This window comes from Peribacillus sp. ACCC06369, from assembly GCF_030348945.1.
Classification (GTDB): domain Bacteria; phylum Bacillota; class Bacilli; order Bacillales; family DSM-1321; genus Peribacillus.
In genome coordinates this window covers 4,439,305-4,669,990 of record NZ_JAUCEN010000002.1, presented here as the reverse complement: position 1 = coordinate 4,669,990, position 230,686 = coordinate 4,439,305, and the positions used below count along the sequence as shown (strand labels likewise).

Below are 230,686 nucleotides of genomic sequence, written 5' to 3'. Positions count from 1 at the left end.
GGAAGGGATCTGGCTTACGCCTCATTGCGATGGCAAAGGCCAAAGTCAAAGGACCCACCCGGCCTGCAAACATCGTGAAAATGATGAGCAATCGGCCAACAGGTGATAATTCGGGGGTCAAACCCATTGAAAGCCCCACTGTGGCGAATGCTGAAGTGGCTTCAAATAAAATCATCAAGAAATCACTTCCGCTTTCTGTGATGGTCAGCAGAATGGAAATGATTGAAACGAGGAAGCCCCCGATGAATGTAACGGATAATGATTTAAAGATGGTTTCATTCAAAATGCGGTGACGGAATAATACCACATCACCCTTTCCTTTAATCTGTGACCAAACCGTTCCAAGAAGCGTCGCAAATGTTGTTGTTTTAATCCCGCCGCCAGTCGATCCGGGTGATGCCCCAACGAACATCAAGAAAATGATGAGCAGTAATGTAGGTTGAGTTAAATCAGGGATATTCAACGTATTGGAGCCTGCTGTCCTTGGTGAAACCGATTGAAATAAAGACGATAACGCTTTACCCATGAAAGATAAAGGCTGCAATGTTTTGGCATTACCGAACTCGAATAAAAAGATTAAAATTGCGCCGACGATTGTAAGGGTCAAGCTAGTCATCAGAACAACCTTGGTATGTACGGATAAACGATGGGTTTCACGATATTCGTATAGTTCATTCATTACGATAAAACCTATTCCGCCAAACGTGATGAGGAAGGCGACGGTAAGGGTTACGAATGGGTCCGATACATAAGGGGTCAAACTCCTGAATTCCCCCATTAAATCAAAGCCGGCGTTATTGAAATTCGATATGGAATGAAAAACCCCGTAATAGATCGCCTTGCCGACTGGCATGTCAAAAGAAAAGCGGATTGATAAGATAAGGGCACCCACGCCTTCAATGATGGCCGTGAAAATTAAAAGCCGTTTTACTAACTTGACTACACCTGCCATGGATAGATTATTTAAGGACTCCTGCAAGAGTAACCTGCCTTTTAAAGAAATCTTTTTGCCTAATAAGAAAAAGAAAAACGTGGCAAATGTCATGAACCCTAGGCCGCCTATCTGAATCAGTGTTAAGATGACCAACTCACCAAAGGTGGTGAAAGTCGTTCCCGTATCCACCACCACAAGCCCTGTTACACATGTAGCGGAGGTTGAGGTGAATAAAGCATCCAGAAAAGAAAGGCCATTCCCATTTTCAGTCGAAATCGGCAGGGTCAGCAAATAGGCCCCAATAAGTATCAGGATGGCAAAGCCGAGTACAAGGATTTTTGGCGGATCCAATAAATTTTTTGCTTTTATCAAATGATCATCCCTACCTATAAAAATATTGTGTAAAACTTATGAAATCTTAACCATCAATCCTCTTTATAAATCTTTTTCAAAGCATAATAAAAAGACCTGCGAAAACATCGAAAGGCTTTTTTGTCACAAAAAGAGTGCAAAAAAAGCTCCCGAAATAGGCGGTCTTATGACCTCCTTCGCTTTAGCCGACGAAGTTAGCTGACGGGTAGGATGGCGAAAGAGCTGATCTCATCCCTTCTGCAAGGCAGAATTAACCCCAAATGATTGGGTCCTCCGTACTCAATTCCCTTGAGTTTTGGCCGAAATGCATTAAATTGATAAACGTATTCTACTCCCATCATTTAGCAGTTGTAAACCCCTAAAGTGTAAAAAAATATTTCTTTAACAAGACTGAAAATTTACGTTTTATTTACATTTTAAAAACGTATTGACAAATATTAGTTAGCACATTATGATAGGTTCGATTAAGGCGATTATGATGACCAACATCGATGTACTTTATTCAATACTTTCAAGCAGAACATGTCATTGCAAATCTATTTTCTAATATAAATAAATTATTTTTCTTTTGAAAATCATAAAAAAAAAAGTATGGCATTCTTATTTAAAGGTTTCAAACATTTTATAAAAAAGGCGGGCAATTATGGAGAAGACGTTCAATAGATATGTTATTAACGCTACAGGCAAGGGTGGACAGACATATTTAACACAATGCCAGGATAAAGATGCACTTAGGAAATGGATAGCCGATCATGAGGATCAAATCATAATGAATGAGTTAAGGATAACGGATAAGAAAAAGAATCCGTTGTTAAAATTGTTTTCTCTAAGGTAAATCAACTGAAATTATGTCATCCTGTGTACTATCCGGGAACTAGAGCGAAAAATCCATAACTTGTTTTGCTAACTCATTTATTTTTGAATGAGTTTTTTTGCGTTGAAAATTATGACGTTTACACTATTAATACAATAATGTTAAAATTTAGAAAAATGATGAATCTGGATGTAATGAAGAGAAAGCAAATGGAATGACCACATTTCAGAGAGCACCGTCAACTGGAAGGAGTAAGCATAAATTGAAGCAATTCTCCAGTATGGGAAGGGGATGCTGTGACGGGAACTTCCGTTATGGTGCGTAGTAACACCGCACTATTGATCTCGTCCCAGAGAAGCCTTTCCTGGGGATGGGATTTTTTTATTGTTTATATTTCTTTTTCTAAGGAGGAGAAGCGTTGACATTAAAAAATTCATTAGTAGCTTGGAAATATCCTTCCATCCTATTGTGCGGGATCGGGATTTCCAACTTTGGTGCATGGGTTTATTTTATTGCACTTAATTTAATCGTGCTGGATATGACTGATTCAGCTTTAGCGGTAGCTGGACTTTATATCGTTAAACCGATGGCTGCCATATTTACGAATGTTTGGGCAGGCAGCGTGATTGACCGGATAAATAAGCGGAATCTAATGGTGGCACTTGACCTATTTCGAGCGGTATTCATAGCCTTGCTGCCATTGACTTCTTCTATTTGGGTCATCTATTCCCTTGTCTTCGTGATCAATATGGCAGGGGCCATGTTCGGAACGACATCAAGATCTTATATAACAAAATTAATACCCATTGAACAGAGGAAACGATTTAACTCGTTACGAAGCTTAATGGATTCTGGGGCTTTTTTGATTGGACCTGCGATAGCGGGTCTCCTTTTCTTGATCGGTACACCCGTTTTAGCCATTTACATTAACGCGGCTGCCTTATTATTATCCGGCATCATCACTCTATTCATGCCCGATCTTGAAAAGGGACGTTCCCTTGAACAATCCAGTCATTACCTGTCTTGGACCATCATGAAAAAGGATTGGGGCATCGTCATGGACTTCAGCCGGAAATTTTCCTATATCATGCTCATTTATTTCTTATTCAGCTGTATGGTAGTAATGGAAACGGCCATGGATTCCCAAGAAGCGGTGTTTGCCAAGGCCGTGCTCCTTTTGTCGGACAGCGATTACGGATTCCTTGTAAGCATCGCCGGGGCAGGCATCATTGCGGGTGCAATAGTCAATGCGGTATTCATCAATAAAATACCAATATCGTACCTAATTGGACTTGGATCTTTATTTGTATCGATAGGTTATGTGATCTATGCCCTTTCAAATTCCTTTTCGATGGCCGCCATCGGATTTTTCATCATTGCCTTTTCACTGGCTTTTGCCAACACAGGATTTCAAACATTTTATCAAAATAATATTCCAGTGGAGATTATGGGGAGGGTTCGAAGTATTTTTGGCTTGTTGGAAGCTTTACTGATCATCATGACTACAGCGATTGTTGGTGTCTCAGCTCATTTCATTTCGATTAGGTTGGTGGTCATTTCAGGTACCATGATCATGTTCGCCGTATCAATTTTACTGTCCATACTTAGTATGAAGGCCTCGAAGAGCAGGTATTATTCCATTGGGAATGCCGGGGAAAAAATGTAACTTTTTATAAAAGGCATGTAAATGGAACATGCCTCTTATAAAAACTTCATTGAACGAATGTCCGCACTTGGCTGATGAAGTTCAAGATTTGAAAATGAATTTTCGCCATTTCTTCCACCGTTTGGCCGTCGCAATTCTCCAGCCACTCCTGTATCACGCCTAAAATCGCTGATGTCATGAAGGCATGCATATACTTACGAAACGCCTCATCTTTTGCTGCTGGATGCTGGCTGATTAGTCGCTCCAACAGCACTTCACCGAATACACGCTTTATTTTTTTTGCAAAAGAAGGATCGCCCTGATCACCAAGAATGGCCCTTAATGCATGTGCATGTTCACTAATGAATTGAAAAATTGCTACGAAGGGCGGGTAAAGTTGTTGATGATGAAGAGCCAAAAAAGCCTCTTTCGGCAGAATGGCAGTAATCCGTGTTTGAAGTTCATTTAACAATTCCTGCTGTAAGTGATCCATCAATTCATATTTATCCGTATAATGCAAATAAAATGTGCCCCGATTAATGTTAGCGCGTTCCGCAATTTTCTTCACTGTTACATGTGAGAACCCCTCTGCCTCTACGAGTGCAATAAAATGATGTTGTATCTGCAGTTTCGTTTTATGTACCATATCCTCATGAATCGATCCCATGAAATGTCTCCTTCACTTAACATTTTTTCCAAATATGTTGATTGTATTAGACCAAATGCTACCTTAGAATGATGATACACTCAACACCGTGTCAATTAAAGAGGAAGGATGTGTGTACAATGAAAAATGCTATTTCCATTGAAGGAATTGCTAAAGATTTTCACCAAAAAAAGGTCATTCAGCCATTGAACCTGAATATAGAAAAAAATGGGATTTTCGGCTTGCTAGGTCCATCCGGATGCGGAAAGACGACCTTGATTAAAATGATTGTCGGATTGATTAAGCCCGATGCGGGTAAAGTCACGGTTCTTGATCATGAAGTGCCAAATGAAGCACTGTTAATGGATGTCGGCTATATGGCACAGTCCGATGCTTTATATACAGAACTGACGGGAGCTGAAAATCTCGCATTTTTTGCGAAGCTTTACCGTTTATCGAAAAAGGAGCGAAGGGAACGCATTCGATATGCAGCTGAAATCGTACAATTGACGAATGATTTGAACGTTCGGGTAGCGTATTATTCCGGTGGGATGAAACGGCGTCTGTCACTGGCGGTAGCACTCATCCAAAACCCGGAGATCCTCATTTTGGATGAACCGACCGTAGGGATAGACCCTTTGCTGAAACAATCCATTTGGCAGGAACTTGAACGTTTAAGAAATGAAGATCATAAGACGATCATCATCACGACTCATGTGATGGATGAGGCGGAACGATGCGATAAACTGGCGATGCTCCGTGAAGGTGAAATAATCGCATCAGGAACACCGGCAGCTTTAAAAACACAATATGCAGTGGAAACGCTTGATGATGTTTTTTTGAGGATTGGAGGTGGACTATCATGAGAATTGCCTCTCTTGTTACTCGAATTATACAGCAGATGCGCCGGGATCGAAGGACACTCGCTTTATTTTTCCTTGCTCCATTGCTCATTTTAACGCTCATGTATTTTATTTTCGATACAGAAGCGAGTGATTTGGAAATCGTTGTTACAGGTAGTGATGAAACTCTGGTTAAAGCATTGAAACAAGCGGATTTTCAAGTAACGGCTGCTGAGAAGTTTTCTAAGGAAAGAATGATTGAAAATACTACGGATGGCTGGTTGCATGTTGAAAATGGCCAGATAAAACTGACGCTGTTAAACGACGAACCGGCTCGAGCAAAGGCCGTTCAAATGGAAATGATGCAGGCGTTGCAAGGGAAACAGAAAAATACTCCTTCCATTGAGGAGCAATTTGTTTACGGGGATGCAAACACAAAGGGTTTTGATACTTTCAGTCCGATGCTCGTTAGCTTTTTCGTTTTCTTCTTCGTATTTTTAATAGCGGGTATTGCGCTTTTGAAGGAGCGAACAAGTGGTACGTTGGAACGGCTGCTTGCGACACCGATTAAACGATACGAAATCGTAGCGGGTTATGTGATCGGATATGGCTTATTTGCTCTTATTCAAACGATAATAGTCGTCCTATATGCTGTAAATGTGCTGGATATCGTGCTTGTTGGCTCAATATGGCTCGTTTTATTGACGAATATACTCGTCGCGCTCGTTGCATTATCGCTTGGTACTTTACTATCGAGTTTCGCAACATCTGAATTCCAAATGGTACAATTCATTCCGCTGGTCATCGTGCCGCAAGTCTTCTTTACAGGGATTTTCCCATTAGATGGCATGGCAGACTGGCTGCAAAAAATAGGCAAGGTCATGCCGCTTTATTACGCGTCGGATGCCATGAACGGCATTATGTACAAAGGTTTCACATTTAATGATATTTTACTGGATTTACTCATTCTCCTGGCATTTTCCGTCGTTTTTATAACCATCAATATCATCAGTTTAAAAAAATACCGTGCCTTATAATGAGGATTAAATACCAATCCTTGCTAAGATGATTACATCTGAATAACGTAAAACAAAGTCGGATTCCTGGATCGTGAGGAACCGGCTTTTTGTCTTACTGGAAGAAGATCGAATTTTGGTTGAAGGTCGAATTATTCCACACAACAGTCGAATTATCCGGATGTAGGTCGAATAAACCCACACATCGGTCGAATTATCCGGATGTAGGACGGAATATCCCACACAAAGGACGAATTATCGGGGATTAAGGACGAATTATCCTTCCCATCGTTGATTCATTCTAAAAAGCTTCCCTTAGAAGTAGTTTGTTGACGGGGTGTTAAAGATGTCCTAGGATATAATGATATGCAGTAATTTGGAAAGAAATAGAAGGGGAGGGAGTTACATGTCTCTAAAATCGGTCATGCTTTCCCTTTTGCTGTCGCAAGCACTGTTTTTATGCGGTTTGCCTCTTTTCCTTCAGCTCCTATTATATTTGAATCCTTTGGTGATCATGGTTGTCTGGTTTTGTATACTCATTTTCGTTTCGCTTGCGGTTCTTTATTTTCGAGGTGAAATGGTCAAGATTCCGCGCCTTTTGTGGCAGGCAGCCTTTAGTGGCTACAGTTTATCATTAATGGTTTTGTTGTTCTTTCGGCCAAAAGGGCAGGTTTATTCCTATAATTTGATTCCTTTTTCGACGATTCTTTCATATATTTCGAACGAAATGAACGGGCTTGTGTCATTTTATAATCTTAGCGCCAATGTGGGACTGTTCATTCCATTCGGGCTATATTTATTGTCCAAGGAAGGGAAAGATCCATCAACTTCAAGGAAATTTCTTTATCCATTACTTTCGATTTCGGGCATCGAAATCTGTCAGTTTGTTTTACGGCGCGGCAGTTTGGATGTCGATGATCTGATACTGAATATGATTGGTGTTTACCTGGGGTATATCCTGTATCCATTGTTCACGAGAGTGGTAGCGATCCATTCTAGAGTAGATTCATAAATAAGATAAATGAAAGGATGAATTCCATGTATAGCACTTTAGAAAAATTAACGGGCCATCCCGTGTTTCATTATTTTGCAGCGATTTCCGAAATCCCGAGAGGATCAGCCAATGAAAAAACGATCAGTGACTATTTGGTTCGCTTTGCTAAGGATAGGGACCTGGTGGTGATTCAGGATGAAGCACTGAATGTCATTATCAAAAAGCCTGCCACAATTGGATATGAAAGTGCACCTACCGTCATTATCCAGGGGCATATGGATATGGTTTGCGAAAAGAACAAGGGTACACTTCATGATTTTGAGAAGGATCCGCTTCAATTAAGGATTGTGGGTGACATGTTGTATGCGACGGAGACAACTTTAGGGGCGGATAATGGGATTGCAGTTGCTTATGCTTTGGCATTATTGGATGCAAATGATATTCCGCATCCTGCTCTTGAAATAGTCATAACGACTGAAGAAGAAACGACAATGAACGGTGCACTTGCTGTGGATCCGGCTCACTTCAAGGGAAAAATGATGATCAATATCGATTCGGAGGAAGATGGAAAGCTGCTGGTCAGCTCAGCAGGAGGAATACGCGTTCGGCAAATCCTGCAAATCGGATGGGAATCGGCTTCAATTGTTGAAGCTGTAACTTATATCATCAGGATTAAAGGGTTAAAGGGCGGACACTCCGGTATGTCCATCCATAAGGAAAGAGGGAACTCCAATAAACTTTTGGGCAGAGTATTACATGAATTAACGACAGACTTTCCTTGCTTCATACAGCAAATGAACGGTGGCCTGAAAGGGAATGCGATTCCTCGTGAAGCAGAGGCGACTGTACTGATTCATGTAGAAGATGTTCAGAAGATAGGGGAGAGACTCCGGCAATGGGAAGATACTTTTAAAAATGAACTGCAATCTTCCGACCCTGAGGTATCGATTAGGTTTGAAAAGATCGAAACGATTTCTTCAAACGTTTTTTCCAAAGAGACGGTATCTAAAGCCATTACCTCTTTACTGGTAATCCCGCATGGCGTTCAAGGAATGAGCATGGGAATAGAAGGATTAGTGGAAAGTTCGACGAATCTAGGGGTCGTTACGACAAATGAAGCGGAAATGATATTCGAAAGTGAAATCAGGAGTTCGGTCAAAAGCCTCAAATATAATATGGTCACTCAGGCAAAGGCGATAGCTGATATGCTTGGATGCGAGATATTGGTAGATGCGGATTATCCGGAATGGCCCTATAATCCCGATTCGAAACTCAAGAAATTATTTGAAGAAACATACAAAGAAAAATATCATGAGGATATTGAAATCATCGCTGTGCATGCAGGGATCGAATGCGGGGTATTCATTGATAAGATACCAGGATTGGATACTGTTTCAATCGGACCGGATATATTTTCCGTACATACACCTGAAGAACACTTAAGCATCCCTTCGACCATAAACAACTGGGAATATTTTGTTTACACATTAAAGAGAATGAAGGATTTATAAACAACTGCATGGCTGGGGACAGTTGAAATTCAATAGATTTGGAGACATCCTATCGTTAATCGATTGGATGTCTCTTTTTTCATGGTTAGTAAAGCTAATCGTTGATTGGAACGTAGGGAACTCGCTTTCCGCGGGCGGTCCGCCCTCGTGGTCTCCCTTGGCCACGCTTTCCCCGCAAGAGTCTCGAACACCCGCTCCAATCAACTTTGTTTTATTTAGATAGAACCCTAATTGTTTACAAACTAGATAATATTTGTTTGCCGACAGTCTTTTTTTTGTGGGTTTGTAAAATGGGACGTTCATTGATTTCCACTCCAGGCACTCGCTTTCCGCGGGCGGGCGGGAGCCTCCTCGGCGCGCCTGCGGGGTCTCCCATGCCATGCTTTTCCCGCAGGAGTCTCGTACCTTACGTTCCAATCAACTTTGTGTTTTAAAAGAAAAAACTGCAGGTCGGTCTCATCACGAACCATGTTTGAGACTAGTTTATCCTTTAAGTTTTTCACCTGTAATCCCCATTGGATGAAAGAAAATTGCGACACTCCTGCCGAAATACTGTCCAGCCGAGACCCCACAGGCGCTTACGCCGAGGAGGCTTGGCAGACAGTCGGCGGAAAGGGAGCGAATTTCTGAAATCAGCTGTAATGTTTTTTAGAAAAGACTGCAGACAAATTTGCTTTTCTTCAGATTTCTCTGCAGTCTGAAAGAAACAGAGGTTTCTTTACAATCGTTATAAAATAAACTATTGTAAAGAAAACCTATCATTCAGTCTAAATTATTGTTCTAAATCATTATGTATAGAGGAAGGTATATGGAAATATGGGTGTAAAGTATAGAATGGTCGTAGAACAAATGGAGAAAGAAATATTAGATGGAAAATATACATTAAATACTAAGTTACCTACTGAAGAAGAGTTGATGAAGAAGTTCGATGTCAGCAGGAACACCATTAGGAAAGCAATCAACATATTGGTTGAGCAGGGGTATATCTATCAAGTTCAAGGAAGCGGCATATTCCTTAGGGAATTTACCAGACCGGGCTGCATTTCGATGAGGGATATGGGTGGCTTAACCAAAGTGTTTCCAAATGATGAAATGAAAAGTAAAGTGTTGACGTTAGAATTAATAGAAGCCGATGAGGAATTGGCCAAACGAATGAAATGCAATGTAAAAACCAAAATCTATAACCTGAAAAGGGTTAGATACTTAAATGGTCAACCCATTGTAATAGAAGAATCCTTTTTCAATAAAGATATCATTCCCTTCATAAATAAAGAAATCGCAAATGGTTCCATTTATGAATATATAGTCGAGGATTTGAAGTTGAATATCGGGTTTGCGGATAAAATCATTTCGTGTGAAAAACTTAATGACGATGATGCTGGGCTTTTGGACTTGCAGCCAGGTGATCCGACATTAATCGTTGAAAGTACGGTCTTTTTAAAAGCGGGAGCCGTTTTTGATTTATCAATCGAGAAATATAATTACACTTCAGCCAAATTATTAACATTGACTTAAAAAGTGCAGGAAAATTCTTAAATAAGATTTTACGGTGTGAATGGGAGATATCGATTCACACCGTTTTTTCTTAAATTCATTTGAATTCCTGACAATAGTTTATGAACTAATTTAATTATTCTATTACAAATTTTTAATTAAACTAAGGTTGAGGTGAAAAAAGCCTGATTCCTCGTTGTTTTAATGAGAAATCAGGCTTTTATTGGTTATCAGTCATGGGGAATCAATAATAGTACACCTAGTGCAATGATGATGAAGAATAAATAACTTTCGAATTTCTTCGCGGGAATTCGCTTATTCATGAAGATTCCGAGACCTGTCGCAAGTAATATAGCTGGAATGGAATAAGCGTAAAGAATAAGTGAATCGGCTGTCCATAGTCCGCCTAGCGCATGACCCGTCACGACCAGGATTCCGGATATCAGGAAATGGGCTTGCAATGTTCCGCGGAATCGATCTGGATTCCACCTTCGCAAAGTTCCATAGACGACGACCGGAACCCCGTTAAAGTTATAGGCGCTGCCAAGGGCTCCTGAGGCAAAACCGAACGGCCATACCCAGCGCTCCGAGTTAAGTAATGGTTTATCCACAGTCTGAAAAAGTTTTTGCTTTAGAAGAGAATATCCTCCATATGCAATCAAAAAAACACCGAGTGCAGAAGTAATGATCAAAGAAGGTGCGTAATGGAGCAAAGCCAGGCCGGCTGGTATGCCGATGACCGTTGAAGCCGCCAGTCTGATTAAAACGGAGCGTTCGATATGCCGCCATCCGCTAACGACGGTTAGTGAAGCGACGGTAAGACCAGCCAATCCAATCAGGGAAACCGAAGTATTAAGCGGAATGTGAAGTAAGGCAAGCAGAGGCATGCTGACAATCGCTTCACCGAACCCGAACATCGTCCGCATCAAGGCGCCGATAAACACTGCCGCCACCACCAATATGATGCTGCTGGTCGTCATTCGTTCACCTCCTAAAAGCACAGTACACCTTCTATTATTATAACATACCAATCCAGTTTTAGACCGAGGTAACCGTACTTAAAAACGGGTTATTTAAGACCCTTTACACTCTTTTTAAAGCGTTTGATTAACTATTTAATGGAGAGGTACACACCCCTTGTTTTTGTTTCTTAAGAGTCAAAAATAAGGCTTGGAAAGCGGGGATATATCTTGAGGTGTTAATTTATTTTGATGTGAGGGTTTTCTAACAGATTAATAGAGGTAGCGCAGAATCGTTTGTTAAATTAAAAAGTTTCCTAAAAGTATTGGGGGATTTGCTTTAGCTCTTGTTCCTCTACTGTAATCACTCCCTTGTTTTTCTCAATAAAGAATCCGGGAAAGGAGAAGTAGTCTATCATTATAATCCAACCATCGCTACAGATTTAACTTATTATGGTGGTTATATCAATAATAAAAAATATTACGGAGAGGTAACTTTTTATTATAAAGTTGGAGTAGGATCGCTTGGTATTGTACAAATAGGAAATGTTTATCTTAAAGTATCAGGAAATCATCTAGGAAAACTCTCAGGTAGTATAAAAACTTCTGTAAAAAAATAAATTTTACATATAGTAGGTGATTATATGAAAACTTGGAAGAAAATACTTATTGGTGTAGTATCAATTCTAATAATCGCTATGATAATTGGAATTATAAGCTTTTATTCAATTTAAAGTTTAATCTGCTAACCAAAACAAAGACCATCATTATAAGATGGTCTTTGTTTATTGTGTGTCCAGCAGGGGTACACAATAAACGCCAAATCCTTTGATAGAGGTGAGTCCTTAAATAACAGTAGAGAAAAAAAGGACAATCAATCTAACACTATGAAACTACTTTTTTAGGTGAATAAAATCATACATAAACCATAAAGGTGAAAGACAATAAACCCCTTCAAGTGGTTTATTTTGGTGTAACTGCGTACAATATCGCTAATTTTCATCGAAAAAAACAATGAAAAAGTAAAATTAATAAAATAGGGGGACATGAAAGGGGCAGTGATGGCTTTAATAGGGGAGTTTTCATGTACCCACAAAAACACTAGGCTTTGCCTTTTCAACAACATAGTTGGGGACAGTTCTTCCTTATGCTCTTTCTTCTACCAACCTTTAAGTTATGACACTTTTCATTTAGATAAATCAAGTAGTTATTTTCCTGCATAAGAAAAGGCTGAAGTGGAAATACATCAGCCTAAAAAACCCTATATATATTAGCGGTCATATTAAGGTGTTTACGCACTCATTTTAGAAGAATATCCTTTAGCATTTACGAATCAATCTCAGGTCTTTTTTTCATTCAGTTAGTGAATTAATCATAAAAGATTAAATGCATATCACTGTTAGTCCTTGATTTCGCAAAAAATTCTGCTTCATTTCCTCCATCAACAAAGTTACCAATACCCCGGAAAATACCACATTGGCCTCGATCTAAATATCTTACCCCTACATAATCATTATAACTGTCAGGATCATACTCCCATAATTCAACTTTTATCTTACCCGCTGGACCCACGTAAGAATCCCGACAAATCTTATAATCACCACCAGTAGAGGGAAACTGATCACTTTCAGCACCATTAGAATAAAGAGATTGTTCTCCTAAGTAATCCCAGCCACTTGCAAATGTAGAAGAAGGGAACAACAGCGCAGCTAACAATGTCACAGCACTCATTTTAAACATTTTCATGCTCATTCCTCCTCACCCGTTTTGACTTATTATTCTCCATATAATTCTAATCAATATTTTTTATATTATCATCTATCCAAAGATTCACTTTTTCATGAAGCGTTTTTGAAGTTTCCACTACTTCATGCCCAACATATGGAATTAGAGAAAAAGTGAAAATGTGCTCGTCATTCAGTTTTGAAATGTATTTCTGAATCATCTTTAAACTTTTAAGAATTCCCGGATCAAGTAAACGAATTACCTCTGAATCCACCATTTGTGTAGAGACGTCTCGATTTCTAATACCAGCAATCAGCAGCATAGTTGCTGCTACACTAACACTGCAATCCATGGAATAGGCCAATGCTGAAATTCTTTCATGCTCATAAGCTTTGAGTCTTAAATGAATCCTTTCCTTCTGAATAATAGATTCTCTTCTGGATTACTTCGGCTTCAAAATCCCCTCTAAAAATCGTATTATCATGCTGCAGTCTCATTTAAAACATGGACAAGCCCTCCATACCTTCCCTGGAATTGATAGCTGCCATTATTATTTTTCCCCTATATCCTTCTCAGGCTTATGAACACATTCATTTAATGAGTGTTGAACGCAAAAAACATATTAGGGCTATCCAGGGAATAAAATGAAAGGAATATTTAAAAGGAAAGCGGGGCTGTGCATGTGAGAATCCATGTGGTGAATAGGGGGGATTCTTTGTGGGGAATTTCCCAGCAATATGGTGTCAGTATCAACCGGATTGTTCGGATCAATGGCCTTGAAAATCCAGATAAGCTGGTGCTTGGCCTAGCTCTTTTGATTCCTGAACCTTATCTTCAGTACAGGGTTCAGCAAGGGGATGCTCTAAATAATATCGCAAATCAGTTTGGAATTACGGTACAGGAAATCATGCAATCGAATCGCATCACAAATCCTTCCGCTATCTATCCAGGGCAGAGACTAACCATCCCGGTTATTTATCATACCGTAAGGGAACGAGATACCCTTTATGATATAGCGAGCCGTTATGGAACGACAGTTCAGGCCATTATGCAGATGAATAGGATTACAGATCCGTCCAATATCCATATAGGACGGATAATGAGGATTCCCCAGAAACCAAAACCCATCATTGAAGTAAATGGTTTTACAAACGTTTACGGGCAAGCCGGTGCGGAGCAGGTACGTGAAGTAGCCCATGATTTGACCTATGTAAGTCCATTTGGTTATAGAATGAGGCAAGATGGCAGCTTAGAAGTCATAGATGACATCCCGACGATCCGGGCGGCACAGTCGACTGGCGTCATACCCATGATGTGCATAACGAATTTTTCCGCGACGGAAGCGGGAACTCAGCTTGCCCATACGATACTTTCCGATTTAAGTTTAGTGGAAACATTATTAACCAACGTCATAAAAACAATGAAAGATAAAGGATACCGTGGATTGAATATCGATTTTGAAAGTGTAAGACCAGAGGACCGTGATCTCTATAATCGCTTTCTCCAAAGAGCAGTGGATCGATTGCATCCTGAGGGTTACTTTGTGTCATCCTCCCTTGCCCCAAAAACTAGCGCCAATCAAAAGGGGACATTAGTTGAGGCACATGATTATCCAGTTCACGGACGGCTGCTCGACTTCGTGGTGCTGATGACATATGAATGGGGTTACCGAAAGGGGCCGCCGCAGGCAATCTCTCCCATTAATGAAATAAAGCGTGTCCTTGATTATGCCGTAACGGTGATACCAACAAATAAAATCTTCATAGGATTTCAAATTTATGCCAGGGACTGGCTTATTCCTCATGAAGAGGGACAGGAAGCAGAGACTTTCGACATGCAGGAAGCCATCAGGCGAGCCGTCCAATATAATGCAGAAATAAAATATGACGAGACAGCCCAATCCCCTTATTATAGGTACAAAGATGATCAGGGACGCACACATGAAGTTTGGTTTGAGGACGCACGCAGTGCCAAAGCCAAATTCGATCTGGTGAAGACTTACAGGTCAAGGGGTCTCAGTTATTGGGTACTTGGTTATCCGTTCCCCCAGAATTGGGAACTGCTTGGGGATACATTCATTGTACGGAAACTGTAGGGTGTTTGTTACGGCAAGGTAGATCACATAATTGATATAGTGATGGGCAGCTTTTTTATAAAGCTGTCTATTTTAGTGATTTCGAAATGCACTACATAATTACAGGATTTTTATAACAACGTTAAAATCGTCTGGAACCTGTGTAGATAAAGGGACTTAATCGAGGACGCCATATGGTGGTCCTTTTCATTTTAATGAGAACTCTTTAAAAACAAGGGAATGGTCATTCAAAAAAGGAAAAGGGCTCCTCATTGTGGAATTAGGAGACTAGAATATTACTTACCGGAGGAACATTTAATGGAATTAACCATCATTAATACGTTTACAGATCAACCTTTTAAAGGAAACCCTGCTGCAGTCTGCCTTCTTACCGGGGAAAGTAACAGCGAGTGGATGCAGCGAACAGCTAAAGAGATTAATATGCCTGTTACCGCTTTTATTCAACCTCATAATGGGGAATGGAAGCTGCGATGGTTCACACCTTTCATTGAAATCCCGATTTGTGGACATGGGACGCTGGCAAGCTCTTTCTTTTTATGGGATAAAGGATACGTGCCAAGGAATCAGCCGATTGCCTATCAGACGAAAAGCGGGCTTCTCACTGCAAAATTCGTTGATGGGATGGTTCAGTTGGAATTTCCGTCATTAAGGGAGAAGGAGACCACTGCCCCTGATTTACTGATAAAAGCTTTAGGAGTTGTGCCTGCGTATGTTGGGCAAAACAAATGGGATCTTCTAGTCGAAGTTCAATCAGAGGAAATCGTAAGGAATTTAAAGCCGGATATAGACTCCATTGCCCAATTGCCGGTTCGGGGCGTCATCGTGACGAGTCAATCGGATAACAGTGAATATGATTTCGTTTCACGTTTCTTTTCCCCTGCCCAAGGCCTTGACGAAGATCAAGTAACCGGCTCGGCCCATTGCTGTCTGGGACCATATTGGAAAAGCAAGCTGAACAAAAGTATCACTATAGCCTATCAGGCATCGGAAAGAGGAGGACTGCTGAAGGTTGAAGTAACGGAAGACACAGTTAAACTTTCAGGCCATGCCGTGACCATATTCGAAGGGAGCTTAAACATTTAATGCAGGGAGAGGGAGGTATGGGGCAATCCTTCTTAATGAAGGATCGAACCCGTTGCCCTTTTTCATTGTACAAGAATCGAAATGGCGCTATACACTAATAACAAAGCCATGATTACATTAAACTGACTTCTATACTTTGATAAAACCGTTTGAAAAACCGAACCGAACATACTCCAACAGAACGTACTCATAAAACCAACAAAAGCCAGAAATAATGAAAAGAATAGTAAGCTGAAATTTGAAGAGTGATAAGGTAGTATGAAGGTTGATATTGCCGTGATGCCATATAAGATGCCTTTTGGATTTATGAATTGTAAAAGCATGCCCGCTATAAAACTGTTGTTCCTGTCATCATTATTGTCCTTATCTTTATTTGAACTGGAAATGATTTTTATGGCCAGGTACAGCATATAAATTGCACCTAGGATAGTCATGATAAATTCAATCTTTGGTATGAAATTTTCAAGCAAAACATTAAAATAACTACACAATAACATTATTACAAAAAAACCGGCACCTACCCCGAAACAAAATTTAATCGTCTTTTTTAACCCGTACTTGTTCGCAAATAACATTGCCATGATGTTATTTGGACCTGGAGTGAAACTTGTAACAAAAACAAATAGCAAAAAAGATAGTAAAGGCATGGTTGACTCCCCTTTGTATGTTATAATGACCAAAAGTGACACTATAACGACTTCCTTTTTATTGTACAATGCCGACGTTATATTGTAAATAAGGAGCATTTTTATGGAAGAAATAAATTTTATTATTGCTAACAATTTAAAAGCCATCAGGGAAAGTAAGAAATTAAGTCTTGAAAAGGTTGCTGAATTAACCGGAGTAAGCAAAACGATGATCGGACAAATCGAAAGGGGCGGATCGAGCCCTACGATTACAACAATTTGGAAAATAGCCAATGGATTAAAGATTTCATTTTCTTCACTGATAAATAGTCCGCAGCCGGATACAAAAATTGTTTTAAAAAGTGAAATTCAATCATTATCTGAAGATAACGGCAAATATCGAGTTTATCCCTACTTTCCCTTTGAAGATGAGAAGCGCTTTGAAGTATATTCAGTCGAGATAGAAAAAGGTGGATTCCTAAGTTCCGATTCCCATAGAGAAGGAACTGAAGAGTACATAACTGTTTTTGAAGGGGAATTGACTGTACGTGTAAATAACGAAGAATATACAGTAAGGAATGGTGATTCTATCAGATTCAAGGCTGACAGACCGCATACTTACCATAATTCAGGGGAAACATTAACTCGCTTAAGCATGATCCTATATTATCCAACTTAAAAATATGGGAGTAATGTTGTTCTGCTTGTTATGAATTATTAAAATTTTATGTTCAATGTTGCTCTTCAAAGACTGGGAGAGATATAACTCTCTCTCTCAAGTTTGTAGACAAATGGCTTCGGAAAACGTAACTTTGATCAAGAACCAACTGACACAAAGCAATACCTTCAACTCCTCAGGTATGGATTATATCAAAATTTTATAACAATGTTGATTGGAGAGGAAGGTGCGAGACTCCTGCGGGAAAAGCGAGTCTAGGGAGACCCCGCAGGCGCAAGCCGAGGAGGCTCCCAGACCGCCCGCGGAAAGCGAGTACCTGGAGCGGAAATCAACGTCCAACTTGTACAGTCTGTGGGAGAGATTTAAATCTCTCTCTTTTTTTTGACCTTCTGTAGGTATAAAGACCAAAATTGATTGCGGAGAAATAATGATACTATTTTACCATTAAATAATTTTGTTGATATATCATCTAGATACAGATGGGTATTTTGGGGTGATTATAATGATAATATTCTGTTAATATTCCGTGTGGCATTGTAAATTTGTTTTAAAATTGGATTATTTTGTTGTAATATAGGATATACACGAATCTTTAGAGGAAAAAAGTAGGGTGGATTTGTGTATAAGCAATAAAATTTATTCAGGTTTAATTTTTTGAAAAACGTGTCAAATCCATGGATATGTTCGCAAAATGTTATGCCAGTATAGAACTTATGGGGGGATTACTCTAATGGGGAAAAAGAAAATCGTTAAAATTGCATCAGCAACCATAATGGCTGCGACAACGATCGTAGCAGTAGCACCGGCACCATCCGATGCTGCCACTAGTCTGAATAGTAAAATCAAAACGGCAAAGGCCACCATCAAAAAACCATTTGACACCTATTTCTACTCTTCTAAACTCGCTTCCGTATCCACTGTTGAGAAACAAATCAAGTCTGCAAAACAAGCAAAAAATGACATCAACTCTACCATTAAAAAATCAATGTTAAGCAAAAAAGAAAAAGACGCCAAATACAAAGAAATTGAAGCTTATGACAAGTACATCACTCGTTCAGAAGGTTATGTAAAAGGATATAAAGCGGCTGAGAAAGCAAAAGCTGCACATGATAAATCGATTAGCGCCCTTACGAATTCAATTCTTGCCAAGAAATCTATTGATATCAGGAATCAATACGAGGCACTGGATATTGCCGTGAAAAAGACAGACAAAGCCATTAAAGATACGGTTTACGGTGCGAAAATCGAAAAGCTCTTATACGATAAATTCACTAAATCGACCAAAACGGCTTTGAGCGGTGACCTGAAAGTGCCGTACTACTATGAGAAAGCTGCTTACTGGGTGAAGAAAGGTGATTTAAAGACCGCGGACAACCGGATGAATACCGTTTCTTCTCAGTTGAAAAAGGTCAGCAAAACGTCCAAGCTCGGTAAAGCCATTCATGCTTATGTTAAAGAGGTGAAAGGTAAGTATGATGAAGCGGTATATGCAGAAAAGAAAAAGGAAGTGGCAAAACGGGTCAATACCTATGTAGCTCTTGCCAATGGGGAACTTAAAACGAAAGAACAGATAAAAGCGGCTAAAAAGGCGAGAGCCGACATCCATTTAAATGGGATCAAGGAGGCGGACCGAAAGGAATTCGAAGCGAAAATAGCATTGGCGGATAAGAAAGTGGCAGCTGCTAAAGAAGCTTTGAAAAATCCGGCGAAGGCAATCACGCTTTCCTTGATGCATACGAATGACACGCATGCCCACTTGGACAATGTGGCCAAAAGGGTGACAGCTGTTAAAGAAGTGCGTAAGAGTAAACCGCAAGCTCTATTGGTGGATGCTGGTGACGTATTCTCGGGAACCCTCTATTTTAATGAATTCAAAGGGCAAGCGGATCTTCGCTTCATGAATTTAATGAAATATGACGTCATGACATTTGGGAATCATGAGTTTGACTTGGGATCAAGCGCTGAAGGGCATCAAGCTTTGGCTGACTTCATTAAGGGGGCTCAGTTCCCATTTGTCAGTTCGAACGTGGACTTCTCCGAGGATGATAAGTTTAAGGGATTATTTTCGGACCTTATTTCAAGTGAGCCGGAGCAAGGGAAGATATACAATGGAATCGTAAAACAAGTGGATGGTCAGAAGGTGGGTTTCTTCGGGCTTACGACTGAAGAAACGAAAGATATTTCAAGTCCTGGAAGTATAGTATTCGAAAACTATCTTGAAGAGGCCGAAAAAGCGGTCAAGGCGTTCAAAGGGATGGGTGTTAATAAGATAGTTGCCGTATCCCATATTGGTTATGATGACAATGCAGCTTATGACAATGATTTAACATTAGCTGCCAAGGTCAAAGGCATCGACGTGATTGTGGGCGGACATAGCCATACGCAGTTAAACGCCCCCGTTGTAATTGATAAGGATGATAAGGGGAAAACGAAAGATCCGACAGTCATCGTTCAAGGGTATCAGTATAGCGACTTTTTAGGAACGATCGATGTGGAATTCGATAAGAAAGGCAAGATTGTCGGACAAGCTGGTCAGCTGATTAAGCTTTCTGAAAAACAGGATGATCCTGAAGCGGCAACAGTGCTCGAAACATACTCCTCGAAGATTAAGGAGCTGAAGGAAACGCAGACTGGGGCAACAGCTGTGAAGGCTTTGGACACACCGCGTGATGCAGGGGATGAAACGAAACCGAGTGTTCGTAAAAATGAAACAGAACTGGGTAATTTAATTACGGACGGAATGCTTAGTAAAGCAAAAGAATTCAATAAGGATGCGGTCATTGCTTTCCAAAATGGCGGGGGCATCCGCGCAGGTATCGATCAAGGTGAGATCACTTTAGGGGAAATACTGACGGTTTTACCGTTTGGGAATACGTTAGCGACGATGGCGCTTACGGGTGCAGAGATCAATGAAGCATTAGAGCATAGTGTCAGCTTGGCTCCTAAGGAAAATGGCGGCTTCCTGCATGTATCCGGAATGAAATTCAGCTACGATAGTTCAAAGGAATCAGGCAATCGTGTGACTAAGGTTGAAGTCATGGGACAAGATGGAACATATTCCGAGTTGGATGCCGCGAAGGAATATGTCGTGGCGACCAACGCTTTTACAGCTAAGGGCGGAGATGGATTCACCGTTTTCAAGAAGGCTTATGAAGAAGGAAGAGTGACGGATATCGGACTCGCTGATTGGGAGAATCTACGGGATTATGTAAGTGGGCTCAAAACTGTCAATCCAAGCATCGAAGGACGCATCAAAGATGTGGCCGGAAACTCTACAGACCCGAATACGGTGTTGGCCAAAGACTTTGGCGGAACGGCTGATGCTCCAAAAAACCATGAGGGTAATGTAGTTGTAGACATCACGGATATTGCTTCATTGGAAAATGCAGTGGTTAAAGGAAATCTTACATTAACAGGAACTCCTCCAGACAGCTTTACTTTTTCAAATGTTACAGTCGAGGGTAATTTGGATTTATCGGGACTTAACGGTAAAACCGTGAGCCTAAGCGGTGTCACCGTGAATGGCGAAACGATTTTTTAATCGGTATGAATGCTGAACCTACGTAAAAAGTTGGAGGGGTTGAGATCTTGAAGAAGAATGGGATATGCAAGCTTTTCTTTGCCATATTGATCGTGCTATCAACGGTTTTGCCATATGCAGACGCTGCAAATGCGGAAGGGACTATAACGGTAACGGAAGCGATTAATAATAACAGTGGCACGGCAACGGTGAAGGGATATATTGTCGGTACAGCTAAAAGCGGTACAAGCTATCAACAAACATCGCCTTTTACTGAAGGTACGAATATAGGTATTGCGGATAGTCCGGATGAAACGGATGTAAAGAAAATCATGCCTGTTCAGCTTCCGGCCGGTAATATCCGTACGGCGTTGAATCTAGTCGAACATCCGGAATTACTCAAAGCACAGGTGACGATTACTGGAAAGCTGGAAAGATATTTTTCAGTACCAGGTCTGAAATCCGCAACCGATTACAAAATCATCACTGATGGAGGAACACCACCTGAAGAGCCTGATGTGAAGGTTCTGGATTCCATCGCCGAGGCAAGAACGAATACCGAAGATGTAGTGCAGGTCGATGGGGTGGTTACCACAGGGCTAGGTTATTGGGGAGGAAAAGGCTTTTATATCCAAGATGAAACGGCTGGGCTATATGTTTATGGTTCTTCATGGCCTGTGGATGTAAAGCAAGGCGATAAGGTTCGTTTAATCGGACAAGTATCCGCTTATAATAAGGAATTACAAATCCAACCAACCTCCCTTGAAGTGGTTTCTTCCGGGAATGAACTTCCTGAAATCCAAAAAATTGATGCCGCTGGCGTCAATGAAGAAACGCAAGGTGAGCTGGTCACGATTGAAAAAGCGACCATTACTGAATTGGCGGCATCGGGAACATACGGAACATTCGAATTCAAGGCGGCAGATACTGAAGGGAACTCTGTTACCGTTCGCCATGATAACCGGAACGGTTCGAATTATGAAGATTTCCTGAGGAACTTTAAAGCGGGGGATGTCATTTCCGTAACCGGGATAGCATCGCAGTTCAATGACACGTATCAACTGAAGCCACGTGGTCTTGACGATTATGAACTGGTGAACAAACCAGCTGTTTACCCGGATATTTTCCCTGGTGCGGTTAGTGAAAATACAAAAGTAACACTTGAATCGGGCTGGGAAGAAGCGAAAATCCATTATACGCTGGATGGATCCACTCCGACGTCTTCAAGTGCCTTGTACACAGATCCTATCTTTTTAACGGAAGATACCGTCATAAAGGCAATCGCTGTCAATGATAAGACATCGGAAGTTTTCACATTTGCCTATACGGTTATCAAAACCAATGAATTGAAGATCCGTGACATTCAGGGGATGAATCATTTTTCATCATATGAGAATCAACTCGTCTCAGGTGTTGATGGTGTCGTCACTTATGTAAAGGATGCGAATAACTTTTACATGCAAGATCTGAATCCGGATAAGGACTTAACGACTTCAGAGGGAATACTCGTGTACAACAAAGCGCATGGTCTAAAAGCGGGAGATCATGTCAAAGTTGCTGGTAAAGTCGTGGAGTGGTATATCGAAGGATACGCTGAAATGAAAACGACGGATCTGCCAACGACCGAATTGACGAATACGACTATTGAAAAGCTTGGAACTGTAGCAATGCCAGAACCGATCATCATTGGAAAAGATGTCATTCCGCCGTCTGAGAACATCGATGATGATAGATTGACAGATTTTAATCCGAACGATGACGGCATTGATTTTTACGAGAGTTTGGAAGGAATGCTCGTGCAAGTATATAACCCGAAAGTGGTCGCTCCTCAAGACTATGGTGAATTGGTCGTGATTCCAGGGAATATGGAAACGACGACTGCAGTTAAAGGTGTCAAAATAACGGAAACGGATTTCAATCCTGAAAGAATAACCCTTGATATGGATGATGAATCATTTGTAGCGAAAACGGGTGATTCTTTTGAAAGCTCGGTTACGGGAGTCATCAGTTATGGATATAGCAACTATAGGGTATTGACGGATAAAAACCAGCTGCCGGCGTTAAAGGATGGCGGTACGGCCCGGGAAGTGACATCCTTGGAGAAGGATTCCGATAAATTATCAATTGCTTCCTATAATATCGAGAATTTCTCCACACAAACCGCTGACTCGAAAGTTGAAACGATCGCAACATCCATCATTACTAATCTTAAACAGCCGGATATAATCGGCGTAACGGAAATGCAAGATAATGATGGGGCAACAGATAGCGGGACAACGGATTCTGCTCAAAGTGCCAAGAAGCTGACCGACAAGATAAAAGCGTTGGGCGGACCGCAATATCAATTCATCGATATCGCTCCAGAAGATAAACTTGATGGCGGGGCACCTGGCGGGAATATCCGTGTAGGCTTCTTATATAATGTGGACCGTGTCAAATTAACTGAGGGGACGAAAGGAACGGCGACGCAATCCGTTGCCTTCAAAGATGGAAAACTCACCTTGAATCCTGGACGAATAGAGCCTACTGATTCCGCCTTTACTTCAAGCAGGAAGCCTTTAGCCGCCCAATTCGAATTTAAAGGGGAAAGTGTAGTGGTGGTGGCCAATCATTTTAACTCCAAGGGCGGCGACCAGCCATTATTCGGCAGGAACCAACCTCCTATCCTTTCAAGTGAGACGCAGAGGCTGCAAATTGCCTCCATCGTCAATCGGTTTGTCAGTGATATCAAGTCACAGGATGCCAAGGCGAATATCGTCTTGCTTGGAGACTTTAATGATTTTGAATTTTCGGCTCCGCTTAAAACATTAAAGGGTAAAGATTTAACCAATATGATCGAGAAAGTTCCTTTCGAAAAACGTTATTCTTACACATATCAAGGCAATTCACAAGTACTGGACCATATCCTTGTATCGAATAATATGGCGGCGGCAACAAAAGTCGATATTGTCCATATTAACTCTTCCTTCATGGAAGCTCATGGAAGGGCAAGTGATCATGACCCTGTATTGATTCAAACATCTTTATCTGAATCAGGGGGAGTTGAACCCGCTGCTCCAGAAAAAACGTATCATTTAACAAACGTTAAAACAAAAAGACTTACGATTGCTTCACCTAGTGTTTTGATCGATCTTGACGAAACATCCAACATCGAGGAAGGGATCTGGTTAAAAGGTTCCTATGCCGTACTCAAAGGCCTTGGGCTGAAGGATGCAACTGTGACGATAAAACCGGCTAAGGAAGGCGCAATCATTGATTTTGGAGGCATGGCGGTGAAGGAAGTCATCATTGATAACGCCAATGTAAAAGAAATCAGGGGTGCTGAAAATGTTCAGAAATGGACTGTAACAGAAGGTGTCGACGCGTCTAACATCAAATTTGTCGATTCAAAAGGGGAAGCAATCGCTTCCCCTTTCGACCCTAAAGAAAATCAAGCGCCTGTTGTAAAGAAAAAACTGGAGAATCTTGAAGTGAAAGCCGGTTCTAAGGTCACTATCGATTTGAGTGAGCACTTCTCAGATCCGGATGAAGATAATCTGACCTTTTCATCCACTATCGGTACTGTTGCTGGCCCAATATTAACCCTTCCTGCAAATGAAGTTGGAACATACCTTGTTGCAGTCAAGGCTGTGGACCAACTATCGGAAGTGGTTGCCCGCTTCACGTTGACCATAACGAATGATAAGCCGCTTGAAGCTTATTATGAAACGGCGACAGGAAAAACAGGCCCGGAATTGAAATCGGTTCTGCACTCGATTATTAAGGGTCATACGAAGTTATCTTATGATCAAGTGTGGAATGCCCTTAAAGAAACGGATGAAGATCCGGCAAACAACCAGAATGTCATCTTGCTTTACTCTGGAAAATCGATTTCGAAGAGCGCTAATGGAGGCAATGCCGGACAATGGAACCGTGAGCATGTTTGGGCCAAGTCCCACGGTGATTTTGGAACAAGCATAGGTCCCGGGACCGACCTTCATCACCTCCGTCCGGCTGATGTTACAGTCAATGGTAAACGGGGCCATCTTGATTTCGACGATGGCGGTCAAACATATAGCGGATGTGAATGTAAGTTTGATTCAGATTCATGGGAACCGCCGAATCATGTTAAAGGTGATATAGCCCGGATGCTCTTTTACATGGCCGTCCGCTATGAAGGAAATGGTGAATTGGATCTGGAACTATCCGATACAGTCAATACGTATCCGAAGCCGCTTCATGGAAAGCTATCGACACTTTTGAAATGGAATGCTCTCGATCCAGTCGATGATTTCGAGAGCCACCGTAATGAGGTCATTTATGACTGGCAGAATAACCGCAATCCGTTTATCGATCATCCTGAGTGGGTCTCCGAAATTTGGGGAGCCGCTAAATCCATGGATGAGAAAAAAGCGAGTTAGAGCGGAGAGATAGAAGGGAAAGCAGCCTGATGGCTGCTTTTTTACATGTTAATTGTTGTAAGTGATTTTATTAATTATCTTAAAATACTGAAAAATCAAATACTATCTCTACGATAAATAATAAAAGTTTTTGGTAGGTATGTTATGTAATATATGTTAATATGGGATATGCAATGAAAGGGTTTTCATTGCAGGAATGATAAAAATATCTTAATATAGTAATTATGCCGCTTTTTGATCTTCATTCACCCTTATTTGAGATGAAAGACGGTTAAAAAATATATTGCCAGAAAAGGGGCATTACAAAATGAAATACAGATCTGCATTCGATATAATCGGTCCCGTTATGATTGGACCTTCAAGCTCACATACAGCAGGAGCTGCCAGAATTGGCAGAGTAGCAAGGACGTTATTCGGAAAGCAACCGAAGAAAGCCATTATTTCTTTATATGGTTCTTTTGCAAAAACCTACCGGGGACACGGTACGGATGTTGCTGTCGTAGGCGGGATATTGGATTTCGATACGGATGATGAACGAATCCCTACTTCTTTGACGATAGCGGAAGAAGTGGGTATGGAAGTTTCCTTTACAATCGAGGATACTGTGATGGATCACCCTAATACAGTCAAAATCAGACTGTTTGACGAAGATAAAGAATTAGAGCTTGTTGGAATCTCCATTGGCGGAGGAACGATAGAAATAACGGAGTTGAATACGTTCAAGCTTAAATTGTCGGGTGAAAACCCAGCCATTTTGGTTGTGCACAACGATGTGTTTGGAATAATATCTTCCGTTTCAACAGTATTGGCCAATCATGAAATTAACATTGGACATATGGAAGTTTCACGAAAAGAAAAAGGTCAAATGGCCCTCATGGTGATTGAAGTCGATCAGAAAATCAAGGTTGAAGTCATGAAGGAAATTGAGGGACTGGAAAACGTGTCGCAAGTCATAAGGATGGTTGAATGAGAATCATTAAAAGTGTTGGTATAGATATGGAGGTAAAAACATGTTCCGAAATGTAGCAGAGTTGGTTGAACTTGCTGAAAGTAAAAATGTAAAAATCGCGGAAATCATGATTTTACAAGAAATGGAGTTCTCAGGCTTGTCGAGAGAACAGATCATTGAAAAGATGGACAGGAATCTGACAGTGATGGAACAGGCGGTGGAAAGAGGTCTGAAAGGCGTGCAATCCGTTACAGGCCTAACGGGCGGAGATGCCGTTCTTTTGCAAAATTATATCAAGACGGGCAAGGCACTCGGAGGCAATTTATTATTGGATGCCGTAAGTAAAGCTGTTGCGACTAACGAAGTGAATGCAGCAATGGGAATGATTTGTGCCACTCCTACAGCCGGTTCTGCGGGCGTGGTTCCCGGTACGTTATTTGCTGTGAAAGAAAGACTTAACCCGACCCGAGCAGAGATGATTGATTTTCTTTTCACTTCCGCTGCCTTCGGATTCGTAGTTGCAAACAACGCTTCCATTTCTGGAGCAGCTGGTGGCTGCCAAGCAGAAGTGGGCTCAGCAAGTGGAATGGCGGCAGCTGCAATTGTAGAACTGGCCGGCGGTACACCAAGTCAAGCCGCAGAAGCGATGGCAATCACACTGAAAAATATGCTTGGATTGGTTTGTGATCCAGTGGCAGGTTTGGTTGAAGTTCCTTGTGTGAAACGTAATGCAATGGGGGCATCTAACGCGATAACTGCAGCTGATATGGCACTTGCAGGCATTACGAGCCGCATTCCATGTGATGAAGTCATCGATGCCATGTATAAAATTGGATTGACCATGCCAGTCGCACTTCGTGAAACGGCAGAGGGCGGCCTTGCTGCCACTCCGACTGGGCGTAAATTGGCAAAAGAAATATTCGGTTCTTATAAATAAACATTCATCCCATTGACAACAAGTTTGTTAATGGGATTTTTAATTTGTTTAAAAAAATGACTTCATTCCTATCTACTTGCTCATAGCTTTGAACAAATTAAAAATTTATCTTTACGGTTAAAAATGGAAAATGGAGGAAGAGGGAGGGATATGGCGTTTACGTACATGGAGATAGGAACAGCTGCATAGAATTCTGAATTATCAGTGAATATGAAGCCGTAGCAACTTTGTCAGTTAGCATTTTCAATGATAAGATGAGTACGAAATTCACTATGGAAAGGATTGATTCTTCATTAATTTTCTCGAATTAACGTACACGTCGGCAATGGAAAAGGCAATGTTTCAGGCTCATGGAATCGGCTATGCACAATATGCTCAAAAACTGGAGCAACGTATAATGGTTGAACAAGAACGGGAACAGGATCATTTACAAAGCAGGCGTATAACAGATGAGATGAGGGCCAATCTTTTTATGGGGAGTTAATATCGGTTTACGATATCAGTTAAAATAAAACAAAAAAATCATACACAATCGAAAGGGCAATCTGAGGATTGCCCTTTTTGTCCTGCCTATACCGTCAATAAAACTAAACTTCCCATAAAGCAGGCCATTAATTAACAGGCGATTTTTCATGTAAAAGAAGGAAACGAACAATTTAAATAGAATGTACGTTCAATAAGAGGAGGATGATCTTGTTGGAGAGAAGAGCATTACTGGTATCTGCATTACCGGAATATGAAGAAGAAATTGGGCGGTGGCTATGGTGTTTAGAAGATGTTCGCCGTACGCTTATAAGGGAATTAACTGGAATCAGCCAAAATATACTCGATTCGAAAATGGATGAAAGGCAAACGATTGGCTCGATGTTATATCACATAGCATTGGTCGAGGCGGATTGGTTATACGAGGAGGTACTTGTTACGGAATGGGATACGGAAATACGCGCTTTGTTTCCATTAGGATGCCGTGCGGAAGATGGCTCCCTTACCCACATTGAAGGACAAACATTAGAAGAACATTTCTACCGCCTCAATAAGGTACGTGAAGTATTCCTTGCAAACTTTCGTTCAATGGACCTAACGGATTGGCGTAAACCGAGGGTGCTTGAACAATATGATGTCACGCCTGAGTGGGTCGTTTACCATTTGATTGAACATGAATCGCATCATAGGGGGCAGATTTTCCAATTGCTGAAGAAATTACGGAATGAATAATAAGAAGTGAAAAGAAATGGGATTGGGATTTTATATCGCTGCTATCTAGCTTAGCCGGAGTTGCCTTTTTGGCAGCTTTTTTCTCGTTGGGAGACAGGCAGCTTAGGTAAATTTGGGGGATTACCCATAATATATTACAGTTTATGGTATATTGGTTAATATCACAACGTAAATAAACCTGCAGTGAAAATAATTCGACCTACACAGAGATAATTCGATCTACAGAAAATAATTCGTCCTAAATGAAAATAAAAAAAGTCCAGGAAATATTCCTGAACCGATTTTATACCATTTAATCTATTTGATGATTATGACCGAATTTCGACCGTAAGACGCTGCTGGCATACCCAATGAATCCTCCAACAATGGCTGGAATGATCCATCCTAGTCCTGTCTCATACATAGGAAGGATTGCAGTGAAGAAATCATTGATGAATGAAATGTGTATACCCGCTCCATTTAATCCATCCATTAAACTGACGATGAATGTTAAAAATAAGCTGCCTTGATAAACTTCAGGTCTTCCTTTAAATAAAGAATGAAGGAAAGTTAAGAAAATCAAAACAATGGCTAATGGATAAATGGCTGTCATTACCGGTACAGAAATGGCAATTAACTGGGTTAATCCAATATTGGCTATGATTGCACTGAATATGGATAAACTTATTGCAATTGTTTTGTAAGGCAGGTTTTGAAATAGTTTATGGAAGTAAGTCGAGCAAGATGTAATTAGCCCTACGCTCGTCGTTATACAAGCTACTGTGATCATTAATCCCAATAAAAGCCCGCCATATGCACCGAAGTAGTAATCCGAGACTTTCGCTAAGATAATGCCTCCATTATCCAAACGTCCAAGTTCCTCAACACTTGAAGCACCCATGTAAGAGAGAGCTGTATAAATGGTGGCAAGGATAACGGCAGCAATTGCAGTCGCTTTTCCGCAAACGATTATTATTTCTTTTTTTGTTTTAGCACCTTTTTCTTTAATGGCATTAATGATGATGATGCCAAAAACAAAAGATGCAAGAGTATCCATGGTTAAATACCCTTCTCTAAACCCATTGAAAAATGGTTGAACCATATAGTGTTCGGCAGGTGCTTGAAAATCTCCAATTGGATTAACAAAAGCGACTACCACCAGGATTCCAATGAATGTCAACTTGATGGGCGTTAATATTTTCCCCACAATTTCGACAATTTTCGCAGGATTGAGCGAAAGAAGGCACGAAATCGTAAAAAAGATGATGGTGAAAATAAGTAAAGGCAGTGGCCCTGAGTCTTCAGGCAAAAAAGGTTTTACACCGATTTCAAAAGAAACGTTTCCGGTTCTAGGCATTGCGAATAATGGACCAATCGCTAAATAAAGAACGGTTGTGAATACAATTCCAAACACGGGATGGACGCGGCTTGCTAATGATTGTAAATCATCTTTTCCCGAAAAACCGAGTGCCAGTACACCAAGTAACGGTAATCCTACACCTGTGACTAAAAACCCTGCATTAGCTGACCAGATGTTCGTTCCTGCAGATTGACCAAGCATTGGCGGGAAAATTAAATTCCCTGCCCCAAAGAATAAGGCAAATAACATTAACCCAATCACTACTATAAATGAAAATGGTACCTTGTTAGACAAAATAAACCCTCCACGAATAAACCAGAATTTACTATTTTAGAAAATTATTAAATTTTCTAAAAATTATATACAAACTAATATTAAGAACGTATCGTATTATAACTAAATTAAATTGATATTTCAATATATTTTTGTTTTTTTATTAATTACTTTGGATGATCAGTGATCCGCCCTTGTCTTATTTTGAACATCTAAAGGTAACTCATACCATTAATAAAATTCATTTTGATAAAATTCAAAGGAGAAATGAAATTCTTGGCTCATTGTTTTTATCCGTATTGTTCATAGAGGCAGGGGCAGGTGCGTGTAGTAAGAACATTGTCAAAGGAAACGATGATGTTACGAGGAAAAATTAAGGAGTGTTTTATAATGGGAGTATTTTTTGAAAAAATGTTGGGAGTGTTTTTTGAAAAAAGGAAACAAGGCAAAAAAGATGTTTTACTAATGGTTTGCTTATTCGGCCTTTCCATATTGAACATTGTTGAGTATTTCTCGGATATGGACTTATTTTGGTTATCTACCATTGTATTGATTGCATTTATTGTTCTTGCGGTACTCATACATATGGAAGGAAAAAGAAACAGGGAAAGCGATGAATGAATTCATCTTGTTGAGCTAACTGTAGGCGTGAAGGCAGGCTTTTTTTAATATTGTACTTAGCCACACCGGCAAATGGTTCGTAACAGTTTTCAATGAAAACTTTAAATATTTCATGCTATACTTAACTTATGTAGGCCAAACATCCTTCCAAAGATCCGACTTTTTGGAAATTCTTGTGATGCTCATCTGAACTTTTGAACTACGTTATTTTTTTTCTTTTAAAAGTGGATAAAGCCAACCTGAAGTATTGTGTTGGTTTACAGTCCATGTTAGAAAGTCTCTTATTAGATTAAGGCCTAGTGAAAGTTAGATTCTTTTCAATTTTTTTAAGTTACAGTATACGACGATTTTAGAAAAGAATCCTGATAACGATGTAGGTTGTGAAACAGATGAAGATTACCGATATAGATAAAAAAATATTAGAGATATTAACGATAAATAGCCGAACGTATTATGCGGATATGGGTAAGGAATTAAACATATCACGAAATGTTGTCCGTGACCGTGTTCAGCAGCTAGTAGAAAAAGGCGTAATTGAAAAATTCAGTGTTGTTATCAACTCTGAAGCTGTTGGCCAAAAGGTATCAGCTTTTTTTGAAGTGTATTGTGAACCTGCATACTTAGTGAAAGTAGCAGAAAAGTTGGCTAAGAACCCAAGTGTTGCAAGCTGTTACCAAATGACAGGTCCCAGCACATTACATATGCACGTTTTAGTTGAAGACTTTCCTTCATTAGAGTCATTCATTAATAACGAATTATATGGGATAGAAGGCATTTCCCGAGTTGAAAGTAATATCTTGCTCCGGCGTTTCAAAAGCAGGTCTGGGTTAAAGCTATAATGAACGCTTCATAATTGTAAAAAGTATACGCTCAATGCAGCCTGAGTTCCCTATTCATAGGGACTCAGGCAATTTTTTGATTTCGTTATTTCCTCTTCAGCAAAACCTTCATTCTTCTGTAATCAAACCTCTATGAACTTTTTCCCCTCTCCATTCACTGTACCAGGTGCCCCTGCTGCTTGGGTTGAATTATCAAAACGTTTCGGGCGTTTGTCTGAGGGAGTTCAAGAAATGTAGTGTATTCGAACTGTGCGGTAATCATTAATACTCCTTATAGTAATAAAATAAATGAATGTGTTATCCTATTAATTAGTAATATTATCCAAATAAGGAGCGTGTAAAAGAGAATGAACGATGAACAATGCCCTAAATGTAACTCAAACAATATTAAGAAAGGAGCTCTTGGAACCGGGTTTAAATTTGTTCAGATGTTTTCCCATGATAATTTAAGGAATAAACCTTCCAAGATTATTACTTACTATTGTACAGATTGTGGCTACATACTTAGTTCTTATTTGAAAAACCCATCTAATTTAGATTAATAAACTACATGGGTAACTAGAGAGTGGAGGCCCGTTCGTATGGGTGAATTATTATCGTTAGCATTAGATTTTTTATTCGTTGCATCTATGTCATTGCATAATAGTACGAAACATACGGACAAACACATTGAAATTCTAAAAGAATACGATTGGTTTACGGCTTTGTATTACAATCCTAAATACACTAGGCTTTTTAATCACAACAAACAAATTAGAGGTTACTTAGGACAACGTTATTCAATTAATAGAATGATCAAGAAAAAGAAACCGAGTGAAACGCTCATTATTATTCTTGATAAACAAGCAAAAAAACAAATCGTGTGATTGTGTATTCACGTTTCTACCGCACAAAACATTCCTTGAAAATTTGACTGGAATCTTAACAACCATTTATACAAACATATCCTTATATAAATAACAACCAAGGGAGAGATAAGTATTTTTTTATACGTTTATGAAGCAGGAATAATCCTAGCAATGATTGTATTCGGACTCGCTTATGTATTTGTAAAAGGGATAGAGGATAGAACGCAAATCTTACTTCAATTTTCGCTAGGCATTTTGATTTTAGTGTTTTCAATTTTTGTGATTGGTGGGTTCGAGGGGATGCCGTATGCTGTATTGAGCCTTGGTGTATTGACACTGGCGGTTCTATATTTTTTCTTAAATAGGTATTCCTTAGGAAGGAAAATTCTCTTTATTGGGGTTCCAATAATCATTGCTCTTCATATATTATTCGTATTTATCAATCAAGTTGACTATCGAGTCGTGGATAAAGAAAGACTGACGGATGATGAAACCGGGAATTATATTGAAAAAATCGAGAAAGATACATCGATTGTCGGTTACAAAAAGTTTAAAGGAGGTGAAGGGGAGGACTTTTTATTAATATCAATGGGTGGTGAAAGAAAGGGAAATACCATTGAAGTGTTGGAAGTGAAAGAAGATAGTGAAAAGACTATCATCCGCATTCGGACATCTTATAATAAAAACCCTGAGCCAAATCCGTATATAGCTGTAGCACTTACTCGTATAAAATCAAAGGTAGTCATTTTGGATACTGATGGAACAAATTATGGAGATGGTATATTTGATTAAACCTTTATAATTTGTTCATACTTGGATGGTTCCTTTTTCTTTTGGAACTAAAGGGGCAGGATAAGTTGAAAAAGGAACTTGAATTTAAATCTCGAATATCTAATGTAATCGGATAGCTAAAAATTTGATGACAGACAGGGGTTAGATACGATGATAAAAGGTTTCGGAGGAATATTTTGGAGAACTAAGAATCTTGAAGTTATAAAAAAATGGTACAGTGAAGTGTTGAAGATTGAAATAGAAAATTGGAATGGGACTGTGATAAAACCCCAATTAGGAAATGAGACCATCTTTTCTTTCTTTACCGAGAATGACAGTTATTTTCCAACAGAACAACAAGTGATGTTAAATTTCGAAGTACATAATCTAAACGAGACTATTAAGCATCTTGAACATATTGGTGTACCTCTTGCGAAGAAAAAAGAGATTAGTGAATTTGGAAAGTTTATTTGGATTGAAGATCCTGAAGGTCGACTGGTCGAGCTTTGGGAGAAATAACGAGTTGTAATTCATTTGCTATTGAGCTAAAGAACGGGTGCGTTAGCTGAAGATCGGAGCTATCACCAAAAACTGTTTTTAAGATAAAAATGTTCGTTCATGAGCAAATCTAAAGATATATAAATGTGATTCTTAGCCATACTAATAAAGATTAAAATTTCGTTAGGAGGCAATATTATGGGAAGATCAAACAATCAAAAACCATCTAGCAGTAAAAATTCATTACCTCAAACTCCCAAAAACTTAAAAATAGAACCGGATCGTGTGGATGAAGAGTTTTCTCGTGAGCTAGGTGAAAGTGGGAAAATAAGAGCTACAAGACCTAAATGAAACTACAAAAAAAAGTGAAAAGATACGGATTGATTACACTCCTCTTTAAATTTTAGTAAAACAGATACAAAAGGGAGCCTAAAAGGTTCCCTTTTGTATGCAGCTTAACTTTTTAATGATAGCCATTCTGCCCATTTGCAGAACTTGATGTTTTATGGTTCCCCTTTTTACCCTTATGCTTTCCTTTCTTACTTATGAAAGAATTCCTCCCCAATACAAGATGTTATTTCTTAATTAGTGTTCGTTGAAGGGCTTTCAGGTATTAAGGGAACTGAAGGAAGCTCATTTACATTTTGGATGATCTTCATTGATGAAGGCATTGATTTCTCCCCATATAATGATGATGAACCCAGATAAATAAAACCAGATCATTAACACAATGATGCCACCTTGACTGCCGTATGTAGCAGACTTAAAGAAGTATTCGCAAAGGATTTTGATATCAAAAGTTTTAGGGGAATGAAAAAGATTACTCAACCAAGTGAATTTTTCGGAGAAGAATTTTTGTGGACAAGCTTAATGCAAATGAAATAGTTGTTGAACTAACATGTGCGATACTTCAATAACGAAGCGTCGCTTTTTTCTTATAGAGCTAAAGGGGCAGTTTATTAAGTGGTAGATAAATCCAATTATAGTATAGTCATATGTACCAGATCCTTTTTGTGGTCTTTTTCTTGATGGAAGAAAAATTCAGCTGAGGGGTATTGTACCAAATAATTTACATTGCCAACAGAAACGAATAGCCTAATAATCCTTTTTAATACGGATCCATCCTTCTTGTAAAGACTTCCCGTCAATCGTAGATTGTTCTAATAATTCATCTACCGAATCAAACGACTGGAAAAAGGAATTTTTGACAGTTGTGTGAACTGGTAGGATTAGCGACTAGAAATGAAGAATAACTATTTATCAAAAGGGGGCATCTTTTAATGGAAAAGGAAAACTTACTAGCTGTAAAATGTTCGTGCTGCAAAAAGGAATTGGACGCAATAGACTTGGTCATCATCAATAAATCACTTCAGCTGACGCATATTCAATGCCCTGATAAAGGAGAAAAAGCAATTATTGATGTAGGATATTTTAATGCTATATCCCGAAAATACCTGACCTGTACTCGTGAAGAAGCCCCTATAAGTTTATAGTGGAATTTAAGTGCTTAAAAAAACCTCTACAACTAACAGGTACGTTAGCTGAAAATGAGAGCTGTCTTTAAGGGAGTTTTTTCTTTTTACTATAATTACCTTTTATTTAGATTCAGCATGAAATCGTTCCAGGATTTACTTGTATTGTAATGGGGTACGATATTAGTAATTTTATCTATTTCAATTTTTTATCATGATGAATTAAAGGTTATATATCCGAAATAATAAAATTAAAGTATACCAATTAATCTGTTTCTTTCACATTTGGGTGTCTGGCTCCTGCAAGACACAGTGTATTCTTTAAGGTACAATAGTCATATGATAGCAGAATCTTATTCCTTTAGGACACAACTCCATATTAGTTAAATCCCAAATTTAATAAATCGGAGGTATGAATGTTGAAGGACAAATTAAAAAAATTAATAAATGATCCAAAAGTACAAAAAGCAGTAAAAGAAAAGGTAATTCCTTTGGTGAAAAAAGAAATTGAAAAAAGAAAAACAAATAAAACATAATCCTTATGAAGGACATAGGCTGCACCGAATGGTTTCGAAGTGATTAACTACGAACACACGGATGTTTCCGATATTAGAAAGATACCATTTGAAGCCAATTAAAATATAAACACTTAACTAACGAGTGTGTTAGTTCATTTAGAAGGCCACCAAATTGGTGGTCTTTTGAATGTGAGTTTCCATTCAAATTAGAGAAGAAAGAAAGTACCCCTATGCAACAAACGGGGCGGGAAAGTTCAAGAGTGTATATGCCATATCCTGAATAACTAATTGTTATTAAGGGAAGGCAGTTTAATAACATCAGTAATATTCAGAAATAAATGCTGTAAATAATGAAAATATAAAAAAACTTGGCGGGAGAAACTATATCTAAATGATTAAAGGGAGGAAGAATTATGACCAATAACGTACGACCAAGAAGAATAATTTTAGATTTAGCAATTACTTTAGATGGTTTTATTGAAGGGAAAAATGGGGAAGTTGATTGGTGCATCATGGATTCTGAGATGGGGTTTATTAATTTCTTAAATCAAATTGATACTATTTTATATGGAAGAAAAAGCTACGATTTATGGGGACAATTTACTCCAGAAATTGAAGATACAGATAAAGAAATTTGGGAATTAGTTCATAGTAAAGAAAAATATGTGTTTTCCAGAACGCAAAAAGGGACTGATAATAAAGCGATATTCATAAATGATAATATTCTTGAAGAAGTAAATAAATTAAAGAATAAGCCTGGTAAAGACATCTGGTTATATGGTGGAGCAAGTCTTATTACTAGTTTTATCAACTTAGGGCTTGTTGATGAATTTAGATTATCTGTTCACCCTGTAATTTTGGGAGAAGGAAAACCGTTGTTTATTGATATAAAACAGAGGTTGAATTTAAAAGTGGTTAATACAAGAACGTTCTCCTCTGGCGTTGTGCAACTAATCTATCATTTGAATGGGGATTAATAATATTGCACATTCCAAAGATAAAATACAATATAGGTAATACTCGATAGTAATAGTCACTTATTCAGCAAACGGGCCAGATAATGGAATTAGACTTAGATATTTATTTTAATAAATAAGATTGTAAAAATGTACTTAAAGTAACGGGCAGTTTAGTTGCATAAGAATGGATTCCAGAAGATCGCCATTAGAGTCGATCTTTTTCTTTATTATTTGAAAGCACGTTGCAACCAAATAATAGTAATAATATTTTATGAATTAGAAAAAAATAGTGTTAGGGAAGGAGGGATTGCGAATGTCTGTGAAAAAGTGGGTAACAGGATTGGTCGTTGTGCTTGCAATGGTTGTAGTTGTGACTTCACTAGGCTCACTCGGCGTATATGCCGAATCCGGGGTTGTAACTCAGCCTATGGAGACAGGAAAATCGATTGAGGTCGAGTTGAACGATGATCTCTTTAATCCGAAAGTCATCACTATTCCGAATGGAACAGCCACAACGTTGATATTGAAAAACAAAGGTACAAAAGAGCACACCTTCACAGTGGAAAAGCTCGGAATTGACGCCGAGGTCCAGCCAGGTACAGAAAAAAACATTACCGTGAATCCTAAACAGCCCGGTACATATGAACTGAAATGCCGGTACCATTTCCAGGAAGGAATGGTTGGAGAAGTAATTGTCAAATAAGAAGCAGGGCCTATAAGGCCTTGTTTTTTTTATAGGCAAAGGAAATTACTTTTTACCCAGACATCCTCATAACAGCTAACTTTCCTCCAAAGATGTTCTTTCCTTTGTATTACCGGTTAAGTTTTAGAGAGATTTTTTATTAAGTTTTTCATTACACAGGATATTGATGTTTGAATTATTAATAATTGTTCCACCTCTAATAAATGGTAATACAATGTATCGTAACGTATAAACCATTTAGAATGAGGTGGAAAGGTGTATTTTTTTAAACCTATTTCTGATGAGGTTCGTTTATCTCAAATAATATTCAATAAACATAAAAAAACGATGAAGCTCATTTTAGGGTCTATCTTTGCCTGTATTGCTGCTATTCTACAGGCTGCTGCTGGCTTTTTACCAGGTATAGGATATTTTTTAAGTCCGCTAGCCACTGCACCTATTCTGTTATGTTCCATGTTTTCCATTCCATTTGGAGTAATGTCCTACTTTCTGACAATTATGTTGTTATTCATCATACAGCCATCTGAACTAATTGTATTTCCTTTTACAACAGGGTTGTTAGGACTTGGCATAGGGGCATCTTTTTACTTTTTTAGGAAGAGATTAAGTATTATTGCCACTGGTGCAATTCTTTTAATGTTAGGAATTATGAGTCTAATATTTATTTTTCACTTTCCAGTTTTAGGTCCAGCCGTCCCTGTTTCCTTTTCATTTCTTACAATTGGCTTTTTATTGGCTTTCATTTATAGCTGGTTATGGGTTGAAATTGCTTTAATCATTTTTAAAAGATTAAAAATGATTATAATTTAGTGATTCTCCATCACTTGGTTTTAATTTCGATTACTTAAATCCATGTAGAGATTTATCAAGTAGAATTTTATAGTTATGATTCATGGAATTATTTCAAAAACAGTGCCTTGGTTAAAATCAGTCACTTTCATGGAGCCATAAACTGCTAAATATAATCTGGTTTGATTGAGGTTCGTTCCCAAACTAACATAATAGGCTGATTGAGACCCAAATTCATAATCGGTTTGTATCACACTAAAATCATTTTGTTCACCATTTGGTCTTACGATGGTATAAGCTAAAGCCCCTCGAACCTGAGGTTGAGATTCTTTCCGGGCAAGGTCGGTAAACACAACGCTTCCTGTTAAACCAGGGATACTTTCCCCCATATAGGCTTGCACTCCTGTAAGTGCAGTTCCTCCAAACTTATCGGGTCTGGTATCTTTATGAAAATAACTAGTTAATGGCTGAAGACGACTACCTGAAATTGTTACTGCTTCATTGTAAAAAGCAATTGTTTTCTCATCCAAAGTCGGATTTTCAGTGCAGCCTCTTATAATCGAAGCAGGAAAAGCACCTTCCCAACCTCGCCAGCCAAAGTTAATAAATTCTTCTTTGTCAGGTTCAGAATTTATTAAAGAAGCTTGAATAAGCTGAGTAACCGGTATTGGTTTATAATGAACGAATGAAAAAATGGACTCTACCAAATCCTGTCCGACATTTCCCGCATATTTAATATACTGATTATAAAACTTTTGAAATGAAATGCCTGGTATATTGCGAACCCCTTTGGCCATTACCATGAGCGTTTCCTGAATAGTTGTGGGAAGTTCATTAAAACGTGTGACAATGGGTGGATTATTGATGTATATATCCTTACCTACATCAATTTCAATTATTTTACCAGCGATTTCTAGATCGTCCTGGCTTAAGTTAAATGGATCATAGCCTGATCCACCATCTCCGGTTGTTAAAACAAGTTTTCCTGTTTCAGGTGAAAAGTTTAAACTATTGACCCCATTATGATTTGAAAATGGTCTTCTTAAGTTAAGTAATGTCCGTCGTTTTCGGGGTTGACCATTCGATTGTAAAATCCATTCTTCAATTGTATCAATATGATCATATTGCGTTTCTCTATTTATCCACCTTAGGTTTAACGTTCTAGGATCACACGGGTCAGGCTTAAAAGATTCACGAAGAGCACCTGGTCCTTGTGTTCCAGCTACTGAATAATGAAGATAAAACAGACCGTTATAATAAAATTCGGGATGAAACGCTAGCCCCAGCAATCCCCGTTCATCATATCCGCCACCAGAAACACCTAGTTTTAGGATTCGCGGGCGAATATCTAAAAAAGTCCTTATAACTCCGTTTCCTATGTAAAAGATCTCTCCTACCTGGGTTGCAATAAATAATCTTTCAATTGAGTCACCTGGAAGTATAGTTGTTTTCAAAACAGTAGGTAAATTTATCTTACTTGCAATGGGCCGTAAACCAACCTTAACTTTTATCAACTGACTTTGCACTCCTTCCTATTGTTTTCTTTTATAAGAATATGATTAGAACTGTCCATTAGTACCCAATTAGGCCGGGGAATCTGATAAGGCATTGCACCACTTTCCGCACGAGCGTAATTAAACGAAAGGAGTGCGTTAGTTGAGATTTTTAAGAATGAGGATAAATTCAAGTTATGCCATAAAAGGACGCTATCCAGGAACAAGGATAAGCGCTTATTTTTCCTTTTAGGGCCATATTCTTGAATAAGGGGTAGCATCAGAAAATGCGTATTTACAACGATGAGCATTCTGATACAAGTCATATGAGACAGTATGAACTCTATTTTGTAGGTAATTGGATTGTGTCTCAAAAGGCTCTGCACTATTGGGGTTGTGAAAGAATGTACTTAAACTATAGGGGCAGGAAAGTTCCATAAGGAATACTGTTAAGTGACATTAAAGTCGTTTAAAAACGTCAGTCCTGTTATTCCATTAAAGGGCCGGATTGTGGAGGATTGGAAAATTTTGATTCTACAAATAATTGGGGGATTGGAAGAAGGAAAGCTATGTATAATTAGTGATGTAAATTTATGCTTTTTATGTAATAATTATTTTGTAGAAATGTAAAGTTACAATTCATACATAGTGAAGGTGGGGATCATAATGGCAACGGGAACGCATACTGTAGTAGTTCCAGTAGATGTACAAGCAGTTTGGGATTATGTCAGTGATCTCGAAAAATGGGCAACGACAGTACCAGCCTATAAAGAACATGAAATCATAAATGACAAGCAATCTATTTGGACATTTGAAGGTAGTGTGAAAGGTATTAAAAAAACAATACAAGCGCAGGTAGATATTACCGAATGGAATGAACCTTCAAATATTAAGTTTGAACTAAAAGGTTTATCAGATAATTTTACAGGAAGCGGTCACTTTACTGCAGAAGATGTTAATGGTAAAACAATAATGACTTGTACGGTGGAAATCCATGCAGGCGGATTATCTGGTGCGGTATTAACACCAATTATTAAATGGGCTGTTCCAAAAGTAGCATCTCGTTTAACAGAATCTATCGCACGTAAAATTGCAGTATTCTCATAGTTTTCAAAGATTGAAAGCCAATTCATTTTGGAGATACCTTCTCTGAAGTATAGATGGTAACATTCTGAAGTGACCAATATAATGATATCGAGCTCTACTAGAAATTTTATAATTAGCGGAAAGGGGGCTGTCCAAAAAAGGATGGCCTCTTTTTTTCTATATTCCAGAATCGCTTTTCTTAATGAACTAACGGGTGCGTTAGCTCTATAAGAGGAAGTAAAAAAAGTCGATTCCTTAACGTCGAGGAGATCGACTACTTTTCAGGTTGGATTCTCTTAACATATAAAATTCCGAAATGGACGGTATAGCATTGTTGCTGCCATTCGTAAAAGTACACTTTTATGAACAAGAAAAAAGCCCTTAAGAGAAGAAAAAGGGGCTTTTTCGTATTTAATTTAATAAGACTCATTATGGTAACTAACTAAAGGTACTCTGGAGGATCTTTTATTTTAATTTAAAAAATACGAGCGAAAGTTAATTCACTCGTATTTTTTTAAAACGATAGCTGCATTATGACCTCCAAAACCAAATGAATTGGATAGACCAGTACTTATTTTCACTTTACGAGCAACACCTGGTACATAATCTAAATCACATAATGAATCAGGCTTTTCTAAGTTGATGGTTGGAGGAATAATTCCTTCCTTTAAACTTTTTGCCAAAGCAATTGCTTCCACGCCTCCAGCTGCTCCTAACATGTGACCAAGCATGGATTTATTAGCTGTTATTGGGATTTGATAAGCTTTTGATTCAAATAGTTTTTTAATGGCCAGTGTCTCAGATCGATCGCCCACTTCTGTACTTGTTGCATGGGCGCTAATAACATCAATCTCTTCAGGAGAAATTTTTGCATTCTTCAATGCCATTTTCATTGCAAGATAGGCTCCTTTACCTTCTGGGTGTGTAGCTACCATATGATAGGCATCAGAACTGGCGCCATACCCTATGACCTCAGCATGAATTTTTGCATTTCTACGTAAAGCGTGAGACAAAGATTCCAAAATTAAAATTCCTGCTCCTTCTGACATGACAAATCCATCTCGATTTACATCAAAAGGACGACTGGCTTTAGTTGGATTATCGTTTCTCGTTGATAATGCTGTAGCATTACCAAAACTAGCCAAAGATAAATCTGTTATAGCTGCCTCTGCTCCTCCTGCAAAAACGGCATCTGCTTCCCCATAGCGAATAAGTCTGAATGCTTCACCTATAGCGGTATTTCCAATCGCACAAGCGGAAACAGGTGACATAGTAGGTCCCATTGCGTTCCATCTTATACTAATTTGAGCTGCAGCTGCATTTGAAATCATGGCTGGCACCAAGGTTGGACTAACTCGTCTAGGACCTTTCGTCCGCAGAGTATCCACATTCTCAATGAATGTTTCGATTCCTCCTATCCCCGAACCAACATATACGCCAAGTCTTTCTAGATTGATATCATCCATATTTAAATGGGAATCAGTCCAAGCTTGTTCAGCGGCTGCCAAAGCAAATTGAGAAAAGCGGTCTAGACGTCGGGCCTCATTTTTTCCTAAAGTATCATCTGCATTGAAATCACGAACGATTCCTGCAATTTTTGCTTTATGATTGCTTACGTCAAATGTATCAATAGAGGAAATTCCCGACTTCCCTTCAGTCAGATTTCTCCAAAATTTTTCTACGTTGTTTCCAATAGGAGAGACTACTCCCATTCCGGTAATAACGACTCTTTCCATTTTTCATCACTCCAAATGAATAGTATACTTGTATTATACTTCGGGGTTATCCTATTACAAGTGAGTGTTTATCCTGGTATAATAACTACTAGGTTAAATGTTATGATGGAGGTTTTAGAAATGGATGATAAAAACAGACTTGACGCTTTGTCTTCATTTTTAAAAACGAAGCGATCCCAAATAAAGCCTGAATCTATCGGTATACCTGCTGGTACACGGAGAAGAACACCTGGCTTACGAAGAGAAGAAGTTGCACATTTGGCGGGAGTTAGCACTACTTGGTATACGTGGCTGGAGCAAGGCCGGGATATAAAGGTCTCTACAAGTGTATTGGATTGTATATCTACAGCTCTACAATTAAATAATGATGAACGAGAGTATCTATATGATTTAGCTTTAGAAGTGAAATCACCCATTATTGATCGAAAGAAGGATCAGCCAAAACTCAGTCCTTCTTTGGAAAGAATTTTAGCCGAGTTGATGTACTGTCCTACTATCATTACAGATCGACATTGTCATATTGTAGGCTGGAACGATGCTGCAGCACATGTATTTTTAGATTTTGAACAACTTCCAGATGATCAACGAAATTTGATCAACCTAGTATTTACAAGAAAAGAATTAAAAGCATTAGCTGTGAATTGGGAGCATTTCGTTAAGGGGTTTCTTTCCATTTTCCGTGCCTATTATGGTCACTACTTAGGGGATGAATGGTATAACCTATTTATTAAAGAAATGAGCGATTCTCACCCGGAATTTCAATCTTTATGGCAAGAAAGTCAAGTGAGTAAAGCTCCAGAAATGATGATTGAATTTAGACATGCTAAAGCCGGAAAGATGCTGTTTAATTTAACTTCTCTCCAAGTCCAGGGGGACATGGACTTAAGGTGTAGTATCTATACACCAGTAGAGGGAACTGCTACGGAAGATAAATTAAAACGATTAATGAAGAAAATCTCAATTGAAAGTTCATAAACCAGCATATTTACTGTGCCGAAAAATGCCAACTAAGGTGTTTTTTTCTTATTAAGCTAACGGGTGCGTAGCTTAAGATCGGAACTGTCTTTAAGGAAGTTTTTTCCTTATGGAACTATCGGGGCAGGTTAGTTCATGAAGCATAGTTTATTCGAACTGTGCAGTAAATAATGAAACTTTGATCACTACCAAAACGTAGTAATAGTTGAGGTGAGAATATGAAAACAGAACTATTGTATTTTGATTTGGCTGATGATAAGTATCTTTTTCCTGAACCAATCACATCAGATGGCTTTATATTTATCCCGAAAGAAGGGGATACTTTGATTCTTAATGGATGGGGTTACATAGTAAGTAGAAATGAATACAGTTATGAACCAGGGATAACAAAGATTGTTATCTTTTGCATGCGTGAAAATAAGAAACGCAAATAATTTTTCAAGACGTTTTAAACGTCTTTTTTATTACACAGTTTGTGTCAACTCTCAAAAAGTCTTATAGAACTAACGGGTGCTTTAGTTCAGTAAAAGAAAAAAGGGGAGTATATACATGGCTAATATGTACTCTCCTTTATTTATTTAGGTTTTTTATAATTAGGTCTAGATAACTTAAGCTCAGTTATATATGAATCATCATCGAAAGGATGATTAGATTTGTGTAATAACATTGGTGATATAAACATTTCAAAACACCTCATAATAATTGTAACACTTCAATAAATGTAAATTTACTGGTGATTAAAGTTAATTTAAGAAATGTACAATACGAAGAAAAAGCGAAAAAAAGAGACAGCAATATGCTGTCTTTTTTTCATCACCTACAAATCCAAGTCCAACCAAATCCATGAACCCATACTCTCCTACAGCGTGGAACCCATTGCCCGTGTTCCCAATGTCCGCCACCATGACCACCACCGTGTCCGTCCCAATGACCGCCACCATGACCACCACCGTGTCCGTCCCAATGACCGCCACCATGACCACCACCGTGTCCGTCCCAATGACCACCACCATGACCGCCGCCATGTCCATCCCATTGACCACCACCATGACCGCCGCCATGTCCATCCCATTGACCACCGCCCGGGCCCGGTATTCGTTCTCCGTCTATATAATAAGGCACATTATAAGGGTTAAAAGCGTAATTATAGTTATACATTCAAGAAATCCTCCCTTTGTGTTTACCCTTTCAGGTTATGTACAAAGAGGGGTTAGTGTCCTATATGGACAAAAAAAATGGGCTGCCTATTTATTGTTGTCTAAAAAAAAGAGAAACCGTAGGAAGGGCGATTAAAAGAAGTAGTGTGCCACGTGAAGAGTTATTCATTACGACTAAGTTATTGATAACAGATACTAATTATGCAGGGGCAAAAAGAGGTTTTCAAAATTCATTGGACGTTTAGGGCTAGATTATATTGATTTATATGTGATTCACCAACCATATAATGATTACTATGGTGCTTGGCGGGCTATGGAAGAATTATATCGAGAAGGTAAAGTTCGAGCAATTGGTGTTGATAATTTTCAACAAGAGCGTTTAGTCGTTTAAATTCTTTCCTAATTTCATTTTTGCATATGCAATGATTTTTTCGTATTTCCATGTATTCAAGTGGCATATCAGCAATAGAAATTTTTGAACTTTTTCATAAAGAACAAGTTTGTGAAGAAATGTACTTAAATTAACGGGTGCGTTAGCTGAAGATCGGAGCTGTCTTTAAGGCAGCTTTTTCTTTATGCAACTATTGGGGCAGGTTAGTTCATTAAGAATACATATTCATTTTGGGAATAATTGTTATAATGAAGTGAAATATTCGTTAGGAAGGTTGCTGTTCAAGGTGGAGTATAGTTATGAAATCTAAAAAGACAGTATTGATTATTGCTTTGGGTATAATATGTATAGCTATCTTTATAAAGCTATTAAAGAAAGATTTATGGGATGTAAACGAAGTGTTGTTAAAAGAAGAAGTGTTATCAATTGGACATTCCGTTGAAACAATAAATTTATTAGAAGTAACACCGTTTAACTGGGATGTAGTATATTCCTTTCCACCATATACCCCGAAAGATCATATATATGAAACGGTAGGTTATAAATGGGATACTATTAGCGAAACTGTAAATGAAGGAATGAATCAAATTGTATTTTTAAAAGATGGAAAAGTGGTCTGCTATTTATATGGTTATCCTGAGAATAATGGATATGGTATATCTTTTGAATCTGAGAATAATAAAGATGTTGGTTATATGCTTAATATTAAGGATGATTTAAATTTTCAAGTAGAAATAAGAGACAGTGTCATATATTTGAGAAACTAAGCAAGGATATGATTTCTTCAACTAACAGGTGCTTTACTTCATTACCAGGAGCTGATCAGCAGCTCCTTTTCTTATGCAACAAACGGGGCAGGTTAGTCATAATGAACGAAAACGGCTCCCATCGCTTAACGTAGATTGCACTTGGTCATAATGTTACTACCAAAAATAAAAAACCAAGTGTAGAGCTACACACGAAAAGGAGCCTATATTATGAAGGATGTTCAAAAATTTGTTGGTTTAGACGTATCTAAAGATTCAATTGCTGTTGCGATTGCTGATTCTGGTCGTGGTGAACCTAGATTTCATGGAACTATTCAAAATAAACCAGAGGATATTCGCAAATTGATGAAAAAGTTAGGGAAGCCTGAAAGCCTATTAGTATGTTATGAAGCAGGATCTTCTGGGTATGGAATTTATCGATTTCTTCTATCTATGGACATTGATTGTATGGTTGTCGCACCCTCCCTTATTCCAAAGCGATCGGGCGATCGTGTAAAAACAGATAAAAGAGATTCTATTAGATTAGCTCAGCTACTTCGCGCTGGAGAGCTTACTTCTGTATGGGTTCCAGATGAAGATCATGAAGCATTGAGAGACTTAATTCGTGCTCGTCATGATGCTCGTGAGGATTTACAAAGTTCTCGCCAGAGACTTGTTCACTTCTTACTTCGCCATGGAATACGTCCTCCGCAAGGAGTTAGAAATTGGTCCGTAAAACATCGTGAATGGTTAAAACGATTAACATTTGAAAGAGCTTCTCAACGTATTGTTTTTCAAGAATATCTTCATGCAATCAATGAAGTTGAAGATCGTATGAAACGTATCGAAGCTCAAATTCATGAAGAAGCCCTTCAAAGTGAACATGCTCCGGTAATTCAAGCTCTTCAAACATTAAGAGGAGTCGCAGAAGTCACAGCTGTTACTTTGGTAGCTGAAATTGGACAGTTTTCTCGCTTTTCAAACCCAAGACAACTGATGTCCTATGCTGGACTTGTTCCAAAGGAATACTCGAGTGGGTCTAGTCGTTGGCAAGGTTCCATTACGAAAACCGGAAACTCCCAAATTCGTCGTTCCATAGTAGAAGTTTGTTGGTCTTATCGCCATCGACCATCTCTTAAAGGTGAATTGCTTAAACGTCAAGAAGGTCAAGATCCAGAGGCAAAACGTATTGCTTGGAAAGCTCAACACCGTCTTCATATGAAATATCATCGCATCTCTGCTAAAGGAAAAGGTGGAAAAGTAGCTGTTGTTGCAGTAGCCAGAGAATTACTTGGTTTTATTTGGGCTATCGGTTGTGCCATTGAGGATAAGCAAGTAAGTGTATCGAATGTTGCTTAAGTAGATCGAAAGTAAGATTATGTAATAAATGATTTTATCGAATCATAATTTTGTGATTTAGAATTGAAGATTTGGCTCGAAGGCAAACCCCCGGGAAGGAGAACCCTCATGTGCAACTATGCACTAGGTCTAGGAACTGAACGTGCGCCGTTAGTCCGAGGCAGCTCCGTGACGGATGGAGTGAAATGTGGTAACCAACCCACGCATATCAGTTTGTATACCACCGTCAACGTTTTTGCCTTCGTGCCAAGTTTTTAAGGTTATCCTTGTTCAACTTTTAGAATTGTATCCATTTCGATTTAGCTTATCAAGGGAAAGTACGCCCTTGACAAGCTAAATCCGAAAGGATATTTGGTTTATAAGTTGAACAAGGAATAACTCTATTCATAGCTGAATGAAACACCATTTAAAAACATTTGGGTGTGGTGGGTTGACAGTTTCGTTCATATCAGTTGTATAAGAAAATGTTAAATTAGAGAGTAGAAGGTGATGAGGATAGTAAGTAATTACAGTTGATAATAGGGGATGTTTATATGAATTGGAACTGGAATGAAACCACTACTATAGATTTTCCATTCTCGTCCGAAAACTTAAAGAACTTGTTAAATACCGTATGTAGAAAAGAAAACAGATTTTCACAATTTGAGTTTATTAAGTGGTGTGATAACCTCACAATGGCTTATGTAACCTATTCACTAAGACCTTCAAATGCTTATGCATTATTCTTGAAAATTGCTTAATTTTCGACACGATTTTAAAACATGGCCTTTTATTTAGAAGGTTCCAATCGTTAGCGAATAGATTAATGCCATCAGCAGATAATATAAGCGAAGGAGTGAATCATATGCCACAAGATTATAATGATCCATTAAATAATGCCGAGAACCTTGATACACGTAGAGACCCAACTAATTATCCTACTGATAAGAATGAAGACAACGATAAAGTTGACAGATCTGTAATGATTGATGGTGGCCCTGGCTTTGATGGAGAAGAACGTTCTAGGCGTGGTGATAATATACCAACAATAGAGGAAGCTACAAACTTTAGAGAACGTTTCAATTCCGACCATGAGAGACTTATGGGCAGAATCATTCTTGGAGATACACTTATTAATCGAGAAAATACACATTTTGGACGGTTTGAAAGATAAAAAAAGAGACAGCCAATTTACTTGGCTGCCTTTTTCTTTTCTGTTAATTTCTTTTAATTTATTTTTGAGACCTTGCTGATAACACAAAATGCGAAAGTTTAGGAGTCAGCGAACCCAATAGTGATTTTGAAAAACCGTCATTCTATTAGGTTGTCTCCTATATATTGGGATAAAATTGAGCTGTATTCTTCAACTAACGGGTGCTTTACTTCATTATCAGGGGCTCCTTTTATTATGGAACAAACTGGGCAGGTTAGTTGAATAAGGTCCAGATTAAGCCTTGAAATACATTTGAAAAGCGTGCTAATATTGTTATATCAGTGTGTAGAGATATTGGTCTTTTTTATTGACCAAAAATATATGTCTCATGATACGTCTGCCATCTGAAATATTTTTAATGGAGATGATCAATATGCACGAGGAAACAAGATTACCGCGAAACGGAAAAGAATTTGTATTATTCTTAGCGATCATATCAATACTTTCAGTTAACATTATCGCACCTCTTATTATGGGATTTAAATTTGGATTCAGTAAAGAAGTGTATTTTGAAACCTTACAAGTAATTCCGTTTGTATGGATTTGTGTCATTTTATTGGTAACACTTGTTGCAAATCCAATTGTTAATAAACTCGTACAAAAGTTTACTGAACCTACGGACGGTTTTAATGCAAGAGTATTATTCACGATATTATTTAGCGTAACCATCCTGTCCATTTTGCTGACAGTTATCGGTTCTTGGATTGGCATGAGAGAAATTAGTTTGGAGTCGATTCAAACGTTCTTTTATGATTGGCCACGTAACTTTTTCATCGCATTTTGGGTTGAAGCTTTGATCGCACAGCCGATAGCAAGATTTGCAATGAAAAAATTACATGCAAGTCAGGCACGTAAAGCAGTAAATGCGTAATAATCAAACAAAATAAAAGCCTATATAGCCGATTGTTTTTTTAAAAGCAGTCGGCTTTTTCATGCAGAAAAATGTATGTGTTAGAACATATCATCAGTGCTTGCATTATACGAGCTAAAGAGGAAGGTAGTTATATTTTATAGTAAAAAAAATTACTAACGGGTGCGTTAGCTCAAGATCGGAGCTGTCTTTATGGCAGCTCTTTTTCGTGCGCCCGGCATGGGTGCAATCTATAGGGTGTGAGTCCCGAACCATGAAGGCAGTAGTAATGGTTAGCTTAATGCAAGGGTGTCCATGGTGACGTGGAATCTGAAGGAAGCAAGCGGCAAACCTCCGGTCTGAGGAACACGAACTTCATATAAGGCTAGGTATCATTGGATGAGTTTGCGAAACAAAACAAAGTCCTTACTGCCGAAGGTGGTACAGAGTAAATGAAGCAGATAGATGGAGGGAAAGATTGCACTCTTACCCGGGGAGGTCTGATGACAGCCAAGTACACTTGGTAACCTGTCCAGTGATGGACAGCTGAATCATCAGAAGTCAGCAGAGGTCATAGTACTTGTCTACTCGAGAAGATAAGGAAGGACCGAACAGATTAAGGAGGATGAATACTAGGCGTTCGTTATCTGCGAAGAAGCAAACAATTCCTAACGGAACTTATTTGAAGGAAGAAGTGGTGAATACACGGGGAACTTCAAAAGGGTGGAGCAGATAAAGGCACAAATAGACCATTTATCCACGTAGAAAGGATATCAACGATGTTAATGGAACAGATACTAGAGAGGGAAAACTTAATACAGGCATTGAAGCGTGTAGAAAGAAATAAGGGAAGCCATGGTGTAGATGGAATGCCGGTTCAAAACCTGAGACCGCACCTCGCAACTGAATGGTACAACATGAAAACTGCCCTTTTACAGGGTACCTATCAACCGCAGCCCGTCCGTCGTATCGAAATCCCGAAACCAAACGGCGGAGTTCGGCTATTGGGTATTCCAACCGTTCTAGACCGTTTCATTCAACAAGCCATTGCCCAAATATTAACCAGGATATATGACTCAACCTTTTCGGAGAATAGCTATGGTTTTCGCCCTAACAAACAAGGGCACCAGGCGGTTCGAAAGGCAAAGTCCTATATAACCGAAGGTTATACATGGGTAGTGGATATGGACTTGGAGAAGTTCTTCGATAAAGTGAATCATGACAAGCTCATGGGAATGTTAGAGCGGAAAATTGAAGATAAACGAGTTCTCAAACTGATTCGTAGATTCCTTCAAGCAGGCATTATGATAGGCGGACTTTTTCATAAAAGTGAGGAGGGAACTCCGCAAGGAGGTCCGTTAAGTCCTTTATTATCTAATATCATGTTAGACGATTTAGATAAAGAACTAGAGAAACGCAATCTTCGATTCGTAAGGTATGCGGATGACAGTACTATCTTTGTGAAGACACGAAAAGCCGCCAAACGTGCAATGGGAAATATCTCAAGCTTCATTGAAAATAAACTGAAGCTAAAGGTCAACTACGAGAAGTCGAAGTATGATCGCCCTTGGAACAGAACGTTTCTCGGTTTTAGTTTCACGAAGTCAAAGAAGAACCCGAAGGTTCTACTGGCTAAACAAACGGTGAAGAGAGTAAAGAAACGAATCAGGGAAATGACCTCGAGAAAATTACCGAAACCCATGAAACTCCGAATAAATAAGTTAAAGCAATACCTTAGAGGTTGGATGGGTTATTTCGCCCTCATTGATACTCCGAACGTTTTGAAGAATTTAGATTCATGGATTCGAAGAAGACTCAGGATGTGCCTATGGAAGCAATGGAAATTGCCAAGAACGAGAGTGAGGAAACTCAAAGGATTAGGCGCCCCATTTGGAAAAGCGTATGAATGGGGAAATAGCAGAAAGGGTTATTGGCGCATAGCGCATAGTCCTATTCTAGACAAAACCCTTAATAATGTTTATTGGCACCACCAAGGGTTAGTAAATCTATATGAACGATATACAAAACTACGTCAGACTTAAACTGAACCGCCGTATACCGAACGGTATGTACGGTGGTGTGAGAGGTCGGAGGCTAGGCGCCTCCTCCTACTCGATTTATGGAACTATCTGGGCAGGATAGATGAAGAAGAATGTAAAGCGAAAATTTTATAAATACCCTTGACCTGGAGTTAACTCCAGCTGTTATGCTTTCAAAAGTTAAGGAGGACATTGTTATGATAATTTCAGAAGTAAGCGAAAAATTTGGTATCTCACCTGATACCCTACGCTATTATGAACGAATAGGTCTGATTCCCCCTATAAACCGTAACAAAAGTGGGCTAAGGGAATACACAGAACAGGACTGTCATTGGATTCAAGTAATTTTGTTTATGCGTAACGCAGGTATGTCCATAGAGTTGTTGCTGAAGTATGTAAAAATGGTTCATCAAGGCGATGAGACTATGCAAACAAGAAAGGAACTGTTAATTGAACAACGAAACCAGTTGGTTGCAAGGATAGAGGAACTACAAAGAACCCTGGAGCTTTTGAACGGGAAAATTGAGAGTTATGAAAAGTCTGTAGTTCCGAATGAAAAAAAACTGAAAAAATCAAAAGAGTAAGTAATAAACAGAGGAGGTAAAACTTATGTCTAAACAAAATGGTTTACTAATAGTTATTTTGACCATAGGAGTTTTCGGTATCCTAACTACTGAGATGGGCGTAATTGGGATATTACCTTCAATTGCTGAGCACTTTGATATCAGTGTAGCCAAAGCAGGTCTGCTAGTGAGCCTCTTTGCACTTACTGTCGCCATATCAGCTCCTATTATGCCGATATTGTTTTCAGGAATAAATCGTAAGAAGATTATGCTACTCGTACTTGGTATTTTCGTTATAGGAAACATTGTCTCAATATTTGCATCAAACTTTACCGTTTTGCTAATTGCTCGTGTGATTCCAGCTGTTTTTCATCCAATTTTTTGTTCGTTGGCTTTGACAGTAGCTGCCACATCTGTCAGCAAGGAAGAAGCTCCAAAGGCTGTTTCTAAAGTGATTATGGGAGTAACCGCAGGTATGATACTTGGTGTACCAATCACTAATTACATTGCTAGTGAAACCTCCATAGAAATGGCGATGTTATTCTTTGCTGTCGTTAATGCAATTGCCTTCATGGCTACATTGTTATTCATCCCATCCTTACCTGTTAAAGAAAGGCTTTCTTACGGAACACAAATCAGTGTATTAAAAAAGCCAATTGTTTGGTTAGCTATTGCTACTGTCGTATTTATAGGTTCTGCAACTTCGAGTATCAATAGTTTCATTGCAGAATATCTTGGAACCGTTACAAATATATCGGGGGGAACCTTAACTTTAGCATTATTTTTATTAGGCATAGCAAGTCTTTTTGGAAATATTGCAGGAGGAAGGTTACTTACCAAAAATGCTATGAAAACTGCAACCCTTTTTCCAATCATATTAGGAATGGTTCTTCTATTATCATTCCTTACAGGGAAGTCCACTGGACCTATGTTAATGACTATCATGTTATGGGGGATATTATTTGCTATAGGAAATAATGTTGGTCAATATTGGATTACCTCTTCTGCTCCGGAAGCCCCTGATTTCGCTAATGGATTGTATCTCTCATGCGGTAACTTGGGGATAACGATTGGAACCGCAGTAGGTGGATTATTTATATCGGGAATGGGTGCACAATATGTTGTATTAGGGGGAATAGGATTCTTGATATTAACTCTAATATCTATTTTACTGAGAGGTTTTATATATAATCCTACAACAAAACAACTTGCTAACTAAGAAGTAAAGATAAGTTTGTGAACATTTGTACTTCAACTTACAGTGCGTTAGTTGAATAAAATTAATTCAGGTATATTCCTTAAATTGGAAATATATTTTTTGATTACGGATAGTTTCATAACTTATAAGGTGTGATAAATAGAAAGCCTAAAAAGTGTCACTTTGACCGATAAATGCGCACATATAAAATGTTATTTGGCCCATCCGACTTAAAAAAAACCCAGCTATTCTTCACATTAGAAGATTAGCTAGGTTTCTTAATTATTTACATCCAATCATTTATAGCTCTATCTGATCTTTTTAAAAAAAGCGACTTCTCATTGTTCAACAATCGCGCCCGATTGCGGAACAAAAAACTCCTTCATATCAGGAATTTTTATCAATCTTTTTTATAAATTATCAAACTGTATTTTAAATCAACATTCATTCAGTCATACCTAAAATACCACTCCTAAGGATTCAAAGGATAGTTAGATTTCATTCGCAAACAACCTAAGCTCTTGAGACTCATTGGGAAACTTAACCATTCGTTCAAATTGCAACCCCAGCTTTTCAAGTAGTTTAGCAGAACTGTGATTGTTTGGAGAAGTTATAGCCACAATACGATTAATACCTAAAACGTTTTTTCCATGCGCCATTACTGCAGAGGCTGACTCATAGGCATATCCTTTCGCCCAAAACCTGGGAAGAAAGGCAAATCCAATATCCACATCTTCCAAGGTGTCCCTTTTTATCAGACCGCAGATCCCAATAGGAATACCTTCCTCTTTCAATTCGGTCAAATACAGACCGAAGCCCAATCGATTATACATTTCAATGGGGCCTTTCAAAATATAATTTCGCGCATCTTCGAGGGTTCTTACACCCTTATCCCCGATAAACTGGATCCATGAAGGCTCATTCAAAAGCTCAAGTATAAACTCCGCATCATCAGGTGATATCCAACGAAGTATTAATCGATTTGTTTCAAGAACTTTCAAAGTAGATAACCCCTTTATAATTTCTATAAATGATTCAATATAAGTCAGAGTCTGGTCTTCCATCGCCACGGTATAGCTACCAAACTCTCTTTTCGTATGAAGAAAACATGAGTCTTCCTTTCATTCTTTTTCTCCCTGGGAAACAGACACTGGTATTACCCTATCGCCCTCAAGCTGTTTTTACGATGAAGCGTCAGGCCCCCTGTTAGTCATAATAACAATTATTTCAAGTTCCAATAAAATGAACAAGGAGTTATTTCATTATAAAGCCCAATACACGAAAAAGACGCGTTACAAAATAAACGGGGCAGTTATTTAATAAGAAACAAGGAGTTATTCTTTATTGTATCGAAAAGATTAATAAAGGAAAGTAGTGAAACAATGATAATTAATAAAAAGATAAACACACAGTTTAATTCAGTTGTATCAAATGTTAGAAAGACATCTGATTTAGTTGACTGTTCAGGTGCATCTGTTTTTATAATTCACAACGATAATATTGTTACAGAGGAATATTGGGGTAAACATTCTAAGGCTCCTGATTCGAGGGAAATCCAAGAAGATACCCAGTTTCATGTTGCATCAGTTAGAAAAAGTTACATAGGCTTTGCAGTTGCCTATGCGGTTTATGAAGGATATATAGGCTCAATAGATGATTTAATAGTTAAATATCTTCCAGCGAATAGTATGCCAATATTTAATGGGACAACAATAAGACACCTACTAACACATACGCATGGTTTAAAGAGTATTAATGGAGAGATACATCGGGAATTTACACCTGGAATTAATTGGTCATATAGGGGTGTCGGAATTGATATGTTAACGCAAATCGTTAAAAATGCAACTGGTAAATCGGTTGCTGAAATAGTTGCTGATAACGTATTTAAACCTCTGAATTTTACGGAGACTGGCTGGTATGGAGAAGTAAATGAAAAACTTGTTTCTGTAATACGGATGCCTAATGACCAAAATTGGACTACAAGTAAGAGTACAGACGGCAATAAGATGAATATGTATGTATCATCAAGAGAGTTGGCTAAATGGGGGTACTTTCATCTTAAAAAGGGAAATGTAAATGGAAAACAAATCGTATCAAATGAAATTATAGATATCGCTACAACCGTTCAAAGCCCAAATTCATTAGATGTGGAACTTCCCCAAAACGGATATTTATGGTTCGTAAAAGATTTACCTGCAAGAAAATCAGAAATTGGTGAACTTATATCTAAAGGATCCTTTCAAATTTTAGGCTATACAGGAGTAACTCTTTTGGTTATACCTCAACATAATCTTGTGGCAGTGCGTGCGTTTAATAGTTTTGGTTCCCCTAATGGACTTGATTACTTAGCTGATGTCCGAGAATTTGGTAATACTATTATGACCTGCTTAATATCGGCATCCCATTAATGGATAGCCTCGAATTAATACGTCTTGAAGCTATCAAAATTTTTTTAGATAGAGTCATATCTTCATGTGTCTTTAATTGAAAGTGACTTTTCACTTCATTACCAGGAGCTGATCAGCAGCTCCTTTTCTTATGCGACAAATGGGGTAGGCTTGCTTCATGAAAAATATTCCAAAATCTGTTTAATTTCAAATTAATAATGTTAAAATTATCCTATGATTCGGCTGAATAAATGTAAAGAAGGGAGTAGTATATTTGTTAAAATCGAAAGCATTTAGAATGTTAGTACTAATATTCATCCTATTCTCCATCTTTATAATTCTAAAAAAAGATGTGATATTTCAGGAAGGAAACCCTATTCCGTTTGCTGTGGCTATATCTAAAATAATTATTCAGGATAAAGAAATTACTGAAGTAAATGGTACAGAGGAAGTGGGAGGGATTTACGGATATTTAGTAAAACGCGGGGAAATGAAGCCTTTCATTAAAATGATGGAAAAGGAAGGCTGGGAATTTGAAGAAAGAAACGAGATATCAAATGCTTTAGTGTTTAATAAGGGCGATGTTACCACAAGTGTTGGTTATCAATATTATACAAGATACTACACAATAATTTATTATTCTCCTTGAACTATCGGGTGCTTTACTTCATTAATGAGGTTGCTGCGGCAGCCTTTTTTGTTACCGGACTAAAGGGGCAGGATAGTTCAACAAATGATTGGGGTAAGAAAGTTAATTTAAATTCAGTAAAATCAATATAAGTCTGGGGGGAATCTTTTGAAAAAAAACTATCTCATTTTTAGCTTAATATCAATTTTATCCTTGATAATAATTTCTGGATGCTCTAATTCTAAAGACAGCATAGCTACTATTTCAGTTAATTCCGAATCTGAACATACGAATACTTTTAAAAAATTAAATTTAGGGGAACTGTATGATTTTGATTTCAAATTAAATAATGCAGATAAAACTTGGGTAAATGTTTGGATAGAAAGTTACAAAGATGGAAAGCAAGAACCTCAACCGATGGCTGAACTATCTTATGGGTTAAGCCCTAACAAAGAGGAAGAAGGAAACTTAGGATTTGGAATAATATATACTAATGATACTCGTTTATGTTTTCTTTATTCACCAAATACAACCACAACACCACAAAAAATAGACAAAATACATTCTAATGGTGTGTTTAGTGGATGGGACTATGCCATAGGGGAAGAAAAAGTAGATTTAAAATTAGGAGAAACGTATTTATTAGGTGCATACAGAGAATCCAATGGAAACTCCATAAGGACATACGATTTACAAGACGAAAATGAAGTGAAGAAAATGTTAAATGATGATAAAGTTGTATTTTTACTTAAAATTAAAATAGAAGAAAAATAAATGAATAATTTTTGATTACATAAACTTGATTTGATTGAATTCACTTAAATAACTTTACGTTAGCTGAAGAGCGGATCTGTCAACCATAGGGACAGTTTAGTTACCATGAAAATAAGTTTCTTTAAAAATGGAAAAATGACAATACTTAAGAAGACCCTGCTCAATCGTTTTAAAAAAAGAGGAGAGCGTTAATTAATTAGTCTATGGATTAGGGTTGACTGGATTAAGGTCAGTATCAGTATTGACACTTCCTAACCATTTTCATTCTTTGTGGTGAATCGCCGATTTTTGCGATTCATGGATGGCTAACGGGTGCTTAATTCGAGGTTGCTGCGGCAGCCTTTTTCTTATGGCACTAAAGGGGAAGTCAGGTTAAGCGTAACGTGTGTAAATGAGGTTTTATTTATTATTTTTAATAATAAATGAACTCCCTCATTATTCATGAAGCTTTGCTACATCAGTAACCACATTATTACAAAGAAGATTCAACACATCAATTTCTAGCGAATTAAATATGATTAATATTCCTCGTAACAATTAATGATTGTTAAATTTATGTAAATTACCTAATAACTAGATTAATAATGGTATAATTAACCAAAAAATGACGATAAATATTTCTGATGCAGTTTATAGTCTTTTAAGGAGAAGTGGTTATGCGTAAGGTTACAGTTGGGATACCTTGTTACAATGAAAGTAAAAACATTTTAAAATGCCTAGATAGTATTACATCTCAATCAGATATATTTCAGGATATCGAAGTACTGATAGTAGATGACGGGTCAACGGATGATACAGTAAAAATTATTGAGAATTATAAAAAACAGTACAATATAAATGGCAATATGAAGATATTAACTCAAAAAAATACTGGCGGCCCATCAACCGCTAGAAATAGAATTATCGATGAAGCCGAAGGGGAATATATCTTCTTTGTTGATGGAGACGATTATCTTGCTGAAAATTCCATTTCAAATATGTATACATTAGGTAAAGAAAATGATTCAGATGTTATTATCGGAAAATATGAGGGCGTCAATCGTAGAGTTCCTGTATATGTATTTAAAAGTACGCAAATAAACACGAATTTTTTTGATTCACTAGTAAAAGACACGATGTCAGTATTGAAAATGTTTAAAACTGAATATCTCCGTTCTTTGAATATTCGTTTTAGAAAAGATATTAGATTGGCAGAAGATCACCCCATTGCTATGAGTGCTTATTTACACACTAAAAAAATTAGTATATATGCAGATTCTCCTTGTTATTATTGGGTGAGACATATTAATTCTGAGAATAAAACTCATTTAACTGGCGGCGTCATCCCAGTAGATGAATTTTATAAGTATTTATTTGAAACATTTGAAGTAATAAAAAATGCCCGAATCACTGAAAAAGAAAGAACAGAAGCTTATAGAATATATTGGGACAGATTACTTACACTTGATATAGTTAATGAGTTTAAGCGTAATAGAACTGAAATGGAAAGAAATCATTCATTTGCGATTCTACTACGTTTGTTTAATAAGTATGAAGGACCCTTAATAACACCGTTATTAACAGGTTATAAACGTTATACTGCAATGTTACTTTGCAATGAGGATTATCTTTTATTTACTGAGTATTTGAAAATAAAATAAGGTTAGTTAATTTTTATTGAGGCCATTATTAGTAAATAGAAATACACTTGAGTATTTTAAAGCTAGCAAATTCTAATTCCAATTGCTAGCTTTCTGATACAAAGTATAACAAACTAATCGACGTCATTCTCGTACCTACACAGGCAACCAAAAAAAGGTTCCCTGCTTTTTTTTATTTATTAATCATCATTACGAACTATATGCATTCACTTTTCCTTCTTCGAAATAACTATCTCTACCACGCTTACCGATATCAGAACTTCCTCTGTCAAATATTTAAGCACCTCATTAACAGAATGCTTATCACCCGTTCATTAAGAAAAGCGATTCTTTTTAAAGAATCGCGCTCGATTGCTGAATCACTGAAGCTTCTATTAGCTGGTTTAGTTTATTAATAGGGGGTGCTGCGGCGACCATTTTCTTACGGAACTAACGGGGCAGGTTAGTTCAAGAAGGTATTATTTTAGTGTATAGTTATTCCAATGAAGAATGAGTACAAAATCAATCCGTATTATTTAATAATTACTGCTAGGTGTAAAAAATGGGAGTGACTCTATATTAAAAATAATCCAATGTTACTTCTTTTTTCTTTTTTATTTATTGTCATTTTTGGATTTTGGTTAAGAAAAAGGATTCTTTCATTCGATTATAAAAATAAAAGTAAATTGTTCTTCTTATTGGATAACTTTGAGTTAATTGGTGGAGTTCTTATTGGTGTAGGATTACTATTTATCGTGATTTTTCTCTAAGATTTATTTCACAAACGGGTGCATTAGCTTAAGATCGGAGCTGTCTTTAAGGCGGCTTTTTCTGCTTTTTCTTATGCAACTAAAGGGGCAGGTTAGTATAATAACTGTTTAATTTGGAATTAAGTAGTACTAATTCAAAAACGGAACAGAAAGAATAGTTTAATTATAGAAACAACACTGAAAATGTAAGAAATAGTATAGAACTAAAAAAAGTATTTTAAATTTTAACGAAACAGTAAGTAAAATGATTGTTGAAAGTTCTTTATTTCCGAGCAGTTTAACCTAAAATAGTATAAGAATGTCGTTATTTATCGAAACAAAATAAAAATTTGTTGCTAAATTTGAGGTTTTGAAATGGAAAATTTATTTCACTACATTTATTCTTGTGTTGGTATTTTAGTCGGTTTATATATTTTTATTACACGAAAAAAATCCAGAAAATCACTATTAATGCTTTTGTTATCCATTATTGCGTTTTATAGTAGTGCATACATTTTTTATTTTGTAACTTATCCCTTCAATTTAATTGGCACATTATTTATACTAGTGCTTTGGGTTGTTATTCTTCAACTTGTTAAAAAATTCAATTCAGGAAAAGAGCAAGTATTCTGGTATGTATGCATATTGTATGTGGCAATATATCATTTTTTACATTATATTTTTGACCCACTTGCTGAAAAAAATATATGGTATGCGGGAATATTTTTCATATATACGAATGTTGGATTGACTTCACTTGCAGTATATTATTTTATCTGGGTCTATAAGAAGAAGTAGTTAAATAAGTTACACATTTTAGGAGACCTTCAATTACGAAGGTCTTTGTTTAAAAATAAAAACAACATGAATCATTAACATAGCCTATTTTAAAAAATATGTGAAGGATTGTACTTAAACTAACGGGTGCTTTACTTCAATAACAGGGGGATAATTAAGCTATGATAGATTTTCTTTTAGGCATTCTTTCCGCAGGATTCGGTGATAATTCTTTGGATACTCGAAAAATTGATCGAAATATAGAAATGCTGAAGAATCATACTTGGTTTAAAAATATATACGAAGATGAAAAATATCACCGATTGTTTTTTGTAAATAGAAATGTTAGGCAGTATTTACAAAGTACAATGCGTGTAAAAAGAATTATAAAAAGGGAAAAATCTCAAAGAGTATTTCTTGTATTTTTAAATAATCAGTTAAAAAATAAAATATCCTTAATCATGAACCAGGGATAACAAAGATTGTTATCTTTTGCATGCGTGAAAATAAGAAACGCAAATAATTTTTCAAGACGTTTTCCACGTCTTTTTTATTGCACAGGTTGTGTCAACTCTACAATAAATCTTAATGGAACTAACGGGGCAGGATAGTTTTATAAGGGGTCCAGACAACTTTTCGGCAAAAATGTACGTTAAAGATATTAATGTTGATATAAAAGGGGTATTTCATTAACGTTTGTTAAAGAGAACTTTTCAAAACCATTACCTGAATAGTAAAATTATAACTTTAAGCATATTAAGCTGATAATTTCCTAATCTATGCTATGCTATATTTTACTTTTAATTGGAAATGGAGAAAACAAATGAAAAAAATGTTTAAAACTGGACTTTTATCTTTAATAGCTTTGATGTTAGTTTTTTTATCTGTAGGGCCCTCAGTGAGTGCAGAATCAATGTCTACGAATGAAAATGAAGAAGTAGCTAAGTTGGAGAAAGATCTTAAATTTCTAATGGAGGAAGCTGCTATCTATGATTCGGAAAATAATGTAGTAGGCTTTCATTTTGATAAATTAGAAGCTGAATTTGGTGAAATAGACGAACTTAAAATTCTCCAACAAGAGATTGAGTCTTCAAGTTGTGAGCTTGCAGAAACTACAGTGACTAATCCTATACAGCCATTAGCTGCTAAGAAAAGTTGGAAAAGTTGTATGGTAGCTTCTTTAAAAGACCATTTTGGAGTAGCCCTTATTGAAGTAGCTATGACTGGAGGGTTATGGGCCTATTTACAGAAAAAGGCGTATAAAGAAGCAGCCAAACTATTAATTAAAATTGGTATAGGTGGAAATGCAATTGGTTTAGCTGCTACTCTTACTTGGTATGGAACTAGATGTCTAGAGGGTGTAGGCCCTTGGGCTATTAATACGGTTGAAATGAATGATTCTATTTTAAATAAAGAACTTTATAGTATAGTTTGACCATAAGATATTATAGGTCTGAAAAGGGTGATTACAATGGCAAAGGAAATCTTATACTTTTTGGGGTATTATCTATTAATCCCAATAATTTTTATGATTAGCATTTTTTTATGGAGATTTGTTATTCAAGGTAATGATCTATGGTTGGTTTTAACAGATTCTTTATCAATTTTAGGGTTATATTATTTATTTACGAGTATTTTATTTAGCTTTTTTGTTAAACGATTTAAAGAAAAGAATGAAGCCTTTTACAAATGATCGAATTTCAAGCTTCTACTAGACTCCTATTTTAAGGGGGTCTTTTTGTTTTCCCATTGCTATAGCACGGTTTCGGTACAGTCTAAAACGCCTCGAATAGATCAAGTGGGCTGTTGCTACTTATCAAAAACGTTCGTTTATAGTACTGATACATTTAAACTCAATCCAGGCTAATATCAGTACTAATAGATTTTCCAAAATCAAAGTATCAATTAGACCCTTTATGAAACTATCTTAACGTATGCAAATCAACTATTATCCCTTTGAAAATTAATAAAGTTACTTAAAAAATTAGGCAGCTTTTTTCTTATGCAACTAACGGGGCAGGTTAGGAAGGTAATTTACCAAAAAGGGGATTGAAAGTGGATTTATTACTCTGGATAACTTTTGGTTTCATAATCGGATTTGTTGTTCTCTCTTATACAAAAAGAAATATGGATAGGAAGCAAATTTCAACTCCCCAATCTATAGTTTGGGGAGAGCGAGTATCATACTTATTGTGTAGTGGTTTAGTAAAATTTAGTGAGTTTTTGGCAATGGTTTTGGAGAGAAGTAGTTCATTTTTGTGAAGTAATGTACTTAAACTAACAGGTGCTTTAGTTCATTAACAGGGGTTGCTGCGGCAGCCTTTTTCTTATGGCACTAACGGGGCAGTATAGTTCCATAAGGAAATGGATTATTTTACACTTATGAATAATTAATCTTTATTGTTATTATTTTCTTAACGGTTCAAATATTAATTCACCATTAAGGAATGTGATTTCCTGTGAGAGCAATAAATACATTTAACTTAGTTACAAAGTTATTAATTTTTTTCTCTTTTAATACATATATTTGTTTTTATGCAAAAGACAAAACAGAAGGCATAGTTATTGCCTGTATAGGTATCTTTCTAGTGATTTTAGTGACAACTATTGGATTTATTCTAGATAAAAAGAAAAGGAAATAGGTGGGATTTTAGTGCAACGTGAAAAGTGTCCTTGTTGTGGCTTTCCAACATTGGAAGAGCGTGGGATTTATGATATATGTGAACTTTGTAATTGGGAAGATGATGGACAAGACGATCCATATGCAAATGAAGTTTGGGGTGGTCCAAATGGGGATTACTCTCTTACAGAAGCAAGAAGAAATTTTAAAGAAAATCTCATTATGTATAGAGATAGAAGAAACATATTTACTCAAACTAATAAAGAAATTGAAGCAAAAAAGTCTTTAATAAGTGCGTTCGTTGAATTAGGCAAGTGTGAACCAGATTCGTTAGAATATAAGGTACTTTGGATCAAAATAAAGTCTTACGAGAAAGATTTTAATTGAAACCCCTAAATGAACCTTACAGTGCGTTAGCTGAAGATTGGAGCTGTCTTAAAGGCAGCTTTTTTTATGGCACTAAAGTGGCAGATTTGTGAAAGAATGATTGTTAAACAGTGATTACGGAAAATTGTTACTAAGAGGTGATTTTATGGATACTTCAAGTTATATATTTTTAGCAATTTATTGGATCAGAATTATTATATGGTCGCTTAAAAATAAGGAAAAGGCTAAGAAGGAATTACTTCAAATAAAAAATAATTGGAAGACAGGAGTATCAATATTGCTAATTATTTTATTTCCATTTTTAGTTATGGCTTCTATGGTATTTGTATTGTAGTTTGTTTTCATTGTTAAGCTAACGTGGCAGGTTAGCAAGATTGTGAAGGTTTGTACTTAAACTAACGGGTGCGTTAGCTGAAGAGCGGAGCTGTCTTTAAGGCAGCTCCTTTCTTATGCATCTAAAGGGTCAGGTTAGTTCAACAAAGATAAGATATAATTTGGATTAATATACAAAATTTTAATGAAAATAGAAAGGAAGCATGAATATGACAGAAATGTTACCAATGACATCGGAGAATTTAGAGCTATGTATCGAACTCTACATGAACGTTTTTAATAGTGAACCATGGAATGAAAGTTGGACATACGAGACTGCAAATGAAAGACTTACTGACTTATTGAATACTCCTAAGTTTCTTGGTTTTTTATTCCATGACGATCACAATCCAGTAGGTTTTATTGCTGGAAATAGTAAGGTGTCTTATCAAGGTTTAACTTTTTATCTGGCGGAACTTTGTGTAAATAATCAAATGCAAGGTAAGGGATACGGCTCAAAAATGCTTCATTCTTTAGAAGATGAACTACAGAAGAGAGGGATTAAAAGCCTATATTTATTAACTGCTAACGACGGGCTTGCAGAAGCATTTTATCGAAAGAATGATTTTGTTGTAAATGAACATAGGATAGTTATGAAGAAAAGTTTATAATTGTACGAATTTTAGGGTTTTACTCCAAATTGAAAAATGTTGTGAAAAGTAGCCAAGGAGTGTGGTGGAACAATGTCGAAATCTGTAAAGTTGTATCAATTTAGCCGAAAAGTACATAAATGGTCAGGATTAATTTTATCTGTTTTTTTTATGTTCATCGCAGTCACAGGCCTCGTGCTTGTTTATATGATACCATTCGGAGTGGCTGATGAGTTAAGGACAGGGAAAGAGTCGAGTCCAGATCAAGCGATACCAATGGAGAAGGTCGTGTCGATTGCTGCTTCCGAGGGACTTCCAGGGACAGACTCGGTTGATGATATATTTAGAATTGAATATAGACCAAGTGCAAATGTTTACCAGGTTCGCTTTAATAACAGTCAAGGTGTTCAAATCGATGCAAGTACGGGAAAAGTTTTATCCACGAACCCGGATTACTCAACTTTCCTCATTACTTTGCATGATGGATCCTTCTTTGGCAATTGGTATAGATACACGATCCTCACAATGACAGGTTTAGCCTTAATACTGCTGTCATTTTCAGGGTATTATATGTTTGGCTTTCCTCTTTATAAGCGTCTGATGGCGAAAAGAAAAACAAGAGATTCGGAGATTTAGCTAGGGGACCCATTAAGGAATGTGTTTTACTGTGAGAAGTATCTAACTTAGATTTTTAGCAAACACCATCTACAACTTACAGGTGTTTTATGTTAATAACAAGCTGCGGCAACACTTGTTTTCTTATGGAACTAAAATGGCGGGTTTGTTTAAGAAGAAAGATACATTGAATTTATGTTTGTAATTTTCAATTCATTTCAAATTAAAAGGGGAATATTCATGAAAACTATTGGGCTTATCGGTGGAATGAGTTGGGAGTCATCGTTAGAATATTATCGTATTATTAACGAAGAAGTGAAAGCTAAATTGGGAGGATTGCATTCAGCTAAGTGCATTTTATATAGCGTGGATTTTGAAGAAATAGAACGCTATCAAGCTGAAGGCGATTGGGAAAGTTCAGGTAAATTATTGGGGGATGTTGCTCAGTCTTTGGAAAAGGCGGGTGCAGAAATTATTGTAATTTGTACAAATACGATGCATAAAGTGATTAGATATATTGAAGAAAAAGTTAGCATACCAATTTTACACATTGCAGATTCAACAGCAAATCAAATTCAAAAGTCCGAAATAAGTAAGGTTGGTTTACTTGGTACTAAATATACGATGGAGCAAGACTTTTATAAAACACGAATTGAGTTTAATGGTATTAAGGTTTTGATACCAAATGATGAGGATAGAAAAGTGATAAATCAAGTAATTTATGAAGAGTTATGTTTAGGGGAAATTCAACAATCATCAAGGGATTATTACAAAAAGGTCATTAAGAAGTTAGTTGATGATGGAGCTGAAGGAATAATATTAGGTTGCACAGAAATTGGATTATTAGTAAAACCAGAGGATTCAGAAGTACCATTATTTGATACAACAGTAATACATGCCATTGAATCTGTTAATATGGCATTAGGAAAATAATTTGATTAGACAATGTACTTTCAATCCGAGGTAAATCACTTTCTCCTTCATCATCTAACAGGTGCTTTATTTCAATAAGCGAGGTTGCTCGGCAGCCTTTTTTCTTATTGAACTAAAGAAAGGTTAGCTTAATGTAGATGGATTTGCTAGTTTATTAAAATGGATGGATAAGATTCAGAGATTAAATAAACTGGAGGTAGCCATTGTGGGAATGGAACCTAAAATCCATTACTGGATGATCTTTCGAAGTGGCTATTTAAACAAGGAATTGAGGTAGTGACGGTAAACATCACTTAGTAAAAAGGAATAAAGAAAACAGTGATGATTCTCAGTCGAAAAGTGATAAGAAAGATGCCCTGGTCATCACTGATATGGTGAAGAACGGTTACTACACCGGAGAAATTACAGAATGATATATGAATTGAGGTCTTAACAAATGTCTAGTAAAACCTATCAATTGAACCAGAGTTATGTAGATTCTCAAGAAAAACAAAAAATGTTATACAAACGTACATTGATTATTATAAGTATTTCACAAATTTTTGGTGGTGCTGGGTTAGCAGCTGGAGTTACGGTGGGGGCACTTCTTGCACAACAAATGCTTGGCACAGATGCATTTGCTGGACTTCCTTCGGGATTATTTACTTTAGGGTCTGCAGGGGCTGCTTTAATCGTAGGGAGACTTTCTCAACGTTACGGTCGTCGTACAGGTCTAACAGCTGGTTTTATGGTAGGTGGACTTGGAGCGATAGGAGTCATAACTGCAGCTATAATAAATAGCATTTTCCTTTTATTCGCTTCCCTTCTCATTTATGGTGCAGGAACAGCGACAAATTTACAAGCTCGTTACGCTGGTACGGACTTAGCAAACAATAAACAGCGAGCTACTGCTATTAGTATTACTATGGTATTTACAACATTTGGTGCAGTTGCAGGTCCGAATTTAGTGAATGTAATGGGGGATTTTGCTCTTTCTATTGGTGTTCCATCACTTGCTGGTCCTTTCATTTTATCAGCAGCAGCATTTATCTTAGCAGGTCTTGTACTTTTCATCATGCTTCGCCCAGACCCATTGGTTATAGCTAGAACAATAGAAGTGTCCAACCAAGAAAGTAATCGAATAGAACATTCGACAGATACTGATAAAACAGAAAACAAAAGAGGCATTATTGTTGGTGCAACAATCATGGTTCTTACTCAAATTGTCATGGTGGCTATTATGACAATGACACCAGTTCATATGAGACATCATGGACATGACTTAGGTGAAATAGGTCTTGTTATTGGCTTTCATATAGGTGCAATGTTTCTCCCTTCACTTGTTACAGGTGTCCTTGTTGATAAGTTTGGTCGTACTACCATGGCTATTGCCTCTGGAGTTACGCTGCTTCTGGCAGGTTTAATATCAGCGATTGCACCAGGTGATTCTATGATTCTCCTAGTTATTGCTCTTTCTTTACTTGGATTAGGATGGAATTTTGGTTTAATAAGTGGGACTGCTCTCATTGTTGATTCAACTGGAACTTCGACTCGGGCTAAAACTCAAGGTGCAGTGGATGTTTTAATTGCATTATCAGGTGCTGCTGGTGGAGCCTTTTCTGGAATGATTGTGGCGGGTTCAAGTTATACAACATTATCATTTATTGGAGGCTTATTATCTTTATTATTGATTCCTGTAGTTATCTGGTCTCGGGGAAGTGAAAAATAAAATAACCAATTTCTCTATGAAATGAGATTTTATGATGAACTAACAGATGCTTTACATCGATAAGGAAGGTTGCTGCGGCAGCCTTTTTCTTATGGATTTAAAGGGGCAAGTAGCGCAAGTTATTTAAAGTTATAGAGTATTTCTTTGTTATGAGGATGGTTTTATTCCTTTTTTTAAAAATGAAAGGGATAATTACGTAACAATAATAATATAATAAAAGACAATAATACTTTATTGTAAAACGATAAAACGTGTGTTAAAGTCAAATTAATAATAAATAAGTGAGGTGCTTTTTATGAAACGGGGAACAACACTCTTTTTAAAGATAGCTGTTATTCTTATTGGAATTCCAGTTCTTGCTTTGTGCATATTTTTGGTGCCTGAGATAGCGAATTTTGCAGCAGAATTGTATCCGGATTTTGCTTATATGAAATATCTCGTTTTAATCGATTTGTATGCATCGGCGATACCTTTTTACTTTGCTCTGTATCAAGCTTTTAAACTTTTAAGCTATATTGACAAGAACAAAGCTTTCTCGGAATTATCTGTTAGAGCTTTAAAGATTATCAAATATTGTGCAATCACAATCAGTATCTTGTATGTCGCAGGCATGCCACTCTTTTATCTCATGGCGGAGATGGACGACGCCCCAGGTATCATATTAATCGGAATGGTCGTTATTTTTGCTTCAATGGTGGTTGCTGTCTTTGCTGCCGTTCTTCAAAGGCTTTTAAAAGAAGCCATAGATATAAAAGCGGAAAATGATTTAATAGTCTGATCTGAGGTGAATAATATGGCAATTATAATCAATATTGATGTGATGCTGGCGAAAAGGAAAATGAGCGTTACAGAACTTTCTGAGAGGGTTGGAATCACGATGGCTAATCTTTCCATATTGAAGAATGGCAAGGCAAAAGCGATTCGATTATCAACTTTAGAGGCGATTTGTAAGGCTTTAGAATGTCAACCCGGAGATATTTTAGAATACCGAAATGATGAAGGCGCAAAAGATTAATAAAGTGGGGAAATGCAACATTGAAAGGAAAAGAAAGATTTTTAAAAAGGGGAGTTACTCATGAATTTAACGATTCAAAAATGGGGGCACCAATCATGAGAGCACTAAAACAACTCGTTCGTTTTGGGTGGGAGCAGGCCCTATCATGTTTGTTTCCTGTCGTTATTTTTGCCTCTTTGGCTTTTACAAAAGTCATGCCGCTTCCCTTCCTGTCACGGTATGACTGGCTGCTCATCATCTGCCTTCTGATGCAGTGGTGGATGGTGCGTTCTGGACTTGAAACACGGGATGAGCTAAAGGTTATCACATTGTTCCACCTTATTGGACTTGCTCTTGAACTTTTCAAGGTACATATGGGCTCCTGGTCTTATCCAGAGGAAGGCTATTTCAAAATTTTTGGAGTGCCTTTGTATAGCGGATTCATGTACGCAAGTGTAGCGAGTTATCTTTGCCAGGCGTGGAGGAGGCTTAAGGTTGAACTGGTTAAGTGGCCACCGTTTTTGGTAGTTGTACCTCTTGCAGCTGCGATTTATTTGAATTTTTTCACCCACCATTATTGGATTGACGTTCGTTGGTGGTTATCTGGACTTGTCATTATCGTCTTTTGGCAATCATGGGTCACATACGAGGTTGATGGAACTCGTTACCGAATGCCACTAGCGCTTTCTTTTGTGCTCATCGGATTTTTTATATGGATAGCCGAAAATATCGCAACATTCTTTGGGGCGTGGGAATATCCAAACCAAACCGATGCATGGAGTCTGGTTCATCTAGGAAAGGTGAGTTCATGGCTCTTATTAGTGATTGTTAGCTTTCTTATAGTGGCGACGTTAAAACAGGTTAAGGGGAAAAGTTCCACTAGGATAGATACCAGTCAATTTTTATAACTGTTAAGAGCCATCATAAAAAAAGTCGGATCCTTAGAATAGTAAGGAATTCGACTTTTTTTAGGTTGAAGTTTTCCTGGCCTACAAAATTCTGAATTGGATAAATTGGAAAAGGAACGTTCGAGTTGTTGCTTTTCTCTTTATAAATACTTTTGATAATAGAAATGAAGCAGCCCGATCCAATGGAGCTGCTTCATTTTTTTGGGGCTTTTATGAGTCCACACCAAGCACAAATGACATAATTTTTTAAAAATTTGCACAAGTGGTATTTTTTTGTTGACGTAGCTATTTTTGTAAGCGTATACTAAATTCAATAAAGCACAAATGATTAGGATTGCACAAATGTGCATATTTAAAAAGGAAGTGACGAAATGGATAAAAGAGAAGAAAAAAGACTCTTAGTTAAAATTGCGCAAATGTACTATGAAGAAGATATGACGCAAGGCGCCATTTCAAAAGAATTAGGTATATACCGAACATCCGTCAGCAGACTTTTAAAAAAAGCAAGGGAAGATGGTGTAGTTAAAATTACTGTCAGCAGCGATATTGATGGAGCTTTTGAATTGGAACGTCAATTGGAAAAGTTGTTTGGCTTAAAAGAAGTAATTATCGTTCCTGAAAAAAGAGACAGTACCGAACTGGATAAAAAGAAAGTGGTTGCGATGGCCGGGGCTGAATTACTAAAACGGATTATTAAAGACGGTGATGTCGTAGGCTGTGCCTGGGGAAGCACAATGGCCAGTCTGATCGGTGAATTTACCAACGCCGGAAAAAAAGACGCTAATTTTGTCCCTTTAGTAGGTGGGCCTGGACCTATGGATACGAAGCATCACGTCAATAGAATTGTTTATAATATTGCAGAAGATTTTGGAGGAACTTCTTATTTTATTGATGCTGCGGCAGTAGTGGAAAAAAAAGAGACAAAGGATGACATTGTTCAATCTCACTACTTCACTAAAATAACGGAGCTTTGGGACAACTTAACAATTGCAGTAGTAGGGATTGGGAACCCAAACCAATCATCTAATTTAGTCTGGGCTGGCTTTTGCGGCAATCGGGAAATTGAAGATTTAAATCAACAAGGTGCCATAGGTGATATCTGCTCACGATTTTATGATATAGACGGAAACCTGATTCAATCTGACTTATCTGATCGAACAATAGCCATTGAGCTGGAAAAACTAAAAAATATTCCATACTCAATCGGTATTGCAGAGTCTGTTGAAAAAGCTCCTTCCATTATTGGGGGATTAAGAGGAGGATACATTAACACTCTGATCACCACTGAGGAAACGGCAAATGAAATCATTGAAATCATAGAAGAAAATGGAACATCCTTATCTTAGGAAGTATGGATTAATTATCTGATTGTAACGGAAACAAGATGTAAGATTCAGTTCATATGAAAAGAGGAAATCAAAATGCTATGGTATGTCATTATATTAATTGGTTTTTCTTGGCTCCTTCAAAGCATATTTGGATTTTTGCAAATCAAGCATTTCAATAAAAGGTATGCAGAGTTGAGAAAGCTTGGAAGGGTCGCGATTGGGAAAAGAACGGGACTTTTTAAATCTGGCACTGTCGTAATGTTTGCGATTGACCGAAAAAGCAACATATTGAAAGCCGCCAAAATGCAGGGAGTAACTGTGCTTTCAAGAGTAAGGAACTTAAAAGGATTTGAAGGGAAAAATCTCTTACACCTCGGTGAAGAGGATTTTCATAAAGTAAATAAGTTAACAAGGTTAGCCATTGAGGATGCACTGAACAGCTATCATATTATCTCTAAAGGGGGTGATTTGAAGGTTAAGAAAGGCTGGATTGATTTACTCTTATCAAAAAAATAGGAATTATTGAGGTGAATTGAATGGATTGGCTTACAAATGCAGCAGATGGCTTTATGAATTTATTTAGAGCAGGTGCCGAAACTTTTGTCGATTTAGTAACAGGTATTGTTCCACTCCTTATCATGCTTTTAGTTGCAATGAATGCTCTTATACGGTTGGTTGGAGAAGAAAGAGTGGAACTGATTGCGAAGAAATCGAGTAAGAACCCACTTACAAGATATTTTGTTCTTCCGGTAATTGGAACGTTCGCTTTGGCAAATCCAATGACATTATCACTTGGGAAATTTTTGCCGGAAAAATACAAACCAAGCTATTATGCTGCTGCTTCTTATTCCTGTCACACGCATAACGGACTTTTTCCACACGTTAATCCAGGAGAGCTGTTCGTATTCTTGGGAATTGCTGCAGGAATTACAACACTGGGATTTGAAACAACAGAACTAGCCCTCCGTTACTTCTTGGTGGGGATTTTCACAAACTTTTTAAGAGGTTGGGTAACAGATTTAACAACTTATTATGTATCTAAACAGCAAGGCGTTAAATTGAAAGAAACAGTGGATCTCTAAGGAGGGGAAAGGAATGACTCAAACGGTTACGAAGTACAAGTCAATTGTCGTCAATGCAGGGCAAGGCGGATTTGGCGGGCCATTAGTGATTTCACCGACAGAAGAAAAAAATAAAGTGGTATATGTAACAGGCGGAACAAGACCGGATATTGCAGACACCATTGCAGAATTAACAGGCTGTGAATTAGTCGACGGTTTTAAAACGAGTGTACCCGAGGATGAAATGGCGTGTGTCATCATTGATTGTGGCGGAACGCTCCGATGTGGCTTATACCCCAAAAAAAGAATCATGACGATCAATATCATGCCTACTGGACAAAGTGGCCCGTTAGCAATGCACATTACCGAGGACATTTACGTTTCTGGAGTAAAGCCTCAAAACATTGAATTGTATGAAGGTGCTGCAACACCTCCAACATCCAATGTGAACAATGCTAACGGACAAATTGAAAAAACAATTTCTAAACCTAAGTATAGCGCAGATAAAAAAATTAGTGAACAAAGAAAGCCTAAAGGCGCCATAACACGCATTGGGATGGCGATGGGTTCCATCGTCAATGTCTTTTATCAGGCTGGCCGCGACACGATAGATACTGTCATTAAAACAATTTTACCGTTTATGGCTTTTGTGGCCATGTTAATCGGGGTGATTAAAGCATCTGGAATTGGGGATGTGTTCGCACAATATTTATCACCATTTGCAGGAACTTTGCCGGGCTTGCTCTTAATCTCTTTAATTTGCTCATTCCCATTATTATCACCATTCTTGGGACCGGGAGCTGTTATTTCACAGGTCATTGGGACATTAATTGGAGTGGAAATTGGAAAAGGAAATATCCCTCCGCACCTTGCATTGCCAGCTCTTTTCGCGATTAACTCACAGGCTGGAGCTGATTTTGTTCCAGTTGGGCTAGGTTTAGCAGAGGCAGAAGTGGAAACCATTGAAGTCGGAGTTCCTTCCGCATTGTACGGACGTTTTTTAACCGGAGCACCAACCGTTTTTATTGCTTGGCTCGCAAGCTTCGGTTTGTATGAATAATTACTAGAATAGATTCTGAATGAATGATGTAAAGCAAAGAATTGGAGGAGTTTCTTGTGCAGACAGTTTATCAAACTAAAATTAACCAACTTGGTCCATCTGTCTCTGATTTTCTTGGAGAAAAAATGTTCATCCTATTCGGAGCAAATGCCCCGAGTGAATTAGCGGATTATTGCCTATTAATTGATGTAAATGAAATTAATGGAGAAATCGAAAAGGGTGACATTCTCGTCTTAGGCAATCAGCAATATACCATTACCTCTGTAGGTGACGTGGTGAAAAAGAATTTAGGTTCACTTGGACATATCACGTTAAAATTCAATGGTTCTGAAACGGCAGAATTACCTGGCACTATACATCTTGAAGAAAGAGATATTCAAATGCCGCAAGCAGGGACAACTCTTCAAATCTTGAAAAAATAAGCTTATCAAAGATTTATATAGAATAATTGAATGCAAGAAGAGGGAAGTTCCCACACCGGAAAATTGCATTTAGTAAGAGTCAACACAGCCAAAACGAGAATAAATAATTTAGAGTTTGTTACTCATTTTTAAATTTCACCTATGATTCTCGACTCTATATATAATAAGGAGGAAAAAGAATGAATGAATCATGGCCTCAATTAGAAAATAAAGTGGCAATTGTTACAGGTGGTGCCTCTGGAATTGGCTCGAAAATTACAGCGCATTTAGTAAAGAACGGTACAAAGGTGATTGTTTCCGATCTAAATGTAAATACTGGCGAACAAACTGATGGAACATATCATATCCAATGCGACGTTACCAATAAAGAAAGCGTTGAAAATATGGTCACCATAGCCACCGAGTTATTTGGAACTGTAGATATTTTAGTTAATAATGCTGGTGTAAACTTACCACGTTTACTTGTTGATTTCCGTGGCGAAAAGCCAGAGTATGAGTTAAGTGAAAAGGACTTTGATTTCATGGTTGCCGTCAATCAAAAAGGACCTTACCTTTGTGCTCAGGCAGTTGCGAGAGTAATGGTGAAAAATAATAAAGGCGTTATCATTAATATTTCTTCCGAGGCAGGTATGGAAGGATCTTCTGGACAAAGTGTTTATTCGGCAACAAAAGGTGCTGTCAATGGCTTTACCCGTTCTTGGGCAAAAGAGCTGGGGATATTCAACATCCGCGTAGTCGGTGTTGCGCCAGGGATCAATGAGCAAACAGGTTTAACAACAGACGCTTATAATGAAGCATTAGCTTACACACGTGGAGTGACAGTAGAAGGTCTTGGAACAGATTACAGCAAAACGATACCACTTGGACGACCTGGTAAATTGGATGAAATTGGTGAATTGGTCACTTATCTAGCTTCAGACCGTTCTAGTTATATTACAGGTACAACCGTTAATATTTCAGGTGGAAAATCCCGCGGATAAATAATGGCATCAACCACTGAGATCCCTTTCATCCCAATTATGAAAACGAGGGTGTTGGTTTTAGTAAGTCTTTAATTAACAAACAGGTGTGTTCGTATTATAAGGTTAGCCAGTTTATTTACTGGTTGACCTTTTTTTAATGGAACCTATTATATCAGTAGCCAAGGTAGGATGGACGGATGCGCGGGACATGATCCCGTGAACGATAATTGTTGGACTGGATGTGGCAAATGGAGAGAACCAAGTCAGGCTTTTAGATCAATCTAAACCGTATTGGAAGAGCTTTTCGATGAAACATATCAAAGAGGAATTAAATCCTTTCATAGACTTTTAATAAGAGATTGAAGAGGTGACAAGGCTAGAATCTACAGGGCATCACCATACTCCTTTTAATCAATACTTGGAGGAACAAGGGATTTTAAACTACCATGAAAATAAGTTTCTTTAAAAATGAAAAATGACAATACTTAAAAGGACCCTGCTCAATCGTTTAAAAAAAAGAGGAGAGCGTTAATTAATTAGTCTATGGATTAGGGTTGACTGGATTAAGGTCAGTATCAGTATTGACACTTCCTAACCATTTTCATTCTTTGTGGTGAATCGCCGATTTTTGCGATTCATGGATGGCTAACGGGGCAGGTTAGTTGCATAAAGTTAAATATGGATTTTTATGGTAAATTAATAGAGGAAGGATAATAAGGGGGATGACTATGGAAGGGTTGGAAATATACGATTTTTTAAGATTAGTTTTTATTACTTTGATAATTAGTTTAATTGTTATTTCAATTATTTTATTGGTTCAAAAGAAACGAAGCAACCTCGTTAATGGCTTCACAGTTAGTATTACTTCACTAATTTCAATAATTGTTTCTGGTATTAATCTTATTATTATGGGATTTATAGCTGATGAATTAAATTTAGCAGGAGACGCTATTTCCTCATATTTGTTTCTTATAATTTTAGGGTTAAGCATATTTAATTTGTTTATTTACTTAAAAAATAAAAACAGTATTATTAGTGCCTAATAAATAAATTTTGTTCTTAAAGTACAAGTCCTCTACTTCAATAAGGGAGTTGCTTAATAGGGGGAAATATTTTCTTGAAAATGGTTAGAGTTATCTTAGCAATAGTTGTTATTGTTATATCAAGTTATAGTCTAATAACGGAAGCCGAGTTAATGCCGTATTATATGCTTTTCTTAGGGGCACTTATATTGGTGACAGGATTTGCCGAACTTCAAAAAGACAGAAAAGGCTTTTGGGGATATATGAACATTGTTATCTCTTTATTTGTATTCTTTGTTTCCATACAGGGTTTCTTAATGAACTAAACCAGCCAATAGTTTGTCAACATTTTTCAATAAACACTTAAAATGTTTCATGATTTACTAAATTTGCGTATACCAAATAACCGTCCAAGGTTCTGTGTTTGGAAATTTTTGGGCTGTTTAGTTATACTTTAAAACTAGGCTAGATCTTGGAAAATCGATTTGCTTTTTAAAAGTGAATAAATCCAATGTAAGAATTTATTGGCACATGCTATAACGGCTACTTTAAAGGGCTTTCCTTCCTCACGTTTCTTATCATAAAACTCTCGTAATCGCTTGTTACGAGGAATGATTTCATCTGTCGTTTTCTTTTTGCGACAATCACGAATGGCACATTTTACAGCCATATACAAGGCGTGTCGTAGCCTACTAGAACCTCTTTTGGTAATCCGATTTAAAGTACCTTTGAATGTACCAGATTCAAAGACACTTGGATCGATTCCGGCAAATGCAACCAGTTTCTTAGGATGATTAAACCGATCAATTTCCCCAATTTCAGAAATTATCGTGGCAGCGATTTTTTCTCCGATACCAGGGATCGATTGGATAATCTTACACTCTTCAATACCTTTTGCTAAAGCATCTATCTCATCTTCAAGCTTGGATAGATGCTTTTTGTATTCAAGAAGCATATTAATATACATATCCAGGCTTAAAATCAGACTATGATATAGGTTTTTCTGAAATGGATTTTGAGCTGCGGCGGCCATCAATTTTTCTGCCTGACTGTCTGCCCATTTTTGCGAACGACTTTTACATAATTCTTTTATTTTCTTGGCGATTGTCTCTTCACCAGTATCCAAGATTTCTTCGGAGGTAGGAAATGCGTGTAAAGTTAGTAAAGAAACATATGAATGTAAGTCCCCAAAAACCCCACGGTATTCAGGAAACACACTTGATCCAGAACTGCTTGAAATTGTAATTTAGTTTGTACAAACATGCCTGTAATATTTTCGTGCTGTCTTGTAAGGTTACGTAGGTTTAAGAGCTGGATTCCTCGCTGTTTATAAGGCTCTAAGTCCTCTTTATAATACAGCTCGCAGAGATGGCGAGCGTCAATGACATCTGTCTTTACCTTGCGTAAACTAGAACTCTTAGCTCGATACGATATGAGTGGATTTACGATAATCAATAAGTACCCTCTATCCTCGAAATACTGGACAACTGGTGTATGATAATGTCCAGTGGATTCTAATACAATGGGAGGCCGTTCCCCGGATACATTTTCTACTTCTCTAATAAAGTCTAGAAGACTAGCTAACCCTTCAAGAGTATGTGCTACTTTAAAGCCTTTTTTGTAAGGCTGCTTTTTATCCAAGAAAGCTTGAACCTGACTTTCCCCTTTTGCCACATCCAGACCAACTACTGGATTCATAAATTATCTCCTCCTAATATAAAATAACCGGTACCCCAATTCCTTCTTGTAGTATCATAGCTTCGCTTGTTATACGAGATCATAGTCCCAACCAGCCTCAATCATGTTTCTACAAGTAGGGGGCGAACTGTTTAGTTGACGGGATCTAGTCCCACAGGTGCGGACGTTCTACACCGGCTACGGTTATCATATATCGATATAAAAAATGGTCAACCAGAAATATTTTCTGGATGACCTTATAATACGAACGGGTGCGTTAGTTGATTAAAATGGCTCCCAATTTGGTGGGTTTTTATATCGGACACAAACTGTGAATGTAATTGTGCATAAAAGAGGTTGTACTCTTGGACAAAAAAATGAAATGCTGTACAAAAAATATGGACAGCATTTTTAAATGATGAATTTTTGAAAACTTGCGCTTCTCATAAGTCCCTTTTTAGACAAGCATTGGAATTTCACTTCACACTTTATTAATGGATCAAGATAAAAATAGTTTTCATCCTCGTTAGTGATTAGCTGCTTAGATATTTCGTAAAAGGCTTTTCTTTCTTTTGGAGGAACAAATTCCAATATACCTCTGTATTGATTATCCTGATCTAACATTAACCAACCAAATTTTTTCTTGCGAATTGCTCCTATTTTTACCGAATCATATTGATAGTTCTTTATTTTGAGAAATACGTCTTGTGGTCTTGAATCCAATGTATAAGGTCTATTTAAATTCTTAGAAACCACACCTTCCAGTCCTAAAAGCTCTACTCTGTTATAAAGTTCATCACGGTCTGAATAAGTAGGACAAGTAGATATATACGGAGTGTTTTCTACAATGGTGTTTAAGGTATCTAAGCGTTCAGATAAAGGTTTGTTTATAAGAGATGCACCATTCAAATACAAAATATCAATAGAAGAAACTCTTCAAAAAAAGAGCATCTGCTTGAAAGCAGATGCTCTTTTTGCAGTTCAACACGGGTCGTTTTGATTATGAGTAATTTCCTTAACGTTGTAAATCCGCATTTTCCTGACTTTTTACAGCATAGAGTATATTTTTTCTTATGCGAGAAATGATAAATCTGAGAGAAAGGGGGTCGTTCCATATTTTTTTCTCCGGTTTATTTAAAAGGAAACGTCATTCAAAATACCAGCAAACAAACCAAAATGTTTATTCAGAAAAACTTAGTTCGATAGATCATTCTCCGCTGTATCCTGATTTATCGATGAATATACAAGTACTTCAGCAGATGTTTCACCATGCTCCGGATTTGGTGATTCGCCACTTCGAATTCGCCGGAAAGGGAACAAAGGCAGCTTTAGTATACGTAGATGGTTTAACAGATAAAAATTCAATAAGCAATAACGTTCTAAGTGCCGTGATGCAATCCTCTTTCGACCCAAAGAAGGGATTGCCTACAACTGTAGGGGATGTTGAAGACGTCCATTCATGGAAATCCGTTGAAAATGCACTTTTTGCAGGTGACAGCGCCTTATTCATCCAAGGGGAAACGAAAGCGTTTCTTTTGGATACAAAAGGATGGCCTCAAAGAGCGATTGAAGATCCGAAGCTTGAAACATCACTGAAAGGTGCCCACCAGGGATTTGTAGAGACCGGAAGTCAGAATGTAGCAATGTTGCGAAGGTATATTCCTAACCGAGATTTGATCATAAAGGAACTTACAGTCGGTGTTCGCGGAAAGTCAAAGGTCTTTATCGTTTATTTGGGAGATGTTGCTAGCGAAGAAGTACTGCAGGAACTTGAAGACAGAATCAAACAGATTCAAATGGACGTAATAATTAATACTGGTGAACTATCTGAATTAATTGAAGATAACCCATATTCCCCGTTTCCTCAGTTTATATTAACCGAGAGGCCGGACTCAGCAGCTTCACAAATTCTTCAAGGTCGATTTGCCGTTATCGTCGATCGTTCGCCATCTGTTTTAATTGCTCCGGTAACATTAATGTCTTTTCTTCAGAGTGTTGATGATTACAGCACACGCTGGTTAGCAGCATCATTGATACGGTTGCTGCGCTTTTTCGCCTTTATGATCACATTATTTCTACCTTCAACATATGTAGCCATTATATCCTATAATTACGAAGTCATTCCTTTAAAGCTTTTTTTATCCATCGCAGAATCACGGGTGGTTGTGCCCTTTCCGCCAATCATTGAAGCACTCCTGATGGAGGTTACCATTGAAATGATGAGAGAAGCGGGCGTTCGTCTTCCGGCTCCAATAGGCCAAACGGTTGGAATTGTGGGAGGGATTGTGATCGGACAGGCAGCTGTTCAGGCAGGGATAGTAAGCAATATCATGGTGATTGTCGTTTCTGCAACAGCAATCGGCTCATTTATCATTCCAAGTTATGACATGGGGACGGCTATCCGAATGCTGCGATTTCCAATGATGTTATTAGCAGTCATGTTTGGAAGTACTGGAATCATGATTGGTGCCATGACGTTGATTGCCCATTTAATTAGTCTTGAATCGCTGGGAACTCCGTATGCAAGCCCATTAGCTCCTTTCCGGTTTGCTGATATGAAGGACTCATTTATTCGGTTTCCTTTATGGAAAATGATTACAAGACCAAAAAGTGTAAGGACCATTCAATCCAATCGTCAGGGAAAGCCTAAAAGATAAGGTGAGGAAAATGAAAAAATACACCTATAATGAAATCACCCTACTGCAATTCATTTTTTTGATTGTTGGGACCCAGATGGGGGTCGGTTTTTTGTCGCTTCCAAGAGTTGTTGCCGAAAAGGCTGGAACAGACGGCTGGATGGGCCTCATCATTGGTTGGATATTAAGCGTTGCTGCCAGTATTATTATGGTGAAAACGGCTGAGAAGTACCCAAATGACACGCTTTACGATCTTCTTATCCGGTTTTTTGGAAAAATACTAGGTAAAGTGGCTATTTTCATTATTCTTGGATACACTTTATGCGTTTCTTTACTGATATTTATTAACACTTTGCTTTATATAAAAGCATGGTTTCTTCCCAATACACCTGACTACTTAATTGTGTTGTTATTTTCAATCCCGGTATTATTTATAGTCAGGAATGGTCTCCGTGTTATTGGAAGATATAATGAATTGATTTTCTATATGACGATGTGGCTCCCGGTTATTTTTTTGTTTCCATTAAAAGATGGAAGTTTCTTGCATTTACTTCCATTGTTTAAAGTTGGTTGGAAGTCAATTTCAGCTACCATGCTGCCGGTAATTTATTCGTTCCTAGGGTTTGAGCTTGCCTTTTTCTTTTATCCTTTTTTACAGAAAAAGCAATATGCCATTCATGGAATTATTATTGCCAACACCATATCGATGTTCTTTTATCTCTTTGTAACCATTAGCTGTTTTGTGTTCTTTAGTCCGGATAGCATTACCGATTTTAATCAGCCTGTCCTAAATATGCTCAAAGTGATTGAATTCCCTTTTATTGAACGTCTTGACATGGTTATATTGAATATTTTAATCCTTTTTTCCTCAAGATCCTGGATCTTGTACATGTACTGTACGGTCTTTAGTTTCAGTCAATTAATGAATAAGCAGGATCATAGTTTATATGTGCCCGTTTTGTTAGGTTTACTCGTCGTGGCCATATTTTTTGTTCAACCAACATGGATGCAAGTAACAACCTGGCAAAAATGGATCTCGAATGCCGGGATTGCGATAGCATATGTGTTTCCCGTTTTTTTATGGGTTTACAGTTGGGGATATGAGAGATTTTCACGGAGGTGATTTTCATGAGCCGAAAAATAGGATTGTGTCTTTTGACCCTTGTAATGATACTCTCTGGGTGTATGGATGCAACACCAATAGAGGAAATTAGCGCCTCACTTATTTTAGGCCTCGATTTAGATGAAGAGGATAATTTATTAGTGTATATGTCAAGCCCGATATTTAGTAAAGAGGCAAAAGATAAGGAAGAAGTGTATGAAGTTAAATCATACACCCTCCGACATTCAAGAGAAAAATTTGATGCGAGGGTAATAGGATTAACATCAGGAAGTAAAACGCAAATCTTTTTGGTGGGGAAACGACTGCTTAAAAAGAAGGATTGGTTTGACTATCTCGATCCTTTCTTCAGAGATCCTAAAAATACAGTAACCGCGCGTGTTGTCGCTGTAGATGGATCAGTTGCAGATGTTATTTTCGATAAACCAACAGATAAACCGCGACTATCTCTATATTTAACAAGTTTAATTGATGCTGCCGCCAAGAGAAATATTGTGAAAAAAACGACCCTCCAGGATTTTCACAGACAAATGAAGGACAAAGGGAGAACAGCCTGGATCACCCAAATCAAAAAGAAAAAAAGAATCGAGCTAACAGGCTCCGCACTTCTAGCTCAGTCCGGCCAGTATAAATTAACAATAACACCTGAAGAAAATCAATTATTAAATATTTTAGAAGGTAAACAAAAAGGTGATTATTCCATAACTATTCCGGTTTCTATGGAATCCGCCAGTAAAGGCAAACCATACATCAGCTTCTCCATTCCAGATTTGAAAGTAAAGAAGAAAGTAAAGTTCAATAGACACTTTGTATATGATATAAATGTAAATTTACAAATCTCGATATCCGAACAACTCTTTCCATTCGATGTCAAAAAAGATTATGCAAAGCTTGAAAAAAGCATTGCAAATGAGCTCGAGAATGAATTCAACCGATTAATTCAGAAAATACAAAAAGCTCAAATTGATCCTCTAGGGCTTGGTCTGTATGCAAGAGCCTACACCTATCAAGAGTGGAAAAAAGTACAAGATGACTGGGGGAAAAATCTAGCAAAATCCAAAATAAACATACATGTTAAAACAAAAATTAAGGGCTTAGGAACAACGAATTATCAATAGGACAAAAGCTTTCATAATGAGGGGATGCTGACAACCGATTCCTGTTAAAGATTCTGAAGTTCGTTCTGTTTTTGAATTTTCTTTGGCATTATCGGAAAGACATGTAAAAAGGTTCTGGTGCAAATATGACCTGTTAGAAACGTAGAAACTCAATATCCTTTTCATCTATGAATTATGAGGCTACTCCAAATAATTTAAGTATAAATTCAATCTCACTTTGGACAGACTTCACCCCTTGTTGAAGTTGTCCTTTTTTCAGCATATGCATCACCTCCACTCCACAGATGATTTGTTTGGCTGTTCGAAACGTTTTTAATCCTAGCATAGAACGGACTCGCTTCTTTATAAAGCGACGATCTTGCTCCACTATGTTATTCAAGTACTTCTGTTGTCTAAGTTACATACCATCAGGTATGCTTTTCTCTTTTTTCAACTCTTCAATTGATATAGGATAAGCCGGATTCTTATCGACCGTCATGACACGAGGCTTAGAAACATGAAAAGACCGCAAAGCTTTCTTGAAGAAGCGCTTTGCAGCCTTTTTGTTTCTTGTTTTACTGAGATAAAAATCAATCGTGTTTCCTTTGGAATCCACTGCACGATACAGATACATCCATTGACCTTTTACTTTGATATACGTTTCATCGACTCTCCAGGAGTCATTTGTTTGCTTAAGATGACGCCGTACCCTTTCATCTAATTCCGGTCCATATTGATGAACCCAACGCATAACCGTTGTGTGAGCCATCGATAAGCCGCGTTCTTCCATCATCTCCACTAAATTACGAAAGCTCAAGTTGTACCGCAGGTACCATCTCACTGTTAACAAAATCATGTCAGGCAGATAATGTTTCCACTTGAATAAATTTTGATTTCCCATACTATCACGCACCTTTTTTAAGATTAAAGTATCAGTATGTCCAAGATTTAGAGATTAATTGCTATTATTGAAGTTTTTGCATCAGAACCAATATGTGGGTTCATGAGGGCCTTTTGATCAATCCCTACAGTTGATACTTTTACGTGCAAATTACCACCTAAAGTAAACAAGCATTTTTAATTGTCTACTATGAGTGTACTCAAAATTTACAAGATATTTTAAATTTGTGTTATGAAATCAATCACTAAATGATTCTAGTAAAGGAGCCTAAAAAAGCCCCTCTCTATATGAGAAGGGCTTTTATCCGATATCCAAAGTGGTCACATATGATTGGTGCCCATTTTTAAAATTAGCCAATCGTTGAACAGTGACAAGTTCGCTCACTTCTAGTAAGTCTATTCATCATTCGCTTCGTTCGCGATTTGCTTTAAGTATCCTTTTGGAATGGACTGCGTCAAACGGAAATGCTTTGTATACGACTGATGAGATAGCAAGCACATCTGACATAGCAACACATGATATGGCTAACTTTTTTTCCTATTTCGTACTCTGTTTCAAACAAATGATGTGTTCATTTTAAATATCAAATAGATATTTTTGTTGTTATTTCCTAAAAACACCCTACTATAATAGTAGGAGGTAGCATTGCCATGAAAAGAATACTAGTGTTTCTAGCTACATTTATATGTTTGTTATGGATTCTTGCACCATTTGTAAAAAGTCAATTTCAAGAGGAACCAAAAGTCTCGGAAACAAAGGCAGAAAATAAAAAGAAACTTAAACCCGAAAACGCTTCATCTAACGCTCATACACCTGTTCCGAAACAAAAAGTAACTGCAGCAACCATAGGCGCTGTGGGAGATATTTTAATTCACGATAGGGTGTATATACCCGCCCGCAAGTCAAACGGCTCGTATGACTTTAATCCGATGTTCCGATTTGTGAAGCCCTATCTGGGAAAAACGGATATTACCGTGGCTAATCAGGAAACGATGATTGGCGGGAAAGAAATAGGGCTTTCCTCATATCCTTCCTTTAATTCACCAGTAGAGGTGGGAGATGCTCTAAAGGCAAACGGGGTTGATCTCGTGACAATCGCCAATAACCATACACTTGACCGAGGAGAAAAGGCCATTTTGAATGCGCTTAACCACTGGAACAGTATTGGGATGCCTTATACAGGAGCTTATCAATCGTCTGAAGACCAGAAGATCATTCGGATATTAAAAAGAAACGATATTACCTTTTCGTTTCTCAGCTATACGTATGGAACGAACGGGATTCCTGTTCCTGCGGGGAAGCCGCATCTTGTGAATTTAATTGATACCACGAGAATCCAGACGGAAGTTAAAGAAGCAGAGAAAGTTTCAGATGTCGTTGTGGTCAGTCTGCATTTCGGCAAAGAGTATGAACGGTTGCCTAATGATGAACAAAAGCTGCTTGCTCAAACGACAGCTAATGCAGGTGCTGATATTATTATTGGCCACCACCCACACGTTTTGCAGCCTGTTTCATGGCTTACAAAACCAAACGGCGAACGGGCATTTGTTGCTTATTCGCTTGGGAATTTCTTATCCGGCCAGCAGGGAGATTACAAAGACATCGGCGGTATTATGCAAATTGGCGTAAAGAAAATCCAAACCGGGGATGATGTGAAAATCGAACTGCAAAATCCTAAATTCCTGCCAACCTGGGTCAACCGGCCATATGAGATCATTCCAATGAAAACCTTGAGTGATCAGTCTGACAAATATAACGAAATTCAAAAACATATGAATCAATTCATGCCTGAACTGTCATTTGATTTTTAATGAAGGTACAGTCTTTGGCATTGGAAAAAACTAATTGTTTTACATAATGAAAAAGCCACCGGCTATGTAGCCGGTGGACCGCATATTCCTCCTAATAAGGTAAACACTATTCACCATGTTCCAGCTAAACGGCTTGAACCAACAGACGAACACGACTTATTGACAAAGAACCTATTCCGCAAAACATATACGAAAAACTGTCATATGAGCGAACTATATGAGATTACATGTGGAAGAAGGATATTCCAATTCTCTAAATTTTTTCATAGTATTAACTCTCAATTCATACAATTGAAAATCTACAAAAGTATTTAATGGGAGTGGAATGCATGGGATCTAGAGAGTTAACAGGACGTGTAATCTTCAAAGGAGACCCCGGCTATAAAGAAGCCATTAAGAATTGGAACCCTTATGTTGATACTTTTCCTCTTGTCTTTGTTTTTGCACAAAATACCCTTGATGTAAGCAATGGAATTAAATGGGCACGTAAGAATAATGTACCCGTGCGTGTTAGAAGTGGCCGTCATGCTCTTGATAAGAACCTCTCAGTAGTAAAGGGAGGAATTGTTATTGATGTCAGTGACATGCAAAAAGTGCACTTAAATAAAAAAAAGGCAATTGCAACCGTTCAAACAGGAATTCACGTAGGCCCGCTTGTAAAAGGATTAGCTCGAAAAGGGTTTATGGCTCCGTTTGGAGACAGTCCAACCGTTGGCATCGGAGGAATTACGATGGGCGGTGGATTTGGAGTGCTCTCACGATCGGTTGGTCTTATAAGTGATAACCTCCTCGCACTGAAAACAGTGGATGCAAAAGGCAGGATTATTCAAGCAAATAAGGACGAAAACAAGGATCTATTTTGGGCCTCCAGAGGCGGAGGAGGAGGTAATTTTGGATATAATACCGAATACACATTTAAAGTTCGTCCTGCCCCTAAAACTGCAACCGTCTTCAATATCATTTGGCCGTGGGAACAATTGGAAACAGTATTTAAAGCTTGGCAAAAATGGGCGCCGTTTGTAGACGAACGATTAGGGTGCATACTTGAGATTTACAGCAAAGTAAATGGTTTGTGTCATGCCGAAGGAATTTTCCAGGGTTCAAAAACTGAGCTCATTAAATTATTGAAACCTTTAACAAATTCTGCAACCCCAACGCAAATAGTTATAGAAACATTATCCTATCCAGACGCTATAGATTTCTTAGACCCTGACGAACCAATCCCTGGTAGATCTGATCAGAATGTTAAATTCTCCTCGGCTTGGGGACTTAATCTTTGGTCGGAAAAACCAATTTCAATCATGAGAAAATTTTTGGAGGAAGCCACTGGGACAGAATCCAATTTCTTTTTTATAAATTGGGGTGGTGCTTTAAGCAGAGTACCTAGCGACAAAACAGCCTTCTTTTGGCGTAATCCATTGTTTTATGTGGAATGGACTGCTAGTTGGGAAAATAAATCACAAGAAGCTATGAATCTTGCATCAGTTGAAAGGGTACGTAAGCTGATAAAACCATATGTAACAGGTTCATATGTTAATGTTCCAGACCAAAATATTGAGAATTTCGGAAAAGCATATTACGGCTCAAACTTTGCAAGGCTTCAAAAAGTAAAGGCGAAATATGATCCCAAAAATTTATTTCATTTTCCACAGAGCATACCACCATCTTTTTAAATAGTTTATTCGTTCAAGATAAAATCCCTGCGTCTTGAACTGCACCTCAATTGTTAGACATCATCTAACAATTGAGGTGCAGTTTTTTTATGGGGAATTTACAGTCTTATTAAACTAACGGGTGCTTTACTTCTATAAGGAATGTTGCTGAGGCAGCCTTTATCTTATGCAACTAAAGGGGCAGGATAGTTGAACAAGCAAATCAATGTCTATGCTACAATTATTAAAAGCATAGCCATTAATATAAGTTGATGTTTGGGAGATCACTATGAGAAGAATAAAAATAGCTTTATTACACCTATTGCCTATCGCTGGTGATGTGGAGTATAACCAAAAACTAATTGAACAAGCCATTCGTATAGCATCAAATAATAATGCCGAATGGATTATAACACCCGAACTATGTGTCAGCGGGCTTCAATTCAATCATAAGATTGGGACTGGATGGATTAACAGGCAACCTGATGCTTGGATGAGTAATTTGAGCCGTAAACTAAAGAATTTGAAAAGCACTGTATTTTTGGGTTGCCCTGAAAAAGGCAGTAACGGAGAGTTGTATAATTCTGTGTTTGTCATAGATAAAAAAGGTCATTTATTAGGTAAACAGAGAAAAATCAGTGTTATTGATGATTGGTCAGCTTCAGGTGATGTAATAGAGCCTATAAAAACAGACAATGTTGAGGTTGGTATCATGATTTGTGCAGACGCATATACCAAAGGTATTGCATACAACTTATTTGAAAAAGGAGCAGAAATATTAATTGCACCGTCTTCCTGGGGTCCTGGATTACATGGTCCAGAGGGAGAATGGGAACAAAGGTCATTAGAAACAGGACTGCCCGTAATTGTCTGTAATCGTACTGGTGAAGACGAAACTGTCCGTTTTTGGGATGCAGAAAGCATGATCATAAAAGATGGTGTACGCCTCCTAACACATAAATCGAAACAATCAGCTATACTTACCTTTGAATGGGATTTACAAAGCATGGAATTAATATCCCCTCATTTCGACATCCATTACATATAATGAGAACTTCATTTACTATATAACTTGAACTAAAGGGTGCTTTACTTCATAACCAGGAGCTGATCAGCAGCTCCTTTTCTTATGGCACGAAAGGATCAGTTTGGAACTTACAACTACCTAATTTTTAAGGTCCGTCAAAGAATGAAAACCATAAAAATACTCCCCATAGCAGCACATCACTTTGCGCTGCTGTATGGGGAGTATTTTCATTTTTTGTCCTGTTGGATAAGTATTCCGTAAAAAGTGGAGCGTTTTTTTTATTGACTTTGCAATAGGAATAAAATAAACTATAAAAGTACTTTAATTAGAGTAGTTTAATAAAAGTACTTTTGTTAAAGTGGTATGATTTGATTTAAATAAATTCTTACTTAAGGAAGGATACAACATATGAAATTTACTCAGTTCTTAAAAACAAAAGGTGCAACTGCGACAATCTTCATGGGGATTTTCTATGCCATTGCAATGCTAGGCATCTTCTTGCCTGGTTATACATCAATTCCAGGGAATATCGATAAATTACCGATTGCTATTGTCAATGATGATGCCGGTGAATATGGGGCAAAGATTGCCGACCAGTTACAAGAAAATTTACCGTTTAAAGAAATCGATAGGGATTTAACAAATAAACAAGCCTTAAACGATTTAGAGCACAATGATTTATCATTAGTCGTACACATTCCTGAAACATTCTCTGCGGATATGCAAAAAGGTGAAGCATCATCAGGAATCGACTTTACAATTAATGAAGCAGGGGCAACAACTGTTTCTTCTACTATGAATTCAGTTGTTAACGAAATTAACAATCAATTAAGTACACAATTCTCAGAACAAACAGCCCAAGGCGTATTAATGAATTTTAATGTACCAGAAGAGCAAGCTGCTGAATTAGCAAAAAAGATTGAAACAGCTTACGTAGGAAACGTAGTGACAATCAACGAAGTACCAGACGGTATGAATAATAATATGCTGCCAATGTTCTTAACGATGGCTGGATATACGGGTGCGATGATCGGAGCGATGCAATTAGTAGGTGCATTTAAAGAAAGTCGTGGAAAAGCAAGTAAAACACGTTTATTCAGCTATGTACAATTAACTGCGTTATTGGTTGCGGTTGTATCATCTTTAGTTGCTTTAGGTGTAACATATTTAATCAATGAGCCAAGTGGTGACCTGTTCTTCAGTTTAGTAGGACAACAAATTTTAAACTATATGGTATGTTTCAACTTTACAGCGATTATTATCTTCTTAATTGGTGAAGGCGGTATGATTTTAAACTTACCAATTTTATTAATACAAACATTAGCAAATGGTGCCACAATTACACGTGATATGATGTACTTGCCATATGAATGGATGAGCCACATTTCACCAATGTATTATTCGGTACAGGCATACTACGCAAACCTATATGGCAGCATTAGTCCAAGTCCATATATTTGGTCAATGGTTGCAGTTGGTGCAGGTGCACTGTTAATTAATATTGCTATTGTCGCCTTTATCCATAAACCAATGCCAATAGAAGATCCGGAAACAAAGGCTGAAACGGAAAGTGTAAAGAATGCAACGGAAGTCACAGCTTAGTTTTGCTATAATAAGGAGATAATTCTTCTTGAAGGAGCAAAGAGAATGCCCATTCAAATTTTTATATTGAGTAAATTGATGGAGGATAACAATTATCCTTATAAATTGAAAAAACAGCTATCAGAACCCATTCCAATGGATCGACTAGGCGGGTTAACAGAAAGTAAACTGTACTACCATTTTGATTCATTAGCAAAAAAAGGGTTAGTTGAGGCAGTCGAAATCATAAAAGAAGAGCATCGACCTGATAAGCAAGTATTTGCAATTACAGCTAAAGGTCGTGAAGAACTACCAAAATTAATCTACAAGTTGTTTGAAAATGCGGATGAAATTAAGGATATGGTGGTTGGTTTAGCAAACCTAAAGTATGTTGATCGGGATGAAGTACTAGTAATACTGAAAAGAAAATCAAAAAATATCAGGGATCGTTGGGAGCAAATTAAGGATTTTGAACAGCAGATTCAGATCGACGAAGGTCACGAGAAGTTTATTGAATTTATGAGTGGCTATGTTTCAACTAGAACAGAGCACACAATTTATTGGCTTGAAGAGTTAATTAATCGAATTAATCAAGGGGAAATATAATGGTATTGGTCTAAATAAAGAAAGTCAGTTTTCATTACTAAAGGGAAAACTGGCTTTTTTCTTTGTTAAAACTGATAGTTGTAAAGAAGTCTACTTAAACTAACAGGTGCTTTACTTCATTACCAAGAGCTGATCAACAGCTCCTTTTTTTATGCAACAAACGGGGCAGGTTAGTTCAACAAGCGTAGTGTATTCGTACTACGCGGTAAAGATTTTTACTGGATAATTCCTGTCTTCTTGTAAAAAATAAGATAATAATTAACAAGGAGACTTAATAATGAGAAAAACAACCATACTCTTTCTTATCATTTTCTTTTCCTACAATAGTGTGATTGAAGCAAAGGCAACAATAGAAATAGTCCCTCAAAACCAACCACCTTCCATATTGGAATTAGCTTTTCTAAGATATCTTGGTTCAACAATTCTTGAAATTATGGAAAAACACGGTGATAAGCAGTTATTCACAGAAAGTAGAATTGAAAAAATTTCAAGGGATATTCAAAATGATTCGTATGATGTTTCATTACGAGTAATTGGATTCGAAGGACCACTTAACCCACCTTATAAGTTAATTCGTATGACTTTTCGTATACCTGGGGAAAACTATACTCCTTATAGAGTTATTTCCTACAAAAGTCGGTATGTCTCTGATAAAGAACTTGATAAATTAATTAAATTTAATTCGCCTTAATTGCATTTTTTATGTCGCAGTTTGTGTCAACTCCGCGATAAGTTTTATAGAACTAACGGGTGCGTTAGTTCATGAAGGAACACAAAAATAATCAATTTTTTTTATAAAAGAATGATCCAATTAAATATTATAAGGGCATGTTTTGATTAATCTTTTTTCAAAACATGCCCTTTCTATTTATTCATTTATCAAGGTTTCTTATATTAGTTTGATCAAACTTTGTTTCAAAGCTACTGCAAAGGACCGATTTTTGCTTCTACATGCTTTACAATTTCTGCTGAATGAACCAGTTCCGCAGCTGTACGCATGTCTTTGTATAAAATTCTGTCCTGCTCAAGGCGAGGCACATATTTTCTAAACAAATCGCAGGCTGCAGTCGTTCCTGTTCCAGGCTGTAACGGCTGATGGAATTCAATCCCCTGGCAGCTGCACATCCATTCGATCCCAATCACTTTTTCAGTATTGGCGATTACTTTCAGTGCCTTTAAAGCTGCAGATGTCCCCATGCTTACATGATCTTCCTGTCCCCCGGTTGTCGGAATGGAATCCACAGACGACGGATGTGAATAAACCTTATTGTTAGAAACCAATGACGCCGCGACATATTGTGGAATCATATAGCCCGAGTTAAGCCCACTTTGCTCGATCAAATACGGTGGCAGCTCGCTATACTGAGGCGAGACGAGTCTAAAAATCCTTCGTTCAGAAATATTGGCCAATTCAGATAGAGAGATTGCCAGAAAGTCCATGGCTAAGGCTATCGCTTCTCCATGACAATTGGAAGAGGATATCGCTCTTGCACCCTCTTGATCATCAAACACCAACGGATTATCTGAGGCTGAATTCATTTCTCTCTCCACAATCGTCCTAACGTAATCAACAGCGTCTTTACAAGCTCCATGCACTTGTGGAATGGACCTAATACTAAGAGCATCTTGTGTGCGGTAATCTTTAAATTTTTCCGTGATCTCACTGTTTTCTATCAGCTTATGAATATTATCAGTTGTCTTTTTTTGTCCAGGATGACGTTTTACTTTACTAATTTTGGGATCAAAGGCATAGTATGTTCCTTTCAGCGCCTCAAAACTGATTATCGAAACAATGTCTGCCGCCTTAAGAACATTAATGGCATCATAAACGGCCAGGGCGCCAATTGCAGTCATATCTACCGTGCCATTAATCAAAGAAAGCCCTTCCTTTTCATGCAGTTCGATTGGCTTGATTCCGGCCTTCTTCAATGCCGTCTCGCCATCTGTTAGTACGCCCTGATTATAGGCCTCACCCATCCCCAAAAGGACCAAACTGATATGTGCCTGATGATTTAAGTAACCTAGGGAACCTTCTCGAGGGACGAATGGTATGACATCTTTATTCACCATCTCTGCTAATCTCTCTACCGTTTCAAGTCTTACTCCAGAATAACCAAGGGATAAATTTTTGATCATCATCACCATAATTGCCCTTACTATTTCCTTCTCCAACGGATCGCCCATACCGCAAGCATGACTCATAATTATATTTTTTTGCAATTCTCTCGAATCAGAGGCTGAAATTTTTATTTTTGAATTCTCTCCTACTCCGGTCGTAATTCCGTATATGACTCGCTCCTCCTCGACAAAACGCTCGACTATATCCCTTCCTTGGCTAATCCCTTTCTTTACACTCATAGACAGCTCCAAAGGGGCATGATGCCTTGCTACTGAAATCAAATCCCCGATACTAAAATCATCTTCAGTTATCATTACTTTTTCTTGTGTTTTCATAATAAACTCATCTCCTATATTGTGCAGCTTGACAAAACATTAACCTTTATGATGTTAAAGCCATTGGATTAGTAAAATTTCGCAACGAGACCTCTCTTTCGAGAATTGGAAAGGTACTCCTTTTTTCATGTCAATTAATTTTCTTATGGTTCAAGGGGTTTAAGTTTGAATTACTTGCTTCATTAAAAGGATTACTTGCCTCGCTTAAAGAGAGTGACTTTGTCTCCGGTGCCCAGGCAATCGAAATGATAGTACCAATTAACAGAATAGCCGTCATTCCAATCATCGAGGCATCCAACCCTATAGTGTTCATACTAAGGGGCAGGAGGAATGTCCCTATAGCAGAACCAATTCGGCTGAATGCTGTCACAAAACCAACACCTGATGCGCGAATTTCGGTTGGGAAAAGTTCGGCCGGATATGTTAGCGTAAGATTTGAATTTGCTGATAATATAAAAGTAAAAGCCAGAAAAATCGGAATTACTAAAAGTTTAGGTTCGTGAAAAATGCTAAGCATAAGCAAGCAGACAGTCAGGATTGCAAACGTACTAATCGTGAAACCTCTGCGAGAAAATTTCTCCATAAGCCAAAGACCAGCAACCGAACCCAAGATTAGGAATATGTTTAACCACAAGTCTACAGTGAAGTTTTCTGCTAAACCCATACTATTTAAGATAGACGGTAGGAATGTGTAGATGGCAAAGTACGGAATGACAATACAGACATAAAATAGACTTCCAAAAGCTGTTCGCTTCCGAAATTTTTTGTTAAAAAGAGCACGAAAGCCATTTTTATTTTGAGTCTCAATAACAGTTTCGTCGATTTCCGCATTCGGCCCTATATACTTCTTTACGATATGGCGTGCTTCATCAATACGTCCCATGCTGATGAGCCATTGTGGGGATTCAGGCGTTCCGATTCGCAGTAGCAGCACAATGAATGCAGGGATTGCAGCACTAGCAAGCATCCAACGCCATGATTCCGGACCAGCTTGTCCTAAATAATATCCGACAATGGTTGCAGAGACGTAACCTACCGTCCAGAGCACATTTAGAGAAGCCAGTAAGAACCCCCTATACTTTCTAGGCGCGAACTCGGCAAGTAAAGTCGATCCGACTGCATAATCGCCTCCGAGAGCAAAACCTATCAGTAAACGCAAAATTAACAACTCTACGGGACCATCCACAAATAGTTGCAGCAACGAAGCTATAGTGACCAATAAGAAGTTAAGCAGGTATATTTTCTGTCTGCCTATGCGGTCAGATAACCCTCCAAGTACTAGACTACCGAAAAAGAGCCCGACCAAAGCAGAACTTCCAATTAGTCCTACCCACATCGAATTGAGTTCCATTTGTGGGCTAAGGAGAGTAAGAGCCACTCCAATAATCCCAAGAGCATACCCATCAGAGAAATTAGAGCCAAAAGTAAGCGCTGTAATTTTCATATGGAACTTGTTAAGTGGAGCGTCATCCATCTTAAATTTTTGTTCGGTCATATGCGTCTTTCCCCTTTTCAATATTTGATTTTTGGGACACTTCCTACTTCTCTAGTTTAGAGAAGGAAAGCGATTGAAAACAGACGTCTATTTTTTGAATTTTTCTAATTTTTTTCGAATTTAAAGTGTAATGTAAAACGCTTACATTTGAAAACTATAATTATTTTAGATTTCTATACTTTTTTACGATTTCTAAATGAACGAGGGGTTGTACCGGTTTTTTCCTTAAAAATTTTGCTAAAGTAATTTGCATTTATAAATCCTGTTTTATCTGCTACATCTTGAATCGAGAGTTTTGTATCTATCAATAGACGCTGCGCTTCGTTTATCCGTGTCTTTGTTAATAGCTGTCGGAACGAGCTTCCTTGTTTTTTTGTTAAGAGCGAGCTAAAATACGCTGCGCTTCTGTTTACATGGTTCGCAACGTCCTCAAGCCTTAGCTTAGGGTTAGTAAAATTCTCCTCAATGTACCGGATGGCCTGCTCAATCACATTTGTACGAGCGTTTTCTTGATTGTTATTTGCCCGATCAAGAACTTCATATAAGAACAGCAATAACTCCTGTACGATCCGATATAGAATCGGATTGTATAGGATGGATTCAAAGACTTGATGATAACGTCTCTCAAGCATCCCTTCGTCAAGGTAAAATGACTTCATGAAGCGTCGGACTTGGGCTAATAAGCTTGTTAACCGGGTTCGCAATAAACCTGGCTCGGGATAGGGATCTGCCTTATTCAAAAATTCTTTATACATCCACTGCTTAATTTTGTCCCTGTCACCTTCGTTCAGCATGTCAATCCATTCGCGCTGTTCAGACGGGGTTAAAAACGGATCGATCATAACCCAGTTCACCTTATCCTCAATGACCGAAAGCTGCCGATATCCTTTGAAAAAACGAATTTCTAGCGCTTGCTTCGCATGAAGATATTTTTCATTTAACGAAAGAAACGGGTCATTAGTATCATATAAAACTAGTGACATGGGCTCCGAAAACTGCTCTTCCCATTCGGTTAGAATCCGATTGCCTATGTGCTTTAATTGTTTGAGTGGCTGTGGCTGCTGGTTATCGAATGAAAAAACAGAAACGATCATGTCGCTTAGCGGCAATACAACCGGTCGGTTCTTAAATGGATATTCTTGTAAAAAAGATAGCAGTATAGGTTGTTTCTTCGAATTTTCCAACTGCATCAGCATTAATCGGAAATTGGCGCCTAACGTTTCTTGATGCACGAATAGAGAACTGTAAGATACGGAAGGAACCTTAATTTGAGCCGATGGCTCTTGTTTCTCCTCAGTTTTTGAAACGGCCTTGCAGCACTGGGTTAATACTCGTTTGATATGGTCAGGCGACTGAGGTTTTACCCATAGATCATAGGCATGAAGCTCGATGCCTTGAAGCGCACGTTCAAATGTGGCTTCAGCCGTCATGACGATGACCTTTTGTATGTACCGTTTGGTCAGCTCCTTAAAGCTGTCCCACGCATTCTTTGGAATCATATCGAGTTCAATGCAAACAACATCTGGTACTTCGGCCTCTATTAGATGAAATACCTCAGATACTGAGCCTGCTAATAGAATGTGATCAAATGGAATCGAAAACGAAGAAACTAGCCAGCCAATCCCTGTTCGTTCATTTTGATCGCGATCAGCAATTAACAATTTAACCATGTAGGTACTCCCTTAATAATAGATTTTTTCTTATTAATTATCGCCAAACCAAGCTTATTTTCATCACTGCAGTGTCTATCAGATTAAGGGTTCTGGTGCAAAAAAAACTGATTATGATGAAATTCTAAACAACTTATGTATGAATTTTACATCCATTAACGCACACGCTACTTAATGAAACGATACCAGCTAATAGGATGTCAATATCTTTCTCTAAAATTTTCAGATCATGTCCCACGGGCAGGTACGTTCTACCCCGGCTGCCGTTATCATAGATCGATATAAGAATTGTTCAACCAGAAATAACTGGCTGACCTTATAATACGAACGGGGCAGGTTAGTTGAATAACAAAATTACTTCTAATAGATAAGTTTATGAGATAAAACAAAAATAGCACTCCAATGAAGCTGCTAATTGAAGTGTTATTTCACTTGAAATTTAATGTGTTCTCTCCGATAAGAGAACACATTAAAGTAACCCTTTTATTGTAAAGTCTAGTATAATTATTTCGACATAATTAAAATTAGTAGTATTTCAAATGAATATAGTTACTTAATGCAACAAGAGAGAGTCTTAATATATATAAAAAGTGGTGAATTTTATTTTGACTGAGAAGTATATTAAAATAATCAGATTACTTGTTTATGGCTTAATTCTAAGTGGGATAATCGGTTTTATTTCTTCTGTTTTTTTAATTTTAGTTAATGGCTTGACAGATTTTTTATGGACTGACATATCCAATAAATTAAAAGTACCCTCCATTTATACATTATTTTTATGTATTTTTGGTGGTATTTTAGTAGGTGTTAGCAGGTATAAGTGGGGGAATCTACCTAAAACAGCTTCTGATTCTATTGTTGAATTAAAAACAACTCAAAGAATTGACTATTCATATGTATGTCTCAATTTTTTAATTGCTTTTTTAATTTTAATCTTTGGTGCAAGTGTAGGTCCTGCAGCAGCCATATTAAGTTCTGTTATTGCGTTATCGGTATGGCAGGGAGATAAAATGCGTTACTTTTATTTTTCCTACAACGAATGGAAAAAGGAATCTTGGTTAATTAGACTAAAAAAATTAGCTTTACCTCATAACTACCTAATTCCCTATAATCCTGATCGGGCTCCTAAAGAGAAAAAACTGCTTTTATTTAAGAAATTATTATATATGTTATTTATCGTTAACGGTATGGTGACCTTTATGTTTTTAATTAAAATATCAGAACAACCCCCTTTTGTGACAAAGTTAGGGGAAACTAGTTGGGGATTGGATGAATTGTTTCTTTTTATTCCTTTTGTTTTGTTTGGTATTTTGTTTAGTAAACTTTATGAACTAATGGAAAGAGCAATGAATAAATTCTTTTCTAAATTGAACAATAAAATTATTTTAAGTGCTGTTATCGGTGGTATTGGTATTGGTTTGATGTCTTTAATCGCTCCTAATCTACTTTTTTCCAGCCAACTTTCTATGCGAGATTTACCTAGTTTAGTACCGACACTTTCGATTGCTACTTTAATTTTGGGTTCTGTTTTAAAACTGATTTTTATGGAGTTTTGTTTAAAGTCAGGTTGGATTGGTGGGAGTATTTTACCAGTTATATTTGCTTCCATTTTACAAGGCTACGCTATCGCGACTTTTTTTCCACAACTAGATATGCTCTTTATTGTAGCTGTTGTAGGTAGTAGTGCTTCGATTGCTATTTTAAAGACACCTTTACTAGTAGGGATGTCTCTAATGCTATTTTTCCCGAAAGAGTTAGCCCCGGTTATATTAATCATTGTGGTTTTATTTATTTGGTTAAGTAAAATGAGTAAAAAATTTCCGCGAAAAATAACTGCTTAATTTTAGTTGGAGACGCTGGGAAGTTAGATGTTTGTGAAGAACAGTACTTAGCTAACAGGTGCTTTACTTCAATAAAGGGAGTTGCTTTGACAGCTCTTTTTTTTTATGGAACTAAAGGGGAAGGTTAGTTGAACAAGGATAATCCACAATTTGAATAGAATATGTAGAAAACAAATAGTTGTTTGGAGTATCGATCCAAATAACAACCTATGAAGGAAGGGTAAGTACAATGAAGAAAATGGTTGGTTGGACACTTACTTTAGCTACGCTTTTGATAGGTGGAGTCATTTATTATTTCATAACGTTATCTCTATACGAACCATCAAAAGATGCATTTGACTTCCCAGTTCCTAAAAATGCTGAGCTAGTCCAGGAAAATGAACAAGGGAAAAGTTATGATTGGTCAAAAGCATCGGAAGAAAATGGCATACCATTTGGATATGAATTAGTCCTTAAAGCGAATGGATGGAAAAAGGGAGAAAGAGAAGGGGCTTCCGTTTTTTACACAAAAGGAAATCATAAAATAGATTTGATTTCTACAACGAAGCATTTAAACATCCTTAAAGTGAATTAATATAAAGGAAATATCTTATTCAGCTAACGGGTGCGTTAGCTGAAGATCGGAGCTGTCTTTAAGACAGCTTTTTCGTGCGCCCGGCATGGGTGCAATCTATAGGGTGAAAGTCCCGAACCATGAAGGCAGTAGTAGTGGTTAGCTTAATGCAAGGGTGTCCACGGTGACGTGGAATCTGAAGGAAGCAAGCGGCAAACCTTCGGTCTGAGGAACACGAACTTCATATAAGGCTAGGTATCATTGGATGAGTTTGCGAAACAAAACAAAGTCCTTACTGCCGAAGGTGGTACAGAGTAAATGAAGCAGATAGATGGAGGGAAAGATTGCACTCTTACCCGGGGAGGTCTGATGACAGCCAAGTACACTTGGTAACCTGTCCAGTGATGGACAGCTGAATCATCAGAAGTCAGCAGAGGTCATAGTACTTGTCTACTCGAGAAGATAAGGAAGGACCGAACAGATTAAGGAGGATGAATACTAGGCGTTCGTTATCTGCGAAGAAGCAAACAATTCCTAACGGAACTTATTTGAAGGAAGATGTGGTGAATACACGGGGAACTTCAAAAGGGTGGAGCAGATAAAGGCACAAATAGACCATTTATCCACGTAGAAAGGATATCAACGATGTTAATGGAACAGATACTAGAGAGGGAAAACTTAATACAGGCATTGAAGCGTGTAGAAAGAAATAAGGGAAGCCATGGTGTAGATGGAATGCCGGTTCAAAACCTGAGACCGCACCTCGCAACTGAATGGTACAACATGAAAACTGCCCTTTTACAGGGTACCTATCAACCGCAGCCCGTCCGTCGTATCGAAATCCCGAAACCAAACGGCGGAGTTCGGCTATTGGGTATTCCAACCGTTCTAGACCGTTTCATTCAACAAGCCATTGCCCAAATATTAACCAGGATATATGACTCAACCTTTTCGGAGAATAGCTATGGTTTTCGCCCTAACAAACAAGGGCACCAGGCGGTTCGAAAGGCAAAGTCCTATATAACCGAAGGTTATACATGGGTAGTGGATATGGACTTGGAGAAGTTCTTCGATAAAGTGAATCATGACAAGCTCATGGGAATGTTAGAGCGGAAAATTGAAGATAAACGAGTTCTCAAACTGATTCGTAGATTCCTTCAAGCAGGCATTATGATAGGCGGACTTTTTCATAAAAGTGAGGAGGGAACTCCGCAAGGAGGTCCGTTAAGTCCTTTATTATCTAATATCATGTTAGACGATTTAGATAAAGAACTAGAGAAACGCAATCTTCGATTCGTAAGGTATGCGGATGACAGTACTATCTTTGTGAAGACACGAAAAGCCGCCAAACGTGCAATGGGAAATATCTCAAGCTTCATTGAAAATAAACTGAAGCTAAAGGTCAACTACGAGAAGTCGAAGTATGATCGCCCTTGGAACAGAACGTTTCTCGGTTTTAGTTTCACGAAGTCAAAGAAGAACCCGAAGGTTCTACTGGCTAAACAAACGGTGAAGAGAGTAAAGAAACGAATCAGGGAAATGACCTCGAGAAAATTACCGAAACCCATGAAACTCCGAATAAATAAGTTAAAGCAATACCTTAGAGGTTGGATGGGTTATTTCGCCCTCATTGATACTCCGAACGTTTTGAAGAATTTAGATTCATGGATTCGAAGAAGACTCAGGATGTGCCTATGGAAGCAATGGAAATTGCCAAGAACGAGAGTGAGGAAACTCAAAGGATTAGGCGCCCCATTTGGAAAAGCGTATGAATGGGGAAATAGCAGAAAGGGTTATTGGCGCATAGCGCATAGTCCTATTCTAGACAAAACCCTTAATAATGTTTATTGGCACCACCAAGGGTTAGTAAATCTATATGAACGATATACAAAACTACGTCAGACTTAAACTGAACCGCCGTATACCGAACGGTATGTACGGTGGTGTGAGAGGTCGGAGGCTAGGCGCCTCCTCCTACTCGATTTATGGAACTATCGGGGCAGGTTAGTTGAACACTATTAAAACTAAAATTTTTCAAATGATGAAATATTTAGCTACTTCTAGTTTCAGTATTTACCCTTGACATTTGTTTTGAAACAGATTAACATGAAACCAACTTCACATGAAGTTAACTTCATGTGAAGAAAACTTCACTCCGGGTGAATAAGTTGGTTAGGAGAGGTATGATTGAAAAATCTATTCATACAGCGTTTTTTAGTATCAACGGTGATAATAATATTGGGAATCATTCAAATAATCCTCGATACATCACAAAGATTTAATTTTGGCTATATCATAGTATTCCTAGGTGGGATAATTTTGTTGTACTCAACAATTTCTTACATAACATCCGGTAAGAATAAATCACTAGAAAAGGAACTATCGAAGGAGTACGACGAAAGAGATGCTTTAATTGATGGGAAAGTTGCTCGCTTTTCCTTGCAAATTCTGATGTGCGAAATTTTTATTCTTATGTTTATAACTAATTATGTCGTTATCCCAACAAATACTGTATTATTTGTTGTCTTAGTCACATTAATAATTAGCCAAATTGGGTCTAGAAATTATTACAATCTTTTCCTTTAATTCGGAGGATTTATGAAAAATAGAGTAAAAGAATTGCGAATAGAATATGGAATAACCCAACAAGAATTAGCTGATAAAGTAAGTGTATCTTCTAGAACTATCATCTCATTAGAAAAACAAAAGTATAATCCATCTGTGCTACTTGCGTATAAAATAGCTTCAGTTTTTAATTTATCAATTGAAGAAACTTTTATTTTTGATGAGGATGACAAATAACACATTTCACAAAGATGCACATATTAAACAAACAACGGAGGAAGATAAATGCTTAATGTATTATTTATTTTTGGGGCTGTTTTAATAGTTTGGGGTATTTATCGTATGAAAACAGATGATGGCTTATTTGGGAAAAACCGAAAAAGTAAAAACATATTCAATTTACTGCTAATGGGAGAAGCTTCAGGATTAGGGCAATTTTTGAGTGGAATTCTGTGTATTATTATAGGGATTATCGCATTTGTTTTGAAGTAGTAATATATTAGAATTTCAATTTTTCACTGAAATTTTGTGAATGAAATCACTTAAACAAACAGGTGCTTTACTTCATTAAGGGAGTTGCTTTGGCAGCTCTTTTTCTTATGGAGCTAACGGGGCAGGTTAGCTTAATAAGAACAGGACAATCAAAATACTATGTAGAATATAATTAAGATGACATTGTTTAAATATTTAGAAAAAACAGTATATACAAATTAGGAGTGTTTGTTATGGTTCATGCAAAAGATGTTTTATCGGATCAGTTGTTGGCAAATGCTAATGACCCAAGTTGGTACCTACCATTTTCAGATTCAGTAGAAAGATTGTCTGAGGAACATGCATTTTGGAAGCCAAACGAAGAAAGTAATAGTATTGCTGAAATTGTGCAGCATCTACTATATTGGAATCAAACATGGCAAACTAGGTACCAAAAATCTCACGTTGATGCTGTGCCTTCAATAGGAAATAATAATAACAGCTTTATTATTCCTGAAAATCATACTTTTGCTGACTTAAAAAAACAACTATTAGAGGTGCTTTTACGTTGGCAAGAGTTATTATCTGAAGAAAAAGTTGAGAGAGAAGTTAATGGTTATCCTGGACACGTGAAATGGTGGGCAATACTCGGAAATGTGTCAACTCATAACGCATATCACATTGGTCAGATCATTTATATCCGGAAGTTGCAAAATAGCTGGAAAATAGATGCAGGAGTAGATAAATAAATAAAAGTTGCACTAGTGCCTACTTGAACTAACGGGTGCGTTAGCTGAAGATCGGAGCTGTCTTTAAGGCAGCTTTTTCTTTTATCGAGGCAGGTTTGTAAAAGAATGCAGGTACTAAGATTTTTCTGAAACTGAAAAAATTAAAATCTTGAGGGAGAGTAAAATGAAAGATATTCATGATGAAAGCACATGGCCCGTTTGGGCTAATGAGACAATAGACATTGTCGAACCAAATCCCAAGTGGGTAGAAAAAGGTAATCAGGAAAAAGCTCTTCTTCTTAATCTTCTTTCAACTTTCGGCATAACGGAAATTCAACATTATGGAAGTACATCTATTCCAAATTTACCAGCTAAACCAATCATTGATTTAATGGCTAAAATTGATTCATTTCAAAAAATAAAAGAAATATCTTCATTGTTAGCTAATCACGACTGGAATTATGTACCACCTAACATAGACAATCGAAGTTGGCAAAGATTTTTTGTGAAAGTAATTAACGACAAACGAGTAGTACATTTACATATTTTACTTGAGGGAGAAGAACGGTGGGATAATCAGCTACTTTTTCGTGATTTATTACGGACTAATCAGCAGTTTATTGATGAATACGCTATTCTTAAAAGAAATTTAGCAAAAAAATATAGCAATGATCGTGAAGCGTACACTAAAGCAAAAACAGAATTTATCAATTATGTTCTAAAATCTTAGTTGCGAACTAATATAAGTTTGTGAAGAAATGTACTTAAACTAACGGGTGCTTTAGCTTAAAATCGAAGCTGTCTTTAAGGCAGCTTTTTCTTTATGCAACTAACCGGGCAGTTTAGTTGAAGAAGAACTGAATAAATAAAAACAGCCAGGTTCTGGCTGTTTTTTTATGAAAAATCCAAATGCTTGAAATGAAAACCAAAATTCAATCAGACTTATGGGATAATTTTATTAATTCCAGTTTTTCTCTATAAATTGAACTGCAGGTTGTAAATCTGTTTTGTTAGCAATTGAAATGACAGCTGGAACCACAGAAGGGTCCGTTTTGGAGAAATTAGGGATCCGTGGATTTAACCGAAAAAAACGATTTCCTAGAAGCTGAGAACTGACCATGGATTCATAGTAACCGGATCCACTAGCGACAATCTGAAGAAATGGCAGTAAGGGTTCATTGGGCGATCGATCCAAAAGAACTCCCCAATTTGGGGGAAGGTTCTTCATATTTTCGGGACGTATGTTATCTGCACTTACCATCCCCCACCCCTTCGTATCTCTTCTTAATTGAGTCGGCTCTTCACCTGTTCCAATGGATAATACTGCAATTTGATCCAACGGCTGTTTGGCTTTCCCCACTGCAAACGCGATACTGGCTGTACTGGGGTTAGTTGTTACTGTATACCCATCCACGTAGTTTTGATAGGCTCGTTGCGTCGCGGGAGCACCACTGCTCCGTAGTATTACATCACTCGCTTTCTCATTTAAATAGGGAGAGCCAGGAAAGTTGTGGAATAACACAGGAGTCCAACGATTCAGCTCCGGTGAGAATAAATGAAATGCAGGGACAACAATTCGTCTTTTTAAGTTTTTGAGGAGAAGATCTGATGGGAAAAATGTTTGTACAGCTTTAACGAAACCAGAATATGGCAATTGTTGGTTAAAAACAGGTCCACCTGGTCGGGAAACGCTGAAAGCCGGCAGGATTTTATCCTTAAAAAACTGGAGTGTCTCCTTCGGCGATCTTCCACTTGCTAACGCAATGGCAGTGAATGAACCTATTGAATTTCCCGAAAAAACATTGGTTCGACTAATTAATTTTGGGTTTTGCTGAGCCAGTCTGTTCAAAAGTTGTAAACTTAAAGCACCTAAGGTACCGCCTCCATCAAAGGACATGATCCGATATTTTGTCAAAGCTGATTTCTCCTTTCTAATCTGGTCACAAGTATCATTCAGTATATGTTTATTTTTCAGGAGCCGGATTATGTAGCTAAACATCCAAGGAAAGCTTCATCGAGTATATAAAAAACTACGACTAGGATAGAGGAGACTACGTTTGAGTGCAGTACGAGCAAGCCGAACAGGAATTATTATGCACGTACTTTGTTTGTAATGGGTGATGAGAAAGTCAGAAAGTACAACCAATAAAAACTTGAAAGAAAATAAAAAAGCCATAGCGGTAGGCTACGGCTGCCTGTTCCGTCCTCAAACGGCTATTTTGCAACCTTGTGCACAAAAGGTTATTGATGATTATTATTATTAAATATCTTGCGATCCTTCAAGATGGAGATTGCTTTTTCCAACAACAGGATTGTGAAGAATTGCACTTAAACTAACGGGTGCGTTAGTACTATAAGGATTAACAAGGAGTGAGTGGAAATGAGTTTGGCTTCCTATATTGGGTGTAGTATAGAAATACCGATTAATGATGATGAATATTCAGATGAATTTTTTTATATTGGCGGTTGTTTTGCCGGTGATTTTGACTTGATAAATGTAAAGAAATATCAGTTTACTACTCCTTGCGTTTATGAGGTATCAAGTCATTGGGGAATTGAAATTTCAGAAAATATGAACCCAAAAACGTGTGCCGAATCGAAAAAGAAGTTAATAGAATTGTGTAAAATTATGGACAGTTACCTTGAAAAAGGTGATTTCTTTGAACTGTATAGTTGTTGGGTAGGAGAAGAAGCTGAAAAGCGAGATGGTGAGATAACCCTCCGAATCAATAACTTTGATATTGACCAGATTGAAATTCCCGAAAAAACGTTAGTTAGATTTGAAAAATGAATTTTTCTTCTTTAACTAACGAGTTTAGTTCATTACCAGGAGCTGATCAACAGTTCCTTTTTTTATGCAACAAAAGAGGCAGGTTAGTTCATTAAGCAGAGCGAACTTACATATTATAAAGACTTGTCAAAATTAATCGAGAGGACTAGGTAAATGGAGAAAATAAATGAAATTATTAATTGTCTTGTAAACCAAGGCATATTAAAAAATGATGATATAGACTTAAAAAAATTAAAAAGTGGTACTACCAATGGAATTTTATATACACTGAATAATAATGAAATACCGAAATATGTAATAAAAATAGACACACCAAAACTTATTACTGCAACAGCGGATTTTCTCCTTACTTATAAAGATGTAAATTTGTTGCCTAATGTACTTTATACAGACGAGAAAAAAGGATTTATAATATACTCTTATATTTCTGGAGAAACTCATTTTAATCGTGGATCTAAATTAGAATGGATGACTATTTTGATTAAGGAACTATTAAATAAATACAAAAAGGTAAACAAAGATAACTGGGGAAGAGTAAATGGAATACATAGAAATTCATGGGCGGACTTCAATCTAAGTAGTTTGGAATTCGCCAAAGAGGATATAGGCGATTTATTAACAAGAGAGGATCATAAAAAAGTAGAGTTATTGGTTAATAAATTGAAAACATACGAACATCAAGAAGAGAAGTATTACCTACATGGAGATGTTGGTGTTCACAATTTTGTATATAAGGGCAATAAATTAAATGGGGTTATAGATCCTTCACCTTTATTCGGTCCAAAGATTTATGATTTTACTTATGCATTTTGCTCTTCTCCAGACAATTTAAATTTGCGGACACTATTGTCATCTTTCTCATTATTGACTCAAGATGTCCCCTTTAATAAAGAAAGGCTTTTGGATGAAGTTCTTTTTCAATTATACACACGTATAGGAATTTGTATTAGAGTTCACCCGCATGACTTAAGTGGCTATCTTAAAGCTTGGAAAGAATGGAGAGTGTACCTTCCTTCTATGTAAATAGCATTTCAGACTTAAAAAATGGAGGGATAATATAATGGACCAATTAAAAGGGAAAATTGCAATTATTACAGGTGTAAGCCGTCTGAAAGGGATTGGAGCTGCTATTTGTAAGGAGTTAGCTGAAACGGGCTATCATATATTTTTTACTTATTGGACGGAATATGATAAAAAAATGCCTTGGAGCATTGAATTAGATGAGCCATTGAAATTAAAGGAAGAATTAATAAAAAAAGGTGTTAAGGTATCATGTATGGAGTTGGATTTAACTCAATATGATGCACCTGAACAACTTTTGAATAAAGTTTCTGAACAACTTGGTTATCCTGATATCTTGATTAATAACGCAGCATACTCTACTAACAACGATTTTTCTAATTTAACTGCCGAAGAATTAGATAAACATTACATGGTGAATGTTCGTGCAACGACACTATTAAGTAGTAAATTCGCTCAAAGGTTCGATAAGAAATCAGGTGGAAGAATAGTCAACATTACTTCAGGTCAGTCTCAAGGACCAATGCCTGGCGAATTAGCGTATGCAACAACAAAAGGAGCAGTTGATGCTCTAACTATTACATTGTCAGCTGAACTGGCCCCTTTAGGAATAACGGTTAATGCAATAAATCCAGGTCCAACTGATACTGGGTGGATGACAGAGGAAATAAAAAGTAAATTAAAACCGATGTTTCCTTTCGGTAGAATAGGAAAACCGAGAGATGTTGCAAAAACTATTAAATTTTTAGTGAGCGATGAAGCAGATTGGATTACAGGTCAGATTATTCATGCAGAAGGTGGATTTAAAAGGTAAATTAAATTGAATTCCAAGGATAGATATTTTGGAAGGATAGTACTTAAGCTAACAGTTGCTTTTCAACATTCAAAATCACTCTTTGAAATCCTCAGTAATCGGGCGCTTAATGGGGTAACGAAAAAAGCCCCATTTCTTAATATTAATACTAAGAAATGGGGCTTTTTAATATACTAAATGATTGGATATCATTTATAGTGTGAGTCATTTGTCTTGTAAATCTTTTGAATTTGCAACAATTATGGCCGTGTAAATACATTGATAAAAATGAGAAACTGTGGTAAATTTATATAGATACACCTAATATCTATTTTTGTTTAAATTATCCCTACTATAATTATACAACATAAAATCCTTTTCAGTCAACCCCTATTTTTATTTTTTAAAAGGAGTGTTTGATATGAATATGGAATTTCTCCAGGAGCAAGAACGAGTGGACAGGGGTAATTGGTTGATCAGATGAACAATTTTTGTCATATGATTCGTCTTGGTATTGAGCGATAAATGGGAGGGAAAGAAATGAAACCATATGTACTAGAGTTACGGGGAATCGATAAAACGCAACTTTTGCTCGCCGGAGGAAAAGGGTCGAATTTAGGGGAACTATCGAAGATTCATGGAATACAAGTGCCAGAAGGATTTTGTGTTACGACAGAGGCTTATCAAAAAGCCCTCGAACAAAACGAAGCCTTCTACGCATTGTTGGATCAACTAACACTGCTAAAAGTAGAGGATCGAGGTCAAATTGGTGAAATCAGCAGGAAGATTCGACAAATCATTATGGAAATGGAAATTCCTTCCGATGTTGTGAAAGCTGTTGCTCACTATCTCTCCCAGTTTGGCGATGAACATGCTTATGCAGTGCGTTCTAGTGCGACTGCTGAAGATTTACCACACGCCTCTTTTGCCGGTCAACAAGATACCTATTTAAATATCATCGGAAAAGAAGCAATCTTACAGCATATCAGTAAATGTTGGGCTTCCCTATTTACTGATCGCGCAGTAATTTACCGAATCCAAAACGGATTTGATCACAGCCAAGTTTACCTATCAGTTATCATTCAACGGATGATTTTCCCACAGGCTTCAGGAATTTTATTTACTGCTGATCCGATTACTTCCAATCGAAAGCTACTATCGATCGATGCTAGCTTTGGACTAGGAGAAGCCCTTGTCTCCGGCTTGGTATCTGCCGATTGTTATAAAGTACAGGAAGATGAAATCGTCGATAAGATGATAGCGACCAAAAAATTGGCGATCTATGGACTAAAAGAAGGCGGGACAGAGACACAACAGATCGACCCTGATCAGCAAAAGACTCAAACACTTACTGAACAACAAATTTTACAACTAGCACGCATAGGAAGACAGATCGAAGCTTATTTTGGTTACCCACAAGATATCGAATGGTGTTTGGTTGATGATACATTTTATATTGTCCAGAGTCGGCCAATCACTACTTTATACCCGATCCCTGAAGCGAATGATCAAGAAAATCACGTTTATGTATCTGTCGGTCATCAACAAATGATGACCGATTCCATGAAACCACTGGGATTGTCTTTTTTCCTGTTAACGACTAATGCACCCATGCGTAAAGCTGGTGGAAGGTTGTTTGTTGATGTCACACATATGCTGGCTTCACCTGACAGCAGAAAAATGTTATTAGATGCCATGGGACAACACGATCTGCTCATGAAAGACGCACTTATGACCATAATAGAGCGAGGAGATTTCATAAAATCTTTACCAAATGATAAGCAAGAACAGAGTTCCGGTAAAAGCAATAAAAGTGTGTCGTCTGCGGATTCTAGGGCACAAATCGAAAACGACGTGACAATCGTTTCTGATTTGATTAAGAGTAGTCAAACATCGATAGAAGAGTTAAAACAAAACATCCAAACGAAATTAGGATCGGATTTATTTGATTTTATTTTGGAAGATATCCAGATATTAAAGAAGATTTTATTTGACCCACAAAGTTCAGCTGTGTTTATGGCTGCTATAGATGCTTCATCATGGATCAATGAAAATATGAACGAGTGGTTAGGTGAAAAAAACGCAGCCGACACCCTTTCTCAATCTGTACCAAACAATATTACTTCGGAAATGGGTCTTGCGCTATTGGAGGTCGCAGATGTGATTCGTCCTTATCCAGAAGTAATTGATTATTTACAACATGTAAAAGATGATAACTTTTTGGATGAACTGGTTAAGTTTGATGGTGGACAGGAAACCCAAGACGCTATCTATGATTATCTCAGCAAATACGGAATGCGATGTACCGGAGAAATCGATATTACGAAAACTCGTTGGAGCGAAAAACCAACTACACTTGTCCCCGTGATTCTTAGTAATATCAAAAACTTTGAGCCTAATGCTAGCAATCGGAAATTTGAGCAAGGGCGACAGGAAGCTTTGATAAAAGAACAAGAGTTATTAGATCGATTGAAGCAATTACCGGATGGTGAACAAAAAGCCAAAGAAACAAAACGAATGATCGACCTAATCCGGAATTTCATCGGTTATCGGGAATATCCAAAATACGGCATGGTTAATCGCTACTTCGTTTATAAGCAGGCTCTACTGAAAGAAGCCGAACAACTCGTACAAGCCAACGTTATTCATGAAAAAGAAGATATATACTATCTCACTTTTGAAGAACTTCACGAAGTCGTACGCACAAATAAACTAGATTACCAGATCATCAGCAAACGAAAAGACGAGTACAAATTGTATGAAAAACTAACTCCACCACGTGTTATCACGTCTGATGGTGAAATCATTGTAGGTGAGTACAAGCGAGAAAATCTCCCAGCCGAAGCTATTGTAGGTCTACCTGTTTCTTCCGGAGTTATAGAGGGACGAGCACGTGTCATCTTAAATATGGAAGATGCTGATCTAGAAGATGGAGATATATTAGTCACCTCCTTTACCGACCCTAGCTGGACACCATTGTTTGTATCCATAAAAGGCCTAGTCACCGAAGTTGGCGGACTGATGACCCATGGAGCAGTAATCGCACGTGAATATGGCTTACCTGCCGTTGTCGGTGTTGAAAATGCCACCAAGCTGATAAAAGATGGGCAACGTATTCGAGTAAATGGAACAGAAGGTTATATAGAAATACTATAATCCATTACATTTAAATCATAAAAAAAGAGCATTCGAATTAGGAGAATCATTGACATCATGGTGCTTTGCGGTCTATGGTAAGAACCCTGACTAGGACATATAAGGGGGCAGTAACTGAAAATCGATAGTAATGCCTGTTAAGGTTATCTTGAAATCTAGTCTTCTGTTAAAGTGCGATTCTTTAAAAAGAATCGCTTTTCTTATAGAACTGACGGGTGCGTTAGCTTAAGATCGAAGCTGTCTTTAAGGCAGCTTTTTCCTTATGGAACTATCGGGTCAGGTTAGTTCAAGAGTACATAAGGAGTTGTTCAACAATTGGGCCAGATTGCGAAGGAAGAATTGCTGACTTTACAAAAGGTAAATTAGTAAGGATAAATAGTGGTGAACCGAAAAGAAGGCGCTTTTGAGTGGAGCTATTATTTGGAATTTAATGCATAAGATTGGAACCGATGCCCATTTCAAACGTAAGTAATGTAAAAGACTTAAGGTTAGGAGGCATAAGTATGAGGCAGCTTTATATAAAGCAGAAGGTATTCAGTCTTAGCGGGAAATTTACAGTAAAGGATCAGCAGGAGAAGGATATATATTACGTGGAGGGAAGTTTTATGCAAGTTCCAAAAACTTTCTCCATTATGAATACAGCAAGAGATGAAGTAGCACTCATTACGAAAAAGGTGTTCAGCTTTTTACCAAAGTTTTTGGTTGAGGTGAATGGTCGAGAGGTATTAACAATAAAGAAGGAATTTTCCTTATTTAAAGCACGATATACAATTGATGCGGCAGGCATTGAAGTACATGGTAATTGGTGGGATATGGATTTTCAAGTTTTACAGCATGGTAAAATCGTAGGTGAAGTGGGCAAGGAGTGGTTCACTTGGGGCGATAGCTACAAGGTTCAAATAATAGATGAAGAGATGGAAACCATTATTATTGCACTCGTTGTTGCAATTGATTGTGTGAAGGCTGATCAAGCAGCTGCTTCCTCAGCAGCGTCGATTTAAAGTAGAAGTGTAAAATTAAAAGGCTGACAGTTTTTAAAAAATCACTGCTTGAATAGGTGCGGTGAACCGTATCATAAATAAATGACAAGGCCATTTGGTACCAAGGTTTTATATTCGTTCTTCAGTAATTGAGCGCGATTCTTGAATAAGGTTCGCTTTTCTTATAGAACTAACAGGCTGAAGATCGGAGCTGTCTTTAAGGCAGCTTTTTCTTTATGCAACTATAGGGGCAGGTTAGTTGAAGAACTATTCTTTAGTATAGTGTAGTTAGACAAGGAGGAGAAATCAAAATTACTTATGTAAATTATCTAGGCTGTAATCTAAAATTGCCTATCGGTGATAAATATGAAACTGAAGAATTAGGCTTGATTGATGAAACTTTTTTTCAGATCCTGCTGAAGGTATGGAGAATATAAGAAAACATATCTCTTCTAAATATATATACCAAGTTGATACTAATGGCGGGGGAGCTATTTTAAAAAGGAATAATGAAAAGTAAAATAAGAAGTTGAGTAACATCACTAGAGGGGAGAAAGTAATATGGTTGATATAGATGACCGAACGGTGTTTGAAAATAACCGCATAGATTTTTGGGTTTGTGATTGTATAACAGAACCGGAGTATATGTATAGTGTTGACGGTGAATATGAAACAACTTTAATTGAATTTGGAAAAACTAAATCGTTTTCCACTTAAGGTTATCCATAACTTTGTGAGGGAAATGGATGATTTAGATAACGATGATAAAGTGTATAGATACCAAATTGACGAGGTTCATTCGATAGATGAACTAAAACATATACTAGACGATGTTGGGTGGAAATTAACCTTGGAAGACTTTTTTATTACTAATTCGTCAAAGGAAATAAGATTTAAGAAAATTGATAGAGAAACATTAAAGGGTAAAATTCCGGCACAGTGCCCTCTATTCGAATTAGGTCCAGGCGATACTCTAACAGAAGTGATTATACACGGACATTCTTTTTTAGTTGGTACAAATGACTCTAATTTATCCACGAAAGAACAAGTAAAAAAAATTGTACTATCCTGAAAGCTATTCATAACTTTCGTTGTTGGACTAACGGGGCAGGTAAGTTCAATATGCGTAGTGTAGTCGAACTGTGCTGTACTTTCTTAAAAAACACATTGAGCCTCTTACAATTTTCTCCTTTTTCAGATAAAATAGTTGCTGATAGTTTACTACTAATTTCAACTCTAAAGGCTGTAGTCCCAATTAAATTTCTTCAAAAAAATGAAACCAATATTTATATAATTCTTCTATTTCTCACTACAATTAATGGATTTTTTAATAAAAACGCAGACGAAGGAACACTAGATATTATTATGGTTTTTGCCCTTTTCATAATTTTAATTATCAAGGTAACATTGATTTTTTATAGATGATGGCATTCACGAAATAAGGTTCACGAATATTCCAATAGTAGAGGGTTTACGAAGTGTTGTTCTTAACAAATACCCGAAAACCCAATTTCACATTTTCCTATACTGTGACTTTTCTTTGTTATCATGAACTGTGACAAGGTGTTTTTTGTTGGGAAGGAATTTGTAACTTTTTAATAGAATAATTATGAAGATGATCAGATAATAAATTTTTACACATAAGGAGATAAAACTATGGAAAAAAACAAATTACTAAGAATGGACAATGTCGGCATCGTTGTAGAATCCCTTGATGACGCAATCTCTTTCTTCGAGGAGATTGGCTTGAACCTCGAAGGGCGAGCCACTGTCGAAGGTGAATGGGCTGGTCGCGTAACCGGATTGGGTTCTCAGTGCGTAGAGATTGCTATGATGGTTACCCCAGATGGCCACAGCCGACTTGAACTTTCGCGATTTCTCACCCCACCTACTATATCAGATCACCGGACTGCTCCTGTAAATGCCCTCGGTTATCTACGCGTCATGTTCACCGTTGAAGACATTGACGAAATGGTATCCAGACTCACTAAGTATGGTGCTCAGCTCGTTGGCGAAGTGGTTCAGTACGAGGACTCGTATCGGCTCTGCTACATTCGTGGAACCGAAGGACTTCTAATCGGTTTGGCGGAACAACTCGGTAACAAATAAGTAAGTGACGTTTTATAAAAAGCCTTTACTGAAATATACATTACTGAAGTAAAAATTGAAACAGAAAAGCAGTGTGAAAGTATCTCGAAGAAGTAGGGCACGCCATATAACACAGCATTCACGCTGCGGGACTCTCCGAGCCCCTTGGTCGCCAGGAGAAGGAACAGGGAAGCCAGATTCAGGCGACAACCCTGCGAGCCTGAATGCGAAAACGTTATATGCCAATCCGTCTCGATTTGAAGAATATTCTTATTCAATAAAAGGGAGCGATTCTTTAATAAGAATCGTTTTTCTTACGGAACTAACGGGGCAGATTAGTTCAAATAAAGAAATGTAATTTTATGTAAAAATAAGTAAGGTGAGTGTGAAGTAGACATATAATAAGGTAAAACTCACAAATGTTGGGAGGGTTAGCCCTGTTTACTTCAGTTCTATTTATCTATTTTCCTATTGCTATTTCATTACTAAGTATTTGGGGTTTGTTTTGGGTAATCAAGAACAAGAGAAAGATATATATTTCTCCATTGGTTCTTGTGAATTTAGGTATCATAACGCATCTTATTGGTTTGATGTTAATTGGGGGATTTGCAGGAATGGGAGTAAGTATGGTAGGTGCAATTATACTTGGAATAAGCCTGATAATCTTAGTTTTAATATTAATTACAGATTTAAATAAGAAAAGAAAATTAAAAAGAACCATTTAATTGATTAATGATGTTCTTTTTTTAAACTAACGAGTGCGATACTTCAATAAGAGGTATCGTTTTTCATAATGAACTCACGGGTGCGTTAGCTGAAAATCGGAGCTTTTTTAAGGCAGCTCTTTTCTTATGGAACTACCGGGGCAGGATAGTATAATAGTTTCTAAGAGGATATGTTCACGAATAAAAGTTGATTAAAAAATAATAAAGTTATTTAAAAAGAGATGGTGTGATTGGAAGGTCGCATCATCTTTTAATATTTCGGTATTCATTAAGTTTAAAAAAGGACAGATGGTAAGAATGTGAAACGATACAAATGAAAATACGTATAAATATAATAAATATTATTATTCAATCAGTATAGGAAGAAGGATGAAAATGTATTATGGTTTACTAATAATTGGTGTAGTGTTATTTTTCTTTAGTATTTTTGTGTTTATTTCTATGTACATTGAAAAAGAATTTACTTTTTTCGATACGTTTAAAGCACTTTCTGCATTAATATTAGGCGGATTAATGTTAGTTATAACTCTCCCTAGCCTAAAATATATGCTATTTAAAGAGTATGATGTTGTAAAAGGAAGTTGCATCATCGAGATAAGTTCTTCTGGGCGCTCCAGCGAAGCGTCATTTGAAATGCCGGTTACTGACGAGCAATTTTATTTTGAGGATATTCCTGACCTGGATGCCTATGGAAGGGCAGTTCCCTATTATTGTGAGGTCACCGTCACAAAGAATCATGAGTTTGAAGTAAGTTATAAGATTTATGACGCTAAATCAAGAGATCTTATTCTAAACAGTGAGTAGCTCATGTATACAGTTGATAAAATAGGGAGTTAATGAACTAACAGGTGCGTTACTTTAATAAGCCATCCTTTTCTTTTATTAGGCTAGATAAAGGTTGACTCACAAAAACAATGTAAAAAAACTCGCAAAGTCCATATGGAAAGCGAGTTTACTTTTTTTATGTATATGTATTTTCATCCCTTCCATTTTTTTCTTACAGCTACAAACAGAAAAATAAAGAAAAACAGGATGAAAATGATTACAAATGGAATAATGGAAGTGAAAAATGTCACCCAGCCACTTGTCTTTTCTGGAGGTTCAACAGTGATGATGCCTTTACCTAATTTAGTTACGGCATCATTAATTCGACTCTGTGAATATTCACTGAATGGCACGTGCGTCACAAAGTTCTTGTTTTCATCATCCCCCTTAAGCTTCCAAATGATTTTAAATTCACTGCTTTCGGGCTGCATCGTTAGTGATGTAATGTCCCCACTCTCCAAATGATTATAGAACTCATCTTGGGTCATTTTCTCTGTTGATTCATTGTTATTATTAAAGATGATTACAATTCCAATGATGACCAAAAAGATCAGTAAATAGAATATGGTATTACGGAAGTTCCGATTCATTCCTTCCCTCCCTCCTCAACTGGTAAACAAACTATAGTAAATAGTATCATAGAAAATTAATCATTTATATTCCCTAGAATAATTAATATTCCAAATCCAATCACTACAATAATTCAAAAACACCCGAGAACTTTAACATAGTCTTTTCTTATTAAACTAAGGGTGCGTTAGTTTAACAAAGGGGGGCTGCGGCAACCTTTTTCTTGTGGAACTAACGGGGCAGTTTAGTTCATTAACTTCCAGTTGTTAAGAAACTTTCTCTTGTGTCTATTCGTATAGTTATTTAATCATTATGAAAAATGGGGGGGAGGAGTTTGGTTTCAAAAAAGGAAATTACTTTAAGAACAGTGCTAAATATATATGGGGTTTTCGCTGTTCTTGCATTAATATTATCAATTTTTACGACTCCTATTTCTATAAACGAAAACATGCAACTTTTTTACAATGAAGATTTAAAGATGGAAGCGAAAAAGGTAAAGGAGTTCTTATTTTTTATTTTTGGTTCTGCTTTAGTTTACTTTTCCTTAGTAAATCTTTATTACAAATATATGAAGTGATAGAGATTCTCTAACTAACGGGTGCTTTATTTCATTGACCAGGAGCTGATCAGCAGCTCCTTTTCTTATGGAACTAAAGGGGCAGGTTAGTTCAATAAAAATTGTGATAAGCTAGACTCAAAATCTTAATAAACATTGGAGGCAGAAGGATGAACTTTTTTGATTGGCAAATAGATATGGTAGAAAGTTTAAAGCCTTATATAGATAAGGAAAATAAAAGAATGGCTGTACTTACAAATGAAGATGATGAAATTCATATTGCTTTAGAGTTTGATGAAAATAACAATTTAGTAATGCATCCAAGATGGAATATAAATATCACTATCCTGGGGGATAAACATTTAAAACTTACCACAAATTCATAGGACTAAACGATATTTTCATCCTATTACAATTATAAAAAAAGAGATTTTTAAATGAACTACAGGTGCGATAGTTTAACAAAGGGTTGCTGCGGCAACCTTTTTCGTGCGCCCGGCATGGGTGCAATCTATAGGGTGAAAGTCCCGAACCATGAAGGCAGTAGTAGTGGTTAGCTTAATGCAAGGGTGTCCACGGTGACGTGCAATCTGAAGGAAGCAAGCGGCAAACCTTCGGTCTGAGGAACACGAACTTCATATAAGGCTAGGTATCATTGGATGAGTTTGCGAAACAAAACAAAGTCCTTACTGCCGAAGGTGGTACAGAGTAAATGAAGCAGATAGATGGAGGGAAAGATTGCACTCTTACCCGGGGAGGTCTGATGACAGCCAAGTACACTTGGTAACCTGTCCAGTGATGGACAGCTGAATCATCAGAAGTCAGCAGAGGTCATAGTACTTGTCTACTCGAGAAGATAAGGAAGGACCGAACAGATTAAGGAGGATGAATACTAGGCGTTCGTTATCTGCGAAGAAGCAAACAATTCCTAACGGAACTTATTTGAAGGAAGATGTGGTGAATACACGGGGAACTTCAAAAGGGTGGAGCAGATAAAGGCACAAATAGACCATTTATCCACGTAGAAAGGATATCAACGATGTTAATGGAACAGATACTAGAGAGGGAAAACTTAATACAGGCATTGAAGCGTGTAGAAAGAAATAAGGGAAGCCATGGTGTAGATGGAATGCCGGTTCAAAACCTGAGACCGCACCTCGCAACCGAATGGTACAACATGAAAACTGCCCTTTTACAGGGTACCTATCAACCGAAGCCCGTCCGTCGTATCGAAATCCCGAAACCAAACGGCGGAGTTCGGCTATTGGGTATTCCAACCGTTCTAGACCGTTTCATTCAACAAGCCATTGCCCAAATATTAACCAGGATATATGACTCAACCTTTTCGGAGAATAGCTATGGTTTTCGCCCTAACAAACAAGGGCACCAGGCGGTTCGAAAGGCAAAGTCCTATATAACCGAAGGTTATACATGGGTAGTGGATATGGACTTGGAGAAGTTCTTCGATAAAGTGAATCATGACAAGCTCATGGGAATGTTAGAGCGGAAAATTGAAGATAAACGAGTTCTCAAACTGATTCGTAGATTCCTTCAAGCAGGCATTATGATAGGCGGACTTTTTCATAAAAGTGAGGAGGGAACTCCGCAAGGAGGTCCGTTAAGTCCTTTATTATCTAATATCATGTTAGACGATTTAGATAAAGAACTAGAGAAACGCAATCTTCGATTCGTAAGGTATGCGGATGACAGTACTATCTTTGTGAAGACACGAAAAGCCGCCAAACGTGCAATGGGAAATATCTCAAGCTTCATTGAAAATAAACTGAAGCTAAAGGTCAACTACGAGAAGTCGAAGTATGATCGCCCTTGGAACAGAACGTTTCTCGGTTTTAGTTTCACGAAGTCAAAGAAGAACCCGAAGGTTCTACTGGCTAAACAAACGGTGAAGAGAGTAAAGAAACGAATCAGGGAAATGACCTCGAGAAAATTACCGAAACCCATGAAACTCCGAATAAATAAGTTAAAGCAATACCTTAGAGGTTGGATGGGTTATTTCGCCCTCATTGATACTCCGAACGTTTTGAAGAATTTAGATTCATGGATTCGAAGAAGACTCAGGATGTGCCTATGGAAGCAATGGAAATTGCCAAGAACGAGAGTGAGGAAACTCAAAGGATTAGGCGCCCCATTTGGAAAAGCGTATGAATGGGGAAATAGCAGAAAGGGTTATTGGCGCATAGCGCATAGTCCTATTCTAGACAAAACCCTTAATAATGTTTATTGGCACCACCAAGGGTTAGTAAATCTATATGAACGATATACAAAACTACGTCAGACTTAAACTGAACCGCCGTATACCGAACGGTATGTACGGTGGTGTGAGAGGTCGGAGGCTAGGCGCCTCCTCCTACTCGATTTACGGAACTAACGGGGCGGTTTAGTTGAACAAGAATGTTTAAACAACTAAGCAGAATTTGATATTATTTTGATTAAACAATTAGGGTGGGATTCAAGTGCAACGTGAAAAATGTCCTTGTTGTGGATTTCCAACATTGGGGGAACGTGGGAATTTTGAGATATGTGAACTTTGTCATTGGGAAGATGATGGGCAATTTGACCCATATGCAGATGAAGTTTGGGGCGGACCAAATGGGGATCACTCACTAACGGAAGCAAGAAAGAATTTTAAAGAAAATCTTATTATGTATAGAGATAAAAGAAATATCCTTAGTCAAACTGATACAGAAATTGAGACAAAAAGGGCTTTATTGAGTACCTTCGTTGAATTAGACTCTGAAACAAATTCGTTAAAAATTAACGCACTTTGGAACGAAATAAAGTCGTATGAGAAGATTTTATTGGAAGCCCCTTCCTCAATGGAAATAAAAGTCGTTCTTTTATATGGTGAAGAATTGACGTCATTAAAACACATCGAGAAGATTACAAATAAGTATTATAAATATTATCTAAGTGACACGGGAAAAGGAGATTTTAATAAAGAAGATTACTATGAGATTTGGATAGAGGAACGAAATACAGGGCTTAAAGTGAGGAATCGTCATTATACTCCCACTGTTCCAGTAAAGAAAGAATTTCTACCTAAATTTCTAAATATTTTCAGAACTTTAAAGGGTAATATGTGTTTATGCAAACCCAAACACGAACATCCAATAGTTGAGATTTCAGGTGTAGAATATGAAGGAGATTCTTTCTATATAGATGATGGACAAGAAAAAATCGTTTTTTACGACAAACATTGGATTAAGGTGGATGTAAATGAGGACACCGAGAAAGTTTTAACCGAACTCATTTCCTCCCAACAATAAAAGTTAAGATAATTGCTTAAGCATCTTGTTTAACTAACGGGTGCGTTACTTCAATATCAGGAGCTGATCAGCAGCTCCTTTTCGAACTATTGGGGCAGATTACTTAAGGATATGAAGGTATAATAAGATGTTAAGAGGTGATTAAAAATGGCTAATGAAAAGCTATTTACAGCTATTTATATTCCAGAGACACCTTTTGTCAATGGAGTATTAAAGCCTAAAAAGGCAAAGAAATATAACTTTGAATTGTCGGGGAATAAAAAAATGGTAAGTAATCTTTATCATTTTATTTATAAAAGGGATGAAAAACAAATTCACTGTTATTATTTCGAGGATTTAGAAGATGACTTGTTAAGATATTTGTTTGTGGAAAACAATGATTTATATGATGACTTTGTTACGCAGTTTAGGGGCGGAGGACAAAGGTATTGGGAAAGTGGCATGGACGTTTATTTAGATGTAGATAGTCCTGAAGAGGTATTCGAACATTTAAACCATGTATATAACAATAGTTTTTATGATGAGGATGAACCTATGCCCTTGTGCCATATTTTTGGTCAACAAATGTGGCATAGCAACGCTTACCTTATTGCCAATCGAACAGCTTTATTGGAATTAAAAGAGGCAATTGATGTTGCCTTGAAGCATGACGAAACAAGATTAGGTTTAATGCCTTCTGATGGCGAGGGATATGATTTATTCATCAAATGCGTTGAAGATAATTTTGAATGGGAAGAGTTAGAAATGCCTTATCATGATAGAGAATGTTATGTGCCTGATGAAACGGTAGGTCTTCCGCCAAATAAAACTTTTAAAAAATATAAACTTTAGAGGGGAAAATCCAATCTGCTAGCTGCTTTCTTCATTTAACTAACAGGTGCGTTAGCTGAAGATCGGAGCTGTTTGAAGGCAGCTCTTTCTTATGGAACTAAAGGGGCAGGTTACTTGAAGAAGTGCTATGTTAAAAGTTCAACTATTTTACTAATTTATGGTAACGTTAAATTAATGAATTTTATTAGGGGAGCTAAAATTATGGGTATTATAGTTTCAATCTTTTACGGCTTTGTTGGTTTAGTTATTCTATTTTTTATTGTTCAATATGCCATTAGTAGTGGGATTGACAATTCTAAAGAAGTTAAGGCTTTTCGGTCCGAACTTAAAGAAATAAAAAAACAACTCAATGATTTAGGTGGAAAATAAACACATAAGCAATTTTTCTTATTCAAGAAATGGGTGCGTTAGCTGAAGATCGGAGCTGTCTTTAAGGCAGCTTTTTCTTATGGCACTAACGGGGCAGTTTAGTTCATTAATAACTCATTTATGAATTGATTAATGATAAAATAATGGAATAATTTCCTTGATTAAATGGGGTGAAGAAATGTATTGGAAATTAAGAATTCCTCTTTTTTTGTTTGTTATGGGTGTTACATCTGGTCTTTATCAAAAGTTTCCTAACCTTTTTCTTGTAAATACATCTTATTTTATAAGAAGTGTTGTATATATTGGCCTAATTGGAATCATCTTTACTATTTTAGAAAATTCAAAAGTGAATGAAAAAAAAGTCCATATCATTATTGGGATGGTGTTAATTTTTTCAGGAATTTTATTTGATAGTCTAATGGTGTAAAGACCATCCTTAATCAACTAACAGGTGCGTAGCTGAAGATCAGAGCTTTCTTTAAGGCAGCTCTTTGCTTATGGAACTAAAGGGGCAGTTTAGTTTAACAAGAACAACTGATAAAATAACAATAAGTTAATTCAAGAAATTTAAGAGTGAAAATAAAAAATAATGGGGGAAGAGATAATTTGGGGAGACGTACAAAAACAATCTCAATTTTTGTCATATCAATGATTTTTATATATGCAATATTTGCAAGTATAGAAACTGTAAATCTAAGTTCTAAAACTGTCGATGAAGCCTTTGAAAAATTCATAAATAGCGAATTTAAGACTGAAGTTGCTCAAAATGAAATTGGCGATAAAGAATTTTACCGAATTGGTAATTATACATTTGTGCCATTTGAAGTTGGTAATAATGTTTCATTAGTACAGTTTGAAAAAGGGAAATTTGGTTGGAAACAAACATATTATTCTCAAGATGAAGATAGAGGTTATTCATATTCAAGTGTTGTTGATGAGTTAAATGAAGATATTCTTTTACACGGTGTCATACCAAAAGATATAGTTACTGAAACGAAGACCATAAAAGTTAATGGAATAGATGCAGATATTGTTATGCTCAATGATAAAACTAGAATTTGGATATTGATGAACAATAATAATCAAAAGAACTTCTCTAACATAAATATAGACTTCTTAGATAATGTTGGAAATATAATCGGTAAAATATAAATACAAATATCATTTCTAAAGGTAGTTGCTATTATTGTGAATAAGTACACTTAAACTAACGGGTGCGTTAGTTCTATAAAAGATAAAGGAGAGCACATATTATCCATGGTTAATATGTGCTCTCCTTTATTTGTTTTCATGATATCTCTCAAACATCAACCTCTTTGTAAATGCCCGCAAGACTCCCTAGATACTGAAAGTTCATTAGTACCTAAGGGGTAAATTTGGTTTGTAGGTTGATTTACCAACATAATAGACTTCATTGGGCTAATTAGGCTCCTTTTTTGAAATGCCTAACCAAACCACCAACAACTAATCCAAACCCAAAAATCACTAAAACTATATAGTTGTTAGATAATTTTCCTTGAAGAAGAATAAACAGTAATGCAGAGATAATTACAACCATAAATAGCAAAACAACGTCAATTCGTTTCATGAAACCATCCTTACTTAGACTGATATTTTACTCCTGTCGAAACGTATCTAATCTTTGATGATACAAAAGTCTTATTAATTCTTAGCTCAACACCATAAGAAATATTTGTACCTAAATAACCAGCAGCACCAAGACCGGTTGCAATAGCAATTTGTTGTTTTAAAGCTTTTTATAAGGGGGCTGTGGAGTGGAAAAAACAAATAATAAATCTATTGTTTCATTAACATTAGGAGTATTATCAATAATCATACCTTATATTGGCTTAATTCTTGGTATTATTGGGATTGTTATATCAACTAAAAGTATTATAGAAATTGATGAATCAAATGAAAAAGGTAGACGTTTGGCTATTTCAGGCAGGGTCTGTAGTATTGTAGGGATATGTTTTCAATTACTTCTAATTTCCTTCTGATTTTGTCACTCAGTGTTTTTTTCATTACTGATTCTGATGTGTCAATAATTTCACTCATTAGTTAAACAACTTAATTCTTAATCAACTAACGGGTGCCGTTAGCTGAAGATCGGAGCTGTCTCAAAGGCAGCTTTTTCTTGAGGTTAAAAGTATGATTATTTGAATGAAGAACAAAAGGAAGTAACCGAAAAGAAATTCAAAAACATTTATTTAAAGAGTGTTAGTGGTTTCAAATTATCTTAAAGTTGCCGATTTCTATTATTATGCCCTGATGGTTTTTACTGTAATAAAAATAAAAGCAGACGGTACATCGAGGATCTTATAAAGATTCTAATGACCATCTACTTTTAAATGAACGTAAAGTTGCTGAGGCATTTCAAATGTGCATGTAATATTACCAGCTATTTTTCAAAACAATTTTTCCTATCGCCTTGCCTGACTCCATGTACTCATGGGCTTTTGAGACTTCATCAAACGTGAAAATGTTTGAATCCAAAAGCGGGCGCAGCTTCCCTTCCTCAACCACCCTGGCAACCTTCTTCAAGATTTCTCCATAATGTTTATGTAGGTCCTTGTTTAAAATCTTCAACAGCATAAAGGTAACATGGAGAGAAAGTCCCTTTGAATGTACTGGGGAGAGGTCATGAGTCGAACGTGCAGCAATGGCTATTATCGTTCCATGTACCGCGGCCGCCTCAAAAGAGCGATCAAGGTTTTCACCCCCAACTGTGTCAAATACAACGTCAAATCCTTTTCCGTCTGTATATTTTTGTACATAATCCTGAACGCTTTCTTCTCGATAATTAATGGTTACATCAGCACCAAGACGCGTGCCAATCTCCAGCTTCTCTTGCGAAGAGGCAGTTGTATAGACTGTCGCTCCTCTCCATTTGGCTAGTTGAATGGCAATGTGTCCTACACCGCCGGTGGCTGCATGAATCAGTATATCTTGTCCTGGGGTAAGCCTTGCCCGATTAAATAATGCTTCCCAAGCGGTAATGGCAACTAACGGTAAAGCTGCGGCTTCTTCCATCGTCAAATTTTTCGGCTTGTGAGCAAGTAAATCAACATCTGCAAGCATAAACTCTGCAAGTGCACCGCCAGTCCCTTTAAATCCACCCGCGCATCCAAACACTTCATCCCCAATATTAAACTCGGTTACTCCTTCACCCACAGCAGATACCAAACCTGCCACATCCCCATGTAATACTGCTGGAAACTCGGGTGCAACGGCCGGAACTGCACCAGCACGGACTTTCGTATCAATAGGATTTACACTTGTAGCCTTTACTTGAATAAGTACATGTCCAGGTTTTAGTTCAGGTTTTGAAATCTCTTTATATTGAAATACGGATGGTTCACCAAAAGATTGAATGATTTGTGATTTCACTCTAGTCACTCCTTTTTATTTTATGGGAAAATGTCTCATCACCTATTCATGTTAAGGATTAATACACCGGAGAATTTTATTAGTAACATCTTTAATGGTGAATAGTATGAAAAGAATGAATATTTAGTCTTTGCTTGCAAAATCAATGATACTTTAAATAATATAAAATTAAAAGTACGCACATTTTTGTTGAATAGGATAAAATTTGTAATATAGTATACAATTTGATACTTAAAAAGATTGGGGTGTCGATATGAAGGACTTTAAAACGGAAAAGTGTCCTGATACCACTGCTTGTCCTGTTGCAGTTACAGTGGATGTGATAGGCGGCAAATGGAAAGGGATCATATTATATAACTTAATTTCCGGCCCTAAACGTTTTAGCGAGTTAGGGAGACTTATGCCCTATACCACACAACGTATGTTAACGTTACAACTTCGGGAATTGGAACAGGATGGTATTGTACATCGTGAAATATATCGGGAGATTCCTCCAAAAGTTGAATATTCTCTTACTGCTTTTGGAGAAACATTAAAACCTATCATCTACCTCATGCGAGATTGGGGAGATATTTACCAAAGTGAGGTTTTAATGAAACGAAAGATCTCAAAAAATGTGTAGCATCAATAGCGATCTCTCTGACAAAACCGAAAGTTAGCTTTCAGCATATCCATGACTTATGTTTTTTTACCAAAAAGATAAAAATAAAAAGGATGATAAATGAATATAAAAATGAAATTCAGAAATTATATTATGAAATATTGTACTTAAACTAACGGTTTCTTTACTTCAATCAGGAAGGTTGCTGCGGCAGCCTTTTTCTAATGTAACTATCGGGGCAGGTTAGTACAATAAGATATACTTCCTATTTGTATAATAATTAAGAAGTCTTATTTTGAGGTGATAAGGTGCCTATAAAAGGTTTGAACCACTTTTTATTTTCAGTTTCTAATTTAGAGAATTCCATTGAGTTTTATCAAAACGTTTTTGATGCAAAATTGTTAGTTAAGGGAAGAAATACTGCCTATTTTGATTTGAATGGAATGTGGATTGCCCTGAATGTAGAAAAAGATATTCCCCGTAATGAAATAGGCCATTCATACACACATATAGCTTTTTCAATCGAAGAAGCCGACTTTGTAAAAATGTACGAGAAACTAATGGAATTGAATGTAAACATCTTGTCAGGTCGTCCAAGAGATGAAAAAGATAAGAAATCTATTTATTTTACTGACCCCGATGGCCATAAGTTTGAGTTTCATACAGGTACTTTACAAGATAGAATGGATTACTACAAACAAGAAAAAGCACATATGGAGTTTTTCGATTAAAGGATTTCCTTGTTAACTAACAGGTGCTATAGCTTAAAGCGACTTATGGCCAAGTTATCATAAATGATGGGAGTAAACTCGCTATTTCAGATGGTTTTGGCAGCAATCCTCCTAATGCGACTATCTGTAAGAACATTGACAATCAGTTATTCAAAAATCGGTTATTAGAATTATTGGTCAGTTAAAATCATGAGGTTGAAGAAGAATCTCAAATAGCATAGCCTGCAAAAAAGAACGCAAACTAAAAATACTGGTTGCCGATAACGAAAAAGAAAAAATATTACACAGTAACTTTAAATCGTGTATTTATTGGCATCCACGTTGTATCACTAACTCAAACTACAGGGGGGTGGAAAAATGTCTAAAAATAAAAATAAGCAATTGAAGAATAATGATGCTTTACCTAGAAAAGATGTAGAATTTGCGCATAATGGACTTGAAAGAATAGCATTAAAAGACCAGGAACGCCAAAAAAAGTAAACATATCTGACTTTCAAACTGTCCCTCAAAAAATTTGAAATGATGTTTTTTGGGGGATACAAAAATTATCGTCACATTTGCTTACCTATATCTCTTGTATACCTCTGTGAATTCGATCAAAAAGTTAGAACTTATTATTAAAGAATACAATGTTCATCGTTATCAATAGAAGAAACTCGTCAAAAAAAGCCTTTGCTCCACGGGAGTAAAGGCAATAATTTATCATTTTTATCTTTCGTAGAAACGCTAATCTATCCTCTCGCTGCATCCTGATTGTAAGAATCACTAGGACTACCATTCCCCTCAGGAAACTAACTTATTGGTCCCTTATCTAATTATCCCATTCAACTACGTCCATAAAGCTTAGCAAGAACTATATTGTTCCCAGGGATAATTTGCAGTTAAAAAGGCAGCCAATTCCTTACTTTTTTGTTTCCTTTCCTTGCGAATTCTTGCTCGATCAGATGCGGTTTCATGTAATTTTCGCTCTTCTTCTGTTTCTGGAATGACTTGTGGAACAGGTGTTGGCCGGTTATGTTGATCAAGTGCTACAAAAGTCAGTAGTGCTGTTGCTGCGATTTTACGATTACCGCTTTTTAAGTCTTCTGCAATGATTTTCACAAAAACCTCCATCGACGAGGTACCTGTCCATGTCACATAAGATTCAAACGAGACTGAATCTGTTGTTCGAACTGGATGTAAAAAATCAACTGAATCTGTCGAGGCAGTCACACATTCCCTGCGGCTATGACGCGCTGCAGAAGTTGAGGATACCTGATCCAGGTGACTCATCAAACGACCCCCGAACAAAGTATTATGGTTATTTACATCATTTGGGAAAATGCGGCTAGTTCTTATAACTCTTGATTCTTTACAGTATTTAGTTTCCATAAACATATCTCTCCTTTAATTTATAAACCTCTTTATATTCATACCTATAAAGGTTCTAGTACATCTATCTTTCTTCCTGACTAGTTAAAAAGAGGGAATGCTAAAAGTGATAATTAGCGAAAAATTCTGAATTCTTATATTTTAACTAATTCATGATCATTAAAATAAATGACTTCTGTTAGGAATTTACAACCCTGCATCCTCCTGAAAGCTTCTTTAGCTTCTTTTTCAGAGTCAAACTCATAAATTCTAAAGTTGTTCTTTGAATGAACAGTGATTACCCACATAAAAGGCCTCCAATAAAAAGTTTTTTAAATCTGTTTTTCCATTAGATGTTTTTAAAACCAGCACCGGAAACGAAAAGATTCAGCGATCTTTCTTATTCCAAACAATAAGCCGCTATATGCACATGACTTTATGACTTAGTCTATAAATGGTTCATTATTTTAGGATTAAGGACATATTTTGTGTACCTCCTAAGTTTATAAATCTTTATCAATCTACAATGCAAGTATCGCGCCAACTTGTAACTCGCAGAATTAAAAGAGTTTAAGCGTCTATAGACTGCCAAATTTTTTTGCATGAATAATTATTGTGTGTCGATTGCAAAATATTTTTGCACCCATCTGCCACTTTCACAAAAAAGATTAAGCTTTGTCTATTCCACCCAATTTACTTTAATAAAGTTACTTAAATAAATTTTGCAGTTTAGTTTTTACATCAGCTAGCGGGTGCTTTACTTCAATTAGGGAGTTGCTGGGCAGCATTTTCTTATGCAGCTATGCGGCAGGTTAGTTAAATAAGGGTAATGGTTTTTTATGGTAATATAAAAAGGAGACGAAAACAGGGGGCTGACTATGGAAGGGCAGTTCCCTATTATTGTGAGGTCACCGTCACAAAGGATCATGAGTTTGAAGTAAGTTATAAGATTTATGACGCTAAATCAAGAGATCTTATTCTAACATGTGAGTAGCTCACGTATACAGTTGATAACATAGGGAGTTAATGAACTAACGGGTGGGTTAGCTTAAGATCAGAGCTGTCTTTAAGGCAGCTTTTTCGTGCGCCCGGCATGGGTGCAATCTATAGGGTGTGAGTCCCGAACCATGAAGGCAGTAGTAATGGTTAGCTTAATGCAAGGGTGTCCATGGTGACGTGGAATCTGAAGGAAGCAAGCGGCAAACCTCCGGTCTGAGGAACACGAACTTCATATAAGGCTAGGTATCATTGGATGAGTTTGCGAAACAAAACAAAGTCCTTACTGCCGAAGGTGGTACAGAGTAAATGAAGCAGATAGATGGAGGGAAAGATTGCACTCTTACCCGGGGAGGTCTGATGACAGCCAAGTACACTTGGTAACCTGTCCAGTGATGGACAGCTGAATCATCAGAAGTCAGCAGAGGTCATAGTACTTGTCTACTCGAGAAGATAAGGAAGGACCGAACAGATTAAGGAGGATGAATACTAGGCGTTCGTTATCTGCGAAGAAGCAAACAATTCCTAACGGAACTTATTTGAAGGAAGAAGTGGTGAATACACGGGGAACTTCAAAAGGGTGGAGCAGATAAAGGCACAAATAGACCATTTATCCACGTAGAAAGGATATCAACGATGTTAATGGAACAGATACTAGAGAGGGAAAACTTAATACAGGCATTGAAGCGTGTAGAAAGAAATAAGGGAAGCCATGGTGTAGATGGAATGCCGGTTCAAAACCTGAGACCGCACCTCGCAACTGAATGGTACAACATGAAAACTGCCCTTTTACAGGGTACCTATCAACCGCAGCCCGTCCGTCGTATCGAAATCCCGAAACCAAACGGCGGAGTTCGGCTATTGGGTATTCCAACCGTTCTAGACCGTTTCATTCAACAAGCCATTGCCCAAATATTAACCAGGATATATGACTCAACCTTTTCGGAGAATAGCTATGGTTTTCGCCCTAACAAACAAGGGCACCAGGCGGTTCGAAAGGCAAAGTCCTATATAACCGAAGGTTATACATGGGTAGTGGATATGGACTTGGAGAAGTTCTTCGATAAAGTGAATCATGACAAGCTCATGGGAATGTTAGAGCGGAAAATTGAAGATAAACGAGTTCTCAAACTGATTCGTAGATTCCTTCAAGCAGGCATTATGATAGGCGGACTTTTTCATAAAAGTGAGGAGGGAACTCCGCAAGGAGGTCCGTTAAGTCCTTTATTATCTAATATCATGTTAGACGATTTAGATAAAGAACTAGAGAAACGCAATCTTCGATTCGTAAGGTATGCGGATGACAGTACTATCTTTGTGAAGACACGAAAAGCCGCCAAACGTGCAATGGGAAATATCTCAAGCTTCATTGAAAATAAACTGAAGCTAAAGGTCAACTACGAGAAGTCGAAGTATGATCGCCCTTGGAACAGAACGTTTCTCGGTTTTAGTTTCACGAAGTCAAAGAAGAACCCGAAGGTTCTACTGGCTAAACAAACGGTGAAGAGAGTAAAGAAACGAATCAGGGAAATGACCTCGAGAAAATTACCGAAACCCATGAAACTCCGAATAAATAAGTTAAAGCAATACCTTAGAGGTTGGATGGGTTATTTCGCCCTCATTGATACTCCGAACGTTTTGAAGAATTTAGATTCATGGATTCGAAGAAGACTCAGGATGTGCCTATGGAAGCAATGGAAATTGCCAAGAACGAGAGTGAGGAAACTCAAAGGATTAGGCGCCCCATTTGGAAAAGCGTATGAATGGGGAAATAGCAGAAAGGGTTATTGGCGCATAGCGCATAGTCCTATTCTAGACAAAACCCTTAATAATGTTTATTGGCACCACCAAGGGTTAGTAAATCTATATGAACGATATACAAAACTACGTCAGACTTAAACTGAACCGCCGTATACCGAACGGTATGTACGGTGGTGTGAGAGGTCGGAGGCTAGGCGCCTCCTCCTACTCGATTTTATGTAACTATCGGGACAGGTTAGTTATATAAGTAATTGGATTATTATGGTATTATATTTAGGTTATTGTCTTCAACACTCAATGTTAGGGTGGATAATTTAATGGTTCGAAATTTACATTCATCTTTTAGGAGGACATACCTTTGTTCAATTTTAAAAAATTCACCGTAGGACTCTTGGCTTTAGGAAGTCTTGCTGCTTGTGACAACGAACAAGAACTAGTAAATTATGAAAAAGAAGAGGCACCCAAACAAAAAGTTGTTAAAGATTCTACACAACAGAACAAAGAGTCTTCTTTCAATTCACCAAAGTATCATATGTCTGGAGGTTGGACAAATGATGAATTTTATATAATGATCCACGGCAGCAGTGACATTAAAGGTGCTGGCAAGTATGTACTGCAAAAAATCCCGAAAAAGGGAAAAGAGAAAGTTGTAAAGCATTTACAGTTAACGGAATCAACGGGAAATAAGCTAACTGCTATAATTTATAGTGAGGATTCTAATAAGACTTCTTTTCTAACATTAGAGATGAACAAAGAAAGAAATGAAATAACTATAACGATGCCAAATGAAAAACCCGCGACCTACAAAGAAACAGATATAATGCCATTCGAATTTAATCCTGAATATGTACGGGGAGAATAAAACCAAAATAAAAAGACGCCCCATCAACCATAGTGGTAAGCTTTGTTAATGTACTAACGGGTGCGTTAGCTGAAGATCGGAGCGCAGGTGCGTCTTTCTAATTAAAGACTGAAAAATAGGGACCCAGTATATTAAGAAGCAATATCAAATATTGTAAGTAGCTATTGAATTAATAGGTTTTTTACTTCGATAAGGGAGTTGCTTCTGTAGCTCTTTTTCTTGTGGAACTATCGGGGCAGGATAGTTGAAAAAGGATAATGGTTATTTGTGGTAAAATTTAAAAGGAATGGTTATTTAATTTACAGGGGGTGTTCCAATGAGTGAAGATAAAGAAACTCCTGAAAGAAGAAGAGAAAAATTAAGACAAGAAGAATTAAAAAGAAATCCTTCTAGCAGCGTTCACGGTGGAGGTCTTGCTGATTTAGTTGGTAGCTTAGGTTGGAAAGATACGGGAATTCTTATTCTTGTAATCATAATCGGCTTTATTCTTGTATCACTCTTCTTTAAGTAACGGGTGCCTTCAGATTCGCCAGCCATTGGCATCTAAACATCTAAGTGTGCTTTATAAATCAGGAGTGGTGGAATTTTATGCGGAAGCAAATCGTCGAATTTATAAGCTTTGTCCAGAACCCTTTAAGGCATTAAACATTTGGTTGGAACAGTATCGTGAAATATGGGAAGAAAAACTCGACAGCTTGGAACTTTATCTGAAGGAGCTACAAAATAAAAAACAATAATTGGAGGAATAAAATGTTTCCAAAAACCGAAATCACCCGTAGTTTCAATGCTCCTCGTGAGCTTGTATTTAAGGCATTTACCGAATCAGAACATCTGCAGAACTGGTGGGTCCCTAAAGGATGGGCTTTTGATATTTCTAAGTTCGATCTTCGCAAGGATGGTGTCTTCCATTACAGCCAGACATCTCCTGACGGTCATGTAATGTGGGTCAAATTTGTTTATCATGAAGTAAATGCTCCAGAGAAACTCGTTTACACCTCTTTCTTTTCTGATGAAAAGGGTAACATCGTACGTGCTCCTTTTAACGACAACTGGCCTTTGGAAACTCTCAATACTTTTACATTCACTGAGCATGAAGGTAAAACAATACTTACGATGATTGGGACACCTGTATCCCCAACTGAGGAGGAAATGAAAACATACGAGGAGTCGGAAGAAATGCTTCAGGAGGGCTTTTCAGGAACCTTCGTTCAACTGGCTGATTACCTCTCTAATATTTCAGAAAACTGATATAGGTCGATGACGAACAAAAGAACAATGAGAACACTGTTAATAGCAGTGTTCTCGTTTAAGGAAAGGTAATAACAGTTCAATAATTGGTCATGGAATTAAAGAAGATGAAAAGTCTTTTCTAAAACAGATTTTTAAACTAACAGGTGCTTTACTTCAATAAGGGAGTTGCTTTGGCAGCTCTTTTTCTTATGCAACTCCCATGAAAATTAAAAAAGCACAAAATCTAGAAAAAACCACAACAAAATAGACCCAGTAAAAACGCTTTTTAAAAAAGGCTGAGCCTTATGAGTGATCTGATTGAGTTTGGTAAATCGTTAAACAAAAACCTCCAATCATACTTAAATTAGGTAGAGGCTAGCGCGACGACCAAAAAAGGATTAATCTCCCATGAGTGCTACCCATAAAGGGCGCGACAGTCGGTGGTACACCGTGGTCGTCGGAGTCAGACTAACGGATGGGCTCAAAGGCACCATAGTTGGAACGACCTTCTTCGCCAGCCATTAAAACATTATCGACATAGAGACCAATTTTCATTCTCTGTGGTGAAGAGCTGATTTTTGCGCTTCATGGATGGCTAACGGGTGCGTAGTTCAAAAAGGAATAACAAGGAGTGAGTGGAAATGAGTTTGGCTTCCTATATTGATATGGCCCACTCCTGCTAACGTCTTGAACATCATGTATCCGATTATTCTGGAGTTAAGTTAATTTCAAACATCTTATGTAAAAACGGCAACATTGTTGGTATATAACTTATAAAATAACCGAACTGGAACTTATTATTCACTTTGTTTTTTTACCCGAATTACTTGACGGATTCATGTTATTATCGGTTTTAATTCGGGGTATATTTCTTCTTTCTGATCTCATACTAAAGATAAGAAGGAGGGGTATCCATGGCAAAACGAACAAAGAAAAATGATGCAGACCAAAAGAACAAGCAAGGATTTGATTCAAGCAAAACTGATTCAGAATTCTCTAAAGAATTTGGCAGTGCAAACGCTAATCAAGCACATAAAAATAAAGCAAAAAAAGAAAAAGCATCTAAAAATCAAGGTGAGTGGAAAGGCATGCATTAATTAATACTTACCAGACTCGACTCTTGATAAGTGATGCCTGCACCGAGTACAAAGGGTGGAGGCTTATCATGCTTCAAACTATTTACTGAACTTTATGTAAAGGAGCTTATTTAGATGACTCAATCTAAGCAACAACAAGAACGCCAATGGAAAGATCGTAAACAATCGCAGAATCCACATGGTAAGGTCAAATCATTTGAACAATTAGCTGATGGTATGGGCAAAAATGAATCAGAAACTAAGTAAAACTGTTTAAGAATGAGAGGTTATCCCCAAGGGTTAGAGCCCCACATAATAGTGAGGTCACTCCCTTGGGGTACCCTCTCTTTGTCGTTACCTAAAAGGTCATAATTATCTGGAGTGTAATTATTCATACAGAGATACCGATTAATGATGATGAATATTCAGGTGATTTTTTATATTGGCGGTTGTTTTGCCGGTGAGTTGGACTTGCTAAACGTAAAGAAATATCAGTTTGCTACTCTTTTCGTTTATGAGGTATCCAGTCATGCGCCAGCCAACTAAAGTGGCAGGTTTGTTGCATAATAAAATGTAATTTTATGTTAAAATAATGGCAGAGATAAAAAAAGGAGATAGCCAGCCTGTCATAAATGTGGTAATAAGTGGAGCAGGAATGAAATATAATATAATTTTTGGACTTGTCATATTTAATGTCTTAGTATTTATGTATAAAATAGAGTCAATTGTTCCCTTTATAATTGCTGCTGGATTAGAGTAGGTCTTTATAAAGGTACTAAAACCGGTTCTGATTTTAAAAAGATATTTAACATACATAAAGTCGATTTCTCTTTAAAAGAATCAACAACTAGAATTGAACTATTAGGTGCCTTAATAATGTCATTAAGTACGGATATACTCTCATTTGAATACTATTTTTATAGTGCAAATTTCATTTATGTAGTATTCCACGTATTATACTCATTACTGTTTGGTTTACTTTTGTTTAGGTTTTTATTTCTAAAGATGTTTGAAGAGTCACATAATAGTAGAAAAAGCATGAACCAATGAAAATTTAGGCTTAGAAGGTTGCTGAGGCAGCCTTTTTCTTATGGCACTAAAGGGGCAGGTTAGTTGAACAAACAGGATTTGTTTTACGGTTTATAGAAAGTAGATTAGGGGGAATATTTAGATGTCAAACCATGAAAACGAAGAAATGCTAACAGGGGGGAATGTTTCTAACGTTTATCGATCAGGAGATACTGTGCGACGAGAATTAAAGCCAGACAGTACCAAGGTTCATAAGCTATTAAAGCATTTGGAGAACGAAGGTTTCAGTTATGCACCAAAGTTTTTAGGTATTGATGAAAAAGGAAGAGAGATATTATCCTTTATTGAAGGAGAAGCTGGTAATGATCCTTTAAAAGAATACATGTGGTCTGATGATGCTTTAAGGGAAATAGCGAAGATGCTCTGTCTTTATCATGATGCTGTGAGTGATTTTCCATTATCAGATGATTGGAAACCGATAGATAATACTCCACACAAAGTGGAGGTATTATGCCATAATGACTTTGCCAGATACAACATTATTTTTAATCATAAAAGACCAGTAGGTATTATTGATTTTGATGTTGCTGGACCTGGTCCAAGACTTTGGGACATAGCTTATACTCTTTATACTTGCGTCCCCTTAAGTAGATTTTATCTTTCTGAAACTGGTGAGAAAGTTTATTATAATCCTTTGCAGCACGCTAACCGTATAAAACAAAGAGTTAAATTGTTTTTTGATTCTTACGGTGAGGGAGTAGAAGAAGGTTTTTTGGAAATGGTATTGCTGCGATTGGAAGGGCTATGTAAAACAATTACAAGAAAAGCCAGTGAAGGTGACATTGCTTTTCAAAAGATGATAGATGAAGGGCATCTTGAACATTATCAAAACGATATTAAATTCATTCGTGAATATGGAAAAGAGTGGATTTGAGGTAAGGTTTTTGTTGAACTAACGGGTGCTTATTTTTAATAAGCAAGGTTGCTACAGCAATCTTTTTCTTCAGGAACTATAGGGTCAGGTTAATGGATGAAGGAGGAGTATATATAGAAAAAATACCTGTTAAAACCATAAAGAAGATAGAAGAGGACATTAAAAATAATGATTTAGGAAAAGCAAGAGATAGAATACACGGGTTAATTTTCACCTATCCAGATGAATTAGAACTCCGTAAAAAGTTAGGGGATATCTATTTTGCATTAAAATATCCCTCGATGGCCGGTCGATATTGGTATCTAGAAAAGGATAAGACACCTGAAATGGTAGATGCGTGTTTTCAGTTCGAAAAATCTATGGGTAACGATCCTAATAGAATAGCAAGAGTTCTAAAATTTAAAGGAGATAGTGAAATTATAAAAAGACTGCAAGATCAGGAAATTTCTCCTATACAAAATAAAGTTAATGAAAAATTGACGGAAGAACCTGATGAGACATTGGAGGATAAGTTATTTATTATTGGGTGTATCACGATATTAATATTAATCATTTTCTTTACATTAATCGGAATTTACACTCTCTTTAGCTGGTTTTTTTGATCCCTAGAGTCTTTATTCAAGCGAGGTATTTATAGTTGTTGGTTCTTCAGATAACAGGTGCTTTACTTCATTACCAGGGGTTGCTGCGGCAGCCTTTTAGTTTAATAAGAAAAATCAATAAAGGATGCTATTATAGCATCCCTAAAGATTTCGGATTTCAACGTAATGTATTTGAATTTATTTCGGAAATGGTCTCTTTATCGCAAATAACGAAAAGCTGTGCATCATCAGGAATTCGTTCATCTAATTTTTGGTTAATGGTAAGATTACCACGATCTGCTACCAGTGTGGCTCCTTTGTCAAGAAGATCTATAAACGCATCACGATAGGTTCTCCATTCATCTTGTTTAGAAATCTCATACATGGTTTCTTTATACTTTGTGCTCATAAGTTCAGAATACATGTGGGTGACTCCATGAGAAAATAATGATCTTACTGCTGCGTGGGAGATCATCTCTTGTGTAGGAATAAACTCATCCACTTTTACACGCTCGAATAAACGAATATGCTTTTGATTGATTACCTCGGCGGTGACATGAATAGATGTATTCGTTTTATCTTCAATGGATGTTATGGCAGTGGCAATTAATAATGTCTTTCCATCGACAAGTAACGGATCCTTTGTAGCATAATTATCTTGTGTTATTTGGTCAGCAAAAATGATAACGCCTTTTGCTCTAGGCAGGTTTGCACGGAGTAATGTTTCTTCATCGGTAGCATCCCCACGAACATAAAACAGACGCTCTTCCATCATAGGAGCTTTTTCCAAGGTATCAATGATTACAATATCAATGATTTCATCAGATTTTAAAATTTCTTGGATGGCGGATTTTGACTTATCGCTCCAGCCAATCAGAATGATCTGATTTTTACCTGTATATTTCATTTTTCCACCAACTTTAAATTTTTCGATAAGATATACAGATTTAATGATTTTTCCAATGAAAAGACTAACAAGCCCAATACCCGTGATGTAAAGACCAATGGTAAATGCTTTTCCAAGATCGGTGACCGGTGCATAGTCTCCAAAACCAACCGTAGCAAGCGTTGTAAGTACCCAGTAAACAGAGGTTAAATAAGATTCGAACGTCTGTGGCTCTATAGAAAAAGCAACATACGCAGCAACTAATATGTATAAAATGGCAAATGGTAAAAAGATTCTACCTCTTAATTTAATAAAGTAATACATTATTTTTTTAGCCGTAATTCTCATCAATATCCATCCTAGTTTTCGAGTCATCGATTAGATTTATATTTCCCCAATTTAACAATTAATTAAACGTAAGCGTAAAAGTATTTTACCCAAGTTGGGAGCAAGAACAGCATATTCAAAATTGAGGAGTGCTTTTTAATAAAGGTGGAAATAAAAAAGTCCTTCACTTATTGTGCGTTTATCAACGAGGATTAACGCCTTTTTGTTATAATCCTTGTTGAACTAATAGGTGCTTTACATCAATAAGGGAGTTGCTTTGGAAGCTCTTTTTCTTATGGACTAAAGGGGCATTAAAGATTGGAGATTAATGATGTTTAAAATAAGTACATTTCTAGTTAAAACCAGTGCAGGTGAAGAGAGTTATATATCCTTGGATGATTCTTTAAAATTAAGAGGGATTTTTGAACATCGAAAATTCACTCCGGAGCATATTCAAATGCATATAAAGATTCAATTTAATGATCAAATTGTTGTAGGAAATGATATTCCTAGTGGGTTAGATTTATGGAGTGATTATATAGTTGGAATAGAGAAATATTTAGACGGTGAGAACGTTGAAGTAACATATGGTATCGATCCATATCTTATGAAGTTAATCTCGATAAACAGCAATTTATTGGAATTTTCCATTGTTGGGGATTGGGAACCTGTTGAGGTGTTTGCACAAGCTAGATTACCTAAAAAAGAATTCTTAGAGGCCATTTTAGATGGAGCAACACACTTTTGGAATACATTGAATGATAACAAGGTGTTTGAAAAAAATACAAAGAACACAACCCCTAAAGAATATCCAAAATTAATAATAGAAGAAATTGAAAAACTAAGGAAAAAGGTAAAAACCATAATGAACTAACAGGTGCTTTAGCTTAAGTTCGGAGCTGTCTTTAAGGCAGCTTTTTCTTTATGGAACTAAAGGGGCAGGTTAGCTCCATAATTAACATGTGATTTATCTATTAATCATATATGTTAATATACAAAATAAACCAATAGAATAATTAGGGGGATGAGTATGTTCTTACATAAGATTGATGAGGAGTTATCATTGAAACTGTTAGAATTAAAGGATGCAGAAAGAGTCTTCGAAATAACAAATCAATCCAGAGAATACCTACAAGAATGGCTTCCTTGGCTGGATAATACAACAAAACTTGAAGATACAAAAGGGTTTATTAATATGTCTTTAAAAGGTTTTGCTGAAAACAAGAGTGTCAATACAGTTATTATGTATAAGGGACAAATTGTTGGTGTAGCAGGTTATAACCAAATAAATTGGTCAAATAAAACTGCATATATTGGTTATTGGCTCGGAGAAGAATATCAAGGAAATGGAATTATGACAAGAGTAGCTAAGGCATTGACCGATTATGCATTTATTGAATTGACACTAGATAAAGTGGAAATAAGGGTTGCTGAGGAGAATAAGAAAAGTAAAGGAATTCCCGAAAGATTGGGTTTTGTTAATGAAGGTTGTATAAGACAAGCAGAATGGTTGTATGACCATCATGTTGACCATATTGTTTACGGTATGTTAGCTAAGGATTGGAATAAGTAGTAATACCTTATAGAACTAACTTCTGCGTTAGTTGATTAAGGAACACAAAAAAATGATCGATCTTTTTTATAAAAGACTGATCCAATTAAATAGTATAAGGGCATGTGTGGATTCATCTTTTTTCAAAACATGCCCTTTCTATTTATTCATTTATCAAGGTTGTTTGTATTAATTTGATCAAACTTTGTGGTGATCCCATGATTCATTCTTTTTTTTATTTTTGCTCTGTATAAATTAATCGCTCCCAAAGCTACAGATATTCCGGCCAAATATAGGGCTTGTTGGTAACTGTTCAATAGATTAACGACTAATCCGAATAAAGAGGGTGCTATGACAATGAATAATTGATTTAATGTCAATGCTGAACTCACCGTTAAACCTATAAAACGTGAATCCGATTGCTCTGCGATACAAGCAATAAAAATGGAATACCAACCAATGGCTACAAAACCCAAAAGAAAACAAAATAATAGCATCAAGATTTCCATTTCAACAGTCATGATGAGTGGCAGTATCACTGTAAGAATTACGGTAACAGCCATCACAATAAGCAATAATCTTTCCCTTTTACTTTCAAAGAATTGATCACTCGCCCATGCGATGACTACCCGTCCAACCATACCACCTATTAAAACGACGCTTAAATATTTTCCTGCCTCTGTTAATCGATAGCCCCCTTCGTTATGCAAATAACTCATAAAATGCGCAATGATAATCATCTGTAATGACATCATCACAACACCGACTATATACATCGGATATAACTCTTTATTATTTTTGATGACACTCATTTTCTCCTTGAACCCGACCGAGGTTGATCCCGTTTCGCTCGTTCTTTCTGGTTCGTTATATAATAATAGGAAGAGCAGCCCTCCCATTATTGCTACGATCCCTTGTACTACATGTACTGATGACAAATTGAAATGATAATATGTATAGGATAAAACTGCAGAGGCTAAAGATCCTCCAATCGGTATTCCCGTCTGTCTTATCCCTAGAGCCAGACCTCTATGTTCGTTTGGAAACCATTTTACGATGGCCGTGCTTCCACCGGTTTGAGCACTTCCGTACCATATACCAACCAACAATAATAAAAGCAGCAATACAATATAATCATTAACAAAAACTAGCGTTAAAGCTGAGAGCCCCAATAAAATGTTCCCCCACCCGATAATGTGTTTTTCCCCTTTTTTATCCATCAAGTAACCGAACGCCAGCAGTGAAAACATCGGACCAATATTGACCGCTGAAACAATGAAGCCTGTTTGAAGTGGTGTTAAATTCCATTCAATTTGATAAAATGCAGCGATGGGTCCCATGCCATATGTCACAAAGGTTGCTGCAGTTTGGGATAACGTGGCCACCAATACGATTAACCATTTATAATATGTATGCATTAAGAAAGGCCTCCCTTATGCTTGATGTATCGTTCAATAATAATTCGGTGGGATAAATTCTTATTTTTAACTTCTAGCATTATCTAGTCTCCCTTACTTTTAAAGCTAACTAGAGTTTACTCTGACTGCCCAGAAGCGTAAAATGGAGGAAAATGATAGGGTTCATAAATTTTTTTTATAGGGTGTGCCAACTATATGAACATCAAAGAAATAGCATTGAAAATTGAAATATTAAACCGTCAAAATTTAAGTAAGTCTGCAGAAATCACGAACTATACTCAATCCGCCCTTACGGCTAAAGTGAAAAAAATAGAGTCGGAAATTGGCAAACTTGTTTTTAAACGCACGCCGCAAGGATTGAAAATCACTTGCGTAGGAATACAGTATAAAAACTATCTTCAACTTATTGCACAAGAGTACGAAGAATTTTTACAAAACATTGGTGCTTTTCAAACTAACTCTAAAGTGGATTTTGGCACATCACATACAACCTTGAAAATCTATGGTGCCCACATCGCGAATACTTTGAATATGAACGACATTCAAATGGATGTGGATTTCGCCGTAGATTCCAGTAATGCCATAAACCAAAAAGTGCACAATTCCGAATTAGATTGTGCACTCATTAGTGAACCTATTAAGAAATATCCCGACTTAACTTATGACATCGTTGCAACTGAAACATTCGAGATCATTTCAAGTAAGGACCATATCATCAATTTTGATTGGAAAACACCTATTACATTGCTCGTATTGAGTATAGGTTGTATGTATACAAGAGCTGTGACCGAATGGCTTATGAATAATCAAATACCATATAAATTAAAGGAAATAAAATCAATCAGCAGTATCCAAGATTTTTTGCAAATCAGCAATACCATTGCAGTATTGAATACTAAGCTTATAGATTTATATAACTATACAAACATTCACTATTACAATTTAAGCTTTAACAATGTCATTAATACCGTTTTCGTTTATAAGATGAACGACGCCGAACAGAACAATATCGTACAATTAAAAAATGTTCTGGAGACGATTGGTTAATTATAAAAAAAGGTTTTATAATTGTATGACTTGATGGGCTTTTTGATATTTTACATATAACATTATTTTTACTTGTTGAAATAATTTGTCCTGAAAAAGAAATATAAAAATGTCTTGGGAAAAAGTACTGATTTATGCTTTGATTACATTAATCTTGGTAGCAATTTTAAACCAACCCTCAGTAAAAAAGATAATTAAAACTATATAAAAAATAGGTGTAATGAAGCTTCAATTATTATTAAAAACAATTAAGACTTTAGTGAACTAACAGGTGCTTTACTTCAATAAGAGAGTTGCTTTGGCAGCTCTTTTTCTTATGTCGGGGCAGGTTAGTTCTATAAGGAATTGGTTTATTTTGGTATGGTATTTAGGTTATTGTCTTCAATACTCAATGTTAGGGTGGATAATTTAATGGTTAGAAATTTACATCCATCTTTTGGGAGGGCTGGCCTTTGTTTACTTTTTAAAAAATCTCCGTAGTTATATGGAGTATTGTTGCTTGTGACAACGAACAAGAACTAGTCATAAAAAGTGAAAAGGTGGATGTAGAGCAAAAAAATGAGGTGCAAGATTCTACACAACAAGAGGATGTACCCTCTTACGATGCACCCAAGTATCATATATATGGTGGCTGGATGAACGGTGGATCTTATATACTTATCAAAAGTGATGGTGACGATGGCGAGGGTAGAGCCAAGTTCACATTAGAAAAATTCACTAAAACGGGAAAAGATAAAATCATAAAGAATTTCCAGTTATCAGAATCTACTGGATCCAAACTAACCGGTATAATATCTAGCAAAGAATCAAACAAGACTACTTTTCTAACGCTAGAATTAAATAAAGAAAAAACTGAAATAACTGTCAGGTTGCCAAATGAAAAACCCGTTAAATATAAACAAACAGAAATAAATCCGCAAGAATTTAATCCCGATTATGAGTGGGAAGAATGAAACCAAAGTATAAAGAAAAATAAAAAGACACCTCCTGAACCGTAGGAGGTGTCTTTTAGAGGGCAGCCTTTTTCTTAAGCTCGGGGCGGAAGAAGACCCGTTTGCGTTATGCTATAGTTTATTCAATGTTAGAGGATGGAGTTTGAAATGAAGAAAGATATATTTAGTTTTACGGCAGCCATCGTTGGAATTATGGATCCGTTATTTTATTTGCTACAATGGAAACGATGAATGGCAGGTTAGATAATATATTTCTAATTAGTAGTTTGAGTCTGTATGGTGCTTCTATTGTTTGTACGATTATAGCTTTGAAAAGGAAAGAAAAAAATAGGATAAAGTACTTCCCATTCGTTACACTAATCCCCATTGCCCTGTATCAATTATTAATTATTTTCGCTTATAAATTATTAGAATTCATAAATGGGTTGATATTTTAAGATAATCAACAGGGGGGAATCCAGTACCAAAATAAATCGTTCATTATAGGAATGTTGACAAAATTTGCAAAAATAACGGTGGTGGATAGATTGAAAAAATGGGAAAATGTAGCGAGGGGCATTTCATTTGTAATTATACTAACTTTTCTTCCTTATTTTCTTGAAAAAATAGGAATCTCCTTTTGGCTTATAGGGTTATGTATATTTGCTGTGATTTATTGTGTCTTTTTTATTTTATCAAAAATCGAATGCCTTCAGAAATCGGTATCAAATAAAGTAGGCTGGTTGACTTATATTATGGTATTTATAATCATAATGGTTTTGTATTTTATTATAAAATAGGCAGTGTGTTAGCCCATGACGGAAGTATGAGAGTTTCGGTAGCTTTTTCCTAGGAACTATCGGGGCATATTGATTGAAGGAAAATGGGAATGTAATCTTATCAGTGCGATTCATTATTATGAGGGATCTTTTTTTATAAAGATAGAGGTGCTAAGGTTAGAGAAAAGGAGACTGCAATGAAAATAAATTTACTGATTTTCATATCGTCTGTAAAAGAACAAGAAAAGAGTATATCGATGATGAAAACATTCGAATCTGATATTCGTCCTGTCAGAGGGGATATAATCGATGATCCGGGATTCGATCCAGGGTTTCATAATGGATATGAAGTTGTAAAAGTTTCGATTAATTATGCTTTGAATGAATGTTTTGTTTCGCTGCACCCACTTGCGTTAGAAATTCAGGAAATCAAGATAGAAACCTACATAGGGAAACTTGAAGCACATGGTTGGTGTGCTGTCTCAAAAGAAGAACTAAAAAGTATGTAAAAAGGTAAAAACCCTTCATTTTTCACGAAGGTTTTTTTATTTGGTGTAGTGCATACATTCATATTTAACCAAATGGTTGAATGTTAAGGGCGAAAAACTGTTATATTAACTATATGGTTAAGCAAAATGAGGATAATTTAAATGGAATTTTTCATGCTTTAGCTGATTCAACAAGAAGAGAAATGGTTCAGATGATGGCTCTGAAAGAAAGGACGGTTTCTGAACTAGCGAAAACCATTTGAAATGTCTTTGGCTGCTATTTCAAAGCATATAAAGGTCTTGGAGCGGGCAAATATAGTCGATAAGATTGTCGATGGAAGAATTCACATCTGTCGATTGAATACCGGATCATTATCACAAGCTACAGAATGGCTGCATTTATATGAGGAATTTTGGAGTAATCGTTTTGATCTTCTTGAGAATGAGTTATTGAAAGCAAAAAAGAAAGAACATTAAATTACGTAAGGGGTCTGTAAATGCAAAAACATTCAACAACCACTTTAAAGATGACAAGAAATTTTGATGTAGTACCTGAAAGAGTTTGTGATGCATGGTTGAACCCTGAGATGATGAGACAATGGTTTTTTACATTGGAGGGGACAAATAAGGTGGCACAAAATGATCCTCAAGTGGGAGGCACTTGGGAAATTATTGATCATCGCGATGGAAAAGATTATCGGGCGATAGGGGAGTATCTTGAAATAGACTCTCCAAACAAATTAGTGTTCACTTTTAAAATGCCGCAGTTTAGTGAATCGGAAGATACCATTACAGTTGAGCTGAAGGAACTTCAACAGGGCTGTGAAATGACCTTTTCACAAAACATCAACGTTCCTCATGAAGAAAATTGGACAGAAGCGGATATTGAAAAAGCTCTTGGAGAATATCATGATGGATCTGAACATGGCTGGAATTTAATGTTCATGGGACTGAAGGAATTGCTTGAAACTGGACAAGTTAGCTATAAAGGCTAATAGTCGTTAGCATAATCCAAAGTTGATTCAATGAACTCAATTTGAAGGCACTCCAAATTAACTGGAGTGCTTTTTTAATTCAGCATTAATGGTCGCATCTTTTCTTGAAAAGTCGTTTAGATTGACAATTCCCTCCTAGCTGGTAATATTTCTTTATTATTCCATTATTCTGGGTGATTCCGTTAATAGGCGATAAAAAAACTTTAGGAATAATGGGTGAAATAATCTAAGAAAGTGGGCAATATCGCTTTATATGACTAACTTTATGTATTTATTTTGTTTATTGGTATGGGGGCTTAATTTTATTGCCGTAAAGATTCAAGGTACGCCTGTGAGTTTAGAATTATCTTTAACATATCGTTTAAGTTTGACGGCTATCCTATTTTTCATTCTATTGTGCATTCTTAGACCTAAAGGAAAACCAATGAAAAAGGATGTTCCATTTATTATTGTGTTTGGTATATGTAATTTTGCCTTAAGTTATTTATGCCTTTATTACGCCACTATCTTAAGTTCAGCGGCAATGGTTACATTGATATTTTCATTGAAAGTCATTTTAACACCCATTGCCCTCCGTATTTTTTTGAAAGAACAATTACATCCCCGTATCTTAATAGGCGGGGTAATTGGAGTGCTGGCTGTTTGTATCGTTATTTACCCAAGTTTGAATGACATTCATGGTTTTAATGATATAAAAGGTATCATGATAGCTGTTCTTGGTACGATCCTTACTGCATTAGGCGATGCTAGCTCAGCTAGAAATGCTAAGAATAAAGTAAATCCAATCTATGCTAATGTACTTGGATTTGCGGCAGGGGGAATTCTTTTAGGGGCAATTGTGTTCATTAAAGGACAGGCAGTCAGTCTGCCAACATCTATTACATATTTATCTGCTTTGTTCTATTTAACTATATTCGCTTCCTTTGGAGCTTGGCTATTCTACCTAAAGCTTGTAGAGAAAATAGGTGGGGCGAAAAGTGGATACATGGTTGCCCTTTTTCCGACAATTGGAGGTATAGCTTCAGTGATGATTGGTGAATCAGATCCATCCATTTTCTTGGCTGCTGGCTGTCTTTTCAGTTGTTTAGGTGCTGCTATTGCCTTAGGATTAGGCACGCGTATTGGTAAAATAAACTTGAAGGAAGAAAAATCGACCTTTAAATAAGGGTTTCCGCAGTAATTCGATATACAGAGAGGGATGGGACAATGGAAAGTAAATGGCCAAAAGAAATGAAAGTAGCGCAAATCCGAGTTGCACGTCCTACTGATCAACTAAAAAAGGTTGTCAACTTCTATTGTGAAGGCTTAGGTTTGAAAAAAATCGGTTCTTTTGAAGAGCACGAGGGATATGACGGTATCATGATCGGGCTACCTGATTCCGACTATCATTTAGAGTTCACTCAACATAAAGATGGCAGTCCTTGTCCTGCCCCATCAAAGGATAATCTGCTTGTCTTTTATATTCCTGAACGTAAAACCATTGAAGAAATCACAAATAGATTGAAAGCTATGGGGTATGATCCAGTTTCTCCAGAAAATCCATATTGGGAAAAGTCAGGTGTTACCATTGAAGATCCGGATGGTTGGAGAATTGTATTAATGAATTCGCCCGGCATAGGAAATTAAAATAATAAAAGTGTACAGATGGGACGCGCCCCTTGCAATCTGATGAAGGAATTACGGTGTTCAAAGTTGAATGTAATGTTAATAAAATTTTCAGGGGTGTTTATGTGAATTCAACGGTAGAAACAATACAAGAATTAACAGAGAAAGAACAATGGTTAGCAGCCTTTCCAATTATGAATCAGTTACGTACTGACTTTACTCAAAAGACATATCTGGAGTCACTAGAAGAAATGAGGAAAGATGGGTATCGTTTGTATGCTTTATATAAGGATGACCGGATTGTATCCTTGGCTGGTTTAAGTTGGAGAGTTAACTTTTATAATAAACGTCACGTGTTTATTTATGATCTGGTAACAGATACTGCGCACCGTTCATTTGGATATGGAGAGAAATTATTAAGTTATATACATAACTGGGCAAAAGAAAATGGAGCAGCATATGTGGCATTGGAATCTGGAATTCAGCGAAACGATGCGCACCGTTTTTATGAAGAGAAATTTGATTATGATAAATGGTGCTATTCATTCAGGAAAACATTGTGATTAAAAATAGCAGTAATCAAGTACAAGAGCTGAGTAATCAGCTTTTTTTATTTGACTATCGGGGCAACGGTGGTTTTTGAAGGTGTTTGTAATTCCATTCCTTGCATAAAAGCCGCAAACTCATGTATCGACCAAACTTACGAGTAAAAGCCTGAAACTCACGAGTAAAAGCTCGAAACTCACGAGTAAAAGCTCAAAACTCACGAGAATAAGCTCGAAACTCACGAGTAAAGCTCGAAACTCACGAGTAAAGCTCGAAACTCACGAGTAAAAGCTCGAAACTCACGAGTAAAGCCTGAAACTCACGAGTAAAAGCTCAAAACTCACGAGTAAAGCCTGAAACTCACGAGTAAAAGCCTGAAACCACGAGTAAAGCTCGAAACTCACGAGTAAAAGCTCGAAACTCACGAGTAAAAGCTCAAAACTCACGAGTAAAGCTCGAAACTCACGAGTAAAGCTCGAAATTCACGAGTAAAGCTCGAAACTCACGCGAAAACACCGAAACTCACGAGTAAAAGCTCGAAACTCACGAGTAAAAGCTCGAAACTCACGAGTAAAGCTCGAAACTCACGAGTAAAGCTCGAAACTCACGAGTAAAAGCCTGAAACTCACGAGTAAAAGCTCGAAACTCACGAGTAAAAGCTCGAAACTCACGAGTAAAAGCTCGAAACTCACGAGTAAAAGCTCAAAACTCACGAGTAAAGCTCGAAACTCACAAGTAAAGCTCGAAACTCACTAGTAAAAGCTCAAAACTCACGAGAAAAAGCTCGAAACTCACGAGAAAAAGCTCGAAACTCACGAGTAAAAGCTCGAAACTCACGAGTAAAGCTCGAAACTCACGCGAAAACACCGAAATTCACGAGTAAAGCTCGAAACTCACGCGAAAACACCGAAACTCACGAGTAAAAGCTCAAAACTCACGAGAAAAAGCCTGAAACTCACGAGTAAAAGCTCGAAACTCACGAGTAAAAGCTCGAAACTCACGAGAAAAAGCTCGAAACTCACGAGAAAAAGCTCGAAACTCACGAGTAAACACCGAAACTCACGAGTAAAAGCCTGAAACTCACGAGTAAAAGCTCGAAACTCACGAGAAAAAGCTCGAAACTCACGAGTAAAGCTCGAAACTCACGAGTAAAAGCTCAAAACTCACGAGTAAAAGCCTGAAACTCACGAGTAAAAGCTCGAAACTCACGAGTAAAGCTCGAAACTCACGAGTAAAGCTCGAAACTCACGAGTAAAAGCTCAAAACTCACGAGTAAAAGCCTGCAACTTAATGAAAACGGGTGCTGTAGATGTACTTAACATTAATTCGGAAAAATTTTGTAATGATTTTTTTAGCCTTGGACATACTTAGTTAAGACTCTTAAAGAAAATTTTATTAGAGGAGGAACCCCAATGCCTGACGAAAATATACAAATGAAAATGGAAAATATTTGGCAGGATACATGTGGATCATGGGAAAACTGTACGGAAAATACAATTCAGTCATTCTTGGCAAAATCTGAAGAAAGCAATATAGATCCCCAATATTGCATGAGCTGGGTGGAACAGCATAAAAACCAAATCCCTGAGTGGCCTGCCGTTTCAAAAGTGTCGCTTGACTGGGTTAATCAACATACTTCAACTGGGTCACCGATTTCAATGAAGGAAGAGGAACTTTAGAGGCAATTAAAACTTTTTTCATTTAGATTTTTGGGCTTTATAAACGAACTCTAATATGCATGAAGAGGTGGAAATAGTTGTCGAATAATGAGAAACAAAACGGTCAATCAAATCGTCGGCAAGGTTCAGAAGATACCAGGGAGCATTCGAATAATGATCCAGAGTACAGAGCTAATGCTTGGGACGAAACGAATGATGCGGATTCATTTGTACAATCAGCCATTCAGGAAGAATTCAACAATCCAGTAATCCAAGAATCCATCTTGAAGTTCAATAAAATAGCAAATGATGAAGAAGAGAAGGAATCATGATTAGGCGCCCTATTGGGCGTTTTTTTATATGGGACAACTCTTACTAGCCTTTCCGCTGAAATTATGTAAATTAACGGAAAAAGATAGTGAGGGATATCCTCACTATCTTTTTTATGTGATTTTATACTATATCTGCCATCTGATCTAGCTCCAAAGGCAAAAAGGCATATTCTCCATCCTTAATGATCTCACATTTACGAACTGGAATGGGATGCTTGAAAATGGGCCCATCTATTACCGTGGTATGGAACTCTCCACCTTCTCCGCAAGGGTCGATACCACGGGCTTCAAGCTCCTTCACGTATTCATGGGTCAACGTTCGCCCTAAGTCGTCCTCACGCATTCCCAATGATAAATTAACAGTTACAATGATCGTTACAAATCCTAGATTCATGAACTCTTCGACAGCTTCACGATGGTTCATTTCCCATAAAGGCATCCCAAGCTTTAATCCCGCATTCTTCGTAACCTTTTCATGCCAACAGCCATGAGCAGGCATATCCAAGTCTCCAGTTACTAAAACTTCCGCTCCTTGATTTTTAGCTTTTTCTAAAAGGCGCATAAATACTTTTTCATAATCTGTCCAACTTGCAGCTGCAGTATATACGGGCAAACCTATGGAATTCGCTTGGGCACGTATGAGCTCAGGAGGCATTCCATGGGATCTGGAACGTTTCCCTTCTTCCTCCAGCATGACGATCAGTCCAACCGCTTCTCCAACCTTCATTGCTTTATACAGAGCTAGGACACTATCTTTTCCTCCGCTAAAAGAAGCTATAAATTTATGCCCGTGAGCACCATGTTTCCAATCGATTAATTCCGCCATTCATATCTTTCCCCTTTATTCTAATGACTTATTTCAAGATGCCCCTGTTATTCGCCAATTTCCTATTTTATATATGAGGTTTCTAGTCCCAAATTTCAGGAAAACCTCTTTACTGGAAATTCAGGACTTGTTTTGTAAAAACAGTGAAATCACTGAGATGATTCACTACGATTTGTTTTAAAATATCTAAATTAATGGTTTGGTAATCATGCACGGCAATATTTCTAAATCCAACCATAGCTTTTAAGCGCTTTGCTGTATCTTCATCAATAACCGAGTGTTCCTGCAACATATCAAAAGCATCCCTGCTTGACTGAGGCAACCCGAGTCTTTGATCAGCTACAATATGCATGGCCAAGTCGATCGAGGATTCGCAAGCACGTTGTATATTTAGGATGATGGAATCTTGTTTGGTAAAGTCCTTTAGGTTTTCTGGATTATTCGCATATACCACCTTAACGCGGTTCATGCAACGTTCTATTGCATTGATTTTGTTTAAAATCACATCATTCTTCATATATGGTCCCACTTTCCCCTATTTTTTTAAGATGTTTTCACGTTCCTCATTCAATTTAGCTTACATGCTAAGAACAGTCATTTGTTGGTTTTTAAGAAGGGGTCATCCTTTGAATATATCACAGTACCAGTCGTGTGAATCTGTGCCTGAAAGATCAACATCTATTTCAAGGATATCTGCCGTTCCTGGGCCAATAAAAAAGCTCATAGGTACTGTAAGGACGCCACATCGATGTCACTATCCCGATGTGTAGTATTATTCGCGTATGAGCGAAACACGATTATAAATGAAGGATCAATTTTGCCGATTAGGAACTCTTGGATACTTTGAAACATTTCTGTTTTCATAAGATATGCTCCCTAATGATTATACGAATAGTATACCAAACATTAGTTTTCCTTTGTACTGACCACAAAGGATCCTATGAAAAATATGGTTTCATTTATATAGGTTTCTTTATGAACCAAGTGATGCGTTAAACTTTGGGGATAGAGTGATAACTGGTGGGAATCCGTAATTGCTTCATCCCTATAAACATATCTTTATCCTGGTTATCATAAAGTCTTATTAAAGAAGAATGATATACAAATAAAGGGAAAAGGCATCTTGATATCGTATAAAGCATAGTATAATTCGTTTTTTTATTAACTAAGTTAGCAACATCATTAATGGGAGTGAAGAGTATGGAAGCGTCGGTAGAGCGGGTTTTTTCTAATGAATTGATAGAAATGGCTGGGCACTTTTTTCAAGTGAACTCAGCGAGTCCAGTAAAACTTGGAGATGCAGAGAACTATGTATTTGAGGTTTACCGGAATGGAACGCCATACATCTTAAGAATGACACACCAATCACATCGTACAAAAGGGCAAGTGCTTGCTGAGTTGAAGTGGATTGAGCATTTACAGAATAATGGAAGTGAAATTCCGAAAGTCATCTCTTCGACAGGAAATAATTTAGTTGAAATTGTAAATGGTCTGGATGGCACGGATTTTTATTGCTGCCTGTTTGAAAAGGCTCCTGGTGTAAGGATGAAAGTCACCGATGAAAATTTCGACGAACATTTATTTTTTGAATGGGGAAGAACAATAGGGCAACTACATAAAAAAACAAAAAGTTACAAGCCTGAAACGGAATATAAAAGGCTGGATTGGCATGAAGAAGAATTATTGAATGCCGAACTCTATCAATCTGATGTTCCAGAGCAAGTGAAGCACCAACAAGAATTAATCATGAAGAAATTAAATGCGCTTCCAGTTCATCAAGATAATTTTGGATTGATTCATTCTGATATACATAACGGCAATTTCCATTTTCATGAGGGGAAGATTCATGTGTTTGACTTTGATGACTGTTCTTATCACTGGTTTGCCAGCGATTTGGCCATACCTCTGTATTATCTGATATGGAGCTTGGAACGTGAAGGTGTAAAAGAACTCGATGATTATGCTGCAAAATTCATGAGGGAATTTATAAAAGGTTATGAGACGGAAAATAAACTGGAAAAGGCAGATTACGAAGCGATCCCGCTATTTTTAAAATTAAGGGACCTGACGTTATATAATTTTTTTCATAAAAAGTACGATTTGAATAGTGGGGATAGTCAATTATACAAAACCGTTCAAAAAATCGAACGCAGAATTATGGAAAGCCGTCCTATTGTTCACTTCGATGCGAACGTGATTCATTGAGGGTTCGTAATGAAAAGTTACATTGATAATGGCCGTATAAGAAAGTTAGACAAGGAGACTTTAGAACAAATATGAAATTCAATGCACTAGTACCTGAATTATCAGTATCGGATATAAGCGAATCGAAAAAGTTTTATATGGATATTTTGGGGTTCCATTTAGAATATGAGCGTGTTAATGATAAATTTGCTTTTCTTTCTTTAGGCGAAGCGCAAATGATGCTAGAAGAAATAAATGGGAGCTGGGATACAGGAGAATTAATCCATCCATTAGGCAGAGGGATTAATTTTCAGATTGATATTGATGATGTTGAAAAATTGGCGGCTGCTTTAAAAAGAAATGGAATAAACTTATTTAGAGAAATGATGGAAAATCATTATGAAAGCGATAAAGGGGTTTTTGTAAAAAAAGAGATTTTAGTTCAAGATCCAGATGGCTATTTACTAAGGTTTTCACAGTCATTGAATCCGAGCGGGAGCAGTCAAGGGGGATTGGAATGTCAGAAATGAAAAATGATAGTCTTTCGTATATGATTCGTACTGGTGAATTGGAAGATGCGGAAGCTGTTTTGGAGTTACAGAGTTCCGTTATTTCCGAAGGGGAGTATTTCATTGCAGTATCAAACGAGTTTAATAAAACAATAGAACAACAAAGAGATTGGATACAAAGGTCATTGGAAAATGAACGGGAAACCATCATCGTGGCCGAAATAAATGGTGAAGTGATTGGATGGATTGGATTTGAATCGGAAAATAGAAAGAGAATGTCTCACAAGGGCTCATTTGGATTGATGATCAGAAAAAATTACAGGGGGATGGGAATCGGAAAAGAGCTTGTTCAAGCATTATTGGACTGGGCAGAAGCCAATCCGTTAATAGAAAAGGTGAGTTTAGGAGTTTTTTCGACAAATCATCGGGCAATAGCCTTGTACAAAAGTATGGGGTTTGTTGAAGAAGGACGAAAAATAAAGGAATTTAAGATGAGCGAAAGTGAATACGTCGATGACATTATCATGTACAAGTTGGTTTGATAAGTCGGCTGCTTGAAATCCATAGCTCAGCAGGATACAGGAAGAGCATGTATTGAATCCATACATGCTCTTTCTGTTTGTTATGTATCTTTTTATATAAAAATGACGTTTCCGTCATGTATCATTTAATTACTTTAACCTTCACTTGCTTTCTTCCCCATGTTAAAGCATCCGCTTCTTTAGCGATGAATACATCGATTCTGTTTCCTTTGATCGCTCCGCCCGTATCTGCGGCGATGGCTTGTCCGTAGCCTTCGACTTCAACGATTGATCCTAGCGGAATCACATTCGGGTCGACTGCTATCAGTTTGGCATCATCATATTTTTTTAAATCGACGCCCATTCTTGTTGTGCCTGAGCACCCTTCGCAGCTCGCTGTATAAGCTGTACTTGTAACCGTCAGTTCTTTAACGGCTGAACTTGCTGAAACTGCTTTTTCATCTAATTTACTGAAAGTCCGTGCACCGGCTATTCCATCAGCTGATAATCCCTTTTGCTTTTGAAAGTTCATAACTGCTTGCTTTGTACCTGTTCCATAAATGCCGTCGATCGTTGATGTGTAAACATTCCAGGCTTTCAATAGCCTTTGCAGTTCAGCTACAGGTTTTCCCATATCCCCGCTTTTCAGGGTCTGTATTTTCTGATTCGTTTGTGTTCCTGCTATTCCATCGGCTTTCAGCCCTGATTTTTCCTGAAATTGCTTTACGGATTCCTTTGTAATCGGTCCGTAGTAACCTGTTGCTTCATGATAGGGAAAAACCCCTTTTGTCAGTAATAATTCTTGTAGTTCTTTTACATCGCCATTACTTATTCCAAATGAAAGTGTGCGATCCAAAGCAGCGGCTTCGCCTTTAGTTGGCATGCAAACTCCTAGAATGAATACAGAAGCCGTTAGGATCGTTAATAAAATTTTCTTCATGTTTATCCTCCTCGTTGTTTCCTGCAATTAAACCATTCGTTAAACTATCACTCTTTTAGACGCAGTTAAGGAAAAACACCGCAAAGGCACTAAGGAATTGTTAAAACATGTAACATAAAGAAAAGAAATGAGGCGGAGAACGGGTTACCATGTCCTTAGTAATTAACGGATTCTGGATTCTATGAAAAATAATCAGGCTTCCCATGGAACGAAAAGAACCGTTTGGTTGAACAAGGGGATTCATTCATGTACGTTTATGTTAATAGAAATTCCATTTCACGGTTAGAGGAGGAAATTATTTTGATTAAAGCAGTTATTTTCGACTTTGATGGTTTAATTTTAGATACAGAAACGGCTTGGTATGAGGCTTATAAGGAAACGATGTCTTTTTATAAATCTGATTTGCCTCTCGAACATTTCGTTACATGCATCGGAACGGATAATACTGAACTTAATCAGTACTTCAAAGATCAGCTGGGGGAAAGTTGTAATATTGAAGAAATTGAATCCAGAGCAAAAAGCGTCCATGAAGTAAAGATGAAAACATCACAGGCACGTGAAGGTGTAAAGGATTATTTAGAAGAAGCAAAAAAAAATGGATATAAAATCGCCCTCGCTTCAAGTTCAACAAAAGAGTGGGTCACTCATCATTTGGGGGAACTTGGACTGTTAAACTATTTTGAAGTAATAATCACAGGGGATGATGTGGATAAAGTAAAACCAGCTCCTGATTTGTATTTAAAGGCAATAGAAGTCCTGGATATTCAGCCCACAGAAGCCGTAGCATTTGAAGATTCGTTAAATGGGCTTCAAGCGGCCCTGACTGCTGGATTAAAGTGTGTAATCGTACCAAATCCCGTGACGGAAGCTTTAGCTTTTGAAAACCATCATTTACGCCTCCGATCCATGGTGGATAAGAGCTTATCTGATGTTATAAAACATATTGAGCAATAAGCGTTCGGCGGTAAGTATAGTATGATAAAGGAATGAAACCACGCCGAAGATGGCAGAGTCTTCGGTTTTTCTGGGTTTTTATTGAATGTTATATTTAGGTGGGGAGGGTGAATTTATGGGATTGCATATCAATGACGAAGGAGTCCGGCTGCGGGAGGTAAAGGAAAGTGATCTTCCTATCTTTTTCGAGCAGCAATTGGATACGTCCGCAAATTATATGGCTGCTTTCACATCTAAAGATCCAACAGACAAAGTGGCTTTTCTGACCCGCTGGAAGAATATCGTATCGAACCGGGATATTCAAAAAATGACGATAATCTGCAACGGATGTGTTGCGGGCAGCATTCTCAAATTTGAACAGTTTGGTAACCCGGAAGTGAGTTATTGGATTGGGAAACAATATTGGGGTAAAGGAATTGCTACAGAGGCACTGGTCAATTTTTTGCCGAAAATAAATGTTCGTCCTCTTTATGCCCGGTCGGCCAAGGATAATCTAGCATCCATCCGGGTGCTGGAAAAATGCGGATTTGAGAGATTCGGTGAGGACAAAGGGTATTCCCATGCAAGGGGTAAAGAGGTTGAAGAATTCATTTTGAAACTTGAATCCACAAACCCAGTTAAGATAAGAATATAACAATATCGTTTAACCTATGAGGAAACGGGTGACATATAATGGGGTTTAAGATTTTTTCCATCATTTTTATTTTATGTGGTCTTTTTGTAATGTGGTTCGCCGTATTTGGCAAAAAGAAAGAGATCAAAGAGTTCGGATCAGGAATACCAACGAATTTCATCGATGTAATTGTAATGATGATATATAGGCTTTTTCCTTCTTTTATTAGAAGAATCTTTCTTTTTGCCTTGGGTCTTGCCATTTCTATATTCTTTATCTATTTTTTGCTTTTTTTATGATTTTCCATGAATTTTCCTTATTAGATAAAATAATCCTGAAACCTTATTCTTTCGGAAACGTATTAAAAGGTAACGATACATAGGAGTTGTGGCTATTTCGATGGAAAAAAGTGATGGCAGTGTTATTGATAATGGGAACTCTGGGGGCGGGATGTATAAGCAAAAAGGATTTGACATTAAGGTCAAAAATCAAGCAGTGGAAAATATATCAGGATTATATTCCTCTATACAGGCTGGCAAAGAGCTTAAGCTGAATGTAACGCAGAAGTAAGACTTTAACGAGAGTTCGATGATATTGCACTATAAGGATTAAAAAGGGAAGCGACATACGGAAACGATCATTGGGTATTTTGAAAAAGGGTATGTCGGAGAGGCTGCCATCACCTTGGGTTCCATCGATGGTAACGATGAAAAAATCTATTGATTGTGGCTGATATTGAAAATAACTGTGGTCCATCAAATCCCAATGGGCTGCTCCATATCCAGATGGAAAAATATCAGTATAGTAATAATATGCATAATATGGTAATGTTGAATTTGTGTTATTTTGGAAAATATAAAAAAAGGAAGGTATTATATGTCTGAATCGGTTCTTAAGGTTCAATCCTTAACTAAAAAAATTGGAAAAGCAACCATTGTAGACAATGTTAGCTTTGAAATAAAAAGTAATGAAATATTTGGTTTGCTTGGTCCGAACGGGGCTGGTAAGACCACTATCATCCGTATGATCACAGGTCTTATCAATCGTACTGGCGGCACTGTCATGATCAATGGCAGTGACCTCGATAGAGATTTCGAAGGTGCGATGAATCAATTGGGGGCCATTGTTGAAAACCCGGAGTTTTATAAGTACATGACAGGCAGAAAGAATATCCTGCATTATGCCCGAATGTCATCCAATGAGATATCCAATGAGAGAATAGAAGAGGTCATAAAGCTTGTAAAATTGGATCATGCCATCGATAAGAAGGTTAAAACCTATTCATTAGGGATGCGTCAGCGCCTTGGCGTGGCACAGGCCATTTTACATAAACCGTCGTTATTGATTTTTGATGAACCGACGAATGGCTTGGATCCACAAGGGATTCGCGAGTTTCGTGATTATTTGAAAGTACTGGCAAGTGAAGGCGTCGGGATATTGATTTCATCCCATTTACTATCGGAAATGCAGTTGATGTGTGATAGTTTTGCCGTTATCGAAAAGGGAAAACTGATACATACGAAAGAACATATATTAGATGAAAAAATCGAAACGATCAATGAAGTTTCATTCACTGTGAGTGATGGGAAGCTAGCTAAAAAAATCCTTCAAGAACAGTTTGTCGATATTACGATTTTAAAATATGATGCGAAGACAATCTCCGTATCAGCCACTCGTGAACAAACGGCCGATATAAATAGGAGTTTTAATGGAAATCAGCTGGATGTCTATGAAATTGGCATTACTAGAAAATCACTGGAAGATAAATTCTTTGAAATCACTGAGCAGGAAATGAGGGAGTCTGTATGATGTCCTTAGTAAAAAATGAATGGATGAAAATCTTTTCAAAAGTATCAACTTATATATTCATCGCTTTTCTTTTATTGGCTGCATTAGGGGCTGCAGTCATCGATTATAAACTAAGTCCCGACGAAACGGGTAAAGATTGGAAGCAAGAGTTAAAGGCAGATATCCAAGAACAGCAAAAGGCATTGGAAGCTAAGGATATCAGTGACGAGGAAAAAGCGATGATCATGGAAGAAATTGATCTCAATAAGCAACAGTTGGCTGATAATATAAACCCTGACTTAAACACGAATTGGACCTATATGGCGGAATGGACGACATCATTAACATCATTTGTCACTTTATTCGTTGTCATTGTTTGCAGCTCGCTCGTCTCCTCGGAATTTTCGGATGGCACCATAAAACAACTGTTGATCAGGCCTTATAAACGGTGGAAGATTCTACTTTCCAAATACATTACTTCCCTGTTATTTGCAGCGTTATTACTGGCGAGCCTACTTATATTCAGTTATCTAATCGGAATCATATTCTTTGGCAATGGCTCGTATTCAGACAAAATCATGGATCCTGCATCTTTCGGTGAATTCAGTACGGTGGTAGTCGGAGAATATTTCGTAGACATGATCGTTTACTGGATACCAGGATTATTAGTCATCACGACCATCGCTTTCATGCTAAGCACATTATTTAAAAACCAAGCACTTGCAGTAGGTATATCCATTTTCATCCTATTCGCTTCTTCGACGTTAAATATGGTCATTCAATCATTCATCGGTAAATACGAGTGGTTAAAATTCGTCTTATTCCCCCATCTTGATTTAAGGGGCTATATTTCCGGAACCATAGAAATGTTTGATGGGGCTACCCTTGGATTTTCAATGGGGGTACTGGGCATCTATTATCTTATCTTTTTAGCGCTAACTTTCTTCTTCTTCCAGAAAAAAGATATCACTAATTAAATAATCCTTACTGGAAAAACCGAAATCAGTGGCTGATTTCGGTTTTTTCTTATTGAGGCCATGAATATTGCCGAGAGTGAAATATAAATGGAAGATTTGTATGCATTGCTATTGCCACATATAAATTGTTTATTCTCTTGAGATCAGGGAGGGAAGAAGTGGTTATTCCCCATCCCAAGGACCTCTGGTATAACTCAGTCTGTAGTCTACGAAGAGACAGTCGTTGATTTAATCGAAAAAATCAGGGTTTTCACGTTTAAAGACTTACCAAGCTTGTCGGGTTCCTTGTCAGGCTCTTCCCCTAAAACCTTAGTCACTCATGCTTTTCTTTATAGATGAAGTAATCGAAGTCTGCGTGCTGACCTTGACCGGATGTATCCTGGCACTGCATGCCCACAAAGGCTCCAGTAAAGAATCCTCCTCCTTGAATATAATCATCAGAGAGCTTGTATGATTGGAATGTGATAGGAATCAGGGTCCAGGTTTCGCCATCGAATGAATAGGAGTATTCGTAAATCGCCGTTTTCACATCCACTCGCAGGTAAACATAGTCGACATCGTGCGGAATGACAATTTCCTTATTCTTAAGCGGCAGATCGAAAGAAAAGTTATCACAGGTCACGAGCTCAAGGATTCTTCCCTTTTCCTCGTGCCAGGAAATTTGAAGGGATGTCCAATTTTGCGTATTATAGTAGTTTACTAACCCTGCTGATTGTTGGAAGGTATCTGGTCTGAAAGCTACTTTGGTTTCTGCAGTGAAGGTAAAGTGCTGCCAGCGTCTTGCGACAAAGGCTTGTGTGAATTTTGATGTTAGCGATTCTTTGCCATATATACGTAAATGTCCCGGGTTGTCATTTAGTGAAACGATATCCTCACCAAGTGGGATACGTAAGGTTTGGAAATGTGGATTCAATGTCTTGAAATTGAAATCATCCTTTTCCTCATATTCTTTTTCCCACTTTACTTCCTTGATGTCCGGGCCTTCAATTTCTTTGGACGGTTGGTTGCCTCCAACCACATAAGGCCAGTCATTTTTCCATTCCAAGCGTTGGATGGCCGTTTCTCTTCCTAATGGGCAGAATCCTCTTGGGTCCAATAGGGGTTGGTTGTCCTGAGGTAATGGGCGGCCTGTTAAATGAACTAAAAACCAATCATTTGTATGTGTTTGAATGATGGATGCATGTCCAGATTTTTGCAGCGGATTTCTGGGATATGGCATGGAAGTGATCAATGGATTATCAGGATGCACTTCATAGGGTCCCCGTAAATTTTCTGAACGGGCGATAGTGGCTTGATGATCATATTTTGTCCCGCCTTCTGCAGTTAACAGGTAGTAATGGCCATTCATTTTATATAAATGCGGCGCTTCCGTCAGTTTGATATCCGTTCCCTTGAAGATGATTTCGGCTTTTCCGATAAGTTTCTTTTGGTCAACACTATATTCCTGGAGCATGATTCCATAAAAATTATGATTGCCGACGCGATGATCCCAATACATGTTAACGAAATACTTCCTGCCATCATCATCATGGAATAGTGATGGATCAAAGCCTGAGCTGTTCATGTGAATGGGTTCTGACCACTCGCCATCGATGGTATCGCAAGTAACCAGGTAATTGTGACAATCCTTCCATTGACCTTCTGTAACCTTCACATCGGTATAGATAAGCCAGAATTTCCCGTCACTAAAAGATAAAGCGGGTGCCCATATCCCCCCGGAATCCGGGTTACCCATCATATTCAATTGACTCAGCCGATTCAGGGGTCTTGATGCCAATCGCCAATTCTTTAAATCCTTGGAATGATAAATCCCTACACCGGGAAACCATTCAAACGTTGAAACAGCAATATAATAATCTTCCCCTGCGCGACAAATGCATGGGTCGGGATTGAATCCAGTTAAAATGGGGTTTTGAATCGTTGTCATGGGTAATCCACCTCGTATATTGATATTTTTTATGAATAATAGCAATGCAATGAATAACATAAACAGAGCGTCAATCCAAAATAGTGTATGCGCTTTCTTTTTCTTGCAAGGTCCTTTTTTCAATAGGAAACCATCCCTGGATGGGAGCTGTGATATCTGTGGAATATCTAAGATGGGCAACATTCACAACGATTCCTTGCAGACAGTTTCCTATTCAAATTTAAGGGTTTGTGATCTTTAGAGTATCGCCTCTATATTCGGAATATCATCCTTGAAAAAGTTTTCGACGGAAAATGCGGCTACCCCTAAAGCTGTTGAATGGGTCGATAACTCTGAAAAATTAATTCGTAAATCTTTTTGGTGAAACCATTGTGTTTGATTGACCATCCGTTTGTTTAATGGTTCAGTCAGCCATTGTTTCGCAGAAGCCATCCGATTGCCTATGATGACCTGCTGGGGATTGAAGATATTAATGATGTTATTGATGCCCACGCCTAAATAGTCACCGATATATTCAAATAAGTGAATGGTTTTCAAATCTCCATCTTCCGCAAGAGACAATAAACTTTCCAAGGAAAGCTCCTCGTTTGCAGGTGGGGCTATTCCTAAACGCATGGCTTGTTTCATTAAGGCTTGTTCCGATGCATACAGTTCCCAGCATCCTACATTTCCACATCTGCACTCCGCACCGTGTATATCGATCGTCATATGGCCCAATTCACCTGAAAGTCCATTATTTCCTCTGTAGAGCTGATCATTAAGAATGAGGCCGACGCCTATCCCGATTCCAACACTTACATAGACAATATTGTTGAAATCCTTGCCGGCACCAAATTTTTTCTCCCCATAAGCACCAGCATTCGCTTCGTTTTCAACGATGACAGGAAGACTGTATCTCGTTTGCATCAATGATTGTAAATCGATGTTCTTCCAACCGAGATTAGGTGCAAGCAAGATTTTTCCGTTTGTGCTGACCGTTCCCGGAACCCCAATTCCAATTCCTACGATACCGTATGGACTTTGCGGGGCAGAAGAGATGAGGTGATCGATGGTTTCGTACAGTTTGATCTCAAGTTCTTCGAATGATGGCTCATTGAATTTCAAAGTTTTTTCGTGACAGATATTCCCCTCGAGATCTGTTAGCACCCCCAGTAAATAATTGACGCCTAAATCGATACCAATGGAATATCCAGCTGCCTGATTAAAGAGCAGCATGACTGGCCTCCTGCCACCGCTTGATTCGCCTGGTCCAGATTCATAGATGAACTGTTCTTCCAGCAGTTCACTTACGAGAGAAGAAACGGTTCCTTTATTCAAACCGGTGTGAACAGCAATATCAGCTCTTGAAATGGGCGAACGATCCTTGATGGTTTGCAGAACTAATGATTTATTTCCTTCCTTGACAACATGTTGATTCCACGTTTTATTCAATCGATTTTCACCTTCATTTTTTAAGACTTTATTACATTGTAGCATTTTATAAAACGATTACAAACTTTGTTTGTCGACTAGACAAACGATGTGTTGTTTGATAATCTATTAATAAGCTCAAAAAACAGAATAATCAATATTTTAATATCTTGGGGAGGGTTAGGAATGGGTAAAAAGAAAGCGTTTACATTATTATTTGCCGTTATATCATCTATTTTATTAATCTCAGGTTGTTCAGGCTCGGGTACTGAAAAAGCAAGTTCTGATGACAAAAAAGTGGTTAAATTCATGCATTTATGGCCGGAAGGAAGTTCTAAAACGCATAATCAGATTGTAAAAGAGATCATCGGGGATTTTGAAAAGGAAAATCCTGATGTGAAAATCGACCTGGAAGTACTAAGTAATGAGCAATATAAAGATAAATTAAAAGTACTGTCCACTTCTGATGAATTACCGGATGTGGGGATGACCTGGGCAGCAGGGTTCTTGGAGCCTTATGTCAACGGCAAGAAGTTTGCCCCGCTGGATGATTTATTGGAAGGGGATCTTAAAGACCGTTTCGTATCAGGAACTGCAGAGGCTTACGCAATCGATGGTAAAACCTATGGTCTCCCTTTGGAATTGAATGTTGCGATTGTATTCTATAACAAAGCAATATTTGAAAAATATGGCCTTGAAGTGCCTAAAACGTATGAAGAGTTTGAACAGGTAGTGAAAACGCTATCCGACAAGGAAGTGGCACCCATCGCACTTGGAAATAAAGACCGTTGGACAGGTTCATTATGGTATATGTATTTGGCTGATCGCATGGGCGGTTCAGACGTATTGACAAATGCAATCAATAGATCTGGCTCTTTTGAAGACCCTGCATTGGTTTCGGCAGCGAAAAAAGTCCAGGACCTTGTGGATATGGATGCTTTTGTGAAAGGCTTTAACGGTTTATCCGATGAGGAAGCTAAAAGCATGTTCATGAACGAACAGGCAGCGATGTATTTGATCGCTACTTGGGACTTGCCCAATTACACGACAAATGAAGGGGTTCCCCAAGAATTCAGAGATTCTGTAGGCTATTTCAAATTTCCGACAGTCGACGGGAAAGGGGACATGAACAGTTTCGTTGGCGGACCTGGTGTTGGGTTATTCGTTGCAGAGGATTCGGAAGTAAAAGAAGAAGCGAAGGCATTTACATCATTCTTCGTAAAAGAATGGGGAGAAAAATCCGTGACTAAAGCAGGCGTGATTCCCGCAACTAAAGTGGATGCCGAGTCTTTGGATCTACCGCAAATGTATGTGGATGTGTTGAATGAATTGAATGCAGCAACGAATATCACATTATTTGCCGACGTTCAAATGAATTCAGATGTAGCGCAAGTCCACTTGGATATGATCCAGGCTTTGTTCGGTAAGGAAGTAACACCGAAAAAATTCGCAAAAGAACATGAAGAGGCACTTTCGAAAGAATGAATGATTGATAGAAATTGATTTCACTTTATGTAATCTTAGTCAAAACATGAGGAGGGCATATCCTTGATGATGGATGGTCCTTTTCAACTTTTTATAACGATGGGGTTGAATAGTTATGAATAAAGTAATGTCCAATAAGTGGATTATAGCCTTGTATGTCCTTCCTGCACTATTATTAATCGCTGTACTCATATTCATCCCATTATTTTTAACGGGATATTATGGATTGATGAAGTGGGATGGTATCGGCCCCATGGAATTCATTGGGCTGGAAAATTACACGGAAGCATTGAAAGACGATAAATTTTGGTATAGTGCCTGGCATTCCTTTTTGCTGGCGATATTCTCCACACTCAGTTTAGTGATCTATTTAGCAATATCACTTGTGTTAGCTTCAAAAATAAAAGGATCCGATCTTTTAAGGAAAATATATTTGATTCCGATGCTTTTGTCTTCAGTTGCGATAGCGCAGCTTTGGATTAAGGTGTTTAACCCGACGAATGGAATGTTGAATAGTCTGCTTATGGCAATCGGGGTCGAAAATCCCCCGGCATGGCTGGCGGAGCCGACTATTGTGCTCTATGCGATATTCATCCCGATCTTATGGCAATATGCCGGTTTTTATATTTTGATTTATTATGCAGCTTTGAAAAATATTCCTGAGTCATTGGTGGAAGCGGCAAAAATCGATGGGGCAACCAGTTTTCAAATCGCTTGCAAAATCAAATTGCCATTAATAATGGGTGTGGTTAAAGTGACCGTAGTATTGGCTGTGGTCGGATCCTTGAAATACTTTGACCTGATTTACGTAATGACTGGCGGCGGACCGAACGGATCTAGTGAGGTCATGGCATCCTACATGTATAAGCTGGCCTTCTCGAGCAATAACTTCGGCTACGGCAGTGCAGTTGGCTTTTTGTTATTGATCATCACCCTGATCGTGACGGTCTTCGTCCGTAAAGTTACAGCGACAAAAGAAGAAATCCAATACTAAGGGAGGGTTACATAATGGGGCGCGTGGGTTACTTTTTTCTCTATCTCTTATTAACGCTGGTAGCTGTTTTTCAAATCTTCCCGGTCATTTGGCTATTCCTGTTTTCCTTAAAGGATAACCGTGAAATCTTCTCAGGTTCTCCGTTTGCATGGCCAGCTGAATTAAGATGGGAAAATTATGCGAAGGTTTGGGAAAGCGGTATAGGCATTTACTTCTGGAATAGTATTTGGATTACAGGCATAGCGATCATTCTTACCGTTTTATTAGCGAGCATGGCCACTTTCGCCATTTCACGGATGAGGTGGAAATTAAGCAAGCTTGTGTTGGGATTGTTCATGGTTGGCCTGATGATCCCGATTCATTCCGCAATAATCCCCTTATTCAGCATGTTCTTAAATATTAATCTGATTGATAATCCATGGTCGATCGTTATAACGTATACGGCTTATAACTTGCCCATCACCATGATGATCCTGCTTGGGTTCTACTATACCTTGCCGGTTGAAATAGAAGAGGCAGCCATCATAGATGGATGTTCGGTCCACCGGATGTTCTTCCAGGTCATTCTTCCGATGACGTTACCGGTCATGTCCACAACCGTCATTATCAATATGATTTATAATTGGAATGAATTCGTATTCGTCAATACGTTTATAAGTTCAGATAAATATAAAACGCTGACAGTGGGCATCCAAAACTTCATCGGGCAATATATGACGGACTGGGGGGCAATCGGAGCTACATTAATTATTAGTATCCTACCGATATTGCTTGCATTCGTCTTCTTTAGCAATAAAGTCGTCGAAGGGATTTCTTCGAGTGCCGTGAAGGGATAAAGAGCGATAAAATAAATCACCACACCGAAGCGAATCGATAAACGGTGGGTGATTTTTTATTTATTTATTCTGTTTTCCTTGGACTTTATTGAAAGCATGTAAACAAAGCCACATTGTAATGAAGGCATAAGTGCTTCCGCCGAAAATGAAGGCCAGTGCCGGAAGTGTTCTCATCACCATGAAAAGCAAGCCTAGGCAAAGCAGGATTAAAAAGCTGTTGAGCGGATTGATCAACATGATCAAAAAAGCATTCTTCATGACCTTGAACACAGGTAAGTCATAATGAACAAAGGCAGGAAATAGATAGAATATGAATATAGTGAATACTAAGATGAAGGCGAATAACGGGATGTAAGTCCATGTCAAAACATCGTTTATATGATTCTGGATATAGTAGAGGTCGATGCCGATGATGCCGGCAATGGCTGTGATGAATATTCCCAGTCCATTACTTTTCAAGAAATCGCGTTTGAAAAATTTCCAGTAGGTTTTAAAGAGGGGAATATCGGTGTTTCCTCTTAACCAATCCCGGATGATCGCGAACATGGCTGTTGTGGATGGAAAGAATCCGAAAAGGACTCCGCCTGCAATAGTGAAAAATATCCACAGAATATGCAGGTAAGCGAATTTAGTGATCCATTCAAGTATGTTATAAATGACCCGGCTGGCATTGTCCATAAATGTGTCGTTCCTCCTTGGAATGAGTTGCATGATGGGTGAACTTAGAGAGGGAGCGGCTTAATTCACGCCAATAATAAGACTACATTACTCATTTTACATGATTAACTAGTAAAATGGGGGTATTTTAATAAACTTAGTTTATCTAATGTACAAACTAACTTAGTGTTGCTATAATGGAAATGTAAGCAGTTACATTTACCGGATATCATTCATGAAATAATAAGGGGGTAAAAACAATGTCCTATTTTAACAACATCAGTAAAATAAATTATGAAGGTGCCACCTCTTCAAATCCATATGCATTTAAATTTTACAATCCGGAGGAGGTCATCGGCGGGAAGACAATGAAGGAATATCTGCGTTATGCCGTGGCATATTGGCATACATTCACTGCCGATGGGTCAGATCCATTTGGTGCAGGCACGATGATCCGTCCATGGGACAAATTCAATGGAATGGATATGGCAAAAGCGCGTGTAGAAGCGGCCTTCGAATTCTTTGAAAAACTAGGTGTACCATTCTTCTGTTTCCACGACGCCGATATTGCTCCTGAAGGAAGTAATTTGAGAGAAACCTATAACAACTTAGATGAAATCGTCGCAATGATCAAAGACTATATGAAAGATAGTCAAACGAAATTGCTTTGGAATACGGCGAATAACTTCACGAACCCCCGTTTCACTCATGGCGCAGCATCTTCAAATAATGCGGATGTTTTCGCCTATTCTGCTGCGAAGGTAAAAAAAGGATTGGAAATCGGTAAGGAACTAGGCGCGGAAAACTATGTATTCTGGGGCGGACGTGAAGGATATGAAACGCTGCTTAACACCGATATGAAGCTTGAATTGGATAACCTCGGGCGTTTCTTCCATATGGCGGTCGATTATGCGAAAGAAATCGGGTTCGATGCACAATTCCTGATTGAACCAAAACCGAAAGAGCCGACAACACATCAATACGATTTCGATGTAGCGACCGGTCATGCATTCCTGCAGAATTATGGTCTTCAAGATCACTTCAAATTTAATATTGAAGCAAACCATGCCACTCTTGCCGGCCATACATTCGAACACGAGCTTCGCTATGCACGGATAAATGGTATGCTTGGATCCGTTGATGCCAATCAGGGAGATCCATTATTGGGTTGGGATACGGATGAGTTCCCAACCGACTTGTACTCTACAACCCTGGCAATGTATGAAATCATTAAAAATGGCGGTTTAGGCCGTGGTGGCTTGAACTTTGATGCTAAAGTCCGCCGTGGTTCATTTGAATTGGAAGACCTATTCCATGCACACATTGCAGGAATGGACAGTTTTGCAGCCGGCCTGAAGGTTGCCCAAAAGTTGATCGACGATAGAATCCTTGATGATGTGATTGAAAACCGCTATAGCAGCTATACAGAAGGAATCGGGTTGGAAATCGTCGAAGGGAATACAGACCTTCGTAAACTGGAAGAATATGCGCTTGGATTGAAAGAAATCAAAAATCAATCAGGACGCTTGGAGAAAGTTAAAGGGACGATCAACCAATATTTGTTAAGAGCTTACGCAGGGGAATAAAGCTTAATAGAATGAGGTGCTGCCATGAAATACGTAATCGGTATCGATCTGGGGACAAGTGCGGTAAAAATTTTACTCGTGAATCAACATGGCGAGGTCATGCAGGAAGTAGCTAAATCCTATTCATTGATTCATCTGAAAACAGGCTACAGTGAACAGGACCCTGACACGTGGGTGGAACAGACAGTTGCCGGGCTTGCCGAGCTACTGAAAAGCTTTGATGGAAACCCGGAAGATATTGAAGGGATCAGTTTTTCCGGGCAAATGCATGGACTTGTCCTGCTGGATGAAGAAAACCGTGTATTGCGTGATGCCATCCTTTGGAATGATACGCGGACGACCGATCAGTGTCAGACCATTTACGACATGGTCGGGGAAGAACGACTGTTGGAAATAACGAAAAACCCTGCATTAGAAGGATTCACTTTACCCAAAATCCTATGGGTGAAAGAGCATGAGCCTGAAGTATTTAAAAATGCAGCGAAATTCGTCCTTCCAAAGGATTATCTGAGATATAAACTGACTGGGGAATTACATATGGAATACTCCGATGCAGCCGGCACATTATTATTGAATGTCAGCGAAAAGGAATGGAGTAAAGAAATCTGTGAGATGCTTGGTCTTGATATCGGGCTATGTCCGACATTGGTAGAATCACATGCGGAAGTGGGCAGGATAACGGACGAAGTGGCAGAACGCACGGGGCTAACCGTTTCCACCCGTATATTTGCAGGCGGAGCAGACAATGCTTGCGGTGCCATTGGCGCTGGCATTTTAGAAGACGGAAAAACACTCTGCAGCATCGGCACTTCAGGAGTGATATTGTCCTATGAAGCAAGGGATGACAGGGATTTTCAAGGAAAAGTCCACTACTTTAATCACGGTGCACCTGATGCCTTCTACACGATGGGAGTAACCTTGGCAGCAGGCTACAGCCTCACTTGGTTTAAAGAAGTTTTTGCCAAAGGTGAATCATTTGAAACGTTATTGGCAGATGTAGGTGATGTGCCCGTCGGATCTAATGGACTTTTATTCACTCCGTACTTAGTGGGCGAAAGGACCCCGCATGCAGATGCGGCAATACGCGGAAGCTTCATTGGAATCGATGGCTCCCATCAGCGTAAAGACTTTGTACGGGCCGTCCTTGAAGGCATCACTTTCTCCTTGAATGAATCCATTGATATCTTCCGCAGGAGCGGAAAAAATATCGATACAATCATTTCGATTGGCGGAGGTGCCAAAAACGAAGCGTGGCTGCAAATGCAAGCGGACATATTCAATTCGAAAATTGTCAGGCTATCAAGTGAACAAGGCCCAGGCTTGGGGGCGGCCATGTTAGCGGCTTATGGCTGCGGCTGGTTCGACTCTTTAAAGGAATGTGCAGCCCAATTCATAAAAGAAGAGAAACAGTACATGCCCAATAAAGAGAATGCTGAAAAGTATGAAGCCTTATTCCTGATTTACCAAGAAATCTATGCACAAACAAAGAATTTGAATGAAAAACTATTGAAATATCGCAATTGATGATTCAAAAGCTTTAAGAAAAATAATATAAATATTCAATTCCCGTCCCCTTTAAATGGAACGTGTAAAAAGACCACGAGCGATCGTGGTGTTACACCTCTGTTTGAAGGGGATTTTATCATGGGAAAAAACGGAGGGTGTTTGAATCTACTATTACTTGGAATTTTCCGCAGTTTCTTTCCCCTCCCAACCCCACTCTAAAGTTTGTAATGCGAATCTCCATATTGATTGAAAATTGAAAAGTTCTTCGAAATTTATAGTTACTTAAAATTTTATTTCCAATGAATCTTGATACCAGATAAGTATATAAATTGAGTTATTTTACGATAACAGGTATTTTAACCTAATCACTTATGATTATATAAAATTCATTATATTAGAAGGGTTCTTTTGTAATGGTTAATAAGTATCTATGTTTTGTTGTATTTTGTTAATATTCTGATATTTTTACTAATTTACTAGATATATTTACTGATGTATAATCTGTTAGAGTTAATTGGAATTGGAGGAAATATTTTGTTGAAATTCAGAAAGTACATTGCATCGATTTTAATTTTGGCTTTGTTATGTAGCTTGTTGCCAACCTATACAGGTGCTTCAAGTGAAAATACGAGTCAGACGAAAGAAAATGAAAAGGAAACAATCAACACTGACAATTTGGATGAAGTGGTGAAAGAAAGAACGGAAAGTTCAAAAACATTCACTGATGGAGAAGGAAACTTTGTTAAAGAGATTTATCCAGAAGAAATACATAACAAAGTAGACGGAAAGTACAAGACCATTTCCGAAGAGTTAGTGGAAAAAGATAATAAGGGCTACATAGAGACAGAAACAACAAACTTAGAATTTATGTTTCCTGAGAAATTAGGGGAAGATAAGCCTTTAATTTATCAATCTGGTGAACACAAGTTATCATTTGAGTTAACTTATGCCTCTGATGGAGAGAAGCAGACTGAACCAACTTATACATCGGGGTCAGTAAAAGAAGAAAATTCAATAACTCTTAAATCTATATACCCGAATATTGATCTACGGCATGTAGCCTTAAATAATGAGGTAAAAGAAGATTGGATTATGAATGAATATAATGGTATCAATGAATTTCACTATACCATTCAAACGGATTTATACGGTCAAGTTGAAAAAGACGGATCTATAGGATTCTATGAAAACGAATCTAAAGAGAAATCAATTTTCACTTTACCAAAGCCTGTAATGGTGGATTCAAACTATAACGACACTTTAGGTGATGGTGTCCGATCGACAGATATCCATTATGAGTTAAATAAAAAATCAGACGATAGTTATGAGTTAGTATTAAATGCTAGTAAAGAATGGCTATCTTCATCTAAGCGAGTCTTCCCTATTTATATTGACCCTTCAGTATCGATTGATGCATTGGGAGATACATTTGTGATGAGCGCCTATCCAAATAACAATTACAATAAAGAATGGGATCCATCACAAGGAGAATATGTATTAAAAACAGGATATTATGATAGCACTACAGGAACCAATTACCCGTTTGTTAAATTTAGTGTAATTGGGGATTTAAAGGGTGCAACCATTGATTCTGCTGAATTAGCCGCCTATGTTACCCATTCTTATTATGTCGATACAAAAACGGATATATGGGTAGATGAGGTAAAAGCACAATGGTATGTAGATGAATTAACTTGGAACAATAAGCCATCATCCACCAAAATAACGAGTACGTCTGTTGCTAGGGATCAGTGGGCTTATTTTGATGTTAAGAATACCATCCAGGCTTGGGTGGACGGTACAAGAGAAAACTATGGATTTAAATTCCATACGAACGGAAATGGCAAAACACATTGGAAAAAAATCACGGCTGCAGAAAGTGCGAAAAAAGCTAAATTGGTTATTAGTTACCATTATGAAAAGATGAAGAATCCTACAGTCAGTTCTTTCTCCTATGGTGAGGGGAAGGCTGATGGATATATTGATGTTAAGTGGGGTTCCGTTCATGGAGCAAAGTCTTATGATTTGCAAATGTATGATGGTAAGGGTTATCAGACTATTTATTCTGGTACATCTACAAGTTGGTCAACAAAGGGCAAAAAGATATTCCCTAAAGCTCCTTATTCAACAAGTTCCACGTATAAAACGGATAGCACGGGTGTTGAATTACCGGTAGATCCGAGTGCTTTTTATAGTGCGAAAAGTGGAACGACAACTACGAAAAAAGATTACGGATTTCGTGTAGTAGCAAAATTTGCAAATGGAGATAGCCCGGCTTCAACAGCTATTTACAAAGCCATACCAGTTGTGCAAGTGGGAATTCCGGATATTCCAACCGTAAAACCATATGCGTACCCGGAAACAGATACAGTAAATAAAGGGCGTGGTTGGCTTGATATTTCCTGGAAACCAGTGACTAATGCAACGGGTTATAAAGTTCTTATTTGGAATGGTACAAAATATAAAGAGTTTTCGGTAGGTAAAGTAACCAGTATTAGTACAAAGGGGAAAAAGATCTGGCCTACGGATGCGGATTTGAAAAATGGGATGAAAGAACTTTATCCAGTCGAATTAGACAAATCGACAAGTATAGGTATAGGAACAGAATTACCAATTGACCCTAGCATTACTTATGGAAATGGTTCAAATCGTTATAGTATTCGAGTCAAAGCAATTTCTGCAGCAGGAGATTCAGCTTCATCAGATGTTAACTATGGATACATACCATTATATGCACCTAAAAATGCAAAGCTAACTAGTAATTTAGAGGATATGGTCAATAACAAAAGTAGTTTGACAGTGAAGTGGGATGCGACAACTTCAGCAAAATATTACGAGGTACAGATTTCCGATGATAAAACAACTAAAACATATCAAGTAAAAGGCAAAACATCTTTCACAACAGAACCCATTTATGGTGTTTCATCAAATTATTCCGCAACGGTTAAAGCCTATTATGTGGACGACGACAATGCTCCAGAAACAGAACAGGGTAAAATTACAGGAAATCGTGGTTTAAGTCCTGCTTCGAATAAAGGAACGGTATCAGTTGATCCTAGAGAGGATTTAAATGGTTTAGAAGATTATTTCACTTATGAAGACCATTCATTTGGAAATGCAACTGCTTCCGTGAATGTAACCACGGGAAATATGGTCATGGAGTTCACGGATCAATCCCTATTCACTCGAGGTCTCTTAGGATTTGATTTTACCCGTTACTATAATTCACGGTCCACTCGTACTTCTGCGCTTGGGCAAGGTTGGACATTTGCAGGAAATGAAAATCTTGTAGAAGTAGATGCTACGAGCACAGAACCAGCAAAAGTCATTTATTATGATGAAGATGGAACCAAACATGAATTTAGCTATGATTCTAGCAATAAAAAATATATCTCTCCAAAAGGGAAATATTTAACCTTAACAAAGGAAACGGTTAATGATGCACAAGGATTTAGCCTGAAAGAAAAAGATGGATTTTCCAAAATCTTCGAGGGGAATTCAAGTAAAACTAAAGAGTATCGCTTATATGCCTACAAGGATATCAATCAAAATACAATCCGCTTTTTTTACAATCAAGATAAGTTATCCGAAATCTCTGAAGTAAATCACCAAGGCGAAAAAATTCGGACTAGTATTCAATTAGCCTATAACACGGATGGATTAATCAATAAAGTAGAATACGGAAGTAATTGGAAGGGAATTGGATATCAGAATAAGCAGTTGGCATCCGTTGTAACGAAAGATACGCGCACAACGGATAGCATCACAGAAAAGCTTACCTATAATTCAATTGGCCAACTAGCATCTTATGTAGATGGCAAGGGGAATGAAACCAAGTATCTATATGATGAAAATGAATTGAAAATATTTGACAAACAGGAAAAAGATGCGTCCATTTCTGTCTCTACTACGTATCGTTATGATCAGGCAAAAAATGAATTTACGGTAACAGATACAGACGACAATGAGACGGTTTATAAACGAGATACGAAAAATGGAACTTTTGCCGTTAGCGAGATCATGAATAGTGATGAGACAAGTTCCAGCTTCCAATATGATGAACAATACAATGTATTACAATCTGTTGATGAAGAAGGAATAACCAGTTCTAACAGCTATGATTCTCACGGGAATTTGAAAACCAACACAGATTCTAACGGTACGACTACTTATGAATATGATAGTAAAAACCGGTTAACTAGATTCACGGATCCAAAGAGCACTCTGACGATTAACACATACGAAGGGGAAAATCTGTCTAGCACGAAGATTGGTGAGGAAACGACAAAGTATGAGTATGATTCGTTTGGTAGGGAAACAAAAGTTATTTATCCGAATCAAACGTATGAAGAAACGGTCTATGATGATAAAACAGATACAGTTAAGGTAAAAGATGCCAAAGGTTTATTTACAAGTACCTCTTATGATCAGTTTGGCAACATAAAGAGTAAAACAGATGCTGGAGCAAGAAGTAATTCTTACGAATACCATCCACTACAGCCTAACGTAGTTACTGCTGTAACAGACGGGAAAGGAAAAACGACTCAATATAAATACGATAGAAATGGGAATTTAACGACTCTTACAGATGCTTTAGGGCGAAATAAAACATACGAATATAATGATAATGATCAACTCACAAAAGCAACTTTTCCTGGCATGGTTTTTAATTATCATTATAATTCAAATGGAAATATGGATTTAAAAGAAAGACCTTCTGGTAATAAGTTAAAGTATTCCTATAATGATATGAATCAAGTAGAAAGTGTGACAGTCTCTACTAAATCAAAAGGAAATGTATTAGAGTGGAATCAAACGTATAATGAAGGTGGTCAATTATCTAGCGTAAACTATCAAGACCTAGAAACCACGCAAACAATTCTTCAAAAAGATTTAACCTATAATGATCGCTCACAACTTGAGTCTTATAAACAAGGGAAATTCAAAATAGGATTTACGTATAACGATAATGAACAACCTCTAAGTTCAGCCATCCAATATACAGATAAAGAACCTTGGAAGGTCGAACAATCATTAACATATACGGATGATGGGAAAAATAATGTACTGACAGTAGGAGAAGGGGAACAAAAATGGATGGTATTTGATTACGACGATAAAATGTCTAATAATCAACAGTTAGTCACTATTAACGAAAATCTATACCAAAGAACCAGTACATTTAATAATAGTAACCTTCTAAAGAGTATTAGCTATACTCAAGGATCCAGTACTAACTTAGAATATATCTATGACTATGATGAATCAGGAAATATTTTAAAAGAAATAAATGAACAAGGAGTTACGAGTTTAACCTATGATAAAAATAACCAGCTGATTCAAGAGGTCTTATCAAATGGCACGGTAAATAAATATAGCTATGATGACGTTGGGAATCGCAAAGAAACCACACGCGGTGATAAGGCCGATACCTTTATTTATAACGCAGCTAATCAAATTGAATTTAAAAATGGTAAAGGCTATCAGTATGACGATGATGGGAACTTGCTTCAGGACGAAACATTCAAATATGAGTACAATTCCCTTGGTTATCAAACAAGAGTCACTGATTTACAAGGCAAGGAAGTGGCTCGTTACGACTATGATGAAGCAGGATTACGGACGAAAAAAGTTATCGGAAGCAAAACTCATGAATACTTTTACGCTGGTAACCAATTATCACTTGAAGTCATACGGAATGGTGACTCTTTGGAACAGTATCGAAGTTACCAATGGGAAGGACACATTCCTTTAGGAATGATTCTTCGAGAAAAAGATAAAAGTGGTAACTGGAAGCAACAAGTGTATCATTACTGGACAAATCAACGTGGCGACGTAGTGTCAATTAGAGATAACGAAGGAAAAGAAGCCGGTTTATATACGTATGATGCATTTGGAAATATATTAACAGAAGTCGGCGAAGTCGCTCAAGAGAACCCGATTCGCTATGCTGGTTATTATTATGATATAGAAACAAAAAATTATTATCTTCAAGCTCGTTACTATAATCCAGAAAACGGTAGATTCTTAGCTCTAGATCCTTACCCAGGAGATGAAGATGAGCCAATTTCACAAAACGGGTACACATATGTCAATAACAATCCAATAAGTAATGTTGATCCTGATGGTAATTATGGTTTCAGTGTATATTCTAAAGGTTGGTGGGGATTTAAATACAAAGTCACGTTAAGTAATAAAGAAACCAAAAGAATTGTTCAAAAGTTAAATTATGGATTGATTGATGCAACTTTAATTGGAGTGGCTGCCTTAATTAGCAAAACTATTCGTAATTTTATTGGAAAAAACAAATTAATTTCAGGAGCGGGTCTAATTGCCAATTGGGGCATGACAAGGTTTGCAAAAAAATTGGAGGATAAAAATAAAGGCAAGGGAGTCATACTTTATGGCCGAAACTATGGTTGGACGGTGACTGTTCCTATAACAAGTATAGTCAGCAGAAAATAAAGTAGTATAAAAAAATTAAGACTGCTGGTATTAGCTGTCCTAATTTAAAAGTAGTATTTTTTAGGGGGTGTAAAGATTTTGAAAAAAATAAAATTAAAACTAATAAAAAACGACAAGAAGAATGTATTTTCCAAGATTTTTCATGAAACTGTAATGGATATTTTTTTAAAATTATCATTTTTGGTGATTTTGATTATAATGTTCATTACTGATTATTTATATGTGCAGATAATATTTTATTTATTGGGACTTTATTACATTATTAAAAGTACAAAGCGATTTAATGAAAATAAGTCTACTATAGATTTTATCTCTACACTCTTATTTGGCTTTCTTTTTATAATGATAGGATATTTTATGGAACCTATAAACATTCTTAAGATTTTTAAAATATAATGTTCATCGATACTGGAAATTACTTTGTTCCATGTCTAGGAAAGTAGCTTTAAATGCCACAGGGTGTTCGTATTGGAAAGAGACATTTCAATTCCCCACAAAAACAAAGGTGTTGATGCTAAATCTCCAATTTTCACTTATGGCCCGTTATTTTTAATGAGAAGGTAGGTAAAATGAAAAAATACTTCGTTGTTTTAGGGCTGATAGTTTTAGTAATGGGTTGTGAAAATGAACAATCGAAAGGAATTGAAGCGCCTGAAATGCCTAATGGAACCGGGAATTCATATGGAAATATGATCAATCATGGATTCGTCGCGAATCAGGACAACCTGCTTGTTTACATGAAATTCAATGCATCCACGATTCCGTTAACCAATAATGAAATGATCGCTAAAACTGAAGGTGGAACAATGGAGGTGAAACTTGCCTCTAAAGGCTTTGGCGATATCCAAGTAATGAAGGGATGGGTATATTATACAGTAATGCCCTTCTCTGATAGACCGAAGTTATATCGAGTGAAATTGGATGGGACGGGAAGGGAAGGGAGAAGCTGCTCAAAAGTGCAGAATATGTTCAGGTAAAAAATGATCGAATATACTTTTATGATTCGCTTAAGAATGGTCTATATAAAATGAATTTGGATGGCACGGATAAGATTCAAATTTATTCTTTTGAAAAGGAAATTACAGGAAGTTTCGTCGTTGATCATAAACAAGTTTTTTCTATAAACCTATCAATGAAGACGGTGATGGAAAACTTTATTCGATGTCACTCGATGGAGAACATATAAGGAAATTAAATGATACAGTTTCGTATCTTCAAATTATTGATGATGCGGATGAGCAATTTCTCTATTATACAGATACAGAAGAGCACTTGTATAAAGTGGATAAACAAAATGGTAAGGAAATGAAAATAACCGATCAGAAGTTTTCATCCTTAATCGTAGATGAAAATTGGATTTATTACTTGAATCCAAGTGATAAGTACCATATATATAAGATGAAAAAAATGGCGAACAAATCAATTACTACTAGATAAAGAAGTGTCAAATATAAATGTACTGGATAATTGGATATACTACAAAATAGATGGTCATGAAGACATCTTCCGAGTTAAAACAGATGGGACAGAAAATACCTTATTTTCAAAGCATGAATAAAGTAAGGTGCACTCCTGTAGTTTTGTAAAAGACTAATAGATTCGAAGAAAGCTTTGTGGAAGGGGATTTTCTACAGAGCTTTTCTTTTTTTGAGGAAGACAGTTTCTACCTGTGGAGGGACCAAATATATAATAATAATAAGAAAAACACCCCTTTTACATGGGGAGGTCCATATTAAAGAATTTGCCGTTTAAGTAAATAAGAAAGCGAAGAATATGTTCATTAAAAATTTCTGCTATCATTACATCATTTATCCAATCATATTTGTTGGGGTTTATGCATTATTTGCCATTTTTAAGCTTGATGATACCCCCGTTCCTATAAGTGATGCTCTGCATATGATTTTACTCTATTATTTTGCTATTAGTGTGTATCATGCTTTGCCTACCATAAAATCTAATCGTAATAAAAAAGGCAGCCAATAAAAACAGTACTCAATGGAATTTACATATTTTTGCATGAGTTCCGAAACCATTTATCACTTTATCCGTATATTTAATTATGAACGGTGCTGGGAAGCTCCGGTATTTATCGGCATTATTATTTATAAATTGGGAGATGAAGGATCATGAATGAAAAGGGATGCATGAAATGCGGAAGCAATGATGCTGCTAAGAAGGACGTAGCCATGACTGGAACAGGATTGTCAAAAATGTTCGATGTCCAGAATAATCAATTTACGGTTGTGTATTGCAAGAATTGCGGTTATTCGGAGTTTTATAATAAGCAATCATCGGCAGGCAGTAATCTGCTGGATCTATTCTTGGGATGATCACTGCACGAAAAGAATCCCCTTTTTCATGAAAAGGGGATTCTTTTTTTTTCTTCATTATGTTTTTCTACTTTCGGAAATAATCTTGAACGACGTTTGAAAATTCCTTTGCTGCTGGTGAAAGGTCTTTGGATGATTTCATGACCAATCCGATCTCCCGGGAAATTTCCGGAGTCAAGGGCAGGCTTTTTATACGTTCCGGTTTTTCAGGTATAGCCAAGTTGGGCATAATTGAGATGCCTAATTTTCCTGCCACCATTGAGAGCACCGTTTGATTGTCTTTAATGTCGTATGAAATGTTTGGTTTTATTTTGGCATCAAGGAATCTATCCTCTATGAGTGTTTCACAGCCGGATCGCAGCATGATGAATGGTTCATCAGCGAAGTCCTCAAGATTGATTCCGGTTTTCCCTGAAAGTGGATGGCCTTCGTATACGACGGCTGATAAAGGATCTGTTAGCAGATGGATGAATTCCACATTCTTAACTGGTTTTGCTGCAAAGCCGATGTCCACTGTTCCTTCTTCTATCCATTTTAAGATTTCATCATATCCTCCTTCATGAATCAGCAATTCAATAGTAGGGTATTTTTCATTAAAGATAGAGAATAGCAGCGGTATGAATCTGGCAGTGAAGCTTGGAAAACTGCCAATCGTTATCTTCCCGATTTCCATTCCATTCACAGCTGCAATCTTTTGTTCGATATGTGCAAGATTGGCAGCAATGGCCCGCATATGTGGAATAACCTGTTCTCCAGCAGTGGTGAGTGTTACTCCTTTTCGATCACGTTTTAATAAAGTCACACCAAGTTCCGTTTCAAGCGCCGTAATGTTATGGCTCACGCCTGATTGAGTCAGTCCGATCCGGTCTCCCGCTTTCGTGAAACTTCCGTGTTCAACAACATGTAAGAAGACTTCCAACTGAAAAAAATTCAAATTCCCCACACCTTTCTTCTAATGAATTATACATGAGAAGTTCTAATGTAAGTGATGAAAAACATTCATTTTACTTATGTTAGGGTCGAGAATACAATAAAATTAGAAAAAATAAAATTCGAATGGGTGATGGGAAAATGATGAAACGGAAATACAGCCAAATTTTTTCACCGTACACGCTTTCTAATGGAACGGTTCTTAAAAACAGGATTGTAGTTGCGCCAATGACCACTTATTCTGCTCAAGAGGATGGCTTGGTTTCTGACCAGGAACTAGCTTACTATAAAAGAAGGGCAGATGGACCTGCCATGTTCATTACTGCTGCGGCCGCCATATCCCCTGTTGCTACAAGCTTTCCCCGGCAAATGAATGTATATGATGAACAAAGCATCGCTGGACTCACACAGCTTTCAAAAACAATCAAGTCAAAAGGTGCAAAAGCAATTCTCCAGCTTCATCATGGCGGAAGCGAGAGCCTTCCAAGCTGTACAGGCGGAGAACGTATGGTTAGTCCGAGTGGAATCATTGCAAGCGTTTATAAAGAAATGGGCGGGGAATACATTCCAAGGCCAATGAGTCACACGGAGATCATCTCCACTATTCAAGACTTTGGAAGAGCCACTCGCCATGCCATTCGTTCAGGATTCGACGGTGTGGAAATCCATGGTGCGAATGGATATCTCCTTCAGCAGTTTTTCTCACCCCACTCTAACAGGCGGAGAGATCAATGGGGCGGGAATTTGGAGAATAGAATGCATTTTCCACTTGCCGTCATCGCGGAAGTGAAACGGATACGTGATCTATACGCAGACAAAGATTTCATTATAGGCTATCGCTTCTCCCCCGAAGAACCGGAAGAAGGCGGAATGAAAATGGATGACACAGCTGCATTGGTGGATAAATTGGCAAGCCAAGAGCTTTCCTATTTACATCTTTCCGTTAAAAATGTCTGGTCCATGCCTAGAAGCGGCTTGAACATGGGGTTAACAAGGACGGAAATTATCCGCGATATCATTGCTGGCAGAACCAGTTTCATATCACTCGGATCGATTAATACTCCAGAAGAAGCAAATGCTGTGCTTGAGAAAAATATTCCGCTTTTCGCGCTGGGGAGGGAATTGCTGATGGAACCGGACTGGGCCGCCAAAATAAAGGAAGGTAAGGAAGAACAAATCATGACAACCTTGCCGCGCGATAGCAAGTGTAAATTGATGATTCCAGAGCAAATGTGGGAGAATATCATCACTCGTGACGGAATGCCCGAGAAGTGATAGTATTAGTTGCATTAATGTAAAATAATAGGTGATTATACAAGGAGAAATTAAATGAATAAAATAGCACTTATTCAACTGTCTTTAGCAATGACAATCTTTGGTTCTGTCGGTTTCTTTTCAGAACTATCAGGACTCCCAGCACTGGAGTTGGTATTTGTTCGCTGCATTTGTGCTGCCATATTCTTATGTGCAGCCTGGATGATTACAGGGAATTTCAAGAACGAAATATGGAATGGTAGAGAGGTGATGCTCATCATATTCTGCGCCGTGGCCAACTTGTTAAACTGGATATTCCTCTTTAAATCATTTGAACTGATATCCGTGACAATTGCCATTTCGCTCTATCATTTAGCCCCGATCATCGTACTCATCATAGGGAGCTTCATCTTTAGGGAGAAAATGACTTTATTCTCCATCCTGGCCATTTCATTATGTTTCATTGGCACATTATTCATTATGGGAACAGATGGATTTCGATCATCATCTCCTGAATGGGAAGGTATCATGTATGGAATCATAGCTGCATTTTTCTATGCGGCAACCATGCTTTTAGGAAAGAGCATTACAAAGACGAGTGTATATGCGACCACTTTTCTGCAAATGTTCATTGGATTTCTATTACTGATTCCTTTTGCCGATTTTTCAGTATACACAACGCTAAAATCTTCCGAATGGTTTTATACGATACTTACCGGCATCATCCATACAGGCGTCGTGTATCTTCTGTTTTTTAATAGTATCCGTCATTTGCCCACAAATGTAGTATCCTTCATGATTTTTGTCGATCCGGCAGTTGCCATACTTTTGGATATTCTGCTTTCAGGATTTCAACCTGACAGGATTCAAATCTTGGGCATTTCACTAATATTCATTGGGGTGGTCTATTCACTTATGACGACAAGACCGACTGAAAATGATGTCATGCAGAAAAGGCCGCACACAATGTGAGGCCTTTTTCCTTTATGATTTTTCTATTAACCTATTTATTAAAATGATATACATCCCAAATGTCAGGAGTTTCTGCTCCAATGTACCAAGCAGCTACACCGCCTAGATGATTTTGTTTTACCAAGTCAAGACGAAGGGTCACCGATTTTTTATCTTCTATCCATATTTGATGCTTTTTCCCTTTGGAAGTATACTCCACATAATTTTGTGAGGTCTTTTTATCCCATACCTTTTTAAGTCCATGAGATGAAATGATTTTGTTGACCTCAGCCATGGTACGGTCATGACTTTTCACTTTATTGGTCGATAAATCGGTTACCCATTCTCTCGTATAAAATGGGACAGCCAATATAATCTTATGAGCTGGTACTTCTTTCATTAAAAGCTTAGTTCCTTCTTTGATCCAAGGTAACGAGGAAACGGACCCGGCTACTGGGCTACCTCCCCAATGCTCGTCATAACCCATTATGATTATGTAGTCCGCTATTTTGCCAAGTGCTTTCCTATCTAAACTTTTTGACCAAAAAGGATCGTCATTTTCTCGGGTGACATCCACAGATAGTTTGATGCCATGGGGTTTTAGGGCCTTTTTTAGTTCGCCTATGAAAAGTACAAAGTCTTTCTTATTTTTTGGATCGATGTTTTCAAAATCTACATTTAATCCATCACTTTTAGTTTGAACAAGTGAATCACGTAAAGCTGAAACTAGTTTCTGACGTTTTTTTGTATTGCCTAGTATAGAATCAGTTAAAACAGGATCGAATTTATTACCGATAAGTTGCCAAACTTGTTTTCCTTGTTTATGAGCGTATTGAACGTATTTTGTATCTACAGAAACGGAAACGAAATTACCGGTATTCGTCAGCGTATAGGAACGGGGAGATACTACATTTAAATTGGGGTGTTTAAGTTGTTGGGTGTAGTTTTCTTTCGATCCATTATGTTTCCAGCCCATGACGATGCGGTTTTGCGCTTTTTTTTGAAGATGGGATTTCTTTATCCATCCCTTTTTACCTCCAAGCAATTGAACCTGGTAGTAATATTCCGGAATCTTCAATTTTTGGCCAACTTTAAGGGAAGTTGTACGTAAGTTATTCAATTTAGTCAAATCACTTGTGGCTACCTTATATTTAGAAGAAATCTTCCACAATGTATCGCCTGATCCAACCGTATGGATCTTATATTTTTGAGGAATCTTCAATTTTTGGCCAACAGTAATTTCGGAAGAGGTTAACTTGTTTTCTTTCTGTAGCGCACTTACTGAAACTCCATATTGATTTGCTACTTTCCATAAGGTGCTTCCAGTCTTTACTGTATGTATAATAGGCTTCGCAGAATCCCCGGCGACAGAAGAAATGACGGGAAATTCCTCGCCCTTTTTTAAGGTCTGTAATATAGTGGAACCTAGTTTAGGAGAACTGAAAACCTTCGTATTGCCTTCCTTAACGGAACCTATGTCAAGGGTTTTACTTGATGCTTCACCACTGGCAGGACAGAGACATATACAAAGAAGGCTTAACATAATAAGACATCCAAAGAATTTTTTCACTATTATTTTATTCCCCTTAAATTACGTCAATTTTAACTTTACTAGTTTACTATGGTAAATAGCTTTAAAATAGAGGTACATTGTGGAAAGGCCCTATATAGAAGGAAATGGGGAATCTAAAAAGGATTACGATTCTGCTGTTATGTTGGTCAAATCGTACCTATTTACTGTGACCGACACGAATACCAAACTTCGGCTCTCTGCTTATTCTTGTTAAGCTAACGGGCAGTTTTGTTGAACAAGTTGTAAATTTAACATTTTAAAGTAAGAGCATTTCTTTGTAATGAGAAGTGCTTTTTATTTTTGTCAAAATTAGAAGGATATTTCAATAACAATATAAATAAAAACAATATAAATTTATTGTAAAACGATAAATGGTATGCTAAAATCATGTTGTCATTAAATAAGTGAGGTGTTTTAAATGAATGTTAAACGAGGTTCAACCACTTTCTTAAAGGTAATTATTTTTCTGGCTGGAATTGCAGTGCTTGCTTTGTGTATCTGGTTGCCTGAGATAGCCGTTAGAGATGCAAGGGTACATCCAGATACGGCTTACTTCCTAATCCCCTTTTTAGTATGTGCATACGGATTCTGTATTGCGTTTTCTGTTGCGTTGTATCAAGCATATAAACTATTAACCTACATCGAAAAGAACAATGCTTTCTCTGAATTATCCCTTAAATCTTTGAAGATTATAAAGAAATGTGCTTTTACAGTCATTTTCCTCATTTTGTTAGGAATAGTAAGCTTAAGGGTGCTTGCTAAAGTTACAGGTAGTGATGATGCAGCGGGTCCTACATCATTATGTCTAATGGGTATTTTAGCAACAAGTATCATCGCAGCCATTGTGGACGCACTTCAAAAGCCATTAAAAAATGTCCCAGATATAAAGTCAAAAAATGAATGATTAACGGATATGTAAGACTTTGGATTGTCAGCCAGGTGATTTTTGGAGTACAAAAGCGACGAAGACACTCAATAAAAACAGACACAACTAATTTATTTAACTACGGGGACGATAGCTCAATGAACCGCCTTTTCACCAAGGCGGTTTTCTTATGGTCAAATATCAACATTAGAATTTAACATAGCCTAAAAAAAAAAGATTAGCCATGAGCTAATCTTTTCAGACTGTAGACAAACTCGATGAAAATCGAGTTTGTCTATTTTTTATGAGTTGTACAATTTGGCCGTTGATTTTCCACTCCAGGCACTCGCTTTCCGCGGGCGGTCGGGGAGCCTCCTCGGCTTTCGCCTGCGGGGTCTCCCCTAGACGCGCTTTTCCCGCAGGAGTCTCGTACCTTCCGTTCCAATCAACTTTGTCTTACCTTTTAGATAAACACTTTTGCCTGGAGTCATTTTTGTTTTAAAATAGAAGTATTAAAACTTGAGGTGATGAGGATGCTTTCTAAACATGATTCTATTCAGCGAGATCAACTTGAAATGATTACGTTAGATCAACTGGTGCCACTGAACCATTTGGTTCGTAAAATGGAGGCTGCCATTGACTTCACTTTCATTTATGACTTGGTGAAAGAGATGTATTCAGAGGTAGGACGCCCAAGTATTGATCCAGTTATTTTAGTTAAACTGACATTCATTCAATATACCTTCGGTATTCGTTCCATGCGTAAAACGATTGAAGAAGTTGAAACCAATATGGCTTACCGTTGGTTCTTAGGCTATGGTTTCCATGATAAAGTACCTCATTTCTCTACGTTCGGGAAAAATTATGAGCGACGCTTTAAAGATACAGACCTGTTTGAACAGATTTTCTATCGCATTTTAATGACAGCTGCTAATAAAAAGTTAATAAGTGCTGAACACGTTTTCGTGGATTCCACACATGTGAAAGCCAGTGCGAATAAAAGGAAATTTGAAAAGAAAATCGTTCGTAAAGAAACACGAGCGTATCAAGGGCGTCTTCAAGAAGAAATCAATCAAGATCGTGAAAAACATGGAAAGAAGCCTTTTCCATCAGATAAATTTGATAAAGAAGAGACCAAAGAGATTAAAGAAAGTACAACGGATTCTGAGAGTGGCTACTATGTGAAAGATGAACGAACAAAACAGTTTGCCTATTCATTCCATGCGGCCGCAGACCGCAACGGTTTTGTATTGGGAACGATTGTAACACCTGGAAATATACATGACAGTCAGATCTTAGAGCCACTAGTTGAACAAGTGATTGAGAAAGTTGGAAAACCGGAAGCCGTTGCCGCAGATGCAGCTTATAAAACACCAGCGATTACAAGCTACCTATTTAACAAAGAAATCATACCGGCTTTACCTTATACACGTCCTCGCACCAAAGAAGGATTTTTCCGCAAACAGGACTATGTATACGATGAACATTTTGATTGTTACCTTTGTCCTTCGGGAGAGCTATTAAAGTACTCAACAACCAATAAAGAGGGCTATCGCGAGTATAAATCACCCAAACACACTTGTGCGACATGCTCATTTTTATCTCAGTGTACAGAAAGCAAAGACCATCAAAAAGTGGTGACACGGCATATTTGGCAAACACATGTGGAAGAAGCAGATCATCTGCGTCATCATCAAGATGTAAAAACTATATATGCGAAACGTAAAGAAACGATTGAGCGTGTATTCGCAGATGCAAAAGAAAAGCATGGTATGCGTTGGACAACTTTAAGGGGACTTAAAAAATTGTCGATGCAGGCGATGCTTACTTTCGCTGCCATTAATTTAAAGAAGATGGCCAATTGGACATGGCGAGGTCCAAAAATGGCCTAACATAGTGGGCTCGTAGAGCCCCAATCTCCTAACTTCAGGCAAAAATTCAAAGGGAATCTCAAAAAGGGGTTCGGAATTTTTTAATTCCGAACCCCTTTTGTCTACAAACTGAAAAGATTAGCTATGAGCTAATCTTTTTTTTTAGATTGATGGTTTAATAGTCGACTAGTTTGTGTATTCGCCGTGCTAATTTTATTGACTTTATCTTTTTTCTTAGAAATGATATCCCCATTGTAGATATTGACTGTGTGGTTTTCGCCTGTTTCGACAGCATATCTCACTCTATATCCCATATAGGCTTGTCTATTAGGACCTACATTTAGGGGTAATTGAGAACCCATCTGGCGGCCTAATGAAAACATGTGTAGCCGAATTGGGGCCACATGTCGTGAATCATGGAACATACCATCGTGGCAATATCACAGCCATGTTACGCCAAATGGGTTACGCTTCAATTTCAACGGATTATGGTCTTTATTTATTTTTAAAAGGGGAGTGACTAAAGGTTAATGTTGATTTTTCATCTAGAAATAGGACTATTTGTGTATGCAAATATTTATTGTTTTCTTTTAAGTAAAAATCTTGGAGATGGAAGGACTTCTTGTTCAGCTTCAAAATAAGCGAGTTTATTTGGGATACAGGATATGATTGACGGCATTCCCATCCCAACGGCTTTTTCTAAGGCGGTTAATAAGGGGAGCTCCTTACCATCAATATCTTTATCCCAGGATATTACATAACAAGAGTCTTCAGCACCATTCTGTTTCAGTAACTTTGCTATATCTACTGGATCTGAATTAGGTTTTGGGATCTCAATGATATATTCTTCACGAAGAGTTGTTCTGTAAGTATGACAAAGTCGACTTAAGGCATCTTTGCGTTTCTTGTTTGAAGACAATTCGAACAGAACTCTATCTTGGAGCCTTTTGGTGAAAAATGATTTTACAATTATTTTTTCGATTTCCTTATCCATTTAAATCCTCCTTTACAGTTTTTCACCTGGTAAATCCTTATAGTCTAAGCCTATCATAAGTAGCATTTGTCGATAATAAACATCTCTCTAAAATCATTTTACTTACTGTTGTATTGTCAAAAAATGTTGCCAAGCCTTATTGGAGAACGATATAGAAATGCTATACTTATGAACAGGTTAACCAGTTGTCACTGGTTGGGCCTATTCTCGTTTTGGTTTTTGGGTAAGGTTTTTCATTTATGTGCAGGCTAAAAAAACTTGTACATGACATTTGTCATCTTCTAGTCATGACACCTGGTACTAATAATTTTAGGTTGATTTCTTTATAATATGAAATAACGACAAATAAAAGGAAGTGCAATTGATTAATGACTATACAAAACACTAAAAACTTGAGAAAACAAATTGCTCCTTTTGAACAATCAACGACAAAGGAAAGTATATGGCAGATCATCAATACATTGGGACCGTTCATCATTTTATGGTACCTAGCATATATAAGCCTTTCCGTTTCTTATTGGTTAACTTTAATTCCAGCTGTGTTGGCTGCTGGTTTCCTGACAAGAATTTTCATTATTTTTCATGATTGTACGCATCATTCATTTTTCAAAAGCCGCCGTGCGAATAGGATAGTCGGGACAATCATGGGTGTTTTGACTTTATTCCCTTTTGATCAATGGGGGCACGAGCATTCTGTGCATCACGCAACAAGCGGTAATTTAGATAAGCGGGGTACAGGAGACATTTGGACCCTTACGGTGGATGAATATTTGGCTGCACCGCTTAAGCTTCGTTTTGCCTATCGTTTTTATCGCAATCCATTGGTTATGTTTGGAATAGGTCCAATTTATGTTTTCCTTCTTAAGAATAGATTTAACCGTAAAGGTGCTAGAAAGAAGGAAAAAATGAATACTTATTTGACGAATGTAATAATCGTTGTTTTAGTGGCATTACTTTGCCTGGCAGTAGGTTGGCAGACGTTTCTTTTAGTACAAGGTTCCATTTTCATGATTTCTGGTTCAGTGGGCATTTGGCTGTTTTACGTCCAGCATACATTTGAGGACTCTTATTTTGAAGAAAATGAGGAGTGGGAATATGTATTGGCAGCAGTGGAAGGAAGTTCTTTTTATAAGCTTCCAAAACTGATGCAGTTCCTTACTGGTAATATCGGTTACCATCATGTTCACCATTTAAGTCCAAGGGTACCTAACTATAAATTGGAAATGGCGCACAATAATACGCAGCCATTAGAGAACGTTCCAACGATTACTCTTGCGACAAGCTTGAGCTCACTCCGTTTCCGTTTATGGGATGAGAAAAACAAGAATTTTGTTGGCTTCAAAGACATAAAATATTTAACGAAAAAAAGCGTTTCCGCTCAAGTGAAATCTGAACTGTAACGTTCATGGATCATTCCAGACTCCCTTAATAATCCTTGGATTAGGGGGAGTCTTTGCTTCATATAAGCGACTCGATAAAGGAGAGAACTTAAAATGATTCGAATTGTCATTGCAGAGAATCAGCAAATGCTGTTAGAGGCAATAAGTTCTCTACTCAATCTTGAAGAAGATATAGAAATTGTCGGGCAAGCCAGTAATGGAGAAGAAGCGATCACTCTTGTGAACCAATTACAGCCTGATGTTTGTATCATGGATATGGAGATGCCTGTAATGAGGGGACTTGAGGCAGCAGAAGCTTTAAAGTCATTTGAATGCAAAGTGATTATATTAACGACATTTCGAAGGACTGGTTATTTTCAACTTGCGTTAAAAGCTAATGTAAGTGGTTATTTATTGAAGGATGGCCCGAGCGAAGAGTTAGCCTGCTCGATTCGCAGAATAATGGATGGCGAGCGTATATACTCCCCCGAACTTACAGATGAGTCTTCCAACAATAATACCCGGGAAATGGGAGTGTTAGGCCTGTTAGCCGATGGTCAAACCACAAATGAACCATCTAATCAGCAAAGAAACCCAATTGGTACCGTAAGGAAATATTTTTCAACCATCAAGGATAAAATGAAGTTACCGGCTGGTTAGTCATATTGAGGCTTATAACCGGTTGGATCTGAAATCCTGTGTTGACACGTATTTTTAAATTGTGTACGATGGATTAAATCATAATATTGAAAATTCTGTGATAAAGAGAGTAGTTCATTTTGAAATGGAAAGCGAGTTAGGGACGGTGTGAGCCTAATGCAGGACGGATGAATGAAGCGCACTTTGGAGAAATTTCTTGAAACGTTTAGTAGGGAACATCGGGGAGTCACCTCGTTAACAATGGAAAGTGGTCACGATTTGTGGCAACTAGAGTGGTACCACGGGAATCTATGCTCTCGTCTCTTATTTAGAGACGGGGGCTTTTTTGTTTTTTTAGGAGGGGAAATGACGATGAATAAAACAATTGCAGCATTAATTTCAACTGCTTTAAACAATGAATTGCCAGCAAGTGAAATAGAAAAATTAATGGAAAAGCCTAAATTAATGGAGTTAGGTGATGTCGCCTTTCCGTGCTTTACACTTGCAAAAAAATTTAGAAAATCACCTCAAGTTATTGCGTCTGAAATAGCTGAGCAATTAAACGGTCAATTGATCCACGAAGTGAACGTAGTGGGTGGCTATCTGAATATCTTCGTCAATCAAAAGATGGTGACGGAAAATGTGCTGCAAACCATATTAAGTGAGAAGGAGCAGTATGGTTCGAAGCAGCCTGTACAGGAAAATGTCGTGATTGATTATTCATCCCCGAATATTGCCAAGCCTTTTTCCATGGGGCACTTACGCTCAACGGTCATAGGGAATGCACTGGCTAACATTGCTGAAAAAAATGGCTACAATGCCGTGCGTATTAATCATTTAGGGGATTGGGGCACGCAATTCGGCAAATTGATCGTCGCGTATAAGCTGTGGGGAGACAAAGAGGCAATCGAAGCTTCCCCGATTCAAGAATTATTGAAAATCTATGTGAAGTTCCATGCTATGGCTGAAACGGATGAATCGTTGAATGACCAAGCACGCGCTAGCTTCAAGTCGCTTGAAGATGGAGACGAGGAGGCACTGGCACTATGGAAATGGTTCAGGGATGCGTCTTTAAAAGAATTCGATACGATTTATGATTTATTGGGCATCCGTTTTGATACCTATGCTGGCGAAGCGTTTTACAATGACAAGATGGATGTTGTTGTCGAGGAATTGAATGAAAAAGGCTTACTTACCCTTTCCGAAGGTGCTTATGTCGTGGAATTGGAAGATATGCCGCCTTGCTTGATTACGAAAACGGACGGTGCGACACTTTATGCGACGCGTGATTTAGCAGCAGCACTGTATCGTAAAAAGCAGTATGATGCGAAGAAAACATTTTACGTTGTAGGAAACGAACAATCCCTGCATTTTAAACAACTCTTTAATGTCATTGGGAAAATGGGGTACGATTGGTCAAATGACTTACAGCACGTAGCATTTGGCATGATGTTAAAAGACGGTAAGAAAATGTCGACACGTAAAGGGAAAGTCGTGCTGCTTGCGGATGTATTGGCAGAGGCAATCGAAACTGCAAAGCGCAATATCGAAGAAAAAAATCAGGCACTTGAACAGAAAGAACTGGTTGCGAAACAGGTTGGTGTCGGAGCGGTAATCTTTAATGATTTAAAAAATCACCGCATGAACGATATTGATTTTTCATTAGAGCAAATGATGAATTTTGAGGGAGAAACGGGTCCTTATGTACAGTACACATTTGCGCGAATTTCATCATTGCTTGAAAAAGGTGAATATAAAGAGCAGGCCAACCATTTTGAAGCTTTAGGAGAATATGCTTGGTCAGTACTCCAGCTGCTGGAGCAATATCCGCTCATTGTCCAAAAATCATTTGAACAAGCCGACCCATCACAAATCGCGAAATTCAGCTTGCAGTTATCACGCGCATTCAATAAGTATTATGCACATACGAAAATCTTGGTTGAAGATGAATGGAAACAAATGAAGCTCTCGTTCGCTTTTTCCGTAGCGACGGTATTAAAGGATGCGCTAAGTTTATTGGGAATTTCAGCGCCGACTAAAATGTAACGTTTAACGAATAAAGAATCCATTTTGACGGAAGATTGATCAAAATGGATTCTTTTTAAATGAAATAGAACTCCTACTCGATGACATAAAACCATAAGGGTGATTTATCATCAATTTTGATCGTGATTTCCTCGCCAGCCTTTTTATCTTTATGTGCATAAAAGTCTATCGTTAAATCTACTGAATTATGATCGAACGGCGCATTCGGAGTGTAAGAATGATCGAATAGTGATTCATTTCCTAAGGCAACCCTGGTGCAGTGATACTACTTTTTTCCAGATGCTGCACGGTAAATGTAGTTTCCAATGTTTCAACCAACCAAGAGTGTTTTGTCGTACTTACGGTATTGATTCAGGAACCTGCAAGAGAGATTGATTGATGGATGAACGGACCGGAAGAAGAAGCTATTTTTTCAAAAGTAGGCTCTGTTATTAAATTTGATGTGGGAAAATATGAATAAAATGGATTGACATTCATTGGGAATGTGTTAATATTTATAAAAATGGAACCGGTTCCAAATTTCGCGAATGGATGAATGAAATGGTTAAACGAGAAAATTCAAAAGTTACAATTTACGATGTCGCTAGAGAAGCAGGTGTTTCAAAAACCTCCGTTTCCCGGTATTTAGGGGGGAGATATGATGAACTCTCTGACAAAACCCGCAAGAAAATCGAGTTTGCGATCAACAAAATGGATTACCGCCCAAACACGATGGCCAGAGGGCTTAAAAGCAATAAGAGTTATTTGATTGGAATCATCGTGGCGGACATCAACAATCCATATACGACGGCCACCCTTCGGGGGGCTGAAGATATATGCAGCCAGAATGGATATAATCTGATGATTTGCAATTCGGATAATAATCCGGAGAAGGAAAGAGGATATTTTGATATGCTTCTATCCCATCGCATTGACGGTCTTATCATTCATACGACTGGCGGAAATCACGACATGTTAAAACAGATGCAAGACCAAAAGACACCGATCATCCTTTTGGATCGGAAAGTGCCAGATCTTGAAATCGATACGGTAGGATTGGATAATTTTCAGGCTACTTCCCAAGCGGTCAATTATCTCGTCGGCCAAAATTATGAACGGATTGCGTTTTTCAGCGAACCTGCAAGCAAGGTCAGTACCAGGTATGAACGGCGGCTATCGTTTCAGCAAACGCTGATGAGCCACAGTCATCCGAGTTCAGAAGATGTTTATGAGGTAAATGTCGACGATTTACATGATGTCGAGTCCAAGCTCCAGCATTTTTTAGATGACTCAAAAGGCGTATCAAGAGTTATATTGACGGCAAATAGCGTCGTGCTATTAAAATTAATTTTACTATTACAAGAAAAGAAATTGGCGGTACCTAGAGATTTAGCAATAATGGGATTTGATAATCCGGATTGGAGTACCATTGTTTATTCGGGTATTACAACGATTGAACAGCCCACATACCAAATCGGGGTCGCTGCTATGGAAATGATCCTGCGCCGCATTGATGGGCAGGTGTCTCCAGCCCAAACAATGGCATATCAAGCGAAGTTGAATGTTAGACAAACGACGCCTTTTATACAGAAGTAAGTCTTCTAAGCATGGAAGACTTTTATTCTTCACTTAAAATGGTACCGATACCATTTTAGTTTGTTAAAGCGTTCATTAGGAGGAGGAATCATTATGAAAGTCTTTGTATGCATGAATTCACTACCGCTGGAATTGCTTCAAACGCTCGGACATCTTGAAATCATAAAAGCAGTGGCGGCTGCTGGAGCTGATGGAATCGAAATCAGAAGAGAGCTATTGGGCCAGGATGATACGTTGGAAGAATTGGGTGCCTTATGCAAGGAGCTTAACTTGGACATTTATTATTCCGCTCCGGAATTCCTGATCGGACCTAACTATCAAATCAATGAACAAGGTTTTAAGCGACTGGCAAGGGAATCGGATGAACTGGGAGCGGAATTGTTAAAGATGCCTCTAGGAAACTACCACTTCTCGGAAACCGATATGGCTCAAGTGAAAGAGGTCTTGACGGAAAATCTGCAAAACGGCGGATTAAAAATCACCATCGAGAACGATCAAACGCTAGACGGCGGAAATGTAAACCGGATTGCCCATTTCCTGAACCGCTCCGAAAAGTTTGATATCCCGATTAGATTGACGTTTGATACGGGGAACTGGCTGTATACAGACGAGGTTCCAATGAATGCTGCAAAAGATTTAGCGAGATATGTAGACTATATTCATCTGAAAAAAGTGAAGCGGGGGAAAGAGGAATGGGTGACCGAGCCGGTATCATTGCCGCTGCAGCCTGAGGTGATAGAGTTATTGGAAAGGTTCAGTGATGCCTGTCCGAGAGCGATTGAATTCCCGATAACCCTGGAAAATATAGAAACCTATATTTCACACATGAAATCAGAACGGGAGGTTAGCCATGAGCGAGCTTAAGGTATTGACGATGGGAGAGGCAATGGCGATGTTCATAGCTGATGAGCCAGGAAAACTTGAAGACTGCTTTAGTTATAAACGTTATGTGGCGGGGGCGGAAACCAATGTAGCGATTGGTCTGTCAAGGTTAGGGATCAAAACTGCATGGATGAGCAAGGTGGGGGACGATTCGTTCGGGCGAATGATTTTGAAAACGCTAACAAATGAAGGCGTGGATGTCTCCAATGTTTTAGTGGATGCGTTCAATCCAACTGGGTTCCAGCTAAAATCGAAAGTCGAACAAGGGGATCCGGTCGTTGAATACTTTAGGAAGAATTCAAGCGCCAGTAAGATTTCCCTGGAGGATTTTCCCCTGGAGAAGCTCCCTTTAACTCAGCATCTGCACTTAACGGGGATACCTCCTGCGATTTCCAACAGTTTCAGAGAGTTGTCGTGGGAAGTCTTGAATCATCTGAAACAAAAGGGTGTAACCGTATCATTCGATCCAAACCTTCGTCCATCACTCTGGAAGAATGAAAGGGAGATGATCAACATCGTCAATCGGTTTGCGGAAGAGGCGGATTGGCTGCTTCCCGGAATGAAGGAGGGTGAAATTCTTACAGGATACAGCAACAAAGAGGATATCGCCAGTTACTATCTCGAACTCGGTGTTAAGCTTGTGGTGATTAAACTTGGGGAAGAAGGCGCCTACTTTGCGACCCAGAATGAAAGGAAAGAGGTACCGGGTTTTGCTGTAACGAAGGTCGTAGATACCGTAGGGGCAGGAGACGGGTTTGCAGTCGGGGTAATAAGCGCTTTATTGGAAGGGGCAACGTATCAAGAAGCAGTTGTACGGGGAAATGCGATAGGGGCCAAAGCCGTGATGTCTTCTGGAGATCACGAAGGGCTTCCTAATATGGCAGAGCTAGAACACTTTATGAAAAAAGGAGTGGTTCAATCATGTCTCAATTACAGGTAGCTTCGCGAAAAAGGTGGATGAGATTGATCCCCTTAGTGTTCATCACATACAGCCTCGCCTATCTCGACCGTGCCAATTATGGGTTTGGTGTAGCGGGAGGGATGGGGGAAGACCTCAATATCACAGCCGGGGTATCTTCCTTTCTGGCCGCACTGTTTTTCCTTGGTTATTTCTTCTTTCAAATTCCAGGCGCGCATTACGCGGAAAAGAAAAGTGCCAAAATTCTGATTTTCTGGAGCTTGATTCTTTGGGGAGGACTGGCCACATTGACGGGTATGGCGACAAGTGTGGAATGGCTCTATCCGATTCGCTTCCTTCTGGGTGTCGTTGAAAGCGCTGTTATGCCTGCGATGCTCGTTTTCCTTAGCCACTGGTTCTTAAAAGAAGAACGTTCCCGGGCCAACACCTTTTTGATCCTGGGGAATCCTGTTACTGTATTGTGGATGTCGATCCTTTCAGGCTACCTATTGAAAGCATTCGACTGGAGATGGCTGTTCATCATTGAAGGACTTCCGGCTGTCCTGTGGGCGTTCATCTGGTATAAGGTCGTCAATGATCGTCCAAAAGATGCCAAGTGGCTTACCGATCAAGAAAAGAAAGATATGGAAATGGTCCTCCAGAAAGAACAGGCCGCATTAAAACCCGTTAAAAATTATAAGGAAGCTTTTAAGTCGAAGCAGGTCATCGTGCTCAGCGTCCAATACTTCATGTGGAGTATTGGGGTTTATGGGTTCGTCATGTGGCTGCCGTCCATTATTAAACAGGCATCCAATATGGATATAGTAGCAACGGGCTGGCTTTCATCCGGACCTTACTTATTAGCGGTCATTTCAATGTTGACACTATCCTATTATTCGGATAAAACATTGAATCGAAAAACGTTCGTTTGGACATCGCTGCTAGTGGGGGCCATCGCATTCTTCGGATCCTTCATGATCGGCACATCGAATTTCTGGCTTTCATATGCACTGTTGGTCATTGCTGGCGGTGCGATGTATGCCCCGTATGGACCGTTCTTTGCCATCATTCCTGAAATACTTCCAAGGAATGTTGCTGGCGGAGCAATGGCCCTGATTAACAGCATGGGGGCGCTTGGCTCATTTGTAGGTGCCTATTTCGTCGGATATTTAAACGGATTGACTGGCGGGCCTGGAGCATCCTATATTTTCATGGCGGGATCTTTATTGATTTCAGCGTTACTGACATTGATGGTTAAAAAGCCAGCGGTTACATCAGTCAAGCAAATGGAGGTGGTTTCGTCTTGAAAATTCAGCTGGCGTTGGATCGCATGAATATGGGGGAAGCCATTGAAATGGCACGAACCGTGGAATCTTCGATTGATTGGATCGAAGTGGGGACTTCCCTGATCAAAGAGTTCGGAACGAATAGCATCAAAGAAATGAGAAAACACTTTCCCGATAAAAAGATTGTTGCAGACATGAAGACGATGGACAATGCGGCTTACGAAATGGATCTTTGCTTTCAAGGCGGGGCCGATGTAGCTACGGTAATGGGGGCTGCATCAGATGTAACCATCCAAAAATGTCTGGAAAAGGCACTTGAATACAATGGGCAGATCATGATTGATTTATTGAATGTATCCAATTCCCGGCTTGAACAGTTACGGATTTACAATCAGGCGATTTTCTGTGAGCATGTAAGCAAGGATAGCCAGGAGATAGCTGATCATGCCATGATCCATATGAGAAATCACGCTGGATCCATGAGCGCGGCTGCAGGAGGGATCACACTTTCATCCTTGCCTGTAATGATCAGGCGGGGTGTAGATGTCTTGATAATTGGCTCGGCGATTACACAAGCAAAAAATCCAGCAGAAGCTGCACGTCTATTTAAGGAAACGATGAATGGGGAGAAAGGTGTGAAGAAAGTTTGAAAAAAGAAATTGCGGTTATTTTAGCAGAAGTGAACGGTGTATTTCACAAAATGGACGGAACGGAAACGGATGAGCTCCTAAAGCAGTTACAGTCGGAAAACAGGATTTTTATCGTAGGTGAAGGAAGGTCGGGCTTCATGGCTAAAGCCTTTGCGATGCGATTGATGCATCTCGGCTTAAACGTTTATGCAGTCGGCGAAACGATTACGCCTTCTATTGCAAAAGGCGATCTAATCATAGCCATTAGCGGTAGCGGCTCGACGAAAAGTGTGATTTCGGTTGCGGTAAAAGGCAGGGAAATGGGATGCAAGGTGTTTTCCATCACGACGAATGATCAATCCGATTTAGCGAATGTCTCGCATGAGGTCTTGTTGATTCCAGCTGCAACGAAAAATCGCTTGGACCATGAAACGAAAAGCGTCCAGCCGTTAAGCTCATTGTTTGATCAATGCGTACATGTTTTATGTGATGCAGTTTGCTTGGACTATTCATTAACCCAGTCCATAAGCCATGAGCTCACTTATTCCAAACATAGTAATGTAGAGTGAAATAAGGCGGGCCCCCTTCAAGTAGGGGGCCCGCCTTTTCTGTAGGCCATCAATAAAAAGTTAATCCTAGTGAAATAAAAATGCCCTTTACTCCCAATGACCGGGAATAAAGGGCATGTACCGCGGACATGTAAATGCATGTCAACGGCTATTATAAATTAATAAGCCAAGCTGAATAGGGCTTTGATGTGTGATAGATAGCGAATATTACTTGCTTCTTTCATCAATGTAGCTGGCAGACCTTTTAGGGAAGTGTTATTGGCTCCAACGGTTGCCACCGCATCCTTACGGCCAAGGCTCGCAAGTGTACCTGAGTTTACAGGTGAAAATTCTTCAAGTTTCTTGCCTTCAAACGCTGCATAAAGGTTATATCCAACAAGCTCACCCATTTGCCAAGCATTTTGTGCAGTAGGAGCGTATGGACGTCCGCCTTCTGGAGGGAAAGCAAGGGCACTGTCCCCGACGACGAATACATCATTATGGGATTTGGATTGCAAATACTCATTGACGGCCGCTTTGCCGCGATCCACTTCAAGGCCTGATTCGCCTACGATAGGAAGGGCTGCGACTCCGCCTGTCCAAACAAGCGTATTGGCAACGATCGTTTGTCCATCTTTCAATTCGATTTGGTTTCCTTTAACACCCGTAACAGGCAGACCTGTCAAGAATTCAACGCCGCGTGCTTCCAAGCTTGTCATGGCACGTTCGATTAAGTGATCAGGCAGGACCGGTAGGATTTTTGGACCAGCTTCCACAAGCTTGATTTTCAAGTCCTTGAAGTCCACTCCGAACTTTTTGGCGATTTTAGGGAAATGATCCACGATTTCACCGATTAACTCGACGCCCGTCAAGCCGCCGCCGCCGATCACGATTGTTGCGTCCGCTTCATTATTCGTTTGTGCATATTCGCGGATGCGATCTTCGATATGTTTGTAAATCTTGTTTGCATCATTTACGGATTTCAAGACCATGCTGTTTTCCTCAAGTCCCGGAATGCCGAAGAATCCTGTTTGGCTTCCCAAAGCAACAACCAGGGCATCATAAGATAAAGTGGAGCCATTGGAAAGCTTCACTTCTTTTTTATCGACTGAGAAAGACTCCACTTTGGAAATGGCAAGGTCGATATCTTTTCCTTTAAAAAGCTTTTCCAAAGGAATGGAAACAGCTTGTTCAGAAATGGATCCGCCTGCAAGACGGTGCAATTCGGTGATGATTTGGTGCGTTGGAAATTGGTTCACCACTGTAACCTGCACTTCATCCTTCTTGTAATATTCACGTACGGATAAGGCAGATAGTAATCCAGCATAACCTGCACCTAAGATGACGATTTGTTTTGACATAGTTAATCCCCCGTCCTTACTGATTGAAAGTTTATCAAATTATTTTTGGTTTTTACGTTCTGAAGAGACTTCAAGAAAAGCTTGGGCGAAACGGAAAAGCTTTTGCGCTTGCGGGTCTTTCATCATTCTTAACAGACCAAAAAGACCGATCACATCATTATTCACTTCAGCGCGATCCTTAGCTTCAATGGAAGTGGCCGCAAGCCCTTTCACTGAATCGACCACAGGTCCTGCGATCTCCGAAATGGCGCTGACCGTATCCTTTTTCAAAACATCATCAGTCGCTACTGATTGAGCAAAATCATAAGACTTTGTTAAAATATTCACTATCTCAGTCAGCTTTGGTAACTGCTCAACTAAAGTGTTCAAGGATTCCTGAACCTCAGGCTTTAATAATTGGTCCAGTACATCTAATTGTTTTTGGCGGTCATTAAGTTGTTCAGTCTGTGATTGGGTAATCGTTTCTGACATATCCAATTCTCCTTTACAATAAGCATTTTGTTAAAATAATTAGAAAAACTTGTAAAATATTGCACAAAGTGCAACACGAAAAAAATACTTTTAAAAATTAAATAAAAGCTATCCTTTAGTATATCCCTTTAGCTTCATGAAAACAGCTGATTTTTTAAAAATATCCATAAAATAAGCTTTTCCTTCATATTTAAAGGATCTAACCAAATGGAAGGTCTTATGTATGTCCTGAGATTTTTAACTAAAATGGACTATTTTGTAAAATGTCTATCGTCGTCGCCTGTCATACATATTTCCTTCTTTATCTGCCATCCTAAATGATGGAGGTGAATATTGTGACTGATTCAGAATCTAAACTTGTAGAAGAGAATAATGATAAGAAGCATAATAAACTGGTTGGCAATATGGAATATACGAAAGCGCAACTATTGGAAGGCATGAATGGAATTTCTGAAGTTTACCTCAAAAACAGTGAGGAAGGCACATCGGAAACATCTGATAAATAATAATTTCGTAAGCATAGCGAACCAGTTATGCTTACTTAGTGTTGCTCATTTTTGTAAAAAAAACTCCTCAATCCTCACTATGCAGCTGTTCGGATATTCTGAAAGTTAACTCTTAGCTTCGCTGACTGGCGAAGTCCATTAGATTCGACAGTTATTTATAGATTAATCTTTTAAATCACCGACCATTTTAAGGCGATGGCAGACCTAAATCAAAAACCAGTTATATCAATTATTTCTTATTGATATGACTGGTTTTTTCATTTCATCATTCATCTTGTTCCGTTTTTTGGCCTTCGGAACCCTCAGACTGTATACAATTTGGACGTTGATTTCCGCTCAAGAAACTTGCTTTCCGCGGGCGGTCCGGGAGCCTCCTCGGCTTGCGCCTGCGGGGTCTCCCCTAGACGCGCTTTTCCCGCAGGAGTCTCGCGCCTTCCTCTCCAATCAACTTTGTGAAGGTGTTGCTTTTGGTCATTGGTTCGGAATTATTTGATGAAAGATACGTTTTCCGCCCCCTTTCTCCTACGCCTACAGTCTTTTCAAATAGAACCGTGTGAATGAGTGTCAGCCAACCGCTGGATTTTCTTATTCATTAGGATAAGAACCATTCTTAATGGAAACCCATCAATTCCTTCACATGTTTACAATTCTCTTCGGAAGTGAGCATTTCCAAGAGCGTGAAGGCAACATCGAATGCTGTTGAAGGATTGTAGGATGTAATGATATTATCAGTGACGACAATCGGTTCATTAACGACAATCGCACCAAAATCTTTTAGCTGACCCTGTCTCTTACTAGTTGGATGATTGTACGTAGTGGCTTTTCTTCCATTCAATATCCCGCTTTTTCCTAATGGTAGAGAACCTACACAAATCGTTGCTATGATTTTGTTCTTATTGTGAAAATACTTTATAACATCAAGAAACCTCTGATCATATGCATCATCATAGAAACCGGCTTCTTCAAAGCCTCCAGGAATGGCCAAAGCATCGAAGTCATCTAGATTTACTTGATCGATGGTCAATTCGGGCTGCACGATGAAATTCCATGTGCATTTCAATTGTTCATGAAGTCCCACCGTAACCAGATCAGTGGTACCATCACCCTCCAATTTATTCCATCCCAATACATCTGTAAAAACACTTGCTTCAACTGCTTCGAATCCATTGGAAAGCAGCATCAATACTTTTTTCATAGCAGCATACCCCCTTAACCTTATATTTGTATTAATTATATAAAAATGAAATTCCCCATTACATACGATTAATTACGTATTCAATACATTTCTATTTATTTTATAATGTATTTAGATGATTTTTATTAATAATGAAAAGTGAGGGCGATTGAGTTGGATAGAACGGATAAAAAGATACTTTCCCTGCTGGAGAATAATGGGCGCATGTCAATGAAGGAACTGGCACATGAAGTTTCCTTGACAGCTCCAGCAACTAAAGAACGTGTTAATAAATTGGAGGAAAGCGGAGTGATAAAAGGATATAAAACGGAAATATCCCTTGAAAAACTTGATAGGAGCATTACAGCTTTCATTTTATTCGAAACGGATCGATGTAAAGACTTTTATAATTTTAGCTTAAGTCATCCAGACGTTCTGGAGTGCCACCGGTTAGCCGGACAATACAGTTATCTTATTAAAATAAGTACATTTTCCATGGAAACACTGGAAGAATTCGTCGATGAAGCCATCAAATACGGGAAATCTTCCACCCATTTGATTTTTTCTTCAGCAACGAATAATGTCTTTTCAGGCGAGGATGTAACCCAGCTTTAATTATATGCCTGCCATATCTCTAATATTTTAGCAGGAAAAAACTTCACCAATATAGAAAGTAATTAGTAACAAAAGTCACAGTTGAAAGTTACAAAAAGGGAGTGGAGACGAATGAGTTTTGTTTATGAGGAAGAAAAAATAATGGAATTCCTTTTGCAGAATAAAAGTGAATTTGAAGAATATCTTTTATCGGAAGCTGTCAATGTCAGGGATAAGATCGAAGAAATCCTTCTGATTGGAAATGTCGACCTTTTGAATAATGCCCATAAACTCATCCGTTATATAGTGGAACAGAATGAAGTGGATATGATTGCCTTTGCCGAACAAGAGGGAGTTACGTGGGCAACCCACTCCTTGACGCTTTCATTCAAGCTGGAATGGATTCAGGCCATCCGCCGAACGCTTTGGACCTTTCTTTATAAGTACGAAAGTGCAAAAGTAGTGTTTAGTGAATCCAAAACCTTTTTTGAATTAGAGAAAAAAGTGAATGAAAAGGTTGATGTATTTCTTAAATCCTTTTTCGTCAGTTACTCCGATTACAAAGACAAATTGATTCTGGCCCAGCAAAACTTGGTGGAAAATCTATCCGTCCCGATCATTCCAATCACTTCCACCACCTGCGTCCTTCCTTTAATTGGGACAATCGATGATTCACGTATACGGATAATCGAGGAAAAGGTATTGCTGGAGATAGGTAAACTACGGATACATACCTTAATCTTGGATCTATCCGGTATCATCGAAATGGAGGTTGAAATCATTAATGATTTATTGAAAATCCTCGATGGAACGGCAATGATGGGGTGTAAAGCTGTAGTGACTGGTTTACGCCCTGAAGTGGTTACCAAAATGATCCGTTCAGGGGTTCAAATCGAAAGTAGAGCAGAGACAAAGGGGACGCTGCAGCAGGCCTTGAAAGACTATCTTGTAGTCACCTAAATCGTGAAGTGGAAGTCGCCATGTTTTGGTGACTTTTTCTTGTGGGTAATTTGGTATATTAAGGAAATATATTTGCTGTTTTTTTCGACTCGAATAAGTAAATGGAATGGGGGAACGGATGCTTCGAAGCAAGTGAACGTTGATTTCACTCCAGGCACTCGCCTTCCGCGGGTGGTCGGCCCTCGACGCTTTTTGCGCCTGTGGTGTCTCTACTAGCCAGTTATTCTGCATGAGTGTCGCAAATTTCTTCAATGGAACCCTCCAAAGAGGGTTATCGTTTCACTTCAGAAGTGAATAGACATATGTATCATGAGGGACACCATTTTGATATATATAACTCCTTAATATTCCTTCCTGGATGAAGCCCAGCTTAACCAATAGATCACTTGATGGCTGGTTTTCCAGAAAGACAACTGCACCGATGCGTGTTAAATCAAGGTTGTTGAAGCCGTAAGCGATAATTTCTTTAAGAGCCTCTGAAGCAAATCCTTTGCGCCAATGTGCAGGATGGATTTCATAACCGATTTCCGCCCGCCTGTATTTGGGACTGTGGGCATGAAAACCGATTGTACCAATCAATTCTTGCGTATCAATTCGTTCAATTCCCCATCGAATCGCTCGTTTTTCAAGATAGTTTTTCGCAAAAGTTGCCACAATATCCTGCGCCTGCCCGACAGTTTCCAATGAATCCTGACCATAAAAGCGGGTGACTTCATCTTTTGATAAACATTGGAAAAGGGCTTCCGCATCACTTTCACGAATTTCCTTTAATCGTAACCTTTCCGTGTTCAATACAGGAAACATATTATTCCCTCCACATATATCAGTTTTCTATCTATTCGGTCTCAGCGATGGTTTTTCCTTTATTATGAAGTGCTTATTTTGCAGGTATTTTCGGTGATAATCGGACAAGCTAACATTAGAAAACGTAATAAATAGCATTATGAAGGGGAGATGCATCATGGGAAAAAAACATCGCAACCGTACCGGTTCACCGAAAAAGAATAATCATATTCCGAAAGCGGACATCATTGCAGAACATGAAGCACACGGTAAGGAATATTCTGCCAATAAACGAAAGAACGGCCCTGGTTCCAATACCGATTGATGGGTCAAACTTAGTGACCGCTCTAGCCTTTAAGGGCAGGGCGGTTATTTGTGTTCCTTGCCATCAAGGGGTTCATCCTATATCTTTAAGAATGAAAGAACCATTGAAGGGAGTTAGGATGATGAAAGCACTTGTCTTTGATAATTTCGGCGGACCGGAAGTCCTGTCTGTAAGGGGAATTGCAGAACCTGAACATTCAAAATCAACCGTGATCGTTCGAATGAAAGCAATCGGATTGAATTTTGCTGATGTATATAGAAGGAAAGGGAATTATCACTTGGTGGGTGATCCTCCATTTATTCTAGGTTATGAAGGGGCGGGGGTCATCGAATATGTCGGGGAAGATGTTCATCATGTGAAAGCAGGTGATCGTGTCGGATTTGCTGATGTTCCCCATGCCAATGCGGAGCTGGTTTCAGTTCCAGCGGATAAACTGCTACCGCTGCCTGAGGGCATTTCCTTTGAAACGGCCGCTTCCGTTTTACTTCAAGGATTGACTGCGCAATATTTAACTCATGACAGTTATCCAGTAAAAGAAGGGGAAACCATTCTGGTCCATGCAGCTGCAGGCGGAGTCGGTCAATTATTGACACAGATGATCAGGATGAAGGGCGGTCAGGTCATTGGCTTGACTTCATCAAATGATAAAGCGGCTGTTGCCAAACAAGCGGGTGCCGATCATGTTTTCCTTTACGGATCCGACTGGGTGAATTCCATTAAGGATGTGACCGGCGGGAAAGGCGTTAATGTCGTTTATGAATCAGTAGGACAAACTTTGCTGGATAGTTTCGAGGCGACCAAGACTGGTGGAACGGTCGTTTTCTTTGGAATGGCGGGCGGAGATCCAGAGAAAATCGATCCGAGAATGTTGATGGATACATCGAAAGCATTGATAGGTGGAGACCTCTGGAACGTCTTGACTACCCATGAAGAACGGAAAAGAAGGACCGCAGAGTTGTTTGAATGGATCATGTCAGGGAAAATCCTCATTGAAAAACCGACTCTTTTTTCGTTGGAAAATGGGGCGGATGCACATAGACTTCTTGAAAGCCGGAAAAGTACGGGGAAGATATTATTAATACCGTAAAAACGTATGAGGGTCATCCATTCAAATGGGGGCCTTTTTTCATTCCTTTCTTAAATGGGCCCGCCACATTCAACTCCTTGTTCATACTGATGATCAGAATCTTTTTCAGTTCCTTTATATAGACCGTTTTCTTAGACCCTTGGATAACTCATTTATAAATGCCCTTGCCCTTACAGGGGTTAGGGTCTGCTGTCACAACAACCTGCTGACCAAGTACTCTTATCCACATGATTCATATGCAACCCACGAATTCAAAGGGGAAATCCACAGTGGGCCATCCCCAAACCACAGTCGTCATTCTGCAATTCACAGTCGACATTCGTTATCCACATACCCCAAAGACCGCAAAAAAAAGAGAACGGATTCGTTCTCTTGAACAATCTATATAAAAAGGCATGGGGAACCACACGAAACTTAATGCTCTGTGTGAATGTTAGCAAGTGGAAATAGAGAGAACATCCAGACGCTCCTTTTGGATTGCGAAATAGGATTGGAGGATTTCCTTTTTCTTTGTGAGGGGAGAATTCCGGGCAGACGGGGCCACTGCATGGTTGCCGAATTTAAGGATCAAGGTCAACAGCCTGTCCAACTGTCCATATGTATCGTTTCTAATGCGTGTCATATATTCGGCAGCAATCTGCTTATCATCATGCGTTCTTTTCTTTTTTCCTTCTGCTCTCAGTTCTTCGGTCACTGTCTTCACACGGGAAATGAGCCATGTCTCGCACCAGCCGTTCAGTACATTGCGGATGAATTCCGCCTGATGGTATTTATGGAGAATGGGTTCGATATGGTCAGCCATTTCCAAATCATTCACTTCCCGGCCTAGAGCTTTCTCGGAGATGTCCCTATGAAAATGAACACGTTCAAGCAAGCTTTTGATGGATTCCGCCTGGTGGGAAAATTTCACCATCTGTTCCAGGGTTTCGTTATAAATGATCTTGCTTAAATAGGCAGAAGCTTGTTTTGGTGCCAGAAGTAACTGCTTATTGGAAGGAAGGGCCGTGCCAAATTTCTTAAGGGAATGAGAATAGACGAAACGGGCTAATTTCAGAAGTTCCTGTTGGGTATCATTGGAAACCCCTGGATTTGTCGCTTCTTGTAGAAATGAACGGAAAATATATTTGCCGATCCGTTCCAATTCCTTGCATACAGAATCATTGATATGCCCAAGGAAGCCAGAGTTAAAAATCGTTCTTCGCAACAATGTCCTTTCCGCCCGATTTTCCTTATACTGCTCCAAGACTCCTCCGGTAAAGGTGAATACCAGAACTTCTTTCTTTGAAAAAGCTCTGCTTGCAAAAGAAATCCTCACTAAATGGCCTAAAGCGTCATGGACTGCATCGATTGCATCCAATAAGCGCTGCCTAGTGAAGAGCGAGCTGGAATCAGGAACGATTTCACTATAATCGAATAGTACTTCCTCAGACTTCAAAACAGACATTCGAAAAGCGCCCATCAGCAGCAGCCGTTTTCCATGAATCGTTAAGATTTTGAAAGCATCGCTATAAAAGAAACGGTATTTCTTGCAGTAACGGTCCGTCTTCCTGTTAAAACCAAGATTGCTTGCAGGCCCCAGGTTAAACTTATATAAAATGTCTTCGCCGTGATGAACAGGCACAAACACTTCTTTTAGTGATCCTTGAGGGGCGGTGAATTTATTGATGATCTGCCTTAAGTACTTTTCTGTTGTCCCGACTCCTCGGGCCATCATATGAAGCGGGCTCTGGATGACCCCATCCCAATCACTGTGAAGCAAGGCGTACAAACACGTATCGAATTCAGTGGAAGATACATTTCTTAATAGGTATTGGTAGGTTTCTTCATAAATCATACGGTTTTGTCCCCTTTGATTTTTCTATGACGCAGTGTCACTTTTCAAAGATAATGCGATGTTCTATCTGTGTCATCACACATATCAATGGCTAATTCGTAACGAATGCTATACCATTTCGTTTTATTCATTTTCCATTTGTTATAGTTGCATGAAACAAGGCATCCATCCTTTTCAAGATTAAGGATCGTCCGTTTGACTGTACCCCTCGACCAAAAGGGCATCTGCCTTTGCAACTGTTCATAAGTCTGGCAAATCCAATCACTCCCGTCCCGTTCCACTCCATAAGCTTCAATCAATGAATGAAGATGTACCAGCATCAGAGCTTTTTGCAAGCCAATCGCTTTTGCCAAATGGGGGTTGAGCCCCATCTCATATCTCTGATCTAGTATCGTTTCCAATTCCATTTTCATTTACATCCCTCCCGAATGGTTTGGTTCGATCCTATCGAATATCTGGTATATCTACATCGAAAAGAACGAACTTCACCGTCTATATAAACAATGAATCGGAAAAAGTAGCATCGCTGGAAAAAATAAGTTTTATGATTTGGTAGAAATGTTATTTCGATATATTTCAAAAACAGTAAATTTGTTGCACAAAAGTGATAAACTGGGTAAATGGAAACATATATGACAAGGAGAGATTTTTAAAACCATGATACTTTCACTACTCGTTTTCATCTTAAAAGGAATTTTAATGAAAATACCATTTGCCATATTGGGACTTTCCTTGATTCCGCAGAGATGGACAAACGCAATCACTAAAAAGGATATACCCTTTTTCATTGAACAGGTGCTGAGACTTTTAGTTTCTGCTGCCGTATTATTTTTCGTTATCGATATTATGTTAGTGGATCTTACTGCCGCAGCATTCTTTTCGAGTTTTGCCATCATTCTTGGGCTCATTCTCATCATTGATTCAAGCATGTATGTGTACAGTGCCAGGGAATCTTTAATGACCCGACGAAATCGGAGGGAAAATGAAGCTGCGAAGAAACCAAAAACACCATGGAACGTACATTTCAACAGTTTGTTAGGGGGCATTTTGATTGCAGCATGGGTTATCATGTTGTTTTACCCCATCACTCTTGCCGCAGGTCTGCATGGCTTGGCAAAGGTCGATAAGAAAAATGAGCTGGAAGAAGTTCAAGATATTAAAACCATGCCGCTTGTTACAGTGAAAATGGCAGACGCAAAAGGCGATGCCGCGATTAATAAAATAGAAAATGCATCATATTTCACTGAAGGCGAATACCGTCTAACGAATATAAATGATCAATTGGCTTATACTTCCCCCATTGAAATGGACGGATTTTTGAAAGCCGGGAAAGCGGAGTACACGCCAGGTTATAATCTGATTTCCGCCGTATCGACGGATAAAGGGGCAAGTACGGTAAAAGGGAAGATGCTGTATGCTCCCTCACAGTATCTCGATCATGATTTGGAAAGGACCATCCGCAAGGCCTATCCGAATAAAATCATCCATGATTCATATTTGGAACCGAACGAAGATGGAAAGCCCTACTTCGTAGCTTCTGTGGGACATTATTTGAAATACCGCAGCGGTTCCGTAGTGGACGGGGTGGTATTGGTGAATCCGGAAACGGGGGATACGAAATACTACCCAAAAGGAAAAGAACCTGAATGGGTGGATCGAACATTCACGCTGAAAACAGCCCTGGAATATTGGACCTACTGGGGGAAATATGTTCACGGGTGGAAAAACCAATCCCTGATTGGGCCGAAGAAAGATGTCTTGATACCTAATGAGGATAATATGCAGGTTACGTTTAACGAAAAAGGCGAATTGATTTATGTAGTGGACTTTACCAGGGCTAAATCAAAAGGAAACTCCAAAACCTTGGTAGGTTACGGTGTTTTCAATGCCAAAACCGGTGAAATGACGTACTACAAAGGTGTCACGTCCGTTCTAACTGGAAAGGAAGCAAAATCCAACGCCAATGCGAGTGAATTTTTGTCTAAATATCCAGGATGGAAAGCCACTAATGGAATTTTCTATACGATATACGGTGCTCCCACTTATGTCATTCCAGTTACAAAGGGCAGCAAGTTTCAAGGTGTGGCGATCGTTTACGCCAATAGCGATAATCCCCAAGTGGTCTTCGGGAAAACGAAAGACGAAGCTTTCCGGAATTATAAAAAACTGATTGCATCTTTAGGGAAAGTCAGCGGTATAACGCCACAAAAAGGATTTGAGATGAAAGAAATAAAGGGGAAAGTAACAAGGATCAACGACGCCAATCTCCCAAATGGATATGTATTTCATTTAATCGTCGAGGGTAATGCCAAGAGATTCTCAGTGGACCCTGGGGTCAATGCGCTATCCGATGTTGTATTGACGAATGTAGGAGACCGGGTTGTACTGAAGGTGATGGATATGGAAGAAGATGTCGTTCCAGTCGATCAATTCACTAATCTGGACTTACCAAAGAAATAAAAGCATTACGATGAAACGGGTGGATTCAGGCTACAGGCTGGCCATCTCCAATATATGAAACACTAAACCAATTATTAAAGCATGAAAAAAAGCATTGTAATCAGCAATGCTTTTTTTCATGTCTTCGAATGATTGTCATTATAAGTCCGATAGATTGAATGTAAGGATGGATTCCATATAATATCCCTTTTGAATGACGGCTTTTATGGCGAAGTGCCCATTTAACCGTTTCCGTACCCGGTACAGGAGTGAAGCGATTTCTTCTGCCGTAACGATTTGCTCGGGATCACCGATTCTCTCTGGCCATACATGCTGGACAATCTCTTCCTTCGAAATAAGGTTGTCCAAATTCTCATAAAGCAACTTAAAGCAATTGAATTCCTTTGTAGGCATTTTAATGGGTGCTTCTTCATTGATGATCACAGTCTGAAGGTGCTCATTGATAGCCACGGTTTGCATGATATCGGGGTTCAACGGCGTGAAATCCCGTGTTAAATCATTGTCGATGGAGATCATGAATTCAATCAATCCATTAATCAAAGTAATGGAATCCCCCGGTTCAATGAGACAGGGATTGCCCGGTACGAGCGGCATCTCGTTCACCGAGGTACCGTGTTTGCTTGCCAAATCCTCAATGAAGAGCTGTCCTTCCTCCATATAAATCCGGCAATGTTCCCTGGAAACGAAGTCATTGTAAAGCTTGAAATCAGCTTTGGAGTGCTGGCTTGCACGGCCAATCAGCAGGCTTTTTCCTTCAAAAACATAGGCGAATTCCTCGGTTTGACCTTTGTGCAAGGCCCTCAATACAACCTTGAAAGTTTTATAGATCATTCACTTCATACCCCTTAAAAGTCTGAATATTAAAATTATTTTCATGGATTTATCATTTTGGCTACATGGCTGTTTAGTGGGTTCAATCTTATAATTATAAATTATCAGTCGCTTACTTACTAACGAAAAATGAAAAAATACAAATTAGGCACACAGCCATTATAACAAATAGAAATGATGGATGAAGAAAGTAACTCTATTTTTGCTGATATTCGCTTTGACTGTGGGAGGAGTATTTTTATGGCGTTTCCTCAAAGCCGACCAGGCAGCACCGGAAGAAGTATGCGATGAAAATGTACCTTACGCTTGAACGCAATGGAAAAGGAGTTGACCAAAGGTGAGTATGTGGAGAGATAGGATAAATGCCTTCAGCATCCTGCTGATGATCATTAGTATGATGGTATATATTATTTTTCCCCAGCCCTTTACCCTCATTCTGTACTGTATATTTGGCATTGCCTTTATCAGCCTGACTTTACTGAATTAAGCATATCCTGGATTAGAGAGGGATGTTGGAGACGAAACGGGAAGGAAGAAGATAGAAAAAGGTGGGGGAGGCAAGGTGAAAACATGAATCCTCCACCCGATTGGCAAGTTTCTGTTCACCTGTTTGTGAAAATCATAGATGCTATAAAAAAGCCTGCCGATTTAACGGCAGGTTTCAGACTGTAGACAAATTCGAAGAAAGCGAGTTTGCCTACAGTTTTTTTCTTTGAAAAACGGTCCAGTTGATTTCAGAAATCCGCTCCCTTTCCGCCGGCTGTCTGCCAAGCCGCATCAAAGCAACCGTCTGTGGGGTCTCGTCTAGCCAGTTATTCGGCAGGAGTGTCGCAAAATTCTTCAATCCAATGAGGGTTTCATGCATATAATCACGCTGAACAGTTTCACAATTTTAAACGGGAATAGACTAAGATATTCTTAAGCAGGAACCCAGTAAGGGTACCTGCTTTCATTATTTCTAAGGGACAGGGAGGTTATTGGCGCTTTACACAAGCGTTTTATGAAATCCCGGAAGGCGCCATTGATTTTACATGACTTTAAAAGAGCCATTTTTATCCTGAGACGGTATAATTAATTGGCAGAAGTAGACATTAAAATGGACTGCACCTGTGTTTTATGACGTTTATTAATTGAATCATGAGAGAAAGACCTTTATACAATAAAGTCAAAACACGAAAAGGAGATACCATGACAAATGAAACTGGATGGAATTTAGATAATAGTTATGCCCGTCTTCCGGAAAAATTTTTCACGAGCACGAACCCGACTCCTGTACGTTCACCGGAGTTGATCATTCTCAATGATCGTGTGGCTGCATCCCTTGGTTTGGACGTTCAAAAACTGCAAAGCGATGATGGCGTAGCGGTGTTTGCCGGCAACGAGGTTCCAGAAGGTGCTTTGCCTCTTGCCCAAGCCTATGCGGGGCATCAATTCGGGCATTTTAACATGTTAGGCGACGGCCGGGCGATACTGCTTGGCGAGCAGATTTTGCCTCAAGGCGAGCGGTATGATATCCAGTTGAAGGGTCCGGGAAGAACGCCATACTCCCGCGGTGGCGATGGCCGGGCTGCACTTGGACCGATGCTGCGCGAATACATCATCAGCGAAGCGATGCACGGGCTCGGCATTCCTACCACCCGAAGTCTGGCAGTGGTGACGACGGGTGAAACGGTAATCCGTGAAACCGGGCTGCCTGGTGCCATCATGACCCGTGTGGCTTCGAGTCATCTTCGTGTCGGAACCTTTCAATTCGGTGCAAAATGGGGTACGGTCGAGGAACTTCGGACCCTTGCCGACTATGCAATAAAGCGTCATTTTCCAGACATTGAAGCCGATGAAGGCCGTTATCTTGCGCTCCTTCAGGAAGTGATCAAGCGTCAGGCCAAGCTTATTGCCCAATGGCAGCTGGTAGGCTTCATTCATGGGGTGATGAATACCGACAACATGACAATTAGCGGGGAAACCATCGATTATGGCCCTTGCGCCTTCATGGATGCTTATGATCCTGCAACAGTATTCAGTTCAATTGATACTCAAGGCCGTTATGCCTATGGCAACCAGCCGGTTATCGGGGGGTGGAATCTTGCGCGATTCGCTGAATCCCTATTGCCGCTGTTGCATGATGATGAGGACCAGGCCGTTACGCTGGCCCAAGATAAGATTTCCGTTTTTAATGATCTTTATCACGCTAATTGGGTAGCGGGAATGAGAGCAAAACTGGGGATATTCAACGAAGAGACACAGGATGAAGCCCTTATTAATGGCATCCTCAGCATGATGAAAAAGCATGGTGCCGACTATACCAATACCTTCCGTGCTTTGACCTTTAATACGATGGAGGAAACGGTCCTTTTCGGGACACCTGAATTCGCTCAGTGGCAAGAGCTCTGGCAGGCGAGACTAGGCAGGCAGAAGGAATCGAAGGAATCTTCGAATCAGTTGATGCAGAACAGCAATCCTGCGGTTATCCCAAGGAACCACCGGGTGGAAGAGGCATTGGAAGCGGCAGTGGAGCAAGGGGACTACAGCGTGATGGAACGGCTTTTGGCGGTTCTTTCAAATCCTTATGCACACGGCGAGGAACAAGCTGAATACTCGACACTACCTGAGTCAACAACACCTTACCGAACCTTTTGCGGTACCTGATTATAAGTTAGTTTTATGCGTGCATGGAATTAATGAAGAGGCTCCCGCGATTGAAGTTGACCAGTTGTCAACTTCAATCACGGGAGCCTTATTTTGTGTATTCATGCCATTAGTAAAAAAGTTTTGTGTGAAGAATGTCCATGGCACGCTCAATATCCTCTAAGTCTTCCTTCGATGCATGCTGCAATCGGCTTTGGAAACGGGATTCCACGATTGCAAAGGCTTCGTTCATCATCCTTTCCCCTTCTTTCGAGAGACGGATGTATTGTTTCCTTCGATCCTCCGAATCACTTAATTTTTCAATTAGATTCTTTTCGCTTAATTTTTTCAGTTCACGGCTCGTGTTAGGCATGGAAATATGCTGACAGTCACTGATTTCACTTGGAGTGACAGGCTGACTGACTGTAATGTATTCAAGAATATTATATTGAACCGGAGTGATCGAATCAGATTTAGCATGTTGTGTTAATTCGTGCGTCACTTGATGTACGGAAGTTGTAAATGAGACCCATTTATCAAAAAGAGCTTTGTTGTCCATAACTTTCACCTCTACAGAGAAGATAACAAAAGTGTTATCAAAATACAATTATCATTTGACAACAAAAAACAGGGAGTGCTATATTATTGTTATCAAATGATAAGTAAATAGGGGGGCCTCATGAACATTTTGGTCATTTACACATATCCAAATCATAAGAGTTTAAGCTATGCCTTTTTACAAAAAGTCATCATAGGTAGTAAGGAGAACACCAACATAAAGGGGCTGCAGGTGTTGGATTTATATGCTGAGGGATTTAATCCACTCTTGGAGTTCAATGAGCATAAACGAAGGCGTGATATGCATCGTGATCCTCAGCTTGAAAAATATAGAAACCAGATTACTTGGGCCGACAAGATTGTCTTTGTCTATCCGATTTGGTGGGGGAGGCCTCCTGCCATGCTCATGGGATACATTGATCAATTATTTTCTGCGAATTTTGCCTACAGGGATAAGAAGGGACTGTTACCAGAAGGTCTTCTAAAAGGAAAGTCGGTCGTATGTGTGTCCACGATGAAGGGCCCTGCAAAGTATCCACTTTTCTGGTTGAATGATGCCCATAAAATATTGATGAAGAGAGCGTTATTCAATTTTGTCGGAATCAAAAAAGTGAAGTTTTTCGAATTCGGTAATATGGAAAGTCCGAAGGGGAAACAAACCCAAAAACTAGAAAAGGTTTATCGGTACTTCAAAAAGGTGGATAGCTAAGTTTTTACGAGATTAATAGTGTTACTTGATTTTTATATTATCGGTGAACCTTGATTTAAAGGGTTAAGAGTCTAGGTTTATGTTTATAAAGATCAAAACTCCAGACTGTAGACAAACTAGATAATAATTGATTTTGCCTACAGTTTTTTTGAGGGTTTTTAAAATAAGAACGTTGCCTCCAGGCACTCGCTTTCCGCCTGCGGGGTCTCCCTTGGACGAGCTTTTCCCGCAGGAGTCTCGCATCTTCCGTTCCAGTCCACTTTGTTTTTTTGTCTCCAAAACTGCCTTGATCTATATAGATCAAGCTCTTTTTATTTGTTGTGTTATAGACTCCCTCAAGACCTACGGAGCCAAATGCACGCAGGTCACTTCTGAATATGTGAATGGTAAAAATATTTCCAAAAATACCATACAGTAACATGGATTTATTGCATAATGAATATATGGAATTGTTGATATACTTATTGGTTGTAAAAATTTTAATCAGAAAGATGGTTTACTTATGAAGAGGAATTTATTTATTAAAGTGATTGTCATGTTGGTACTATCACTATCGATTGGGTTAGGAAGTAAGACGGCACAGGCTGTAAGTAGTCAATCTTTAAGTGATGGGACATATACAGCAGGGATGGATATATCTGCAGGATTAACTAAATTCAGTATCCCTGAAGGTGCGGCTGCCATTTCCATCAGCAGAGGAAATAACGATATCATTTTTGAAACGCTTAGTGATGATGGGTACTCGTCCAAACGATTTACCGTAAGTTTAATAGAAGGAGACAAAATAGATGTCAATCTCTATGATGCTTCTACTGTAGAGGTACAGCAAATCCCGAAACTGGATTTAAAAAGTGTATCTGCAGGTTATTATGAGGTCGGTACTGATATTCCGGCTGGAACTTATACATTGGACATCGATCGCCCAATGGATGACTATGATACGGCATATATAGACATTTTTGATGAAAGCTATAATGAAAAAGATTCCTTCAGCCTCTATTATGAAGATGATGCTTTGGAGTATAAGCTTTCAGAGGGAGAAAAAGTCTATATCTCATCTTTAATCGGTACGATGAGTTTTAAAGAAAAGATCCTTGTTCCTCAAAGTATCTCGTTAAGTAAGTCCAGCTTGTCCCTAGTGGTAAACCGAACCGAACAGTTAAGGGCTACGGTAAACCCTTCTACTGCCGTTAATAAAAGCGTCAGCTGGACAACCAGTAATCCGGAAATTGCGACAGTGGATACGAAAGGCAACGTAAAAGCACGTAAAGCTGGCAGTGCGACCCTGACCGTTACAGCAAATGGTGATGCTTCCATTAAAAAAAGTATTCAAGTTACGGTGACGAACATTGTACCAACCAGTTTGAAGTTAAGTAAATCCACATTGAATATTACAAATAATCAAACTGTAAAAGTAACTGCGACGGTAGCTCCGGCTGATGCGGCGAATAAAACGGTTTTATGGAAAAGTTCAAATGCAAAAGTCGCAAAAGTGGATTCAAAAGGCAACATCAAAGGAATGGCCAACGGATCCGCTACCATAACGGCGACTGCAAAAGATAACATGAAAGTGATGAAAACGGTAGCTGTAAAAGTTTCTGCTAAAACAGTAAAAGTAAATAAAACGAGTTTATCCATTACAGCAGGCAAGACTGGAACACTGACTGCAACCGTTTCACCCTCTGATAGTACAGATAAAACCGTGAAGTGGAAATCCGCTTCCACCAAAATTGCAACGGTGGATAGCAAAGGGAAGGTAACCGGTAAGGCAAAAGGAGCGACAACAGTTACGGCAACTGTCAAGGGTGCAAAGGATGTAAAGGTAAAAGTAACGGTTACAGCTCCGATCATGGCAAAATCAGTTAAGCTGAACAAGACTTCCGCTACTATATATAAGGGTAAAACCTTAACTTTATCTGCAACGGTAAGCCCAAGCAATACAACGAATAAAACAGTGAAATGGAAATCTTCCAATTCTAAAATAGCGAAAGTGGATAGTAAAGGGAAAGTGACGGCTGTAGGTGTAGGGACGGCCAAGATTACAGTGACCACTATAAATGGTAAAGCAAGTACAACTACGATTCATGTACCTTATAGTAAAAGTTTAAGTGCAGGGAAGTGGAAAGCAGGCAAAGATTTACCAGCAGGCCGTTATAAAATCACTACGAAATCGGGCAGTGGTAATTTATTTATCGGTATGAATACCTACGACCGTGTTGTAAATGAGATTCTATCAAGTGAAGATGATGGTTTTGGCGTAACCGTTGTTACAACGGATATAAAATCGGGGGATAGTATTGAAATTTCTGGATTAGACAGTGTCCAGTTTGTCAAAGTCACTAATGTTAAATCGAATACATTGCATGCTGGATACTGGACAGTCGGTAAAGATATAAATGCGGGAAAATATAAAATAACGACAACCAGTTCATCAGGGAATTTAATTATATACAGGGGACAAAATTTACTTGTAAATGAAATCCTTTCAAATGAACGTGATGATTATTCGGTAACAAGCGTGACCACCACACTAAAAACAGGAGATCGCATTTATATTTCCGGTTTGAATAAGGTGAGTTTCTCGAAAAGGTAATTCGTAAGTGAAATGGATGATCCTTCTTCTTTAACTTTGGGTTGCCGACTTTATGTCGGCAACTTTTTTTACATGTAACAGGTTGCATCGTTAGGTGAAATAACGGCTATATGAGCCAGGTTCATCATACGCTTTAATGGAAGCTATATCGTTTTCGAAATCCAATGAGTCGGCCTTCGTCATACATGCCGTTTTGTTATTACGGATCTCCATTTGTTCTTGATGAACGTAAGGATCGTACAAATCACTATGATGGTCAATGAAGCCAATCCGCTAAACCATATGCTTTGGAATTCACTTACATAAGGCTGGATGATGTATGAAGCGGCAATGGCCAAGACCGCGCTTATCGGTATGAAATCAGCGATTTTCCCTTTACTGAATACGATTACCAGAATGGGTGCCAGCAATGCTGAGTATACATTGCCTGAATAAAATAAGAGCTCTAACAGGTTTGGGGAATAGAAGAGCGTAGCTACGAAAATCAATCCACCAATACAGACTGAAAGCAGGCAGGCCATCCTTATTTTTTGCTGGTCGCTTTTTTGGGTTTGGAAGGGTTCAAGAATATTGGCGACGATCAGGCTTACCAATGAATGCAGGCAGGCACCGAATGTCGAGGTGATTGCACTGAAAGCACAGAGCACAAAAAGGACGAAAAAGAATGGAGTCGTTATCTTGTTTGCCAATCCAGCCAAAATCGAGTGTATATCAGTGAATCCGCCCGTAAAGATAACCATTATGAACAGGGATGAAAACGAGAGCGGGAAAATGATCCATATAAGGCCGGATAAAGAAAATGTCAATCGAACCTTTTTCATTTCCATCATAAATAATCGCTGCCATGATGTCAGGTCAAAGAAAAACTGGCCGAATCCAACAAGAAGTCCTGCAAAAAGAAAACTCCATAGATCATACTTATTGATAACCAGCATGTAAGGATGGTATAAACGAATCCCATCATAAACAGGCTGAATGCCTTCCTTGACGAAAAAGTATAAAGGAATTAAGATAACGGCGGCAAACATGAAGACGACTTGAAAAGCTGCGAATCGATGAATGAGCTTTAACCCGCCGAAACCAGCAAAAAGAACACAAAAACCGTAAAAGAAGAACAGCCCGACATAGAGCGGCGTGTCGAAAAGAAACTGCAATAGGGTGGACGCGGCCATTCCCTGAATGAATAAAATGTGTAAGCTGGTCATGACGAGAATCACGATCAATATCCAATATCCCAATGGATGAAGCCGGGTTTTTAAATAGTCCCCGATGGTCAAACCGACGGGAAAATCCTGCCTGACCCTCTTCCCGATGAAACTGAACATGAACAGGGCGATCGCTCCCATCAGGGCATAGCCGATCCCTCCGAAAACTCCATACTTCACCATCGATTCAGGGGAGGATAATATCGTTGTTCCCGTCACCCAGCGTGCCAGGAGGGAGATGATCCCTAAACCCATCCCAATTTGAATGGGGCCTTGTACGTATTCTTGAAATGTACGTGGTCGCAATGTTCATTTTCCTTTCTCGCGGAACTCCTTGGGCGTGATTCCCTCTATCTTCCGGAATAAAGTGCTGAAATAATGCTGGCTATTGAAACCCGAGTTTTCAGCGACGTCTGATATGCTCCAACTGGTGTTATTGGTTAAGGCCCTTTTAGCTGCCTTTATTCTATATTGCATTAAATATTCCGAAAAGGAAGTGCCGACTTCTTCATGGAATTTCCTGCTTAAATAAGTCGGGTTTGTATGCACTTCACGGGCGATGTCCGAAAGGGAGAGTTTTTCAGCATAATTTTCATGAATGAATGAAAGGGAATGGTGAATCAGGGTTGAGTAGTTATGAGAAGACTCCCTTTTATCATACCTGGATAGCACTTTATGCAAATCGCTTTCAATTACAGGTTTCGTTAAATAATCAACTACGCCTATCCTTATGGATTGCTGGGCATAATCGAAACTTTGATGTGCGGTCACCATGATGATTTCCACTTCTTTGTTCAGTGCCCTTAGGTCTTCACCAAATTCAAGACCCGATCGCCCCGGGAGATTGATATCCAGGAAAGCGAGGTTTATTTTAAAGTTTTGGGTGAGGGTCAGTGCCTGACAGGCATCAGCAGCTTTATGAAACTTCCAAAAAGGGTATATGGACTGAATCATATATTCCATTTGTTCAAGGACCAATGGTTCGTCATCAACTAATAATACATTCATTCCGGCGCCGCCTCCTCCATTTTCTTATCATGAACCAGTGGCCATGATACCTCTACATTTGTTCCAGATTCATTAGAAGATATATTCAATTGTGCACGGTCATTGAAATACAAATATAAACGCTTTTGGATATTATCCAGTCCATGGCCGCCTTCGTTTGTAACGGAATGTCCCATTAATCCATTATCCATCACTTCGAGATACACCATCTGCGAATCCTGATGGAACCGGATATGCAGAAGGGCTTCCCCCACTTTTTTTTCCAAGCCGTGTTTAAACGAATTCTCCACTAAAGTCTGGAGAATGAAAGGGGGTACCATTGCAATTGATAATGGGTCTGGGCACTCCATATCGATCTTAAGGCGATCGCCAAAGCGAAGGGTTTGGATGTCGAGATAATGCTGAGTATACTGAATTTCCTGGGAAAGGGGGATTAATGGTTCAGTTGCTTTATATTTGAATTTCAAGAATTGCGAAAATGCCTCTAAGGCCCTTATCAGTTCAGCCGTCCTGTTCAGGCGGGCCAAGCCCAAAATGACATTTAGTGTATTAAACAAAAAGTGAGGCTGGATTTGCTGGTTCAATTTATTATATTGTGCTTCTTGAAGTGCTTGCTCCAGACGTATCTCTTTGTTTTTATTTTCAAGGAGATCGATCCGCTTCTCGAATATGAATAGAAATAAAAGAGCGATAGCTCCCATGATGGGAGCTAATATGAAGAGCATGATAATTAACGTGAATCCTTCGTAACTAAGCATGGAGAACCTCTGCTGGTTATATTTTTATATAACTTTAATTATTCTGTTTATTAGTATCATACTAAAGACCCCTTGGGAAATCTACAACTTATGACACAATGTGACAAGCCACTTGATGATTCTGTTCAGATAATTTTAGTTCGGGTGCCTCTGTTTTACAGATGTCCAATGCAAAAGGACATCGTGTATGGAAGCGGCAGCCGCTTGGAGGATCGATGGGTGAGGGGACATCACCCGTCAATAGGATCCGTTCCCTTTCATTCACTGGATTCGGTACTGGGATGGCAGATAGCAATGCTCTCGTATATGGATGCTGCGGCTGCTCGAAAATGGACTTTTTATCGGCTATTTCGACTATCTTTCCGAGATACATGACCATTACACGATCCGAGATATGTCTGACCACACCCAAATCATGTGATATGAAAAGAAAGGTAAGGTCGAACTGTCGCTGTAACGATTTTAATAAATTCAGTACTTGCGCTTGAATGGAGACATCGAGTGCAGATACGGCTTCGTCGCATATGATCAATTTTGGGTCCACTGCAAGGGCCCGTGCAATGCCGATCCGCTGTCTCTGGCCGCCGCTGAATTCGTGCGGATATCTTTCCATGGATTCAGGTCTCAGCCCGACATGTCCCAATAATTCTTCAATCCTGCTCTTTCGTTTTTCTTTAGGGACTACATTTTGTATGGCTAAGGCTTCTCCGAGAATTTTCCCTATGGTCTGTCTGGGGTTAAGAGAGGCAAATGGATCTTGGAAAATAACTTGCAAGTCCTTCCTGGTGCTCCTCATTTCCTTTTTTCCTAAACTCAGTAAATCCCTATCCTGAAAATGTATACTCCCGCTTGTAGGTTCATCCAATCGAAGGATCGCCCTTCCGGTAGTCGATTTTCCGCAGCCGGATTCGCCAACTATGCTTAAGGTTTCACCCTGATAGATATGGAAGCTGATGTCATCAACGGCTTTTACATGATTGACAGTTCTTCCGAAAAATCCACCCTTGATCGGAAAATATTGTTTCAATTGATCCACTTTAAGCAGAACCTTTTTCTCTGCAACTGGTACACCCATCATTAAACCCCTACCTTCTCTTGAGTGTCATATTCCTTCTCCCATTGGGGGGTGAACATCCAACAGCTGACCTGGGTGCTTGGGCCGGTCGCTTGTAGATCCGGTACGGCTTGTTCACAAATGCTCTTCGCATGTGCACAGCGGGGAGCAAAGCTGCAGCCCTTAGGCATATTGTAAGGACTCGGAACAGTCCCGGGAATTGTAGTCAATTCTTCCTGGTCCATGTCCAGACGCGGAAGGGAGTTTAATAAACCGATAGTGTAAGGATGTTTAGGATTTGTGAATATTTCCTTGGCCAATGTGTATTCAACGATTTTTCCTGCGTACATGACAGCAACCCGATCACAGGTTTCATATACGACACCCAAATCATGAGTGATCAAAATGACAGCCGTCCCGAAATCCTTTTGCAGCGTCTTAATCAGTTCCAGGATTTGGGCCTGGATCGTCACATCCAATGCTGTAGTAGGTTCATCGGCTATTAAAACCTCAGGGTGACAGGCAAGTGCCATGGCAATCATGACCCTCTGCCTCATTCCGCCGCTTAGCTCATGCGGCTCCTGTTTTGCCCTTTTTTCAGGTGAGGGGATTCCGACGAGCCGAAGCATGTCGACCGCTTTGTCCCATGCTTCTTTTTTTCCGAGATTTTGATGGAGCCGGATCGCTTCTGCAATTTGCTCACCTGCTGAATATACGGGATTCAATGATGTCATCGGTTCCTGGAATATCATCGAAATTTCATTGCCGCGTATGGACCGCATCTGTTTTTCAGTCTTCGTAAGCAGATCCTCCCCTTTAAAAAGGATGCTGCCTCCGGCAATCTTTCCGGGTGGCGATGGAATAAGCCTTAACAATGATAAGGATGTTATACTTTTGCCGCTTCCCGACTCCCCGACGATTCCAAGGGTTTCCCCTTTATTTAGGGAGAAACTGATTCCGTCGACCGCTTTACTCGTGCCTTCGTCAGTGAAAAAGTGGGTCTGCAGATTTTTTACCTCCAGTATTTTATCATCAACCTGTTTCATCATCATACCTCCTTAATTCAAATCTATTCTTTTGTTAAAGTATCGATAGAGGACATCCACTGCCAAATTCATGAATACGAAGATAACGGAAGCGATAAGGACCCCGCCCTGAACCATTGGTAAATCCCTCGTTCTGATTGCATCGACTATCAATCTCCCAAGTCCATTGATGGCAAAAACGGACTCTGTCAATACAGTACCGCCGAGGAGTGCACCGAACTGGAGGCCAACGACTGTAATGACGGGGATAAGCGCATTTTTCAGGCCATGTTTATAAATGATGACATATTCTTTTAATCCCTTGGCTCTTGCTGTCCGGATGTAGTCCTGGCGAACGACTTCGAGCATGCTCGACCTGGTCATCCTGGCAACTATGGCCGCTCCGCCGGCCCCAAGGGTTATCGCTGGCAGAATCATGTGCCTGATGGTTCCCCAACCTGAAACCGGAAACCAATGAAGGTTTACGGAAAAGAAGTAGATAAGCATCAGACCCAGCCAAAAACTAGGTAAAGAGATTCCCAGTAAAGCAACGATCATGATGGAAATGTCAGCTGCCGAGTATTGCTTGGTTGCCGAGATGATCCCTGCAAGCATACCAAGGACAACGGTTATGAAAATGCTGGCGAGTGCCAGTTCAAGGGTGATTGGCAAGCGGACCATGATTTCATCCAAAACAGGACGGCTGCTGCGGAGTGATTCCCCAAAGTCTCCTTGAACAGCATGAATGATATAGTCGACGTATTGATAAAGGATTGGGCGATCCAAGCCAAGCTCATGTCGCAGTGATTCAATCGTTTCTTTAGTCGCTCCTTCACCTGCAAGCAGTGTTGCCGGATCTCCAGGGACCATTTGCATGATGAGGAAAACAACAAGACTTACTCCTAGTAAAACCGGTATGGTTTGAAAGACCCGTCGGATTATAAATACGAACATTTTCTCTCCTCCTTATTTTTTCATTCTTGGATCCAGGGCATCTCTAAGTCCATCCCCGAAGACATTGAAACCGAGTACCAGTGTTGATATGGCTAATCCGGGAAACAAAGCGATGTGAGGGGCGCTGAACAAATAATCCCGACCGCTGCTCAACATGGCTCCCCATTCCGGTGAGGGAGGCTGGGCTCCGAGCCCCAGGAATGATAATCCTGCTGCCGATAGAATGGCTGTTGCCAGACGTAATGTAGCTTGAACGATGACGGGTGATAGAATATTCGGAAAAATGTGCTTGGTTATGATCGTGAAGTCAGTGGCTCCCAATGCACGAATGGCATCGATATATTCAAGCTTCCTGACTGACAGTGTGGAGCCGCGGACAATTCGGGCAAACATGGGTATGGAAAAGACACCGACCGCTACCATTACATTGATTAAACTTGGGCCAAGGGCACTAATGATGGCAAGTGCGAGCAATATTCCCGGGAAAGCCAGCAGAACATCGACAATCCTCATAATGACGGTATCGATCCATTTTCCGTAATAACCAGCCGTTAACCCTAGCAGAATGCCAATGAAAGCCCCGAAGAATACAGAGACAAATCCAACGGTTAATGAAAGCCGGGTTCCATATAATAATCTGCTTAAAATATCCCTTCCTTTATCATCCGTACCCATCCAATGTTCGGCCGACGGAGGCTGGAGTTTGTTGACTAAATCAATTTCATAGGGATCCTGCGGTGAAATCAAAGGTGCAAAGATAGCCAATAAAATATAAAAAAGTACGATATATCCGCCTATCAATGCCAGTTTATTTCTCTTGAATTTTTTATAAAAGGCTTTCCAGTGGCTTAGTTTTGGAGATTTTTTTTCGTTTACCTTCAATTCGGTATTATTAATGACAATCTCTGGCTTCATTGCACTTCCTCCTTTTCTTTCATTAAATTTATTCAAAATAGGTATTGAAGTAAATATGATGCGGAAAAGCAGTAAAGATAATTAAAAAATGTGTAAAGATTCTGAAAATATAAAATTCGGTTTTTTTTTATAATTTGAAGTAAGCCCGATGTACTCATAGCTGAAAGTTACTTGGAGAAAACAAAGGCAGGTTGAAAAGGGAGGAAATAGAATGAGAAAAAGTATGATGGGGTTACTGTTTGCATCGTTATTAGGCATCTCATCCGTTTTATCTGGGTGTGCAGCAGATCAAACCGGCAGCAAGGAACCAGAAGGAAAAGCGAAAGAAGGAGGTACACTGATCGTCGCGAGATTATCTGACGCGACCATCCTGGATCCTCATTTCATAACAGACATTCCATCAGCAAACGTCGTTTATGAAAAGGTTTATCAAACGTTGGTCGTTCCTGATAAAAACATGGATCCTAAACCGCTGCTGGCAAAAGAGTGGAAACAACTGGATGATGTCACTTGGGAATTTAAATTGCAAGAGGGAGTCAAATTCCATGATGGAGCTCCATTCAATGCCGAAGCGGTGAAAACCAATTTCGACAGGATACTTGATCCGGCAACAGCTTCTCCGCAGGCTGGTAAATTGGAAATGATCAAAGAAATTAAAGTGGTTGACGAAACGACCGTACAATTCAAGCTGAAATATCCTTATGCACCGCTGTTATCGATTTTAGTGAGTAATGAAGGAAGCATCATCAGCCCTAAAGCGATTAAGGAACATAGTGACAAGCTAGGTCAAAACCCGGTTGGGACAGGGCCATTCGTTTTTAAATCGTGGAAGCCAGGTGAAGAGATCGCACTTTCGAAAAACGAGGAATACTGGGGGGATGAACCGAAGATTGATGGCGTAGTATTCAAGGTTGTCCCTGAAGATGCCACGAGGATTGCGATGATTGAAACCGGTGAAGCACATGTGACCGATCAAGTGCCAGTGACTGAGATTGATAGGATCGAAGCATCGGACACGATGAATTTATATCGCACGGAGGGACTTGCGGTTGAGTACCTAAGCTTCAATGTTAAGAAAAAACCTTTCGATGATGTACGTGTCCGTAAAGCGGTCGCTCATGCCATCGAGGTCGATTCGATTATTAAAGGGGTTTATAACGATGTCGGTACGAGGGCAAATTCGACAATGAGCCCAAAAGTGTTTGGCTATGATCCGGATATAAAAGGCTACGACTATGATATTAATGAATCGAAGAAGCTCTTGACTGAGGCAGGGGTCAAGGATGGCTTGGAGTTTACATTGACGACGAGTGACCGTAAGGAAAGGATTAATATGGCCGAGGTGATTCAATCCCAGTTAAAAGGAATTGGAATCAAGGTCAAGATTCAAGTCCTTGAGTATGGGGCTTACATTGATGCGACCGCTAAAGGCGAGCACCAGGTATCGATAGGCGGCTGGGGCAATGCTACCGGGGATGGAGATTATAACCAATTCAATCTTTTTGATAGCAAATCCCAAGGTGCTGCTGGAAACAGTTCATTCTATAGCAACCCGGAAGTGGACAAATTGATTGAAAGTGCACGTAAAGAATCGGATGGAGATAAACGTAAGGAACTATATTCGAAGGCACAGGAAATTGAAAGGGAAGAAGTTCCATATGTTCCTATCCGTAACTATGAACATTTGGCGGTATATGGTGGGACGGTTAAAGGGCTTTGGCTGAATCCGGCAAATTATTTAATGCTTGATGACGTAACCGTGAAGTAGGGAAATCATCAAAAAAGGGAGGCAGCATAAGGATGTTATGCTGTCTTCTCAATTAGGAGGGGAAATATGATAGATTTACTGCTAATCCATGGAACCGTGATAACCATGGATCAAAACAGGAGAATTCTGCAGGATGGCGCCATCGCCATTAATCAAGGAAGGATTTTAGCCGTTGATTCAACCGAAAAACTGAAATTGAAGTATGAGGCTGTAAAAGTCATTGATTGCAGCCATCAGTGTATATTGCCCGGATTAATAGATGTTCATGGTCATGGGGGACATTCCATGTTCAAAACGATTGCAATGGAGAATATTGATTTTTGGATGCCCATCATGACAAATACGTACAAGCATTTTGTTACGGATGACTTTTGGTATTACGAAGGAAAGCTGTCCTCCCTTGAGAGATTAAAGGCGGGAGTGACAACCGGGGTGAGCGTTTTAGGATCCATGCCACGATCCGATGAACCGATTTTCGCCATCAATCATGCAAAAGCATACGCCGAAGTGGGAATCAGGGAAGTGGTTTGCACGGGTCCTTGCAACCCTCCATGGCCCCATTCATTCAGCCGGTGGATTGACGGAAAGAGAGTGGTGAAGGAAGTTTCCTATGAAGAAGTATTGAAGGGGGCGGAAGCGGTGATCGAGGCACTGAACCATGCGAATGAAGACCGCACGAGAGCCTTCATTACACCATTTGTCATTGTGACATCCGTTGATCCTTCCAATCCCACATCACCTGACAGGCTTTATGGGCTGAATGATCATGATCTTTATCAAGCGAAGAAAATAAGGGAGATTGCCAGGAAATATAACACAAGGATACACTCCGATGCCTTTGGCGGGATGATTCATTTAGCGATACAGGATAAGGAAAATGCCCTATTGGGTCCGGATGTCCATTTACAGCATTGTCGGGGCATTTCCTTCGATGAAGCAAGAATACTGGCAGAAACAGGTACCAACGTCAGTGCATCACCTGGATTTGGACAGGTTCATGCACGCACCCCGATAACTGAATTATTGGAGATGGGTGCAACTGTGGCGATCTCCACGGATGGGACTTCCCCTTCCACAAGTTTCGATATGTTTCAGGCAATGAGGAAAACGCAGTTCGTTCACCAGGCAGCCCTTAGGGACTACTATTATTTACCCCCAGGCAAACTGTTGGAAATGATCACGAAAGATGCTGCGAAATGCATTGGCTGGGATGATGAAATAGGCTCCCTGGAGATCGGAAAAAAAGCGGATGTCATTACGGTCAATCTGCATCAGCCTCATCTGACCCCTGAATTCATGCATGTTCACCGGCTTGTTTTCCAAGCAGTGGCGAATGATGTGGAGCATGTCATCGTGGATGGGAAATTGATCATGGAAGGGAGGAATGTACGGACGGTTCATGAAAGTACAGTGCTGAACGAAGCGAATGAAGAGGCCTTTTCAACGATAAAGCGTGCCGGGCTCGAAAAGTATATGCAGCCGACGAAATATTTCTGGGGACATGCCAGGGCATATGTAGATGAAAAAAGATATGACGAACGAGAAGGCGCTGCCTCAATGAGGAAAGGGGAATAAGATGAAAACCAAGCTTAAAGGAAGATATGTAATTGGGTATGACGGGTGCGATCATGTCATTTTGGAAAATGCAGAGATCGTTTATGAAAAAGACACGATTCTGTATGTCGGAAAAAATTATCCGGAAGAAGTGGACGAGGTAATGGATGCCGGTAACGCCATTATCAGTCCCGGGTTCATCGATTTAAATGCATTAGGGGACATTGACCATGATATTTTACATTTTGAAGCCGGTTCCAACAGACAGAAAAACCTTCTCTGGTCAGAGAATCATATACAAAGCGGACATCCCGAATTAATGACCGAGGAAGAAGAATCCTTTAAATCTTTATATGCTTATTCACAACTCATTCTTCATGGTGTGACGACGGCCATGCCCATCACTTCCGTTTTTTATAAAAGCTGGGCCGAAACCTATGAAGAATTGGCAGCTGCGGCAAAACATGCAGCTGAATTGGGGTTAAGGATTTACCTGGGACCAAGTTTCCAATCAGGAATGAGAGTCGTCGAGCCTAACGGAAATATAAAACTGCATTGGGATGAAAAGGCCGGGGAAGCGGGATTGCGGAAAGCGGTGGAGTTTGTAGAAAAATTCGATGGAGCCCATGGAGGCATGGTCAGAGGGATGCTCGCTCCAGAACGTATAGAGTCTCAAACTGCAGAGCAATTAAAACAGATCAAATATTACAGTGGAAAATTGGATGTACCGATAAAGCTCCATGCTGCACAAGGAAGTTTTGAATTCAATACCATATGGGAAGCTTATCGTGTCACACCGATCAGATATTTGTACGACCTTGGCTTTCTGGGTCCAAGAACAGGGATACCGCATGCCCATTTTGTTTCAGGATACAGTGGAGCGAAATATGGACAGGGGGATGACTTGGCGCTGCTAAGAGAAACGAATACAACAGTGATTCATTGCCCTCTGATTATCGGGAGGCATGGGGAGGCGTTGGAATCATTCGCTAAATATAAAAGGGCAGGGATAAATATCGCGCTTGGAACGGACACCTTCCCTCCGGATATGTTTCAGAACGTCAGGACAGGCAGCATGCTCTCACGGATGGTGGAAAGAGAAGCGGAAGGCTCTGCATTTGCCGATTTCTTTCGGTCAGCCACTCTTGATGCGGCGGCTTTTCTTGGCAGGAACGATCTTGGCCGCATTGCAGCAGGGGCCAAGGCTGATATCATTGCGATTGATTTGGACAGTTATCATATGGGTGTAATCGATGATCCCATTCGAACCATGTTCGTAAGCGGATCAGGAAGAGACGTTAAATTATCCATCATAAATGGAAAAGTAGTCATGAAGGATCAAAAAATCCCCAATCTTGATTTAATGGAAATCAAATATAAGGGGCAAAAGTATTTCGATAAGATGAGAAGAGGATATATGGAAAGAGATTATCAGAAGCTTCCTGAGAAAGAATTGTTTAAGCCATCATTTAAGGTCGTCGAATCGATAAGCGATACAGAAGTGAAAACCATTTACGAAAACAAGTAAAGAAAATGAAAAACATAGTAAAGATTTTCAAAATAAATAGTCAGAATATTTCCTATAATTAGATAAATGCTCAATTAAATGAAATCGGGAGGTCGAAGTCGATGGGGTTAAAACGTGGAACAGGAAAGCTTTTTCTAGTCATGATCATGGTTATCATAATTACGGGCTGTTCTTCTAACAATGATGTAAGCAAAACGGCAAATGATCAAAGCAAAGCATCAAACGAAGGGGGTACATTGGTTATTGCCCGTTTGTCCGACGCTGAGAATTTGGATCAGCAGTTCATGTCCACGATTAACGCCGCTAGTGTCACTCACCATAAAATCTATGAAGGTCTTGTACAACGGGATGAGAATAGTGAGATACAGCCAATGCTAGCAGAAAAATGGAAGCAAATAAATGACACGACCTGGGAATTCAAGCTTAGGGAAGACGTAACGTTTCATGATGGCACGCCTTTTAATGCAGATGCAGTAAAAAAGACGTTTGATCGACTATTGGATCCAAAGGTCGCTTCTCCTAGAGCGGTAGTATTCGATATGGTAAAAGAGGTGAAACCGATTGATGAATTTACCGTGCAATTCATTCTGAAGGAACCTTTTTCCCCGCTCCTTTCCATATTGGCGAATCACGAAGGCGGCATCATCAGTCCGAAAACAATTGAAAAGTTTGGCAAAAAGATCATCCAGGAACCGAATGGAACCGGTCCTTTCGTTTTTGATTCATGGTCCCCAGGGCAAGAAATCACATTGATGAAAAACAAAAGCTATTGGGGAGATAAGCCAAAATTGGACAAGGTCATCTTCAAGGTCGTCCCTGAAGATTCAACGAGGATATCGATGATTGATACCGGTGAAGCGCAGATTGCTGAACCTCTTCCTGTAGCTGTCATGGACCAGGTGGAATCTTCACCGGCAATGGATGTTTACCGCAGTGAAGGGTATGGCACCGAATATTTAGGGTTCAATGTCAATAATGAACCGTTCAATGATGTCCGGGTCAGAAAAGCCATTGCCCATGCCATAGAAATGGATTCGATCATCAAGGGTGTCTTCAATAATGTGGGAGTAAAGGCGAACTCATTGATGGGCTCTAAAGTATTCGGGTACAACGAAGATTTGGAAGCCTATGAATACAATCTGAAAGAAGCAAAGAAACTGATGGCTGAAGCTGGATATTCAAAAGGTTTGGATGCGACCATCCTGACGATGGACAGTAAGGAAAGAGTGAACTTGGCTGAAGTCCTGCAATCCCAACTAAAAGGGATTGGAATTAATTTGAAGGTACAGGTCATGGAGTACGGTTCGTTCGTGGAACAAGTGAATAAAGGGCAATCGGAAATGTTCATCATCAGTTGGAGAAACGCGACCGGAGATGCTGATTATAATCAATATAATCTTTTTCATACGGATTCACAGGGGGCGGCTGGAAATACATTCTTTTACAGCAATCCAAAGGTTGACAGTTTAATAGATGCTGCCAGAAGAGAAAAGGAAGAAGGGAAACGTAAAGAACTATACGCAGAGGCACAGGAAATCGAGATGGGTGACACCCCGTATATTCCTGTAAGGGTCATTGAAAATGTTGCTGCAGTCGCGACAGAAGTAAAAGGGTTTTCGATCAGCCCTTCAGGCTATTTGGATATAAATGACGTAACGATAAAATGACGGTCGAATAAAGTTCCTCAACGGTCGAATAAAGTGTTGGGTAGGTCGAATGCTGTGCGTGAACGGCCGAATAATTTGTGGTTTAGGTCGATAAACTGCGTCAACGGCCCAAGACAGTGCAGCGGGTCGAATAAAGTGCTCCGGTCTTTAGGTTTTTTTACTGTAATCCTCATTGGATCGAAGAGATTTGCGACATTCCTGCCGAATTACTGGCTAGCCGAGACCCCACAGGCGCTTGCGCCGAGGATGCTTGGCAGGCAGTCGGCGGAAAGGGATTTTAAAGCAAAGTTGATTGGAACGGAAGGTGCGAGACACCTGCGGGAAAAGCGCGTCCAAGGGAGACCCCACAAGAGCAAAGACGCCGAGGAGGCTCCCGGACCGCCCGCGGAAAGCAAGTGCCTGGAGTGGAAATCAACGTCTACAAAAGAAGGGAGCGGATCTCTGAAATCAATTGAACTTTTTAAATAAAAAACTGCAGGCAAACTAGTTTTCATAGAGTTGTCTCCAGTCTGAAAGGGTTCATCCATTTTAGGGTGAGCCTTTTTCTTTGGTTAAATCAGAATAAGTAAAAATAACATAAAAATGAGTAAAAATTCTGAAATTATTAAATGACCTTTAGAATTATAATGAAATGGATGCATGTTCAATCTGGAGTGGAAGGGTGAGTTTAATGTCACGATCATATTGGTTGACGAATGTACGCTTGGAAAATGGTTTTACTTATAATGAAAATGAAACGGTTACCGGCACTGAAACCGGAAATTACCACATCAAGATTGAAAATGGAAAAATATCCTCGATTTTATTAGCGGAGGAATCGATAACAGATCAGGATCCACAGCATGATGTTCAAGGTCTCCTGATGGTCCCTTCGTTTAAGGAAATGCATATTCACATTGATAAAACGTACTATGGCGGTCCGTGGAAGGCCTGCATGCCTGCCATAAATGGCGTGAAAACCCGGATAGAGGAAGAGCAGGCTTTACTTCCTGAGTTATTGCCTACCGCTAAAGCAAGAGCAGAAAAAATGCTGGATTTATTATTGAGCTTCGGATCTACCCATATACGCACCCATTGTAACATTGACCCCGTTATAGGTCTGAAAAATTTAGAGGCTACCATTCAAGCGCTCGAAGGATATAAGGATAAATTGACGTATGAAATCGTCGCATTCCCACAGCATGGACTATTACGCAGCAATTCCGCAGGACTAGTAAGGGAGGCCATGAAAAATGGGGCGAATCTGGTAGGAGGCGTGGATCCAGCCACCATTGATGAAAATATAGAGCGGTCTCTTGAAACGATCATGGATATCGCGGTTGAATCGAACTCCGATATTGATGTCCATTTACATGATCCGGATCACCTTGGACTCTTTACCATGAAACGCCTCGCTTCGATGACGGAAGACGCAGGGTGGCAAGGAAGGGTAACGGTTAGCCACGCCAGCGGTTTGGCAGATCTTTCCGTTGCAGAGGCTACGGGTATAGCCGAAAGGTTTTCGGAAACAGGAATATCCATTACATCCACAGTGCCTATCTTCAGAACGATCCCCATTCCCCTGCTCCATGAAAAAGGGGTGAAAGTTGAACTGGGCAATGACAGCATCACTGATCATTGGACACCCTTCGGCATCGGTGACAATCTGGAAAAGGCCGGTCGCCTTGCTGAGAGGTTTCGCATGATTGAGGAACGTTCTTTAGCTAAAAGCCTGCAGTTCATAACAGGAGGGAAGACCCCATTAAACCAAGACGGGGTCAAGGCATGGCCCAATGTCGGGGATGAGGCGAATATCGTTTTGCTTGAAGCTAGCTGTTCCGCGGAAGCGGTGGCCAGAAGGTCAAAGCGTGCCGCTGTCATTTTTAGGGGCAATGTTGTAAGCGGATCTATTTCATCTTTCGAGACGACAGGTGTTTAATCTTCTATTAAAGAGAGTGATTCAATGAATGAAGCATACTGGCTTACAAACGTTACACTTGATAGTGGATTTGTTTTTGAGAATGAAAGAATCGATCGAACAAAGACAGCTTCATACAACATGTATATAAAAGACGGGATCATTGAGGAATTGCAATTGGCTTCAAGAATGCCTTTGAAAACGGAAATGCCCGTCCAAGATGCGGGAAACTTGCTTGCACTTCCGCCTTTTAAAGAGATGCATAACCATCTGGACAAGACCTATTTAGGACTGCCATGGAAATCATGCACTCCTGTTCCGAGTTTAATCGAACGCTTGAAATTAGAAGCGGAAGAGCTTGCCGAACTGGCTGAAACTGGGCGGCTCCGGGCTGAACGGATGCTTCAACTATTGTTGAAAGGCGGTGCGACGCATGTAAGGACGCATGTTAACATTGACCCATACATCGGTATGAAGAACTTGGAAGAAATTCAGAAGGCGTTAAGCAGTTTCAAAGGGAAAATGAAATACGAGATCGTGGCTTTCCCGCAGCATGGACTGCTAAGAACGAATTCAAAAGGGTTGATGAGACAAGCGATGAAAGAAGGGGCGTCTTTGGTGGGTGGCCTGGATCCTGGCGGAGTGGATAATAATATAGAAGCTTCCCTCTATGAAATGATGGATTTAGCTGTTGAATTTGATGCAGACATTGATATTCATATACATGATCCCGGTCATCTTGGTTTTTATACGATTAAGAAACTCGCTTCTTTAATCGATGAAGCAGGCTGGAGAAACAGAGCGGCTGTCAGTCATGCCTTTGCCCTTGGGGATGTTTCCAGTGGGGAATCAAATGAATTGGCCAGTGAATTATCAAACCTAGGGATAGCCATCATGTCCACAGTTCCGATCAACCGGGTCATTCCCCCAATTGATGTACTGCATGAAAAAGGTGTCCGCGTTGCTCTCGGGTGTGATGGCTTTTATGACTCCTGGTCCCCATTCGGTACAGGGGATATGCTGGAAAAGGCAGGTCGATTGGCAGAGAGGTACAACTGGAAGGACGAGTATGGATTGTCTCAATCGCTCCAATTCATTACGGGCGGGGTCAGGACACTGGACCATGAAGGAAATCGTTTATGGCCGAACGTGGGAAATGAAGCAAGTATGGTATTCGTGGATGCCTCTTGTGCTGCCGAGGCAGTTGCCCGGAGATCCACGCGTTCTGCGGTCATGGTCAATGGGAATCTGGTTTACGGCGGACTCGACTGTGAATCCGCCTTGAATGTGAAGGGAATGTCTATTTCAAGAAGGGAATGAAGGGCATGAATACAATCTATTGGTTAAAGAATGTTCGTATGGAATGTGGTTACCGGAAAGAGAATGATAGAGTTACAGGAACAATAACCGGTCTATTCCATCTGTTGATGGAGGATGGAAGGATCACGAAGATCGTTAAAGATGGGGAGGCCATACCTAATGATCTGCCAGCGGAAGATGCAAAAGGATTGCTGGCGTTACCCTCCTTCATTGAAAAGCATGTCCATCTTGATAAGACACTGATGGGGGATGTATGGAGAGCATGCACGCCTTCTAAAAGTGTCATTGAACGCTTTGAAAATGAGAAGAGGGTGCTGCCTTCCATTGCAACAAGCACATGTAAACGGGCAGAGTCTTTACTGGAAATACTTTTAGCTTCTGGCTCTACACATGTACGGACCCATGTTGATATCTACCCGGAAGTGGGATTGCAGAACTTAGAGCAAGTCCAAGAGGCGCTTGCTGGCTATTCCAATAGACTCAGTTCAGAAATAGTCGCATTTGCGCAGCACGGATTGTTGCGGTCGGGGTCTGTCCAGCTTGTCAGGGAGGCATTGCGAAACGGAGCGGGAATCGTCGGGGCAGTCGACCCAGCCACAGTCGATAACAATATTGAAGCTTCGCTCGTGCAATTGATGGATTTGGCAGTGGAAGCGAACGCTGATGTGGACCTGCATTTACATGATCCCGGCCACTTGGGCACGTTCACCATGAAACGTTTGGCAGCCCTGACCAAGCAAGCAGGCTGGGAAGGCAGGGTAGCATTAAGCCATGCGTTTGGCATAGGGGATGTATCCAGGGAAGAAGCCTTTGAGCTGGCTGACATCCTTAAGGATGCGGGGATTTCCATCGTCACAAGTGTCCCTATTAACAGACAGATGCCCCCTGTTGGTTTATTACATGAAAGAGGGGTTGAAGTATCAGTAGGGAATGATAATATCTTTGATGTATGGTCACCTCTAGGGAACGGTGACATTCTAGAGAGAGCCGGCAGGCTGGCAGAACGCTTCAAATGGATTGATGAAGTCTCCCTCTCCCGAACACTCGGGTATATAACGGGCGGAAAAACCCCATTGGACGAAAAGGGTAACCAGGTATGGCCGAAAGTGGGGGATGCAGCAAGCTTGGTGTTAATTGACGCAAGCTGTTCTGCAGAAGCAGTTGCCAGGCGTTCTGAACGTAAAGCGGTCATTTTCAAGGGTAACTTGGTTTCCGGTTCACTATATAAACAAAAGCAGTCAATAGACTTGTAGGGCTAACCCAAGGATCTCTGGATACTTCCGGATTTCCTTTTTCTTTTGGGGATTGAAAGTCTCGGAATGCAGGTAGTCTGCCATGTTCGCTCCCGTATACTTTTACTTACTGTAATTTTTTTTGCTATATTGGTTAAGGACTTGCTTCCCATGTCATTATGTTTTTGCCCTATATGCTTTAAACAGGATAAAATGGACTACGATTCCAAAAGGGCTGGTTAACAATGATCCTTTCTATCAAATTAAAGGGTTTGGCTTCCGCTAGTCCATTTGCCTTGTAATCGAGTCCAGCCAACAAATTAGCAAGAAGCCGCGGCCTTTGTTACTATTAATGGTAAACGCTGTCATTTTGCATCGAATCTGCATCTTTATTTTGGCATGATGATGGCAGCAGAACCGCAAAGCGTAAGAGGACTTTGATCCCTGTGTTGCCATGTGTTCAAGAAATGGCCATCTGGGGACCGCGTCCATTAGCATGGTGTTGTCCTATGAAGGGCGATTAAACCATGTATTCACCATGAGCTTAAAAAAGTATCATGTTCAAAGGAGATGGAATCTATGAAAAGTTGGAGATCTTCCGTGACTCTATTTTCTTCTTTTCAATGGTTGTTTTTTATTTTTGCAAATACGGTAGTGGTGCCCATATCGATTGGCGCAGCTTTTGATCTTCCTCCCAATGTTACGGAAATGACCATGAGAAGCTCGCTCATTTTCACCGGGATCGCTTGCGTGATTCAGGGTTGGAAGGGGCATAAGTATCCCATTATGGAAGGGCACTCCGGTCTATTGTGGGGAGTGATGCTGAATTTAGGGTTATCTGCACCATCCATAGGGCTCGGTTATGCTGAAATAGGAGGGGGAATAGCTACTGGTCTCATTGCAGCCGGTGTCGTGACCCTCATTATATCTGGCTTCAACCTGATTTCTTATGTCCAGAAGATTTTTACGCCCATGGTCATGACCGTTTACTTATTCCTTCTGACGTTCCAGCTCATTTTTGTCTTTTTTAAGGGGATGCTGGGGATTACGGAGGATGGGGAAATTAACATCCCGGTCAGTTTCCTATCATTGGGGATTGTCTTTTTAGTAAGTATATTAAAAATAAAAGGACCAAGGACCATAAGCAATTTCTCCATTTTGATCGGGATTGTTGTGGGATGGATTTTTTACTCGCTGCTATTTCCAGAGGACGGGGGAGAAATGGGATCGACGGGTGCCTCTTTTTCCTTGTTCCCATTAGGCACACCAAACCTGGAATTCGGGATAATAGCGATTTCTTTTTTTGCAGGCTTACTGAATTTGTGTAACA

Annotated in this window: 226 protein-coding genes, 6 pseudogenes, 1 riboswitch and 1 other annotated feature (2 of these 234 running past the window's edge); of the genes and pseudogenes, 175 read left to right on the top strand and 57 right to left on the bottom strand. The window is 38.6% G+C overall.

Annotated elements, in window-relative coordinates; all coding sequences use genetic code 11:
- Window positions 1-1,306, bottom strand: the 5' portion of a protein-coding gene (locus QUF78_RS23645) for a TrkH family potassium uptake protein (RefSeq protein ID WP_289326616.1). It extends 32 nt beyond the left edge of the window; the window shows 1,306 of its 1,338 coding nt (coding positions 1-1,306); the start codon lies at window positions 1,304-1,306; the stop codon falls past the left edge of the window.
- 168 nt (window positions 1,307-1,474) lie between these two features.
- A riboswitch (cyclic di-AMP (ydaO/yuaA leader) is annotated at window positions 1,475-1,617 on the bottom strand.
- Window positions 1,618-1,949: 332 nt separating this feature from the next.
- On the opposite strand from QUF78_RS23645, the gene QUF78_RS23640 reads away from it, so the two are divergent.
- Both QUF78_RS23640 and QUF78_RS23635 read left to right on the top strand, forming a co-directional pair.
- A complete protein-coding gene (locus tag QUF78_RS23640; protein ID WP_289314755.1) occupies window positions 1,950-2,141 on the top strand; it encodes a hypothetical protein in 192 nt (63 codons plus the stop codon).
- 397 nt (window positions 2,142-2,538) lie between these two features.
- Window positions 2,539-3,786, top strand: a complete 1,248-nt coding sequence (locus QUF78_RS23635) for an MFS transporter (RefSeq protein WP_289326615.1) — start codon at window positions 2,539-2,541, stop codon at window positions 3,784-3,786.
- 46 nt (window positions 3,787-3,832) lie between these two features.
- On the opposite strand, the gene QUF78_RS23630 is transcribed toward QUF78_RS23635, so the two are convergent.
- On the bottom strand, window positions 3,833-4,432 hold the full coding sequence (locus QUF78_RS23630) for a TetR/AcrR family transcriptional regulator (protein ID WP_289326614.1): 600 nt from the start codon (window positions 4,430-4,432) through the stop codon (window positions 3,833-3,835).
- A 119-nt stretch (window positions 4,433-4,551) separates the two neighbouring features.
- Here QUF78_RS23630 and QUF78_RS23625 point away from each other — a divergent pair, with 119 nt between their 5' ends.
- From QUF78_RS23625 to QUF78_RS23605, 5 genes are all read left to right on the top strand, one after another.
- Window positions 4,552-5,277: an ABC transporter ATP-binding protein gene (locus tag QUF78_RS23625; protein WP_289326613.1), complete on the top strand. Its 726-nt coding sequence runs from the start codon at window positions 4,552-4,554 to the stop codon at window positions 5,275-5,277.
- Window positions 5,274-6,290 carry an ABC transporter permease gene (locus QUF78_RS23620; RefSeq protein ID WP_289326612.1) on the top strand — a complete coding sequence of 339 codons (1,017 nt, stop codon included), beginning with the start codon at window positions 5,274-5,276 and terminating at the stop codon, window positions 6,288-6,290. The genes QUF78_RS23625 and QUF78_RS23620 overlap by 4 nt, the downstream gene beginning before the upstream one ends.
- A 385-nt stretch (window positions 6,291-6,675) precedes the next feature.
- The gene (locus QUF78_RS23615; RefSeq protein ID WP_289326611.1) at window positions 6,676-7,281 is read left to right on the top strand and encodes a VanZ family protein; all 606 of its coding nucleotides are present in this window, start codon (window positions 6,676-6,678) and stop codon (window positions 7,279-7,281) included.
- 26 nt (window positions 7,282-7,307) lie between these two features.
- Window positions 7,308-8,774 carry an aminoacyl-histidine dipeptidase gene (locus QUF78_RS23610; protein ID WP_289326610.1) on the top strand — a complete coding sequence of 489 codons (1,467 nt, stop codon included), beginning with the start codon at window positions 7,308-7,310 and terminating at the stop codon, window positions 8,772-8,774.
- 816 nt (window positions 8,775-9,590) lie between these two features.
- The gene (locus tag QUF78_RS23605; RefSeq protein WP_253512742.1) at window positions 9,591-10,289 is read left to right on the top strand and encodes a GntR family transcriptional regulator; all 699 of its coding nucleotides are present in this window, start codon (window positions 9,591-9,593) and stop codon (window positions 10,287-10,289) included.
- A 209-nt stretch (window positions 10,290-10,498) separates the two neighbouring features.
- Here the strand turns inward: QUF78_RS23605 and QUF78_RS23600 are convergent, their stop codons facing one another.
- Window positions 10,499-11,248, bottom strand: a complete 750-nt coding sequence (locus tag QUF78_RS23600; protein ID WP_289326609.1) for a sulfite exporter TauE/SafE family protein — start codon at window positions 11,246-11,248, stop codon at window positions 10,499-10,501.
- 326 nt (window positions 11,249-11,574) lie between these two features.
- Here QUF78_RS23600 and QUF78_RS23595 point away from each other — a divergent pair, with 326 nt between their 5' ends.
- Window positions 11,575-11,847, top strand: coding sequence for a hypothetical protein (locus tag QUF78_RS23595; protein ID WP_289326608.1), 273 nt, complete (start codon window positions 11,575-11,577; stop codon window positions 11,845-11,847).
- Window positions 11,848-12,595: 748 nt separating this feature from the next.
- On the opposite strand, the gene QUF78_RS23590 is transcribed toward QUF78_RS23595, so the two are convergent.
- Both QUF78_RS23590 and QUF78_RS23585 read right to left on the bottom strand, forming a co-directional pair.
- Window positions 12,596-12,973, bottom strand: a complete 378-nt coding sequence (locus tag QUF78_RS23590; protein ID WP_289326607.1) for a hypothetical protein — start codon at window positions 12,971-12,973, stop codon at window positions 12,596-12,598.
- Between the two features lie 46 nt (window positions 12,974-13,019).
- On the bottom strand, window positions 13,020-13,304 hold the full coding sequence (locus tag QUF78_RS23585) for a hypothetical protein (RefSeq protein ID WP_289326606.1): 285 nt from the start codon (window positions 13,302-13,304) through the stop codon (window positions 13,020-13,022).
- A gap of 330 nt (window positions 13,305-13,634) precedes the next feature.
- On the opposite strand from QUF78_RS23585, the gene QUF78_RS23580 reads away from it, so the two are divergent.
- Window positions 13,635-15,047 carry a glycoside hydrolase family 18 protein gene (locus tag QUF78_RS23580; RefSeq protein ID WP_289326605.1) on the top strand — a complete coding sequence of 471 codons (1,413 nt, stop codon included), beginning with the start codon at window positions 13,635-13,637 and terminating at the stop codon, window positions 15,045-15,047.
- Between the two features lie 297 nt (window positions 15,048-15,344).
- Complete coding sequence (locus QUF78_RS23575) at window positions 15,345-16,130, top strand: PhzF family phenazine biosynthesis protein (protein WP_289326604.1); 786 nt, start codon at window positions 15,345-15,347, stop codon at window positions 16,128-16,130.
- Between the two features lie 62 nt (window positions 16,131-16,192).
- Here QUF78_RS23575 and QUF78_RS23570 read toward each other — a convergent pair whose 3' ends face one another.
- On the bottom strand, window positions 16,193-16,777 hold the full coding sequence (locus QUF78_RS23570) for a LysE family transporter (protein WP_289326603.1): 585 nt from the start codon (window positions 16,775-16,777) through the stop codon (window positions 16,193-16,195).
- A 103-nt stretch (window positions 16,778-16,880) separates the two neighbouring features.
- On the opposite strand from QUF78_RS23570, the gene QUF78_RS23565 reads away from it, so the two are divergent.
- The 7 genes from QUF78_RS23565 (at window position 16,881) to QUF78_RS23535 (ending at window position 28,456) form a co-directional block, all read left to right on the top strand.
- Window positions 16,881-17,435: a helix-turn-helix domain-containing protein gene (locus tag QUF78_RS23565; protein WP_289314773.1), complete on the top strand. Its 555-nt coding sequence runs from the start codon at window positions 16,881-16,883 to the stop codon at window positions 17,433-17,435.
- Window positions 17,436-18,165: 730 nt separating this feature from the next.
- Window positions 18,166-20,976, top strand: coding sequence for a bifunctional metallophosphatase/5'-nucleotidase (locus QUF78_RS23560; RefSeq protein WP_289326602.1), 2,811 nt, complete (start codon window positions 18,166-18,168; stop codon window positions 20,974-20,976).
- Window positions 20,977-21,023: 47 nt separating this feature from the next.
- Window positions 21,024-25,355, top strand: coding sequence for an endonuclease (locus QUF78_RS23555; protein ID WP_289326601.1), 4,332 nt, complete (start codon window positions 21,024-21,026; stop codon window positions 25,353-25,355).
- Between the two features lie 307 nt (window positions 25,356-25,662).
- Window positions 25,663-26,325: an L-serine ammonia-lyase, iron-sulfur-dependent subunit beta gene (gene sdaAB / locus QUF78_RS23550; protein ID WP_289326600.1), complete on the top strand. Its 663-nt coding sequence runs from the start codon at window positions 25,663-25,665 to the stop codon at window positions 26,323-26,325.
- A gap of 40 nt (window positions 26,326-26,365) precedes the next feature.
- Window positions 26,366-27,241 carry an L-serine ammonia-lyase, iron-sulfur-dependent, subunit alpha gene (gene sdaAA, locus QUF78_RS23545; RefSeq protein ID WP_289326599.1) on the top strand — a complete coding sequence of 292 codons (876 nt, stop codon included), beginning with the start codon at window positions 26,366-26,368 and terminating at the stop codon, window positions 27,239-27,241.
- A 325-nt stretch (window positions 27,242-27,566) separates the two neighbouring features.
- Window positions 27,567-27,725: a YuzK family famiily protein gene (locus tag QUF78_RS23540; protein WP_289314778.1), complete on the top strand. Its 159-nt coding sequence runs from the start codon at window positions 27,567-27,569 to the stop codon at window positions 27,723-27,725.
- Window positions 27,726-27,928: 203 nt separating this feature from the next.
- Window positions 27,929-28,456, top strand: coding sequence for a DinB family protein (locus tag QUF78_RS23535; protein WP_483313868.1), 528 nt, complete (start codon window positions 27,929-27,931; stop codon window positions 28,454-28,456).
- Window positions 28,457-28,748: 292 nt separating this feature from the next.
- Here QUF78_RS23535 and brnQ read toward each other — a convergent pair whose 3' ends face one another.
- Complete coding sequence (brnQ, locus tag QUF78_RS23530; RefSeq protein WP_289326597.1) at window positions 28,749-30,089, bottom strand: branched-chain amino acid transport system II carrier protein; 1,341 nt, start codon at window positions 30,087-30,089, stop codon at window positions 28,749-28,751.
- A gap of 369 nt (window positions 30,090-30,458) precedes the next feature.
- Between brnQ and QUF78_RS23525 the strand changes: the two genes are divergently transcribed.
- The 6 genes from QUF78_RS23525 to QUF78_RS23500 all read left to right on the top strand — a co-directional run bounded on the left by QUF78_RS23525 (window position 30,459) and on the right by QUF78_RS23500 (window position 33,996).
- Window positions 30,459-30,689 carry a hypothetical protein gene (locus QUF78_RS23525; RefSeq protein ID WP_289326596.1) on the top strand — a complete coding sequence of 77 codons (231 nt, stop codon included), beginning with the start codon at window positions 30,459-30,461 and terminating at the stop codon, window positions 30,687-30,689.
- Window positions 30,690-31,078: 389 nt separating this feature from the next.
- Complete coding sequence (locus QUF78_RS23520) at window positions 31,079-31,528, top strand: Lrp/AsnC family transcriptional regulator (RefSeq protein ID WP_289327393.1); 450 nt, start codon at window positions 31,079-31,081, stop codon at window positions 31,526-31,528.
- Window positions 31,529-32,109: 581 nt separating this feature from the next.
- A complete protein-coding gene (locus tag QUF78_RS23515; protein WP_289326595.1) occupies window positions 32,110-32,394 on the top strand; it encodes a hypothetical protein in 285 nt (94 codons plus the stop codon).
- Between the two features lie 90 nt (window positions 32,395-32,484).
- A complete protein-coding gene (locus QUF78_RS23510; protein WP_353957950.1) occupies window positions 32,485-33,168 on the top strand; it encodes a YesK family protein in 684 nt (227 codons plus the stop codon).
- Between the two features lie 150 nt (window positions 33,169-33,318).
- A complete protein-coding gene (locus QUF78_RS23505; RefSeq protein ID WP_289326594.1) occupies window positions 33,319-33,666 on the top strand; it encodes a VOC family protein in 348 nt (115 codons plus the stop codon).
- A 177-nt stretch (window positions 33,667-33,843) separates the two neighbouring features.
- Window positions 33,844-33,996 (top strand): YfhD family protein, encoded by a 153-nt coding sequence (locus QUF78_RS23500; RefSeq protein ID WP_137020665.1) that lies wholly within the window; start codon window positions 33,844-33,846, stop codon window positions 33,994-33,996.
- Between the two features lie 282 nt (window positions 33,997-34,278).
- Here QUF78_RS23500 and QUF78_RS23495 read toward each other — a convergent pair whose 3' ends face one another.
- On the bottom strand, window positions 34,279-34,473 hold the full coding sequence (locus QUF78_RS23495; protein WP_483313867.1) for a YhjD/YihY/BrkB family envelope integrity protein: 195 nt from the start codon (window positions 34,471-34,473) through the stop codon (window positions 34,279-34,281).
- Window positions 34,474-34,925: 452 nt separating this feature from the next.
- Here QUF78_RS23495 and QUF78_RS23490 point away from each other — a divergent pair, with 452 nt between their 5' ends.
- The 4 genes from QUF78_RS23490 (at window position 34,926) to QUF78_RS23475 (ending at window position 38,107) form a co-directional block, all read left to right on the top strand.
- Window positions 34,926-35,138, top strand: coding sequence for a hypothetical protein (locus QUF78_RS23490; protein WP_289326593.1), 213 nt, complete (start codon window positions 34,926-34,928; stop codon window positions 35,136-35,138).
- Between the two features lie 910 nt (window positions 35,139-36,048).
- A complete protein-coding gene (locus QUF78_RS23485; RefSeq protein WP_289326592.1) occupies window positions 36,049-36,612 on the top strand; it encodes a dihydrofolate reductase family protein in 564 nt (187 codons plus the stop codon).
- Between the two features lie 295 nt (window positions 36,613-36,907).
- On the top strand, window positions 36,908-37,297 hold the full coding sequence (locus QUF78_RS23480; RefSeq protein ID WP_289326591.1) for a cupredoxin domain-containing protein: 390 nt from the start codon (window positions 36,908-36,910) through the stop codon (window positions 37,295-37,297).
- A gap of 255 nt (window positions 37,298-37,552) precedes the next feature.
- Window positions 37,553-38,107, top strand: a complete 555-nt coding sequence (locus QUF78_RS23475) for a hypothetical protein (protein WP_289326590.1) — start codon at window positions 37,553-37,555, stop codon at window positions 38,105-38,107.
- Between the two features lie 80 nt (window positions 38,108-38,187).
- Here the strand turns inward: QUF78_RS23475 and QUF78_RS23470 are convergent, their stop codons facing one another.
- On the bottom strand, window positions 38,188-39,600 hold the full coding sequence (locus tag QUF78_RS23470) for a PQQ-dependent sugar dehydrogenase (protein ID WP_289326589.1): 1,413 nt from the start codon (window positions 39,598-39,600) through the stop codon (window positions 38,188-38,190).
- A gap of 645 nt (window positions 39,601-40,245) precedes the next feature.
- Here QUF78_RS23470 and QUF78_RS23465 point away from each other — a divergent pair.
- Window positions 40,246-40,686 (top strand): SRPBCC family protein, encoded by a 441-nt coding sequence (locus QUF78_RS23465; protein WP_053347531.1) that lies wholly within the window; start codon window positions 40,246-40,248, stop codon window positions 40,684-40,686.
- A gap of 479 nt (window positions 40,687-41,165) precedes the next feature.
- Here the strand turns inward: QUF78_RS23465 and fabF are convergent, their stop codons facing one another.
- Window positions 41,166-42,401, bottom strand: a complete 1,236-nt coding sequence (gene fabF / locus QUF78_RS23460; RefSeq protein WP_289326588.1) for a beta-ketoacyl-ACP synthase II — start codon at window positions 42,399-42,401, stop codon at window positions 41,166-41,168.
- A gap of 120 nt (window positions 42,402-42,521) precedes the next feature.
- On the opposite strand from fabF, the gene QUF78_RS23455 reads away from it, so the two are divergent.
- Both QUF78_RS23455 and QUF78_RS23450 read left to right on the top strand, forming a co-directional pair.
- Window positions 42,522-43,376, top strand: coding sequence for a helix-turn-helix transcriptional regulator (locus tag QUF78_RS23455; protein WP_289326587.1), 855 nt, complete (start codon window positions 42,522-42,524; stop codon window positions 43,374-43,376).
- A gap of 218 nt (window positions 43,377-43,594) precedes the next feature.
- Window positions 43,595-43,810 (top strand): hypothetical protein, encoded by a 216-nt coding sequence (locus QUF78_RS23450; protein ID WP_289326586.1) that lies wholly within the window; start codon window positions 43,595-43,597, stop codon window positions 43,808-43,810.
- A 309-nt stretch (window positions 43,811-44,119) separates the two neighbouring features.
- Here QUF78_RS23450 and QUF78_RS23445 read toward each other — a convergent pair whose 3' ends face one another.
- Window positions 44,120-44,443 carry a hypothetical protein gene (locus QUF78_RS23445; protein ID WP_289326585.1) on the bottom strand — a complete coding sequence of 108 codons (324 nt, stop codon included), beginning with the start codon at window positions 44,441-44,443 and terminating at the stop codon, window positions 44,120-44,122.
- 203 nt (window positions 44,444-44,646) lie between these two features.
- Between QUF78_RS23445 and QUF78_RS23440 the strand changes: the two are divergent.
- The 8 genes and pseudogenes from QUF78_RS23440 to QUF78_RS23405 form a co-directional block, all read left to right on the top strand.
- Window positions 44,647-44,918: pseudogene (locus QUF78_RS23440) on the top strand (aldo/keto reductase); the annotation flags it as partial.
- A gap of 305 nt (window positions 44,919-45,223) precedes the next feature.
- The gene (locus tag QUF78_RS23435) at window positions 45,224-45,691 is read left to right on the top strand and encodes a hypothetical protein (RefSeq protein ID WP_289326584.1); all 468 of its coding nucleotides are present in this window, start codon (window positions 45,224-45,226) and stop codon (window positions 45,689-45,691) included.
- 210 nt (window positions 45,692-45,901) lie between these two features.
- Window positions 45,902-47,029, top strand: a complete 1,128-nt coding sequence (locus QUF78_RS23430; protein ID WP_034306249.1) for an IS110 family RNA-guided transposase — start codon at window positions 45,902-45,904, stop codon at window positions 47,027-47,029.
- Between the two features lie 844 nt (window positions 47,030-47,873).
- Window positions 47,874-48,182, top strand: a complete 309-nt coding sequence (locus tag QUF78_RS23425) for a hypothetical protein (protein ID WP_289326583.1) — start codon at window positions 47,874-47,876, stop codon at window positions 48,180-48,182.
- A gap of 412 nt (window positions 48,183-48,594) precedes the next feature.
- Window positions 48,595-49,092, top strand: a complete 498-nt coding sequence (locus QUF78_RS23420; RefSeq protein ID WP_289326582.1) for a DUF2798 domain-containing protein — start codon at window positions 48,595-48,597, stop codon at window positions 49,090-49,092.
- A 758-nt stretch (window positions 49,093-49,850) separates the two neighbouring features.
- Complete coding sequence (gene ltrA / locus QUF78_RS23415; protein ID WP_289323229.1) at window positions 49,851-51,113, top strand: group II intron reverse transcriptase/maturase; 1,263 nt, start codon at window positions 49,851-49,853, stop codon at window positions 51,111-51,113.
- A 194-nt stretch (window positions 51,114-51,307) separates the two neighbouring features.
- On the top strand, window positions 51,308-51,694 hold the full coding sequence (locus tag QUF78_RS23410) for a MerR family transcriptional regulator (protein ID WP_289326581.1): 387 nt from the start codon (window positions 51,308-51,310) through the stop codon (window positions 51,692-51,694).
- Between the two features lie 25 nt (window positions 51,695-51,719).
- Window positions 51,720-52,892: an MFS transporter gene (locus tag QUF78_RS23405; RefSeq protein WP_289326580.1), complete on the top strand. Its 1,173-nt coding sequence runs from the start codon at window positions 51,720-51,722 to the stop codon at window positions 52,890-52,892.
- 470 nt (window positions 52,893-53,362) lie between these two features.
- Here QUF78_RS23405 and QUF78_RS23400 read toward each other — a convergent pair whose 3' ends face one another.
- Complete coding sequence (locus QUF78_RS23400) at window positions 53,363-53,872, bottom strand: GNAT family N-acetyltransferase (RefSeq protein ID WP_289327391.1); 510 nt, start codon at window positions 53,870-53,872, stop codon at window positions 53,363-53,365.
- 381 nt (window positions 53,873-54,253) lie between these two features.
- On the opposite strand from QUF78_RS23400, the gene QUF78_RS23395 reads away from it, so the two are divergent.
- The 23 genes and pseudogenes from QUF78_RS23395 to QUF78_RS23285 all read left to right on the top strand — a co-directional run bounded on the left by QUF78_RS23395 (window position 54,254) and on the right by QUF78_RS23285 (window position 75,116).
- Window positions 54,254-55,282 carry a serine hydrolase domain-containing protein gene (locus QUF78_RS23395; RefSeq protein ID WP_289326579.1) on the top strand — a complete coding sequence of 343 codons (1,029 nt, stop codon included), beginning with the start codon at window positions 54,254-54,256 and terminating at the stop codon, window positions 55,280-55,282.
- A gap of 253 nt (window positions 55,283-55,535) precedes the next feature.
- Window positions 55,536-55,910 (top strand): hypothetical protein, encoded by a 375-nt coding sequence (locus QUF78_RS23390; RefSeq protein WP_483313866.1) that lies wholly within the window; start codon window positions 55,536-55,538, stop codon window positions 55,908-55,910.
- A 147-nt stretch (window positions 55,911-56,057) separates the two neighbouring features.
- Entirely contained in the window at window positions 56,058-56,663 is a 606-nt protein-coding gene (locus QUF78_RS23385) for a hypothetical protein (protein WP_289326578.1), read from the top strand.
- Between the two features lie 656 nt (window positions 56,664-57,319).
- Complete coding sequence (locus QUF78_RS23380; RefSeq protein WP_289326577.1) at window positions 57,320-58,303, top strand: glycosyltransferase family 2 protein; 984 nt, start codon at window positions 57,320-57,322, stop codon at window positions 58,301-58,303.
- Window positions 58,304-59,990: 1,687 nt separating this feature from the next.
- On the top strand, window positions 59,991-60,284 hold the full coding sequence (locus QUF78_RS23375) for a hypothetical protein (RefSeq protein ID WP_289326576.1): 294 nt from the start codon (window positions 59,991-59,993) through the stop codon (window positions 60,282-60,284).
- A 347-nt stretch (window positions 60,285-60,631) separates the two neighbouring features.
- The gene (locus tag QUF78_RS23370) at window positions 60,632-61,243 is read left to right on the top strand and encodes a hypothetical protein (protein ID WP_289326575.1); all 612 of its coding nucleotides are present in this window, start codon (window positions 60,632-60,634) and stop codon (window positions 61,241-61,243) included.
- 1,218 nt (window positions 61,244-62,461) lie between these two features.
- Window positions 62,462-62,815 (top strand): CPCC family cysteine-rich protein, encoded by a 354-nt coding sequence (locus QUF78_RS23365; protein WP_289326574.1) that lies wholly within the window; start codon window positions 62,462-62,464, stop codon window positions 62,813-62,815.
- A 542-nt stretch (window positions 62,816-63,357) separates the two neighbouring features.
- Window positions 63,358-63,798, top strand: a complete 441-nt coding sequence (locus QUF78_RS23360) for a GNAT family N-acetyltransferase (protein WP_289326573.1) — start codon at window positions 63,358-63,360, stop codon at window positions 63,796-63,798.
- Window positions 63,799-63,870: 72 nt separating this feature from the next.
- Complete coding sequence (locus QUF78_RS23355; RefSeq protein ID WP_289326572.1) at window positions 63,871-64,413, top strand: PepSY-associated TM helix domain-containing protein; 543 nt, start codon at window positions 63,871-63,873, stop codon at window positions 64,411-64,413.
- A 219-nt stretch (window positions 64,414-64,632) separates the two neighbouring features.
- Window positions 64,633-65,325 carry an aspartate/glutamate racemase family protein gene (locus QUF78_RS23350; protein ID WP_289326571.1) on the top strand — a complete coding sequence of 231 codons (693 nt, stop codon included), beginning with the start codon at window positions 64,633-64,635 and terminating at the stop codon, window positions 65,323-65,325.
- Window positions 65,326-65,461: 136 nt separating this feature from the next.
- Window positions 65,462-65,720 (top strand): annotated as a pseudogene (locus QUF78_RS23345) (IS110 family transposase); the annotation flags it as partial.
- A gap of 41 nt (window positions 65,721-65,761) precedes the next feature.
- Window positions 65,762-67,033: an MFS transporter gene (locus QUF78_RS23340; protein WP_289326570.1), complete on the top strand. Its 1,272-nt coding sequence runs from the start codon at window positions 65,762-65,764 to the stop codon at window positions 67,031-67,033.
- A gap of 295 nt (window positions 67,034-67,328) precedes the next feature.
- A complete protein-coding gene (locus tag QUF78_RS23335) occupies window positions 67,329-67,811 on the top strand; it encodes a DUF2975 domain-containing protein (RefSeq protein ID WP_289326569.1) in 483 nt (160 codons plus the stop codon).
- 15 nt (window positions 67,812-67,826) lie between these two features.
- Entirely contained in the window at window positions 67,827-68,048 is a 222-nt protein-coding gene (locus QUF78_RS23330) for a helix-turn-helix domain-containing protein (protein ID WP_289326568.1), read from the top strand.
- Window positions 68,049-68,143: 95 nt separating this feature from the next.
- Window positions 68,144-68,935: a DUF817 domain-containing protein gene (locus QUF78_RS23325; protein ID WP_289326567.1), complete on the top strand. Its 792-nt coding sequence runs from the start codon at window positions 68,144-68,146 to the stop codon at window positions 68,933-68,935.
- 371 nt (window positions 68,936-69,306) lie between these two features.
- Window positions 69,307-70,281 (top strand): sugar-binding transcriptional regulator, encoded by a 975-nt coding sequence (locus tag QUF78_RS23320; RefSeq protein WP_289326566.1) that lies wholly within the window; start codon window positions 69,307-69,309, stop codon window positions 70,279-70,281.
- 75 nt (window positions 70,282-70,356) lie between these two features.
- Window positions 70,357-70,779 (top strand): transcriptional regulator GutM, encoded by a 423-nt coding sequence (locus QUF78_RS23315; protein WP_289326565.1) that lies wholly within the window; start codon window positions 70,357-70,359, stop codon window positions 70,777-70,779.
- Between the two features lie 20 nt (window positions 70,780-70,799).
- A complete protein-coding gene (gene srlA / locus QUF78_RS23310) occupies window positions 70,800-71,345 on the top strand; it encodes a PTS glucitol/sorbitol transporter subunit IIC (protein WP_214787058.1) in 546 nt (181 codons plus the stop codon).
- Window positions 71,346-71,358: 13 nt separating this feature from the next.
- The gene (gene srlE, locus QUF78_RS23305) at window positions 71,359-72,384 is read left to right on the top strand and encodes a PTS glucitol/sorbitol transporter subunit IIB (RefSeq protein ID WP_289326564.1); all 1,026 of its coding nucleotides are present in this window, start codon (window positions 71,359-71,361) and stop codon (window positions 72,382-72,384) included.
- 56 nt (window positions 72,385-72,440) lie between these two features.
- The gene (locus tag QUF78_RS23300; RefSeq protein WP_289326563.1) at window positions 72,441-72,806 is read left to right on the top strand and encodes a PTS glucitol/sorbitol transporter subunit IIA; all 366 of its coding nucleotides are present in this window, start codon (window positions 72,441-72,443) and stop codon (window positions 72,804-72,806) included.
- Between the two features lie 179 nt (window positions 72,807-72,985).
- Window positions 72,986-73,786: an SDR family oxidoreductase gene (locus tag QUF78_RS23295; RefSeq protein WP_289326562.1), complete on the top strand. Its 801-nt coding sequence runs from the start codon at window positions 72,986-72,988 to the stop codon at window positions 73,784-73,786.
- Window positions 73,787-74,496: 710 nt separating this feature from the next.
- Window positions 74,497-74,811: a hypothetical protein gene (locus QUF78_RS23290; RefSeq protein WP_289326561.1), complete on the top strand. Its 315-nt coding sequence runs from the start codon at window positions 74,497-74,499 to the stop codon at window positions 74,809-74,811.
- A gap of 80 nt (window positions 74,812-74,891) precedes the next feature.
- Window positions 74,892-75,116 (top strand): DUF3953 domain-containing protein, encoded by a 225-nt coding sequence (locus QUF78_RS23285; RefSeq protein ID WP_289326560.1) that lies wholly within the window; start codon window positions 74,892-74,894, stop codon window positions 75,114-75,116.
- Between the two features lie 134 nt (window positions 75,117-75,250).
- On the opposite strand, the pseudogene QUF78_RS23280 reads toward QUF78_RS23285, so the two are convergent.
- Window positions 75,251-76,488 (bottom strand): annotated as a pseudogene (locus tag QUF78_RS23280) (IS110 family RNA-guided transposase).
- 390 nt (window positions 76,489-76,878) lie between these two features.
- Window positions 76,879-77,376 carry an ATP-dependent DNA ligase gene (locus QUF78_RS23275; protein ID WP_289326559.1) on the bottom strand — a complete coding sequence of 166 codons (498 nt, stop codon included), beginning with the start codon at window positions 77,374-77,376 and terminating at the stop codon, window positions 76,879-76,881.
- 173 nt (window positions 77,377-77,549) lie between these two features.
- Between QUF78_RS23275 and QUF78_RS23270 the strand changes: the two genes are divergently transcribed.
- From QUF78_RS23270 to QUF78_RS23260, 3 genes are read left to right on the top strand one after another with little or no spacing between them, the layout of a single operon-like run.
- Window positions 77,550-79,124: a spore germination protein gene (locus tag QUF78_RS23270; RefSeq protein ID WP_289326558.1), complete on the top strand. Its 1,575-nt coding sequence runs from the start codon at window positions 77,550-77,552 to the stop codon at window positions 79,122-79,124.
- A gap of 10 nt (window positions 79,125-79,134) precedes the next feature.
- Window positions 79,135-80,226, top strand: coding sequence for a GerAB/ArcD/ProY family transporter (locus tag QUF78_RS23265; protein ID WP_289326557.1), 1,092 nt, complete (start codon window positions 79,135-79,137; stop codon window positions 80,224-80,226).
- Window positions 80,227-80,231: 5 nt separating this feature from the next.
- Entirely contained in the window at window positions 80,232-81,341 is a 1,110-nt protein-coding gene (locus tag QUF78_RS23260) for a Ger(x)C family spore germination protein (protein ID WP_289326556.1), read from the top strand.
- Between the two features lie 172 nt (window positions 81,342-81,513).
- Here the strand turns inward: QUF78_RS23260 and QUF78_RS23255 are convergent.
- Window positions 81,514-82,221 (bottom strand): annotated as a pseudogene (locus tag QUF78_RS23255) (IS6 family transposase).
- A 650-nt stretch (window positions 82,222-82,871) separates the two neighbouring features.
- Between QUF78_RS23255 and QUF78_RS23250 the strand changes: the two are divergent.
- The 6 genes from QUF78_RS23250 (at window position 82,872) to QUF78_RS23225 (ending at window position 89,589) form a co-directional block, all read left to right on the top strand.
- Window positions 82,872-84,032 (top strand): CapA family protein, encoded by a 1,161-nt coding sequence (locus tag QUF78_RS23250; RefSeq protein WP_289326555.1) that lies wholly within the window; start codon window positions 82,872-82,874, stop codon window positions 84,030-84,032.
- A gap of 329 nt (window positions 84,033-84,361) precedes the next feature.
- Window positions 84,362-85,705: an FAD-binding oxidoreductase gene (locus QUF78_RS23245; RefSeq protein WP_289326554.1), complete on the top strand. Its 1,344-nt coding sequence runs from the start codon at window positions 84,362-84,364 to the stop codon at window positions 85,703-85,705.
- A gap of 268 nt (window positions 85,706-85,973) precedes the next feature.
- Window positions 85,974-86,732, top strand: a complete 759-nt coding sequence (locus tag QUF78_RS23240) for a carbon-nitrogen hydrolase family protein (RefSeq protein ID WP_289326553.1) — start codon at window positions 85,974-85,976, stop codon at window positions 86,730-86,732.
- Window positions 86,733-87,119: 387 nt separating this feature from the next.
- Window positions 87,120-88,313, top strand: a complete 1,194-nt coding sequence (locus QUF78_RS23235) for a YhgE/Pip domain-containing protein (protein WP_289326552.1) — start codon at window positions 87,120-87,122, stop codon at window positions 88,311-88,313.
- 45 nt (window positions 88,314-88,358) lie between these two features.
- Window positions 88,359-88,898, top strand: coding sequence for a PadR family transcriptional regulator (locus QUF78_RS23230; protein ID WP_289326551.1), 540 nt, complete (start codon window positions 88,359-88,361; stop codon window positions 88,896-88,898).
- A gap of 277 nt (window positions 88,899-89,175) precedes the next feature.
- Window positions 89,176-89,589: a hypothetical protein gene (locus tag QUF78_RS23225; RefSeq protein ID WP_289326550.1), complete on the top strand. Its 414-nt coding sequence runs from the start codon at window positions 89,176-89,178 to the stop codon at window positions 89,587-89,589.
- Between the two features lie 230 nt (window positions 89,590-89,819).
- Here QUF78_RS23225 and hutH read toward each other — a convergent pair whose 3' ends face one another.
- From hutH to QUF78_RS23210, 3 genes are all read right to left on the bottom strand, one after another.
- Window positions 89,820-91,352, bottom strand: coding sequence for a histidine ammonia-lyase (hutH, locus tag QUF78_RS23220; RefSeq protein ID WP_289326549.1), 1,533 nt, complete (start codon window positions 91,350-91,352; stop codon window positions 89,820-89,822).
- A gap of 130 nt (window positions 91,353-91,482) precedes the next feature.
- Entirely contained in the window at window positions 91,483-92,826 is a 1,344-nt protein-coding gene (locus QUF78_RS23215; protein ID WP_289326548.1) for an MFS transporter, read from the bottom strand.
- Window positions 92,827-93,020: 194 nt separating this feature from the next.
- Complete coding sequence (locus tag QUF78_RS23210; RefSeq protein WP_289326547.1) at window positions 93,021-94,517, bottom strand: helix-turn-helix domain-containing protein; 1,497 nt, start codon at window positions 94,515-94,517, stop codon at window positions 93,021-93,023.
- 605 nt (window positions 94,518-95,122) lie between these two features.
- On the opposite strand from QUF78_RS23210, the gene QUF78_RS23205 reads away from it, so the two are divergent.
- The 8 genes from QUF78_RS23205 to QUF78_RS23175 all read left to right on the top strand — a co-directional run bounded on the left by QUF78_RS23205 (window position 95,123) and on the right by QUF78_RS23175 (window position 101,405).
- Window positions 95,123-96,358: a chloride channel protein gene (locus QUF78_RS23205; protein ID WP_289326546.1), complete on the top strand. Its 1,236-nt coding sequence runs from the start codon at window positions 95,123-95,125 to the stop codon at window positions 96,356-96,358.
- Between the two features lie 229 nt (window positions 96,359-96,587).
- Entirely contained in the window at window positions 96,588-96,932 is a 345-nt protein-coding gene (locus tag QUF78_RS23200) for a hypothetical protein (protein ID WP_106027904.1), read from the top strand.
- 624 nt (window positions 96,933-97,556) lie between these two features.
- The gene (gene ltrA / locus QUF78_RS23195) at window positions 97,557-98,819 is read left to right on the top strand and encodes a group II intron reverse transcriptase/maturase (RefSeq protein ID WP_289323229.1); all 1,263 of its coding nucleotides are present in this window, start codon (window positions 97,557-97,559) and stop codon (window positions 98,817-98,819) included.
- 279 nt (window positions 98,820-99,098) lie between these two features.
- Window positions 99,099-99,497, top strand: coding sequence for a DUF2178 domain-containing protein (locus tag QUF78_RS28080; protein WP_483313865.1), 399 nt, complete (start codon window positions 99,099-99,101; stop codon window positions 99,495-99,497).
- Between the two features lie 12 nt (window positions 99,498-99,509).
- Entirely contained in the window at window positions 99,510-99,713 is a 204-nt protein-coding gene (locus QUF78_RS23190) for a helix-turn-helix transcriptional regulator (protein WP_063235833.1), read from the top strand.
- A gap of 48 nt (window positions 99,714-99,761) precedes the next feature.
- A complete protein-coding gene (locus tag QUF78_RS23185) occupies window positions 99,762-99,968 on the top strand; it encodes a hypothetical protein (protein WP_289326545.1) in 207 nt (68 codons plus the stop codon).
- Between the two features lie 233 nt (window positions 99,969-100,201).
- Entirely contained in the window at window positions 100,202-100,696 is a 495-nt protein-coding gene (locus QUF78_RS23180; protein WP_098937146.1) for a DinB family protein, read from the top strand.
- Window positions 100,697-100,859: 163 nt separating this feature from the next.
- A complete protein-coding gene (locus QUF78_RS23175; protein WP_289326544.1) occupies window positions 100,860-101,405 on the top strand; it encodes a GrpB family protein in 546 nt (181 codons plus the stop codon).
- 228 nt (window positions 101,406-101,633) lie between these two features.
- Here the strand turns inward: QUF78_RS23175 and QUF78_RS23170 are convergent, their stop codons facing one another.
- A complete protein-coding gene (locus QUF78_RS23170; protein WP_289326543.1) occupies window positions 101,634-102,590 on the bottom strand; it encodes a patatin-like phospholipase family protein in 957 nt (318 codons plus the stop codon).
- Between the two features lie 205 nt (window positions 102,591-102,795).
- Here QUF78_RS23170 and QUF78_RS23165 point away from each other — a divergent pair, with 205 nt between their 5' ends.
- The 11 genes from QUF78_RS23165 to QUF78_RS23115 all read left to right on the top strand — a co-directional run bounded on the left by QUF78_RS23165 (window position 102,796) and on the right by QUF78_RS23115 (window position 113,032).
- The gene (locus tag QUF78_RS23165; RefSeq protein WP_289326542.1) at window positions 102,796-102,939 is read left to right on the top strand and encodes a hypothetical protein; all 144 of its coding nucleotides are present in this window, start codon (window positions 102,796-102,798) and stop codon (window positions 102,937-102,939) included.
- A gap of 116 nt (window positions 102,940-103,055) precedes the next feature.
- Entirely contained in the window at window positions 103,056-103,466 is a 411-nt protein-coding gene (locus QUF78_RS23160; protein WP_289326541.1) for a hypothetical protein, read from the top strand.
- A gap of 153 nt (window positions 103,467-103,619) precedes the next feature.
- Window positions 103,620-104,489 (top strand): hypothetical protein, encoded by an 870-nt coding sequence (locus QUF78_RS23155; RefSeq protein ID WP_289326540.1) that lies wholly within the window; start codon window positions 103,620-103,622, stop codon window positions 104,487-104,489.
- A 37-nt stretch (window positions 104,490-104,526) separates the two neighbouring features.
- A complete protein-coding gene (locus tag QUF78_RS23150) occupies window positions 104,527-105,300 on the top strand; it encodes an SDR family oxidoreductase (protein WP_289326539.1) in 774 nt (257 codons plus the stop codon).
- Between the two features lie 519 nt (window positions 105,301-105,819).
- Window positions 105,820-108,435, top strand: a complete 2,616-nt coding sequence (gene ppsA / locus QUF78_RS23145; protein ID WP_289326538.1) for a phosphoenolpyruvate synthase — start codon at window positions 105,820-105,822, stop codon at window positions 108,433-108,435.
- Window positions 108,436-108,938: 503 nt separating this feature from the next.
- The gene (locus QUF78_RS23140) at window positions 108,939-109,436 is read left to right on the top strand and encodes an LURP-one-related/scramblase family protein (RefSeq protein WP_289326537.1); all 498 of its coding nucleotides are present in this window, start codon (window positions 108,939-108,941) and stop codon (window positions 109,434-109,436) included.
- A gap of 540 nt (window positions 109,437-109,976) precedes the next feature.
- Window positions 109,977-110,132 (top strand): hypothetical protein, encoded by a 156-nt coding sequence (locus QUF78_RS23135; RefSeq protein WP_289326536.1) that lies wholly within the window; start codon window positions 109,977-109,979, stop codon window positions 110,130-110,132.
- Entirely contained in the window at window positions 110,104-110,487 is a 384-nt protein-coding gene (locus QUF78_RS23130; RefSeq protein ID WP_289326535.1) for a hypothetical protein, read from the top strand. The genes QUF78_RS23135 and QUF78_RS23130 overlap by 29 nt, the downstream gene beginning before the upstream one ends.
- A gap of 584 nt (window positions 110,488-111,071) precedes the next feature.
- A complete protein-coding gene (locus QUF78_RS23125; RefSeq protein WP_053474663.1) occupies window positions 111,072-111,524 on the top strand; it encodes a VOC family protein in 453 nt (150 codons plus the stop codon).
- A gap of 533 nt (window positions 111,525-112,057) precedes the next feature.
- Complete coding sequence (locus tag QUF78_RS23120) at window positions 112,058-112,228, top strand: hypothetical protein (protein WP_289326534.1); 171 nt, start codon at window positions 112,058-112,060, stop codon at window positions 112,226-112,228.
- A 375-nt stretch (window positions 112,229-112,603) separates the two neighbouring features.
- The gene (locus QUF78_RS23115; RefSeq protein WP_289326533.1) at window positions 112,604-113,032 is read left to right on the top strand and encodes a hypothetical protein; all 429 of its coding nucleotides are present in this window, start codon (window positions 112,604-112,606) and stop codon (window positions 113,030-113,032) included.
- Between the two features lie 173 nt (window positions 113,033-113,205).
- Here QUF78_RS23115 and QUF78_RS23110 read toward each other — a convergent pair whose 3' ends face one another.
- On the bottom strand, window positions 113,206-113,643 hold the full coding sequence (locus tag QUF78_RS23110; RefSeq protein WP_289326532.1) for an ATP-dependent metallopeptidase FtsH/Yme1/Tma family protein: 438 nt from the start codon (window positions 113,641-113,643) through the stop codon (window positions 113,206-113,208).
- Window positions 113,644-113,957: 314 nt separating this feature from the next.
- Between QUF78_RS23110 and QUF78_RS23105 the strand changes: the two genes are divergently transcribed.
- The 8 genes from QUF78_RS23105 (at window position 113,958) to QUF78_RS23070 (ending at window position 119,818) form a co-directional block, all read left to right on the top strand.
- Window positions 113,958-114,200, top strand: coding sequence for a hypothetical protein (locus QUF78_RS23105; RefSeq protein WP_056521278.1), 243 nt, complete (start codon window positions 113,958-113,960; stop codon window positions 114,198-114,200).
- A 149-nt stretch (window positions 114,201-114,349) separates the two neighbouring features.
- Window positions 114,350-114,565 (top strand): hypothetical protein, encoded by a 216-nt coding sequence (locus tag QUF78_RS23100; RefSeq protein WP_289326531.1) that lies wholly within the window; start codon window positions 114,350-114,352, stop codon window positions 114,563-114,565.
- Between the two features lie 653 nt (window positions 114,566-115,218).
- Window positions 115,219-116,481: a group II intron reverse transcriptase/maturase gene (ltrA, locus tag QUF78_RS23095; protein WP_289323195.1), complete on the top strand. Its 1,263-nt coding sequence runs from the start codon at window positions 115,219-115,221 to the stop codon at window positions 116,479-116,481.
- A gap of 172 nt (window positions 116,482-116,653) precedes the next feature.
- The gene (locus QUF78_RS23090; protein WP_289326530.1) at window positions 116,654-117,466 is read left to right on the top strand and encodes a CPCC family cysteine-rich protein; all 813 of its coding nucleotides are present in this window, start codon (window positions 116,654-116,656) and stop codon (window positions 117,464-117,466) included.
- Between the two features lie 147 nt (window positions 117,467-117,613).
- Window positions 117,614-118,297 carry a hypothetical protein gene (locus QUF78_RS23085; RefSeq protein WP_289326529.1) on the top strand — a complete coding sequence of 228 codons (684 nt, stop codon included), beginning with the start codon at window positions 117,614-117,616 and terminating at the stop codon, window positions 118,295-118,297.
- 72 nt (window positions 118,298-118,369) lie between these two features.
- Complete coding sequence (locus QUF78_RS23080) at window positions 118,370-118,666, top strand: hypothetical protein (RefSeq protein ID WP_289326528.1); 297 nt, start codon at window positions 118,370-118,372, stop codon at window positions 118,664-118,666.
- Between the two features lie 178 nt (window positions 118,667-118,844).
- Window positions 118,845-119,093 carry a hypothetical protein gene (locus tag QUF78_RS23075; RefSeq protein WP_214751089.1) on the top strand — a complete coding sequence of 83 codons (249 nt, stop codon included), beginning with the start codon at window positions 118,845-118,847 and terminating at the stop codon, window positions 119,091-119,093.
- A gap of 146 nt (window positions 119,094-119,239) precedes the next feature.
- A complete protein-coding gene (locus tag QUF78_RS23070; RefSeq protein WP_289326527.1) occupies window positions 119,240-119,818 on the top strand; it encodes a hypothetical protein in 579 nt (192 codons plus the stop codon).
- A 271-nt stretch (window positions 119,819-120,089) separates the two neighbouring features.
- Here the strand turns inward: QUF78_RS23070 and QUF78_RS23065 are convergent, their stop codons facing one another.
- Window positions 120,090-120,254: a hypothetical protein gene (locus QUF78_RS23065; RefSeq protein WP_289326526.1), complete on the bottom strand. Its 165-nt coding sequence runs from the start codon at window positions 120,252-120,254 to the stop codon at window positions 120,090-120,092.
- Window positions 120,255-120,441: 187 nt separating this feature from the next.
- Here QUF78_RS23065 and QUF78_RS23060 point away from each other — a divergent pair, with 187 nt between their 5' ends.
- On the top strand, window positions 120,442-120,666 hold the full coding sequence (locus QUF78_RS23060) for a DUF4190 domain-containing protein (RefSeq protein WP_289326525.1): 225 nt from the start codon (window positions 120,442-120,444) through the stop codon (window positions 120,664-120,666).
- A gap of 394 nt (window positions 120,667-121,060) precedes the next feature.
- Here QUF78_RS23060 and QUF78_RS23055 read toward each other — a convergent pair whose 3' ends face one another.
- The gene (locus QUF78_RS23055; RefSeq protein WP_289326524.1) at window positions 121,061-122,056 is read right to left on the bottom strand and encodes a zinc-dependent alcohol dehydrogenase family protein; all 996 of its coding nucleotides are present in this window, start codon (window positions 122,054-122,056) and stop codon (window positions 121,061-121,063) included.
- A 253-nt stretch (window positions 122,057-122,309) separates the two neighbouring features.
- On the opposite strand from QUF78_RS23055, the gene QUF78_RS23050 reads away from it, so the two are divergent.
- The 3 genes from QUF78_RS23050 to QUF78_RS23040 all read left to right on the top strand — a co-directional run bounded on the left by QUF78_RS23050 (window position 122,310) and on the right by QUF78_RS23040 (window position 123,868).
- Window positions 122,310-122,678: a winged helix-turn-helix transcriptional regulator gene (locus QUF78_RS23050; RefSeq protein ID WP_289326523.1), complete on the top strand. Its 369-nt coding sequence runs from the start codon at window positions 122,310-122,312 to the stop codon at window positions 122,676-122,678.
- 287 nt (window positions 122,679-122,965) lie between these two features.
- Complete coding sequence (fosM, locus tag QUF78_RS23045; protein ID WP_289326522.1) at window positions 122,966-123,388, top strand: FosM family fosfomycin resistance protein; 423 nt, start codon at window positions 122,966-122,968, stop codon at window positions 123,386-123,388.
- A 357-nt stretch (window positions 123,389-123,745) separates the two neighbouring features.
- The gene (locus tag QUF78_RS23040) at window positions 123,746-123,868 is read left to right on the top strand and encodes a hypothetical protein (RefSeq protein WP_289326521.1); all 123 of its coding nucleotides are present in this window, start codon (window positions 123,746-123,748) and stop codon (window positions 123,866-123,868) included.
- A 363-nt stretch (window positions 123,869-124,231) separates the two neighbouring features.
- Here the strand turns inward: QUF78_RS23040 and QUF78_RS23035 are convergent, their stop codons facing one another.
- Window positions 124,232-124,759 (bottom strand): acyl-CoA thioesterase, encoded by a 528-nt coding sequence (locus QUF78_RS23035; protein WP_289326520.1) that lies wholly within the window; start codon window positions 124,757-124,759, stop codon window positions 124,232-124,234.
- A 134-nt stretch (window positions 124,760-124,893) separates the two neighbouring features.
- The gene (locus QUF78_RS23030) at window positions 124,894-125,046 is read right to left on the bottom strand and encodes a hypothetical protein (protein WP_289326519.1); all 153 of its coding nucleotides are present in this window, start codon (window positions 125,044-125,046) and stop codon (window positions 124,894-124,896) included.
- Between the two features lie 1,324 nt (window positions 125,047-126,370).
- Here QUF78_RS23030 and ltrA (QUF78_RS23025) point away from each other — a divergent pair.
- The 11 genes from ltrA (QUF78_RS23025) (at window position 126,371) to QUF78_RS22975 (ending at window position 133,228) form a co-directional block, all read left to right on the top strand.
- Window positions 126,371-127,633 (top strand): group II intron reverse transcriptase/maturase, encoded by a 1,263-nt coding sequence (ltrA, locus tag QUF78_RS23025; RefSeq protein ID WP_289323229.1) that lies wholly within the window; start codon window positions 126,371-126,373, stop codon window positions 127,631-127,633.
- 220 nt (window positions 127,634-127,853) lie between these two features.
- Window positions 127,854-128,357 (top strand): hypothetical protein, encoded by a 504-nt coding sequence (locus QUF78_RS23020; protein WP_289326518.1) that lies wholly within the window; start codon window positions 127,854-127,856, stop codon window positions 128,355-128,357.
- Window positions 128,358-128,673: 316 nt separating this feature from the next.
- Window positions 128,674-128,868, top strand: coding sequence for a DUF6366 family protein (locus tag QUF78_RS23015; RefSeq protein WP_289326517.1), 195 nt, complete (start codon window positions 128,674-128,676; stop codon window positions 128,866-128,868).
- Between the two features lie 46 nt (window positions 128,869-128,914).
- Window positions 128,915-129,094, top strand: a complete 180-nt coding sequence (locus tag QUF78_RS23010; protein WP_289326516.1) for a hypothetical protein — start codon at window positions 128,915-128,917, stop codon at window positions 129,092-129,094.
- A gap of 13 nt (window positions 129,095-129,107) precedes the next feature.
- A complete protein-coding gene (locus tag QUF78_RS23005) occupies window positions 129,108-129,605 on the top strand; it encodes an SRPBCC family protein (RefSeq protein WP_289326515.1) in 498 nt (165 codons plus the stop codon).
- A gap of 896 nt (window positions 129,606-130,501) precedes the next feature.
- Window positions 130,502-130,684 carry a hypothetical protein gene (locus QUF78_RS23000; RefSeq protein WP_034310968.1) on the top strand — a complete coding sequence of 61 codons (183 nt, stop codon included), beginning with the start codon at window positions 130,502-130,504 and terminating at the stop codon, window positions 130,682-130,684.
- Between the two features lie 114 nt (window positions 130,685-130,798).
- Entirely contained in the window at window positions 130,799-130,930 is a 132-nt protein-coding gene (locus QUF78_RS22995) for a DUF6254 family protein (protein WP_289326514.1), read from the top strand.
- Window positions 130,931-131,080: 150 nt separating this feature from the next.
- Window positions 131,081-131,209 carry a hypothetical protein gene (locus tag QUF78_RS22990; protein ID WP_289326513.1) on the top strand — a complete coding sequence of 43 codons (129 nt, stop codon included), beginning with the start codon at window positions 131,081-131,083 and terminating at the stop codon, window positions 131,207-131,209.
- Between the two features lie 46 nt (window positions 131,210-131,255).
- On the top strand, window positions 131,256-131,423 hold the full coding sequence (locus QUF78_RS22985) for a hypothetical protein (protein ID WP_289326512.1): 168 nt from the start codon (window positions 131,256-131,258) through the stop codon (window positions 131,421-131,423).
- 411 nt (window positions 131,424-131,834) lie between these two features.
- Complete coding sequence (locus QUF78_RS22980) at window positions 131,835-132,626, top strand: aminoglycoside phosphotransferase family protein (protein WP_289326511.1); 792 nt, start codon at window positions 131,835-131,837, stop codon at window positions 132,624-132,626.
- 92 nt (window positions 132,627-132,718) lie between these two features.
- Window positions 132,719-133,228, top strand: coding sequence for a DUF6584 family protein (locus tag QUF78_RS22975; protein ID WP_289326510.1), 510 nt, complete (start codon window positions 132,719-132,721; stop codon window positions 133,226-133,228).
- A gap of 157 nt (window positions 133,229-133,385) precedes the next feature.
- Here the strand turns inward: QUF78_RS22975 and QUF78_RS22970 are convergent, their stop codons facing one another.
- Complete coding sequence (locus QUF78_RS22970; protein ID WP_289326509.1) at window positions 133,386-134,441, bottom strand: potassium channel family protein; 1,056 nt, start codon at window positions 134,439-134,441, stop codon at window positions 133,386-133,388.
- 310 nt (window positions 134,442-134,751) lie between these two features.
- On the opposite strand from QUF78_RS22970, the gene QUF78_RS22965 reads away from it, so the two are divergent.
- Window positions 134,752-135,294, top strand: coding sequence for a hypothetical protein (locus QUF78_RS22965; protein WP_289326508.1), 543 nt, complete (start codon window positions 134,752-134,754; stop codon window positions 135,292-135,294).
- Between the two features lie 156 nt (window positions 135,295-135,450).
- Window positions 135,451-135,993, top strand: a complete 543-nt coding sequence (locus tag QUF78_RS22960) for a GNAT family N-acetyltransferase (RefSeq protein WP_289326507.1) — start codon at window positions 135,451-135,453, stop codon at window positions 135,991-135,993.
- Window positions 135,994-136,139: 146 nt separating this feature from the next.
- Here the strand turns inward: QUF78_RS22960 and QUF78_RS22955 are convergent, their stop codons facing one another.
- Window positions 136,140-137,390 (bottom strand): MFS transporter, encoded by a 1,251-nt coding sequence (locus tag QUF78_RS22955; protein WP_289326506.1) that lies wholly within the window; start codon window positions 137,388-137,390, stop codon window positions 136,140-136,142.
- A gap of 195 nt (window positions 137,391-137,585) precedes the next feature.
- On the opposite strand from QUF78_RS22955, the gene QUF78_RS22950 reads away from it, so the two are divergent.
- The 9 genes from QUF78_RS22950 (at window position 137,586) to QUF78_RS22910 (ending at window position 143,799) form a co-directional block, all read left to right on the top strand.
- A complete protein-coding gene (locus QUF78_RS22950) occupies window positions 137,586-138,437 on the top strand; it encodes a LysR family transcriptional regulator (protein WP_289326505.1) in 852 nt (283 codons plus the stop codon).
- A gap of 539 nt (window positions 138,438-138,976) precedes the next feature.
- On the top strand, window positions 138,977-139,390 hold the full coding sequence (locus tag QUF78_RS22945) for a hypothetical protein (RefSeq protein WP_289326504.1): 414 nt from the start codon (window positions 138,977-138,979) through the stop codon (window positions 139,388-139,390).
- A gap of 955 nt (window positions 139,391-140,345) precedes the next feature.
- Complete coding sequence (locus QUF78_RS22940) at window positions 140,346-140,657, top strand: hypothetical protein (protein WP_289326503.1); 312 nt, start codon at window positions 140,346-140,348, stop codon at window positions 140,655-140,657.
- Between the two features lie 113 nt (window positions 140,658-140,770).
- A complete protein-coding gene (locus tag QUF78_RS22935; RefSeq protein WP_289326502.1) occupies window positions 140,771-140,899 on the top strand; it encodes a hypothetical protein in 129 nt (42 codons plus the stop codon).
- A 1-nt stretch (window position 140,900) separates the two neighbouring features.
- Window positions 140,901-141,113: an ArsR/SmtB family transcription factor gene (locus QUF78_RS22930; protein ID WP_289326501.1), complete on the top strand. Its 213-nt coding sequence runs from the start codon at window positions 140,901-140,903 to the stop codon at window positions 141,111-141,113.
- Between the two features lie 20 nt (window positions 141,114-141,133).
- The gene (locus QUF78_RS22925) at window positions 141,134-141,631 is read left to right on the top strand and encodes an SRPBCC family protein (RefSeq protein ID WP_289326500.1); all 498 of its coding nucleotides are present in this window, start codon (window positions 141,134-141,136) and stop codon (window positions 141,629-141,631) included.
- Window positions 141,632-141,884: 253 nt separating this feature from the next.
- A complete protein-coding gene (locus QUF78_RS22920) occupies window positions 141,885-142,796 on the top strand; it encodes a DMT family transporter (protein WP_289326499.1) in 912 nt (303 codons plus the stop codon).
- Window positions 142,797-142,861: 65 nt separating this feature from the next.
- Entirely contained in the window at window positions 142,862-143,257 is a 396-nt protein-coding gene (locus tag QUF78_RS22915) for a VOC family protein (protein WP_289327389.1), read from the top strand.
- A gap of 104 nt (window positions 143,258-143,361) precedes the next feature.
- Window positions 143,362-143,799: a GNAT family N-acetyltransferase gene (locus QUF78_RS22910; RefSeq protein WP_289326498.1), complete on the top strand. Its 438-nt coding sequence runs from the start codon at window positions 143,362-143,364 to the stop codon at window positions 143,797-143,799.
- A gap of 282 nt (window positions 143,800-144,081) precedes the next feature.
- On the opposite strand, the gene QUF78_RS22905 is transcribed toward QUF78_RS22910, so the two are convergent.
- The 4 genes from QUF78_RS22905 to QUF78_RS22890 form a co-directional block, all read right to left on the bottom strand.
- The gene (locus QUF78_RS22905; RefSeq protein WP_289326497.1) at window positions 144,082-144,228 is read right to left on the bottom strand and encodes a hypothetical protein; all 147 of its coding nucleotides are present in this window, start codon (window positions 144,226-144,228) and stop codon (window positions 144,082-144,084) included.
- Between the two features lie 138 nt (window positions 144,229-144,366).
- A complete protein-coding gene (locus tag QUF78_RS22900) occupies window positions 144,367-144,495 on the bottom strand; it encodes a hypothetical protein (protein WP_289326496.1) in 129 nt (42 codons plus the stop codon).
- A 16-nt stretch (window positions 144,496-144,511) separates the two neighbouring features.
- On the bottom strand, window positions 144,512-144,649 hold the full coding sequence (locus QUF78_RS22895; protein ID WP_289326495.1) for a hypothetical protein: 138 nt from the start codon (window positions 144,647-144,649) through the stop codon (window positions 144,512-144,514).
- A 26-nt stretch (window positions 144,650-144,675) separates the two neighbouring features.
- Window positions 144,676-144,825, bottom strand: a complete 150-nt coding sequence (locus QUF78_RS22890) for a hypothetical protein (protein ID WP_289326494.1) — start codon at window positions 144,823-144,825, stop codon at window positions 144,676-144,678.
- A 369-nt stretch (window positions 144,826-145,194) separates the two neighbouring features.
- On the opposite strand from QUF78_RS22890, the gene QUF78_RS22885 reads away from it, so the two are divergent.
- Both QUF78_RS22885 and QUF78_RS22880 read left to right on the top strand, forming a co-directional pair.
- Entirely contained in the window at window positions 145,195-145,461 is a 267-nt protein-coding gene (locus tag QUF78_RS22885) for a hypothetical protein (RefSeq protein ID WP_289326493.1), read from the top strand.
- Between the two features lie 77 nt (window positions 145,462-145,538).
- Window positions 145,539-145,772 (top strand): hypothetical protein, encoded by a 234-nt coding sequence (locus tag QUF78_RS22880; RefSeq protein ID WP_289326492.1) that lies wholly within the window; start codon window positions 145,539-145,541, stop codon window positions 145,770-145,772.
- A gap of 121 nt (window positions 145,773-145,893) precedes the next feature.
- On the opposite strand, the gene QUF78_RS22875 is transcribed toward QUF78_RS22880, so the two are convergent.
- Window positions 145,894-146,598: a Dph6-related ATP pyrophosphatase gene (locus QUF78_RS22875; RefSeq protein WP_289326491.1), complete on the bottom strand. Its 705-nt coding sequence runs from the start codon at window positions 146,596-146,598 to the stop codon at window positions 145,894-145,896.
- Between the two features lie 109 nt (window positions 146,599-146,707).
- Window positions 146,708-147,115, bottom strand: a complete 408-nt coding sequence (gene hepT / locus QUF78_RS22870) for a type VII toxin-antitoxin system HepT family RNase toxin (protein ID WP_289314886.1) — start codon at window positions 147,113-147,115, stop codon at window positions 146,708-146,710.
- 683 nt (window positions 147,116-147,798) lie between these two features.
- Between hepT and QUF78_RS22865 the strand changes: the two genes are divergently transcribed.
- The 3 genes from QUF78_RS22865 (at window position 147,799) to QUF78_RS22855 (ending at window position 149,833) form a co-directional block, all read left to right on the top strand.
- A complete protein-coding gene (locus tag QUF78_RS22865; RefSeq protein ID WP_289326490.1) occupies window positions 147,799-148,803 on the top strand; it encodes a phosphotransferase enzyme family protein in 1,005 nt (334 codons plus the stop codon).
- A gap of 71 nt (window positions 148,804-148,874) precedes the next feature.
- Window positions 148,875-149,312, top strand: a complete 438-nt coding sequence (locus QUF78_RS22860) for a bleomycin resistance protein (protein ID WP_289326489.1) — start codon at window positions 148,875-148,877, stop codon at window positions 149,310-149,312.
- Window positions 149,300-149,833 (top strand): GNAT family N-acetyltransferase, encoded by a 534-nt coding sequence (locus QUF78_RS22855; protein WP_289326488.1) that lies wholly within the window; start codon window positions 149,300-149,302, stop codon window positions 149,831-149,833. The genes QUF78_RS22860 and QUF78_RS22855 overlap by 13 nt, the downstream gene beginning before the upstream one ends.
- A gap of 121 nt (window positions 149,834-149,954) precedes the next feature.
- Here QUF78_RS22855 and QUF78_RS22850 read toward each other — a convergent pair whose 3' ends face one another.
- Window positions 149,955-150,752, bottom strand: a complete 798-nt coding sequence (locus QUF78_RS22850) for a peptidoglycan-binding protein (protein WP_289326487.1) — start codon at window positions 150,750-150,752, stop codon at window positions 149,955-149,957.
- Between the two features lie 303 nt (window positions 150,753-151,055).
- On the opposite strand from QUF78_RS22850, the gene QUF78_RS22845 reads away from it, so the two are divergent.
- The 5 genes from QUF78_RS22845 to QUF78_RS22825 all read left to right on the top strand — a co-directional run bounded on the left by QUF78_RS22845 (window position 151,056) and on the right by QUF78_RS22825 (window position 155,084).
- Window positions 151,056-151,706, top strand: coding sequence for an HAD family hydrolase (locus QUF78_RS22845; protein WP_289327388.1), 651 nt, complete (start codon window positions 151,056-151,058; stop codon window positions 151,704-151,706).
- A gap of 115 nt (window positions 151,707-151,821) precedes the next feature.
- Window positions 151,822-152,340, top strand: coding sequence for a GNAT family N-acetyltransferase (locus tag QUF78_RS22840; protein WP_289326486.1), 519 nt, complete (start codon window positions 151,822-151,824; stop codon window positions 152,338-152,340).
- A 378-nt stretch (window positions 152,341-152,718) separates the two neighbouring features.
- Window positions 152,719-152,889 carry a hypothetical protein gene (locus QUF78_RS22835; protein ID WP_289326485.1) on the top strand — a complete coding sequence of 57 codons (171 nt, stop codon included), beginning with the start codon at window positions 152,719-152,721 and terminating at the stop codon, window positions 152,887-152,889.
- Between the two features lie 306 nt (window positions 152,890-153,195).
- Window positions 153,196-154,128: an ABC transporter ATP-binding protein gene (locus QUF78_RS22830; protein ID WP_289326484.1), complete on the top strand. Its 933-nt coding sequence runs from the start codon at window positions 153,196-153,198 to the stop codon at window positions 154,126-154,128.
- Window positions 154,128-155,084 (top strand): ABC transporter permease, encoded by a 957-nt coding sequence (locus QUF78_RS22825; RefSeq protein WP_289326483.1) that lies wholly within the window; start codon window positions 154,128-154,130, stop codon window positions 155,082-155,084. The genes QUF78_RS22830 and QUF78_RS22825 overlap by 1 nt, the downstream gene beginning before the upstream one ends.
- 313 nt (window positions 155,085-155,397) lie before the next feature.
- Here the strand turns inward: QUF78_RS22825 and QUF78_RS22820 are convergent, their stop codons facing one another.
- The gene (locus QUF78_RS22820) at window positions 155,398-157,011 is read right to left on the bottom strand and encodes a glycoside hydrolase family 43 protein (RefSeq protein WP_289326482.1); all 1,614 of its coding nucleotides are present in this window, start codon (window positions 157,009-157,011) and stop codon (window positions 155,398-155,400) included.
- A gap of 237 nt (window positions 157,012-157,248) precedes the next feature.
- A complete protein-coding gene (locus QUF78_RS22815; RefSeq protein ID WP_289326481.1) occupies window positions 157,249-158,487 on the bottom strand; it encodes an ROK family transcriptional regulator in 1,239 nt (412 codons plus the stop codon).
- Between the two features lie 120 nt (window positions 158,488-158,607).
- Between QUF78_RS22815 and QUF78_RS22810 the strand changes: the two genes are divergently transcribed.
- From QUF78_RS22810 to QUF78_RS22800, 3 genes are all read left to right on the top strand, one after another.
- Window positions 158,608-159,906, top strand: a complete 1,299-nt coding sequence (locus QUF78_RS22810; RefSeq protein WP_289326480.1) for an extracellular solute-binding protein — start codon at window positions 158,608-158,610, stop codon at window positions 159,904-159,906.
- Window positions 159,907-160,021: 115 nt separating this feature from the next.
- On the top strand, window positions 160,022-160,900 hold the full coding sequence (locus QUF78_RS22805) for a carbohydrate ABC transporter permease (RefSeq protein WP_289326479.1): 879 nt from the start codon (window positions 160,022-160,024) through the stop codon (window positions 160,898-160,900).
- 14 nt (window positions 160,901-160,914) lie between these two features.
- A complete protein-coding gene (locus tag QUF78_RS22800) occupies window positions 160,915-161,736 on the top strand; it encodes a carbohydrate ABC transporter permease (protein WP_289326478.1) in 822 nt (273 codons plus the stop codon).
- Window positions 161,737-161,796: 60 nt separating this feature from the next.
- Here the strand turns inward: QUF78_RS22800 and QUF78_RS22795 are convergent, their stop codons facing one another.
- Window positions 161,797-162,414, bottom strand: a complete 618-nt coding sequence (locus QUF78_RS22795) for a YesL family protein (protein WP_289326477.1) — start codon at window positions 162,412-162,414, stop codon at window positions 161,797-161,799.
- Window positions 162,415-162,653: 239 nt separating this feature from the next.
- Here QUF78_RS22795 and xylA point away from each other — a divergent pair, with 239 nt between their 5' ends.
- The 7 genes from xylA (at window position 162,654) to QUF78_RS22765 (ending at window position 174,280) form a co-directional block, all read left to right on the top strand.
- Entirely contained in the window at window positions 162,654-163,979 is a 1,326-nt protein-coding gene (xylA, locus tag QUF78_RS22790) for a xylose isomerase (protein ID WP_289326476.1), read from the top strand.
- Window positions 163,980-164,003: 24 nt separating this feature from the next.
- Complete coding sequence (gene xylB / locus QUF78_RS22785; RefSeq protein WP_289326475.1) at window positions 164,004-165,503, top strand: xylulokinase; 1,500 nt, start codon at window positions 164,004-164,006, stop codon at window positions 165,501-165,503.
- Window positions 165,504-166,019: 516 nt separating this feature from the next.
- Entirely contained in the window at window positions 166,020-171,950 is a 5,931-nt protein-coding gene (locus tag QUF78_RS22780) for a DNRLRE domain-containing protein (RefSeq protein WP_289326474.1), read from the top strand.
- A 569-nt stretch (window positions 171,951-172,519) separates the two neighbouring features.
- The gene (locus QUF78_RS22775; RefSeq protein ID WP_289326473.1) at window positions 172,520-172,927 is read left to right on the top strand and encodes a DUF5050 domain-containing protein; all 408 of its coding nucleotides are present in this window, start codon (window positions 172,520-172,522) and stop codon (window positions 172,925-172,927) included.
- A gap of 151 nt (window positions 172,928-173,078) precedes the next feature.
- Window positions 173,079-173,387, top strand: a complete 309-nt coding sequence (locus tag QUF78_RS22770; RefSeq protein ID WP_483313896.1) for a DUF5050 domain-containing protein — start codon at window positions 173,079-173,081, stop codon at window positions 173,385-173,387.
- 4 nt (window positions 173,388-173,391) lie between these two features.
- Complete coding sequence (locus QUF78_RS28075) at window positions 173,392-173,508, top strand: hypothetical protein (RefSeq protein ID WP_483313864.1); 117 nt, start codon at window positions 173,392-173,394, stop codon at window positions 173,506-173,508.
- 568 nt (window positions 173,509-174,076) lie between these two features.
- On the top strand, window positions 174,077-174,280 hold the full coding sequence (locus QUF78_RS22765) for a zinc ribbon domain-containing protein (protein WP_061464941.1): 204 nt from the start codon (window positions 174,077-174,079) through the stop codon (window positions 174,278-174,280).
- Window positions 174,281-174,347: 67 nt separating this feature from the next.
- On the opposite strand, the gene QUF78_RS22760 is transcribed toward QUF78_RS22765, so the two are convergent.
- A complete protein-coding gene (locus tag QUF78_RS22760; RefSeq protein WP_289326471.1) occupies window positions 174,348-175,214 on the bottom strand; it encodes a LysR family transcriptional regulator in 867 nt (288 codons plus the stop codon).
- A gap of 137 nt (window positions 175,215-175,351) precedes the next feature.
- Here QUF78_RS22760 and QUF78_RS22755 point away from each other — a divergent pair, with 137 nt between their 5' ends.
- Together QUF78_RS22755 and QUF78_RS22750 are read left to right on the top strand one after the other, a co-directional pair.
- Window positions 175,352-176,485, top strand: a complete 1,134-nt coding sequence (locus tag QUF78_RS22755) for an NADH-dependent flavin oxidoreductase (protein ID WP_289326470.1) — start codon at window positions 175,352-175,354, stop codon at window positions 176,483-176,485.
- Between the two features lie 54 nt (window positions 176,486-176,539).
- The gene (locus QUF78_RS22750; RefSeq protein WP_289326469.1) at window positions 176,540-177,436 is read left to right on the top strand and encodes a DMT family transporter; all 897 of its coding nucleotides are present in this window, start codon (window positions 176,540-176,542) and stop codon (window positions 177,434-177,436) included.
- A 31-nt stretch (window positions 177,437-177,467) separates the two neighbouring features.
- Here the strand turns inward: QUF78_RS22750 and QUF78_RS22745 are convergent, their stop codons facing one another.
- Complete coding sequence (locus QUF78_RS22745; RefSeq protein WP_289326468.1) at window positions 177,468-178,958, bottom strand: LysM peptidoglycan-binding domain-containing protein; 1,491 nt, start codon at window positions 178,956-178,958, stop codon at window positions 177,468-177,470.
- A 448-nt stretch (window positions 178,959-179,406) separates the two neighbouring features.
- Here QUF78_RS22745 and QUF78_RS22740 point away from each other — a divergent pair, with 448 nt between their 5' ends.
- Together QUF78_RS22740 and QUF78_RS22735 are read left to right on the top strand one after the other, a co-directional pair.
- Window positions 179,407-179,892 carry a DUF2975 domain-containing protein gene (locus tag QUF78_RS22740; protein WP_289326467.1) on the top strand — a complete coding sequence of 162 codons (486 nt, stop codon included), beginning with the start codon at window positions 179,407-179,409 and terminating at the stop codon, window positions 179,890-179,892.
- A gap of 494 nt (window positions 179,893-180,386) precedes the next feature.
- Complete coding sequence (locus QUF78_RS22735; RefSeq protein WP_289323635.1) at window positions 180,387-181,745, top strand: IS1182 family transposase; 1,359 nt, start codon at window positions 180,387-180,389, stop codon at window positions 181,743-181,745.
- 128 nt (window positions 181,746-181,873) lie between these two features.
- Here the strand turns inward: QUF78_RS22735 and QUF78_RS22730 are convergent, their stop codons facing one another.
- Window positions 181,874-182,086 (bottom strand): hypothetical protein, encoded by a 213-nt coding sequence (locus QUF78_RS22730; protein WP_289326466.1) that lies wholly within the window; start codon window positions 182,084-182,086, stop codon window positions 181,874-181,876.
- Between QUF78_RS22730 and QUF78_RS22725 the strand changes: the two are divergent.
- Window positions 182,074-182,244 (top strand): annotated as a pseudogene (locus tag QUF78_RS22725) (DinB family protein); the annotation flags it as partial. The gene QUF78_RS22730 and the pseudogene QUF78_RS22725 sit on opposite strands and share 13 nt — an antisense overlap.
- 57 nt (window positions 182,245-182,301) lie before the next feature.
- Here the strand turns inward: QUF78_RS22725 and QUF78_RS22720 are convergent.
- Window positions 182,302-182,718 (bottom strand): hypothetical protein, encoded by a 417-nt coding sequence (locus tag QUF78_RS22720; protein ID WP_289314901.1) that lies wholly within the window; start codon window positions 182,716-182,718, stop codon window positions 182,302-182,304.
- A 368-nt stretch (window positions 182,719-183,086) separates the two neighbouring features.
- Here QUF78_RS22720 and desA point away from each other — a divergent pair, with 368 nt between their 5' ends.
- The 3 genes from desA (at window position 183,087) to argS (ending at window position 186,782) form a co-directional block, all read left to right on the top strand.
- Window positions 183,087-184,118, top strand: coding sequence for a Delta(5) desaturase DesA (desA, locus tag QUF78_RS22715; RefSeq protein ID WP_289326465.1), 1,032 nt, complete (start codon window positions 183,087-183,089; stop codon window positions 184,116-184,118).
- A 93-nt stretch (window positions 184,119-184,211) separates the two neighbouring features.
- Entirely contained in the window at window positions 184,212-184,757 is a 546-nt protein-coding gene (locus QUF78_RS22710) for a response regulator (protein WP_289326464.1), read from the top strand.
- Window positions 184,758-184,845: 88 nt separating this feature from the next.
- Window positions 184,846-185,064 (top strand) — a binding site (T-box leader).
- A gap of 44 nt (window positions 185,065-185,108) precedes the next feature.
- On the top strand, window positions 185,109-186,782 hold the full coding sequence (argS, locus tag QUF78_RS22705; protein WP_289326463.1) for an arginine--tRNA ligase: 1,674 nt from the start codon (window positions 185,109-185,111) through the stop codon (window positions 186,780-186,782).
- A gap of 73 nt (window positions 186,783-186,855) precedes the next feature.
- Here the strand turns inward: argS and QUF78_RS27915 are convergent.
- Window positions 186,856-187,014, bottom strand: a pseudogene (locus QUF78_RS27915) (SET domain-containing protein-lysine N-methyltransferase); the annotation flags it as partial.
- A 308-nt stretch (window positions 187,015-187,322) separates the two neighbouring features.
- Here QUF78_RS27915 and QUF78_RS22700 point away from each other — a divergent pair.
- The 6 genes from QUF78_RS22700 to hxlB all read left to right on the top strand — a co-directional run bounded on the left by QUF78_RS22700 (window position 187,323) and on the right by hxlB (window position 192,621).
- Complete coding sequence (locus tag QUF78_RS22700; protein WP_289326462.1) at window positions 187,323-188,357, top strand: LacI family DNA-binding transcriptional regulator; 1,035 nt, start codon at window positions 187,323-187,325, stop codon at window positions 188,355-188,357.
- Window positions 188,358-188,450: 93 nt separating this feature from the next.
- Entirely contained in the window at window positions 188,451-189,221 is a 771-nt protein-coding gene (locus QUF78_RS22695) for a sugar phosphate isomerase/epimerase family protein (RefSeq protein ID WP_289326461.1), read from the top strand.
- Window positions 189,208-190,179, top strand: coding sequence for a sugar kinase (locus QUF78_RS22690; RefSeq protein WP_289326460.1), 972 nt, complete (start codon window positions 189,208-189,210; stop codon window positions 190,177-190,179). The genes QUF78_RS22695 and QUF78_RS22690 overlap by 14 nt, the downstream gene beginning before the upstream one ends.
- Window positions 190,161-191,444 carry an MFS transporter gene (locus QUF78_RS22685; protein WP_289326459.1) on the top strand — a complete coding sequence of 428 codons (1,284 nt, stop codon included), beginning with the start codon at window positions 190,161-190,163 and terminating at the stop codon, window positions 191,442-191,444. The genes QUF78_RS22690 and QUF78_RS22685 overlap by 19 nt, the downstream gene beginning before the upstream one ends.
- On the top strand, window positions 191,441-192,073 hold the full coding sequence (hxlA, locus tag QUF78_RS22680) for a 3-hexulose-6-phosphate synthase (RefSeq protein ID WP_289326458.1): 633 nt from the start codon (window positions 191,441-191,443) through the stop codon (window positions 192,071-192,073). The genes QUF78_RS22685 and hxlA overlap by 4 nt, the downstream gene beginning before the upstream one ends.
- Window positions 192,070-192,621 carry a 6-phospho-3-hexuloisomerase gene (hxlB, locus tag QUF78_RS22675; protein WP_289326457.1) on the top strand — a complete coding sequence of 184 codons (552 nt, stop codon included), beginning with the start codon at window positions 192,070-192,072 and terminating at the stop codon, window positions 192,619-192,621. Before hxlA ends, hxlB begins: the two co-directional genes overlap by 4 nt.
- Before the next feature lie 158 nt (window positions 192,622-192,779).
- Here hxlB and QUF78_RS22670 read toward each other — a convergent pair whose 3' ends face one another.
- Both QUF78_RS22670 and QUF78_RS22665 read right to left on the bottom strand, forming a co-directional pair.
- On the bottom strand, window positions 192,780-193,961 hold the full coding sequence (locus tag QUF78_RS22670) for an NAD(P)/FAD-dependent oxidoreductase (RefSeq protein ID WP_289314912.1): 1,182 nt from the start codon (window positions 193,959-193,961) through the stop codon (window positions 192,780-192,782).
- Window positions 193,962-194,000: 39 nt separating this feature from the next.
- A complete protein-coding gene (locus tag QUF78_RS22665; protein WP_289326456.1) occupies window positions 194,001-194,432 on the bottom strand; it encodes a helical membrane plugin domain-containing protein in 432 nt (143 codons plus the stop codon).
- Between the two features lie 335 nt (window positions 194,433-194,767).
- Between QUF78_RS22665 and QUF78_RS22660 the strand changes: the two genes are divergently transcribed.
- Window positions 194,768-194,938, top strand: a complete 171-nt coding sequence (locus tag QUF78_RS22660; RefSeq protein ID WP_289326455.1) for a hypothetical protein — start codon at window positions 194,768-194,770, stop codon at window positions 194,936-194,938.
- A 610-nt stretch (window positions 194,939-195,548) separates the two neighbouring features.
- Here the strand turns inward: QUF78_RS22660 and QUF78_RS22655 are convergent.
- A complete protein-coding gene (locus QUF78_RS22655) occupies window positions 195,549-196,133 on the bottom strand; it encodes a DJ-1/PfpI family protein (protein WP_289326454.1) in 585 nt (194 codons plus the stop codon).
- A 153-nt stretch (window positions 196,134-196,286) separates the two neighbouring features.
- On the opposite strand from QUF78_RS22655, the gene QUF78_RS22650 reads away from it, so the two are divergent.
- Both QUF78_RS22650 and QUF78_RS22645 read left to right on the top strand, forming a co-directional pair.
- Window positions 196,287-196,727, top strand: a complete 441-nt coding sequence (locus tag QUF78_RS22650; protein ID WP_289326453.1) for an Lrp/AsnC family transcriptional regulator — start codon at window positions 196,287-196,289, stop codon at window positions 196,725-196,727.
- A 111-nt stretch (window positions 196,728-196,838) separates the two neighbouring features.
- Entirely contained in the window at window positions 196,839-197,666 is an 828-nt protein-coding gene (locus tag QUF78_RS22645) for an STAS domain-containing protein (protein ID WP_289326452.1), read from the top strand.
- A 279-nt stretch (window positions 197,667-197,945) separates the two neighbouring features.
- Here QUF78_RS22645 and QUF78_RS22640 read toward each other — a convergent pair whose 3' ends face one another.
- The gene (locus QUF78_RS22640) at window positions 197,946-198,470 is read right to left on the bottom strand and encodes a GNAT family N-acetyltransferase (RefSeq protein WP_289326451.1); all 525 of its coding nucleotides are present in this window, start codon (window positions 198,468-198,470) and stop codon (window positions 197,946-197,948) included.
- Window positions 198,471-198,627: 157 nt separating this feature from the next.
- On the opposite strand from QUF78_RS22640, the gene QUF78_RS22635 reads away from it, so the two are divergent.
- Complete coding sequence (locus QUF78_RS22635; protein WP_141994063.1) at window positions 198,628-198,774, top strand: hypothetical protein; 147 nt, start codon at window positions 198,628-198,630, stop codon at window positions 198,772-198,774.
- Between the two features lie 121 nt (window positions 198,775-198,895).
- Window positions 198,896-199,861, top strand: coding sequence for a quinone oxidoreductase family protein (locus tag QUF78_RS22630; RefSeq protein WP_289326450.1), 966 nt, complete (start codon window positions 198,896-198,898; stop codon window positions 199,859-199,861).
- Window positions 199,862-200,294: 433 nt separating this feature from the next.
- On the opposite strand, the gene QUF78_RS22625 is transcribed toward QUF78_RS22630, so the two are convergent.
- Window positions 200,295-201,695: a hypothetical protein gene (locus QUF78_RS22625; protein ID WP_289326449.1), complete on the bottom strand. Its 1,401-nt coding sequence runs from the start codon at window positions 201,693-201,695 to the stop codon at window positions 200,295-200,297.
- Window positions 201,696-201,739: 44 nt separating this feature from the next.
- Window positions 201,740-202,108, bottom strand: coding sequence for a hypothetical protein (locus QUF78_RS22620; protein WP_289326448.1), 369 nt, complete (start codon window positions 202,106-202,108; stop codon window positions 201,740-201,742).
- Window positions 202,109-202,352: 244 nt separating this feature from the next.
- Between QUF78_RS22620 and QUF78_RS22615 the strand changes: the two genes are divergently transcribed.
- Window positions 202,353-204,155 carry a hypothetical protein gene (locus QUF78_RS22615; RefSeq protein ID WP_289326447.1) on the top strand — a complete coding sequence of 601 codons (1,803 nt, stop codon included), beginning with the start codon at window positions 202,353-202,355 and terminating at the stop codon, window positions 204,153-204,155.
- A 138-nt stretch (window positions 204,156-204,293) separates the two neighbouring features.
- On the opposite strand, the gene QUF78_RS22610 is transcribed toward QUF78_RS22615, so the two are convergent.
- Entirely contained in the window at window positions 204,294-204,986 is a 693-nt protein-coding gene (locus QUF78_RS22610; protein ID WP_289326446.1) for an FHA domain-containing protein, read from the bottom strand.
- Between the two features lie 181 nt (window positions 204,987-205,167).
- On the opposite strand from QUF78_RS22610, the gene QUF78_RS22605 reads away from it, so the two are divergent.
- Window positions 205,168-205,296: a hypothetical protein gene (locus tag QUF78_RS22605; protein ID WP_289314924.1), complete on the top strand. Its 129-nt coding sequence runs from the start codon at window positions 205,168-205,170 to the stop codon at window positions 205,294-205,296.
- 387 nt (window positions 205,297-205,683) lie between these two features.
- On the opposite strand, the gene QUF78_RS22600 is transcribed toward QUF78_RS22605, so the two are convergent.
- Window positions 205,684-205,851 carry a hypothetical protein gene (locus QUF78_RS22600; RefSeq protein ID WP_289326445.1) on the bottom strand — a complete coding sequence of 56 codons (168 nt, stop codon included), beginning with the start codon at window positions 205,849-205,851 and terminating at the stop codon, window positions 205,684-205,686.
- A gap of 323 nt (window positions 205,852-206,174) precedes the next feature.
- Here QUF78_RS22600 and QUF78_RS22595 point away from each other — a divergent pair, with 323 nt between their 5' ends.
- Window positions 206,175-207,632, top strand: a complete 1,458-nt coding sequence (locus QUF78_RS22595) for a protein adenylyltransferase SelO (RefSeq protein WP_289326444.1) — start codon at window positions 206,175-206,177, stop codon at window positions 207,630-207,632.
- 109 nt (window positions 207,633-207,741) lie between these two features.
- On the opposite strand, the gene QUF78_RS22590 is transcribed toward QUF78_RS22595, so the two are convergent.
- The gene (locus tag QUF78_RS22590; protein WP_289326443.1) at window positions 207,742-208,170 is read right to left on the bottom strand and encodes a MarR family winged helix-turn-helix transcriptional regulator; all 429 of its coding nucleotides are present in this window, start codon (window positions 208,168-208,170) and stop codon (window positions 207,742-207,744) included.
- Between the two features lie 120 nt (window positions 208,171-208,290).
- Here QUF78_RS22590 and QUF78_RS22585 point away from each other — a divergent pair, with 120 nt between their 5' ends.
- Window positions 208,291-208,878: an NAD(P)H-dependent oxidoreductase gene (locus QUF78_RS22585; RefSeq protein WP_289326442.1), complete on the top strand. Its 588-nt coding sequence runs from the start codon at window positions 208,291-208,293 to the stop codon at window positions 208,876-208,878.
- A gap of 502 nt (window positions 208,879-209,380) precedes the next feature.
- On the top strand, window positions 209,381-211,471 hold the full coding sequence (locus QUF78_RS22580; RefSeq protein WP_289326441.1) for an Ig-like domain-containing protein: 2,091 nt from the start codon (window positions 209,381-209,383) through the stop codon (window positions 211,469-211,471).
- Window positions 211,472-211,650: 179 nt separating this feature from the next.
- On the opposite strand, the gene QUF78_RS22575 is transcribed toward QUF78_RS22580, so the two are convergent.
- The 7 genes from QUF78_RS22575 to nikC form a co-directional block, all read right to left on the bottom strand.
- Window positions 211,651-212,982, bottom strand: a complete 1,332-nt coding sequence (locus QUF78_RS22575) for an SLC5/6 family protein (RefSeq protein ID WP_289326440.1) — start codon at window positions 212,980-212,982, stop codon at window positions 211,651-211,653.
- 3 nt (window positions 212,983-212,985) lie between these two features.
- Window positions 212,986-213,684: an AraC family transcriptional regulator gene (locus tag QUF78_RS22570; protein WP_289314935.1), complete on the bottom strand. Its 699-nt coding sequence runs from the start codon at window positions 213,682-213,684 to the stop codon at window positions 212,986-212,988.
- Window positions 213,681-214,442, bottom strand: coding sequence for a sensor histidine kinase (locus tag QUF78_RS22565; RefSeq protein WP_289326439.1), 762 nt, complete (start codon window positions 214,440-214,442; stop codon window positions 213,681-213,683). Before QUF78_RS22565 ends, QUF78_RS22570 begins: the two co-directional genes overlap by 4 nt.
- An 88-nt stretch (window positions 214,443-214,530) precedes the next feature.
- The gene (locus QUF78_RS22560) at window positions 214,531-215,517 is read right to left on the bottom strand and encodes an ABC transporter ATP-binding protein (RefSeq protein WP_289326438.1); all 987 of its coding nucleotides are present in this window, start codon (window positions 215,515-215,517) and stop codon (window positions 214,531-214,533) included.
- A gap of 2 nt (window positions 215,518-215,519) precedes the next feature.
- Entirely contained in the window at window positions 215,520-216,542 is a 1,023-nt protein-coding gene (locus QUF78_RS22555) for an ABC transporter ATP-binding protein (protein ID WP_430103539.1), read from the bottom strand.
- A 12-nt stretch (window positions 216,543-216,554) separates the two neighbouring features.
- Entirely contained in the window at window positions 216,555-217,475 is a 921-nt protein-coding gene (gene nikB / locus QUF78_RS22550) for a nickel ABC transporter permease (RefSeq protein ID WP_289326436.1), read from the bottom strand.
- Between the two features lie 12 nt (window positions 217,476-217,487).
- A complete protein-coding gene (gene nikC / locus QUF78_RS22545; protein ID WP_289326435.1) occupies window positions 217,488-218,390 on the bottom strand; it encodes a nickel transporter permease in 903 nt (300 codons plus the stop codon).
- A 211-nt stretch (window positions 218,391-218,601) separates the two neighbouring features.
- Between nikC and QUF78_RS22540 the strand changes: the two genes are divergently transcribed.
- The 8 genes from QUF78_RS22540 to QUF78_RS22505 all read left to right on the top strand — a co-directional run.
- Window positions 218,602-220,158, top strand: a complete 1,557-nt coding sequence (locus QUF78_RS22540; RefSeq protein WP_289326434.1) for a glutathione ABC transporter substrate-binding protein — start codon at window positions 218,602-218,604, stop codon at window positions 220,156-220,158.
- A gap of 66 nt (window positions 220,159-220,224) precedes the next feature.
- On the top strand, window positions 220,225-221,733 hold the full coding sequence (locus QUF78_RS22535; protein ID WP_289326433.1) for an amidohydrolase family protein: 1,509 nt from the start codon (window positions 220,225-220,227) through the stop codon (window positions 221,731-221,733).
- A gap of 1 nt (window position 221,734) precedes the next feature.
- A complete protein-coding gene (locus QUF78_RS22530; RefSeq protein WP_289326432.1) occupies window positions 221,735-223,240 on the top strand; it encodes an amidohydrolase family protein in 1,506 nt (501 codons plus the stop codon).
- Between the two features lie 101 nt (window positions 223,241-223,341).
- On the top strand, window positions 223,342-224,907 hold the full coding sequence (locus QUF78_RS22525) for a glutathione ABC transporter substrate-binding protein (protein WP_289326431.1): 1,566 nt from the start codon (window positions 223,342-223,344) through the stop codon (window positions 224,905-224,907).
- Window positions 224,908-225,577: 670 nt separating this feature from the next.
- The gene (locus QUF78_RS22520; RefSeq protein WP_289326430.1) at window positions 225,578-226,825 is read left to right on the top strand and encodes an amidohydrolase family protein; all 1,248 of its coding nucleotides are present in this window, start codon (window positions 225,578-225,580) and stop codon (window positions 226,823-226,825) included.
- A gap of 24 nt (window positions 226,826-226,849) precedes the next feature.
- Entirely contained in the window at window positions 226,850-228,124 is a 1,275-nt protein-coding gene (locus QUF78_RS22515; protein WP_289326429.1) for an amidohydrolase, read from the top strand.
- A gap of 5 nt (window positions 228,125-228,129) precedes the next feature.
- Window positions 228,130-229,377, top strand: a complete 1,248-nt coding sequence (locus tag QUF78_RS22510) for an amidohydrolase (RefSeq protein WP_289326428.1) — start codon at window positions 228,130-228,132, stop codon at window positions 229,375-229,377.
- Between the two features lie 558 nt (window positions 229,378-229,935).
- Window positions 229,936-230,686 carry the 5' portion of a uracil/xanthine transporter gene (locus QUF78_RS22505; protein WP_289326427.1) on the top strand. 545 nt of this gene lie beyond the right edge of the window, so only the first 751 of its 1,296 coding nucleotides appear in the window; it begins with the start codon at window positions 229,936-229,938; the stop codon falls past the right edge of the window.

Bases quoted from the DNA above. Each gene is read 5' to 3' on its own strand.
- QUF78_RS23410 (WP_289326581.1), top strand. From the start codon at position 51,308: ATGATAATTTCAGAAGTAAGCGAAAAATTTGGTATCTCACCTGATACC.
- ltrA (WP_289323229.1), top strand. From the start codon at position 126,371: ATGTTAATGGAACAGATACTAGAGAGGGAAAACTTAATACAGGCATTG.
- QUF78_RS23155 (WP_289326540.1), top strand. From the start codon at position 103,620: ATGGAGAAAATAAATGAAATTATTAATTGTCTTGTAAACCAAGGCATA.
- QUF78_RS22570 (WP_289314935.1), bottom strand. From the start codon at position 213,684: ATGAATGTATTATTAGTTGATGACGAACCATTGGTCCTTGAACAAATG.
- QUF78_RS23620 (WP_289326612.1), top strand. From the start codon at position 5,274: ATGAGAATTGCCTCTCTTGTTACTCGAATTATACAGCAGATGCGCCGG.
- QUF78_RS23210 (WP_289326547.1), bottom strand. From the start codon at position 94,517: ATGGTTAAATTGTTAATTGCTGATCGCGATCAAAATGAACGAACAGGG.
- QUF78_RS22735 (WP_289323635.1), top strand. From the start codon at position 180,387: ATGCTTTCTAAACATGATTCTATTCAGCGAGATCAACTTGAAATGATT.
- QUF78_RS22995 (WP_289326514.1), top strand. From the start codon at position 130,799: ATGACTCAATCTAAGCAACAACAAGAACGCCAATGGAAAGATCGTAAA.
- QUF78_RS23405 (WP_289326580.1), top strand. From the start codon at position 51,720: ATGTCTAAACAAAATGGTTTACTAATAGTTATTTTGACCATAGGAGTT.
- QUF78_RS22795 (WP_289326477.1), bottom strand. From the start codon at position 162,414: ATGGACAATGCCAGCCGGGTCATTTATAACATACTTGAATGGATCACT.
- QUF78_RS22805 (WP_289326479.1), top strand. From the start codon at position 160,022: ATGAATAAAGTAATGTCCAATAAGTGGATTATAGCCTTGTATGTCCTT.
- nikB (WP_289326436.1), bottom strand. From the start codon at position 217,475: ATGTTCGTATTTATAATCCGACGGGTCTTTCAAACCATACCGGTTTTA.
- QUF78_RS23075 (WP_214751089.1), top strand. From the start codon at position 118,845: ATGTATTGGAAATTAAGAATTCCTCTTTTTTTGTTTGTTATGGGTGTT.
- QUF78_RS23340 (WP_289326570.1), top strand. From the start codon at position 65,762: ATGTCTAGTAAAACCTATCAATTGAACCAGAGTTATGTAGATTCTCAA.
- QUF78_RS22915 (WP_289327389.1), top strand. From the start codon at position 142,862: ATGAAAGTAGCGCAAATCCGAGTTGCACGTCCTACTGATCAACTAAAA.
- QUF78_RS22855 (WP_289326488.1), top strand. From the start codon at position 149,300: ATGTCAGAAATGAAAAATGATAGTCTTTCGTATATGATTCGTACTGGT.
- QUF78_RS23585 (WP_289326606.1), bottom strand. From the start codon at position 13,304: ATGGATTGCAGTGTTAGTGTAGCAGCAACTATGCTGCTGATTGCTGGT.
- QUF78_RS23610 (WP_289326610.1), top strand. From the start codon at position 7,308: ATGTATAGCACTTTAGAAAAATTAACGGGCCATCCCGTGTTTCATTAT.
- QUF78_RS23520 (WP_289327393.1), top strand. From the start codon at position 31,079: ATGAAGATTACCGATATAGATAAAAAAATATTAGAGATATTAACGATA.
- QUF78_RS22595 (WP_289326444.1), top strand. From the start codon at position 206,175: ATGACAAATGAAACTGGATGGAATTTAGATAATAGTTATGCCCGTCTT.
- QUF78_RS23565 (WP_289314773.1), top strand. From the start codon at position 16,881: ATGGAAGAAATAAATTTTATTATTGCTAACAATTTAAAAGCCATCAGG.
- QUF78_RS22925 (WP_289326500.1), top strand. From the start codon at position 141,134: ATGCAAAAACATTCAACAACCACTTTAAAGATGACAAGAAATTTTGAT.
- QUF78_RS22920 (WP_289326499.1), top strand. From the start codon at position 141,885: ATGACTAACTTTATGTATTTATTTTGTTTATTGGTATGGGGGCTTAAT.
- QUF78_RS23485 (WP_289326592.1), top strand. From the start codon at position 36,049: ATGACCAATAACGTACGACCAAGAAGAATAATTTTAGATTTAGCAATT.
- ltrA (WP_289323195.1), top strand. From the start codon at position 115,219: ATGTTAATGGAACAGATACTAGAGAGGGAAAACTTAATACAGGCATTG.
- QUF78_RS22640 (WP_289326451.1), bottom strand. From the start codon at position 198,470: ATGTTTCCTGTATTGAACACGGAAAGGTTACGATTAAAGGAAATTCGT.
- QUF78_RS22940 (WP_289326503.1), top strand. From the start codon at position 140,346: ATGAAAATAAATTTACTGATTTTCATATCGTCTGTAAAAGAACAAGAA.
- QUF78_RS23505 (WP_289326594.1), top strand. From the start codon at position 33,319: ATGATAAAAGGTTTCGGAGGAATATTTTGGAGAACTAAGAATCTTGAA.
- ppsA (WP_289326538.1), top strand. From the start codon at position 105,820: ATGAAACCATATGTACTAGAGTTACGGGGAATCGATAAAACGCAACTT.
- QUF78_RS23590 (WP_289326607.1), bottom strand. From the start codon at position 12,973: ATGAAAATGTTTAAAATGAGTGCTGTGACATTGTTAGCTGCGCTGTTG.
- QUF78_RS23450 (WP_289326586.1), top strand. From the start codon at position 43,595: ATGAAAACAGAACTATTGTATTTTGATTTGGCTGATGATAAGTATCTT.
- QUF78_RS22965 (WP_289326508.1), top strand. From the start codon at position 134,752: ATGTTTAAAATAAGTACATTTCTAGTTAAAACCAGTGCAGGTGAAGAG.
- hepT (WP_289314886.1), bottom strand. From the start codon at position 147,115: ATGAAGAATGATGTGATTTTAAACAAAATCAATGCAATAGAACGTTGC.
- QUF78_RS23465 (WP_053347531.1), top strand. From the start codon at position 40,246: ATGGCAACGGGAACGCATACTGTAGTAGTTCCAGTAGATGTACAAGCA.
- QUF78_RS22950 (WP_289326505.1), top strand. From the start codon at position 137,586: ATGAACATCAAAGAAATAGCATTGAAAATTGAAATATTAAACCGTCAA.
- QUF78_RS23125 (WP_053474663.1), top strand. From the start codon at position 111,072: ATGGAAAAAAACAAATTACTAAGAATGGACAATGTCGGCATCGTTGTA.
- QUF78_RS22615 (WP_289326447.1), top strand. From the start codon at position 202,353: ATGATACTTTCACTACTCGTTTTCATCTTAAAAGGAATTTTAATGAAA.
- QUF78_RS23425 (WP_289326583.1), top strand. From the start codon at position 47,874: ATGCCACAAGATTATAATGATCCATTAAATAATGCCGAGAACCTTGAT.
- QUF78_RS22630 (WP_289326450.1), top strand. From the start codon at position 198,896: ATGAAAGCACTTGTCTTTGATAATTTCGGCGGACCGGAAGTCCTGTCT.
- QUF78_RS23115 (WP_289326533.1), top strand. From the start codon at position 112,604: ATGTATTATGGTTTACTAATAATTGGTGTAGTGTTATTTTTCTTTAGT.
- QUF78_RS22605 (WP_289314924.1), top strand. From the start codon at position 205,168: ATGAAGAAAGTAACTCTATTTTTGCTGATATTCGCTTTGACTGTGGGA.
- QUF78_RS22875 (WP_289326491.1), bottom strand. From the start codon at position 146,598: ATGGCGGAATTAATCGATTGGAAACATGGTGCTCACGGGCATAAATTT.
- QUF78_RS22670 (WP_289314912.1), bottom strand. From the start codon at position 193,961: ATGTCAAAACAAATCGTCATCTTAGGTGCAGGTTATGCTGGATTACTA.
- QUF78_RS22820 (WP_289326482.1), bottom strand. From the start codon at position 157,011: ATGACAACGATTCAAAACCCCATTTTAACTGGATTCAATCCCGACCCA.
- sdaAA (WP_289326599.1), top strand. From the start codon at position 26,366: ATGTTCCGAAATGTAGCAGAGTTGGTTGAACTTGCTGAAAGTAAAAAT.
- QUF78_RS22600 (WP_289326445.1), bottom strand. From the start codon at position 205,851: ATGCATGAAACCCTCATTGGATTGAAGAATTTTGCGACACTCCTGCCG.
- QUF78_RS23525 (WP_289326596.1), top strand. From the start codon at position 30,459: ATGGGAGTATTTTTTGAAAAAATGTTGGGAGTGTTTTTTGAAAAAAGG.
- ltrA (WP_289323229.1), top strand. From the start codon at position 97,557: ATGTTAATGGAACAGATACTAGAGAGGGAAAACTTAATACAGGCATTG.
- QUF78_RS23015 (WP_289326517.1), top strand. From the start codon at position 128,674: ATGAGTGAAGATAAAGAAACTCCTGAAAGAAGAAGAGAAAAATTAAGA.
- QUF78_RS23500 (WP_137020665.1), top strand. From the start codon at position 33,844: ATGGGAAGATCAAACAATCAAAAACCATCTAGCAGTAAAAATTCATTA.
- QUF78_RS23325 (WP_289326567.1), top strand. From the start codon at position 68,144: ATGAGAGCACTAAAACAACTCGTTCGTTTTGGGTGGGAGCAGGCCCTA.
- QUF78_RS22625 (WP_289326449.1), bottom strand. From the start codon at position 201,695: ATGATTTATGAAGAAACCTACCAATACCTATTAAGAAATGTATCTTCC.
- QUF78_RS23085 (WP_289326529.1), top strand. From the start codon at position 117,614: ATGGCTAATGAAAAGCTATTTACAGCTATTTATATTCCAGAGACACCT.
- QUF78_RS23225 (WP_289326550.1), top strand. From the start codon at position 89,176: ATGAGAAAAACAACCATACTCTTTCTTATCATTTTCTTTTCCTACAAT.
- QUF78_RS23200 (WP_106027904.1), top strand. From the start codon at position 96,588: ATGAAGAAAATGGTTGGTTGGACACTTACTTTAGCTACGCTTTTGATA.
- QUF78_RS23600 (WP_289326609.1), bottom strand. From the start codon at position 11,248: ATGACGACCAGCAGCATCATATTGGTGGTGGCGGCAGTGTTTATCGGC.
- QUF78_RS22830 (WP_289326484.1), top strand. From the start codon at position 153,196: ATGTCTGAATCGGTTCTTAAGGTTCAATCCTTAACTAAAAAAATTGGA.
- QUF78_RS23030 (WP_289326519.1), bottom strand. From the start codon at position 125,046: ATGTGGGTAATCACTGTTCATTCAAAGAACAACTTTAGAATTTATGAG.
- QUF78_RS22755 (WP_289326470.1), top strand. From the start codon at position 175,352: ATGATGAAACGGAAATACAGCCAAATTTTTTCACCGTACACGCTTTCT.
- QUF78_RS22775 (WP_289326473.1), top strand. From the start codon at position 172,520: ATGAAAAAATACTTCGTTGTTTTAGGGCTGATAGTTTTAGTAATGGGT.
- desA (WP_289326465.1), top strand. From the start codon at position 183,087: ATGACTATACAAAACACTAAAAACTTGAGAAAACAAATTGCTCCTTTT.
- QUF78_RS22655 (WP_289326454.1), bottom strand. From the start codon at position 196,133: ATGAAAAAAGTATTGATGCTGCTTTCCAATGGATTCGAAGCAGTTGAA.
- QUF78_RS22645 (WP_289326452.1), top strand. From the start codon at position 196,839: ATGAGTTTTGTTTATGAGGAAGAAAAAATAATGGAATTCCTTTTGCAG.
- QUF78_RS22685 (WP_289326459.1), top strand. From the start codon at position 190,161: ATGTCTCAATTACAGGTAGCTTCGCGAAAAAGGTGGATGAGATTGATC.
- QUF78_RS23420 (WP_289326582.1), top strand. From the start codon at position 48,595: ATGCACGAGGAAACAAGATTACCGCGAAACGGAAAAGAATTTGTATTA.
- QUF78_RS22585 (WP_289326442.1), top strand. From the start codon at position 208,291: ATGAACATTTTGGTCATTTACACATATCCAAATCATAAGAGTTTAAGC.
- QUF78_RS23180 (WP_098937146.1), top strand. From the start codon at position 100,202: ATGGTTCATGCAAAAGATGTTTTATCGGATCAGTTGTTGGCAAATGCT.
- QUF78_RS23535 (WP_483313868.1), top strand. From the start codon at position 27,929: ATGATCTTGTTGGAGAGAAGAGCATTACTGGTATCTGCATTACCGGAA.
- QUF78_RS22710 (WP_289326464.1), top strand. From the start codon at position 184,212: ATGATTCGAATTGTCATTGCAGAGAATCAGCAAATGCTGTTAGAGGCA.
- QUF78_RS22825 (WP_289326483.1), top strand. From the start codon at position 154,128: ATGTCCTTAGTAAAAAATGAATGGATGAAAATCTTTTCAAAAGTATCA.
- QUF78_RS22540 (WP_289326434.1), top strand. From the start codon at position 218,602: ATGAGAAAAAGTATGATGGGGTTACTGTTTGCATCGTTATTAGGCATC.
- QUF78_RS23370 (WP_289326575.1), top strand. From the start codon at position 60,632: ATGAAAAAAATGTTTAAAACTGGACTTTTATCTTTAATAGCTTTGATG.
- QUF78_RS23435 (WP_289326584.1), top strand. From the start codon at position 45,224: ATGAAATCTAAAAAGACAGTATTGATTATTGCTTTGGGTATAATATGT.
- QUF78_RS23515 (WP_289326595.1), top strand. From the start codon at position 32,110: ATGGGTGAATTATTATCGTTAGCATTAGATTTTTTATTCGTTGCATCT.
- QUF78_RS23250 (WP_289326555.1), top strand. From the start codon at position 82,872: ATGAAAAGAATACTAGTGTTTCTAGCTACATTTATATGTTTGTTATGG.
- QUF78_RS22740 (WP_289326467.1), top strand. From the start codon at position 179,407: ATGAATGTTAAACGAGGTTCAACCACTTTCTTAAAGGTAATTATTTTT.
- QUF78_RS22745 (WP_289326468.1), bottom strand. From the start codon at position 178,958: ATGTTAAGCCTTCTTTGTATATGTCTCTGTCCTGCCAGTGGTGAAGCA.
- argS (WP_289326463.1), top strand. From the start codon at position 185,109: ATGAATAAAACAATTGCAGCATTAATTTCAACTGCTTTAAACAATGAA.
- QUF78_RS22565 (WP_289326439.1), bottom strand. From the start codon at position 214,442: ATGCTTAGTTACGAAGGATTCACGTTAATTATCATGCTCTTCATATTA.
- QUF78_RS23265 (WP_289326557.1), top strand. From the start codon at position 79,135: ATGAAAAAATACACCTATAATGAAATCACCCTACTGCAATTCATTTTT.
- QUF78_RS23350 (WP_289326571.1), top strand. From the start codon at position 64,633: ATGAAAACTATTGGGCTTATCGGTGGAATGAGTTGGGAGTCATCGTTA.
- QUF78_RS23630 (WP_289326614.1), bottom strand. From the start codon at position 4,432: ATGGGATCGATTCATGAGGATATGGTACATAAAACGAAACTGCAGATA.
- QUF78_RS23175 (WP_289326544.1), top strand. From the start codon at position 100,860: ATGAAAGATATTCATGATGAAAGCACATGGCCCGTTTGGGCTAATGAG.
- QUF78_RS22580 (WP_289326441.1), top strand. From the start codon at position 209,381: ATGAAGAGGAATTTATTTATTAAAGTGATTGTCATGTTGGTACTATCA.
- QUF78_RS22930 (WP_289326501.1), top strand. From the start codon at position 140,901: ATGTCTTTGGCTGCTATTTCAAAGCATATAAAGGTCTTGGAGCGGGCA.
- QUF78_RS23240 (WP_289326553.1), top strand. From the start codon at position 85,974: ATGAGAAGAATAAAAATAGCTTTATTACACCTATTGCCTATCGCTGGT.
- QUF78_RS23135 (WP_289326536.1), top strand. From the start codon at position 109,977: ATGGTTGATATAGATGACCGAACGGTGTTTGAAAATAACCGCATAGAT.
- QUF78_RS23285 (WP_289326560.1), top strand. From the start codon at position 74,892: ATGGTTAGAGTTATCTTAGCAATAGTTGTTATTGTTATATCAAGTTAT.
- QUF78_RS22520 (WP_289326430.1), top strand. From the start codon at position 225,578: ATGTCACGATCATATTGGTTGACGAATGTACGCTTGGAAAATGGTTTT.
- QUF78_RS22865 (WP_289326490.1), top strand. From the start codon at position 147,799: ATGGAAGCGTCGGTAGAGCGGGTTTTTTCTAATGAATTGATAGAAATG.
- QUF78_RS23000 (WP_034310968.1), top strand. From the start codon at position 130,502: ATGGCAAAACGAACAAAGAAAAATGATGCAGACCAAAAGAACAAGCAA.
- QUF78_RS22515 (WP_289326429.1), top strand. From the start codon at position 226,850: ATGAATGAAGCATACTGGCTTACAAACGTTACACTTGATAGTGGATTT.
- QUF78_RS23290 (WP_289326561.1), top strand. From the start codon at position 74,497: ATGGAAGGGTTGGAAATATACGATTTTTTAAGATTAGTTTTTATTACT.
- QUF78_RS23185 (WP_289326545.1), top strand. From the start codon at position 99,762: ATGCTTAATGTATTATTTATTTTTGGGGCTGTTTTAATAGTTTGGGGT.
- QUF78_RS23235 (WP_289326552.1), top strand. From the start codon at position 87,120: ATGAAATTTACTCAGTTCTTAAAAACAAAAGGTGCAACTGCGACAATC.
- QUF78_RS22690 (WP_289326460.1), top strand. From the start codon at position 189,208: ATGAGCGAGCTTAAGGTATTGACGATGGGAGAGGCAATGGCGATGTTC.
- QUF78_RS22720 (WP_289314901.1), bottom strand. From the start codon at position 182,718: ATGGATAAGGAAATCGAAAAAATAATTGTAAAATCATTTTTCACCAAA.
- QUF78_RS23615 (WP_289326611.1), top strand. From the start codon at position 6,676: ATGTCTCTAAAATCGGTCATGCTTTCCCTTTTGCTGTCGCAAGCACTG.
- QUF78_RS23375 (WP_289326576.1), top strand. From the start codon at position 59,991: ATGATAGATTTTCTTTTAGGCATTCTTTCCGCAGGATTCGGTGATAAT.
- QUF78_RS23480 (WP_289326591.1), top strand. From the start codon at position 36,908: ATGTCTGTGAAAAAGTGGGTAACAGGATTGGTCGTTGTGCTTGCAATG.
- QUF78_RS23215 (WP_289326548.1), bottom strand. From the start codon at position 92,826: ATGGATGACGCTCCACTTAACAAGTTCCATATGAAAATTACAGCGCTT.
- QUF78_RS22835 (WP_289326485.1), top strand. From the start codon at position 152,719: ATGGAAAAAAGTGATGGCAGTGTTATTGATAATGGGAACTCTGGGGGC.
- QUF78_RS23560 (WP_289326602.1), top strand. From the start codon at position 18,166: ATGGGGAAAAAGAAAATCGTTAAAATTGCATCAGCAACCATAATGGCT.
- QUF78_RS22800 (WP_289326478.1), top strand. From the start codon at position 160,915: ATGGGGCGCGTGGGTTACTTTTTTCTCTATCTCTTATTAACGCTGGTA.
- QUF78_RS22730 (WP_289326466.1), bottom strand. From the start codon at position 182,086: ATGGGTTCTCAATTACCCCTAAATGTAGGTCCTAATAGACAAGCCTAT.
- QUF78_RS23570 (WP_289326603.1), bottom strand. From the start codon at position 16,777: ATGCCTTTACTATCTTTTTTGCTATTTGTTTTTGTTACAAGTTTCACT.
- QUF78_RS23395 (WP_289326579.1), top strand. From the start codon at position 54,254: ATGATAATTAATAAAAAGATAAACACACAGTTTAATTCAGTTGTATCA.
- srlE (WP_289326564.1), top strand. From the start codon at position 71,359: ATGACTCAAACGGTTACGAAGTACAAGTCAATTGTCGTCAATGCAGGG.
- QUF78_RS23100 (WP_289326531.1), top strand. From the start codon at position 114,350: ATGAACTTTTTTGATTGGCAAATAGATATGGTAGAAAGTTTAAAGCCT.
- QUF78_RS22885 (WP_289326493.1), top strand. From the start codon at position 145,195: ATGCCTGACGAAAATATACAAATGAAAATGGAAAATATTTGGCAGGAT.
- QUF78_RS23335 (WP_289326569.1), top strand. From the start codon at position 67,329: ATGAAACGGGGAACAACACTCTTTTTAAAGATAGCTGTTATTCTTATT.
- QUF78_RS23005 (WP_289326515.1), top strand. From the start codon at position 129,108: ATGTTTCCAAAAACCGAAATCACCCGTAGTTTCAATGCTCCTCGTGAG.
- QUF78_RS23575 (WP_289326604.1), top strand. From the start codon at position 15,345: ATGGAATTAACCATCATTAATACGTTTACAGATCAACCTTTTAAAGGA.
- QUF78_RS22985 (WP_289326512.1), top strand. From the start codon at position 131,256: ATGGCAGAGATAAAAAAAGGAGATAGCCAGCCTGTCATAAATGTGGTA.
- QUF78_RS23110 (WP_289326532.1), bottom strand. From the start codon at position 113,643: ATGAATCGGAACTTCCGTAATACCATATTCTATTTACTGATCTTTTTG.
- QUF78_RS23455 (WP_289326587.1), top strand. From the start codon at position 42,522: ATGGATGATAAAAACAGACTTGACGCTTTGTCTTCATTTTTAAAAACG.
- sdaAB (WP_289326600.1), top strand. From the start codon at position 25,663: ATGAAATACAGATCTGCATTCGATATAATCGGTCCCGTTATGATTGGA.
- QUF78_RS23150 (WP_289326539.1), top strand. From the start codon at position 104,527: ATGGACCAATTAAAAGGGAAAATTGCAATTATTACAGGTGTAAGCCGT.
- hutH (WP_289326549.1), bottom strand. From the start codon at position 91,352: ATGAAAACACAAGAAAAAGTAATGATAACTGAAGATGATTTTAGTATC.
- ltrA (WP_289323229.1), top strand. From the start codon at position 49,851: ATGTTAATGGAACAGATACTAGAGAGGGAAAACTTAATACAGGCATTG.
- srlA (WP_214787058.1), top strand. From the start codon at position 70,800: ATGGATTGGCTTACAAATGCAGCAGATGGCTTTATGAATTTATTTAGA.
- QUF78_RS22665 (WP_289326456.1), bottom strand. From the start codon at position 194,432: ATGTCAGAAACGATTACCCAATCACAGACTGAACAACTTAATGACCGC.
- QUF78_RS22990 (WP_289326513.1), top strand. From the start codon at position 131,081: ATGAATATTCAGGTGATTTTTTATATTGGCGGTTGTTTTGCCGGTGAG.
- QUF78_RS22810 (WP_289326480.1), top strand. From the start codon at position 158,608: ATGGGTAAAAAGAAAGCGTTTACATTATTATTTGCCGTTATATCATCT.
- QUF78_RS23625 (WP_289326613.1), top strand. From the start codon at position 4,552: ATGAAAAATGCTATTTCCATTGAAGGAATTGCTAAAGATTTTCACCAA.
- QUF78_RS22700 (WP_289326462.1), top strand. From the start codon at position 187,323: ATGGTTAAACGAGAAAATTCAAAAGTTACAATTTACGATGTCGCTAGA.
- QUF78_RS23190 (WP_063235833.1), top strand. From the start codon at position 99,510: ATGAAAAATAGAGTAAAAGAATTGCGAATAGAATATGGAATAACCCAA.
- QUF78_RS22970 (WP_289326509.1), bottom strand. From the start codon at position 134,441: ATGAGAATTACGGCTAAAAAAATAATGTATTACTTTATTAAATTAAGA.
- QUF78_RS22765 (WP_061464941.1), top strand. From the start codon at position 174,077: ATGAATGAAAAGGGATGCATGAAATGCGGAAGCAATGATGCTGCTAAG.
- xylA (WP_289326476.1), top strand. From the start codon at position 162,654: ATGTCCTATTTTAACAACATCAGTAAAATAAATTATGAAGGTGCCACC.
- QUF78_RS22610 (WP_289326446.1), bottom strand. From the start codon at position 204,986: ATGATCTATAAAACTTTCAAGGTTGTATTGAGGGCCTTGCACAAAGGT.
- QUF78_RS23245 (WP_289326554.1), top strand. From the start codon at position 84,362: ATGGGATCTAGAGAGTTAACAGGACGTGTAATCTTCAAAGGAGACCCC.
- QUF78_RS23260 (WP_289326556.1), top strand. From the start codon at position 80,232: ATGAGCCGAAAAATAGGATTGTGTCTTTTGACCCTTGTAATGATACTC.
- QUF78_RS23035 (WP_289326520.1), bottom strand. From the start codon at position 124,759: ATGGAAACTAAATACTGTAAAGAATCAAGAGTTATAAGAACTAGCCGC.
- QUF78_RS23640 (WP_289314755.1), top strand. From the start codon at position 1,950: ATGGAGAAGACGTTCAATAGATATGTTATTAACGCTACAGGCAAGGGT.
- QUF78_RS23360 (WP_289326573.1), top strand. From the start codon at position 63,358: ATGACAGAAATGTTACCAATGACATCGGAGAATTTAGAGCTATGTATC.
- QUF78_RS22525 (WP_289326431.1), top strand. From the start codon at position 223,342: ATGGGGTTAAAACGTGGAACAGGAAAGCTTTTTCTAGTCATGATCATG.
- QUF78_RS23330 (WP_289326568.1), top strand. From the start codon at position 67,827: ATGGCAATTATAATCAATATTGATGTGATGCTGGCGAAAAGGAAAATG.
- QUF78_RS23040 (WP_289326521.1), top strand. From the start codon at position 123,746: ATGTCTAAAAATAAAAATAAGCAATTGAAGAATAATGATGCTTTACCT.
- QUF78_RS23445 (WP_289326585.1), bottom strand. From the start codon at position 44,443: ATGGACATGGCGGCGGTCATGGTGGTGGTCAATGGGATGGACATGGCG.
- QUF78_RS22960 (WP_289326507.1), top strand. From the start codon at position 135,451: ATGTTCTTACATAAGATTGATGAGGAGTTATCATTGAAACTGTTAGAA.
- nikC (WP_289326435.1), bottom strand. From the start codon at position 218,390: ATGAAGCCAGAGATTGTCATTAATAATACCGAATTGAAGGTAAACGAA.
- QUF78_RS22840 (WP_289326486.1), top strand. From the start codon at position 151,822: ATGGGATTGCATATCAATGACGAAGGAGTCCGGCTGCGGGAGGTAAAG.
- QUF78_RS22635 (WP_141994063.1), top strand. From the start codon at position 198,628: ATGGGAAAAAAACATCGCAACCGTACCGGTTCACCGAAAAAGAATAAT.
- QUF78_RS22530 (WP_289326432.1), top strand. From the start codon at position 221,735: ATGAAAACCAAGCTTAAAGGAAGATATGTAATTGGGTATGACGGGTGC.
- QUF78_RS22560 (WP_289326438.1), bottom strand. From the start codon at position 215,517: ATGGGTGTACCAGTTGCAGAGAAAAAGGTTCTGCTTAAAGTGGATCAA.
- QUF78_RS22555 (WP_430103539.1), bottom strand. From the start codon at position 216,542: ATGAAACAGGTTGATGATAAAATACTGGAGGTAAAAAATCTGCAGACC.
- QUF78_RS23315 (WP_289326565.1), top strand. From the start codon at position 70,357: ATGCTATGGTATGTCATTATATTAATTGGTTTTTCTTGGCTCCTTCAA.
- QUF78_RS22510 (WP_289326428.1), top strand. From the start codon at position 228,130: ATGAATACAATCTATTGGTTAAAGAATGTTCGTATGGAATGTGGTTAC.
- QUF78_RS23320 (WP_289326566.1), top strand. From the start codon at position 69,307: ATGGATAAAAGAGAAGAAAAAAGACTCTTAGTTAAAATTGCGCAAATG.
- QUF78_RS22850 (WP_289326487.1), bottom strand. From the start codon at position 150,752: ATGAAGAAAATTTTATTAACGATCCTAACGGCTTCTGTATTCATTCTA.
- QUF78_RS23355 (WP_289326572.1), top strand. From the start codon at position 63,871: ATGTCGAAATCTGTAAAGTTGTATCAATTTAGCCGAAAAGTACATAAA.
- QUF78_RS22955 (WP_289326506.1), bottom strand. From the start codon at position 137,390: ATGCATACATATTATAAATGGTTAATCGTATTGGTGGCCACGTTATCC.
- QUF78_RS23065 (WP_289326526.1), bottom strand. From the start codon at position 120,254: ATGAAACGAATTGACGTTGTTTTGCTATTTATGGTTGTAATTATCTCT.
- QUF78_RS22535 (WP_289326433.1), top strand. From the start codon at position 220,225: ATGATAGATTTACTGCTAATCCATGGAACCGTGATAACCATGGATCAA.
- QUF78_RS22590 (WP_289326443.1), bottom strand. From the start codon at position 208,170: ATGGACAACAAAGCTCTTTTTGATAAATGGGTCTCATTTACAACTTCC.
- QUF78_RS22860 (WP_289326489.1), top strand. From the start codon at position 148,875: ATGAAATTCAATGCACTAGTACCTGAATTATCAGTATCGGATATAAGC.
- QUF78_RS22620 (WP_289326448.1), bottom strand. From the start codon at position 202,108: ATGAAAATGGAATTGGAAACGATACTAGATCAGAGATATGAGATGGGG.
- QUF78_RS23540 (WP_289314778.1), top strand. From the start codon at position 27,567: ATGGAAAAGGCAATGTTTCAGGCTCATGGAATCGGCTATGCACAATAT.
- QUF78_RS23140 (WP_289326537.1), top strand. From the start codon at position 108,939: ATGAGGCAGCTTTATATAAAGCAGAAGGTATTCAGTCTTAGCGGGAAA.
- QUF78_RS23430 (WP_034306249.1), top strand. From the start codon at position 45,902: ATGAAGGATGTTCAAAAATTTGTTGGTTTAGACGTATCTAAAGATTCA.
- QUF78_RS23270 (WP_289326558.1), top strand. From the start codon at position 77,550: ATGATAAATCTGAGAGAAAGGGGGTCGTTCCATATTTTTTTCTCCGGT.
- QUF78_RS22750 (WP_289326469.1), top strand. From the start codon at position 176,540: ATGAATAAAATAGCACTTATTCAACTGTCTTTAGCAATGACAATCTTT.
- QUF78_RS22935 (WP_289326502.1), top strand. From the start codon at position 140,771: ATGGTTAAGCAAAATGAGGATAATTTAAATGGAATTTTTCATGCTTTA.
- QUF78_RS23295 (WP_289326562.1), top strand. From the start codon at position 72,986: ATGAATGAATCATGGCCTCAATTAGAAAATAAAGTGGCAATTGTTACA.
- QUF78_RS22815 (WP_289326481.1), bottom strand. From the start codon at position 158,487: ATGCTACAATGTAATAAAGTCTTAAAAAATGAAGGTGAAAATCGATTG.
- QUF78_RS23380 (WP_289326577.1), top strand. From the start codon at position 57,320: ATGCGTAAGGTTACAGTTGGGATACCTTGTTACAATGAAAGTAAAAAC.
- QUF78_RS23230 (WP_289326551.1), top strand. From the start codon at position 88,359: ATGCCCATTCAAATTTTTATATTGAGTAAATTGATGGAGGATAACAAT.
- QUF78_RS23165 (WP_289326542.1), top strand. From the start codon at position 102,796: ATGAGAAAGTCAGAAAGTACAACCAATAAAAACTTGAAAGAAAATAAA.
- QUF78_RS23490 (WP_289326593.1), top strand. From the start codon at position 34,926: ATGGAAAAGGAAAACTTACTAGCTGTAAAATGTTCGTGCTGCAAAAAG.
- xylB (WP_289326475.1), top strand. From the start codon at position 164,004: ATGAAATACGTAATCGGTATCGATCTGGGGACAAGTGCGGTAAAAATT.
- QUF78_RS23605 (WP_253512742.1), top strand. From the start codon at position 9,591: ATGGGTGTAAAGTATAGAATGGTCGTAGAACAAATGGAGAAAGAAATA.
- QUF78_RS23050 (WP_289326523.1), top strand. From the start codon at position 122,310: ATGAAGGACTTTAAAACGGAAAAGTGTCCTGATACCACTGCTTGTCCT.
- QUF78_RS22980 (WP_289326511.1), top strand. From the start codon at position 131,835: ATGTCAAACCATGAAAACGAAGAAATGCTAACAGGGGGGAATGTTTCT.
- QUF78_RS22975 (WP_289326510.1), top strand. From the start codon at position 132,719: ATGGATGAAGGAGGAGTATATATAGAAAAAATACCTGTTAAAACCATA.
- fabF (WP_289326588.1), bottom strand. From the start codon at position 42,401: ATGGAAAGAGTCGTTATTACCGGAATGGGAGTAGTCTCTCCTATTGGA.
- QUF78_RS23160 (WP_289326541.1), top strand. From the start codon at position 103,056: ATGAGTTTGGCTTCCTATATTGGGTGTAGTATAGAAATACCGATTAAT.
- QUF78_RS22695 (WP_289326461.1), top strand. From the start codon at position 188,451: ATGAAAGTCTTTGTATGCATGAATTCACTACCGCTGGAATTGCTTCAA.